This window comes from Streptomyces sp. NBC_00503, from assembly GCF_036346895.1.
Lineage (GTDB): Bacteria > Actinomycetota > Actinomycetes > Streptomycetales > Streptomycetaceae > Streptomyces.
This window is the reverse complement of the sequence record NZ_CP107855.1, coordinates 7318330-7546292: the sequence shown is the minus strand read 5'-3', so window position 1 is coordinate 7546292 and position 227963 is coordinate 7318330. Positions and strand designations below refer to the sequence as shown.

198 protein-coding genes (2 of these 198 only partly in view) are annotated in these 227963 nt (G+C 72.9%); 99 read left to right on the top strand and 99 right to left on the bottom strand.

What is annotated here, in order from left to right:
• From OG490_RS34360 to OG490_RS34345, 4 genes are all read left to right on the top strand, one after another.
• Positions 1-107: the final stretch of an NAD-dependent epimerase/dehydratase family protein gene (locus OG490_RS34360; protein ID WP_330300187.1), read on the top strand. 850 nt of this gene lie to the left of the window's left edge; only the last 107 of its 957 coding nucleotides appear in the window; its start codon lies off the left edge, out of view; it ends in the stop codon at positions 105-107.
• A gap of 78 nt (positions 108-185) precedes the next feature.
• Positions 186-377: a hypothetical protein gene (locus OG490_RS34355; RefSeq protein WP_330300186.1), complete on the top strand. Its 192-nt coding sequence runs from the start codon at positions 186-188 to the stop codon at positions 375-377.
• Between the two features lie 114 nt (positions 378-491).
• Positions 492-1619: a hypothetical protein gene (locus OG490_RS34350; RefSeq protein WP_330300185.1), complete on the top strand. Its 1128-nt coding sequence runs from the start codon at positions 492-494 to the stop codon at positions 1617-1619.
• Between the two features lie 193 nt (positions 1620-1812).
• On the top strand, positions 1813-2013 hold the full coding sequence (locus OG490_RS34345; RefSeq protein ID WP_330300184.1) for a chaplin: 201 nt from the start codon (positions 1813-1815) through the stop codon (positions 2011-2013).
• Here OG490_RS34345 and OG490_RS34340 read toward each other — a convergent pair.
• Together OG490_RS34340 and OG490_RS34335 are read right to left on the bottom strand one after the other, a co-directional pair.
• Positions 2010-2642 (bottom strand): GNAT family N-acetyltransferase, encoded by a 633-nt coding sequence (locus tag OG490_RS34340; RefSeq protein WP_330300183.1) that lies wholly within the window; start codon positions 2640-2642, stop codon positions 2010-2012. The genes OG490_RS34345 and OG490_RS34340 overlap by 4 nt on opposite strands.
• A gap of 69 nt (positions 2643-2711) precedes the next feature.
• Entirely contained in the window at positions 2712-4022 is a 1311-nt protein-coding gene (locus OG490_RS34335) for an MFS transporter (RefSeq protein WP_330300182.1), read from the bottom strand.
• Between the two features lie 265 nt (positions 4023-4287).
• Between OG490_RS34335 and OG490_RS34330 the strand changes: the two genes are divergently transcribed.
• Positions 4288-6942: a SpoIIE family protein phosphatase gene (locus tag OG490_RS34330; protein ID WP_330300181.1), complete on the top strand. Its 2655-nt coding sequence runs from the start codon at positions 4288-4290 to the stop codon at positions 6940-6942.
• 43 nt (positions 6943-6985) lie between these two features.
• Here OG490_RS34330 and OG490_RS34325 read toward each other — a convergent pair whose 3' ends face one another.
• Positions 6986-7450: an Lrp/AsnC family transcriptional regulator gene (locus tag OG490_RS34325; protein ID WP_330300180.1), complete on the bottom strand. Its 465-nt coding sequence runs from the start codon at positions 7448-7450 to the stop codon at positions 6986-6988.
• Between the two features lie 128 nt (positions 7451-7578).
• On the opposite strand from OG490_RS34325, the gene OG490_RS34320 reads away from it, so the two are divergent.
• The 4 genes from OG490_RS34320 (at position 7579) to OG490_RS34305 (ending at position 11763) form a co-directional block, all read left to right on the top strand.
• Positions 7579-8586 carry a DMT family transporter gene (locus OG490_RS34320; protein WP_330300179.1) on the top strand — a complete coding sequence of 336 codons (1008 nt, stop codon included), beginning with the start codon at positions 7579-7581 and terminating at the stop codon, positions 8584-8586.
• Positions 8587-9777, top strand: a complete 1191-nt coding sequence (locus OG490_RS34315) for an amino acid aminotransferase (RefSeq protein WP_330300178.1) — start codon at positions 8587-8589, stop codon at positions 9775-9777.
• A gap of 65 nt (positions 9778-9842) precedes the next feature.
• Complete coding sequence (locus OG490_RS34310) at positions 9843-10166, top strand: putative quinol monooxygenase (protein WP_330300177.1); 324 nt, start codon at positions 9843-9845, stop codon at positions 10164-10166.
• Positions 10167-10344: 178 nt separating this feature from the next.
• Positions 10345-11763, top strand: coding sequence for a beta-propeller fold lactonase family protein (locus OG490_RS34305; protein WP_330300176.1), 1419 nt, complete (start codon positions 10345-10347; stop codon positions 11761-11763).
• A gap of 69 nt (positions 11764-11832) precedes the next feature.
• Here OG490_RS34305 and OG490_RS34300 read toward each other — a convergent pair whose 3' ends face one another.
• Positions 11833-12864 carry a saccharopine dehydrogenase family protein gene (locus OG490_RS34300; RefSeq protein ID WP_330300175.1) on the bottom strand — a complete coding sequence of 344 codons (1032 nt, stop codon included), beginning with the start codon at positions 12862-12864 and terminating at the stop codon, positions 11833-11835.
• 105 nt (positions 12865-12969) lie between these two features.
• Between OG490_RS34300 and OG490_RS34295 the strand changes: the two genes are divergently transcribed.
• Entirely contained in the window at positions 12970-13947 is a 978-nt protein-coding gene (locus OG490_RS34295) for a helix-turn-helix domain-containing protein (RefSeq protein ID WP_330300174.1), read from the top strand.
• Between the two features lie 48 nt (positions 13948-13995).
• On the top strand, positions 13996-15258 hold the full coding sequence (locus OG490_RS34290; RefSeq protein WP_330300173.1) for a glycosyltransferase: 1263 nt from the start codon (positions 13996-13998) through the stop codon (positions 15256-15258).
• Positions 15259-15302: 44 nt separating this feature from the next.
• Here OG490_RS34290 and OG490_RS34285 read toward each other — a convergent pair whose 3' ends face one another.
• The 3 genes from OG490_RS34285 to OG490_RS34275 form a co-directional block, all read right to left on the bottom strand.
• The gene (locus tag OG490_RS34285; protein ID WP_330301170.1) at positions 15303-16055 is read right to left on the bottom strand and encodes an amino acid ABC transporter ATP-binding protein; all 753 of its coding nucleotides are present in this window, start codon (positions 16053-16055) and stop codon (positions 15303-15305) included.
• Between the two features lie 53 nt (positions 16056-16108).
• Complete coding sequence (locus OG490_RS34280) at positions 16109-17074, bottom strand: ABC transporter substrate-binding protein (protein ID WP_330301169.1); 966 nt, start codon at positions 17072-17074, stop codon at positions 16109-16111.
• 86 nt (positions 17075-17160) lie between these two features.
• Positions 17161-18381 (bottom strand): LLM class flavin-dependent oxidoreductase, encoded by a 1221-nt coding sequence (locus OG490_RS34275; RefSeq protein ID WP_330300172.1) that lies wholly within the window; start codon positions 18379-18381, stop codon positions 17161-17163.
• Positions 18382-19038: 657 nt separating this feature from the next.
• Between OG490_RS34275 and OG490_RS34270 the strand changes: the two genes are divergently transcribed.
• From OG490_RS34270 to OG490_RS34245, 6 genes are all read left to right on the top strand, one after another.
• Positions 19039-20016: an amino acid ABC transporter permease gene (locus OG490_RS34270; protein ID WP_330300171.1), complete on the top strand. Its 978-nt coding sequence runs from the start codon at positions 19039-19041 to the stop codon at positions 20014-20016.
• Between the two features lie 151 nt (positions 20017-20167).
• Positions 20168-21166: an amino acid ABC transporter permease gene (locus OG490_RS34265; protein ID WP_443066001.1), complete on the top strand. Its 999-nt coding sequence runs from the start codon at positions 20168-20170 to the stop codon at positions 21164-21166.
• Positions 21163-21927, top strand: coding sequence for an amino acid ABC transporter ATP-binding protein (locus OG490_RS34260; RefSeq protein ID WP_330300169.1), 765 nt, complete (start codon positions 21163-21165; stop codon positions 21925-21927). The genes OG490_RS34265 and OG490_RS34260 overlap by 4 nt, the downstream gene beginning before the upstream one ends.
• A gap of 78 nt (positions 21928-22005) precedes the next feature.
• Positions 22006-23052, top strand: a complete 1047-nt coding sequence (locus OG490_RS34255) for a transporter substrate-binding domain-containing protein (RefSeq protein ID WP_330300168.1) — start codon at positions 22006-22008, stop codon at positions 23050-23052.
• A 13-nt stretch (positions 23053-23065) separates the two neighbouring features.
• Positions 23066-23869 carry a GNAT family N-acetyltransferase gene (locus OG490_RS34250; RefSeq protein WP_330300167.1) on the top strand — a complete coding sequence of 268 codons (804 nt, stop codon included), beginning with the start codon at positions 23066-23068 and terminating at the stop codon, positions 23867-23869.
• Positions 23866-24906: an LLM class flavin-dependent oxidoreductase gene (locus OG490_RS34245; protein WP_330300166.1), complete on the top strand. Its 1041-nt coding sequence runs from the start codon at positions 23866-23868 to the stop codon at positions 24904-24906. Before OG490_RS34250 ends, OG490_RS34245 begins: the two co-directional genes overlap by 4 nt.
• 9 nt (positions 24907-24915) lie before the next feature.
• Here the strand turns inward: OG490_RS34245 and OG490_RS34240 are convergent, their stop codons facing one another.
• From OG490_RS34240 to OG490_RS34225, 4 genes are all read right to left on the bottom strand, one after another.
• Positions 24916-25416 (bottom strand): VOC family protein, encoded by a 501-nt coding sequence (locus tag OG490_RS34240; RefSeq protein WP_330300165.1) that lies wholly within the window; start codon positions 25414-25416, stop codon positions 24916-24918.
• A gap of 128 nt (positions 25417-25544) precedes the next feature.
• Complete coding sequence (locus tag OG490_RS34235; protein ID WP_330300164.1) at positions 25545-26030, bottom strand: rhodanese-like domain-containing protein; 486 nt, start codon at positions 26028-26030, stop codon at positions 25545-25547.
• Positions 26031-26176: 146 nt separating this feature from the next.
• Positions 26177-27220 carry a DJ-1/PfpI family protein gene (locus OG490_RS34230; RefSeq protein WP_330300163.1) on the bottom strand — a complete coding sequence of 348 codons (1044 nt, stop codon included), beginning with the start codon at positions 27218-27220 and terminating at the stop codon, positions 26177-26179.
• Positions 27221-27349: 129 nt separating this feature from the next.
• Positions 27350-28858, bottom strand: a complete 1509-nt coding sequence (locus OG490_RS34225) for a cellulose binding domain-containing protein (protein ID WP_330300162.1) — start codon at positions 28856-28858, stop codon at positions 27350-27352.
• A 289-nt stretch (positions 28859-29147) separates the two neighbouring features.
• On the opposite strand from OG490_RS34225, the gene OG490_RS34220 reads away from it, so the two are divergent.
• The 9 genes from OG490_RS34220 to OG490_RS34180 all read left to right on the top strand — a co-directional run bounded on the left by OG490_RS34220 (position 29148) and on the right by OG490_RS34180 (position 38934).
• Positions 29148-29747, top strand: a complete 600-nt coding sequence (locus OG490_RS34220; RefSeq protein ID WP_330300161.1) for an acyltransferase — start codon at positions 29148-29150, stop codon at positions 29745-29747.
• A gap of 434 nt (positions 29748-30181) precedes the next feature.
• The gene (locus OG490_RS34215) at positions 30182-31351 is read left to right on the top strand and encodes a hypothetical protein (RefSeq protein WP_330300160.1); all 1170 of its coding nucleotides are present in this window, start codon (positions 30182-30184) and stop codon (positions 31349-31351) included.
• The gene (locus OG490_RS34210; protein WP_330300159.1) at positions 31348-32118 is read left to right on the top strand and encodes a WecB/TagA/CpsF family glycosyltransferase; all 771 of its coding nucleotides are present in this window, start codon (positions 31348-31350) and stop codon (positions 32116-32118) included. The genes OG490_RS34215 and OG490_RS34210 overlap by 4 nt, the downstream gene beginning before the upstream one ends.
• The gene (locus OG490_RS34205; protein ID WP_330300158.1) at positions 32118-33374 is read left to right on the top strand and encodes a nucleotide sugar dehydrogenase; all 1257 of its coding nucleotides are present in this window, start codon (positions 32118-32120) and stop codon (positions 33372-33374) included. The genes OG490_RS34210 and OG490_RS34205 overlap by 1 nt, the downstream gene beginning before the upstream one ends.
• A 4-nt stretch (positions 33375-33378) precedes the next feature.
• Complete coding sequence (gene wecB, locus OG490_RS34200; RefSeq protein WP_330300157.1) at positions 33379-34515, top strand: non-hydrolyzing UDP-N-acetylglucosamine 2-epimerase; 1137 nt, start codon at positions 33379-33381, stop codon at positions 34513-34515.
• Between the two features lie 124 nt (positions 34516-34639).
• Positions 34640-35404, top strand: coding sequence for a chain length determinant protein (locus OG490_RS34195; RefSeq protein ID WP_330300156.1), 765 nt, complete (start codon positions 34640-34642; stop codon positions 35402-35404).
• Entirely contained in the window at positions 35401-36930 is a 1530-nt protein-coding gene (locus OG490_RS34190) for an oligosaccharide flippase family protein (protein WP_330300155.1), read from the top strand. Before OG490_RS34195 ends, OG490_RS34190 begins: the two co-directional genes overlap by 4 nt.
• A 4-nt stretch (positions 36931-36934) precedes the next feature.
• Entirely contained in the window at positions 36935-38059 is a 1125-nt protein-coding gene (locus OG490_RS34185) for a hypothetical protein (RefSeq protein ID WP_330300154.1), read from the top strand.
• A 68-nt stretch (positions 38060-38127) separates the two neighbouring features.
• Complete coding sequence (locus tag OG490_RS34180) at positions 38128-38934, top strand: glycosyltransferase family 2 protein (protein ID WP_330300153.1); 807 nt, start codon at positions 38128-38130, stop codon at positions 38932-38934.
• 58 nt (positions 38935-38992) lie between these two features.
• On the opposite strand, the gene OG490_RS34175 is transcribed toward OG490_RS34180, so the two are convergent.
• Both OG490_RS34175 and OG490_RS34170 read right to left on the bottom strand, forming a co-directional pair.
• The gene (locus OG490_RS34175) at positions 38993-39970 is read right to left on the bottom strand and encodes a glycosyltransferase family 2 protein (RefSeq protein ID WP_330300152.1); all 978 of its coding nucleotides are present in this window, start codon (positions 39968-39970) and stop codon (positions 38993-38995) included.
• A complete protein-coding gene (locus OG490_RS34170; protein WP_330300151.1) occupies positions 39916-41946 on the bottom strand; it encodes an O-antigen ligase family protein in 2031 nt (676 codons plus the stop codon). Before OG490_RS34170 ends, OG490_RS34175 begins: the two co-directional genes overlap by 55 nt.
• Positions 41947-42026: 80 nt before the next feature.
• On the opposite strand from OG490_RS34170, the gene OG490_RS34165 reads away from it, so the two are divergent.
• Positions 42027-42716: a hypothetical protein gene (locus OG490_RS34165; RefSeq protein WP_330300150.1), complete on the top strand. Its 690-nt coding sequence runs from the start codon at positions 42027-42029 to the stop codon at positions 42714-42716.
• Between the two features lie 64 nt (positions 42717-42780).
• Here the strand turns inward: OG490_RS34165 and OG490_RS34160 are convergent, their stop codons facing one another.
• The 7 genes from OG490_RS34160 to OG490_RS34130 form a co-directional block, all read right to left on the bottom strand.
• Positions 42781-43827 carry a glycosyltransferase gene (locus OG490_RS34160; RefSeq protein ID WP_330300149.1) on the bottom strand — a complete coding sequence of 349 codons (1047 nt, stop codon included), beginning with the start codon at positions 43825-43827 and terminating at the stop codon, positions 42781-42783.
• Positions 43824-47123 carry a DUF4082 domain-containing protein gene (locus tag OG490_RS34155; RefSeq protein WP_330300148.1) on the bottom strand — a complete coding sequence of 1100 codons (3300 nt, stop codon included), beginning with the start codon at positions 47121-47123 and terminating at the stop codon, positions 43824-43826. The genes OG490_RS34160 and OG490_RS34155 overlap by 4 nt, the downstream gene beginning before the upstream one ends.
• 26 nt (positions 47124-47149) lie before the next feature.
• The gene (locus OG490_RS34150; protein WP_330300147.1) at positions 47150-48265 is read right to left on the bottom strand and encodes a DegT/DnrJ/EryC1/StrS family aminotransferase; all 1116 of its coding nucleotides are present in this window, start codon (positions 48263-48265) and stop codon (positions 47150-47152) included.
• Positions 48262-49062 (bottom strand): NeuD/PglB/VioB family sugar acetyltransferase, encoded by an 801-nt coding sequence (locus tag OG490_RS34145; RefSeq protein ID WP_330300146.1) that lies wholly within the window; start codon positions 49060-49062, stop codon positions 48262-48264. The genes OG490_RS34150 and OG490_RS34145 overlap by 4 nt, the downstream gene beginning before the upstream one ends.
• A complete protein-coding gene (locus tag OG490_RS34140) occupies positions 49059-50228 on the bottom strand; it encodes a DegT/DnrJ/EryC1/StrS family aminotransferase (RefSeq protein ID WP_330300145.1) in 1170 nt (389 codons plus the stop codon). Before OG490_RS34140 ends, OG490_RS34145 begins: the two co-directional genes overlap by 4 nt.
• Positions 50225-51244, bottom strand: coding sequence for an NAD-dependent epimerase/dehydratase family protein (locus OG490_RS34135; RefSeq protein ID WP_330300144.1), 1020 nt, complete (start codon positions 51242-51244; stop codon positions 50225-50227). Before OG490_RS34135 ends, OG490_RS34140 begins: the two co-directional genes overlap by 4 nt.
• A gap of 109 nt (positions 51245-51353) precedes the next feature.
• Positions 51354-52454: a Gfo/Idh/MocA family protein gene (locus OG490_RS34130; RefSeq protein ID WP_330300143.1), complete on the bottom strand. Its 1101-nt coding sequence runs from the start codon at positions 52452-52454 to the stop codon at positions 51354-51356.
• Between the two features lie 408 nt (positions 52455-52862).
• Here OG490_RS34130 and OG490_RS34125 point away from each other — a divergent pair, with 408 nt between their 5' ends.
• The 3 genes from OG490_RS34125 (at position 52863) to OG490_RS34115 (ending at position 56363) form a co-directional block, all read left to right on the top strand.
• The gene (locus OG490_RS34125) at positions 52863-53771 is read left to right on the top strand and encodes a glycosyltransferase (protein ID WP_330300142.1); all 909 of its coding nucleotides are present in this window, start codon (positions 52863-52865) and stop codon (positions 53769-53771) included.
• 163 nt (positions 53772-53934) lie between these two features.
• On the top strand, positions 53935-55353 hold the full coding sequence (locus OG490_RS34120; protein ID WP_330300141.1) for an MFS transporter: 1419 nt from the start codon (positions 53935-53937) through the stop codon (positions 55351-55353).
• A complete protein-coding gene (locus tag OG490_RS34115; protein ID WP_330300140.1) occupies positions 55350-56363 on the top strand; it encodes a TolB-like translocation protein in 1014 nt (337 codons plus the stop codon). The genes OG490_RS34120 and OG490_RS34115 overlap by 4 nt, the downstream gene beginning before the upstream one ends.
• A 48-nt stretch (positions 56364-56411) precedes the next feature.
• Here OG490_RS34115 and OG490_RS34110 read toward each other — a convergent pair whose 3' ends face one another.
• Entirely contained in the window at positions 56412-56789 is a 378-nt protein-coding gene (locus tag OG490_RS34110; protein WP_330300139.1) for a helix-turn-helix domain-containing protein, read from the bottom strand.
• A 203-nt stretch (positions 56790-56992) separates the two neighbouring features.
• On the opposite strand from OG490_RS34110, the gene OG490_RS34105 reads away from it, so the two are divergent.
• The gene (locus OG490_RS34105; protein WP_330300138.1) at positions 56993-57376 is read left to right on the top strand and encodes a hypothetical protein; all 384 of its coding nucleotides are present in this window, start codon (positions 56993-56995) and stop codon (positions 57374-57376) included.
• A gap of 111 nt (positions 57377-57487) precedes the next feature.
• On the opposite strand, the gene OG490_RS34100 is transcribed toward OG490_RS34105, so the two are convergent.
• From OG490_RS34100 to OG490_RS34090, 3 genes are all read right to left on the bottom strand, one after another.
• Positions 57488-57799 carry an SCO5918 family protein gene (locus OG490_RS34100; RefSeq protein WP_330300137.1) on the bottom strand — a complete coding sequence of 104 codons (312 nt, stop codon included), beginning with the start codon at positions 57797-57799 and terminating at the stop codon, positions 57488-57490.
• Positions 57800-57910: 111 nt separating this feature from the next.
• Positions 57911-59617 carry a DEAD/DEAH box helicase gene (locus tag OG490_RS34095; protein ID WP_330300136.1) on the bottom strand — a complete coding sequence of 569 codons (1707 nt, stop codon included), beginning with the start codon at positions 59615-59617 and terminating at the stop codon, positions 57911-57913.
• A 350-nt stretch (positions 59618-59967) separates the two neighbouring features.
• Positions 59968-60171: a cold-shock protein gene (locus OG490_RS34090; RefSeq protein WP_053678014.1), complete on the bottom strand. Its 204-nt coding sequence runs from the start codon at positions 60169-60171 to the stop codon at positions 59968-59970.
• A gap of 342 nt (positions 60172-60513) precedes the next feature.
• Here OG490_RS34090 and OG490_RS34085 point away from each other — a divergent pair, with 342 nt between their 5' ends.
• The 3 genes from OG490_RS34085 to OG490_RS34075 all read left to right on the top strand — a co-directional run bounded on the left by OG490_RS34085 (position 60514) and on the right by OG490_RS34075 (position 62291).
• Positions 60514-60969 (top strand): SRPBCC domain-containing protein, encoded by a 456-nt coding sequence (locus OG490_RS34085; RefSeq protein ID WP_330300135.1) that lies wholly within the window; start codon positions 60514-60516, stop codon positions 60967-60969.
• Entirely contained in the window at positions 60966-61358 is a 393-nt protein-coding gene (locus OG490_RS34080) for an ArsR/SmtB family transcription factor (protein WP_330300134.1), read from the top strand. The genes OG490_RS34085 and OG490_RS34080 overlap by 4 nt, the downstream gene beginning before the upstream one ends.
• A gap of 132 nt (positions 61359-61490) precedes the next feature.
• Complete coding sequence (locus OG490_RS34075; RefSeq protein ID WP_330300133.1) at positions 61491-62291, top strand: class I SAM-dependent methyltransferase; 801 nt, start codon at positions 61491-61493, stop codon at positions 62289-62291.
• Between the two features lie 56 nt (positions 62292-62347).
• Here the strand turns inward: OG490_RS34075 and OG490_RS34070 are convergent, their stop codons facing one another.
• Complete coding sequence (locus OG490_RS34070) at positions 62348-62872, bottom strand: AAA family ATPase (protein ID WP_330300132.1); 525 nt, start codon at positions 62870-62872, stop codon at positions 62348-62350.
• 102 nt (positions 62873-62974) lie between these two features.
• Positions 62975-63907, bottom strand: a complete 933-nt coding sequence (locus tag OG490_RS34065) for an aminoglycoside phosphotransferase family protein (protein ID WP_330300131.1) — start codon at positions 63905-63907, stop codon at positions 62975-62977.
• 75 nt (positions 63908-63982) lie between these two features.
• On the opposite strand from OG490_RS34065, the gene nadE reads away from it, so the two are divergent.
• Entirely contained in the window at positions 63983-64825 is an 843-nt protein-coding gene (nadE, locus tag OG490_RS34060; protein ID WP_330300130.1) for an ammonia-dependent NAD(+) synthetase, read from the top strand.
• Positions 64826-64917: 92 nt separating this feature from the next.
• Here the strand turns inward: nadE and OG490_RS34055 are convergent, their stop codons facing one another.
• A complete protein-coding gene (locus tag OG490_RS34055; RefSeq protein ID WP_330300129.1) occupies positions 64918-66357 on the bottom strand; it encodes an MFS transporter in 1440 nt (479 codons plus the stop codon).
• 169 nt (positions 66358-66526) lie between these two features.
• Between OG490_RS34055 and OG490_RS34050 the strand changes: the two genes are divergently transcribed.
• The 3 genes from OG490_RS34050 to OG490_RS34040 all read left to right on the top strand — a co-directional run bounded on the left by OG490_RS34050 (position 66527) and on the right by OG490_RS34040 (position 70838).
• On the top strand, positions 66527-67432 hold the full coding sequence (locus tag OG490_RS34050) for a helix-turn-helix domain-containing protein (RefSeq protein WP_330300128.1): 906 nt from the start codon (positions 66527-66529) through the stop codon (positions 67430-67432).
• 108 nt (positions 67433-67540) lie between these two features.
• The gene (locus OG490_RS34045) at positions 67541-69868 is read left to right on the top strand and encodes a family 20 glycosylhydrolase (RefSeq protein ID WP_330300127.1); all 2328 of its coding nucleotides are present in this window, start codon (positions 67541-67543) and stop codon (positions 69866-69868) included.
• 160 nt (positions 69869-70028) lie between these two features.
• Complete coding sequence (locus tag OG490_RS34040; RefSeq protein WP_330300126.1) at positions 70029-70838, top strand: hypothetical protein; 810 nt, start codon at positions 70029-70031, stop codon at positions 70836-70838.
• 78 nt (positions 70839-70916) lie between these two features.
• Here the strand turns inward: OG490_RS34040 and OG490_RS34035 are convergent, their stop codons facing one another.
• Together OG490_RS34035 and OG490_RS34030 are read right to left on the bottom strand one after the other, a co-directional pair.
• Entirely contained in the window at positions 70917-71630 is a 714-nt protein-coding gene (locus tag OG490_RS34035; RefSeq protein ID WP_330300125.1) for a ribonuclease H family protein, read from the bottom strand.
• A gap of 14 nt (positions 71631-71644) precedes the next feature.
• Positions 71645-73861 (bottom strand): MMPL family transporter, encoded by a 2217-nt coding sequence (locus tag OG490_RS34030; protein WP_330300124.1) that lies wholly within the window; start codon positions 73859-73861, stop codon positions 71645-71647.
• 115 nt (positions 73862-73976) lie between these two features.
• On the opposite strand from OG490_RS34030, the gene OG490_RS34025 reads away from it, so the two are divergent.
• Entirely contained in the window at positions 73977-74621 is a 645-nt protein-coding gene (locus tag OG490_RS34025; RefSeq protein ID WP_330300123.1) for a TetR/AcrR family transcriptional regulator, read from the top strand.
• Positions 74618-75463, top strand: coding sequence for an LmeA family phospholipid-binding protein (locus tag OG490_RS34020; protein WP_330300122.1), 846 nt, complete (start codon positions 74618-74620; stop codon positions 75461-75463). The genes OG490_RS34025 and OG490_RS34020 overlap by 4 nt, the downstream gene beginning before the upstream one ends.
• Before the next feature lie 24 nt (positions 75464-75487).
• Here OG490_RS34020 and OG490_RS34015 read toward each other — a convergent pair whose 3' ends face one another.
• From OG490_RS34015 to OG490_RS34000, 4 genes are all read right to left on the bottom strand, one after another.
• A complete protein-coding gene (locus OG490_RS34015; RefSeq protein WP_330300121.1) occupies positions 75488-80284 on the bottom strand; it encodes a DNA repair ATPase in 4797 nt (1598 codons plus the stop codon).
• Between the two features lie 105 nt (positions 80285-80389).
• Positions 80390-82444 carry a flotillin family protein gene (locus OG490_RS34010; RefSeq protein ID WP_330300120.1) on the bottom strand — a complete coding sequence of 685 codons (2055 nt, stop codon included), beginning with the start codon at positions 82442-82444 and terminating at the stop codon, positions 80390-80392.
• A 63-nt stretch (positions 82445-82507) separates the two neighbouring features.
• Positions 82508-83167: a hypothetical protein gene (locus OG490_RS34005; protein WP_330300119.1), complete on the bottom strand. Its 660-nt coding sequence runs from the start codon at positions 83165-83167 to the stop codon at positions 82508-82510.
• A 136-nt stretch (positions 83168-83303) separates the two neighbouring features.
• Positions 83304-85466, bottom strand: a complete 2163-nt coding sequence (locus OG490_RS34000) for a D-alanyl-D-alanine carboxypeptidase family protein (RefSeq protein WP_330300118.1) — start codon at positions 85464-85466, stop codon at positions 83304-83306.
• 126 nt (positions 85467-85592) lie between these two features.
• Between OG490_RS34000 and OG490_RS33995 the strand changes: the two genes are divergently transcribed.
• Positions 85593-86288 (top strand): peptidoglycan recognition protein family protein, encoded by a 696-nt coding sequence (locus tag OG490_RS33995; RefSeq protein WP_330300117.1) that lies wholly within the window; start codon positions 85593-85595, stop codon positions 86286-86288.
• A 231-nt stretch (positions 86289-86519) separates the two neighbouring features.
• A complete protein-coding gene (locus tag OG490_RS33990; protein ID WP_330300116.1) occupies positions 86520-87047 on the top strand; it encodes a hypothetical protein in 528 nt (175 codons plus the stop codon).
• 50 nt (positions 87048-87097) lie between these two features.
• Here the strand turns inward: OG490_RS33990 and OG490_RS33985 are convergent, their stop codons facing one another.
• Positions 87098-88834 carry a chloride channel protein gene (locus tag OG490_RS33985; RefSeq protein WP_330300115.1) on the bottom strand — a complete coding sequence of 579 codons (1737 nt, stop codon included), beginning with the start codon at positions 88832-88834 and terminating at the stop codon, positions 87098-87100.
• A gap of 318 nt (positions 88835-89152) precedes the next feature.
• On the opposite strand from OG490_RS33985, the gene OG490_RS33980 reads away from it, so the two are divergent.
• The gene (locus OG490_RS33980) at positions 89153-90487 is read left to right on the top strand and encodes a cytochrome P450 (protein WP_330300114.1); all 1335 of its coding nucleotides are present in this window, start codon (positions 89153-89155) and stop codon (positions 90485-90487) included.
• A 53-nt stretch (positions 90488-90540) separates the two neighbouring features.
• Here the strand turns inward: OG490_RS33980 and OG490_RS33975 are convergent, their stop codons facing one another.
• The gene (locus tag OG490_RS33975; RefSeq protein WP_443065907.1) at positions 90541-91650 is read right to left on the bottom strand and encodes an alpha/beta hydrolase; all 1110 of its coding nucleotides are present in this window, start codon (positions 91648-91650) and stop codon (positions 90541-90543) included.
• Between the two features lie 119 nt (positions 91651-91769).
• Between OG490_RS33975 and OG490_RS33970 the strand changes: the two genes are divergently transcribed.
• Positions 91770-92390, top strand: coding sequence for an L-threonylcarbamoyladenylate synthase (locus tag OG490_RS33970; protein ID WP_330300113.1), 621 nt, complete (start codon positions 91770-91772; stop codon positions 92388-92390).
• 69 nt (positions 92391-92459) lie between these two features.
• Here the strand turns inward: OG490_RS33970 and OG490_RS33965 are convergent, their stop codons facing one another.
• The 4 genes from OG490_RS33965 to OG490_RS33950 form a co-directional block, all read right to left on the bottom strand.
• A complete protein-coding gene (locus tag OG490_RS33965; RefSeq protein ID WP_330300112.1) occupies positions 92460-92711 on the bottom strand; it encodes a hypothetical protein in 252 nt (83 codons plus the stop codon).
• Complete coding sequence (locus tag OG490_RS33960; RefSeq protein ID WP_330300111.1) at positions 92708-93373, bottom strand: TetR/AcrR family transcriptional regulator; 666 nt, start codon at positions 93371-93373, stop codon at positions 92708-92710. Before OG490_RS33960 ends, OG490_RS33965 begins: the two co-directional genes overlap by 4 nt.
• Positions 93370-94848, bottom strand: a complete 1479-nt coding sequence (locus OG490_RS33955) for an MFS transporter (protein WP_330300110.1) — start codon at positions 94846-94848, stop codon at positions 93370-93372. Before OG490_RS33955 ends, OG490_RS33960 begins: the two co-directional genes overlap by 4 nt.
• Positions 94849-94990: 142 nt before the next feature.
• A complete protein-coding gene (locus OG490_RS33950; protein WP_330300109.1) occupies positions 94991-95875 on the bottom strand; it encodes a hypothetical protein in 885 nt (294 codons plus the stop codon).
• 211 nt (positions 95876-96086) lie between these two features.
• Between OG490_RS33950 and OG490_RS33945 the strand changes: the two genes are divergently transcribed.
• Genes OG490_RS33945 through OG490_RS33935 form a run of 3 tightly spaced genes read left to right on the top strand, consistent with a single transcriptional unit; the run spans position 96087 to position 98700 of the window.
• Positions 96087-96674: a hypothetical protein gene (locus tag OG490_RS33945; RefSeq protein WP_330300108.1), complete on the top strand. Its 588-nt coding sequence runs from the start codon at positions 96087-96089 to the stop codon at positions 96672-96674.
• On the top strand, positions 96671-97969 hold the full coding sequence (locus tag OG490_RS33940; protein WP_330300107.1) for a sensor histidine kinase: 1299 nt from the start codon (positions 96671-96673) through the stop codon (positions 97967-97969). The genes OG490_RS33945 and OG490_RS33940 overlap by 4 nt, the downstream gene beginning before the upstream one ends.
• A complete protein-coding gene (locus OG490_RS33935; RefSeq protein ID WP_330300106.1) occupies positions 97966-98700 on the top strand; it encodes a response regulator transcription factor in 735 nt (244 codons plus the stop codon). The genes OG490_RS33940 and OG490_RS33935 overlap by 4 nt, the downstream gene beginning before the upstream one ends.
• A 61-nt stretch (positions 98701-98761) precedes the next feature.
• Here OG490_RS33935 and OG490_RS33930 read toward each other — a convergent pair whose 3' ends face one another.
• Positions 98762-99904 (bottom strand): AI-2E family transporter, encoded by a 1143-nt coding sequence (locus OG490_RS33930; protein ID WP_330300105.1) that lies wholly within the window; start codon positions 99902-99904, stop codon positions 98762-98764.
• 273 nt (positions 99905-100177) lie between these two features.
• Between OG490_RS33930 and OG490_RS33925 the strand changes: the two genes are divergently transcribed.
• From OG490_RS33925 to OG490_RS33895, 7 genes are all read left to right on the top strand, one after another.
• Positions 100178-100543 carry a hypothetical protein gene (locus OG490_RS33925; protein WP_330300104.1) on the top strand — a complete coding sequence of 122 codons (366 nt, stop codon included), beginning with the start codon at positions 100178-100180 and terminating at the stop codon, positions 100541-100543.
• Positions 100544-100758: 215 nt separating this feature from the next.
• Complete coding sequence (locus tag OG490_RS33920) at positions 100759-104718, top strand: nSTAND1 domain-containing NTPase (protein WP_330300103.1); 3960 nt, start codon at positions 100759-100761, stop codon at positions 104716-104718.
• Between the two features lie 89 nt (positions 104719-104807).
• Complete coding sequence (locus tag OG490_RS33915) at positions 104808-105221, top strand: cytidine deaminase family protein (RefSeq protein WP_330301167.1); 414 nt, start codon at positions 104808-104810, stop codon at positions 105219-105221.
• A gap of 106 nt (positions 105222-105327) precedes the next feature.
• Positions 105328-106608, top strand: a complete 1281-nt coding sequence (locus OG490_RS33910; protein WP_330300102.1) for a serine hydrolase domain-containing protein — start codon at positions 105328-105330, stop codon at positions 106606-106608.
• Positions 106609-106725: 117 nt separating this feature from the next.
• Complete coding sequence (locus OG490_RS33905; RefSeq protein ID WP_330300101.1) at positions 106726-107595, top strand: NPP1 family protein; 870 nt, start codon at positions 106726-106728, stop codon at positions 107593-107595.
• 182 nt (positions 107596-107777) lie between these two features.
• Positions 107778-108374 carry an HPP family protein gene (locus tag OG490_RS33900; protein ID WP_330300100.1) on the top strand — a complete coding sequence of 199 codons (597 nt, stop codon included), beginning with the start codon at positions 107778-107780 and terminating at the stop codon, positions 108372-108374.
• Positions 108375-108469: 95 nt separating this feature from the next.
• Positions 108470-108655, top strand: coding sequence for a DUF6381 family protein (locus OG490_RS33895; protein WP_330300099.1), 186 nt, complete (start codon positions 108470-108472; stop codon positions 108653-108655).
• 68 nt (positions 108656-108723) lie between these two features.
• Here OG490_RS33895 and OG490_RS33890 read toward each other — a convergent pair whose 3' ends face one another.
• Both OG490_RS33890 and OG490_RS33885 read right to left on the bottom strand, forming a co-directional pair.
• Entirely contained in the window at positions 108724-109074 is a 351-nt protein-coding gene (locus OG490_RS33890) for a hypothetical protein (RefSeq protein WP_330300098.1), read from the bottom strand.
• 156 nt (positions 109075-109230) lie between these two features.
• Positions 109231-110424 carry a cytochrome P450 family protein gene (locus OG490_RS33885; RefSeq protein WP_330300097.1) on the bottom strand — a complete coding sequence of 398 codons (1194 nt, stop codon included), beginning with the start codon at positions 110422-110424 and terminating at the stop codon, positions 109231-109233.
• Positions 110425-110539: 115 nt separating this feature from the next.
• Here OG490_RS33885 and OG490_RS33880 point away from each other — a divergent pair, with 115 nt between their 5' ends.
• Positions 110540-111304, top strand: a complete 765-nt coding sequence (locus OG490_RS33880; protein ID WP_330300096.1) for a dienelactone hydrolase family protein — start codon at positions 110540-110542, stop codon at positions 111302-111304.
• A 110-nt stretch (positions 111305-111414) separates the two neighbouring features.
• On the opposite strand, the gene OG490_RS33875 is transcribed toward OG490_RS33880, so the two are convergent.
• Both OG490_RS33875 and OG490_RS33870 read right to left on the bottom strand, forming a co-directional pair.
• The gene (locus tag OG490_RS33875) at positions 111415-113199 is read right to left on the bottom strand and encodes an Ig-like domain-containing protein (protein WP_330300095.1); all 1785 of its coding nucleotides are present in this window, start codon (positions 113197-113199) and stop codon (positions 111415-111417) included.
• A gap of 8 nt (positions 113200-113207) precedes the next feature.
• Positions 113208-114287, bottom strand: a complete 1080-nt coding sequence (locus tag OG490_RS33870; protein WP_330300094.1) for a hypothetical protein — start codon at positions 114285-114287, stop codon at positions 113208-113210.
• Between the two features lie 251 nt (positions 114288-114538).
• On the opposite strand from OG490_RS33870, the gene alc reads away from it, so the two are divergent.
• Positions 114539-115678, top strand: coding sequence for an allantoicase (gene alc, locus OG490_RS33865; RefSeq protein ID WP_330300093.1), 1140 nt, complete (start codon positions 114539-114541; stop codon positions 115676-115678).
• A 112-nt stretch (positions 115679-115790) separates the two neighbouring features.
• Here alc and OG490_RS33860 read toward each other — a convergent pair whose 3' ends face one another.
• On the bottom strand, positions 115791-116201 hold the full coding sequence (locus tag OG490_RS33860; RefSeq protein ID WP_330300092.1) for an organic hydroperoxide resistance protein: 411 nt from the start codon (positions 116199-116201) through the stop codon (positions 115791-115793).
• Between the two features lie 128 nt (positions 116202-116329).
• On the opposite strand from OG490_RS33860, the gene OG490_RS33855 reads away from it, so the two are divergent.
• Positions 116330-116803, top strand: coding sequence for a MarR family winged helix-turn-helix transcriptional regulator (locus tag OG490_RS33855; protein WP_330300091.1), 474 nt, complete (start codon positions 116330-116332; stop codon positions 116801-116803).
• Here the strand turns inward: OG490_RS33855 and OG490_RS33850 are convergent.
• The 5 genes from OG490_RS33850 to OG490_RS33830 all read right to left on the bottom strand — a co-directional run bounded on the left by OG490_RS33850 (position 116766) and on the right by OG490_RS33830 (position 121545).
• A complete protein-coding gene (locus OG490_RS33850) occupies positions 116766-117470 on the bottom strand; it encodes a cytochrome b/b6 domain-containing protein (protein ID WP_330300090.1) in 705 nt (234 codons plus the stop codon). The genes OG490_RS33855 and OG490_RS33850 overlap by 38 nt on opposite strands.
• Positions 117454-118260 (bottom strand): molybdopterin-dependent oxidoreductase, encoded by an 807-nt coding sequence (locus OG490_RS33845; protein ID WP_443065906.1) that lies wholly within the window; start codon positions 118258-118260, stop codon positions 117454-117456. The genes OG490_RS33850 and OG490_RS33845 overlap by 17 nt, the downstream gene beginning before the upstream one ends.
• Positions 118261-118357: 97 nt before the next feature.
• On the bottom strand, positions 118358-119059 hold the full coding sequence (locus OG490_RS33840; RefSeq protein ID WP_330301165.1) for an NADPH-dependent F420 reductase: 702 nt from the start codon (positions 119057-119059) through the stop codon (positions 118358-118360).
• A 187-nt stretch (positions 119060-119246) separates the two neighbouring features.
• Positions 119247-120608, bottom strand: a complete 1362-nt coding sequence (locus OG490_RS33835) for an FAD-dependent oxidoreductase (protein ID WP_330300089.1) — start codon at positions 120606-120608, stop codon at positions 119247-119249.
• Between the two features lie 133 nt (positions 120609-120741).
• Positions 120742-121545: a hypothetical protein gene (locus tag OG490_RS33830; protein WP_330300088.1), complete on the bottom strand. Its 804-nt coding sequence runs from the start codon at positions 121543-121545 to the stop codon at positions 120742-120744.
• A 105-nt stretch (positions 121546-121650) separates the two neighbouring features.
• On the opposite strand from OG490_RS33830, the gene OG490_RS33825 reads away from it, so the two are divergent.
• Complete coding sequence (locus OG490_RS33825; protein ID WP_330300087.1) at positions 121651-122208, top strand: hypothetical protein; 558 nt, start codon at positions 121651-121653, stop codon at positions 122206-122208.
• On the opposite strand, the gene OG490_RS33820 is transcribed toward OG490_RS33825, so the two are convergent.
• Positions 122198-122752, bottom strand: a complete 555-nt coding sequence (locus OG490_RS33820) for a hypothetical protein (RefSeq protein WP_330300086.1) — start codon at positions 122750-122752, stop codon at positions 122198-122200. The genes OG490_RS33825 and OG490_RS33820 overlap by 11 nt on opposite strands.
• A 236-nt stretch (positions 122753-122988) precedes the next feature.
• On the opposite strand from OG490_RS33820, the gene OG490_RS33815 reads away from it, so the two are divergent.
• The gene (locus OG490_RS33815; RefSeq protein WP_330300085.1) at positions 122989-123726 is read left to right on the top strand and encodes an HNH endonuclease family protein; all 738 of its coding nucleotides are present in this window, start codon (positions 122989-122991) and stop codon (positions 123724-123726) included.
• Positions 123723-124355 carry a hypothetical protein gene (locus OG490_RS33810; protein WP_330300084.1) on the top strand — a complete coding sequence of 211 codons (633 nt, stop codon included), beginning with the start codon at positions 123723-123725 and terminating at the stop codon, positions 124353-124355. Before OG490_RS33815 ends, OG490_RS33810 begins: the two co-directional genes overlap by 4 nt.
• Positions 124356-124374: 19 nt before the next feature.
• On the opposite strand, the gene OG490_RS33805 is transcribed toward OG490_RS33810, so the two are convergent.
• The 4 genes from OG490_RS33805 to OG490_RS33790 form a co-directional block, all read right to left on the bottom strand.
• Positions 124375-125529, bottom strand: a complete 1155-nt coding sequence (locus OG490_RS33805; RefSeq protein ID WP_330300083.1) for a YncE family protein — start codon at positions 125527-125529, stop codon at positions 124375-124377.
• 199 nt (positions 125530-125728) lie between these two features.
• Positions 125729-126262: a GNAT family N-acetyltransferase gene (locus tag OG490_RS33800; protein ID WP_330300082.1), complete on the bottom strand. Its 534-nt coding sequence runs from the start codon at positions 126260-126262 to the stop codon at positions 125729-125731.
• A 52-nt stretch (positions 126263-126314) separates the two neighbouring features.
• The gene (locus OG490_RS33795; RefSeq protein WP_330300081.1) at positions 126315-127343 is read right to left on the bottom strand and encodes an isopenicillin N synthase family dioxygenase; all 1029 of its coding nucleotides are present in this window, start codon (positions 127341-127343) and stop codon (positions 126315-126317) included.
• Between the two features lie 53 nt (positions 127344-127396).
• Positions 127397-128452 (bottom strand): GNAT family N-acetyltransferase, encoded by a 1056-nt coding sequence (locus tag OG490_RS33790; protein ID WP_330300080.1) that lies wholly within the window; start codon positions 128450-128452, stop codon positions 127397-127399.
• Between the two features lie 215 nt (positions 128453-128667).
• Here OG490_RS33790 and OG490_RS33785 point away from each other — a divergent pair, with 215 nt between their 5' ends.
• Positions 128668-129456 carry a VOC family protein gene (locus tag OG490_RS33785; RefSeq protein WP_330301164.1) on the top strand — a complete coding sequence of 263 codons (789 nt, stop codon included), beginning with the start codon at positions 128668-128670 and terminating at the stop codon, positions 129454-129456.
• On the opposite strand, the gene OG490_RS33780 is transcribed toward OG490_RS33785, so the two are convergent.
• Positions 129377-130459, bottom strand: a complete 1083-nt coding sequence (locus tag OG490_RS33780) for a PHP domain-containing protein (protein ID WP_330300079.1) — start codon at positions 130457-130459, stop codon at positions 129377-129379. The genes OG490_RS33785 and OG490_RS33780 overlap by 80 nt on opposite strands.
• 131 nt (positions 130460-130590) lie before the next feature.
• Positions 130591-131634: a hypothetical protein gene (locus OG490_RS33775; protein WP_330300078.1), complete on the bottom strand. Its 1044-nt coding sequence runs from the start codon at positions 131632-131634 to the stop codon at positions 130591-130593.
• Positions 131635-131818: 184 nt separating this feature from the next.
• On the opposite strand from OG490_RS33775, the gene OG490_RS33770 reads away from it, so the two are divergent.
• The 3 genes from OG490_RS33770 to OG490_RS33760 are packed head-to-tail and all read left to right on the top strand — an operon-like array spanning position 131819 to position 135161.
• A complete protein-coding gene (locus OG490_RS33770; protein ID WP_330300077.1) occupies positions 131819-132331 on the top strand; it encodes a mycothiol transferase in 513 nt (170 codons plus the stop codon).
• Positions 132331-134022 (top strand): carboxylesterase/lipase family protein, encoded by a 1692-nt coding sequence (locus tag OG490_RS33765; RefSeq protein ID WP_330300076.1) that lies wholly within the window; start codon positions 132331-132333, stop codon positions 134020-134022. Before OG490_RS33770 ends, OG490_RS33765 begins: the two co-directional genes overlap by 1 nt.
• Positions 134019-135161: a serine hydrolase domain-containing protein gene (locus tag OG490_RS33760; protein WP_330300075.1), complete on the top strand. Its 1143-nt coding sequence runs from the start codon at positions 134019-134021 to the stop codon at positions 135159-135161. The genes OG490_RS33765 and OG490_RS33760 overlap by 4 nt, the downstream gene beginning before the upstream one ends.
• A gap of 21 nt (positions 135162-135182) precedes the next feature.
• On the opposite strand, the gene OG490_RS33755 is transcribed toward OG490_RS33760, so the two are convergent.
• Both OG490_RS33755 and OG490_RS33750 read right to left on the bottom strand, forming a co-directional pair.
• Positions 135183-136706, bottom strand: coding sequence for an MFS transporter (locus OG490_RS33755; protein WP_330300074.1), 1524 nt, complete (start codon positions 136704-136706; stop codon positions 135183-135185).
• A 54-nt stretch (positions 136707-136760) separates the two neighbouring features.
• Positions 136761-137321: a TetR/AcrR family transcriptional regulator gene (locus OG490_RS33750; RefSeq protein ID WP_330300073.1), complete on the bottom strand. Its 561-nt coding sequence runs from the start codon at positions 137319-137321 to the stop codon at positions 136761-136763.
• Between the two features lie 100 nt (positions 137322-137421).
• Between OG490_RS33750 and OG490_RS33745 the strand changes: the two genes are divergently transcribed.
• Complete coding sequence (locus OG490_RS33745; protein WP_330300072.1) at positions 137422-137826, top strand: hypothetical protein; 405 nt, start codon at positions 137422-137424, stop codon at positions 137824-137826.
• 13 nt (positions 137827-137839) lie between these two features.
• On the opposite strand, the gene OG490_RS33740 is transcribed toward OG490_RS33745, so the two are convergent.
• From OG490_RS33740 to OG490_RS33730, 3 genes are all read right to left on the bottom strand, one after another.
• Positions 137840-138100: a DUF6158 family protein gene (locus tag OG490_RS33740; RefSeq protein WP_330300071.1), complete on the bottom strand. Its 261-nt coding sequence runs from the start codon at positions 138098-138100 to the stop codon at positions 137840-137842.
• 94 nt (positions 138101-138194) lie between these two features.
• On the bottom strand, positions 138195-139097 hold the full coding sequence (locus OG490_RS33735) for a LysR family transcriptional regulator (protein ID WP_330300070.1): 903 nt from the start codon (positions 139095-139097) through the stop codon (positions 138195-138197).
• 188 nt (positions 139098-139285) lie between these two features.
• Entirely contained in the window at positions 139286-139861 is a 576-nt protein-coding gene (locus OG490_RS33730; protein ID WP_330300069.1) for a hypothetical protein, read from the bottom strand.
• Between the two features lie 241 nt (positions 139862-140102).
• Between OG490_RS33730 and OG490_RS33725 the strand changes: the two genes are divergently transcribed.
• Complete coding sequence (locus tag OG490_RS33725) at positions 140103-141032, top strand: hypothetical protein (protein ID WP_330300068.1); 930 nt, start codon at positions 140103-140105, stop codon at positions 141030-141032.
• A gap of 11 nt (positions 141033-141043) precedes the next feature.
• Here OG490_RS33725 and OG490_RS33720 read toward each other — a convergent pair whose 3' ends face one another.
• The 8 genes from OG490_RS33720 to OG490_RS33685 all read right to left on the bottom strand — a co-directional run bounded on the left by OG490_RS33720 (position 141044) and on the right by OG490_RS33685 (position 151247).
• Positions 141044-141937 carry an aminoglycoside phosphotransferase family protein gene (locus tag OG490_RS33720; protein WP_330300067.1) on the bottom strand — a complete coding sequence of 298 codons (894 nt, stop codon included), beginning with the start codon at positions 141935-141937 and terminating at the stop codon, positions 141044-141046.
• 161 nt (positions 141938-142098) lie between these two features.
• Complete coding sequence (locus OG490_RS33715; RefSeq protein ID WP_330300066.1) at positions 142099-145299, bottom strand: TIM-barrel domain-containing protein; 3201 nt, start codon at positions 145297-145299, stop codon at positions 142099-142101.
• A gap of 131 nt (positions 145300-145430) precedes the next feature.
• Positions 145431-146924 (bottom strand): hypothetical protein, encoded by a 1494-nt coding sequence (locus tag OG490_RS33710; protein ID WP_330300065.1) that lies wholly within the window; start codon positions 146922-146924, stop codon positions 145431-145433.
• A 24-nt stretch (positions 146925-146948) separates the two neighbouring features.
• Positions 146949-148166, bottom strand: coding sequence for a cytochrome P450 (locus OG490_RS33705; protein ID WP_330300064.1), 1218 nt, complete (start codon positions 148164-148166; stop codon positions 146949-146951).
• Positions 148167-148226: 60 nt separating this feature from the next.
• On the bottom strand, positions 148227-148880 hold the full coding sequence (locus OG490_RS33700; RefSeq protein ID WP_330300063.1) for a TetR/AcrR family transcriptional regulator: 654 nt from the start codon (positions 148878-148880) through the stop codon (positions 148227-148229).
• 54 nt (positions 148881-148934) lie between these two features.
• The gene (locus OG490_RS33695; protein WP_330300062.1) at positions 148935-149186 is read right to left on the bottom strand and encodes a hypothetical protein; all 252 of its coding nucleotides are present in this window, start codon (positions 149184-149186) and stop codon (positions 148935-148937) included.
• 163 nt (positions 149187-149349) lie between these two features.
• Entirely contained in the window at positions 149350-150027 is a 678-nt protein-coding gene (locus OG490_RS33690; RefSeq protein ID WP_330300061.1) for a response regulator transcription factor, read from the bottom strand.
• Positions 150024-151247: a sensor histidine kinase gene (locus tag OG490_RS33685; RefSeq protein ID WP_330300060.1), complete on the bottom strand. Its 1224-nt coding sequence runs from the start codon at positions 151245-151247 to the stop codon at positions 150024-150026. The genes OG490_RS33690 and OG490_RS33685 overlap by 4 nt, the downstream gene beginning before the upstream one ends.
• Positions 151248-151550: 303 nt before the next feature.
• Between OG490_RS33685 and OG490_RS33680 the strand changes: the two genes are divergently transcribed.
• Positions 151551-153758, top strand: a complete 2208-nt coding sequence (locus OG490_RS33680) for an MMPL family transporter (protein ID WP_330300059.1) — start codon at positions 151551-151553, stop codon at positions 153756-153758.
• Positions 153759-153833: 75 nt separating this feature from the next.
• On the opposite strand, the gene OG490_RS33675 is transcribed toward OG490_RS33680, so the two are convergent.
• From OG490_RS33675 to OG490_RS33665, 3 genes are all read right to left on the bottom strand, one after another.
• Entirely contained in the window at positions 153834-155639 is a 1806-nt protein-coding gene (locus OG490_RS33675; RefSeq protein WP_330300058.1) for an ABC transporter permease/substrate binding protein, read from the bottom strand.
• Complete coding sequence (locus tag OG490_RS33670; RefSeq protein ID WP_330300057.1) at positions 155639-156712, bottom strand: quaternary amine ABC transporter ATP-binding protein; 1074 nt, start codon at positions 156710-156712, stop codon at positions 155639-155641. The genes OG490_RS33675 and OG490_RS33670 overlap by 1 nt, the downstream gene beginning before the upstream one ends.
• Before the next feature lie 182 nt (positions 156713-156894).
• Positions 156895-157923 carry a SigB/SigF/SigG family RNA polymerase sigma factor gene (locus OG490_RS33665; RefSeq protein WP_330300056.1) on the bottom strand — a complete coding sequence of 343 codons (1029 nt, stop codon included), beginning with the start codon at positions 157921-157923 and terminating at the stop codon, positions 156895-156897.
• A gap of 427 nt (positions 157924-158350) precedes the next feature.
• On the opposite strand from OG490_RS33665, the gene OG490_RS33660 reads away from it, so the two are divergent.
• Positions 158351-159931, top strand: coding sequence for a S8 family peptidase (locus tag OG490_RS33660; protein ID WP_330300055.1), 1581 nt, complete (start codon positions 158351-158353; stop codon positions 159929-159931).
• A gap of 73 nt (positions 159932-160004) precedes the next feature.
• Here the strand turns inward: OG490_RS33660 and OG490_RS33655 are convergent, their stop codons facing one another.
• Positions 160005-161468 carry a cellulose binding domain-containing protein gene (locus OG490_RS33655; protein WP_330300054.1) on the bottom strand — a complete coding sequence of 488 codons (1464 nt, stop codon included), beginning with the start codon at positions 161466-161468 and terminating at the stop codon, positions 160005-160007.
• Between the two features lie 26 nt (positions 161469-161494).
• Entirely contained in the window at positions 161495-163114 is a 1620-nt protein-coding gene (locus tag OG490_RS33650) for a beta-N-acetylhexosaminidase (RefSeq protein ID WP_330300053.1), read from the bottom strand.
• 212 nt (positions 163115-163326) lie between these two features.
• Between OG490_RS33650 and OG490_RS33645 the strand changes: the two genes are divergently transcribed.
• On the top strand, positions 163327-164172 hold the full coding sequence (locus OG490_RS33645) for a GntR family transcriptional regulator (protein ID WP_330300052.1): 846 nt from the start codon (positions 163327-163329) through the stop codon (positions 164170-164172).
• Between the two features lie 30 nt (positions 164173-164202).
• Here the strand turns inward: OG490_RS33645 and OG490_RS33640 are convergent, their stop codons facing one another.
• Entirely contained in the window at positions 164203-164997 is a 795-nt protein-coding gene (locus OG490_RS33640) for a winged helix-turn-helix domain-containing protein (protein ID WP_330300051.1), read from the bottom strand.
• A gap of 146 nt (positions 164998-165143) precedes the next feature.
• The gene (locus OG490_RS33635; protein ID WP_443065905.1) at positions 165144-166763 is read right to left on the bottom strand and encodes an IucA/IucC family protein; all 1620 of its coding nucleotides are present in this window, start codon (positions 166761-166763) and stop codon (positions 165144-165146) included.
• 125 nt (positions 166764-166888) lie between these two features.
• Between OG490_RS33635 and OG490_RS33630 the strand changes: the two genes are divergently transcribed.
• The 4 genes from OG490_RS33630 (at position 166889) to OG490_RS33615 (ending at position 171739) form a co-directional block, all read left to right on the top strand.
• Positions 166889-168421 carry an IucA/IucC family siderophore biosynthesis protein gene (locus OG490_RS33630; RefSeq protein ID WP_330300049.1) on the top strand — a complete coding sequence of 511 codons (1533 nt, stop codon included), beginning with the start codon at positions 166889-166891 and terminating at the stop codon, positions 168419-168421.
• A 33-nt stretch (positions 168422-168454) separates the two neighbouring features.
• Complete coding sequence (locus OG490_RS33625; protein WP_330300048.1) at positions 168455-169111, top strand: class I SAM-dependent DNA methyltransferase; 657 nt, start codon at positions 168455-168457, stop codon at positions 169109-169111.
• Positions 169112-169274: 163 nt separating this feature from the next.
• On the top strand, positions 169275-170795 hold the full coding sequence (locus tag OG490_RS33620; RefSeq protein WP_330300047.1) for an FAD-binding oxidoreductase: 1521 nt from the start codon (positions 169275-169277) through the stop codon (positions 170793-170795).
• A 26-nt stretch (positions 170796-170821) separates the two neighbouring features.
• Complete coding sequence (locus OG490_RS33615) at positions 170822-171739, top strand: trypsin-like peptidase domain-containing protein (RefSeq protein ID WP_330300046.1); 918 nt, start codon at positions 170822-170824, stop codon at positions 171737-171739.
• Here the strand turns inward: OG490_RS33615 and OG490_RS33610 are convergent.
• Positions 171693-172085 carry a hypothetical protein gene (locus OG490_RS33610; protein ID WP_330300045.1) on the bottom strand — a complete coding sequence of 131 codons (393 nt, stop codon included), beginning with the start codon at positions 172083-172085 and terminating at the stop codon, positions 171693-171695. The genes OG490_RS33615 and OG490_RS33610 overlap by 47 nt on opposite strands.
• Before the next feature lie 41 nt (positions 172086-172126).
• On the bottom strand, positions 172127-173074 hold the full coding sequence (locus OG490_RS33605) for an AEC family transporter (protein WP_330300044.1): 948 nt from the start codon (positions 173072-173074) through the stop codon (positions 172127-172129).
• Positions 173075-173161: 87 nt separating this feature from the next.
• Between OG490_RS33605 and OG490_RS33600 the strand changes: the two genes are divergently transcribed.
• The 4 genes from OG490_RS33600 (at position 173162) to OG490_RS33585 (ending at position 177603) form a co-directional block, all read left to right on the top strand.
• The gene (locus tag OG490_RS33600) at positions 173162-174499 is read left to right on the top strand and encodes a sensor histidine kinase (RefSeq protein ID WP_330300043.1); all 1338 of its coding nucleotides are present in this window, start codon (positions 173162-173164) and stop codon (positions 174497-174499) included.
• Positions 174496-175176, top strand: a complete 681-nt coding sequence (locus tag OG490_RS33595) for a response regulator transcription factor (protein ID WP_330300042.1) — start codon at positions 174496-174498, stop codon at positions 175174-175176. Before OG490_RS33600 ends, OG490_RS33595 begins: the two co-directional genes overlap by 4 nt.
• A 127-nt stretch (positions 175177-175303) precedes the next feature.
• Positions 175304-176347 carry an alpha/beta hydrolase gene (locus tag OG490_RS33590; protein WP_330300041.1) on the top strand — a complete coding sequence of 348 codons (1044 nt, stop codon included), beginning with the start codon at positions 175304-175306 and terminating at the stop codon, positions 176345-176347.
• A gap of 5 nt (positions 176348-176352) precedes the next feature.
• Complete coding sequence (locus tag OG490_RS33585) at positions 176353-177603, top strand: acyltransferase family protein (RefSeq protein ID WP_330301163.1); 1251 nt, start codon at positions 176353-176355, stop codon at positions 177601-177603.
• A gap of 112 nt (positions 177604-177715) precedes the next feature.
• Here the strand turns inward: OG490_RS33585 and OG490_RS33580 are convergent, their stop codons facing one another.
• Entirely contained in the window at positions 177716-178138 is a 423-nt protein-coding gene (locus OG490_RS33580) for a DUF350 domain-containing protein (protein ID WP_330300040.1), read from the bottom strand.
• A gap of 103 nt (positions 178139-178241) precedes the next feature.
• Between OG490_RS33580 and OG490_RS33575 the strand changes: the two genes are divergently transcribed.
• The gene (locus OG490_RS33575; protein WP_330300039.1) at positions 178242-180095 is read left to right on the top strand and encodes a GNAT family N-acetyltransferase; all 1854 of its coding nucleotides are present in this window, start codon (positions 178242-178244) and stop codon (positions 180093-180095) included.
• On the opposite strand, the gene OG490_RS33570 is transcribed toward OG490_RS33575, so the two are convergent.
• Positions 180038-182185: an AMP-binding protein gene (locus OG490_RS33570; protein ID WP_330300038.1), complete on the bottom strand. Its 2148-nt coding sequence runs from the start codon at positions 182183-182185 to the stop codon at positions 180038-180040. The genes OG490_RS33575 and OG490_RS33570 overlap by 58 nt on opposite strands.
• A 139-nt stretch (positions 182186-182324) precedes the next feature.
• Here OG490_RS33570 and OG490_RS33565 point away from each other — a divergent pair, with 139 nt between their 5' ends.
• The 3 genes from OG490_RS33565 to OG490_RS33555 all read left to right on the top strand — a co-directional run bounded on the left by OG490_RS33565 (position 182325) and on the right by OG490_RS33555 (position 185633).
• Positions 182325-184241 carry an ABC transporter ATP-binding protein gene (locus tag OG490_RS33565; RefSeq protein WP_330300037.1) on the top strand — a complete coding sequence of 639 codons (1917 nt, stop codon included), beginning with the start codon at positions 182325-182327 and terminating at the stop codon, positions 184239-184241.
• A gap of 40 nt (positions 184242-184281) precedes the next feature.
• Positions 184282-184662, top strand: a complete 381-nt coding sequence (locus OG490_RS33560; RefSeq protein WP_330300036.1) for a VOC family protein — start codon at positions 184282-184284, stop codon at positions 184660-184662.
• A 110-nt stretch (positions 184663-184772) separates the two neighbouring features.
• Entirely contained in the window at positions 184773-185633 is an 861-nt protein-coding gene (locus OG490_RS33555; protein ID WP_330300035.1) for an NAD(P)-dependent oxidoreductase, read from the top strand.
• 12 nt (positions 185634-185645) lie between these two features.
• Here the strand turns inward: OG490_RS33555 and OG490_RS33550 are convergent, their stop codons facing one another.
• From OG490_RS33550 to OG490_RS33540, 3 genes are all read right to left on the bottom strand, one after another.
• Positions 185646-187796: an ATP-binding protein gene (locus OG490_RS33550; RefSeq protein WP_330300034.1), complete on the bottom strand. Its 2151-nt coding sequence runs from the start codon at positions 187794-187796 to the stop codon at positions 185646-185648.
• 74 nt (positions 187797-187870) lie between these two features.
• A complete protein-coding gene (locus OG490_RS33545; protein ID WP_330300033.1) occupies positions 187871-188983 on the bottom strand; it encodes a hypothetical protein in 1113 nt (370 codons plus the stop codon).
• Between the two features lie 294 nt (positions 188984-189277).
• Positions 189278-190042, bottom strand: a complete 765-nt coding sequence (locus OG490_RS33540; protein ID WP_330300032.1) for a FadR/GntR family transcriptional regulator — start codon at positions 190040-190042, stop codon at positions 189278-189280.
• Positions 190043-190208: 166 nt separating this feature from the next.
• Between OG490_RS33540 and OG490_RS33535 the strand changes: the two genes are divergently transcribed.
• Both OG490_RS33535 and OG490_RS33530 read left to right on the top strand, forming a co-directional pair.
• Complete coding sequence (locus OG490_RS33535) at positions 190209-190703, top strand: gluconokinase (RefSeq protein ID WP_330301162.1); 495 nt, start codon at positions 190209-190211, stop codon at positions 190701-190703.
• A gap of 68 nt (positions 190704-190771) precedes the next feature.
• Positions 190772-192169, top strand: coding sequence for a GntT/GntP/DsdX family permease (locus tag OG490_RS33530; RefSeq protein ID WP_330300031.1), 1398 nt, complete (start codon positions 190772-190774; stop codon positions 192167-192169).
• 32 nt (positions 192170-192201) lie between these two features.
• Here OG490_RS33530 and OG490_RS33525 read toward each other — a convergent pair whose 3' ends face one another.
• The 5 genes from OG490_RS33525 to OG490_RS33505 form a co-directional block, all read right to left on the bottom strand.
• Entirely contained in the window at positions 192202-192429 is a 228-nt protein-coding gene (locus OG490_RS33525; protein WP_330300030.1) for a hypothetical protein, read from the bottom strand.
• Entirely contained in the window at positions 192426-193634 is a 1209-nt protein-coding gene (locus OG490_RS33520) for a hypothetical protein (RefSeq protein ID WP_330300029.1), read from the bottom strand. Before OG490_RS33520 ends, OG490_RS33525 begins: the two co-directional genes overlap by 4 nt.
• Before the next feature lie 85 nt (positions 193635-193719).
• Complete coding sequence (locus tag OG490_RS33515) at positions 193720-194967, bottom strand: cytochrome P450 (RefSeq protein WP_330300028.1); 1248 nt, start codon at positions 194965-194967, stop codon at positions 193720-193722.
• Between the two features lie 176 nt (positions 194968-195143).
• Positions 195144-195665: a protein-tyrosine phosphatase family protein gene (locus OG490_RS33510; RefSeq protein ID WP_330300027.1), complete on the bottom strand. Its 522-nt coding sequence runs from the start codon at positions 195663-195665 to the stop codon at positions 195144-195146.
• Positions 195666-195690: 25 nt separating this feature from the next.
• Complete coding sequence (locus tag OG490_RS33505) at positions 195691-196578, bottom strand: hypothetical protein (protein WP_330300026.1); 888 nt, start codon at positions 196576-196578, stop codon at positions 195691-195693.
• A 159-nt stretch (positions 196579-196737) separates the two neighbouring features.
• On the opposite strand from OG490_RS33505, the gene OG490_RS33500 reads away from it, so the two are divergent.
• The gene (locus OG490_RS33500; RefSeq protein ID WP_330300025.1) at positions 196738-197472 is read left to right on the top strand and encodes an ATP-grasp domain-containing protein; all 735 of its coding nucleotides are present in this window, start codon (positions 196738-196740) and stop codon (positions 197470-197472) included.
• A gap of 77 nt (positions 197473-197549) precedes the next feature.
• Positions 197550-199034 carry an MFS transporter gene (locus OG490_RS33495; protein ID WP_330300024.1) on the top strand — a complete coding sequence of 495 codons (1485 nt, stop codon included), beginning with the start codon at positions 197550-197552 and terminating at the stop codon, positions 199032-199034.
• A 20-nt stretch (positions 199035-199054) separates the two neighbouring features.
• Here the strand turns inward: OG490_RS33495 and OG490_RS33490 are convergent, their stop codons facing one another.
• Positions 199055-201055, bottom strand: coding sequence for a glycosyl hydrolase family 28-related protein (locus tag OG490_RS33490; protein WP_330300023.1), 2001 nt, complete (start codon positions 201053-201055; stop codon positions 199055-199057).
• 137 nt (positions 201056-201192) lie between these two features.
• Here OG490_RS33490 and OG490_RS33485 point away from each other — a divergent pair, with 137 nt between their 5' ends.
• Together OG490_RS33485 and OG490_RS33480 are read left to right on the top strand one after the other, a co-directional pair.
• Positions 201193-201888, top strand: a complete 696-nt coding sequence (locus OG490_RS33485) for a DUF6629 family protein (protein WP_330300022.1) — start codon at positions 201193-201195, stop codon at positions 201886-201888.
• 408 nt (positions 201889-202296) lie between these two features.
• The gene (locus OG490_RS33480) at positions 202297-203952 is read left to right on the top strand and encodes a GMC oxidoreductase (protein ID WP_330300021.1); all 1656 of its coding nucleotides are present in this window, start codon (positions 202297-202299) and stop codon (positions 203950-203952) included.
• 110 nt (positions 203953-204062) lie between these two features.
• Here OG490_RS33480 and OG490_RS33475 read toward each other — a convergent pair whose 3' ends face one another.
• From OG490_RS33475 to OG490_RS33455, 5 genes are all read right to left on the bottom strand, one after another.
• Complete coding sequence (locus OG490_RS33475; RefSeq protein ID WP_330300020.1) at positions 204063-204542, bottom strand: carboxymuconolactone decarboxylase family protein; 480 nt, start codon at positions 204540-204542, stop codon at positions 204063-204065.
• Positions 204539-205621 (bottom strand): NAD(P)H-dependent amine dehydrogenase family protein, encoded by a 1083-nt coding sequence (locus OG490_RS33470; protein WP_330300019.1) that lies wholly within the window; start codon positions 205619-205621, stop codon positions 204539-204541. The genes OG490_RS33475 and OG490_RS33470 overlap by 4 nt, the downstream gene beginning before the upstream one ends.
• A 65-nt stretch (positions 205622-205686) precedes the next feature.
• Entirely contained in the window at positions 205687-205872 is a 186-nt protein-coding gene (locus OG490_RS33465; protein ID WP_443065904.1) for a DUF6126 family protein, read from the bottom strand.
• A 29-nt stretch (positions 205873-205901) separates the two neighbouring features.
• On the bottom strand, positions 205902-206582 hold the full coding sequence (locus OG490_RS33460; protein WP_330300018.1) for a helix-turn-helix domain-containing protein: 681 nt from the start codon (positions 206580-206582) through the stop codon (positions 205902-205904).
• A 20-nt stretch (positions 206583-206602) separates the two neighbouring features.
• A complete protein-coding gene (locus tag OG490_RS33455) occupies positions 206603-208162 on the bottom strand; it encodes an ATP-dependent DNA ligase (protein ID WP_330300017.1) in 1560 nt (519 codons plus the stop codon).
• 287 nt (positions 208163-208449) lie between these two features.
• Here OG490_RS33455 and OG490_RS33450 point away from each other — a divergent pair, with 287 nt between their 5' ends.
• From OG490_RS33450 to OG490_RS33440, 3 genes are all read left to right on the top strand, one after another.
• Complete coding sequence (locus OG490_RS33450) at positions 208450-211212, top strand: alpha/beta fold hydrolase (protein ID WP_330300016.1); 2763 nt, start codon at positions 208450-208452, stop codon at positions 211210-211212.
• The gene (locus OG490_RS33445; protein ID WP_330300015.1) at positions 211209-212108 is read left to right on the top strand and encodes an ABC transporter permease; all 900 of its coding nucleotides are present in this window, start codon (positions 211209-211211) and stop codon (positions 212106-212108) included. Before OG490_RS33450 ends, OG490_RS33445 begins: the two co-directional genes overlap by 4 nt.
• Before the next feature lie 145 nt (positions 212109-212253).
• On the top strand, positions 212254-213141 hold the full coding sequence (locus OG490_RS33440) for a carbonic anhydrase (protein ID WP_330300014.1): 888 nt from the start codon (positions 212254-212256) through the stop codon (positions 213139-213141).
• Between the two features lie 6 nt (positions 213142-213147).
• Here OG490_RS33440 and OG490_RS33435 read toward each other — a convergent pair whose 3' ends face one another.
• Complete coding sequence (locus OG490_RS33435; protein ID WP_330300013.1) at positions 213148-214095, bottom strand: aldo/keto reductase; 948 nt, start codon at positions 214093-214095, stop codon at positions 213148-213150.
• A gap of 107 nt (positions 214096-214202) precedes the next feature.
• Positions 214203-216002, bottom strand: coding sequence for a glycoside hydrolase family 35 protein (locus OG490_RS33430; protein WP_330300012.1), 1800 nt, complete (start codon positions 216000-216002; stop codon positions 214203-214205).
• A 433-nt stretch (positions 216003-216435) separates the two neighbouring features.
• Here OG490_RS33430 and OG490_RS33425 point away from each other — a divergent pair, with 433 nt between their 5' ends.
• On the top strand, positions 216436-217428 hold the full coding sequence (locus OG490_RS33425) for a hydroxyacid dehydrogenase (protein WP_330301160.1): 993 nt from the start codon (positions 216436-216438) through the stop codon (positions 217426-217428).
• A 22-nt stretch (positions 217429-217450) separates the two neighbouring features.
• Here OG490_RS33425 and OG490_RS33420 read toward each other — a convergent pair whose 3' ends face one another.
• Positions 217451-218248: a sugar phosphate isomerase/epimerase family protein gene (locus OG490_RS33420; RefSeq protein WP_330300011.1), complete on the bottom strand. Its 798-nt coding sequence runs from the start codon at positions 218246-218248 to the stop codon at positions 217451-217453.
• Positions 218245-219327: a LacI family DNA-binding transcriptional regulator gene (locus OG490_RS33415; RefSeq protein ID WP_330300010.1), complete on the bottom strand. Its 1083-nt coding sequence runs from the start codon at positions 219325-219327 to the stop codon at positions 218245-218247. The genes OG490_RS33420 and OG490_RS33415 overlap by 4 nt, the downstream gene beginning before the upstream one ends.
• Before the next feature lie 171 nt (positions 219328-219498).
• On the opposite strand from OG490_RS33415, the gene OG490_RS33410 reads away from it, so the two are divergent.
• The 8 genes from OG490_RS33410 to OG490_RS33375 form a co-directional block, all read left to right on the top strand.
• A complete protein-coding gene (locus OG490_RS33410; RefSeq protein ID WP_443066000.1) occupies positions 219499-220701 on the top strand; it encodes a Gfo/Idh/MocA family protein in 1203 nt (400 codons plus the stop codon).
• The gene (locus tag OG490_RS33405; RefSeq protein ID WP_330300008.1) at positions 220698-221855 is read left to right on the top strand and encodes a dihydrodipicolinate synthase family protein; all 1158 of its coding nucleotides are present in this window, start codon (positions 220698-220700) and stop codon (positions 221853-221855) included. The genes OG490_RS33410 and OG490_RS33405 overlap by 4 nt, the downstream gene beginning before the upstream one ends.
• Positions 221852-222691, top strand: a complete 840-nt coding sequence (locus OG490_RS33400) for a sugar phosphate isomerase/epimerase family protein (protein WP_330300007.1) — start codon at positions 221852-221854, stop codon at positions 222689-222691. Before OG490_RS33405 ends, OG490_RS33400 begins: the two co-directional genes overlap by 4 nt.
• A 94-nt stretch (positions 222692-222785) precedes the next feature.
• Positions 222786-225179, top strand: a complete 2394-nt coding sequence (locus OG490_RS33395; RefSeq protein WP_330300006.1) for a polysaccharide lyase 8 family protein — start codon at positions 222786-222788, stop codon at positions 225177-225179.
• Positions 225180-225240: 61 nt separating this feature from the next.
• Positions 225241-226896: a N,N-dimethylformamidase beta subunit family domain-containing protein gene (locus OG490_RS33390; RefSeq protein WP_330300005.1), complete on the top strand. Its 1656-nt coding sequence runs from the start codon at positions 225241-225243 to the stop codon at positions 226894-226896.
• A gap of 147 nt (positions 226897-227043) precedes the next feature.
• Positions 227044-227430: a VOC family protein gene (locus OG490_RS33385; protein WP_330300004.1), complete on the top strand. Its 387-nt coding sequence runs from the start codon at positions 227044-227046 to the stop codon at positions 227428-227430.
• Positions 227427-227666, top strand: a complete 240-nt coding sequence (locus tag OG490_RS33380; protein ID WP_330300003.1) for a hypothetical protein — start codon at positions 227427-227429, stop codon at positions 227664-227666. Before OG490_RS33385 ends, OG490_RS33380 begins: the two co-directional genes overlap by 4 nt.
• Positions 227667-227811: 145 nt before the next feature.
• Positions 227812-227963, top strand: the 5' end (the start) of a protein-coding gene (locus OG490_RS33375) for a HopJ type III effector protein (protein WP_330300002.1). Its footprint extends 190 nt past the window's final position; the window shows 152 of its 342 coding nt (coding positions 1-152); its start codon is at positions 227812-227814; the stop codon falls past the right edge of the window.

Below are 227963 nucleotides of genomic sequence, written 5' to 3'. Positions count from 1 at the left end.
AGGCTCGGTTCGCGCTGCGGGCCACCCCCGTCGGCGACCAGGTCGGGGCGACGGTGGACTGGTGGCGTGAGCGGCAGGCCTCCGCCGGGCGGCCCCCGGCTCGGTGAACACCCGGTACCCGACCCGTACCCACCCGTACGCGACCCGTACGTGACCCGCCCGGCGCCGTCGGCGTTGTTGCCGGTATGGACGAGACCACCGAACTCCTCGACATCCTGCTCGACGGCGCCACCGAACAGCGGCTCAAGCTGATCAGCGGGGACGAGGCCAGGGCCCTGATGGTTCTCCTGGGCTTCCTGGACGACGACGGCCAGCCCGAGGACGTACGGCGCAACGCGGCCGAGATGCGGCTGCGCCTCGCGTCCCGCCTGGCCTGAGCCCCCGGCCCGGCCCGACCCGGCCGGGGGGCCTTTCCCCGGTGTCAGCGGCACCCCGTACGCTCCCGCTGATCAGGAAGTTCACGGGGTGCACGATCCAGGCGGGGGCAGTACATGACATACCGGCGCGCGGCGATACCGGCATTGGCGGGAGGGCTGCTCCTGGCGGCGCTCCTGTGGTGGGCGGGGGCGAGCACGGCCGCACTGCGCCTGCCGGGCAGCACCGACGTCCTAGGCTTCAGGGCCACCAGCGAGCTCGAACACTGGCTCGCCCCCTGGTCGTACGATCCCCCCGGCGCGGAGGGAGCGGGCGGCGGCAGCGGTGACGGGTCCGGCGGCACGGCCCGCTACCTCTCGCTGTACGAGACCGCGGTGCAGATCCGCTTCGGTGCGGTCTTCGCCTTCTTCCTGCCCGGGGCGCTGCTCCTGGTCCGCAGGCTGCCGCCGGTGCGCGGCCGGATGCCGGCGGCGCTGCTCGCCGTCTGGGCCTGGGGCCTGGTGGCCGGGATGCTGGCGAGGGCCGTCTCCGCGCCCTGGCTGATCGCCGGGCAGGGGCACGGGAGCTACCGCTTCCTGCCGCAGTTCTCGAGCGTGATCGCCTCCGGGGCTCAGGTCCTGGTGGTGGCCGCCCTGGTCGCGGCCGCGGTGACGGTGCTCGTGGCGCGGATCACCGCCAAGGGGGCGGGCCCGCTGCCGCAGGCCGTCGTACCGGCGCGTGCGACCCGGCTGGCCGCCACCGTCGGGACCGCGCTGATCGCCGTATCGCTGTGGGCCCTGTCGTACCAGTCCGTCGCCGCCTCCATCCAGGAGGTCTCCACGGGCTCCGGGCTGTTCTCCGAACCCGGCGAACTCCTGCGCCAGTGGCTGCTGCTCGGCGGCTGGACGGCGCCGACGGGCGGGTCGCTCGGCCGGTGGCTCCTCTACCGCGTCCCCGACCTGCTGTTGCTCGCCGTGGTGTGGGGGGCCCTGCGCAGGCTGCCGGGACTGCTCACGCGGGTCACGGTCCCGGCGGTGATGGTGGGCGCGGTCTGCGCGACCGTCCTGGGCCTCCTGGCGAGCCAGTTGCTGCAGGTCGTGCTGACGGCGGCCGACTCGGGCGCGCGCTGGGGGGCGCTGGGCCTGTTCGCCATCCTCGGCGGCGGCGTCCCGGCCGCCCTGACCTGGGGTCTGGTGGCGGGGGCCGCGGCCGCCGTGACCCTGCGGTTGGTCACGGACCGCACGGCCCCGGCGGAAAGGGCCTGAACCTCTACGGGATGGCGGGCCTGACCCACTGGTACAAAGCGGTGGCTCTGGGCCCCGCCCCGGAGTGGCTGCGTGCCCTGCCGGGCGTCAGCCCCTTGGCTGGTGGGCACGGGCCGACCGGGCCGAGGGCCGTTACCCCTCGTCCCGGCCCGCGCCTGTCGACCCTTCCCGGTATCTCGTGAAAGGCCTTTCCATGCGCGCCGTTTCCTCCGTGCTGACCGCCGTTGCCGCTCTCACCATCGTCCTGGGCGGTGCCTCCGCAGCCAGCGCCGATGTGAATGTGACCATCCCGGAGGGCAACTCCTACACCTTCGTCTTCGGCAACTGGACCCAGTTCGCCGCCGACGACATCTTCAACGCCGGTCTCAACAACACGGTCGGCTCCAACAACTAGCTCCGGGTCGAAGGGTGCCGGGCGATGCGCTGTTCCAGCCCCGCCCGGCACTCCGGCCACTCCGCGGCGGTGATCGAGAAGATCGCGGAATCGCGCAGCCGCCCGTCCTCGCCCGGAGCCCACGACCGCGACCAGTTCCGCAGGACCCCCTCGAACCGCGCGCCCACCCCTTCGATCGCGGCCCGGCAGCGGCTGTTGCGCGCGTCCGTCTTCAGGTCGAGGCGGGCCACCCGCCAGTTCTCGAAGGCGTGCCGGAACAACAGGTACTTGGCCTCGGTGTTGATCCCCGTGCCCTGGGCCGATGCCGCGAGCCAGGTGTAACCGACTTCGATCGCGCACAGGCCCTCACCCGTGGGCCAGGGCCGCGGATCCCAGAAGGCGGTGGCCCCGACGGCCCGCCCCGTCGCCCGTTCCACCTGCGCGTAGGGAGCCAGCTTTCCCGCGGCGGCACGGGCCAGCTGCGCGTCGACGTACCCTTCGACCTCGGCAGCCGTGGGCACCCAGGTGAAGCCGAACGAGGTCCGGTCCCCTGCCGCCGCCACGGCCAGGTCCGCCGCATGGCGGTGCTCCAGCGGTTCCAGTCGCACGCGTGCGCCCTCCAGAACCGGTCCCTCCAGTGTGAAACCCACCGATCACCCCTCCGCACCGACACGGACCGTCCGTATCCGTCCAGGGCGCAGCGTTCCAGAGCCTTCGCGTCACGTCGTGCGAATATCGGCCGCCGCGGTGGTCGCAGTCGTCGCCTTCATCGCCTTCATCGCCTTCATCGCCGCGAGCCTTCGTACGCTGGAGCGCTGCTGTACGACGGACAGGCCCGCCACCGCCGCGCCGAGTACGAGCCAGCCCGCCGGTCCGGCCGTCATGACCACGCCCGTCAGCAGCAGCGGCCCGGCGGACTTCTGTACGGACTGGGCCATGCCCGCCACTCCGAGGTAGGAGGCCTTCGCCCCCTCGGGCGCGAGGAAGACCGCGAGCTCCCAGGAGCTCACCGAGCGCATCAGCTCCGCGAAGGTGACCAGCACCGCCGCGGCCAGCAGGACGGCCGAGGCGGTCCAGGAGCCGCCTCCCGTCGATGCGGCCATGAGTGCGCAGCAGGCGAACAGGGTGAGCCCGTAGACGAGGACCGCTCCCGTCGCCCGGCGCGGCCCTTCGACCTTGGCCGACACGCGGATCTGGAGCAGGACGACGAGCACGGTGTTGATCACGAGGAAGGCCGGAATCACGGCGTGGGGTGCGTCGGTGTGCTCCACCAGCCACAGCGGCAGCCCGACGTCGAGGATCGTCGAGTCCAGGCACATCGGAATGTCCAGCAGGACGAACCGGAGGTATCCGCGGTCCCGCCAGGGGCTCGGGGCGGGACCTCCGAGCGGCCCGTCCGCCGCGGCGGCGCCACCTTCGCCGGTCCCGGTCCGCGCGGTCACGTGCCCGTGGCCGCGCGGCTCCCGGGTCCGCCAGACCAGCGCCGCGGCCGCCAGGAACGACAGCGCGTTGCCCAGGATCAGCACCTGGTAGGCGGCCTCGGTGCCCACGGCGAGTCCGATCGCGGCGATGCCCGCGCCGATCCCGTAGCCGGCGTTGGCCGAACTGCGCGACAGCGCCTGGTAGGCGGAGCGCCGCTCGCCCGCCACCCGGGTGGCGAAGAGCATCTCCAGCGTCTTGGCCGCCCGGTCGCCCAGGGAGGTGACGGCGACCACGAGCAGCAGCAACTGGAAGCTGGTGACGACGAGCAGTGCGCAGAGGGTCGCGAGCCGCAGGAGGTGGCAGGCGATCAGCAGCGAGCGCACCGGGAACCGCCCCGCCAGGTGGCCCGCGAGCGGTGATCCGGCGATGCCGGCCACTCCGGCCGCGCCCAGCAGCAGACCCAGGTGCCGGCCGTCGAGTCCGGCCACGAAGGTGAAGAACAGGACCGAGGCCGCGGCCCACACGCCCGTACCGGTCCGGTCGAGCAGTTGGGCGAACAGCATGATCCGGGCGTCCCGGCCCCCCGGCGGCCGCCGCAACTGCGCCACCAGTCCGGCTCCGTTCCGCCGGTCCTTCCGGGTCTCCGCGCCCCGCCGCATTCCAGTCCCCCGCACGCTCGACACATGTATCTCGATGTCGAGATACCTCGCGCAGCCTGCCGCAGATTAATCTTGACGTCAAGATAGTTCTGCTCCGTAGCGCCCACGTAGCGCCTCTCCCGCGACGCGCGGCGCCCGACCGGCGCACCCAAGACGACCCGGAGTGCTACAACTGGTTCGTGACCGGTCCTTGCAACCCGTACCGGGGACGTCGGTGCGGTCACTGAGCAGAAATCGCCCGCGCAGCGTCGCCCGCCAGGTATTCGTCCTTCAGGTGGCGGTCGTGGTGCTGCTCGCCGCTGCCGCCGTACTGGCCCTGGTCCTCCAGTCGCGCCGCGACATCGACCGCGAGGCCCGCACCCGGTCCGTCGCGGTCGCGGAGAGCTTCGCCCACGCACCCGGGCTTCGGGAGGCGCTCCGCTCCCCCGATCCCTCCGCCGTCCTCCAGCCCATCACCGAGGCGACCCGCAAGGTCTCCGGGGTGGACTTCATCGTGGTGATGGACACCAACGGGATCCGCTACACCCATCCGCTGCCCGACCGCATCGGCAAGAGGTTCGTCGGCACGATCGGCCCTTCCCTGGCCGGCCGGGTGTACACCGAGAGCGTGCACGGGCCCCTGGGCAACGAGATCCAGGCCGTGGTGCCGGTCTTCTCTGCGGACGGCCGGGTCGTGGGACTGGTGTCGGCCGGCCTCACCGTCGAGAACGTGACCGGCGCCTTCGACCGGCAGCTCCCCGTCATCCTCGGCGCCAGCGCCGCGGGCCTGGCCCTGGCCACCGCCGGCTCGGCGCTGATCAGCCGGCGCCTGCGACGGCAGACCCGCGGGCTCGGCCCGCAGGAGATGACACGGATGTACGAGCACCACGACGCGGTGCTGCACTCCGTACGCGAGGGCGTGCTGATCATCGACGGCGCCCGGCGGCTGCTGCTCGCCAACGACGAGGCGAAGCGGCTCCTGCGGCTGGGCCCCGGGGCCGAGGGCTCCTTCGTCCGGGAGCTGACCGGCCTCGACCGGCAGCTGTCCGACCTCCTGGTCTCCGGCCGGGAGGCCACCGACGAGGTGCACCAGGCCGGGGAGCGGCTGCTGGTGATCAACCAGCGGCCGACCAAGCCCGGCGGCGGGCCCGAGGGCTCGGCCGTCACCATCCGCGACTCCACCGACATGCAGGTCCTCAGCACCCGGGCCGACGCGGCCCGCAGGCGGCTGAAGCTGCTGTACGACGCCGGTGTGGGCGTCGGCACCACCCTGGACGTGGAGCGGACGGCCCAGGAGCTGGCCGATGTCGCCGTACCGCGCTTCGCGGACTTCGTGACCGTCGATCTGGCGGAGCCCGTGCTCCAGGGGGACGAGCCCACCCCGTCGGCGGACCTGCTGCGCACCGGGGTCAGCGGCATCCGGGACGACGCGCCCCTCTACCCGCGCGGCAGGCTGATCGGCTTCCTGCCCTCCACCCCCCAGGCGCGCGGACTCAGCAGCGGCCGGGCCGAGGTGGTCGCCGACCTGGCCCGGGCGCCCGGCTGGATGGCGCAGGACCCTCCGCGGGCGCAGCTGATCATCGACTACGGGATCCACTCGCTGATCACCGCCCCGCTCAAGGCGCGTGGCGTGGTGCTGGGCGTGGCGAACTTCTGGCGCTCGCGCAAGCCGGCCCCCTTCGACGAGGAGGACCTGTCGCTGGCGGAGGAGCTCGTGGCCCGGGCCGGGATCACCATCGACAACGCCCGCCGGTACACCCGTGAGCACGCCCTGGCCGTGACGCTCCAGCACAGCCTGCTGCCCCGCGACCTGCCCGAGCAGAGCGCCGTGGAGGTGGCGCACTACTACCTGCCCGCGCATTCGGGGGTCGGCGGCGACTGGTTCGACGTGATCCCGCTCCCCGGCAGCCGGGTCGCGCTCGTCGTGGGCGACGTCGTCGGCCACGGCCTGCACGCCGCGGCCACCATGGGCCGGCTGCGCACCGCCGTGCTCAACTTCTCCTCCCTGGACCTGCCCCCCGACGAACTGCTCGCCCGGCTCGACGACCTCGTCCAGTACATCGACCAGAGCGGCGAGGACGGGGACGGCGGCGAGGGCGACGACGGACTGCTCGGAGCCACCTGCCTCTACGCCGTCTACGACGCGGTGACCCAGCGCTGCACGGTGGCCCGCGCGGGGCACGTGCCGCCGTTCCTGGTGCGGCCGGACGGCACGGTGGAGATGCCGGACCTGCCCCCCGGCGCACCCCTGGGGCTGGGCGGGTTCCCCTTCGAGTCGGCGGAGCTGGACCTGAGCGAGGGCACCCAGCTCGTGCTGTACACCGACGGGCTGATCGAGGACCCCGCCCGCGACATCGACGAGGGGCTCGCCCTGCTCCGCACGGCCCTCACCCACGCCGACCGGGGGCCCGAGGAGACCTGCCGGGCGATCCTCGAGGGGCTGCTGCCGGAACGGCCCCGGGACGACGTGGCCGTCCTGGTCGCGCGGACCCGGGCGCTGGCGGCGGAGCGCATCGCGGAGTGGGAGGTGCCGTTCGAACCGAGCGCGGTGGGGGTCAGCCGGGCCCGCGCGGTGGAGCAGCTGGAGGAGTGGGGCCTGTCCGAGCTGGCCTTCGGCACGGAGCTCGTGCTCAGCGAACTCATCACGAACGCCATCCGCCACGGCGGGGCGCCGGTCCGGGTGCGCCTACTCCACGACCGGGTCCTGACCTGCGAGGTCTTCGACAGCAGCAGCACCACACCGCACCTGCGGTACGCCGCCACCACCGACGAGGGGGGCCGCGGGCTCTTCCTGGTGGCGCAGATCAGCCGCAGGTGGGGGGTCCGCTACACCCCCGAGGGGAAGATCATCTGGTCCGAGCAGCAGCTGCCGGAGGACGGGGAGTCCTGAGCGGGGCCGGCGGGATCCGCCGGTCCCCTGCCGTCCGCCGGGCTCACGGGCTGCTCGGGCTCGGGTAGATCCGGGACTGCTTCACGCTGCCGTACGCGAAGCTCGATTCGATCGAGGCGATGCCGGGGATGGCGTGGATCCGGTCGCGCACGAGGGCCTCGTACGCCTGCAGGCTTTCGATGACGACCCGGAGCAGGTAGTCGCTGCTTCCGGCCATCAGGTAGCAGTCCTGGATGTGTTCGATGACCGCGACGTGGTCCTCGAAGACCCTGACCGCCTCGCCCGTGTGGCGTTCCAGCCGTATCCGGACGAAGACGGTGATCGGGAGTCCGAAGCCGACCTGGTCGACCATCGCCGTGTAACCGCGGATGAGACCGGCTTCCTCCAGGCGCCGCACCCGGCGCAGACAGGGCGACGGGGACAGCCTGACCCGGTCGGCGAGGTCCTGGTTGGACAGCCGTCCGTCGGCCTGCAACTCGCGGATGATGTGCAGATCGACTGCGTCCATGGTCACTCCTTGGCAGATTCTGCCCCAAAGCTATGTCTGGGTGGCAGAACTCGCAATCGACTGCCCCGGGGAAAGGCCTAGCGTTGCCCCATGGCCGGATCCGGCCCCTTGAGGCTGGAGGAACCTCCTTGGTCACGACGAATGCCGGGCCCGCCACGACGCTCCCGGACACCGGGGCCGCGGGCCGCGGGCGGCTCTCCCCGCAGGCACGGGGCATGGTGGCGCTGCTGGTGACCGTGGCCATCTGGGCGGCCTTCGCGCTCAGCGCGCGGGCCCTGAGCGCCTCCTCCCTCCTGCCCGCCGACGCCGCCCTGCTGCGCTTCGGCGTCCCCGTGCTCGTCCTGGCGCCCGCACTGTGGCGGCGCCGTCGCCGCATCATGGCGGTGCGCCCGGCCACCGCGGCCAAGATCGTCTGCGGTGCGGGCGTGCCGTTCTTCCTCGCGGCGATGTACGGGGGCTCCCTGACCTCGGCCGCCTTCGTCGGCTCGATCGTCCCCGGGATGGTCCCGCTCTTCGTCAGCGCGCTCATGGTGGCCGGCGGCCGCGGCGCACCCCGGGGGACGCAGGCGGCCGGGCTCGCGCTGATCGCGGCCGGCGTGGTCGCCCTGGTCTGGCGCTACGTCGTTCCGCTGAACACCCACGTACTGGCAGGTGCCGGGATCCTCCTCGTCGCCAGCGGGCTGTGGGCCCTTTACACGGTCGGGCTCAAGGAGGTGGACCTCGACCCCGTCGGGTCCATAGGCCTGCTGTGCCTGCCCTCCTTCGCGATCATCGCCCTGCTGGTGCTGACCGGGGTGCTTCCCACCGGTCTGGCGTCCGCGGCGGGCAGCGACATCGCCCTGTTCCTGGTGGTGCAGGGGCTCGGGGTCGGCCTGTGCGCCGGCCTGCTCTACGCGTTCGCCATCCGCCGGCTCGGTGCGGAGCGCAGCTCCGTCTTCGGGAGCCTGAGTCCGGTGGCGGTGGTCCTGCTGGCCGTGCCGCTGCTCGACGAGTCGCCGACCCTGACCGTGCTGATCGGCGTACCCCTGATCACCGCGGGCGTCGTGCTCGCCAACCGGCGCTCCCGGCCCGGCTCCGCGCCCTCCCCCCTCCCCAGCTCCCTCCCCACTTCCACCCCGACTCCAAGGGTCCCGTAGATGCTTGAGCTCCTCCTGCCGCCGCCCGTCGACCCGCTCTGGGACCTGACCGAGGCCTTCCACGCCGACGTGCGGCCCGAGCGCCTGAACATGGTCATCGGGGTCTACCGGGACCACACCGGGGCCACCCCGGTCATGGCGGCCGTGCGCGAGGCCGAGATACGCCTGGCGGAGCGCTCCGAGTCCAAGGAGTACCGCGGGCTCTCCGGCAACGGCGCCTTCAACCGGGCGATGCTGTCGATGGTGTTCGGGTCGGGTGCGGCCGCCGAGCGGGCCGTGGCGGTCCAGACCGTCGCGGGCAGTGGCGCTCTGCGGCTCCTGGCCGATCTGATCTGCCGGACCCGGCCGGGGACCACGGTGTGGATCAGCGATCCCGCCTACGTGAACCACCGGCCCATCCTGGAGGCCGCCGGGCTGCGGGTGCGCACGTACCGCTGGGCGGACGCGCAGGGCCGCTCGGACGCCGCGGGCATGCTGGAGGACCTGGAGAACGCCCGCCGCGACGACGTCGTCCTGCTGCAGGGGTGCTGCCACAACCCCACCGGGGTCGATCCGGAGCCGGACACCTGGGAGGCGCTGGCGGCGCTCGCCGTCCGCAGCGGCTGGGTTCCGTTCGTCGATCTCGCGTACCACGGGCTCGGCGACGGCCTGGAAGCCGACCTGGCGGCGACCCGGATGCTCGCGGACCGGGTTCCGGAGATGCTCCTCGCCATCAGCTGCTCGAAGAACTTCGGCCTCTACAGCGACCGCACCGGCTGCGCCGTCGTACTCGGCGCGTCCCGCCAGGCGCTGCGGCACGCCGAGACGGCTCTGCAGAACGCCGCCCGGACGCTCTACTCGATGCCGCCGGAGCACGGCGCGGCGATCGTCACGGCCGTCCTCGGGGACGAGGGGCTGCGGGCTACCTGGCGGGCCGAACTGGACGAGATGCGGCGCCGGATCACCGTCAACAGGACCGAACTGACCACCCGGTTGACCGCGCTGGGCTGGGGCGCTCAGGCTGATGTGCTCGCGCGGCAGAAGGGGATGTTCTCGATGCTGCCGCTCAGCCCGGACCAGATGATCCGGCTGCGCAGCCGGTTCGCCGTCTACGGGACGACCGCCGGGCGGGTCAACATCGCGGGCATCCCGGCGGACCGGATCCCCTGTCTCGCGCAGGGCATCGCCGGAGTGCTCGGCGAGGCCCGGTAAGACCGCCAGCAAGGCCGTCGGCGGGGCCGACCGGGCGCCGGGGAGGGCGTGCCTACAATGACGAGATGATCTTCATTGTGGTGAAATTCCCCGTCAAGCCCGAATACGCAGCCCAATGGCCGGAGCTGGTGGCGGAGTTCACCCACGCCACCCGCGCCGAGCCCGGCAACCTGTGGTTCGAGTGGTCCCGCAGCCTGGACGAGCCGGACAGCTACGTCCTGGTCGAGGCGTTCCAGGACGGTGCGGCGGAGGCCCACGTCACCTCCGAGCACTTCCGCGCCGCTCTGGAGACCATGCGGCCCCTGGTCACCCGTACGCCCGAGATCGTCAGCACCACCATCGAGGGCGCCACCGGCTGGAGCCGGATGGGCGAACTCCAGATCGACTGACCGCCGCCCGCCGGCCCCTCCCCCGCAACCGGACGTAACGGCTGCCCCAAGAGCCTCTTGTCCACGGCCCCGGGCGGCCAAAATCATGTGCGATGCGTGCCGGCTCGACGACACGGCGCGCGCATGACGGGCCCCCGACGCCGATGGCAGGGGGCCCACATGGGGAGGAAGCATCACCATGAGCATCGACGCGACGATCAGACCCACGGGTTTACGCCGATTCGGCCTGCCCCGCCACGTCACCACCTGGGCGGCGGCCACGGCTCTCGCCGCGGGCACGCTGACCGCGGCGGCCGGTTCGGCGCAGGGCGCGGCGCCCGCGCACCCGACCGTCTACGTCGCCAACAGCGACGCCGACAGCGTCTCGGCGATCGACACCGTCACCGGCGCGACCCTCGCCACCATCCCCGTAGGGGACGGCCCCGGTCAGGCCGCGACCACCCCGGACGGCTCCCGGGTGTACGTCTCGAACTCCGCCGATGCCACCCTGACCGCGATCGACACCGCCACCAACACCGCGACGGCCACGTTCCCCTTCGGGCAGTCCCCGGCGCAGATCGCCTTCACTCCGGACGGGAAGCGCGGATACGTCGCCGACCGGTCGGCCCAGTCGGTGAACGTCCTGAACCCCGACACCAACGCCCTCACCACCTCCATCCCCGTCGCCGGCAACCCCTCGTACGTGGTCGTGAACCCGGCCGGCACCCGGGTCTACGTCACCCGCACCGCGGACGCCCGCGTCGACGTGATCGACACCGCGACGAACGCCGTCACCGCGAGCATTCCCGTCGCGGGCGATCCCCGCAGGCTCGCGGTCAACCCGGCAGGCACCCGCGTCTACGTCACCGGAAACTCCGGCAACTCCGTCTCCGTGATCGACACCGCCACCAACACCGTCACCGGGTCGCTCGCCACCGGCGGCCTCTACCCGCAGGCCGTGGCCGTCTCCCCCAACGGCACCCGCCTGTACGTGGTCAACGTGCTCTCCTCCAGCGTCTCCGTCATCGACGCGGCCGCCGGCACCATCCTGGCGACCGTCCCCGTCGGCTCCTCACCCGTGGACACCGCCCTCGCCCCCGACGGCAAACACCTGTACGTGGCCAACTACCGCGGCGACAGCCTGTCCGTGATCGACACCGCCACCAACACCGTCACCGGGACGCTCGCCACCGGTTACGCGCCCGTCGCCCTCACCATCACCCCCACGCTCGCCGCCGACCTCGGGGTCTCCCTCACGGCCACCGCCGTGCCCGGTCTGCTCAACGGGCACATCGACTACACGCTGACCGTCACCAACTACGGGCCCGCGACGGCCGCGACGGGCACCGTCACCGCGCCCCTGACCGCACCCATGAGCGCCACCAGCCCCAACTGCACCGTCGGCTCGGGCACCGTCACCTGCACCGTGACGAACCTCGCCCCGGGCGCGAGCACCACCCGGCGTTTCACCGCGCCCGTCGGGCTCCTCAGCCTCGGCACCGCCTACACCGTCACCGCCACCCGTACCGCCAGCAGTCCGGCCGACCCGAACGCGGCCAACGACAGCAGCAGCCGTACCTGCACCGCGCTCACCTCGCTCCTCGTCACCTGCAACTGACGGTCGAAGGCCCGCAGTCCGGCGGATGCCGTTCTGCGGGCCAACTGTTCCGCGCGCCAACCCGACCGGCTAGTGCGACAGTTCGAAGGAGAGGTGTGAGGACAGCGCGCGCAGGAAGTCCGGCGCGTCGAAGAGTTCGCCCGCGGAGACGACACCGACCGCCTTGGTCCGTCCCGTGAGGATGCGGGACACCGCCTCCACCGCGAGCGGCGCCGTGACGGCGTAGATGTCCTGGCCCCGGGCCACGGCGCGCCGTTCGGCGCCGCCGGAGCGCACGAGGACGTCGACGAGGAAGGTCTGCGCGGACCGGCCGCTGTCGTCGACCGCGGCCGGGGACGGGGTGTCCGCGGACGACAGGTCCGTGGCCGCTTCCGTCGTCATGTAGCCGCGCACCTCCGGGATGGACAGGTGGCTGGGGATGGTGACCGCGTCGGCCATCGTGAACTCCCCGATGACGGCCCGGGTGCCCATCGGCTCGGGGAAGGCCCACTCCAGGGTGGGCGGCGCGTCATCGCGGTACTCCAGCTGCCCGTTGGCGAACCGGACGCGCCGGCCGCCGCGCCGCTCCCGGGATACCTTGCCCGCGAGGCGCGTCCCTTCCGTGGGGTGCCAGCTGCTCAGCCCGTACGCGACGTGCGCCTCGTCGGCCCCGGTCCAGTCCCCCATCGCCGCGGTGGCGAGCAGGTCGCCGAGGCCTCCGTAGAAGGCCATCGCGGGCAGGACCACCGCTCCTGCGGCGCGGGCCCGGTCCGTGAACCGGGCGAACGTGTCGGCGTTGGCCTCGATCTCGGCCGCGACGTCCACGTACGGGATCCCGGCGCGCAGCGCCGCCTCGATCACCGGGGCGGCGGTCGTGGCGAACGGCCCGGCGCAGTTGATCACGGCTGCCGCACCGGCCAGCGCCCGGTCGAGCGAGTCCGGGTCGTCCACCGACGCGGGCCGGACGTCGAGGCCCGGGTGGGACTGTGCGAACTCCTTCAGCTTGCCGGGGTCGCGGCCGGAGAGCACCGGGAGGAACCCGCGCTCCCGCAGTTCCGCCACCACGAACTGCCCGGTGTGCCCGTACGCCCCGAACACCGTCACCGTCTGCGCCGTTCCCATTGGGTTCTCCCCCGTCCGTACCCGACTGATCCACTGCGACCATCCTGGCAGCGGTGCACATCCTGCGCGAGTGTCTGGAACGACATGACACGTACACTTTCGGACATGGGTACTCTCGCGCTGGCCGTCACCGACGGGATGCTGCACTTCGAACTGTCCGTGGCGTACGAGATCTTCGGCTCACCCCCGACCGTCCCGGCTTCCCCCGCCTTCCCGGCCGGCACGGTCGACCCCTGGTACGAGGTCTCCGTCTGCGGGACGGGCTCCGTGCGGGTCGGGCCGTACCGGCTGGAGCCCGGCCACGGGCTGGAGCGGCTGCGGCGCGCCGACACCGTGATCGTCCCCGCCTGGGCCGACGTGGACGTGGAGCCGCCCGGCGACCTGGTCGACGCGGTGCGCGCGGCCCACGAGGCGGGCGCCCGGGTGGCCTCGCTCTGCACGGGCGCGTTCGTGCTGGCCGCCGCCGGTTTGCTGGACGGGAAGCGCGCGACCACCCACTGGGCGCACACCGAAGCCCTGGCCGCCCGCTACCCGCGGGTGGAGGTCGACCCGGACGTGCTCTACGTGGACAACGGCAGCGTGCTCACCTCGGCCGGCAAGGCCGCCGCACTGGACCTGTGCCTGCACCTGGTCCGCCTCGACCACGGCTCGTCGATCGCCAACGCGGCAGCCCGCCGGCTGGTGGTGCCACCGCTCCGGGCAGGCGGTCAGGCCCAGTTCGTCACCAGCCCGATCCCCGCCCAGGACGAACACCACCCGCTGTCCGAGCTGTTGCCCTGGGTGATCGAACGGCTCGACCAGCCCCTGACCGTGGAGGACCTGGCCCGCCGGGCCCGGATGAGCTCGCGCCATCTGGGCCGCCACTTCAAAGCGGCGACCGGGACCACCCCTCTGCAATGGCTGCACACCCAACGGATCCGCCTCGCCCAGGAGTTGCTGGAGAACTCCGACCACAACATCGACGCGATCGCGGCGGCCACCGGCATGGGCACCGCGACGACACTGCGCCGGCACTTCAACCGGACGGTCGGCGTACCCCCGGACACCTACCGCCGCACGTTCCGGGACGGGTCCCCGCAGTAGAGGAGAATCAACCACCCAGGCTGGAATGCACGGAAGTTGGAGTTGAGCATGCGGGTGTTGCTGGTGGCGTACGGGTCTCGCGGGGACATCGAACCGATGGCGGGATTCGCGCTGCGATTGCGGGAGCTGGGCGTGGAGGTGCAGATGTGCGCGCCGCCGGACTTCGCGGAGCTCCTGGACACGGTCGGCCTCCCGCTGGTGCCGCTCGGCCAGTCGATCCGCGAGATGACGACGGAGGCAGTGCGGGAGACGAAGCCGAAGCCGGCGCTGACCCTGCCCGAGCGCGCGGCCCGGATCGCCACCGCGACGTACGCGTCGCTCGCCGCGGTGGCCGAGGGGTGCGACGCGGTCGTGGCGACCGGTCTGATGCCCGCCGCGGCCGCCGCGCGATCGGTGGCCGACAAGCTGGGCGTCCCGTACGTGTTCGTGTCCTACTTCCCGACGTATCTGCCGTCCGCGCAGCACCCTCCGCTGGTGTGGCCGGGCCGCCAGGCGCCGCCGGAGATGACGGACAACCAGGTGCTGTGGGACCTGAACGCCGAGATCATGAACGAGTTGTTCGGCGGGGGCGTCAACGCCCTCCGGGCGTCGGCCGGTCTGCCCCTGGTGGACGACGTCCGCGAGCACGTCTTCACCGACCGGCCGTGGCTGGCGGCGGACCCCGTCCTCGGCCCGTGGCCCGAACCGGAGCCGGAGCACGCGGGCCCCGGGGTGGTGCAGACCGGCGCGTGGATCAAGCCGGACGAACGGCCGCTCCCGGCCGAGCTGGAGGCGTTCCTGGGCGCCGGCACGCCGCCCGTGTACGTGGGCTTCGGCAGCATGCCGCTGCGCGAGGCGCAGGACGTCGCCCGGGCGGCCGTCGCCGCCGCCCGTGCGCAGGGCCGCCGCGTGCTGCTCTCGCGCGGCTGGGCGGACCTCGCCCTCACCGACGACCAGGACGACTGCTTCGCCGTCGGCGAGGTCAACCAGCAGGCACTGTTCGGTCGGGTGGCCGCCGTCGTGCACCACGGCGGCGCGGGCACCACGACGACGGCCGCCCGGGCGGGCGCGCCGCAGGTGGTCGTCCCCCAGCTGGCGGACCAGCCGTACTGGGCCGACCGGGTGGCGGAGCTGGGCATCGGCGCGGCCCACGAGGGGCCGGATCCGACCTACGACTCCCTGTCGGCCGCGCTCGCGAGAGCCCTGGCCCCCGAGGTCCGCGCCCGGGCGGCCGCCGTGGCCGGCGCTGTCCGTACCGACGGGACGGCGGTGGCGGCGAAGTTGCTGCTCGAGGTGGCGGGACGGGGCCCGTCGCCGACGCCGTCCGCGTGAGCCGCGCGGGAGCCTCGTAGGATCCGGGCGGTCGGCTGGGCACCTCAGAGGACCTTGGAGAGGAAGGCGCGGGTTCGGGCGTGCCGCGGCGCGTCCAGGACGGCGGCGGGCGGGCCCTGTTCCACGACGACTCCGCCGTCCATGAACACCACGGTGTCGGCCACCTCGCGGGCGAAACCCGTCTCGTGCGTCACGACGATCATGGTGGTTCCGGCGCGGGCCAGGTCCTTGATGACGTCGAGGACCTCCCCGACCAGCTCCGGGTCGAGCGCCGAGGTGGGCTCGTCGAAGAGCAGCACCTTGGGTTCCAGGGCGAGCGCTCGGGCCACGGCGACCCGCTGCTGCTGGCCTCCGGACAGCTGCCGCGGGTAGGCGTCGGCCTTCTCGGACAGGCCCACGCGCTCCAGTAGCCGCAGGGCCGTCCGCCGCGCCTCCCCCCGGTCCCGGCGCAGCGCCGAGACCGGGGCCTCCACGAGGTTCTCCAACACGGTGAGATGCGGGAAGAGGTTGAAGTTCTGGAAGACGAACCCGATGCGGGTGCGCTGCCTCAGCACCTCCTTCTCCTTCAGCTCGTACAGCTTTCCGCCGGAGCGGCGGTAGCCGATGAGCTCCCCGTCGATGCCGATCCAGCCGCGGTCCACCTTCTCCAGATGGTTGATGGTGCGCAGGAGCGTGGACTTGCCCGATCCGGAGGGACCGAGGATCACGGTCACCTCCCCGGTGCGGACTTGGAGGTCGACTCCGCGCAGCACCTCCGGCGGTCCGAAGCTCTTGTGGACGCCGCGGACTTCGACCATGACCTCCTTCTTCTCGGGGTCCGCGTGGGGACGAGGGCTGTCCGGGACGGCGCTCACTTGTGCTCCGCGGGGTTGGTCTGCGAGGTCTCGATCGCGGAGGCGTCCGTACCCCACTTCTTCAGGATCCGCGCGTAAGTACCGTTCTTGATGAGCTCGTTGACCGCGGACTGGAAGGCGGGGGTGAGCGCGGACCCCTTCTTGAAGGCGAAGCCGACGTCGAGGCGGTGGTATTCGCCGAGGAAGGTGGTCTGCGCCGCGGGCTGGGACGCCTGGTGGCGCAGCCCGTTGATGGTCGACATGACCACGTCGATCCGGCCCTGCTGGAGGGCGGTGGTGACGGCTCCGGGCTCGGAGAAGACCTTCACCTCGTACGCCTTCTTCCCGGCAGCGGCGCACACGCCCTGCTGGGCGCTGAGGGTCTTCTCGAAGGTCGTGCCCGCCCCCGTGCCGATGGTCAGTCCGCACAGCTGGGTGAGGTCGGAGACCTGGGTGGTCAGCGTGGTGTTGCCGGTCTTCACCGCGAAGCCCTGGCCGTCGTTGATGTACGTGACGAAGTCGATGGTCTTCAGCCGTTCGGCGGTCACGCCGAAGTTGCCGGTGCCGAAGTCGTACTTGCCGCTGCCGAGGGCGGGCAGGATCGTCTCGAAGGAGGCGTCCTGCCGCTCCAGTTTCAGGCCGAGGACCTTGGCCACGGCGTCGGCGATGTCGATGTCCTGACCGGCGGGCTTCTTGTTCTGCCCGTTGGGGTAGTAGGCCGCGGGGGGCGTTCCGACGGAACTCCCGACCCGGAGCGTGCCCGCCTTGCGGACCTCGTCGGGGAGGAGCGCGGCTACGGATTCCACCGCCGCCACGGCTGCGACCGGGTCCTCGGAGGCCGCGGAAGGCGCCGGGGCGCCCGGTGCGGACGGGGTGGCGCCGTCGGCGGAGCCGCAGCCCGCCAGCGCCAGGAGGGGCAGAAGCGTGAGGGCGGCGGCGAGGCCGCGCAGCCGGGTGCGGGTCCCGTGCGCGGGGAGGTTCACGGCGGGGAGGCCTTTCGACGGGTGGGTGGGGTGGAGCGGAGGCGTTGCGGTGCTGGGGTCGGGTACGGGTGCGCGTGCCTCGGAGGTCATCCGCGCACCACGGCGAGCGACTGCTGCGGACGGGGAGCGGCGCGGGTCCCGTCGTGCTCACCGGCGCCCCGCTCGGCGTCGCGCTTGGCGTCGCGCTCGGCGTCGCGCTTGGCGTCGCGCTCGGCGTCGCGCTTGGCGACTTCCTCGCGGACGAGCGGGATCACGTAGCGGCCGAAGTCGATGGCGTCGCCCAGGAGGTCGTAGCCGCGGGCCGAGAGGATGTCGACGCCGAGGTCGTAGTAGTCCAGCAGGGCTTGGGCGACGGTCTCCGGGGTGCCGACCAGTGCGTTGGAGTTGCCCGCGCCGCCGGTGGCGGCCGCGGTCGGGGTCCACAGCGCCCGGTCGTAGCGCTCCCCCGCCTCGGCGATGGCGATCAGCCGCTGCGAGCCGGCGTTCTGCGGGACCGCGGTCTGGGGAATTCCCTCGCGGTGGCGGCGGGCGAGACCCGCTCCGCGCCGCTCCTTGATGGCGCCCACGGTGCGATGGGCCTTCTCCCAGGCCAGTTCCTCCGTCGGGGCGATGATCGGCCGGAACGCCACCTGGATGCGCGGCACGTCGGTGCGGCCGGCGGCCAGCGCGGCCGCCTTCACGGACTCGATCTGCTCGGCGGTCCGCTCCAGGGGTTCGCCCCACAGGCAGTAGACGTCGGCCTCAGCGCCTCCGGCGGCGTACGCGGCGGGCGAGGAGCCTCCGAACGAGACGTTGGGGCGCGGCTGTTGGAACGGGCGGACATCGCTGACGAAGTCGTGGAAGCGGTAGTGCTCGCCCTCGTGGTCGAAGGGTTCCCGGGCGGTCCAGGCCTTCTTGACGATCTGGATGTACTCGCGGGTGCGGGCGTAGCGCTCGTCCTTGGTGAGGGTGTCGCCCTCGCGGGCCTGTTCGTGGTCGTTGCCGCCGGTGATGAAGTGGACGGCGAGGCGCCCCTCGCTGATCTGGTCGAGGGTCGCGAAGGTCTTGGCGGCGAAGGTGGGGTACGAGACGTTCGGCCGGTGGGCGAGCAGGAGCTGAAGGCGGTCCAGCTTGCCGGCGACGTAGGCGGCGGCCGGCGCCGGATCCGGGGATCCGGAGCCGTATGCGAAGAGCACCCGGTCCCAGCCGTGGTCCTCGTGGGCGCGGGCGAGCCGGAGCGTGTACTCCTTGTCGAAGGCGGCGCCGGATCGTGCGGTGGTTTCGGATGCGTCGTTGGTCGCGGCTATGCCGAGGAATTCCACGGGCATGGGTGTGGCCTTTCGCAAGGGCGGTGGATCGCGCGCTGGTGCGGTGGATCGCATGCGGGCATGGGTGAAAGAGCACTGGCGCGGTGAACGAGCCCACCAGGCCGAGCACATGAGGTTTCGTCAGGAATGCGGGTACGGGATGGCGCGGGCGTGACGACGCGGGGCGTCGGGGGATTCGAGGGCGCGGCAGCGCACGTCGGGGGCTCAAAACACCGTGTCCGCAGGCGGGTTGCTGCCGCGAGCGGAGGCGGTGCGGAGGCAGGGTCCGGCCCGCGACGGGATCACCGAGGGAGGGAAGGGCCGGTCAGACAGCCCGCTGCCGAGTCAGGCGCAACACGCCGCGGACCACACACGACCGAAGTCGATGTAGTCGCGCGTGACCAAGCGCTGCTGGGCATTCATGCGACTACTTGAACAGTACAAACGGCTCTGCGTCAAGCAACGACGTGGTTGACACCGCCGCGCTTCACCCGCATACGATCGGCGCAGGACGGGCCCCGCCGTGTGCGAAGGCCCTCCGCCGCGTTGAGGGACGCGGCAGGCGTGACGACTCGGATTCCGCACACCGCGGCCGACGCGAGGCCCCCCGTTCGGGCTTCCGCGCATGGCGCCGGGCGGCGACCCCTGCCCGCGATCCCTCTCCTGGAGAGCCTTCCGATGGCCACCTCTTCCCATGTCTCCACCCTGTCCGACGCACCCGACGCACCCGGCTCCCCCGGCCCTCGCCGCGAAGACGAGTTGCCCCGCATCGTCCCGCGCCGACGGCTGGGCCGCAGGCTGGCCGCCTGCGCCGCGCTGCTGGCCTTCGCGATGGTGCTGGTTTCGGTCGTCCGCAACAAGGCCTTCCAATGGGGGGTGGTCGGGCAGTACTTCACCACCGCCACCGTGCTCGACGGGCTGCTGCTGACCGTGTGGCTGACCGCCGTGGTGATGGTGCTCGGCTTCCTCCTCGGCACGGTGCTGGCGGTGATGCGGCTCTCCGACAACCCGGTCCTGCGGACCCTGAGCCGGGGCTACGTCTGGATCTTCCGGTCCACTCCGCTGCTGGTGCAGCTGCTGTTCTGGTTCAACATCGGCGCCCTCTACCCGACGCTCGGCCTCGGCATCCCCTACGGCCCCGAGTTCTTCACCGTCAAGACGGTGAACCTGCTGGGCCCGACCCTGACCGCCGTCATCGGTCTGACCCTGCACGAGACGGCGTACGCCGCCGAGGTGGTGCGGGGCGGCATCCTCTCCGTGGACCCCGGCCAGGTCGAGGCCGCGCAGGCACTCGGCCTGAGCAGGGGGCGCACCCTGCGCCGGATCGTCGTCCCGCAGGCGATGACCTCGATCGTGCCCACCGCCGGGAACATGCTGATCGGCACGCTCAAGGGGACCAGCATCGTCAGCGTGCTGGCCGTGCACGACCTGCTGTACTCGACGCAGCTGATCTACAACCAGACCTACCAGGTCATCCCGCTGCTGATGGTCGCCACCCTCTGGTACATCGCCGTCACGACCCTCCTGAGCACGGGCCAGTACTACATCGAGCGGCACTACGCGCGCGGAGCCTCCCGCACCCCGCCGCCGGCTCCGTGGCGCCGGCGGCTGTCGCGGCCCGGCCGCCGGATACAGAGAATTCACGAACGGGCCTGATATGTACGGCGTATGAAATCGGCATTCAATCCCCCTCCCCCGATATGGAATTGATTGACACTCCATATCGGGGGTGCCAGGTTTACGCCGCAGATAAGGACGTCAGCGGATAACCCGCCGAACCGCCGGAGTCTCTGTGACCGAATCCGTTGTGACCGCCCGCCCCGCCCCACCTGATTCCCCACCCGATTCCCCACCCCCCGCACCCCGGGGATCCACCCGCCCGCCGGCCCGCCGCGGGCACGCCGACCGGGTGCTGCCGGTTCGCCGCCCCTGGCGGTGGGTGGCGACGGCCGTCGTCCTCGTCCTGCTCGCCCAGGCCGTCCACGGCCTGCTGACGAACTCGTTCTACCAATGGGACCGGTTCGGATACTGGTTCACCCGTCCCGTCATCCTCGACGGGCTCCTCGTCACCCTCCAGGTGACCGCATACAGCGCGGTGCTGGGGCTGCTCGGCGGTGTGGTGCTCGCCCTCGGCAGGCTCTCCTCCAATCCGGTGCTGCGGGCGGTCAGCTGGGCGTACATCTGGCTCTTCCGCTCGGTGCCGCTGATCGTGGTGCTGCTCTTCCTCTACAACTTCAGTGCGCTGTACGCCACGTTGAGCGTGGGCGTGCCGTTCGGCCCGGCGTTCTTCACCTTCGACGAGTCGAAGCCGGCCTCCGACATCGTGGTCGCGGTGGTCGGCCTCTCCCTCTGCGAGGCGGCGTACGCGGCCGAGGTGGTACGGGCCGGGATCCTCTCCGTCGACCAGGGCCAGCACGAGGCGGCGTCCGCACTGGGCCTGCCCCGCCGCTACCAGTTCGCGCGGATCGTCTTCCCGCAGGCGCTGCGCTCCATCGTCCCCTCGTACGTGAACCAGCTGATCGGGCTCCTGAAGGCCACTTCGCTGGTCTTCTACGTGTCGCTGCTCGACCTGTTCGGCTCCGTGCAGAGCATGGGCGCCACCTATCCCGGAGACGTGGTGCCGCTGCTGCTGGTCGCCACCGTCTGGTACGTGATCCTGACCAGCGTCGTCTCCGTCGTGCAGTTCTACGTGGAGCGGTACTACGCGCGCGGTGCGCTGCGCACCCTGCCCGCCACTCCCCTGCAGAAGGCCCGCGCCGGGCTCGGCGCGCTGCGCGAGCGGCTGCGGACGGAGGCGGCGATATGACCCCGGCCGCCGTCGAAGTGCGCGGCGTACACAAGTGGTTCGGCGCCCAACAGGTCCTGGACGGAGTGGACCTGACCGTCCGGCCGGGCAGCGTCACGGCCGTCCTCGGCCGGTCCGGCTCCGGCAAGTCCACCCTGCTCCGGGTGATCAACCACCTGGAGAAGCCCGAGGCCGGCCATGTCAGCGTGGGCGGCGAGCTGATCGGGGTCCGGCGGCACGGCGCCCGTCTCAAGGAGCTGACCGAGAAGGCGATCCTGGCCCAGCGCGGCCGGATCGGGTTCGTCTTCCAGAACTTCAACCTCTTCCCGCACCTGACCGTGCTCGACAACGTGGCCGCCGCCCCCGTCGCGACGGGACGGCTGCCCCGGGCCGAGGCCCGGCGCCTGGCGGGCGAACTGCTCGCCCGGGTCCGCCTGGCCGACAAGGCGGGCGCCTATCCACGGCAGTTGTCCGGCGGCCAGCAGCAACGGGTGGCCATCGCCCGCGCTCTCGCGCTGCGGCCGCAGGTCATCCTCTTCGACGAACCGACCTCCGCGCTGGACCCGGAGCTGGTGGGGGAAGTGCTCGCCGTCATCAAGGACCTGGCCGACAGCGGCACCACGCTGGTCATCGTCACGCACGAGATCGCCTTCGCGCGCGAGGTGGCGGACGAGGTGGTCTTCCTCGACGGCGGGCGGATCGTCGAACAAGGTCCCCCCGCCCAGGTGCTGGACCATCCTTCGCACCCCCGTACCCGGGAGTTCCTGAGCAAGGTGCTCTGACTCCGGGTCCGACTCATCCCCCTTGCCCCGCCCATCCCACCCGCCCTACCCGTCCCACCCGAACCACGAAGGACTGCCATGCGATCCCCGCGCTCTGCCCCGCGTTCCAGATTCACCCGCGGCCTGCTCGCCGCCACCTCCGCCGCCGTACTCTCCTTCGGACTCGCCGCGTGCGGCGGGGAGAGCGCCGCGTCCGGTCCGGGCGAGGCGGGATCCGGCGGGTCTGCTGCACCCGACGCGATCACCGTCGGCGCACTCTCCAACGGGGCGGCGAAGCAAGCCGAGTTGAAGGTGTCGACGGTGGAGGCCATCCGCGCCCGGCTGCCCGAGGCCGTACGCAGCCGGGGCGAGCTCGTCATCGGCGTCGGCGCGCTCCCCGCGGGCTCGCCGCCGATCTCGTACGTGGGCACCGACCAGAAGACCCTGACCGGCTCGGAGCCCGACCTGGGACGGCTGGTCGCCGCCACGCTCGGACTCAAGCCCGTGGTGCGGAACTCCACTTGGGAGAACCTCTTCGTCGGGATCGACAGCGGCAAGGTCGACGTCGCCTTCACCAACGTCACGGTCACCGAGGAGCGCAAGAAGAAGTACGAGTTCGCCTCCTACCGCAAGGACAACCTCGCGTTCGAGGTGAACAAGGAGGACTCCTGGAACTTCGCCGGCGACTACCGCAGTCTGGCGGGCAAGACGGTCGCCGTGAGCCGCGGCACCAATCAGGAGAAGATCCTGCTGGAGTGGCAGACCAAGCTGAAGGCCGAGGGCAAGGACTTCACCGTCAAGTACTTCCCGGACGTCAACAGCACCTACCTGGCCCTGAGCGGCAAGAAGATCGACGCGAGCTTCGGCCCCAACCCGGCCGTGGCTTACCACGTCACCCAGACCGCGCAGAGCTCCTCCCCCACCCGCGAGGCGGGCCAGTTCTCCGGCGCCGGCGAGAGCCTCCAGGGCCTGATCGCGGCGACCGCCAAGAAGGACAGCGGCCTGGCGGAGCCCATCGCCGAGGCGATCAACCACCTGATCAAGGAAGGGCAGTACGGGCAGCTGCTGGCGGCCTGGAACCTGAGCCCGGAGGCCGTCACCGTCTCCGAGGTCAACCCGCCCGGCCTGCCGCTGAGCAATTCCTGAACGGGAGGCCCACATGACCCGATCCACGCCCCACCTCCTCGAAGAGCGCGCGCTCGACCCTCGTAGCACCGGCGGGCACGTCCTCGACAACCCCGTGTGGTCCGCCCTGTCCGGCCCGCACGCCCACTTCGCCGTCACCGTCACCGACGCGGTGCCGAACCCGGGCTCAAGCTCAGGCCTGGGCCCGGACCCGGACCACGTCCCCCGCGCCGCCCGCTACCCCTCCGACGTGGCCTCGTTCGCCGCCCTCGCCGACCCGGCCGATCCGCGCTCCTGGGCGGAGCTGGCCGTGCTGGCCGGTCCGGGCTCCGTCACCGGGGTCTCGGGGGTGTTCTCGGTCCCGGACGGTTGGGAGACCGTGTGGTCCGTCCCCGGGGTCCAGCTGGTCGACACCTCGCTGCGCGCCGAAGCCGATCCCGAGGCGGTCCGGCTCGGGCCGGCGGACGTTCCCGAGATGCTCGCCCTGGTCGAGCTGGCCCGGCCGGGGCCGTTCCTGCGCCGGACGGTCGAGCTGGGCACGTACCTCGGCATCCGGCGCGAAGGGCGCCTCGTGGCGATGGCCGGGGAGCGGCTGCGGCCGCCCGGATGGACGGAGATCAGCGCCGTGTGCACGCACCCGGAGCACCGGGGCGGCGGACTGGCCACCCGGCTCGTGCGGGCCGTGGCCGCCGGCATCCGCGACCGCGGGGACGTCCCCTTCCTGCACACGGCCGCGGCCAATGCCGACGCCATCCGCCTCTACGAGTCCCTCGGCTTCACCCTGCGCCGCCGGCCCTCGTTCATGGCGGTGCGGGTACCGGCAGGTGAGGTGTCGTGAAGTTCCTGGCCATCACCCTCATCGCCAACCCGCCGGACCCGGCGACCGGACGCACCAAGCCGGCCCGGGACCGGTTCCGCGAGGTGGTCGACGGCGCGGTGCTGGCGGAGCAGCTGGGCTTCGACGGGTTCGGGGTGGGCGAACGGCACGAGCGCCCGTTCCTCTCGTCCTCGCCCCCGGTGGTCCTCGCCCACATCGCCGCGCTGACCCGCACGATCCGGCTGTTCACCGCCGTCACGACGCTGAGCCTGCTGGATCCGGTCCGCGCGTACGAGGACTACGCGACGCTGGACCACCTCTCCGACGGGCGCCTGGAGCTGATCATCGGCAAGGGGAACGGATCCGCGCAGCGCGAGTTGTTCCAGGTGAGCGAGGCGGACCAGTGGGAGCGCAACGCGGAGGGGTACGAGCTGTTCCGCCGGTTCTGGCGGGAGGACAAGGTGACGGCGAGCCCGCGTCACCGTCCGGCGCTGACGGCCGCCGAGGTGCTGCCCCGGCCGCTGGGTGGGCCCGTACGCATCTGGCACGGCAGCGCGACCAGCCGGGAGTCGGTCGAGCTCGCCGCCCGCTACGGGGATCCGCTGTTCTCGGCGAACGTCACCCATCCCGTCGAGCCGTACGCCGAGCTGGTGCGGTACTACCGGGAGCGCTGGGAGCACCACGGCCACGACCCGGCGCTGGCGGCAGTGGGCGCGGGGACCGCCGGGTACCACGCGGCGCGCACCTCGCAGGAGGCGGTCAACGCCTTCCGGCCGGCCTTCCAGGGCTACCTGGCCGCACAGCGGAACCTGGGCGTCGAGCCCGTGTTCCCGACGCTGGAGGACTTCGTGGAACGCAGCTCGGCCCTGATCGGCAGTCCACAGCAGGTGATCGAGAAGGTGCACCGCTACCACGAGCGGCTCGGACACACCCTGCTCCACCTCCAGGCCGACGCGGGGTTCCTGGACCCCGGCCGGCACCGGGATTCCCTCGAACTCTTCCAGTCCGAGATCGCCCCGGTCCTGCGCCGCGAGATCCCGGACCCTCCGTCGGGGTGATGCCGCCGGTCAGCTGGCGGAGCCCGCCGCCGAGCCGGTGGCCAGGTCGGCGCCCCAGCGGTCGATCGCGGCCTGGAGGTCGAGGGCTCCGGGGCGCAGGTCGGCGTCAGCGGCGGGCCAGTCCTCGCGGGGCACGCGCCACATCAGCTCGAACTCGTTGCCGTCGGGGTCCTTGGCGTAGAAGGACTTCGAGACCAGGTGGTCCGACGCTCCGACGAGCGCGCCGCGCTCGGTGAGCGTGCGGCCCAGTTCAGCGAGCTCGCCGAGCGTGCCGACCTCCCAGGCGAGGTGGTAGAGGCCGACCCGGCCCTGCTCGGGGCCGGGTGCGTCGGCGCCGAGCGCGAAGAGCCCGAGATCGTGGTCGTTGAGGCTGCCCGGGGCGCTGAGGAAGGCGGCGCGGCCGGGTATCAGGTGGTCGACCTGGAACCCGAAGACGTCGGTGTAGAACTCGACGGAGCGGTCGACCTCGCGGATCCAGAGGACGGCGTGGTTCAGGCGGCGGACGGACATGCGAGGGGCTCCCGCTGGCTCGAAGGGACTGGCCCTGGCTGGGCGACCTCCACCTTACCGTTCAAATTCGAACTACTACCCCGGACGGCCTACGGGGCTTTCGGGGCCCGCCGCCGCCCGGGCGCCGTTCAGCACGCGCAGGAGATGCCCGAGCGCGGGGCGGTCAGGTCGTCGATCCGGCGCTGGTCGACGCCCTCGGCGGTCTCGAAGGCGAAGCCCTCGCGGACCCAGTACTCGAAGCCGCCGATCATTTCCTTCACCTGGTAGCCGAGCCGGGCGAAGGCGAGGGCCGCACGGGTGGCACCGTTGCAGCCGGGGCCCCAGCAGTAGGTGACCACGGTCGTCCCGGGGGCGATCAGCGACGGCGCCAGCTCGGTGATCCGCGCCGTCGGGATGTGCAGGGCGCCGGGGATGCGGCCCTGGTCCCAGGACGCGTCGCTGCGGGAGTCGACCACGACCACGCCCGAGACCCCGGCGAGCAGGTCGGCGCGCACGTCGGAGACGTCGGCCTCGAACGCGAGCCGGGCGGCGTAGTGCGCGGCCGCGTGGACCGGGTCGGCGGCGGGGACGGAGAGGACGGCGCTGGGGACCTGGGCGGTGAGGGTGGCGGACATCGGGAACTCCTCGTGCGGGGCGGTTTCGGACGCCGTCCGGGTGGTTTCCCTTGCGGCGATGACCCCATCCTCTGCCGCACGGATCGACCGGACGAGTGGCGTGAACGCCTCCCTTCGTCAAGATCCCGCCAGCCCCCGCCGGTCCTTCACATGCGTACGGCGACCCTGACGAAGGCCTTCCGGTAGGCCGTGGGCGTGGTCCGCATCTGCCGGGTGAAGTGGTGCCGGTAGGTCGCCGTGGAATCGAAGCCGACCGCGGCGGCCACCTCGTCGACCGTGCCCTCACCGGACTCCAGCAGCGGCAGGCTCGCGGAGACCCGCTGCGAGATGACCCACCGGATCGGGCTCACGCCGTTGCGGCGGGTGAAGTGGCGCAGGAAGGACCGCTCCGACATCCGGGCCTCGCGGGCCAGGGTGGAGACCGAGAGCGGGGTGTGCAGTCGCTGCAGGGCCCAGGTCATGCTCTGGCTGATGCCGTCGTCGGCCGCGTCGGGGCCGATCTGGCCGACCGCCGCCTCGATGAACTGGGCCTGTCCGCCCTCGCGGTGGGGCGGTACGACGAAGCGGCGGGCCACCGTGTTGGCCACGGACGCGCCGTGGTCCGCGCGCACCAGGTAGAGGCAGAGGTCGATGCCGGCGGCGCTGCCCGCGCTGGTCAGCACGTCGCCGTTGTCCACGTAGAGGACGTCCGGGTCGACCTCGATCCCGGGGTGGCGTTCGGCGAGGGTGCGGGCGTAGCGCCAGTGGGTGGTGGCGCGGCGGCCGTCGAGGAGGCCGGTCGCGGCGAGCGCGAAGGCCCCCGAGCAGATGGAGACCAGGCGGGCGCCGCGGGCGTGGGCCGTGCGCAGCGCGTCGACCAGCGGCTGCGCTATCGGGCCGCCCGCCCGGGAGACCCCGGGGATGATCAGGGTGTCCGCGGCCGCGAGGGCGTCGAGGCCGTGCTCGGCGCGGAGGGTGAAGCCGCCGACCACGCGGAGGTCCCGGCCTGGCTCGGCCGAGCAGACCTGGAGCTCGTACCAGGGGATGTCGCCCAGCTCGGGCCGGGAGAGACCGAAGACCTCGACGACCACGGCCAGCTCGAAGGGCGCCATCCCGTCGAAGGCGAGGACCGCCACCTTGTGGGCCGGGGACGGTTTCCTGATCTCGATGTCCACGGCGGTCGAGGCGTGCGGGGCGGGAGCGGAAGTCATGGCCGTACCTTAACCAGGCGCGTACGGGAGCCGGCGGGGCGCGAACGCACGGCCGCCGTCCACCCCACGGGGAGTGAACGGCGGTCGGGGACGGCGGCCGGGTGACGGCGGCCGGGGGACGGCGGTCCGCTAGCCGAGCGCTCCGAACGCCTTGGTGAAGGCCAGCGGCTGCTGGAGGACCGAGCTGCACGTCGGGTCCGCGTAGTTCACGGCTCCGGCCGGGCACTGCTTGTCGCGGGCCGCGGACCACATCGCCAGCCGGCCGATCCCCTTGGTCCTCGCGAACTCCACGAGCCGGGTCGCGTCGGACACCGTGAAGGTCTCGCTCGCGACGTCGTTGACACCGATCATCGGGGTGACTGCCACCGCCTTCCAGGCGGCCGCGTCGGAGAGGCCGAGGACCGACTTGATCTGCGCCTGGGTGGCTGTCGCGGCCTGGATCGCGTACTGCCCCATGTTCCCGGCGTAGGCGGGTCCGTAGTCCATCGCCATGATGTTGACCCCGTCGATCCGGACACCGGCCTTCTTCGCGTCGGCCAGCAGGGCCACGCCCGGCTGTGTGAGGCCCTCCGGCATCACGGGCAGCGTGAAGGCCACGTCCAGGCCCGGGTGGGACTTCTGCAGCTGGGCGACGGCCTGCGCGCGGCGGGTGTTGGCCGCGGTGTCGGGCAGGGCCGCGCCCTCGATGTCGAAGTCGACCTTGGTCAGCCGGTACTGGTCGATGACCTTGCCGTACGCGGCGGCCAGCTCGTTCGAGGTCGCGCAGTTCAGCGCCAGCTCGCGTCCGGCCGCTCCGCCGAAGGAGACCCGCACGTCGCCGCCCTTGGCCCGCAGGGCCCCGATCTGTGCGGCGACCTTGTCGCTCGCGAGGTCCGTGACGCCGCCCCACAGCGGGGCGCATCCGCCGCCGGAGGTGACGAAGGCGAGGTGGAACTCCTTCACGCCGGTCTTCGCCGCGGTGTCGACCAGGTCGTAGGCCGGGTACAGGGAGGTGTCCACGTACGGGGCGAAGCGCGCTCCCCCGGCCGGAGCTCCGGTCGCCGGCGGCTGCGTGGCGGTCGCGGACGGCGACGCGGTGCGGGTGGGCTGTGCGGAGGGCGCGGTGGTGGGGGGAGCGCTGGCGCTCGGGCTGGCGCCGGTGCTCGGGGTGGCCGTCGGGGTGCCGGTGGGGCGGCCTCCCGGCGGGGGCGTCGTCCCCTGGTCCGCCGAGCACTTCGCCCCGTTGATGCGGCAGGCCGTCGGGTTGCCGGGGGTGCCGGTCCCGCTCGCGACGAAGCCGATCGTGACGGAGGTCCCGGGTGCGAGCTCCCCGTTCCAATCGGCGGGCTTCACGGTGACGTGGCGCCCGTTGACCGAGTGGGTGCCGTTCCACAGGGAGTCGATCTTCGTCCCGGCGGGCAGGTCGAACTCCAGGGTCCACCCCTGCTGCGCCTGCCCCTTGCCGTTGGTGATCACGTACTGGGCGGTGTAACCACCGCTCCAGGAGCTGGACTTCGTGTAGACCGCTCCCACGGCGGCGGCCTGCGCCGTGCCCGTGAACGCGAAGGCGGCGCCGCCGATCAGCACCGCCACCGCGACGGCGCCCACCGCCTTCGCCTTCTTGCTCGCCGTGCGCCGGTGACCGGTCGTGCTGCCCATCGCTTGCCTGCCTCTGCATTGCCGGGGGGTGGGGTACGGAGGGAACGCTAGCCGCCCCGAACCGGACACTTGCCCGATTACGGACGGGCGACGTGAGCCTTAGGTTCCACTTAAGGAAGCGATCGGGAGGAGTTAAGCCGGGCCGCACCGCGGGACCGCGCCGCCGGACCCGCCCCGCCCGTCAAGTCCGCTCCGTGAACAGTCGGTTGATCTTCCTGGTGGGCAGCCCCGGCGGCGCATATGCTCCCCCCACGTCCGAACGCCGCGCGAGCCGTAAGGGGACCGCCCCGTGAGTGTCCGCATTCAACCCTCCTCCCAGGTCGACGAGTCGGCCGAGCTCGGGGACGGGACCACGATCTGGGATCTGGCGCAGATCCGGGAGGACGCACGGCTGGGCCGCGACTGCATCGTGGGGCGCGGGGCCTACGTCGGACCCGGCGTGCGGATCGGCAACAACGTGAAGCTGCAGAACTACGCGCTCGTATACGAGCCCGCCGAGCTGGGCGACGGGGTGTTCATCGGCCCGGCCGTCGTCCTGACCAACGATTTCTACCCGCGGGCTGTCGACCCCGACGGCCGCCAGAAGCGCGGCGGCGACTGGGAGGCCGCCGGGGTCGTGGTGGCCGAAGGGGCCTCACTCGGCGCCCGTTCGGTATGCGTGGCCGGAGTCCGCGTAGGGCGCTGGGCGCTGGTCGCGGCCGGGGCGGTGGTGTCCCGGGACGTGCCCGATTTCGCACTCGTCGCAGGGGTACCGGCCCGCCGCATCGGCTGGGTGGGGAAGGCCGGAGTCCGCCTGGTGGAGGTCGAAGGGGAACCGGGCGTGTGGCAGTGCCCGCGGACCGGTGAGCTGCACGAAGAGACCAACGGGACCCTGTCCGAGCGAACCTGACGGAACGTCGGTAATTTGGGTCATCGCCATTTCCTCAAAACCACAATCAATGAACATCCTTGGGCATACCTTGTCCCTGTACACGTGATCTGAACCGGCAACAGGCTGCGTTCAGTGGGGGGTTGTACACGACGCGGACATCGCGGACAAAGTGACGACAGACGCGCGAACCGCGTCCGTCCGACGCTGCCGTCCACGGGTGCCCGGTCCGGGACATCGCTGGGGGGTTCCAGTGGGCGGTCCCGGACGGCTCGTGCCATCGGGGGGGAACACCACACCGCCGGCACGCGCGCCGTCCTGCGCACCCCTCCGCCGCACGACGGCCGACAGGTCCGTCCGAGGAGCGAAGAAGCAGAGGGGGTAGGTGTGTTGGAGCCGTACAGCTCGGGCATACGGGGTGTGCGCAGCACACGGGGAACCGAGGTGGGGACCCGGTGACCGCAGCACGATTAGGAGCACTCGCCCACGAGGACCCGTCGCTGCACTCGCTCGCCGAGCGGCTGCTCGCGCTGGCCGAGGCGGGTCTGCCCAGCATGTACCTGCCGGACGCCGACACCTTCGTGTTCACCCGGGTGGGGACCGCCACTTCCGGCGGCGCCCGCCGCGTGGAGAGCCGGGGAACCAGTACCCGGTACGGCGCCATCACCGCGCTGGGGGCCCGGTACCTGCCCGAGGAGCGGCAGCGTCCGCTGTTCGGCGGACACACCGCCGCCGAGTTCACGGCGCTGCTCGTGGAACGGCTCCCCTCGGTGACGAACCTCGGCGACGCGGCGCTCATCGCCTGGGCAGCCGCCGAGACCGGGCACCCCAAGCTGACCGACGCCCTCGCGCGGGTGTCCGCCCTGGACCTGCCCGGACGGCCGCAGTACACCGTGGAGGCGGCCTGGGTGCTCTCCGCCCTCACCGCCGCCCGCGGGACGGTGGACGTCGAGGACCGGCTGACGGCCGCGCGCGAGCGCCTGCTGGCGGCCCGGGTCGGGGACGGTCCGCTGTTCCCGCACGCCACCGGGCCGGGGCTGGTCCCCGGGTACCGCTCCCACGTGGCCTGCTTCGCCGACCAGACGTATCCGCTCCAGGCACTGGCCCGGCTGCACGCGAGCGGCTCGGACCCCCGGGCCCTCGCGGCCGCCGACGCGTGCGCCGCCAGGATCTGCGCCCTCCAGGGGGACGGCGGCCAGTGGTGGTGGCACTACGACGCCCGCACGGGCGGCGTGGTGGAGGGCTACCCGGTCTACAGCGTGCACCAGCACGCCATGGCCCCGACCGCCCTCTTCGACCTGGCGGAGGCCGGCGGCACCGACTTCGGTCCCGCGATCCGCCGCGGCCTGCGCTGGATGACGGACGTGCCCGAGATCAGCGGTCCCGACGGCACCCCGCACGAACCCATGATCCTCGAGGAGTACGGGGTCACCTGGCGCAAGGTCTTCCGCGGCGACCCCGCCAAGGCCGTCCGCGCCGCCCGCGGGCTCACCACCCGGGTGGCGCCGCGGGCCCGGCTCACCCCGCTCGACCGGCTCTTCCGCCCCCTGGCGGTGGACCGCGAGTGCCGGCCCTACGAGTTCGGCTGGCTGCTCCACGCCTGGCTCGGGGGGCTCGGGAGATGAACCACAGACAGTCCCTCTTCGGGGTCTGGCTCGACGCCCTGACCATGGACGAGACCGTGCGGCGCTGCCTCGACGCGGTGAAGCGCGGTGAGCAGATCGAGATCGGCATGGTCAACGCCGCCAAGCTGGTCAACATGCGCCGCGACCCCCGCCTCGCCTCGGCGGTGGCCGGCTGCGACCTCGTCCTGGCCGACGGGCAGGCCGTGGTGTGGGCCGGCCGCGTCCTGGGGGTCCGGCTCCCCGAACGGGTCGCGGGAATCGACCTGTTCATGCGGCTGCTGGCCGCGGCGGAGACCGCCGAGGTCCCCGTCTACCTGCTCGGCGCCCGGCAGGACGTACTCGACCTGATGCTCGGCCGGATCGCCGAGCAGTTCCCGGCGCTGCGCGTGGCCGGCAGCCGCAACGGCTACTTCGAGGACTCCGAACAGGGTGCGATCGCCGATGCCGTCGCGCAGAGCGGTGCCCAGCTCCTGTTCCTCGGCATGACCTCGCCCAAGAAGGAGATCTTCACCGCCGGCTACGGCAAGCGCACCGGCGCCCACGTGGTGCACGGGGTCGGCGGCTCCTTCGACATCCTGGCCGGCATCACCAAGCGGGCCCCCCTGGTGTGGCAGCGGATGGGGCTCGAATGGTTCTACCGCACCCTCCAGGAACCGCGCCGCCTCGCGAAGCGCTACTTCACCACCAATGCCGCCTTCCTCCTCATGACGGTCGGGGAACTCATCCGCCGCACACCGTCTGCCCCTTCCGCGAACAGGAGTCACTGATGCGCGTAGTCGTCGTGGGACAGGGATACGTCGGCCTTCCGCTGGCCATCAGGGCCGCCGAGGTCGGACACCAAGTGGTCGGGTACGACGTGGACTCGCGGCGGGTCAAGAGCCTCGCCGCCGGCGAGTCGTACGTGGAGGACGTCTCCTCCGAACGGCTGGCCCGGGCGCTGGAGGCGGGGACCTACCAGGCCAGCGAACTCGCCCGTGACTGCGGCGGTTTCGACGTGGCCGTCGTCACCGTGCCGACCCCGCTGCGGGACGGCGCCCCCGATCTCAGCTACATCGAGGAGTCCGCGCACACGCTCGCCCGCTTCCTGCGGCCGGGCGCGACCGTCGTGCTGGAGTCCACCACCTACCCGGGCACCACCGAGGAGATGTTCGGCCCGATCCTGGAGGACGGCTCCGGGCTCACCGCCGGCGTCGACTTCCATCTCGGCTACAGCCCCGAGCGCATCGACCCCGGCAATACGGTGTGGGGCTTCCAGCAGACGCCCAAGGTGGTCTCCGGTGTGGACGAGGCCTCCCTCAAGGCCGTGGAGAGCTTCTACGCGGGCCTCGTCGACAAGACGGTTCCGGTGCGCTCGCCCAAGGAGGCCGAGCTGGCGAAGCTGCTGGAGAACACCTTCCGGCACGTGAACATCGCCCTGGTCAACGAGATAGCCATGTTCGCCCGTCACCTCGACATCGACGTGTGGCAGACCATCGAGGCCGCCTCCAGCAAGCCGTTCGGCTTCATGAAGTTCACCCCCGGCCCCGGGGTCGGCGGGCACTGCCTGCCGATCGACCCCTCGTACCTGTCCTGGCGGGTGCAGCGGGAACTCGGCCAGAACTTCCGCTTCGTGGAGCTGGCCAACGACATCAACAGCCACATGCCCGAGTACGTCGCCCGCCGCGTCATGGACGCGCTCAACGCGAAGCGCCGCTCGGTCAACGGGTCCCGGATCCTGCTCCTGGGGCTGGCGTACAAGAAGAACACCGGCGACGCCCGGGAGTCCCCGGCGGTACGGGTCTCCCAGCTGCTCCTCGACATGGGGGCCAAGGTCCGCGCGGCCGACCCGCACGTGGTGGAGCACATCAAGGTCGACGCCCGCCTCTCGCGGGTGGAGCCCACCCGCAAGGAGCTGGCCGCCGCCGACGTGGTCGTCCTGCTGACCGACCACGACTCCTTCGACTACCGGATGATCACCGAGCACGCCTCGCTGATCCTCGACTGCCGCAACCGGCTGTCCGGTCCCACCGTGGAGGTGCTCTGACCCCATGGCGAGGATCATCTGCGTGGCCGGGGCCCGGCCCAACTACATGAAGATCAAGCCGGTGATGGACGCACTGGAGCGCCGCGGCGCCGAAGTCGTCCTGGTCCACACCGGCCAGCACTACGACGAGTCGATGAACGACGTCTTCTTCCGCGACCTCGGCATCCGTCCCCCCGACCGGTACCTGGGGGCCGGCTCCGGCAGCCACGCCCAGCAGACCGGCCGGGTGATGGCGGCCTTCGAGCCGCTGGTCGAAGAACTGGCCCCGGACGCGGTCGTGGTGGTCGGCGACATCAACTCCACGCTCGCCTGCGCCCTGGTCACCGCGAAGGCCGGCCCCCTGCTGGCGCACGTGGAGGCCGGCCTGCGCAGCCGGGACTGGAGCATGCCCGAGGAGGTCAACCGGGTCGCCACCGACCGGGTCAGCGACTACCTGCTGGCCCCCTCCCCCGACGCCGCCGCGAACCTGCGGGCGGAGGGGTACCGGGAGGACCAGATCCACGTCGTCGGCAACGTCATGATCGACACCCTGTTCGCCAACCTGGAGCGGGCCAGGGAGTCCGACGTCCTGGACCGGTACGGGCTCACCCGCGGCGGATACGGCCTGGTCACCCTGCACCGGCCGGCCAACGTGGACGATCCCGACGCCCTGCGCGGCCTCCTGAAGGCCCTGGGCGAGATCTCCGGACGCTGTCCGCTGCTCCTGCCCGTGCACCCGCGGGCCGCCGAGAAGCTCGCCGAGATCGGCGTCCCCGACGGCATCCGGCTGGTGCCGGCCGCCGGGTACCTCGACTTCATCGCGCTGCAGGACTCCGCCCGCGTGGTGCTCACCGACTCCGGGGGCATCCAGGAGGAGACCACCGCGCTCGGCGTCCCCTGCGTGACCCTCCGGGAGAACACCGAGCGGCCCATCACCGTCGAGGAGGGCACCAACGTCCTGGCGGGCACCGACCCGGACCGCATCACCGCCACGGTCCACCGGGTGCTCGACGATCCGCCCGCCCCGCGCTGCCCCGAACTCTGGGACGGCCGCGCGAGCGAGCGCATCGCCTCGGTCCTGCTGGACGGATCGACCGCCTCGACCCGCCCGCGGCCCACCGATCTCGTCCCGGCCGGGGCGCCGGGAGCGACTGCCCCGTAGAACAGGGCCCCGCAGAAGAGGGCCCCGCAGATCAGGGCACCGCACCACCGCTACAACCGTAATCACCGCACAGACAGGGCGGCGGCGCGTGCAGGACACGACGCCGCCGCGAGGGGGACAGACCATGGATCTCGCGGAGATCTGGCGGGTCATGCGCAGGCGCTGGTACGTGCTGCTGCCCGGACTGCTGCTCACGGCCGGGCTCATCGCGGGCGTGTACCTGCTGGTGCCGGTGGAGTACCGGTCGCAGAGCACCGTGACGCTCCTGAACTCGAAGAAGGCCACGGTGGCCTTCGACGGCAACCCCTTCCTGAGCACCCAGGCGTCGCTCACCGGCATGGCCGACGGCCTGGCCCGCAACCTCAACTCCGACGGCTCCAAGGCCGACCTCAAGGCCCAGGGCCTGACCGGGGTGTACGAGGCGAAGATCGCCGACAACGCCCAGGGCCCCTTCATGTGGCTGAGCGTCACGGGCACCGACCAGGCCGCGGTGCTCAAGTCGGACCAGGTCTTCACGGCCTACGCCGAGAAGCGGCTCCAGGAGTTCCAGGCCCAGCAGTCCGTACAGCCGGAGGCGATGATCCGCATGGCGACGATCGTCCCGCCCCAGAAGCCCGAGGCCCAGACCAAGACCCGGATCCAGTACCTGGTCATGGCCGGGGCGCTGGGCTTCGTCCTCAGTCTGGTGGCCACCTTCTTCGTGGAGGCCCGCCGCCGCAAGGCCGACAGTCCCGGGCGGCGCCGACCCGGTCCGGACGGATCCGACGCGGGCGGCTCCGAGCCGTCCGCGGGCCCTGCCGAGGGGTCCAAATCCGCCGATCCCACGGCCACGATGGCCCTCACGGTCCTGCCGGCCTCGGCCGCCTACCGCTCCAACGGATCTCCGTGACCGGGCCCGTGACGCAGCCCGGTGGCGAGCCCCCGGCCGAAGCGCCCTCGGCCCAGGCGCCCTCCCTGGGCCGCAAGGTCGGCTCCGCCGCCCGGTGGAGCCTGGTCAACACCGTGGTCATGCGCCTCGGCAACTTCGTCACCGGCATCGTCCTCGCCCGGTTCTTCCTCGGCCCCGAGGCCTGGGGCGTCTACGGCATCGCCCAGACGGTCCTGCTCGTCCTGCTCTCCGCGAACGAGCTCGGCGTCTCCCTCGCCATCGTCCGCTGGGAGGGCGACCCGCGCCGCTTCGCCCCGACCGTCCTGACCCTGAGCGCCGCGTCCAGCTGCCTGCTGTACGCCGTGATCTTCGCGGCGGCCCCCGCGGTGGCCCGAGTCCTCGGCTCCCCCGAGGCTTCCGGCGTCCTGCGGGTGATGTGCGTGTGCGTGGTCCTCGACGGTCTCTCGCAGGTCCCCGCCGGATTCCTCACCCGGGAGTTCGCGCAGGGGCGCCGGATGGCCATCGACGCCCTCAACTTCGTACTCAGCACGGCGGTGACCCTGCTGCTCGCCGTCCAGGGCTGGGGCGCGATGAGCTTCGCCTGGGGCTCCGTCGCGGGCAACGTGGCCGCTCTGATCGGCTGCTGCCTCGCCGCGCCCGGCACCCTGAGGTTCGGCTGGGACCGGGAGCAGGCCCGCGCCCTGCTCCGCTTCGGACTCCCGCTGGCCGGGGCCAGCATGCTCGCCCTCGGCGTGGTCAACGTGGACACCATGGTGGTGGGTTCCTCCCTGGACCAACTGGCCCTGGGCTTCTACGTGCTGGCCTTCAACATCTCCGGCTGGCCCGTGCGCATCATCTCCGAGGCGGCCCGCCGCGTCTCCTTCGCCGGGTTCTCCCGGCTGGCCGAGACGCCGGGTGCCCTGGCGGGCGGGTTCGGCCGGGCGCTGGGCGTGGTGATGACCGGCACCGTGCCGCTGTGCGTGCTGCTGGCCGTGCTCGCCTCACCGATCGTCGAGCTCGTCTACGGTGCGCGCTGGCTCCCGGCGGCCGCCGCGCTGCCCTGGCTGATGGGGCTGGGACTCGTACGCATCGGCTGCGAACTGGCCTACGACTGCCTGGTGGCCATCGGCCGGCGCCGCTCCCTCATCGGGGTGCAGGGGCTGTGGCTGGTGGTCCTGGTCCCGGTCCTGGTGATCGGCGCCGGGGCCGGCGGGATCGTGGGGGTGGCCCAGGGGCACGTGCTGGTGGCCGGGGCCGTGGTGGTTCCGGTGTTCCTCCTCGCCCTGCACCGCGGCGGCATCGGCCTGGGATCCATCGCGCGGGCCTGCGCCTGGCCCTTCCTCGGCGGCGCCGTGATGGCCGCCGTGCTCCTGGGCCTGGAGCGGCTGCTCGGAGACGGGGTGCTCGCCCTGCTCGCGACCGCGATCGCGGGAACCCTGGGCTACGTGCTGTGCGTGCTGCCCAGCCGCTCCTTCCTGCGCGGCTCCGCGCCGGCCGCCGCACCAGCGGCCGCGAAGGCGTCCTCCACCGTCCCGGCAAGGGGTTAGAGCCATGGCACGCAACCGCAAGCGTCTCTTAGCCTGGGCGGCGGCCGGGCTCGTCCTGATCGCCGCGCTCGTCATCTACCAGGCCGAGCGGACCGGCACCACCGATACCGGGTCCTGCCCGGACGCCGCCCTCGTGTGCCCCGGCGGCCATCCCGCTCCCGAACCGGAGCCGACCACCTCGGCGGAGCCGTCCGCCTCGGACAGCCCGAGCCCCTCGGCCGGATCTCCTTCGCCCTCGACTTCGCCCTCGCCCTCCGCCACCCCCTCGCCGGGGAGCAGCGGCAGCGGATCGCCCGCGCCGGGGTCCGCCTGTTCCTCCCCCGGTGCCTGCGGTTTCCCCGATGCCCGGAGCACCGGCCCGCGGATCGCCCTGGAGCGGCACGACACGGGGAACATGTCCGTCAAGACCGACGGGATGGTCATCAAGGGCTGGGACATCCACGGTTCGCTGGACGTCTACGCCGACAACGTCACCGTCATCGACAGCAGGATCACCTCGGCCAACTGGTGGGGAATCAACCTGCGTCCCGGCTTCAAGGGCCTGCGGGTGCTGCACACCACGATCACCGCGGTACCGGGCAAGGGACCCGACAACGGGGGCGTCGACTACGCGGTCTCCAACATGGGCGAGAGCTCGGTCGAGGTCGGCTGGTGCGACGTCTCGGTGTTCGGCAACGCCCTGTCCATGGGCCAGGGCAACCTGCACGACAACTACGTGCACGACATCGCCGCCTTCCGCAATCAGGGCGGCGAGTGGCAGCACACCGACGCGGTCATCAGCGGTGGCGGCAACAAGGGCCGGCTGACCGTGCGCCACAACACCCTGCTCAATTCCGTCGCGGTCGACCGGGGCGCCTCGGCGGCCCTCGGGCTCTTCGCCGACACGGGCTCCGTCTCCTCCGTGACCGTCGACTCCAACTGGCTGGCCGGCGGGGCGTACGCGTTCTACGGCGGCGGCCCCGGGGCCACGGGCATCGAGGTCACGAACAACGTGTTCTCCACCCAGTACCACCCGGGCAGCGGGACCTACGGTCCGGTCGCCGCCTGGAACTCGGGCGGCGCGGGGAACGTGTGGCGCGGCAACCGCATGAGCGACGGGCGCCCCGTCGTGCCCGAGCCCTCCCCTTGAGCACCGACAACCGCAGGCCGAAGGGCCGAAGCCCGAAGACGGACCCGTCCGCCGACCGAGAGGACATCATGCGCCGCATCGCCCGCGCCCCCTGGGAGCTGCTCAAGCGGGCCTTCGGCTGGCTGGTGCTCTTCGAGGCCAGGAACAAGCTCCTGCTCGCGCCCTCCGCCGTGCGGCTGCGCCGCTTCGAGGACGCCGAGGCCGCCCGGCTCGCCGCTGTTCTGGGCGAGCCCCCGGCCGCCCTGGTCGCCACCGTGATCGCCACCCACCGGCGCCCGGAGGCGCTGCGCGCGGCGGTCGCCTCCGCCCTGGGCCAGACCGTGGCCGACCAGGTGGTCGTGGTCGTGGACGACGGCGCCGGACTGCCAGAACTGCCTTCGGACCCGCGGCTGTTCGCGGTGTCGCTGGCCCGCAACACGGCCACGGCCGGGGTGGTGCGCAATGTGGGGATCCGGCTGACCCGGTCGCGGTACGTGGCCTTCCTGGACGACGACAACCTGTGGGAGCCCGACCACCTGGAGCAGGCCCTCGCGGTGCTGGAGGCGCCCGGCGGGCCGGACGCCGTGTACACCGCGCTGCGCAGGGTGCTCCCCGACGGCTCCGAGCGGGACGTCCTGTCGGTGCCCTTCGACCGGCGCCGTGCCGCCCACGAGGCCTTCCTCGACACCAATGCCTTCGTGGCGCGCCGCAGCCGCTCCCTGTACTTCAGCCGGCTGCTGCGCACCCCCGAGGTGCTGCCCCGCGAGGACTGGGAGCTCGTACGCCGCTACAGCCGCCGCCACGAGGTCCGTCACGTGCCGCGGCCCACCGTCCGCTACCTGGTCAACCCGGAGAGCTTCTACACCGCCTGGGAGGGGCAGAAGCCGGCCGGGTGAGGTTGTCCCGGCCGGGTGTGGTGTGTCCCCGGCCGGGACGCGGTGCCCGGTCCGGGGGTCAGGGTCCCGGTGTGGCGCGCAGCGCGGAGGGGCTGGCCAGGGCCCGGGCGGCCGCGAGGCTGGCGGGCCGGCCGAGGGCGGCCCGGGAGGTCTCGCGCAGCAGGACGGCCGCGCGGAAGGCCGCGGTGGCCGCCGCGCCGTGCCGGCGCCCGTAGAGCCTGACGCGGTTGAGGGTCAGCAGGGTCCACAGGCGCGGCGAGACCTGCGAGTCCCCGCCGAGGTGGACGGCCGAGGCCGCGGGTTCGAGCCTGGTGGCGTAGCCGCGGTCACCGGCGCGCAGGCAGTACTCGGTCTCCTCCGAGTACAGGAAGAACGATTCGTCCCAGGCGCCACAGGCGTCCAGGCACTCCCGGGAGATGGCCATCAGCGCGCCCGTCGCCCAGTCGGCGACCGTCGCGCGGGCGTAGGCGGACGGATCGGTGACCAGCTCGCTCCAGAGCGGGAAGCGCCCCGCCCGGCGGTTGCCGATGACCGCCTCCCCCAGGGCGCGGGTCACCCGCGACTCCCGGCGCAGCGAGTGCGTGAGCGTCCCGTCCTCCTCGTACAGCAGCGGCACGCTGATCCCGACCCGGCCGCCGCCGTCGCGCCCGTCGAGGGGGGCGCCGAGCGCATCGACGAGGAGCTTCGCCGCGCCCCGCCGCATCCGGATGTCCGGATTGCACACCAGCGCGGCCCGGAAGCCGCCGGGCCGTCCGGCGGCCGCGGCCAGCGCGGTGTTCACCCCGGCGGCGTACCCGGCGTTGCGGCCGGTCTGGACGACCGTGGCGTCCGGGGCCAGCGAGCGGATGAGGTCCACGGTGTCGTCGGCGGAGTCGTTGTCGGCGACGACCAGGTGCCAGTCGGTCCCGGCCATGCCCTCCGGGAGGGAGGCGAGGAACTCCGGTATCACCCGGGCACTGTTCCAGGTGACGACGAGGACGGCTACGGGACCGGCTGCCTGGGACCGATCCTGCGCGGCTGGGTGGCGGGAGGGCATGGTGACTCCACGGTTCGGGGCTTGGGCGCTGCGCGCCGGATGAAGCCGAGGTAACTGCCTCCGGCGGCGATCGTCAGGAAGAACATCCCGGCGAACATCGGGAAGCTGAGGGCGTCGAAGGTGGCGGCGCTGATCAGGGCGACGAGCGCGGACGCGAAGAACGCCTGGCCGAGCTCCCGGTCGGACTCGTCGGCTGCGAGCCGGCGGATGGCGCCGCCCTGGTGGATTCCGGTGAGGAACAGGGCCAGGAGTGCGACCAGGCCGAGCAGGCCCATCTCCGCCAGGGTCAGCATGTACTGGTTGTCGGTGAAGAAGTAGAGCTCGGGAATGAAGGTCCCCAGGCCCCGCCCGAACAGCGGGCGCTCCTGCAAGTAGGGCACGATCGCGCTGTACTTGACGGTGCGGGCCTGGGTGCTGCTGTCGGAGTTGGTCAGGAACGAGGCGAAGAGGGTGGTGATCGTGCCGATCAGCCCCGGCACCATGACCTTGAAGACGGCCACGGAGCCCAGCAGCAGGCCGAAGGTGGTCCAGCGGCGCTGCGGCTTCCAGCGCGGCACCATCACCATCACCACGATCAGCGCCCCGATGATGGAGGTCCGCGACACCGTCAGCGGCAGGGAGCCGCCCATCAGCGCCACCGGCGCCCAGCGGCGCCAGGCCTTGAGGTGGCTGCGTACCGGGTCGAACGCCTGCTGCACGGCGAAGGGCAGGAGCAGGGCGAGCATGCCGCCGAACTCCAGCGGCTGCGCCGTGGTCGAGCGGGGCCGGGTGAAGGCGCCCCGGTCCAGGGTGGTGATCTGCGCGACGCTGGACTGGAGCCCCGGGATGCTGATCTTGTCCGCGATGTTCGTGGCGGTGAAGAAGTCGTAGTAGCCGATGGCGGCCACCACCGCCGCCATCACCACGGTCCGCCGCAGCAGTACGTCGAGGCGGGCCCGGTCCTGGATGCCGGCCGAGACCAGCACCGCGATCGAGACCCAGACGAGCAGTCCGATGAGCCCCCGGTCCGCCCCGAGCACCTCCTTGTGGGTGGAGCCCCGGGAGGCGTTGGCGAGATACGAGGCCAGCACGGAGACGGCCAGCAGCCACATCACGACCCTGGGCAGCCGGGTGCCGGGGGCCGCCCGGATCCGGCCGGCCAGCCAGGTCGCCAGATACCAGAACAGCGCCAGGAGGGCGAACACGTTGGCCGGGGTGCCGACTCCGCCCAGTCCCGGCAGGGTCAGGTTCGAGGGGATGAAGAAGGCCAGCCCCAGATAGCCCGTGAGCAGGGCCGTGGCGTCCAGCTGACGGGCCCGGGTCCGCCGGCGCACGAGGGCCTTGAACACGCCGGTCCCGCCCGCGGCCTCGGCGGCCTCCCGTCGGCGGCGGCGGGCCGACAGCAGGCTCTCCGCCAGGAAGGAGGCGGTGAAGCCCGCCACCAGACCGGCGATGACCACGGCCAGTACCTGCTGGTACCGGGCCTTGAGCTGCGGCTGGGGGGTCTGCGGCAGGACGACGGGCGCCGTCTGCACGAAGTACGCGGGCTGGATCTTGGCTGCCGTCTGGAGGGCGTTGAGCTGCTCACCGGCGAACGCGGTGAGCGTGCTGGTCTCCTTGAGCACCTTCTCCCGGTCCGTGCCCGTGACGGTTAAAGTGAGCATCGGGCCCGAGGTGTTCGCGGCGAAGCCGACCGTATAGGGGTCGCTCACCCCGAGCCCTTGGAGGTCCCGCGCCGCGTCGGCCCCCGACAGGGTCCTGATCAGTACGTCGGCGGTGACGACCAGCGAACCGCCCGCGTTCGCGATGGGGTTGCCGAAGGTGGGGGCCAGTTCGGCCACCGCCGTGGAGTCGAGCAGCGCCACCGAGCTCTGGGACTGGTACGAGACCGGCACCGATTCGTACAGCTGCAGTCCGGCGAGGATTCCCATCATCGTCAGGGGCATCATCACGTACCAGCGGCGCCGGAGCACCGCGCCTATCTCACCGATGTTCATGAACGTCCCCCGCGGGCTGCCGGAACCAATGGCGGGTCGACCTGCGTCCTGGGAAGATCGACAGCGACGGAAGGAAATCTGTGTCGCCTGGTGAGTTGTTCCGCATGCTGCGCCGCCGCTGGTACGTCCTGTTCCTGGCGGCGGCACTCGCGGCCGCCGGGGCCTTGCAGGTGCTCCACCCCACACGGACCTACGTGAGTGCGGCGATCGTGGTGCTCAAGCCGCCGGTCACCGGCAATCAGCCGAACCAGTTCGCCAATCTCCAGCCGCCGCTCGCCGCCGTCTCCCTCGCGGCGATCGAGCAGCTCGACTCCCCTGACGGGGACGCCGAGTTGCGGGCCGGCGGGGTGGTGGGGAAGTACCGGCTGATCCCCCGCAACAGCGGAACCAGCGTCACCCCCCGCTACCTGATCCCCTCGCTCCAGGTCCAGGTGGAGGACACGGATCCCGCCGTGGCGAACCGGTCCGTGCTCAAGGTCGTCGAGGCCTACCGCAAGCACCTGACGGACATGCAGGACGAGCAGCGGATCCCGGCCGGGGCGCGGATGAGCGTGACCCTGCTGGTCCCGCCGTCCGCCACCCCGCTGATGCCGGACAAGAGCCGCGGCCTGGCCGGGACGGCGCTGCTGGCCGGGGTCTGCGGGGTCGCCTGCGCGCTGTGGACGGATCAGCTCCTGGCACGCCGGAACCGGCGCCGGCGCGAGAGCGCCGACACCGGTCCGGGGGATGCGGCCACAGACCGGATGCCGGTGGCCGCGACGGCCCGCTGAGTCCGCGGGCCGCTCCAACTGGTGGTGCTGGTAGTGCTGGTGGTGCTGGTGCTTCATCGAATCCCTATATCCCTCGGCGTTTCCAGGAGCGCCACCACAGCCACTCGCGCCCCCGGTCGGCTACGGCCGAGAGCACCAGCGGCTGGAGCCAGGGCATCGCGCGGGCCCCGATCCGCCGGCGCCTGCGCAGGGCCCCGTACTCGGCGAGCGAGGTGTAGTCCGCCACGCACTCGGCGGCGAACGCCTCCAGTTCCTCGACCGGCACCACCCCGGTGCGCCCGCGGTCGTAGGCCCGGTAGGCGCGCCGCAGTGCGTACCGGGCGAGCCGGGTCCGCGCCAGGACCGACAGCCGGGCGGCCTCCGGGAGCAGCCCGCCGCACTTCTCCAGGACCGAGTCGAAGGCGACGAGGCGCTGGCGCAGGTCGTCGAGCTGTCCGCCGAAGTCCGTGGTGGACATGTTGTTGCCGTGGACCCGGTAGAAGGCCTGGTCGGCCCCGCTGATGTAGCCCACGTCGGCGTGCGCCGCGAGCCTCATCCACATCTCGATGTCCCCGGCGTGCGGGAGCTCCGGGTCGTATCCCCCGACCTTGCGCTGGAGGCTGGTGCGGACGACCACCTCGGGCGAGGTGATGCACCCGGTGCCCTCCCGGAAGCGCCGCTCCAGCCACCACCGGCCGGGGTAGACCACCGAACCGGTGGTGCGGGTCCGGGCTTGCGGAAGCGGTCCGCCGTACTGGAACCGCAGCGGCCTGCCGTAGGCGAAGCCGGCCTCGGGATGGGCGTCGAGCAGGCCCGCGGCGCGCACCAGGGCTCCGGGGACCAGTCGGTCGTCGGCCGAGAGCAGGGCCACATAGTCCCCGTCGGCCCATTCCAGCAGGCCTTCGTTGTAGGTGGCGATGTGGCCCTGGTTCTTCTCGTGGACCCGGACCTCGATCCGGGGGTCGGCGGCCGCCAGCGCCCGGGCGACGTCCGCGGAGTCGTCCGGGGAGGCGTCGTCGATGATCAGGACGCGGACGTCCACACCCTGCTGCTCGTCGAGGACGCTGCTGACGCAGTCGGCGAGGAAGTGCCCGTATTTGTAGCAGGGGATGACCACGCTGACGGTGCTCACTGGGTGGGCACCTCCGTCGCGGCCTGTGCGTCGAGGGCGGGCGGCGCGGTGGTGGTGAAGACCGGGCCGACCCAGTAGTTCACCGAGCCGAAGGTGTTGTTGGGGAAGGCCGCGGAAGCCCCGTACTTGTAGAGGCCGTTGGCCCCGCCGGTGCCGTCGGCCGGAGCCACCAGCGGATAGGAGCGGTGCGCCGCGGTGAAGTAGCCGCCGTCCACCGAGTACTTGCCGTTCGGCGCGTGGTACGAGGCCACGTAGCCGGTGTTCGCCGTGATGGCGACCGGGGTGGTGAAGTGGAGCTGCTGCCAGCCGGAGAGGGTCTCGCTGCCGAAGGTGCCGGTGGCCAGGAGCGTGCCGTCCGTCTTCCACAGGCTTCCGGTGTGCGTGCCGGTGTTCCCGGGGCCCTTGTAGAAGGTGATGCCGGTGACGTAGCCGTCGATCGTGGACTCGAAGCGGGTGCCCAGTTCGACGGAGTTGGTGTCGTCGCCGACGTTGGCGGTGGAGGGCTCGGCGGTGGGTCCCCACAAGGTGCAGGGGCAGTTCACCGCGGGCGGGCTCGTACTGGTGGTGAAGGTCCAGGTGACGGGCGCCGCCATGGTGTTGCCCCACAGGTCGGCGGCCTGCACCGACGCCGTGTAGGTGGTGTTCAGCCCCAGTTCGGTGGAGGGGGTGAAGGTGGCGCTGTTCGAAGCGGTGAGCACCTTGGTTCCGGGGACGGTGGCGCCGCCCGGGTCCTTCAGCGTGAAGACGAGCTCATCCGCGTCGACGGCCGCGTTGAAGGTGGCCTTCACCGAGGCCGTGATCGCGGTGCCGGTGGCCGCCGACTGCGGGCTGGTGGAGGTGACGGTGGGCGGAGCCGTGCTCGCGGTGGCGGTGTCCAGGACCGCGTCCACCCAGTAGTTGCTGCCGGAGGAGGCGGTGGACGGGAATCCGCCCGTGGCGCTGTAGCGGTACACGCCGTTGCCGCCGTCGGTTCCGCTGCGCAGGGCCGTCAGCGGGGCGAGGCCCGCGTCGGACGAGGCGAAGGTGTTGTCGTAGGAGTACCCGCCGCCCGGGGCGAAGTAGGAGGCGATGTAGGTGGTGTTGGCCTTGACCGGCACCGGGGTGGAGAAGTTCAGCTGCTGCCAGCCGGACGCCGTCTCGTTGGTGAAGGTTCCGGTGGCCAGCCGCTGGCCGGTGCTGCTCCACAGGCTGCCCGTGTGGGTGCCGGTGTTGGCCGGGGACTTGTAGAAGCGGACTCCGGTGATCGAACCGGGGGCCGAGGAGCGGATCTTGACGCCGAGCTCGACGGCGCTGCCGTCACCGGCGTTGACGGTGCCGGGCACGGCCGCGGCCGGCCAGACGGTGCAGGGGCACTGCTGGGGTCCCACGGTCAGCGGCACGGTGGTGGTGGCGCCGATGTTGACGCTGTCGTCCACGGCGCGGACCTTGATCTGCACGGATCCGGGGGCGGTCGGCGTCCAGGTGTAGCTCCAGGATCCGACGCCGGTGGCCGCCTTCCAGGTGGTGCCGCCGTCGGTGGAGACCTCCACGCGGGCCACCACACCGCCGCCGCTGTCGCCGGCCGTGCCGGTGACGGTCACCGGGCGCAGCGCGGGGACGGTGGCGTTCGCCGCGGGGCTGGTCACGGTGACGGCCGGGCCCGTGGTGTCGGTGGAGGCGGTGGAGGCGACCAGGTCGCTCTGCAGGGACTTGGGCTGGACGCCCATGTCGGCGAACACGTTCACGGTCGCCTGCTGCATCCGCTTGTCGGCGGTGACCACGGTGTTGCCGGGGTCACCGGTCGGCATGTTGGTCAGGCCCCAGGACCACTGCACGGTGCCGGCGCCGAAGACCAGGGCGTGCGAGGTCTGGTCCCGGAAGGCGAGCAGGCTGTGCTTGGCGGTGCCGTTGCCGTAGGTGTTCCCGTAGTCGAGCCGGAGTTTGCCGTCGTTGATGTCCACCGTGGTGGAGGACATCGCGATCTGTCCCGGCGGGCGCGCCGCGTCCTCCACGTCGCTGTCCCACTCGTAGCCGAGCGTGCCGACCGGGAAGGTGGCGGTCTGGGAGGGGGTCAGGTTCGCGACGGTGGTGTTGCGCCACAGCCGCATCTTGGCGAAGGACCCGGGCACGGTGATCGCGTCGCTCCGGTAGCCGTTCACGCTGAACAGCGAGCCCGTCACCTGGTTCTGCGGTTGGTAGGGCCGCCCGTTGGTGGAGCTGGCCGGGTCCATGAAGGTGCCGGTCCAGATCCCGCTCGGGTCGGGGATGCCGTTGGGCTGGGGGAAGGAGAGCTTGGTCTCCTTGTAGGAGACCAGCGTCCGGTTGGCGGTGTTGGCTCCGTCGATGCTGGGGGCCAGGCGGGTCTTCCAGAAGACCTCGTTGCCGCTGAAGTAGGTCTGGTTGACCCCGGCGTGACGGGCGTTCAGGGCGTTGGTGAACTGGTCCTGGGTCCAGTACTCGTCGTGCCCGGAGGACATGAAGACCTTGTGGTTCTGGAGCTGGGTGGCGCCCCGGGTCGACATGTCGATGCCGGACATGTAGCTGAGGTCGTACCCGTTGCGCTCCAGCCAGGAGATCATCTGGAACTCGGACCCGTAGATCCCGTTCTCCCCGCCGATGTCCATCGGCCGGTTGTAACTGACCTCGTACGCCCGGCCGTCGGGCGCCGGGCCGGTGCCGCCGTACAGGTCCTGGCCGCCGTAGTCGTTGTACGCCTGCCAGGTCTGGTCGCTGGTCTGCACGACGATGTCGGAGTGGCTGGAGTCGTTGCGGACGACGAACGGGTAGGGCATGACGCCGTTGCCGTCCGCCTGGTCGAAGTTGGCGACGTACAGGCCGGAGACCGCGTCCGGGGGAACCGTCCACGACGCCGTGACCGGCCAGTTGCCGCAGTCGACCAGGCCGGTGGCGGCCTTGGTGGTGCAGGTGCGCGGGTTGCCGCCCGGCTGGAAGTTCGCCGGGTAGGTCTGGGCCGCCTGCGCCGGGGTGGACAGCATCCGGGCCCCGTCGCCCCCGTAGTAGCCCAGCCGGTAGACCGACACCTTGTACGGCGTCGGCGACTGGACCTTGAACTGCACGGTGTCGCCCGTCTGGACGCTCATCTGGGCGCTGAAGCCCTTGATGTCACCGTAGGCGCTCGGTGCGAACCAGTCGGACATCGGCGTGCCCGCTTTGGAGTTCTCGCACACGATCGCGTTCGTGCCGGGACCGCAGGGGTCCACCGCACCCGCCACCGCGGCAGGAGGTAAGACCGTGGCCATCAGAGCCACGATGGCGGTGAAGAGTCCGTATCGGAGCAGCCTTGTCCGTCTGTTCATCTGTACCTTCTTCTGCGTCTCTTGCGTCAGCGCAGGGCGTCGGTGAGCGCTTCCACGACCCGCTGCTGTTGAGCGGGCGTGATCTGGGGGAAGAGCGGGAGGGACAGCATCCGGTCCGCGGCCAGTTCGGCGTGCGGGAAGTCCCCCCGCCCGTGGCCGAGGTGGGCGAAGGCCCCGGTGAGGTGGACGGGGGCCGGGTAGTGCACGCCCGCGCCGATGCCCTCCGCGTTGAGCTTGCCCACGACCGCGTCGCGGTCGGCCGCGCCGACCCGGACGACGTACAGGTGCCAGACGTGGACGTTGCCCTCGGCCGTGGCCGGCAGGGTCAGGCGTCCGGCGGCGGCCAGGCCGGCCAGCAGCTCGTCGTAGCGGGCGGCCGCGGCGCGGCGGGCCGCGTTCCCCTCGGCCAGCCGGGCCAGCTTGGCCCGCAGCACCACGGCCTGGAGCCCGTCCAGGCGGCTGTTGAACCCGGCCACGTCGTGGCGGTACTTGGCGGTGCCGCCGTGGTTGGCGAGCGCCCGCACCAGCTCCGCGGCCTCCTCGTCGTCGGTCACCACCGCGCCCGCGTCCCCGTACGCGCCCAGGTTCTTGCCCGGGTAGAAGCTGGTCGCGGCGATCTGGCCGCTGCCGGGAGAGCGTCCGGCGCGGGTGGCGCCCTGGCTCTGGGCGGCGTCCTCCACGACCCGGGCGTGCGCGGGCAGGGCGGCGGCCAGTCCCGCGGCGTCGGCGCACTGTCCGTACAGGTGGACCGGGACCACCGCCCGGGTGGCCTTCCCTACGGCGTCCAGCGCGGCCTGGGTGTCGATCAGCAGGGTGTCGGGGTCGCAGTCCACCAGGACCGGCCGTGCTCCGATCCGGGCGACGGCCCCGGCGGTGGCGATGAACGTGTTGGCGGGGAGCACCACTTCGTCTCCGACGCCCACTCCCACGGCGCGCAGGGCCAGTTCGAGCGCGTCGGTGCCGTTGGCCACGCCGACGCAGTGGCCGGTTCCGGCGAAGGCCGCGTACTCGCGCTCGAAGGCTCGTACCTCCTCGCCGCCTATGAAGGCGGTGCCGGCCAGTACGCGGTCGAATCCGGCGCGTATCTCATCGGCGACCTCGGCGTGCGCCGCCTTGAGGTCGACGAGCGGTATCTGGTTCATCGGGTTGTGCTCCCCATCCGTGTCTCCGGCCTGCGGCCGGACTCCAAGACATCGGCCCGCAGCTCCTCGAGCGCCGGGCCACCGGCCTCGCGCAGCCGGCGGGCCGGGCTTCCCGCCCACACCTCGCCGGGCGGCACGTCGGCCAGGACCGTGCTTCCCATCCCGGTCAGCGACCAGGCGCCGACCGTGGTGTACTCCCGCACCAGCGCGCCCGCGCCCACGTACGCGCCCCTGCCCAGGCGCACCCCGCCGCCGAGGCGGACCCCGGAGGCGAGGGTCGCGAAGTCCCCGACCGTGTCGTCGTGGGTGAGGACCGCGTGCGGCATGACCGCCACGTGGGCCCCTACGCGTACCGCCGCCGTCAGCACGCAGTGCGCGAGCAGCACCGAGCCCGCGCCGAGCTCCGAGGATCCGGAGACCGACGCGGTCGGGTGGACCACCGTCGCGTAGCGGGTTTCGGGCAGCGCGAGGCGGCGTACCAGCCGGGCCCGTACCGCGTAGTCGCGCGGACTGCCCACGCAGACCACCACCCGGGCGGCCGGGCGGCTGTGCACCAGGTCGCAGCCGCCCAGCACCTCCACGCCGTCCACGTCCTGGCCGTGCAGGGCCGGGTTGTCGTCGAGGTGTCCGGCCAGCCGCCAGCGCGGAACGCGGCCGGCCGCCAGGTCGGCGGCGGCCGCGTCCCGTACGGCCTGGGCGGCCTCGCGGGCGAATCCGCCCGCGCCGACGACCAGCAGGTCCTCGGTGGCCGCGGTGGCCCCGGCTGCTCCGGTACCTCTGGTGCGGGGCCCGCTCATCCGGCGGCCTGTTCGCGCAGCACCGTCACCACCCGGTCCTGCTGGTCCTGCGTCATCGTGTGGAACAGCGGCAGGATCAGCGAGTCCCGGCTGATCCGCTCGGTCACCGGCAGCGGCGCCGCCCCGTGTCCGGCGTACGCCGGCTCCAGGTGCGAGGCCATGATCCCGCGCCGGGCCGAGACCCCGGCTTCGGCCAGCACGGCGAGCAGTTCGTCCCGGCCGATGGGGAACTCCTCGGTGAGCAGCACCCAGTACGACTGGAAGTTGCCCTCGCCGTGAGCGGGGTCCCGTACCGGGCGCAGGCCCGCGATCCCGGCGAGCAGCCGCGTGTACCGGGCGGCGAGCTTGCGGCGGCGGGCCACGATCTCGTCCAGTTTGCTCAGCTGCACCAGGCCGACCGCGGCCTGGATGTCGGTCATCCGGTAGTTGTAGCCGACCTCCAGATAGCTCTCGGCGATCGGTGTGCTGCTCGCGTGCCGCTGCGCCGCGGACACGTTCATGCCGTGCTCGCGCAGCCTGCGCAGCCGCTCGGCCCACTGGGCGTCGTCGGTGGTCACCATGCCGCCCTCGCCGGTGGTGATCACCTTGCGGGGGTGGAAGGACCAGGCGGCGATCAGGGCTCCCTGGCCGACGGACTTGCCGCCCACGGTGGCGCCGATCCCGCAGGCCGCGTCCTCCACCAGCGGCAGGCCCCAGTCGGCGCAGGCCGCGCGCAGCGCGTGCACGTCGGCCGGCACGCCGCCCTGGTGGACGGCGAGCACGGCCTTGGTGCGCGGGGTGCGCACCGCGTCCACGGTGGCCGGGGTGAGGTTCCCGGTGGCTTCCTCCACGTCCGCGAAGACGGGCTGGGCCCCTACGTAGCGCACCGCGTTGGCGGTGGCGATGAAGGAGAGCGAGGGGACGACCACCTCGTCGCCCGGACCGAGGTCCAGGGCGATCAGGGCGAGGTGCAGGGCGGTGGTGCAGGAGCTGACGGCGATGCCGTGCTCGGCTCCCACCCGGTCGGCGAAGGCCCGCTCGAACTCCGCGACCCTGGGGCCCTGGGCCACCCAGCCGGAGAGGACCGCGTCGCCGGCGGCCTTCGCCTCCTCCTCGCCGAGCCACGGGATCATGACGGGGATGCGGGCGGGGGCGTCCTGCCCGGCGGCGGTGTCCCGCGCGCTCATCGGCCGGTTCCCTCGGCCGCTGCGGCGCGCGTGGCGGCCGCGGCCGCGTCGGCCGCGCGCTCGGCCCGCCACCAGTCGACCAGGTCGCGCAGCCCGGTGCGCAGGTCGATCCCGGCCGTGAAGCCGAGGCGCTCCGCGGCCTGCGAGGTGTCCGCGAGACGGCGGGTCACCCCGTTGACCGTGCGGGCCGGCCCGTGTTCCGGGACCAGGCCCTGCGCGCCCATGGCCTCCAGCAGGCCGTTGGCGAGGCCGAGGAGACTGGTCTCGGACCCGCTCGCGATGTTGAACACCTCGTCGGTCAGGTCCGATTCGGCGGCCAGCAGGTTGGCGCGGGCGATGTCCCTGACGTCGACGAAGTCCATGGTCTGGGTGCCGTCGCCGAGGATCAGCGGCGGTTCGCCGTCGGCGATCCGCTCCATCCACCGGATGAGCACCTCGGTGTACAGCCCGTGGATGTCCATCCGGGGGCCGTAGACGTTGAAGTAGCGCAGCGCGACGTAGTCCAGCCCGTACATGGAGTGGAAGCTGCGCAGCACCGCTTCGTTGAAGGCCTTCGCGGCCCCGTAGAAGGTGTCGTTGTTGTACGGGTGGTGGCGCTCGGTGGTCGGGAAGGACTCCGCGAGCCCGTAGACGGACGCCGAGGAGGAGGCGATGACCTTGCCCACCCCGGCGGCGGCCGCGGCCTCCAGCACGTTGAACGTGCCGTCGACCATCACCTCGTTCGCCAGCCGCGGCTCCGCCGCGCACTGGGTGATGCGGATGGCCGCCAGGTGGAAGACCAGGTCGGCGCCCTCGGTCACCTTGTGCACCGTGGCCGCGTCCCGTATGTCGCCCTCGACCAGGTCGACCAGGCCGCTCGGCAGGGCCCGCGCCAGGTTGGCGGTGCGCCCCCGCACGAAGTTGTCGAGCACCACGATCTGGCGCGCCCCGTTGTCCACCAGCAGGTCGACCAGGTGGGAGCCGATCGTGCCCGCTCCACCGGTGACCAGAATCTTCTTGCCTCGTACGCTGCTCAACGCCCTGCCCCTACTGAGTCGGTCATGGTGTTCCCTGCTGCGCCCGTCGTGTGCGCTGCCGCGCCCGGTGCCGTGTGGCCGGCCCCGGGCGGGACTGCCGCCCGAACCGTCAACGCCCGGTGCGCAGTCCGACGACCGCGCCTCGGAACTCCAGGCTCCGGGAAGCCGCTTCGAGGATGTCGAGGACCTGGAGTCCCGCCCGGCCGTCGGTCAGCGCGGGCCGCCCCGTCCTGATCGCGGCGGCGAACTCCTCGACCATGCTGCGCAGGGCCTCCTTCTCGCCGAGCGCGGGCGCCACCATGTCACCGCTCCGGTAGGAGACGAGCATGTCGCGGCGCTCGTCCGCACCGATCTCCTGCGGGGCCGTGAGGTCCACGCCGCGGTCGAACACCGCAACGCGCTGGCTGGGGTTGAGGTCGTCCCACACGAGGGTGCGCTTGGAGCCGCCGACCATGGTGGTGCGGACCTTCACCGGGGAGAGCCAGTTGACGTGCACGTGGGCGATGGCGCCGGTGTTGAGCTGGAGCGTCAGATAGGCCACGCAGGACTGTCCGGCGCCGATCGGGTCGGCCCCGTGGGCGGCCACGGCCACCGGGTGGACGTTGTCCGGGAGGATGAAGTCGAGGACCGAGAGGTCGTGGGGGGCCAGGTCCCACAGGACGTCGATGTCTTTTTGGACCAGCCCCAGGTTGATCCGGACCGAGTCGACGAACTGGATCTCGCCGAGTTCCCCGGAGCGGACCATGTCGCGGATGCGGGCCACCGCGGGGGTGTAGCAGTAGGTGTGGTCGCACATGAGGGTGAGGCCGCGTTCCTCTGCCTCCTTCACCAGCCGCAGGCCGTCCTCGTACGTGGCCGCGAGGGGCTTCTCCACGAGGACGTGCTTGCCCGCGCGCAGCGCGGCCAGGGCCACGTCGAGGTGGGTGCCGGCCGGGGTGGCCACGGCGACCGCGTCGACGGCCGGGTCGGCCAGGACCGCCGCGTAGTCGGAGGTCGCCTGGACCGTGGAGTACCCGCCGAGCACCTGGCGGGCCCGGTCCACGTTCAGATCGCAGAGCCAGCGGAGCCGGAACTCCGGGCTCGACTGGAAATTGCGGACGAGATTGGGGCCCCAGTAGCCCGCGCCGACGACGGCAACTCCTAACGGTTCTACCGGCCCCGCATGTGCGGCCCCGGCTTCCTGCCGGGCGTCCTTCGCGGTGTCCTTCACAGCGTTCCCTTTCCTTCCGCGCACGCCCCCAGGCGTGTCGACGACCCATGGCCGGGACGCGTGCGAAGGAAGGAGGTGCCGTCGACGACAGGCCGGGCGCCTGCGCGACCCGTCCGTGACCCGCCCAACGGTGATGGCCCCCCACGACCGATGCCGTACGTGTTCCACGTACTTCCGCCCCCCGGCCGTCCGGCACCCCACGCGCCGGTCCGGCCACGGGCAGGCGGCCCGTTCCCCCAAGCCGCCGAACCCGTACCTGCCACAACTTCCCTGCTCCGAATTGGATTACGGCGTCGCCGAAGCACGCCGAATCCGGTCGGCAGCGTTCAATCTAGACCACGGGGAGTACCCCCGGGGAGAGTTGGAGGAAACGGTCGGTACGGGTGTTCGGGCGTGCATACTTCCGGGGTGACCAGCATCGTGATCCCGGCCCACAACGAGGGCCGGGTCATCGGCCGGCTCCTCGACGCGCTCCTGGCCGAGGCCCCTGCCGCCCCCTCATCCGCCGCCGCCTCCGGACTCGACATCGTGGTGGTGTGCAACGGCTGTACGGACGACACCGCCGCGGTGGCCGGCGCCCGCGGCCCCCGGGTACGGGTGGTCGAGATCCCGACTCCCTCCAAACACAAGGCTCTTCGGGTCGGCGACGAGCACGCACAGGGCTTCCCCCGGCTGTACGTGGACGCCGACGTCGTGGTCACGGGCGCCGACGTACGGGCCCTGGCCGGCGCCCTCACCGCCGGGCCGGAACTCCTCGCCGCGGCCCCCGGCCGCGATATCCCGCTGACCGGATGCGCCTGGCCGGTGCGGGCGTACTACCAGGTCTGGCAGCGGCTCCCGGCCGTCCGCGAAGGGCTGTTCGGACGCGGGGTCATCGCGGTGTCCGAGGCTGGACACGCACGGATCGCCGCCCTGCCCCCGCTGATGGCCGACGATCTGGCGGCTTCCCTGGCCTTCGCGCCGGGAGAGCGGCGCGTGGTCGAGACGGCCCGCGTCGCCGTCCATCCGCCGCGCACCTGGGCCGACTTGATCCGGCGCCGGGTACGGGCGGCGACCTCCTCCGCCGAGCTGGAGCACTACCAGGCCGCCCGGGCCGCCGAGTCCACAGACGCCCTCGCGGCGGACGCGCAGCCCGCCCCCTCCGCGCGCACCGGCACGGGCGATCTGCGCGCGCTGCTCCTGAGCCGACCGCAACTGCTGCCCGGGATCGTGGTGTTCGTCGTGGCGGCGCTCGCCGCCCGCCGGGGGGCCCGCAAGGCCATCCGCACCGGGGACTTCTCCACCTGGCTTCGCGACGAGAGCAGCCGCCAGGGCTGATCCGCCGAGACCCGCTGAGACCCGTCGAGACCCGTCGAATCAGGCCGTACACAGCACAGTTGGCCCGTACAAGCACTAGGGTCGCCCGTACGTACGAATGCCGTGCGCAACGAGTGCCGCGCGCACGAGTGACCCAGACCGTCGCCACCGGGAGCTCCAGAGCATGTACCTCGCGGACCGCTCCGCGCCCACCGGCGCGAAGACCGCACCGGACGGGCGACCCGTCCGGGCCCCCGCGGTCGCCTCGGCCGTCCTCGCCCTGGGCGCGGTCAGCCTGATCACCGACGTCTCCTCCGAGATGGTCACCGCCGTCCTGCCGTTGTACCTGGTCGCCGGACTGGGCCTGAGCCCCCTCGGGTTCGGCGCCCTGGACGGGCTCTACAACGGGGTCAGCGCCCTGGTGCAGCTGACCGGCGGGCACCTCGCCGACCGGATGCGCAACCACAAGCTGATCGCCGGCATCGGCTACGGACTGTCCGCGCTGTGCAAGCCGCTGCTGCTGCTCGCCCACAGCCTCGGCCCGGTGGGCGTGGTCCTCGCCCTGGAACGCACCGGCAAGGGGCTGCGCACCGCCCCGCGCGACGCGCTCATCTCCCTTTCCACACCACCCGAGTTGCAAGGACGCGCCTTCGGCGTGCACCGCGCGATGGACACCACCGGGGCACTGCTCGGACCCCTCGCCGCCTTCTTCATCCTGGGCATCACGGTCGACGGGTACGACGCCGTCTTCGGGGTCAGCGCCTGCGTCGCCGCCCTGGGCGTCGTGGTGCTCGTGCTGTTCGTCCCGTCCGGTGCGGACCTCGGCCCGGTCCGCCCGAAGCCCGCTGCTCGCCGGGTCCGCCCGAAGCCCACCGCCGGCCCGGTCCGCACCGATCCCGCGGCGGCGGCCACCGCCTCGGAGCCGGCCCCGGCAACCTCCCCGGAGCCGGGCGCGGTGAACGTGCGCGAGGCGCTGGCCCTGCTGCGGCTGCCCCGGCTGCGCGCCCTGGCCGGCTGCGCCGCGCTGCTGGGCCTCACCACCGTCAGCGACGCCTTCCTCTACCTGCTGCTCCAGGACCGCGCCGGCATCGGCGAACAGTGGTTCCCGTTGCTGCCGCTGGGTACCGCCGCCGTGTTCCTGCTGCTGGCCGTCCCGGCCGGCGCCCTCGCCGACCGGATCGGGCGCCGCACCGTCTTCCTCGCCGGGCACGCCCTCCTACTGGCCGGCTACGGGCTGCTGCTGTGGGCCCCCGACCGGTCCGCGCTGCCCTACCTGGTCCTCGCCCTGCACGGCATGTTCTACGCCGCCACCGACGGGGTCCTGCCCGCCGCCGTGGCCGCGACCGTCCCCGTACGGCTGCGGGCCACCGGCATCGCGGTCGTCGGCACCAGCCAGGCGCTGGCCCGCTTCGGCTGCTCGCTGGCCTTCGGCGCCGCGTGGACGCTGCTGGGCTCCGGTCCCGCGCTCGGCGCCGCGGCGGCGGCCCTGTGCTGCTGCGCGGCCGTCGCAGGCTTCGTACTGCGGCCGACGGCTCCGGACGGGGAAGCCCCCGGTCCGGCCCGCACTCCCCCGCACCCCCGAAACTCCCGAGGAACCCGATGACGCGCTCACGCCGGCTGCTCGTACTCGCGCTGGCCGTGCTGCTCCTGGGAGCCCTCGCGGCGGTCGCGGTGCTGCGCGCCTCCGCCCGCTCCGAGCAGACCCGGAAGGGCGATCCCACGGTCGCCCAGGGCAAGGTGACGCTCGGCCGGACGGACGGGCTGGCCTTCCTCAACGGCGCGCAGGGCCCGCACCGCGGAGCCGTCGCCTCGGTGGCGGCCGGGGCGCCCCAGTCCGGGCGCACGGCCTCGGACCTCACCTGCCAGCGCTTCTACGCGGCCGCCGGGACCGGTGTGTGCCTCAACTCCAAGCCGGGCGCCCTCGCCCAGGACAACCGGGCCCTGATCGTCGACTCCGACCTGCGCACGCTGCACAGCTTCCCGCTCGCGGGCACCCCGTCCCGGGCCCGGGTCTCCCCCAGCGGCCACTTCGCCGCCTGGACCGTCTTCGTCGCCGGGGAGTCCTACGGGGCCGCGTTCTTCTCCACCCGCACCTCGATCGTGGACACCCGGACCTGGACGCTCGAACCGGACCTGGAGAAGTTCTCCATCGTGAAGGACGGCCGTCCCTACACCTCGGGGGACGTGAACTTCTGGGGCGTCACCTTCTCTAAGGACGACGACACCTTCTACGCCACCCTCGCGACGGCGGGCCAGACCTACCTGATCAGGGGATCGCTCTCCCGACGCGAGGTCACCACCCTGGCCCAGAACGTCGAATGCCCCTCCCTGTCCCCGGACGAGACCCGGGTCGCGTACAAGAAGCGCGTGATGCGCGGTGCTTCCCTGTGGCGCGAACACGTCCTGGATCTGAGCACCCTGCGGGAGACGCCCCTCGCGGAGAAGCGCAGCGTGGACGACCAGGCCCTGTGGCTCGACGACCGCACCCTGGCCTACGCCCTGCCCGCCGACGGCTCGGTGGACACCACCGATCTCTGGACCGTTCCGGCGGACGGCACCGGCGCCCCCCGCGTCCTGGCCCCGGCGGCCTCGTCGCCGACCCGCCTGGGCTGAGCCCCTGCGAGCCGGGCCCCGGGGCCGGGGCCCGGCACCCGCTCCGGATCAGTCCTCGGAGCCGGTCTGCGACTCGGTGCCCGAGCCGTTCCCAGTGCCGTTCCCCTTGCCAGTGCCCGCCGCCCGCCGGTACTCGGCGTTGATGCGCTGGGCCTCCTCCAGCTGGTCCTCGAGGATGACGATGCGGCAGGCGGACTCGATCGGGGTCCCCTGGTCCACGAGCTCCCGGGCCCGGGCGGCGATGCGCAGCTGGTAGCGGGAGTACCGGCGGTGGCCGCCCTCGGACCGCAGCGGGGTGATCAGGCGGGCTTCGCCGATCGCGCGGAGGAAACCGGGGGTGGTGCCGAGCATCTCGGCGGCCCGGCCCATGGTGTAGGCCGGGTAGTCATCATCGTCAAGACGACCCAGAGAATTCTCTGCTGTCACTTTCACCTCGTTTGTGGGACGCGTCGAGGGGCCCTGGCGCTGTTCGGCACCGGGGCCCCGAGCCGCATTCAACACCATTTGCCGTGCCCCACTCCCCCCGCGCACCGTCCACGGGGTGGTGCGCGCCGCCCCCGGGCCCCGTCCGGGCATCCGCCGTCGGGCTCAGGGCGTACCCGGGGAGGCGGAGAATCGTTGGGGCAGGCATGGGCACCACACACGCCGCTTCCCCGTCCCTGGCACGGCACCGGGCTCCCGACCGCGCCCCTTCCGGGACGGTACGGGGCATCCCCCGGCAGCAGTCTCCGGGCGGTTCTCCCCCAGTCGGCCGGGCCGCCGGGGGATCCGTCGTATTCGATCAGCTCGCACGCGAATGGGAGGCCCGGGGGGCCACCGTTCCCGGCCTGCCCGACCCGCTGTGGGACCGGCTGATCACCTACGAGCATTTTCAGCGCGAGACGGACGCCACCCTGCGCAGTCTGCGCCTGGACCGCGCCGAGCCACCGCCCCCGCCGCCCCCGCCCCTGACCCCCGCGACGCCCGCTCCGGCCCCGGCCGCTCCGGCGGGCCCGCGCTGGACGCGGGCATGACGAAGCACCGAGGGCCCCGGCGGCTGGTGCCGTCCGGGGCCCTCGGTGCTGTGCCTGCTCTGCGTGCCGTACGCGCCGTAGAGGCTGTACGTGCCGTACGTGCGCCTTCGGTCAGACCCCGGCCGGGGCGCCGAGCAGCGCGGACGCCTTCTGGACCGGGGTCAGGCCGGCGTCGGGCGGTGTTTCCGGGGCGATCGCACGGCAGGTGAAGCCCAGTGCGGTCAGCGCCCTGGTCACCTCGGCGGCCGTGAAGTCCCGGCGGTCTTGGCGGGTGACGACCGCGCCCACCTGCTTGACGGGGTAGGCGCGGCGGCCGATGATCACGGACTCACCCGTGATCGGCTCGGGCTTGACGCCCTTCATCGAGGCCAGCACCCCGCTCTTGTCGAGGTCGAACGGAAAGCGTGCGATGACGAAGCGCATGATTCCTCACAGGGGGAAGAGAACCGTCCCGGCCGCTGCGGCACGGGGACGCCGGGGCTCGGAGCCCGCGGGCGTGGAGGTGCGGAGCTGTGGAGCTTGACCGGGCCCGGACTACGCGGCCGTGGAGAAGGTGCTGCCGCGCTCGGACCGGACGGGGGACGAACCCGTCCTGCTGCGCCGCTCCTGCGCCGGACGGCTCCGGCGGCCGCGGGAGGACCCCGTACCGCTCTTGGAGCGCTCGGGGACGGGCGCGGTGATGACGACCGGGATTCCGGACGGTGCCTGGGCGCCGGTGATCCGGTTCAGCTCGGCCTCGCCGGAGCGGACCTGGGCGGTGTGCGGGGTGATCCCGGCGGCGGCCATCAGGCGGGTCATCTCGCGGCGCTGGTTGGGCAGGACCAGCGTGACGACGCTGCCGGACTCGCCGGCGCGGGCGGTACGGCCGCCGCGGTGCAGGTAGTCCTTGTGGTCGGTCGGCGGGTCCACGTTCACGACGAGGTCCAGGTTGTCCACGTGGATGCCGCGGGCGGCGACGTTGGTGGCCACCAGCACCGTCACGTGCCCGGTCTTGAACTGCGCGAGGGTACGGGTGCGCTGGGGCTGCGACTTGCCGCCGTGCAGGGCCGCGGCGCGCACCCCGCTGCTGAGCAGGTGCTCGGTCAGCCGGTCCACGCCGTGCTTGGTGTCCAGGAACATGATCACGCGGCCGTCGCGGGCGGCGATCTCGGTCGTCGCGGCCTGCTTGTCGAAGTTCTGGACGTGCAGGACGTGGTGCTCCATCGTCGTGACGGCACCGGCCGAGGGGTCGACGGAGTGCACGACGGGGTCGGTCAGGTAGCGGCGGACCAGCAGGTCCACGTTGCGGTCGAGGGTGGCGGAGAAGAGCATCCGCTGGCCCTCGGGGCGCACCTGGTCGAGCAGGGCGGTCACCTGGGGCATGAACCCCATGTCGGCCATCTGGTCGGCCTCGTCCAGGACGGTGATGCCGACCTGGTTGAGCCGGCAGTCGCCCCGCTGGATGAGGTCCTTCAGACGTCCCGGGGTGGCGACGACCACTTCCGCCCCGCCGCGCAGTGCGGTGGCCTGACGGTAGATGGGCATGCCGCCGACGACGGTGGCCATGCGCAGCTTGACCGCACGGGCGTAGGGGGTGAGCGCCGCCGTGACCTGCTGGGCGAGCTCACGGGTGGGTACGAGGATCAGCGCGAGCGGCTGACCGGGCTCGGCGCGCTGTCCGGCCGTACGGGCCAGCAGGGCCAGGCCGAAGGCGAGGGTCTTGCCGGATCCGGTGCGGCCGCGGCCCAGTACGTCGCGGCCGACGAGGGTGTTGGGCAGGGTCGCGCCCTGGATCGGGAACGGCGTGGCCATGCCCTCGGCCTTGAGCGTGGCCAGCAGCTGGGCCGGCATGTCGAGGTCGGCGAAGGCCTCGACGGCGGGCAGCCCGGGAACCACGGTGACCGGCAGGGCGAACTCGCCCTGAGGTGCGGAGCTGCGACGGCCGTAGCCGCCACCACCCGAGCGGGAGGGGCCGCCGGAACGGCCGGGGCCACCGGAGCGGCTGGGAGCACCGGAGCGGCTGGGGGCCGACGAGCCGAAGCGGCCGCCTCGGCTCGAGGAGCCGGTGGAGCTGCCGTAGGAGCCGGTGGAGCCGCCGCCGTAGGAGCTGGTCGAGCCGCCCCCGTAAGAGCCGGCGGAGCCGCCGTAAGAGCCCCCGTAGGAGCCCGCGGAGTCCCCGTAGGAGCCGGTGGAGCCCCCGTAGGAGCCACCGCTCTTACGGCTGCCGGAAGAGCGGTTGTTCGTACGTGTCGTGCGGTTCATGCGGAACCTTCCTCGATACGGCACACATCGAGGAATTCCCGGCAGCGGAAATCAAGCCGCGCGACGATTCACAAGAATGAGCCGAAACAAAATCAGATATGACGAAGCCGGATTGAAGTACTTCCGGGTTGTCACGAAGGGGGCGCCGCGCGGCGTGCCGATGGTAACGGCGGTCACACGCGGGCAGGGAGCCGAGGAAAAATCCATCGGCAGAACAGCTGGGCGCTTCGACAGCGAGCGCTGTCGCGCCGCTCACACGGGCCGCAACGGCCGGCGGAGCCTGAAAAATACAACGAGCCGGGGCCCGCACCCCAAGGTGCGGGCCCCAGCTGCGTGGTTACGCTTCAGCGTCAGGCAGTGACGATGTTCTCAGCGGTCGGGCCCTTCTGGCCCTGCGCGATGTCGAAGCTGACCTTCTGACCTTCCTGAAGCTCGCGGAAGCCCTGGGAGGCGATGTTCGAGTAGTGGGCGAACACGTCAGGACCGCCACCCTCCTGCTCGATGAAGCCGAAGCCCTTTTCCGCGTTGAACCACTTCACGGTGCCATTAGCCATGTTGAATCTCCTTCGGGGCACAGCCCAGAGGTTCGCACTGTGCGAACCTCGAGTCGCCGATGATTGCCCAGCCCGGAAAATGCCGGAATCAAATCTTTGGGAACCTCAACTGCAACTGAAACCACAGTAGCACGCCGGAACCGGCCGGGCGAGAACAATAATTCCACTCCGCCGGTCGGATCAGAAATTCTTACCGCACCCCGCATTCATTTCTGTCGTGGCGAACACAGATATTTCGATGATCGAACTCGCGCAACCGTACGGTTGCACCAGCCCGACCGATGTGCAACTCTGGAGTTGCACCTCACCGTGGTGGTGAGGACGGAGCCGAAGGAGTCCGCCATGAGTACGGATCGGATCGAACGCGACACCCTGATCGAGGCCTCCCTGGAGCGGGTCTGGTCGCTCGTCGCCGAGCCCGGTTTCTGGGTGGCCGACGACGCGGGCCTGACGGTGCTGGCGGGCACCGTGGCCAAGGAAGGGGAGTCGGTCGTGGCGACCAACGCCCAGTACGGCGACTTCCCGGTGCGCGTGGAGAAGGTGGACCCGCCGACGTACCTGGCCTACCGCTGGGCCAGCGCGTTCCCGGGGCAGGAGCTCAGCGAGGACAACAGCACCCTGGTGGAGTTCACCCTGACCCGGGAGGGCGACAAGACCCGGCTGCGCGTCGTGGAGAGCGGGTTCGCCGCGCTGGCCGGGTCCGAGGAGCTGCGCGAGCGGGCCCTGAAGGACAACACCGGCGGCTGGCCGCAGGTGCTCGACGCCTTCAGGAAGCGCGTCGAGCAGTCGACGGCGTGACGGACGACGACGGACGCCCCGGCGCAGGTACGGGTACGGGCGCGGGTCCGGGCGCGGCGGTCGACGAGGTCCTCGCCGCGCTCGCCGACCCGACCCGGCGCAAGCTGCTCGACCTGCTCGCCGCACAGGGCCAGGTGAGCGCAACCACGCTCGCGGAGGGCCTTCCCGTCTCCCGGCAGGCGGTGGTCAAACACCTCGCTGTCCTGGACGCCGCCGGGCTGGTCTCCGGGATCCGGGTCGGACGCGAGGTCCGGTACACGGTGCGGCCAGCGGCCCTGGACGCCACGGCACGGTGGATGGCCGGTCTGGCCGCCGACTGGGACCGGCGACTGGCGGGCATCAAGCGCATCGCGGAAGCCGCGGAGCGCGACGCACGGCGGTCCCCGTAGTACCGACGGCGCCGGGGCCGGGGTCCGGACCCATCCGGACCCCGGCCCCGCCCGCCCGCCCGCCCGCCCGCCGCACGATGCCGCCGTGTCGTACCGCCCGGCCCGCCCGGTCGTGGCCCGATAGTGGTGACCGTGAGCGACAGGCCAGAGGGAACCGGGAACGCCGGAGCGGGTGCCGGGGAAGAGGGCGTCGCATGGTCCGGACCGGACGGTGCGCAGGCCTTCGCGGCCGTGGACGCGGCCACCGACTGGCTGCTCGGGTACCCCTTCGTCTTCCGGGCCCTGGCAGGGTGGATCGACAGCCGCCACGTCCTGGTGGACTACGGCTGCGGGCCGGGCAAGGTGGCCGACCACGCGGCCCGGCGGCTCGGCGCGAGGGTACTGGGCGTGGACACCTCCCCCGAGATGCTGGCACTGGCCCGCGGCTCCGGGACGGCGGTGGCCGAGTACCACCTGGTCGAGGGCGGCCGCGCGGTCTGCCTCGCGGACGGCAGCGCAGACGCGGTGATGTGCAACCACGTCCTGGCCTCGCTGCCGACCGAGGAGACGGTGCTCGCGGTCTTCGGCGAGATCCACCGGATCCTGCGCCCCGGCGCCCCCTTCGTCCTGCTGGCCACCGATCCGGCGTGCAGCGGCACGGAGTACGCGTCCTTGCGCATCGGGGATCCGGGCGAGGAGTACGGTCCCGGCGACGAGCTGACCGTACGGCTCCGGCGCACGGACGGAACCTGGCAGTCGATGCCCAACCACGCCTGGCCCGTGGAGCTCTTCCCCGCCCTGCTGGAGCGCGCCGGATTCCGGGACGTCGTCCAGCACCGCCCCACCGTGGACGAGGGGCTCGCCCTCGCCGACCCGGACCTCGCCGCGGGCCGCACCTGGTCGGCGGAGCGGTCGAAGCCGCCCCTGGTGATCACCACGGCCCTGGCCGACTAGGCCGTCTCTTCCCGACTCTTTACGGGCCCGCGCGGGTACGTCCGGCACGGCTGCGGTCAGGCGAAGGACGGCCACCGGTTGGCGGCCCACTCCCGCCAGTCCGCCCAGCCGGGCGGCGGGCCGGCGGCCCCGCATCCTCCGCGCTCGGCCGTATCGGGCTCCTCGAAGTGCGCGCGCCCGTGCAGGATGTCGGCCTCGGTCATCGGAATCGTCTCCGCGGGGGCGTTCGCCCGGCGCCGGGCGATCCTGGCACGTTGCGTCTCTTCGTCCACCGGCAGGTAGACCATCCGGAAGCAGGCATCCTCGGCCTCGGCCAGCCAGCGGATCGCGGACCGTTCGTCGCGGGACCAGCAGCCGTAGTCCACCACAACGTTGGTGCCCAGCCTGAGCGCCTCCAGAGCGAGCCAGAGCATGCGGCCCTCCAGCACGTCGCGCTTTCCGTCCGCCTCCGCCATGTCGAACAGCGGAATCATCCAGTCGTCGGGCGTCAGGCGCAGCGCGCCGTGCTCCTTGGCGAGCTGCCGAGCCTTCGTGGTCTTCCCGGCCCCTGGTAGGCCGACCATCAGGAACAAGGTGGTCACGCCCAGATCGTGTCAGGGAAGCCGCACGGACGACCACTGCTTTGTCTGTCCACTCACGGTCCGAGCCCGCGTCCTCGACCTCGACCTCGACCTGCTCGGTGTTCACCGCGACTCCGTGAGCACCTCCGCCAGGCGGTCCGTGAACGCGGTGAGCAGGTCCAGCACCGCCCCTTCGCGGGCCGCGCGGAAGCCGTGCCGGCGACCCCAGAAGGAAGCCCGGACGGCATGGAACTGGGCCCAGCGCCGGACACGCTCGCGATCGACCTCGGCGGCCTCGGCAAACACGTCCAGGATGCGGTGGGCGGCCTTGCCGAGGTCCTCCGCCACCAGTAGCTCCAGCGCGCGCGACTTGAGCAGGGTGCCGCCGTCGTAGGCGGGGTCTCCCGCGTACCCCTTGGGGTCGACGGCCAGCCACGGCTCGCGGTCGGCGCGCAGGACGTTCCCGGCGTGCAGGTCTCCGTGGACCACGGTGTCCGGCTGTACGCGGCCCAGCTCGCGCGCGGTCGCGAGGGCTGCGCCGACCACGCGGGGCGGCATCGAGTGCGCCAGCTCCGCGGCGTCCCTGCGCAGCTCCTCCTCCCAGGACCGCGCCTGGTCCCGCAGCCGGGGCAGCACGGGCGGGGCGGCAACGGCCAGTCGGCGGTTGATCCGCCCCGCGACCTCCGCCACCTCGTCGCCGTCCGCGGACTCCGCCAGGGTCGAGGGCCGGACCCTCTCCAGCAGCAGCGCGAAGCGCGCGTCGTCGCGCTCGTACAGCAGGACCGCCCCGCGGCCGCGCCACGCGGCGAACGCGTCCGGCTCGTGGACGTTGCCCGGGTGCGGGAACGACACCTTCAGTACGGCGGCCGTCCCGGTCGACCTCCGCACCGGGACGATGACCCCGACGCCCCCGTGCAGCACCGCGCCCTCCGGCACGCACCCCCACTGCTCCAGCAACCCGTCCACGATCAAGGGCAGTTCGGCGATCCACCGGGCTCCGGGCCCGCCTTCGCGCTCGACCGTGCTCCGCGCGAACCCCTCCGGCACCCGGATCATCCGGACGCCTCCCCCACCGGACGACAGCTCAAGATCGGCTTCCCCCAGTTCGATTTCGGCCAGTACAGTACGTGGATGGTGAACCTCCGCGAGCAGATTCTCGCTGAACTTGGCGTCAAGGCGGCCATCGTCCCCAAGGTCGAAATCCGGGAACGGGTCGACTTCTTGAAGGACTACCTGCGGTCGACCCCGGCCACCGGCTTCGTCCTCGGGATCAGTGGCGGCCAGGACAGCACGCTGGCCGGCCGGCTGTGCCAGCTCGCCTCCGAGGAGCTGCGCGCCGAGGGCCACGAGGCCACTTTCGTCGCGGTGCGGCTGCCCTACGGGGTCCAGGCCGACGAGCACGACGCGCAGATCGCGCTGGAGTTCATCCGGCCGGACCGCTCGATCGCGGTGAACGTCAAGCCGAGCGCGGACGCTGTCGGCGCCGAGGCGGCGCTCGGCCTGCAGGAGCTGCTGGGCGGCGAGCCGCAGCTCCGGGACTTCGTGCGCGGCAACATCAAGGCCCGCGAACGCATGGTGATCCAGTACTCGATCGCGGGTCAGCTGGGGATGCTCGTCGTGGGTACCGACCACGCGGCCGAGGCGGTGACCGGCTTCTTCACCAAGTTCGGCGACGGCGGCGTCGACATCACCCCGCTGACCGGACTGAGCAAGCGGCAGGGCGCGGCGCTGCTCCAGGAGCTGGGAGCACCGCCGAGCACCTGGGAGAAGGTTCCGACCGCGGACCTCGAGGACGACCGTCCCGCGCTGCCCGACGAGGTGGCGCTGGGCCTGTCGTATGCCCAGATCGACGACTACCTGGAAGGCGCCGAGGTCACCGCCGAGGTGGCGGCCAGGCTGGAGTCGATCTTCCTGGCGACCCGGCACAAGCGGACCGTCCCGGTCACCCCGCTCGACGCGTGGTGGCGGGCCTGACCCCAGGGCGGCGCTCGTAGGCCACGCGCGTCCACGAACGGATGGCCCGGGGCCTCTACAGGCTCCGGGCCATCCGTTCGTCCTCGTCGCCGTCAGCGGGCCTTCCTCCCGTTCAGGAAGAGCACCGTCGTGAGGGTTCCGGCCAGTACGAGCCCCGTGTTGACCAGGATCGCGGTCGTGATGCCCGCGTGGATCGTGCTGTGCGCCGCCACGATCGCGCTCATCACCGGGGTGCCCATCGTGATGCCGATCTGCTGGGTCATCGTGGCGAGGCCTGTGGCCATGCCCTGTTCGCGGTCGGGCAGCCCCGTGGTGGCAGTGACCATGAAGCCGACGATCACCAGCATGTTGCCGATGCCGCCCGCGAAGGTGGCGGCGAGCAGGAGCCACAGGCCTGAGGGGGAAGTGCCGAGGGCGACCAGGCTCAGGGTGGCGGCGGCCTGGAGCAGTCCGCCGATGACCAGGGCCGTACGGGTGGAGGTGCCCGCGATGACACGGGGCGCGACGGATCCGCCGATGACCGTGCCGGCGCCCAGGACCCCGAAGGCCAGGCCTGCCGAGAGCGGGGAGAAGCCGAGGACCTCCTGGAGGTGGAGCGTCATCAGGAAGACCAGGCTCGTCTCCGTGAGGAAGGCGATCAGTCCCGCCGTATTGCCCCAGGCGACCGTCCGCTTCCTCAGTACGGAGACGGGCACCAGGGGGTCGGCTGCCCGGGATTCGACGGCGTGGAAGGCGATGAGCAGGAGCACCCCCGCGGCGAGCCAGCCCAGCGCCGCCACCGAGCCCCAGCCGTGCTCGCCCGCCAGCGTGAGCCCGTAGATCAGGGCCAGTAGGCCGAGGGTGACCGTGGTGGCACCGGGCAGGTCGAGCTTCGGGCGGACGGCCGGGCGGGACTCCTTGATGACCGTCGGGGCGATGATCAGGACCGCGAGGGCGACGGGGACGTTGACGAGGAACGCCCAGCGCCAGGAGAGCAGGTCCGTCAGTACGCCGCCCAGCACCGCGCCCGCCGTGAACCCGGCCGACATCAGTGCCCCGTTGAGGCCCAGCGCCTTCTGCCGCAGCGGTCCCTCGGGGAAGGAGGTCGTCAGCAGGGAGAGCCCCGCCGGGGTGACGGCGGCGGTGGCCAGGCCCTGGAAGACCCGGGCGGTCAGGAGCATTTCGGGGCTGGTGGCCAGGCCTCCGGCCAGGGAGGACAGGCCCAGGACGGCGAGACCCGCCAGGAAGAGCCGGCGGCGGCCGAAGAGGTCCGCGATCCGGCCGAAGAGGAGGGTGAATCCGGCGGCGCTCAGCGCGAACGCGGTCGCGATCCACTGGAGGCCGGACAGGGAGAACCCGAGCCCGGCGCCGATGACCGGCAAGGCCACGTTCAGGATGGAGAAGTCGACCGCCAGCATGAACTGGGCGACCAGCAGGACCACCAGGACGAGCCGCAGGCGGCCGTCGAGACGGACCGGGCCCGCCTTCCCCGACTGCTCTCCCTTCCCTTGATCCGGACCCGCGCCCACAGATGAACTCTCGACGATCGACATGGCCGTACTTCCTTTCCGCTCGCGCCACCAAGGCGTTCCGGAAAGCGACTCTGGCCCGGCCCCCCGGCCTTACCCAGCCCCCTGGTTGTGCTGGCGCCGCGGAAGCTGTCACTGGCAGGGCCACCCTGGAGCGGCCCGCTCCCCATACCCGGACGGCACACTGGAATCCATGGACACACCCACGGCCCTGGGCGAATTCCTCCGCAACCGCCGCGCCCTCCTCCAGCCCGAGGACGTCGGTCTTCCGGCCCACGGCACCCGACGGCGCGTGCCCGGACTGCGCCGCGAGGAGCTGGCCCTGCTGGCCGGCGTGAGCATCACCTACTACACGCACCTGGAGCAGGGGCAGAGCACGAACGCCTCGGACAGCGTCCTCGACTCGCTCGCCCGAGCCCTGCGCCTGACCGCGGACGAGCACGCGCACCTGCGCGACCTCGCCCGACCCCCGAAGGGCAAGCGGGTCCAGTCCCCGCGTCCCGAGTACGCGCGCGCCGCCACCCGCCGGCTGATCGGTGCGATGCCGCAGGTCCCGGCCGTGGTGCTGGACGGCCGCAACAACGTGCTCGCCTGGAATCCGCTGGGCCACGCCCTGCTCGCCGGGCACCTGGACGCGGCGAGCCCCGAGGATCCGGCCGCCCGCCCCAATCTGACGCGCATGCTGTTCCTGGACCCGCACACCCGGGAGCTCTACACCGACTGGCGGACCGAGGCCCGTACCGCACTCTCCGCGCTGCGGCTGGTCGCGGGCCGCCACCCCGACGACCGTGCGCTGGCCGAACTCATCGGCTCGCTGATGCTGCAGAGCCCCGATTTCGCCACCCTGTGGTCCAAGCACCCGGTACGGGACTGCACCGTCGGGACCAAGTCCATGCACCATCCGGCCGTGGGTCCGCTGTCCCTCGATTTCGAGAACCTCCACCTGTCCGACGGCACCGGCCACCGGATGATGCTGTACAGCGCCCCGGAGGGCTCCCCCTCCGATGCGGCGCTGCGCCTGCTGGCGGGTCTGGTCGCCGATTCCCAGGGCCAGTTGCTCGATACTGCTCGTTCAGGTGGGGTTTCGAGCAACTCTTGACATAGGTCGGGTACTGCGCTGCACTTTGGCCACTCCCTCCGGCAGTCACGGCCGGAGGGAGATACCGCCATGAACTCCCCCTGCCCTGACCACACCTGAGGACTCGCCATGCGTCTGCTCAGATTCCTGACCGCCTCCGCCTTGGCGGTGGCCGCACTCTCCCTGCCGGGCGCCGCCTCCGCTTCCCCGGCAGTCGCCCCGGCCGCCGCGGCAGCCGCGGCCGCGCCGCAGACCGTACCGGCCCTGCGGCAGTGGACCGCCGGCACCGGCACGTACGGCTTCACGAGCACCAGCCGGATCGTCGTCGATCCGGCCTACACCGCGCAGCTCTCGGACGAAGCGGCCACGCTGGCGGAGGACTTGGGCGCGCTGGCCGGGCGCTCCGTGGCCGTGGTCACCGGGAGCGCCTCCCCCGGCGACATCGGGCTGAGCCTCGGTGACGGTTCGCTGCCCGCCGAGGGGTACCGCATGACCGTCGGGCAGAGCATCGCCATCCAGGCGGGGACGGACACCGGGGCCTTCTACGGCACCCGTACCGTGCTCCAACTGCTGCACCAGTCGGCCTCGGTGCCGGCCGGAACGGCCGTGGACTGGCCCACGAAGTCCGAGCGCGGGCTGATGATCGACCAGGGGCGGAAGTTCTTCACCGTCGACTGGGTCAAGCAGCACATCAAGGAACTGGCCTACCTCAAGCTCAACTACTTCCACTTCCACGTGTCGGACACCTTCGGCTTCCGGCTGGAGAGCGCGACCCACCCCGAGATCGTCTCCACCGACCACTACTCCAAGCAGGACATCGCCGACCTGGTCGCGCTCGGGCAGAAGTACCACGTCACGATCGTCCCCGAGATCGACACCCCGGGGCACATGAACCAGATCCTGGCGGCCCATCCGGAGCTCAAGCTCAAGAGCAGCTCCGGCGCGGTCAGCCCGGACTTCATCGATCTGTCCCTGCCCGCCTCGTACGCCCTGATCAAGGACCTGATCAACGAGTACCTGCCGCTGTTCCCGGCCGCGTACTGGCACATCGGCGCGGACGAGTACGTCACCGACTACAGCAAGTACCCCCAGCTGCTCAGTTACGCCCGCGCCCACTACGGCGCGAACGCCACCGCCAAGGACACCTACTACGGGTTCGTGAACTGGGCCGACGACCTGGTCCGGGCCGGCGGCAAGACCACCCGGATGTGGAACGACGGGATCAAGGCCGGGGACGGCACCATCACCCCCCACGCGGACATCCTCGTCGAGTACTGGTACAGCTACGGGCTCACCCCGCAGCAGCTGGCGGCGGCCGGGCACACCGTGGCCAACGAGTCCTGGACCCCCACCTATTACGTGCTCGGCGGCGCGAAGCCCGACACCAAGTGGATGTACGAGACCTGGACCCCGGACACCTTCGAGGGGGGCAACGTCCTCGCCGACGGGGCGAAGAACCCCGGTTCGCTGATCCACGTGTGGTGCGACAGCCCGAACGCCGAGACGGAGACCCAGGTCGCCGCCGGCATCATGTACCCGCTGCGCGGGCTCGCCCAGCAGACCTGGGGGTCCCCGAAGCCGGTGAGCACCTACGCCGCCTTCACCCCGATCGTGGCCGCGATCGGCCACAACCCCGCCTGGCCCAGCACCTCGCAGCCGGGCAATCTCGCCCTGGGCCGCGCCACCACCGCATCCAGCACCGAGACCGCCAACTTCCCCGCCCCGCTGGCCACGGACGGCGATCCGGGCACCCGCTGGTCGAGCGCGTACAGCGACCCGCAGTGGCTCCAGGTCGACCTGGGCTCCAGCCAGGCCGTCAACCGGGTGGTGCTGCGCTGGGAGGCCGCCTACGGCAAGGCCTTCCAGATCCAGCTCTCCGACGACAAGACCACCTGGCGCACCCTGTACTCCACCACGGCCGGTACGGGCGGGGTCCAGGACCTGACCGGGCTGTCCGGCTCCGGCCGCTACCTGCGCCTGTACGCCACCCAGCGCGGCACCACGTACGGCTACTCCCTGTACGAGTTCGAGGCGTACGGGGGCCAGTTGAGCGGGACCCGGACCCTGACGGCCGCCGGGAAATCGCTCGACGACCCGGGGAGTTCCAGCGCCTCCGGAACCCAGCTGATCACCTGGACCCCGCACGGCGGACCCAACCAGCAGTGGCGGCTGTCCCTCAACGCGGACGGCAGTTACACCATGGCCAACGGCTCCTCCGGCCTCTGCGCGGACACGGCGGGCGGCTCGACCTCCGCCGGCGCGGCCGTGGTCCAGGCGACCTGCGCCGCCGGGAGCGACAGCCAGCGCTGGCTGCTGGCCCCGCTCGGCTCGGGCGAGTACTCCGTGACCAACAAGAAGAGCGCCCTGCTGCTGACCACGGCCTCCGGCTCGGACGGAGCCCTGGCCACCCAGCAGCCGAACAGCGGTTCCGCCTTCCAGCGGTGGCAGATCGCCTGAGCAGCCGACCTGACGGCAGTAGCCACGATCGACGGCGGCACGGAGTCCGGACAGCGGACTCCGTGCCGCCGCCCGTTCCCGCTCCTCGCGCCCCCGCCCCGCGAGGGGGAACCCGGGTGTGCGAATGTATGGACTTTGTAAACGCACATGGGGGCAGGTCATGAGGGCAGGCAAGGCCGCCGCGGGCATCGCGGTGGCATTCGGTGCAGTGGTGGCGACGGCAGGATGTTCGGCGACGGCCGTGACCCGGGCCGCCGATTCGGCGGAGGTGCTCGCCGCGGCGCTCGGCAAGGCCTCGGACGAGGCTACGGGCGCGGGCTCGGCCGAGATCAAGGTGACGACTTCGGGACCACAGACCGGCGGCAAGCCGGTGGTCGTGACGGGGCTCTACTCGTGGGGCAACGGCCTCGCGATGGAGGGCGAGATTGCGGCCGCGGACGTCAAGATGCAGAAGCTCGTGGCGGACGGCACCGTCACGGTCCGGCTCGTGCAGGGGGCGTACTACTACAACATCGACCCGGTGCCGGCCGGGCCCCTCAAGGGCAAGAGCTGGCTCAAGCTGGACGCCTCCGCCGTCATGGGCGAGAACGGCGCCGCCGCGCTGAAGAACGGCTCCAACGATCCGACGGCGGGGCTGAAGCTGCTCAAGTACGCCAAGGGCGTCAGCAAGGTCGGCAAGGAGGACGTCAACGGCAAGGCCGCCACCCACTACCACGCCAAGATCTCCACGGCCGAGCTGGGCGACGCGGCCGCCATCTACCAGTCGATGGGCGGCGGCGCCACGGACCTGGTCGCCGACGTCTGGATCGACGACAAGGGGATGCCGGCGCGCATGACGCAGGCCTTCGGAGCCCTCGACACCTCCATGGACTTCCTCTCCTTCGGGGGCGCGAAGGAGATCACCGCGCCGCCGGCCGCAGAGACGGCCGATATGACCGAGATGATCAAGAACCGCAAGCCGGCGGCCTGACGGCTTGACGATGTGACGGTCTGCCGCGCCGCCGGCCCGGCAGACCGTTGCCCACCCGGCCCACCCCGCCCACCCCGCCTACTCGGCGGCCTCGCCGCCGCAGTCCGGGTGTCCCCAGCGGGAGCCGAGCTTGGAGATCTTCTCGCCCGCGGCGTACTGCTTGCCGCACGGGCAGGTGCCCGGGAACTTCGCCTTGATGGTGACGCCGCCGCTCCGCGTGCCGGTCGCCTTCCTGGCGGTCGCGGTGCCGGCACCCGCCCCGCGGGCCTTCGTGGCCCGGGCCGGGGTGCTGCGGGCGGGCGCCGGGATCGGCATCGCGGTGTGACCCAGCGCGGTACCGGCCGGCTCCTGGCTCACCGCGGCCTCGCTGGCCGCCTGGTCGGCGATCGCGTTGAGGTGGTCGCCGTCCTCGCGGTGCGCGGGAACGTAGCGGAACTCCACGTCCCGGTCGGTCAGCAGCGCGTCGATGCTTTCGACGAGCTCCCGGTTGGCCACCGGCTTGCCCGCGGCGGTCTTCCATCCGTTGCGCTTCCAGGCCGGGAGCCACTGGGTCACGGCCTTCATCGCGTACTGCGAGTCCATCCGTACCTGGACGGCCGTCCCCGGTGCCACCGCCTCCAGCAACCGCTGCAGGGCTGTGAGTTCACCCACGTTGTTGGTGGCGCGGCCCAGCGGCCCGGCCTCCCAGCGCTCGGGGTGGCCGTGCGTGTCGGCGATGACCCAGGCCCATGCGGCAGGCCCGGGATTTCCCTTGGCCGCCCCGTCACAGGCGGCGATGATGCGATCAGACATCCCCCGATCATGCCTCACCCCCGGACCCTCTCCGGACCCTCCCCGGGCCCGGCCACCTCCCGCGGGTGCGGCAGGAGCCGGTCGAGGAAGGGCGGCAGCCACCAGTTGGCGCGCCCCATCAGGAACATCGCCGCCGGAACGAGCACCAGCCGCACCACCGTCGCGTCCAGGATCACGCTGACGGCGAGTCCCAGCGCGAGCATCTTGACGACCACGGTGGGCGAGGCCGCGAAGGACAGGAAAACCGCCGTCATGATGAGGGCCGCGCTGGAGATGACCCGGCCGGTGGCGGCCAGGCCGGTGCCGACGGCGAGGGTGTTGTCCCGGGTGCGGTGCCAGGTCCCGGCGATGGCGGAGAGCAGGAAGATCTCGTAGTCCATCGACAGGCCGAAGACGATCGCGAACATCATCATCGGTACGAAGGACTCGATGGGCACCGGCTCCGACAGTCCGATCAGCCCGCTGCCCCAGCCCCACTGGAACACCGCGACGAGGATCCCGTAGGACGCCGCGGTGGTGAAGAGGTTGAGGGCGACCGCCTTCAGCGGGATCACCACGCTGCGGAACACGACGGTCAGCAGCAGGAGCGCGGCCGCCAGGACGATGCCGATGATGAGCGGCAGCCGGTCCTTCACGGTGTCGCGGAAGTCGAGCTGTGCGGCGGTGGATCCGGTGAGGTAGCCCTCGGCTCCGGTACCCCTCAGCGCCGTGGGCAGGGTGGTGTCGGTGAGCCGGGTGAACAGGCTGCCCGTGCCCGCGGTCTGCGGCCCGGTGGCGGGGGTGAGCGTGGAGATGAGCAGCTTGCCGTCGGGGCTCGGGGTGAGGGGGGTGAACCGGGCGACCCCGGCCGTGTCCCGCAGGGCGGCGGTGAGCTCCGCGCCGATCCGGTCGGGCGCGGCGGTGGCGTGGTGGAGGTCGGCGACCAGGACGAGGGGGCCGTTGGCCCCGGGGCCGAAGCCCGGTCCGGTGCCCTCGGCTGTCCAGTCGTACGCCTGCCGGGTGCTACTGCCCGCCCGGTCGGCGCCGTCGTCCACGTGGCCGAGCCGCATGGAGAACAGGGGTACGGCGAACAGTCCGAGCAACAGGGTGCCCGCGGTCAGGAACTTCCACGGATGCCGGGCCACCAGGGCGGCGTAGCGGTGCCAGCCGTCCTGGCTGCCGGAGGTTTCGGCGACCGGGCGGCGGACGGTGTACCGGTCGATGCGGCGCCCGACCAGGCCCAGGGCAGCCGGCACCAGGGTCAGGGCGGCCGCGCCCGTGATGGCGACGACGAGGGTGGCGGCGAGCCCCATGCGGCCGATGAAGCTCAGTCCGCAGGCGTACAGGCTCAACATGGCCACGACGACGGTGACGGCGGCCACGACGACGGCGCGGCCGCTGGAGGCGGCGGTGCGGCCGGCCGCGTCGACCGGATCGTGCCCGTCGATGAGGTCCTGGCGGAAGCGGGTGGTGAGGAAGAGGGCGTAGTCGATGCCGACGCCGAGGCCGATCATGGTGGCGAGGGTGGGTGCGGCGGTGGCGAAGCTGACGGTGCCCGCGACGATGCCGACGACTCCGATGCCCACGCCCACGCTGATCAGAGCCGTGGCCAGGGGCAGCAGCGCGGCGGCGATGCTGCCGAAGGCGAGGACGAGGATCAGCAGGGCCGCGATCACGCCCACCGCCTCGCTGGCCCTGTCGTTGGCGGGCGGCCGCACGACCTGGTTCAGGTCGCCGCCGTACGCGACCTCCACGCCTGCGGCGCGGGCCGGGGCGGTGGCTGCGTCGAGGGTGTCCCGGTAGCCGTGCCCGAGCGTCTTGACCTGCCGGTCGAAGGACACGGTGGTGTAGGCGGTGCGGCCGTCGGCGCTGGTGACGACCGGGGACGCGGCGGTGACGTGGTCCATCTCCGCCAGGTGGGCGCGGCTCTCTTCGACGGCCTGCCGGTGTCCGGCCAGGGAGCCGGACCCGACGTGGAAGACGACGCGCCCGCTGGGGTCCCCGACCCCGGGGGCGGAGCGGGCCAGCAGGTCGGCGCCGGTACGGGACTGCGTGCTGGGCAGGGCGATCTGGTCGCTGTAGGTGGGGTCGGCCAGGTGGCGGCCGAGTACCGCGCCGGCCAGCAGCAGGAGCCAGGCCGCGATCACCCAGACGGGATGGCGCGCGCTGAAGGCTCCGAGGCGGCCCAGGCGGGAGGCCGGGACCTGCGCCTGGGCCTGGGCCTGCGGTGCGGATGGCTGGGGGGAGTGCACGACGCCTCCAAGAAAGTGTCAGGACTGACACGAGGCACCTTGGCAGAAAATGTCAGGACTGACAATTGTCGTGGGTGACAATTGACAGAGGTGACGTCATTGCTAGGCTGCGGCCATGACCCAAGATCCGCCCGACCCCGAAGCGGAAGCCGAATCCGGACTGCGCGAGCGCAAGAAGGAGCGGACCCGGACGCTGCTGCGCGAGGGCGCCGCCGCGCTCTTCGCCGAGCACGGCTTCGCGGGCACCACGGTCGCGGACATCGCCGCCTGCGCGAACGTCTCGGAGCGGACCTTCTTCCGCTACTTCGAGAGCAAAGAGGCCCTGCTCCTGCCCGACAGCATCGAGCTCTTCGCGTACGTCGAGGCCGAACTGGCCCGGCGCCCCCCGGACGAGGCCCCGCTCGACGCCGTCTGCAACGCCCTGATCTCGGCGGTCGCCCCCTTCGCGGCGTCCAGCCTCACCGCGCTGACCCACTCCATCGAGGGCGCCGAACGCGCCGTCGCCGCCCAGCTCGTGCACATCTTCACGGACTTCGACGACCGGCTCTCCCTCATCGTCGAAGCCCGGCTCCCCGCCGGGACGCCCGACGCGGACCTGCGCGCCGCGGTGATCTCCGGCGCCGCGCTGTCCGCCGTACGCGCCGTCCTGCGCACCCAGCGCCGGCGCCGCGCGAGCGGCACCGTCACCGATTCCCCGCCGTCCCACCTCCTGCTCGAGGCCTTCGGGATGCTGAAGCAGATCGGATCCGCCCCGCAGTGAAGCTCACAACGAAGCCCGCCACAAAGCCCGCCACGAAGCCCGCCGCAAAGCCCGCCACGAAGTTCCGGCGCACCCATGTGCTCGTCACCGTGGGGACCGTCGCCGCCCTCGCCGCCGCGGTCTGCATCACCGACGTCGTGGTCGCACACAGCGCCCAGGACCGGATAGCGCGGGCCGCAGGCTGCCGCCTGCGGGCCGAAGGCCCCGTCACCGCCGAGCTGGACGGCACCTTCGCCGGACTGCGCGCGCTCTCGGGCGAGGTGGGCTCCCTCCACCTGGAGGCGAAGGGAGTACACCGCTCCGACACCGACATGACGGTCGAGGCCGATCTCTACGACGTCACGCGCGACGGCGGCGTGGGCGGCGGCCGGGCCACGGCCACCGTCACCTACGGAGAACTGCAGAAACGTCTCGCCGCATCCGGGCAGGGCAGCGAAGGCACCTCCGGCCTGAAGGTGGGCGCGGACGCGAAGGGTCTGACCTTCACCGGGACGGTGGGCGGCCTGGGCCTTCCCGTGACCGTCCACGCGAGCACCAGCACCACGGCGAACAGCGTCACGATCACGCCGACCACCGTCTCCGCCCTGGGCCGCGACCTGTCGATCAGCAGCCTCAAGTCCCTGCCCGGCACCGGCGGCCTGGCCGAACAGCTCGCTCCCCGGACCGTGACCATCGACGACCTGCCGGAAGGGGTCCGGCTCACCGGCGCCCGGACCACCAGCGCGGGCCTCGGCCTGGACGTCACGCTCGCCGCGTCCGCCACCGCTCCGGACACCGGGACCGGCGGCTCCGACGCGGGCGCCGACGCGGGCGGAACCGGGACCCGCTGCCCGGCGGCGTAGGCCGTCCCTTTCGGATCCTGCCGGTCAGGACCCGCCCGGCCCCGGACGAACCGATGCGTACGAGGCCTTGAGCGCACTCCAGCGCGCCGCCTGCTCCCGCGTCAACGTGCCGCGCAGTTCGGCGAGTTTGAGGAGGTTCGCCTCGGCACCCGCGGTCAGCGTCTGGGCCTGGGCCCGGTAGTGGTCGTCGATGACGGCGGAGAGCTCGGCGGGGTTCATCACGGGGTCGATCCGCGCCGCGATCCTGTTCATGTTCCGGTACGAGCCCTGCAGCCGGAACGGCGGTTCCGTACGGGTGGCGTCCTCCTGGGCCGCCGAGGCCATGTACGCGGCATTGACGGTGACGACCACGTCCCGGGCGGCCAGCAGGAGCCGCAACACGGCCAGGATCCGCTCCAGTTCGGCCGGAGCGTATCCGTAGGACAGGCGGTCCGCGACGGCCGTCGGATCCCCTGCGGCCGGGTCCCCGGCCGCCAGCCGGACCAGCAGTTCGAGGTCGGCGCGGTCGCGTCCGGCGAGCGGGGCGAGCACCGGGTGGGAGGTGAGGGCGTTCTCCACGAAGCTGGCCGCGAAGGCGGCCTCCTTGCCGGTCAGGACATCGCCGAGGTTCCACACGTCGGCCCGGTTGGCCAGCATGTCCGGGATCCGGAACCGCTCCCCCGACTCGGTGTACGGATTGCCCGCCATGCACACCGCGAACCGCTTGCCCCGCAGGTCGTAGGTGCGCGGCTCGCCCTCCCATACCCCCTCCATCCGCCGCGTGGCGTCGCAGAGCGGAATGAACTTCTGCAGCAGCTCCGCCGAGACGTGCTGGATGTCGTCGAGGTAGAGGAGGGTGTTGTTGCCGGCCTCCAGCGCGAAGTTGATCTTCTCGACCTCCCGGCGCGCCGTCGCGTCCGGCGCCCGCGCCGGATCGAGCGAGGTCACCCCGTACCCGAGGGCCGGGCCGTCCACCTTCACCAGGACCAGCCCGAGCCGGTCGGCCACGTACTCCATCAGCGTGGTCTTGCCGTACCCCGGCGGGGAGACGAGCAGCAGCAGGCCGTTGCTGTCGGTCCGCCGCCCCTCCCCCGTGGTGCCCAACTGCTTGGCCAGGTTGTCGCCGATCAGCGGGAGGCAGACCTCGTCGACGAGGCGGCCTCGGACGAAGGAGGAGAGCACCTTCGCCCGGTAGTCCTCCAGCCGCAGCCGGACCCGCTCACCGGCGACCAGGGCCGCGCGGCGGCGCTGGTAGTCGCGGAACTGCCCAGCTCCGGCGGCCAGTTCACCGGCCCGGGAGAGCAGGTCGTCGATGCGCACGGTGAGCGAGCGGCCGGTGATCCGGGGGTGGCGCCCCAGGAGTCCGTCGACCGTCGCGGTCAGCGGCGCGTCCACGTCGTAGCGGGGCAGGTCGGGGCAGAGTTCGACGGCGACCGCCTCGGCCAGGTCCCCCGGGGCGATCTGCTCCCCTGCGGCCCGCGTGTAGGCGCCGAGCCAGGCCTCCACCGCCTGGCGGCGGTCGGCGAGTTCACCGAGCGCCGCCAGGCCCTCGTCGTACACCGAAGTGCCCACCGAGCGCCGGAACTTGTCCAGCAGGGTCCGGACCCCCGCGCTGGTGGCGAAGCCCCCGCTCCCGGCGGCCGGATCGCGCGACAGCTCGTCGAAGAGGTACGCCGCCGCTCCCTCGGCACCCAACCCGCCGATGGCTGCGGCGAGTTCGGCCCGCAGCTCGGCGATCGCCGGGACCGGCCCCTCGAAGGTGTCCCGGGCCCGCGCGAGCAGGACCGCCCGGCTGGTCCACCGAGTACGGTCCTGCGCGCTCGCCCGGTGCGCCCAGAACAGCTGTGCTCGCGCCCGGACTCCGGACGGGTGGCGCAGCAGCCCGGCGTCGGCGTGCAGGGCGAGCACCGCGTTCAGGATCAGCAGGGCGTCGTGGTCGTGGACCCCGCGCTCGTAGCCCTCGTCGTACGCGGCTTCGGCGGCCGCCCGCACCAGCGCGGTCAGGTCGGCCCCCGCCAGCGCGCCCGGTCCCCGCTCGGTCAGCAGCCGCACCGCCAGGTACTCGGAGCGGTAGACCCCGGCGCTCTCGGAGGGCAGCGACCGCTCCCAGTACGGGCGGGTGGCCGCGAACTCCGGTTCGGTGACCGGCGATCGGTAGTCGGTCCCGGTGAGCGCGAAGGCCAGTCCGTCGCCCTGCGGGACCAGGGTCAGGTCGAAGGGCTGGGTGTTGACGGCGAAGCGGTGGCGGCCCAGGCGCAGGGTCCGGCCGCCGTCCGCGTAGAGCTCGGTGCGGTCGCGCAGGGACCGGGCGGCCTCCTGGCGGGCTGACGTGATGCGGCCGTCGAGCTCCTCGGCCCGGGTCCGCTCGCCGAGTTCACGCAGTTCGGCGGCGATGCGGCGGACCTTGGAGACCATCGGGTCGGAGGCGAAGAACGTGCTGACGGCGTCGCCGTCAGCGAGTGCGGCCACCCGTCGGGCGACGGTGTCCAGGACCCGGGCCGCGGAGTCGGCGAGCCGTTCGGCGCGGCGGGCGCGGGCGTCCTGAAGGGTCTGCTTGCGGGCCGAGAGGACCTCGTGGACCTCGGAGCGACGTTCGGCCAGCCGGGCGAGGAACTCGTCGCTCTCCGCGAACCTCGATTCGAGGTCCTCCAGGCGCAGCAGCAGCCGGGACAGCTGCTCGTCGCAGGCCTCGGGGGTCCCGGCGGCGGCGAGCGCGCCCGTCACGGCCTGCCCCAGCAGGGCGGATTCCGCAGCGAACTCGGCCCGCCCCTCGGTGTTCACCAGTTCGCGGCGCCGGGCGTCGAGGACGGCCCGTGCCCGGTTGACCCCGCCGAGCACCTCGGCGATGCGCTCCAGGATGGAGGTGCGGACGGTGGTGTCGCCGATGTCCAGCCCGGCGATGACTTCCGTCACGGTGCCCAGGCCCTCGATCTGCGCGTCGAGCCGGGCGGTGAGCCCGGCCGCCTCGGCGGTGGTGGCGATCGCCCCGGCGTCCGCGGTGAGTTGACCGATTTCCGTGTGGTGCGCGGCGAAGGCGTCCTCCCGTGCGAGGAAGGCCACGGCGCGCCGGGCGAAGGCCTCGATGTCGCCTTCGATGCCGGCGGCGAGGGCGTCCACGGCGTCGGGGTCGGCGTACCGCCGTTCCTTCAGGGTGAGCACGTGCCCGTGCGCACGGCGCAGTTCGGTGAGCCGCTCCACCCAGTCGCCGGTGGTGCGAGGGGCCTCGCCGCGGGCCCTGCGGACCAGCGAGGCGGTGCGCGCCGCCGCTTCGCCGAGGGCGTCGGCGGCCTGGCGGGTCAGGGTCAGCACGGTCTCGAACTCGGCGAGAACCTGCTCGGCGGTGGCCCGGGCCTCCTCGAGCGGGGCCCGCAGATCGCCGAGTTCGGGCTCGTCCAGCCAGTGGTGCTGGTCGCCGGCCCGGACGCAGGCGGCGACGAGGCTCTCGTACACGCCGGTGGTCGGTGTGGTCCCGGCGGCGGCTCCCGCGATGGAGAGGCAGTCGGAGATGCCGCGTACGAGGTCGGCGTTGCCGACGCGGGCCACTGCTCCGGAGGCGGCGGGGCGCGAAGCCGCGTAGGTGTCGGAGACGAACGGGGTGCTCCAGCGCTGCACGGGGTGGACGCGGGAGGGCTCCTGCCCGTCGGCACGCAGGACGAACAGCGTGCCGTCCTCGAAGAGGGCGTGGCCGTGGCCGGTGAGCGGGGTGGCGACCTCCTTGCGGATCACGTTGTACGGGAGGAGCAGGCCGCGGCCGCCGCCGCGGGGCTGGAACACGTACAGCAGGTCCTCGCCGTTGGGGGAGCGCACGGTCCGCTCGAACCGGAGGGGGGCGAGGAGCGCGGCGTCGATGTCGAAGGTCTTGGTGGCGCCGGTGCCCCTCGTGTTTCCGGTGGCGAGGTGGTATCCGCCGGGGAAGACGATCCCCTGGTCCTCGGGGAGGCGTCGGGCGGCCTGTCCGATGGCGTCGAGGCGGACGATCTCGCGGGTGAGGGTGTCGAAGACGAGGTGGCGGTCGGTCTCCTCCTTGTACGGGCGCACGCGCAGCAGGATCAGCGGCCCGACCCTGGCGTACGCGATGTCCGCGTCGGCGAGGGACTGGAGCGGTTCGTCGACCGGTTCGCTGTGGATCCCCTCCGCGGTCTCGGTGTCGTCCTCGGTCTTGACGGTCAGGGCGCCGCCGACGGTGGAGACGTAGAGCTCCGCGCCGATGGAGACGTGCGGGTGGCGGCCCAGGACGTGGTCGGCGCGGGTGGTGGCGGTCCACTCGAAGTCGTGGTCGTGGGAGGGCGGGTAGGCGTGGTCGCGCTCGCCGCGGGCGTCGAGGAACCGGGCTCCGCCTTCGGTGTCCAGGGCCCAGCGCAGGACGCGGATGTCCTCGGCGGTGTCGCCGGTGCGGAAGACGGCGAGCAGTCTGCCGTCCAGGCGGCGCAGCCGCAGCAGGCGGGCCTGGTGGTAGTAGCGGTGGAGGGCGGCGAACTCCCGTAGGAAATCGGGGTCGTCGAGAAGGCCGGGGACGGCGTCGTCGGGGAGCCTGTTCAGTTCCCGGTCGTGGAGGGCGAAGACCTCCGACACCGCCGACACCGCGGTCTCCCCCTTGACGGCGGCGGAGGCGTGGTAGCCGAAGAGGAGGATGTCGCCGACGGCCACGATGTCCCGGGGCGTACAAGGGAGTTCGGTGCGCAGGCGGCCGGTGGATTCCAGGGCGAGGCCGGAGGATCCGAACTCCTCGATCCGGCGGGCGTTGAGGGCCTCGGCGCGCCGCGCCAGCTCGCCGCCCTGAACGGCGAGCCGGTCGCGCAGCACCTCGTAGGTGCCCGCGTCCAGGGGGGACGTGCTGGTCATGTGCGACTCCTGCGGGGGCGCTGCGCCGGCGGGTCGGGGGCCGGCCGGACCCGGCGGGGTCCGGCCGGCCCGGAGGCGGGGTGGGTCAGCCCGGAGGCGGGTGGGTCAGGCCCTCGTCGAGCCGTTGAGGGCGGTGGGGCCCGCGGCGGCGGGGGAGGCGGGCGCCGGCCCGGCCTGGGATTCCGGCAGCTCGGAGGGCCGGGGGGCCGTCGGGCCCCCTGCTTGTGCGAGCTTGGCCAGCAGCGCCGACACCGTCAGGTTCTGCACGTCCGCCGTGGAGAAGGAGCCGAGCACGCGGGTGAGGTCCTCGGTGAAGTCATGGGTGCCGTCCAGCCACGAACCGGCGAGGCTCCGCGCGGTGTCGGAGTTCTGGACGAACCCGTCGATGCTCCTGCCGAGCGAGATGGAGGAGACCAGACGGTCGAAGAAGACCGAATCCCCGCCCACGATGCTGATCTCGGCCTTCTCCAGCCCCGCCGCGACCACCATGGCCTGCGCCTCCGCGAGCCCCCGCTGCACGTCGAGGCCGGCCAGCCGGACCTCCTTCTCCGCGGCCAGCCGCAGCCGGAACTCCTCGTGCCCGCGCGAGGCCTCGTCCAGCGCGGCCATCGCCGCCGCCTTCTCGGTCAGACCCTGCGCCTCCGCCTTCAGCTTCTCGCCGATCGAGAGGGCCTCCGCGAGCGCCCTGGCGCGGATTCCCTCGGCCTCCGCCTTCATCCTCGCCTCCATCGCCTGGGCCTCGGCCCGCCCGGACTTCTCGATGGCGTCGGCCTCCTTCTCCCGGACCTGTACGGCGGCCAGCCCCTCGGCGGCGGACTCGGCCTGCACGGCCTCCGCCAGCCGCAGCTTGGCCCGTGCGTCGAGGTCGGCGGACTTCAGCCGGGCCTCGGCGAGGGTGATCTGCTCCGCCGCCCGGTGGACGGCCGCGGACTCGGCCGCCTCCGCCGCCTTGATGTCCTTGACCAGCCGCTCCTGCGCCTCGGCCTCGGCGGCAATGACCACCGCCTGCCGGGTGCGCTCCGCCTCCTCGACCATCCGGAGCTTCTTGATCGACTCCTCCTGCTCGGCGACCGTGCGGTCCACCGCGATCCGCTCGCGCACCACCTCGGCGACCTCGCGGCGCTCCGCCTCCACCTCCTTGTCCTTGGCGATCGAGGAGAGGGCGGTCTCCCGTTCCCGCGCGATGACTTCGAGCATGCGGTCCTTCTCGATCCGCTCGTTCTCGACGGCGATGACGCGCTCGCGGTTCTTCTGCGCGACCGTGATCTCGCGCGCCTGGTTCTCGCGCTGCACCCCGAGGTGCTCCTCGGTGCGCAGGAACGCGCCCTGGGCGCCCAGGCGTTCCTCCTCCTGCACCTTGGAGGTGGCGGCCTCCTCGCGGGCCCGCAGCGTCTCGACCTCACGGCGCTGCTTGATCTCGGCCTCCGCCTGGCGCCGTTCGAGTTCCAAGATGGTCTCCCGGGCGTCGACGTTCTGTCGGGTGATCTCCTTCTCCTCCGTGCGCTGGAACTCATTCGTCCGCACGTGCTCGATGGTCGTCAGCTCGGTGATCTTCCGAATGCCCTGTGCGTCAAGGATGTTGGCGGCGTCCAGCTGGGTCATCGGGGTCTGTTCGAGGAAGTCGATGGCGGCGTCGTCGAGGTGGTAGCCGTTCAGGTCCGTTCCGATGACGGAGATGATCCGGTCGCGGAACTCCTCGCGCTTGGTGTACAGATCGACGAAGTCGAGCTGCTTGCCGACGGTCTTCAGCGCCTCGGAGAACTTCGCGGCGAAGAAGTCCTGGATGGCCACCTTGTCGCTCGCGGTCGCCGTTCCGATGGACTGCGCGACCTTGATGACGTCCTCGACGGTCTTGTTGACGCGGACGAAGAAGCTGATGTGGATGTCGGCCCGGATGTTGTCCTGGCAGATCAGCCCCTCCCGACCGGTGCGGCGGATCTCGATCGTCTTCACCGAGATGTCCATGTACTCGGCCTTGTGCAGCACCGGCAGGACGACGGCCCCGGTGAAGGTGACGTCGACCCGCTTCGTCTTGGAGATGATCAGCGCCCGGCCCTGCTCCACCTTGCGGAACAGCCTGCTGACCACCAGCAGCAGCACGACCGAGACGAGCAGGACAACGGCGACGAGTACGCCGATGCCCAGGGAGATGGCATCCATGGTGACGTCCTTGCGATGGAGGTGCGATGAGGTTCGTTCGAATGCGGCGCGCGGTCCGCCGACTCAGCCCGCGGTACGGGGATCCAGTGCAGGGTCGTAGGGCGCGACCCAGAAGAACTCGCCCTCCTCGTCGTACGCGTACAGCAGCGCCGTGCTCCCGGAGCCGAACACGTCCTGCCCGTGCTGGCGGACCTGCACCACGGCGGTGGAACCGTCCTGCGCCGCGACCTCGGCCTGGCCGAACCGCCCCGAGACCGATCCGGTCCGGATCGTGCAGGTCAGGCCGATGAAGTCGAGCCGGGAGGGCGGCGGATGGTCGGGGAAGAGCGCCTGCAAGCGGCGTACCAGCAGCCGGGTCAGACCCCAGGCGAGCAGCAGGGCGGCGGCCAGCACCCCGAGGTCCAGGGCGGTCCGCGCGACGCCCGAAGCGCCGGAGCGGCGGACGAGCACCGAGCCGGTGAAGCTGATGAACCACGCGATGGTGATCAGCAGCGAGGCCACGACCGTGACGGGCACCCCGCCGATGCCGCGGGCGCCGGTACGGGCGCTCCCGCCGGATCCGGCGTGCCCGTGCCCGGGTACATGTACGTGTACGTGCCCGTGGAAGCTGCCGTGGTCGGCGGCGCCGAGCAGGACGAGGAGCCAGAAGGCGACGACCACGACCAGCGCGGCGGTGAACAACGCGGCCGGGAAGCCGAGCGCGGCATCACGGAACTCGTCCACCTTGCGTCCCCTCCCCCGTCCCCGGCCTGGAGCGGCCGGGGATCCCCGGTGCCATGGTGGCAAGCACGGGGGGCGCTGCACATTGCCGGAGTACGGCAGTCTTCGGGGGTTCCGCCTGCCTGATGACGCCGTGGCGTCAGCGCAGGCGCGTCAGCTTCGCGCCGAGGGAGGGTCCGGACAGGTCCGTCCCCAGGGCCACGGGGATCTGCTGGGCGCCGGGCCCGGTGCCGATGGTCAGCACTCCGATCTCCGTACCCGCCTTCGCCTCGTGCGGAACGTCCTTCTCGCCCCCGGCCAGCGTCAGCCCGACCTTCTGGCCCGGCACGGCCACGACGGCCGCGTCCTTGGTGGCCACCACCGGGGTACGGGTCCCGAGTCCGTCGTCCACGTAGCCGACGACCTGCCCCTTCTTGACCACGCCGGCCGAGGCCAGCGCCTCGCGGACGGCCTCGATGACCTTCTTGCTGTTCTCCTTGACGAGGATCAGGCTGTTGGCGCCGTTGGGGTCGGCCCCGGCGACGTGCTGGTCGAGCATCGTGCCCAGGATCATCGGGGTCTTGTCGCCCACGGTCTTGTAGGCGGCCCACATCAGCGTTCCGCCGGCCGCCGAACTGGAGCCCGTCTTGATGCCCTTGATGCTGAGCGGGGACAGCAGCAGGTTGCCGTTGTTGTTGATGAGCGGATCCGGGATGCCGGGGATCGGGGCGCTGGGCAGCATCACGATCGCGCGGAACGCGTCGATCTGCATGACCGCCTCGGCCAGCTTGAGCTGGTCGACGGCGGTGCTCACGGTCTTGGCGTCGAGCCCGCTCGGGTCGGTGTAGGTGGTGGATTCCATGCCGAGCGCCTTCGCCTCGGCGTTCATCTTCTCCACGAACGCGGCCTCGTCGGCGCTGCCGGTGTCCCAACGGGCCAGCAGCCGGGCGATGTTGTTGCCCGAGGGGATCATGAGCATCTTCAGCATGTCCTGCTGGCTGAACCGGTTGCCGACCGCCAGGTTCTCGATGCGGGACTCGCTGTCCGAGGTACCGTCCGCCACCGCCTTGGCGTCGACCTCGATCAACGGGCCGGCCTCGCCCTTCTTCAGCGGGTGGCCCTTGAGGATCACGTACGCCGTCATCACCTTGGCCACGCTGGCCGTCGGCACCGGCTTCTGTTCCCCGAAGGTCCCCACGTCGCCCGCGCCCGCCACCCGTACGGCGGCCTGACCCTTCTCGGGCCAGGGCACGTCGAAACGGCCGTCGAGGGTGACGGACGACGCGGCATCCCCGCCGACCAGTGCCGCCGCGGGCACCGGGCGCAGCGCCTGCACGACGGCGAGTACGGCGGCCAGCAGCAGGAACAGCGGCACCCAGATCCGGACCCGCCGGGCGGCGGTACGGGCCGCGGTCTCGGGCGGCGGCGGGGTGTTGGTGAGCTGCGCGAGGAGGTCGAGCGGAGGCAGCGGCTGCTCGGCGGTGGCCTGCGGGGCGGATGCCTGCGGGGCCGGACCGGGGACAGGATCCGGCGCGGCTGCCGGCACGGCCGCCCAGGAGGGGACGCGTACGGGGGCGGGCGCGGGCCCAGACACGGGCGCGGGCGGGTCCTCGTCCAGCGCCTTGAGCGCGATGAAGGTGCTCGTCCGCTCCGCGTCCGATTCGGGCACGGCCTCCGGCTTCGGCTCCCGGTCCGCGGCAGGCTCGGGATCGGGCTCCGCGGTCGGCTCCGACTTCGGCGCCCGCTCCGCGGCTGGCTCCGGCTTGGACGCGGGCACGGGTACGGGCTCCCGCTCCCCCCTCGGCTCGGGCTCCGCCTTCAGCTCCCGCTCCGCGGCAGGCTCGGGCTCGGGCTCGGACTCCAGCTCCGTGGCCGGCTCAGGCTCCGCCTTCAGCTCCCGCTCCGCGGCCGGCTCTGACTCGGGCTCCCGCTCCGACTTCCCCTTCGGCTCCGGCTCCTTGACCGGCTCCGGCTGGGGCCCCGGCCCCGCCTCCGGCTTCGCGGCCGACGTCGGCTCCGCCGACGGGGCCGCGTCGGGCTGTTCCACGGGTTCGGCTTCCGGGGTGGGCTCCGGGTTCTTCCCCGGCCCGGGGACGGCAGGGGCACCGGCAACTTCGGTCGTCTCGGCGGGCGCAGGTGTAGACGCGGGCGTGGACGTCGGTGTGGGTGTGTCCCCGTCCGCCGCCGTCGTAGCCGCCGCGTCGGGCTCCTTGCCCTTCACCGGTACCGCCGTCATGCCGTACACCGCCTTGCTCGTGCCGTTCTCGATCAGCCGCCAGTCTCCGCATCGGATGTGCGCGAGCGGTGCGCACAAGATGACCATTTCGTCACGGCCGGACGGCCTCGCACCGTCATCAAACGATCATCTTCGCATCACATCCCCATCACGCGGCTCCCGAAGAATCGTTCCTCCCCCGCGCGAGGCCCTTCAGGAAGCCGGATACCGTTCATGAACCACAGGAAACCCGCCCCCTCGAATCCGGGCAGGCGGCGCCTGCTGACCAGGGGCGGAGCACTGCTCTTCGTCGCGACCGCCGGGACCCTGCTGGCGGCCAGGCCCGACAGGGCCGACGGGCCGGGACGCGACGGCGACGACCGCGCCCCCTCCGGGGACCCCCTGGCCTCGTCCACCGCCTCCGCGGCCTCCGGCTGGATGCCCGGGGTGATCAGAAAGCCGCTGGAGCGGAACTTCGTGGTGGGCGAGCGCGATGCGCAGCGCGGGCTCGTCCTCCACGTCCAGGAGGGCGAGGGCTCCCTGCACGAGCGGTTCAGCACCCCCGGGATCAAGGCCTCCTCCCATTTCTGGGTCTCGCAGGACGGCGAGACGGAGCAGTACGTCTCCGTACTCGACCGCGCCTGGGCCCAGGTGGACGGAAACGGCTCCTGGGCCTCGGTCGAAACCTCCGGCTTCACCACCCGGGCCCTGACGGAGGCCCAGGTGGCCGCCGTCTCCCGGATCTACCTGTGGGGCGCGGGCGCCCACGGCTGGCCGCCCGCGATCAGCGACAGCCCGGACCGGCCCGGCCTGGGCACGCACGCCATGGGCGGAGCCGCCTGGGGCGCCCACGCCTGCCCCGGCCCGCTCCGTTCCGGCCAGCGCACCGAAATCATCCGCCGCGTCAAGGAGCAGCTCCCGGCCGCGTGATCGCACCGCGACGCCCGCCACCCCCTCGGGCCCGCGACCCGCTCGTCTGCGCCTCCGGGCCTTCCCATCCACCTCCCTATGGCATTCCTGGAAGATCGTGTCGCTGAACTGCCGCTCTGACGTACGGTGTTGACGGGCAGCGATAACTGTGCTGCGGGGGACGGGGAGCAAATGGACGGGACGGTCGTAGGGGCACCAGCGGGCGAGGCGGACGTGGCACGCCGTAGACGTGTGCGGCGCGGCACGGTCTGGGGCGGGATCCTCGGCGCGGTCGGCGTCGTTCCGATCGCCTTGGACGGTACGGAGCACATGCCCTGGTGGCTCAACCTGACGCTCTGCCTCACCTTCGGCCTCATGGGAGGCGTTGGTGGGGCCGTCACCGCCCACCGGTCCGGGACCAAGGACGAGGTCCGCAGGGCCACGCTCGACGCGGGCGAGATGGAACTGAACGAGTACCGGGTGAAGCTGGTCCCCGACGGGGCTACGCCGCCACCGCCCCTCAAGGAGAAGGACTACACGTCCTACTCCCTGACGACGACCACCCGCCGGCTCCAGCTGTGGGAGTTCGGTTATCTGCCGCAGTGGAGCCATCCGTGGAGGGAACTGCGCCTGACCGCGGAGGGGCACGTCCTGGTGATCACCGGGCCCCAGGGCCTGCTGGGGCGGTTCGTCCTGGCCGAGATGCTCGTACCGGAGGAACTCGTCCTGGCCTCGAACCGCCTGCGCGCCCGCACACCCGGCGGGTCGTCATCCGCGTGAGCAACCAGCCGGAACCCGGCAGGCTGTAGGAGTCTTCGACCTGGTCGGCCTCAGGGCTGGGGGTGGAGCGCCAGCAGCGCGGAGCGGTGGGAGATCCAGCCCAGGAGGTGGCGGCCCTCCTCGTCCAGGACCGCGAGTCCTTCGCTGTCGCTCGCCGCGAGCAGCGGCAGGGCTTCCGCCAGGGACTGGCCGGCCAGCAGGGTCGGCGGGAACTCCCTTACCGACTGCACGGGTTCCTCCCCGGACGCGTCCTCGTACGGGGTCTCGGCCAGGGCTCGGGCCAGGGCCTGTGCGCCGACCGAGCCCTCGTAGCGGCCGTGGGCGTCGACTACGGGGAGGCGGCCCGCGCCCGCCGTGATCATCGCCGCGGCGGCCTCGCGCAAGGGCGTGTTGGGGGCCAGCGGGAGCGGCGGCGGCCCCATCGCCGTGCGGACCTCGACCGCGGCGGGGCCGGTCAGGTCGAGGTCGACCCCGCGGCGGCGGAGTTTGGCCGTGTAGACGGTGTCGCGGCTGAGTGCGTGGCTGACCCCGGTGGCGACCGCGATGGCCGCCATCAGCGGCAGGATGATCCCGTACTCGCCGGTCAGCTCGAAGATGATGATGACGGCGGTGATCGGAGCGCGGGCCGACCCCGCGAAGACCGCGCCCATGCCGATGACCGCGTAGGTCATGGCCGAGCCGGTCACTCCGGGCGCCAGGTGGTCCATCGTCTGCCCGAAGGAGCTGCCGAGCATCGCCCCGACGAAGAGGCTGGGCGCGAACACGCCGCCCGAGCCGCCGATTCCGATGGTGACGCTGCACGCGACGATCTTGCCGACGAGCAGCACCAGCAGGAATCCGACGGCGTAGCCGCCCACCGCGGCCTTGCCCAGGACCGGGTAGCCGACCCCGTACATCTCGGGCAGCGCGAGCAGGATGGCACCGAGCAGCAGCCCGCCGACGGCCGGGCGGAGCCATTCGGGCCCGTGCCAGACGGCGTCGCAGATGTCCTCCACCCAGTACAGGACCTTGGTGAAGAGCACCCCGACGGCTCCGGCCACCACACCGAGCAGTACGTACAGGGCGTACGCGGCCACGTGGTCCACGCCCACCGGGGTCAGGTCCAGGAACCGCTCGTCCCCGAGCGCGGCGCGGCCGATCACGCTGGCGGTGACGGCGGAGACGGCCACCATGCCGAAGCCGCGGGCCGTGAAGTCGCGCAGGATCAGTTCCATGGCGAAGAACACGCCGGCCAGGGGTGCGTTGAAGGTGGCCGCGATGCCGCCGGCGGCACCGCAGGCGACCATCAGCCGCATCCGCTCCTCGTCCATGCGCAGGACCGCTCCCGCGGTGGATCCCAGGGCGGACCCGATCTGCACGATCGGGCCCTCGCGGCCGACCGAACCGCCACCGCCGATGCACAGGGCGGACGCGATCGACTTCACCACGGCGACCCGGGGCGCGATCCGGCCGCCCTGGCGGGCGACGGCGTACATGACCTCGGGTACGCCGTGGCCGCGCGCCTCCTTGGCGTAGCGGTAGACGAGGGGCCCGTAGATCGCGCCCGCGACCACGGGTGCGAGCAGGACGAAGTACAGTCCGAGCCACGGGACGTAGGGGTTGGGGGCGTGGCCCGCCGAGGAGTAGTCGTCGTGCCCGGACAGCACCTTGGTGACGCCCTCGATCAGCCATCGAAAGCCCACCGCGCCCAGTCCCGCACCGGCGCCGACCAGCACCGCGGCCAGCAGCAGTCCGGTCTGGCTGCGGCGCAGTCCGTCCCATGCCCCGTTCGCCGCCAACGGTCCCATCTCCACTCCTCAGGAGCCGACGCCTTCCCGATCGCGCGCCCCGGCCCCTGACCACGATCCCCCGGACCACCCCATCCAAGGGTCCGCTTCCCGCCGCGCCCCGGAGGCGGGCCGGGGGGTACACCCGCACGGCCCAGCGGAGGCCGGGAGCAGCAGACTTCGGGCTTGGCCGAAGACCGGCCATCGGGCGTTCCCCGTTCGCCCCGTTCCCGTACAGTCCGTGCTGCCGCCGACCCGGTGGATCCGCTGGATCCGATCGGACCGGTAGGACCGGCGGGACCGGCGGGAGCAGACGCAGCGGACGAACAGGGGAACCCGATGGCCGTCGAAGCCAGTCCCGAACACCTCCCTCCGGCACCGCTCGGGCCCCCGGTTCCCGAGCTGGATCCCGCCGTGGTCGAGCGGTGGCGTGCCGGTGGAGGCGAACTGGTCGAGCTGCTGGCCGAGGTGTGCGGGCGGGTCGGCGGCGTCGGCGCGTTCCGCCTCGGGGAGGGGCCCGGGGAGCGGCCGACCGTGCTGGTCACCTCGCCGCAGGCCATCCAGCACGTGCTGGCCCTGCATCCGGACCGGTACGTCAAGCGCTCGCACCGCGCCCGCCTGCTGATCGGCGACGGTGTGCTGGCCGCGACCGGCGAGGCGTGGAAGCGGCAACGGCGGCTCCTGCAGTCCCAGTTCACCGGGACCGGGATGCGCCGCTACGAACAGCGGATCGCCGGGGCGGCGCGGACCACCGCCGGGCGCTGGGCCGCGTACGCCCGTAGCGGTGAACTCCTCGACGTCGGCGAGGAGATGCGGCGCTTCGCCCTCGACACCATCTGGCGTTCGCTGACCGGGCATCCCCTCGACGCGGACACCGAACGCGAACTGGCCGCCGTCGCGGCCGTGGTGGCCGCCCTGCCGACGCTGCCCGCCGGTTCGGCCGACGCGGGGGAGGCCGTGGCCGCCGATCTGGCCAGGATCGACGCCGTCGCCGAGCACGCCATCGCCGCCGCCCGCCGCGGCGCCGCCGGGCCCGACGGGCCGGGGCTCCTGCATCTGCTGGTCGAGGCCTCCGCCGAGCGGCCCGAGTACACCGACCGGCTGATCCGCGACGAGCTGGTCACCCTGCTGGTGGCCGGTCACGAGACCACCGCCACCACCCTGACCTGGCTGTACCTGCTGCTGGACCGCAACCCGGCGGCCCGCGAACAGGCCCTCGCGGCGGGCGGCGAGGGCTCGCCGGAGCGGCGGGAGGCCATCCAGGCACTGGTCAACGAGACGCTGCGGCTGTACCCGTCCGCATGGATCCTGCCCCGGCACGCCATCGAGGACGACACCCTGGCGGGCTACGCGGTCGAGGCGGGCACCGATGTGGTCGTCTGCCCCTACCTCGCCCACCGCGACCCCGGACTGTGGCCGGACCCCGAGCGCTTCGACCCGCTGCGGTTCACCACCGCCGGGGGCCGCCCGGCGGTGGCGGGCGGGTACGTGCCCTTCGGCATCGGGCCGCGCGCCTGCCTCGGCCTCCAGTTCGCCCTGCGCGAGTCGACCGTGCTGCTCGAACACCTGCTGCCCGCCTACACCCCGGCCTTCCGCTCCGTCCCGGAGAAGGCCGCGTACAGCATCACGGTCCGCCCGGACGGTCCGACCCCGGCCACGCTCACCGCCGTATGACGGCGGCCGGTGACCGGTGACCAGTCACGGGTCACGGGTCACGGGGCTCCCCGCTACTCGGTGGTGAGGCGGGCGCTGAGCCACTCCAGGGACGGCGGGATCTCGCGGTTCCACGTCTTGAAGTTGTGCCCGCCGTGGTCGAGGGTGATCGAGGAGACCCGGGCGGGGTCCTTCACCTTCGCGATGAACTTCTGGGTGGGCCGGTAGTTCGACTCGCCCTGGAGCGAGGTGGTGACGAGGAAGTTCGTCTTGCCCTGGGGCAGGTGGTCCAGGGCCCACAGCAGGTCGGAGCGCTTCTCCTCGGCGGTGTTCCCGTGGAAGAGGTCACCGGACTCCCCGTCGATCTCCGGCGCGTAGTCCGCGGACAGGCCCACGCCGGCCGAGTAGGTCTCCGGGTGCTCCAGCGCGACCTTGAGGGCGCAGTAGCCTCCGGTGGAGTCGCCCATGATGCCCATGCTCCGGGGCGAGGCGCCGATCCGGTAGGCGCCGGTGAGGGCCTTGGGGAGGTCCGTTCCGAAGAAGGTCTCGGTCTGCGGCCCGTCCTTGATGTCGACGCACTGGGTGTTGCGCGGCGGGGCCACGGTGGGCCGCATCAGCACCAGGATCATCGGCTTCGTCTTCTTGTGCTTCGCCAGGCTCCACGCGGTCTTCGGGTACCGCAGACCGTGGATCAGGTTCTCCGCGGTGCCGGGGAAGCCGGTGAGGACCACCGCGGCGGGGAAGACCCGCTTCTCGTTCCCCTTCTGGAAGTACTCGGGCGGCAGGTAGACGTAGGCCGGGGTGGCGATCTTGGACCGCTCCCCCTGGATCATGACCTTCTCGATCTCTCCGCCCAGGAGCTTGTTCGCTCCGCCGGGCACGTCCGGCTTCTGCCGGTCGATCACCTTGACGGCGGAGTTCCCGCCGGCATCCTGGCTGATGGGAGCCGGCTTCTCCAGTCCGGCCAGCTCCGTCCACGAGCCGTAGATCAGGAAGCTCCTGTTCGCCGCGAGGCCGATGACCGACAGGGTGAGCACCTGTACGACGAGGACCAGGCCCATCCGGCCCAGGACCTGGCGCCATCCCTGCCGCGCCAGGCGCGGCCACAGCCATACGACGGCCCCGAACATCAACGCCGTGACGAAGAGGGTCGTGAAGAAGAGCGAATTGCTTGTCAGAGTCACATGGATCCAGATGTCGCCGCGCGCCGTTCCGTTCCCTGGTGGAGCCACCGATGATCACGCCTGCCGGTCGCGCCTGCCGGTCCGGATGCCGGAACCCCTGGATCCCGTAGGCTCGTCGGATGGCTAAGTACTTCGACGTACACCCCGATAACCCCCAGCCCCGGACCATCGGCAGCATTGCCGACAGCATCCGCTCCGGCGGGCTCGTCGCCTATCCGACGGACTCCTGCTACGCGCTGGGCTGCAAGATGGGCAACCGTGAAGGCGTCGACCGGATCCGGTCCATCCGGCAGCTCGACGACCGCCACCACTTCACCCTGGTGTGCGAGAACTTCGCGCAGCTCGGCCAGTTCGTGATCATCGACAACGACGTCTTCCGCGCGATCAAGGCCTCCACCCCCGGCAGCTACACCTTCATCCTGCCGGCCACGAAGGAGGTGCCGCGCCAGCTCCAGCACCCGAAGAAGAAGACGGTCGGCGTCCGCATCCCCGACCACGTGGTGGTCCAGGCCCTGCTGGCCGAGCTCGGCGAGCCGCTGCTGTCCAGCACGCTGCTGCTGCCGGGCGAGAGCGAGCCGATGACTCAGGGCTGGGAGATCAAGGACCGGCTCGATCACGTCGTGGACATGGTGGTCGACTCCGGCGAGTGCGGGACGCTGCCCACCACCGTCATCGACTTCTCCAGCGGCGAGGCCGAGATCGTCCGCCGGGGCGCGGGAGACACCACCCGCTTCGAGTAACGGACGGCGGCGGGTCGCGTCCGCCGGCCCGGGGCTCGCGTCCGGCGCCGCCCGCACCGGCGCGACCGGTCAGTTCTTCGGGTGCAGGACGGGCTTGAGGCCGTAGTCGAGTTCGGAGCCGTCCACGAGGAGCGCTTCGACCGTCCGGGTGACGGGATCGATGTCGGCCACCATCCCCTCCCCGGAGTAACGGGGGTAACCCGAGGCGCCGCTCTGGCCGGTCGGCGCGACCACGGCCGACCGGACGGCGTCGTCGCTGGACCCCTCCACCACGTGCTCGGGCACCAGCAGGATCTCGAAGTTCTGCGATTCGCTGCTCATCCCACGACGCTAACCGGCTCTTCCCGGTCGTGCTGTCCGGCCGCGCCGTCGATGAGCACCTGGAGCCCGGGCGCGTACAGATCCGCCAGCCGCTCCGGCGGCGTACGGGTTCCCGCGCCATCGGGCCGGTGCAGGCTCAGGGTCGCGCCCAGGCCCAGCAACTGGCCCGCGATCAGCTCGGCGCGCAGCTCCCGGTCGCGTCCGGCGAGGGTGCCGGCGAGCCGTGCGGTGACCTGCTCCCGGAAGCGTTCGCGCAGCAGGGTGCGCTCGTCGTCGATGCCGAGGGAGAAGACCACCCGCAGCAGCGGGTCCCCGCGCAGCTCGTCGCGGAGCCGGAGCGTGGTCAGGACCAGGTGGCGGCCCAGCACGTCCGGAGCCGCCGAGAACAGCGCATCGGCGGCCGGCTCGAAGTCGGCGACCGTGTTGAAGAGCCGCTCCTTGCTGCCGAACCGCTTCACGATCAGGGACGGGCTGACCCCGGCGTCGGCGGCGATGGAGCGCAGGGTGACCTCGGCGTACGGGCGCAGGGTGAACGCCCGGCGGGCGGCGCGCACGATGGCTTCGCGGCCGCTCCCGGTGTCGGTCTCGGATTCGGCGCCGGTGTGAGTGCCGGTGTCGGCATCGGTCTCGGTGTCTGCGCCGGGTTCCTCGGCGGTGGTCATGTGCTCTCCCGGGCGGCGGGCGCGGACTGCGTCACCGCGACCGTACCGGGCTTGCCGGGCGCACCGGCGGCACCGGGCGTTCGGGCCGGGGGCAGGCAGAGCGCGGCCGCCAGCGCGGCGAGGGCCGCCCCGGCCGCGATGAGGAAGACCAGCAGGTACGCGTGCAGGGTGGGGGCGCTGCGCCCGCCCGCCAGGAAGGTCATGTGGGCGAGCACGGCCGCGACGACCGCGCTGCAACAGGCCTGGCCCACGGAGCGCATGAGGGTGTTGAGGCCGTTCGCGGCCCCGGTCTCGGTCACCGGCACGGCCCGCATGACGAGCGCGGGCAGCGCCGAGTAGGCCAGGGCCGTGCCGCAGGAGACCACCGTGGCTCCGGCCACGATCAGCCAGAGGGTGTGGCTGGTGAAGAAGCGGACCACGTAGCCCAGTGCCATGACGGCCGCGCCGAGGGCGAGGGCGGACCGGGGGCCGTAGGCGGCGGAGAGGCGCGCCGAGACCGGGGACAGCACGACCATGGCCAGCCCGCCGGGCAGCAGGCACAGGCCGCTGACCACGATGGAGGCGCCGAGCCCGTACCCGGTGTTCGTCGGTTCCTGCACCATCTGGGCCGTGGCCAGGGAGTTCGCGTAGAAGGCGAAGCCGACGAGGAGGGCCGCGACGTTGGTGAGCAGGACGGCGGGCCGGGCCGAGACGCGCAGGTCGACCATCGGGGATCCGGTCCGCAGCTCGTAGCGGCCCCAGAGCACGCCGACGACCAGGGCGGCGGCGAGCAGGGCGAGGGTGGGCGCGGAGGTCCAGCCCCAGTCGGCGCCCTGGGTGATCGCGAGGAGCAGCGCCACGAGGGTGGCGGCCAGGCCGAGGGTGCCGGGTACGTCGAAGCGGCCCTCGGTGCGCAGCGGCGATTCGGGGACGATCCACAGCACGAGGAGGACGTCGAGCAGCCCGAGGGCTGCGGAGGCCCAGAACATGGTGTGCCAGTCGAAGTTCTCGACGACCAGGGCGGCCACGGGCAGGCCTATTGCGGCTCCGATGCCGAGGGTGGAGCTCATCAGGGCGATGGAGGGCAGGACGCGCTCCGCCGGGAGTTCGTCGCGGATGATGCTGATGCCGAGCGGGATGACGGCGAGGGCGGATCCCTGGAGGGCGCGGCCCCCGATCAGCCAGCCGATGTCGGAGGTGACGGCGCACATCACGGAGCCCGCGGTGAGCACCCCGAGCGAGGCGAGGAGCACGCGGCGCTTGCCGTACATGTCGCCGGCCCGGCCGAGTACGGGGGTGAAGACCGCACCGGTGAGCAGGGTGATGGTGACGAGCCAGCCTGCGGCGGCCGGACTGCTGCCGGTGAGGTCCGGTACGTGCGGCAGCAGGGGGACGACCAGGGTCTGCATGACGGCGACGACCGCACCGCAGAAGGCGAGGACGGGGACGATCAGGCGCGGACGGGCGCCGGGGCCGGGTGTCCGGGCGGACTGCATGGTGCTCCCAACGCTGGCCCGATGGGGGGGTGTACGCATGTTCACCCCCCAGGGTAAACGCTTGTGCACCCCTTGTCTGCGGCCGGTCCGGGCCAGCCGCCGCCCGCGCCGGACCGGGCCCGGGCTGGTTCCGGTCACCGCGCTAGGGGAGGCGAGGGCCGTCCGTCTGTCCGGGCTCGTCGCGGGGCGCCGAGGGGTGGCGCAGCAGGCCGTGGGCCCAGCGTTCGTTGAGCCCGGCGAGGAATCCGAGGGCGCCCCAGAAGAACCAGGCCTTGACCAGGGCCTCGTGCCCGGCGGCCGTGAGCGGGCCGGGGCCGCACAGGTCGGCCGGGGAGGCCGGCGGGGTCAGGACGGTGAGGATGCCGCCGCTGACGAGCAGGAAGAGCGAGGTGGCCAGGAACCAGCCCACCACCACCCGGTACCAGCCCTCCTGGCGCAGGATCTGGGCCAACTGGACGGGGTCGGAGACCAGGTTGCCGTGCCCGGCCCGGGTGCGGATCAGCTTCTGGGGGTCGCGCAGCCGGATGATGACGCTGAAGACGGCGCCCATGGCGCCGCCCGCGAAGCACACCAGGGCGTGGACGAGGGCCTGCCGCTCCTGGCAGCCGAAGTCGATGCCGAAGAGTCCGGGCACCCACGCCCCGAGCGCGAAGACCACCGTCAGGATCACCGGGCTGACCACGATCCCGCAGGTCAGGCCGGTGTTGAGGCCGCGCGATGCGGCGGTGGCCGTATCGGCCTCCAGTCGGGCCCCGGCAACGGCGACCGCCGTGTCCAGCCGGGCCACGTCCGCTCCCCGGGCCACCGCGCGCAGGGCGCGGAGCAGGTCCTCGGTGACGGCGGCGCGCGTCCGGCGTTCGAAGGCCCGCTGCGCAGCCGCGTAGAGCCGGTCGAGGCGGAGCATCAGCTCCGGTTCCGCGCACCACAGTTCGCGCAGCCGCTCCGGGTCGATGCCGGGCACTTCTTCCAGTGCCCGTATCTCCTCGTCGGCCGCGCCCAGGAACCATTCGGTTGTCCCCCGCCGCATCCCAGCCCCCTCTTCGCACAGCAGTTGTACCGTGCTTCGCCCCGGGGCGGTACCCGCGCCCGCTGTGCGGGCACCCCCGGGTACTACGCCGGGGTCCCCGGATCACCCCGGGCCTCGCCGCACGGGGTGACGCCGGGCGCCGGGCCCGCTCCTAGCGTGGAGAACCGGAGCGGACCGGGGCAGCCCGCCCGCCATCGACCTGGGAGTCGCGATGAACGGCGTGCTGGAAGTCCTGCTGGCACTGGTGGTGGTCGGCTACGTGATCAAGCGCCAGCTCCGGAGCTCACCGCTGCGGGGAAAGCGGCTGGTGGTGCCGCCGGTGGTCCTGACGGTCGTCGGCGCCTTCAGCCTCGCCAGGAACGGCGTCCACCCTTCCGTGGCCGACCTCGTCCTGCTCTCCGTCGGCGCCCTCGTGTCCCTGGGGCTCGGCATCGGACAGGGCTGGGCGACCGCGCTGGAGGAGCGCGAGGGCGTCCTGTGGGCGCGGATGCCCTCGCGGGGTCTGTGGTGGTGGGCGGCGCTGATCGTCTCGCGGATCGCCGTCGTGGTGATCGCGCACGGCCTGGACGCCCGGCTCGCCGCGTCCACCGCTCCGCTGCTGCTGATGCTCGGCGTCAACCGCCTCGGGCAGGCCCTGGTCATCGCCGCGCGGGCGCTGGCGGGTCCGGTGCCGTTCGCCCCCGAGAAGGACGGTTCCACCTTCCCCGCGCCGGACTCCGCGTTCGGCTCGCTGCTCGGGCGGCAGTCGGCACGTCCGTACGAGCGTGCGCGCGGCGGGAAGCGCGAGTACCGGCGATGACCTCTCCGGACGGCCTGCGCGACCGGGACGGCCGGGGCGGCTCCAGCGGCGGCCCCGGCGGTGTGCCGGCCCGGCAGCCGGGCCCCGCCGCCCGGCCGTATCGTGGCCGTGTGCTGCGTACCGTGCCCTGGCTGATCCGGGCTGCCGCGTTCGCCGTCATCGGTGCCGGGGCCCTCTATCCGGCGTCCGGCGCCGACCGCTCCGCTCATCCGGTGGTGGTCGCCGCCTACGTGCTCTGCGGGGGCTTCCTCGCGCTCTGGGCCCTGCTGGACGTCCGGGGCGCCCGCGGCTGCGCCCTGCTGCCGGTCGCCTTCACCGGAATGGCCGTGGCCGGCGGGTTCGCGAGCCCCTATCCGGGCGGCGGGACCCTCCTGGGCCTGGCCGGCATGGCCGTCATCGCCGCGGGCAGCGAGACCGATCCGCCGGTCGGCCGGGTGGTCACCGCCGCCGGGATCGTCTCGGTCGGGACCGGCGCCCTGCTGAACGGCTCGGGACGCGGAATCCTCCTGGGCTTTCCCCTCCTGCTGCTGACGGGCCTGCTGATGGGCCGCAACCGCCGGGCGCAGCGGGTGCGCGCCGAGCAGAACGTCATCCTGCTCGCCCAGGCCGAGGAGCTGCGGGCCGAGCAGGGGCGTACGGCGGTGCTGGACGAGCGGGCCCGCATCGCCCGCGAGATCCACGACGTACTGGCCCACTCGCTGGGTGCCCTCGGCATCCAGATCCAGACGGCCCGCGCCCTGCTCGCCGGGGGCGACCCCCGCAGGGCCGACGAGATCCTGGCCACCGCCCAGCGGCTGACCACGGAGGGGCTGACCGAGACCCGGCGGGCCGTCCACGCCCTGCGCAGCGATCTCGCGCCGCTGCCCGAGGCGCTGGGCGAGTTGGCCGAGGCCCACCGGCGGCGGCACACGGATCCGGTCACCGTGGCTGTGGAGGGCGGGCCCGTGCAGCTCCCGCCCGAGCAGGTGCTGTGTCTGCTGCGCGCCGCCGGGGAGGCCCTGACCAACGCCGCCAAGCACGCTCCCGGCCGGCCGGTGGGAGTGACCCTGAGCTACGAGGACCACGCCGTGACCCTGACCGTCCGCAACCCCCTCGGCAGTGACCGCGGCGACGGCCGGAGCCCCAGGGAGGCGGCGGCCGGGAAGCCGGGGTTCAGGACCGTCGACGGCGGCTTCGGGCTCACCGGCATGCGCGAGCGGCTCCTGCTCGTCGGCGGCGCCCTGACCGCGGGCGTCCGGAACGGCGAGTGGACCGTCACCGCCGCCATCCCGCGCACCGCCGGGATCCCCCGATGACCGGCCCGACGACGGGTGGTCCCGCCGGGACAGCCGGGACCGGCGCGACCGCGGGCCCCGCGGCCCCGCTGCGCGTCGTGGTCGCGGACGACCAGGCGACCATCCGCGAGGGGCTGGCCATCATGCTGGACCTGCTCGATGACATCCGGGTCGTGGGCACGGCCGCCAACGGCCAGGAGGCCCTGGAACAGGTGGCCGAGCACCTCCCCGACGCGATCCTGCTGGACCTGCACATGCCCGTGATGGACGGCACCGAGGCCACCCGGCGGCTCACGGCCGGCTTCCCCTCCGTGGCGGTGGTGGTGCTGACCACGTACGCGGACGACGATTCCGTCCTGGAGACCCTGCGGGCGGGCGCCCGCGCCTATCTCACCAAGGACGCCGAGCGCGATCACATCGCCCGTACGCTGCACAGCGCGGCCGGCGGCTACACCGTCCTGGACCCGCAGGTCCAGGCAACCCTGCTGGCCGCCGCCGCCCGCCCGCCGGCGCCCGGGCCCGAGGCCGGGCCCGGGGCCGGGCCCGCGAAGGTGCTCCCCGACGGGCTCACCCCGCGGGAGGGCGAGATCCTGACCCTGCTGGCCCGCGGCCGGAGCAACACCGAGATCGCGGCGGACCTGTTCCTGAGCACCAACACGGTCAAGACCCACATCAACCACATCTTCGCCAAGACCGGTTCCCGCGACCGCGTCGCCGCCATCCGCTACGCGCAGCTCCACCTCCTCGGCTGAATCCGGCCGCACGGCCACCCGGTTGAGCCCGTACCTCGCCACGTGCGCCCGGAGTGGTACGTCAGCGGGTGCGGCCGTCGTGCAGGGACTGGCGGACCGACCAGGCGACCGAGACCAGCGGCACCGCCACCACGGCCCCCACGATCCCGGCTGCGATGGCCCCGGCGACCACCGACAGGGCCACCACCATGGGGTGCAGGCGTACCGCCCAGCTCATCACCAGGGGATGCAGCAGGTGCCCCTCGATCTGGCCGATGACGACGATGAGCGCGACCACCAGGGCCGCCACGAGCGGCCCCTTGGTGGCCAGGGCGACGACCGCGGCCACGGCGAGGGCCACCGGGGAGCCGATGAGCGGCACGAACGCGGCGAAGAACTCCAGCAGCGCCAACGGGACCGCCAGCGGCACGCCGAGGACGAACAGCGCGATGCACACGAGAACGGCGTTGGTCGCGGCCACGAGCACGATGCCGCGGGTGTAGCCGGTGAAGGTCCGCCAGGCCGCTGCCCCCGCGCGACCCACCCGGGCCCGGGCCCCCCGCGGCAGCTGTGCGCAGAACCAGGACCACTGCCGGTCGCCCGAGTGGATGAAGAACACGGAGCAGAACAGCCCGAGGGCCGCCACGGTGAACACCGCCACGACGCGCCCCGCCCCGCTCAGCACCGTACTCATCAGGGTCGAGCGGTGGCTGGAGAGGTAGGAGCCGATCCGCGACTGGAAATCGTCCAGCACGTGCGCGTCCAACCGCAGCGGGGGACCCGCCAGCCAGACCTGGATCCGGCCCAGTCCGTCCCTGAACTCCCGCACCAGTGAGGGCCACTCCCCCGCCACCGCCTCCCCGACCAGCGCGAGGCCGCCGAGCACCAGGACCGCACTGACGATCAGCGTGCACGCCACCGCGAGCCCCCTCGGCATCAGCCGGGCCAGCAGGTCGGCCGGGGGGCGCAGCATCGCGGCGGCCACCAGGCCGAGGAAGAGGGCGAGCGCGATCTCGTGGAACCGTCCCAGCATCGCGAAGACCCCGTACGCCGCGGCGCCGACGACCAGCAGCCGCCAGGCGTAGGCGGCCGCCGTGCGCAGGACCGGGGAGACCGGTGCACCGGCCCTGCCCGCCGGACCCACCGGACCCGTCGTACCGGCGCGGCCGTCGGCGCGCGCTGCGGCCGGGCGGCGCGACGGCCGCGTCAGGAGTCGCCTGGTCATGAGCGGCCGCACCTCCGAGGTGTGTTGGTCACCACGGGCTATCACCCCGGCGGTGCCCGCACCGCGCGCCGCGCAGCGCGTTCGCCCGAAGGCCTCACCCCCGCTGGGCCGAAGGGGCAGCGGCCGGTGTTGCCTCCGCATCCGCGACCTCGCTGGTCAGGGGCGGTTTCCCTGGGCGGGCGGCCGACCGGCAACGGGAAACCCGTCGACCCCGGGGTCCGCCGGGGACAGGCTCGAGTCGTCAGCAGGAGCCAAGACCCACAAGGGGACATCATGCGCAAGATGATCCGCGGCGCCGCCGCGTTCGCCACCGCCACGGCCGCCGTCCTCGCCCTCGGTGGCACGGCCGGCGCGCACCCGGCCGATGCCTGGGCCGGCTGCCCGGACGGCGCGGTCTGCATCTACCCGCAGAACCAGAACCCGGCCGTCAAGCCGAGCCAGATCTACTACAGCTACGGGGCGCACAACCTGAGCAACCAGTTCGGCAACCACTGGGTGCTCAACAACCAGACGGGCGGCGCCTCGGCCAGCCTGTGTTACGGCTCCGGCGGCAGCAACTGCGGCAACCCCATCGCCGCGGGCACCGGGGTCTACGCCGACCTCGGACCGATCAATTCCATCACCCTCAACCGGCCGTAGCCGGGCACGCCTCCACCCGTTCGTCGGTTCATTCACCCACTCACCCACTCATTCGTTCGTCCTTCGCAAGGACGTTCCGGAGCCGGCCGCTGGACGGCTCCGGAACACCCCCGTTTCACGCCGCGCCGCACGAATGGCCGGTAGGCCGTCAGACCCCCGCGCTAGCCTGGCCATCCGCTCTCACGACCTGGGCGCACTGTGCCATGGGGGATGCCTTGGGGGATCCGGACCGCGGACGAACCGCCGGCCGACACGACACCTCACACGATCCGGCCGGGGACACCGCGCCGCCCTTTCCCGCCCAGTTGCGGCGGCTACGGGTGGAGCGCGGCCTCTCGCTCGCCGACCTGGCCCGCCGGACGCATTACAGCAAGGGCTATCTGAGCAAGATCGAGACCGGCGTCAAGCCGGTCACCGCCGATGTCGCGCGCAGCTGCGACCGGGTCCTGGAGGCGGGGGGCGAACTCCTGCGGCTGGTACCGGAGACCGAGGGGGCCGAGCCCCCGGCCGGGGCGCGCACCGGCTCCGCCGCGCGCGAGGCTCCCCCGTCGCCTTCCGGACCCGCGCCCGGACCACCGTCCGACGGCGCGTGCCCGTACCGCGGCCCGGACGCCTTCACCCCGCAGGACGAGCGGTGGTTCTTCGGCCGGGAGCGCGCCACGGCCGCCCTCGTCGAACGGGCCCACGAACGCCTCGGCCACGGGCCGCTGCTGCTCCTCGCCGGGTCGGGCGTCGGCAAGTCCTCCCTGCTCGGCGCCGGTCTGGTCCCGGCCCTCGGGCGGGGTGCCTTCCCGGTGGCGGGCGCCGACGGCTGGCCCGTCGTCCGGTTCACCCCCACCGCACACCCCTTGCGCGAGCTGCTCGACGCCACCGCCGAAGCGGTGGGCGGGGATACGGGCATCACCCCGGAGATGCTGCGCGCCCGGCCGGAGCTGCTGCTGGAAGCCGTGCACCGGCTGTCGGACGGGGCCGGGGCCGTGCCGGAGCCCGGCGGTCTGCGGCCGGGGGCCGCGGCGCGCCATCTGCCGACCGTGCGCCCGGTGCTGCTCGTCGACCAGTTCGAGGAGCTCTTCACCCTCTGCGCCGACGAGGCCGAACACCACACCTTCGTCAGGGTGCTCTGCGCGGTGGCCGGGGCCCGGCCCGCGGTGACCGGGTACGACCCCGCCGTCGTGGTGCTCGCGGTGCGGGCCGACTTCTCCGCGAGCGCTCTGGAACTGCCCGAGCTGGCGGCCGCCTTCACCGACGGGCTGTTCGTGCTGCCCCCGATGTCCGTGGCGGAGCTGCGGGAGTCGATCACGCGCCCGGCGGAGCTCGCCGGACTCACCCTGGAACCCGGGCTGGTGCCGCTGCTCCTGCGGGACGCGGGCGTGCGCGAGGGCGCTGGGCCGCCCGCCGGTCCGGGCGCGGGACCGGGTCCGGGGCCGGGCCCCGATGCGTACGCCAGGCCCGGCGATACGCCCTCCGGAGCCCTGCCCCTGATGTCCCACGCACTGATGGCCACCTGGCAGCGGCGCGAGGGCTCCACGCTGACCGTCGCCGGATACGAGTACGCGGGCGGCGTCCAGGGAGTCGTCGCGCAGCGCGCCGAGCAGGTCTTCGCCGGCCTGTATCCGGCCGAGCAGCGGACGGTCCGAAGGCTCCTGGTGCGGCTGGTCCACATCGCCGACGGGGCGGGACCCACTCGGCGCCGCGTCAGCCGGGCCGCGCTGCTGGAGCAGGACGCGGCCGGCCGGACGGCGGCCGCCCTCGACGCCTTCGTCCGGGCCCAGCTGATCACCACGGACAGCGACACCGTCGAGATCACCCACGAGGCCCTGTTGCACGCCTGGCCGCGGCTGCGCGGCTGGATCCACGCCGACCGGGCCGCGCTCCTCGCCCACCAGCAGCTGGCCCAGGCGGCCGACGAGTGGGTGCGCGAGGGCCGCGACCCGTCCGTCCTCTACCGGGGCTCCCGCCTCGCCACCGCCCGCGCCTGGGCCGAAGAGCTCGACGGCAGCGGCCCGCTGGCCCCCCGGGAGGCCGAGTTCCTCCGGGCCGGCCGGGCCGCGGAGGACGGCCGGCTGCGCCGGGCCAGGCTCCAGGTCCGGCTGCAGCAGCGGATGCTGGCCACCCTGGTCGTCCTGCTCCTGCTGGCGCTGACCGCGGGCGGTGTGGCGTACCAGCAGCGTGCGGGGGCGCTCGCCCAGGAACGTACCGCCCGCTCGCAGGCGCTCGCCGCACGGTCCCTCTCGCTGGCCGCCGGACAGCCCGAGGCCTCGATGCGGCTGGCCGCCGAGGCGTACCGCGCCGAGGCCACGCCCGAGGCCCGCGGCGCCCTGCTCAGCACCCAGGCCCAGCCCTTCCTGGCCCGGCTCGGCGGGCACGGCGGCCCGGTCAACGCGGTGGCCTTCGCCCCGGACGGCGCCCTGCTGGCCACGGGCGGCTCCGACGGGAAGGTCCTGCTGCGCCGGGTGGCCGACCGGCGGACCATCGCGGTGTTCACGGCGCCCGGCCGGGTGCGTGCGGTCGCCTTCAGCCCCGACGGGCGGACTCTGGCGGCCGGTTCCACCGACGGCCCGGTCCGGCTCTGGGCCACCGGCGGGGCCGGCCCGGCGGCCGTGCTGCCCCCGAGCACCACGGGCGCCAGGGCGGTGGCCTTCGCCCCCGACGGCCGGACCCTCGCGGTGGCGGCCGGGGACGGAACCATCCAGCTGCGGGATCCGGCCGGGGAGCACCGCGAGCTCGCCACCCTGACCGGGCACACCGGAAGGGTCCACGCTCTGGCCTACGCTCCGGACGGCCGGACCCTGGCCTCGGCCGGCGCCGACCGGACCGTACGCCTGTGGGACACGGCGCGGGCGCTCCCGCTCGCCGTGCTGGAAGGGCACACCGGTGAGGTGCTGGGCGTGGCCTTCGCCCCGGACGGGCGGACGGTCGCCTCCAGCGGCGCCGACCGCACCGTACGGGTGTGGGACGCGGCCACCGGCGAGCCGGTCTCCACGCTGGCCGGGCACAGCGACGACGTCAACTCCGTGGCCTACACCCCGGACGGCACCACCGTGGTCAGCGGGGGCGGCGACGGCACGACCCGGCTGTGGGACCTGCGCAGCGGCCGGGCGGCCGCGACCCTCGCCGGGCACACCGACTACGTGCTCGCGGTCGCCGTGGACCCCGCCGGCGGGCTGCTGGCCACTGCCGCGTTCGACCAGTCCGTGGTGGTGTGGGACCTGCGCGGGCCGGTGCTGACGGCGCGTCCCTTCACCGAGGTCTGGCACGCCGCGTACAGCCCCGACGGGAAGCAGCTGGCCACCGCCGACGCCGACCACACGGTGCTGTTGTGGGACGTGGCCGCACGCCGGGTCCTGAAGACGTTCACGGGACACACCGAGACCGTGTTCTCGGTGGCGTTCTCGCCGGACGGCCGGACCCTGGCCTCGGCGGGCACCGACGGCACCGTACGCCTGTGGGACACCTCCACCCGCAGCGCCGTCGCCACCCTCACCGGGCACGACGGGACGGTCTTCTCGGTGGCGTTCTCGCCGGACGGCCGGACCCTGGCCTCGGCCGGCGCCGACGGCACCGTACGCCTGTGGGACCCCGCCGCCCACAGCGCGCTGGCCACCCTCACCGGGCACACGGACTTCGCCAACGACGTGGCGTTCAGCCCCGACGGGCGGACGCTGGCCAGCGCCGGGGACGATCTGACGGTACGGCTGTGGGACCTGACCGGGCACCGCCCGCCGGCCGTGCTCACCGGGCACGCGGGAGCGGTACGGGCCGTCGCGTTCAGCCCGGACGGCCGGACGCTGGCCAGCAGCGGCAACGACGGCACGGTCCGGCTCTGGGACGCGCGGGAGCACCGCGAGACCGCCGTCCTGACCGGGCACACCGGCTCCGCGCGGGGCATCGCCTACTCCCCCGACGGACGGACCCTGGCGAGCAGCGGCAACGACCGCACGGTACGCCTGTGGGACGTGCCCGGACACCGGCTCCGAGCCGCCCTCTCGGGCCACACCAACGCCGTATGGGGCGTCGCCTACTCCCCCGACGGCCACACGGTGGCGAGCAGCAGCAACGACGGCACCGTCCGCCTGTGGAACCCGGAGCCCGCGGCCCGCCTGGCCGAGATCTGCCGCATGCACCTGTCCCCCGCCGCCCCGGACCGCTCCCCGGAGGCCTGCGGGGGCGGTTGACGCCACATCAGGAGCGCACCGCCGATATTGGCTTGCGCACCGCCCCCACCTGGGCGAACGTCGCCTGACACCTCAGGAAGGCAGAGATGATGACCACCCAGACCCACCCCGTCGACCACGAACTCGTCCGGGCCGCGGCCGAGATCGCGCGCACTCGCTGCCGGGGCGACAACCACACCATGGCGGCCGCGGCCCGCACCCGGGACGGCCGGATCGTCACGGCGGTCAACGCCTACCACTTCACCGGCGGCCCCTGCGCCGAGCTGGTCCTCATCGGCACGGCGGCCACTCAGGGCGCCTACGAGCTGGACACGATCGTCGCCGTGGGCGACCGCGACCGGGGAGTCGTCCCCCCGTGCGGCCGGTGCCGCCAGGTCCTCCTCGACTACTTCCCCGACCTTGAGGTCATCGTCGGCGCGGGCGACCTCCTGCGCACCGTCCGCATCACCGACTTGCTGCCGGAGAGCTACGTCTGGGCCGACCACCAGCTCGACGACGAGTAGGGCAGATTGGCTCGAATGCGCCCCTACCCACCGATGATCGTTTGTAGGCTCTGAAACGGCCCTACCCGGCCCATCCCCACCCTTAACCACCAAGTCGAGGACCAACGTGCGCCTTTCGTCCCACCAGCGACGTCTTGCCGTCAGTGCCACCCTGCTCGCCGTGATCGCCGGTGGTGTACTGCCGGCCACCGCCGCGCAGGCCGCCACCGCGGCGCCCGTCCCCACGACCGGGCAGCCGGCACCCGGGCCGGTCGCGCCCGATCTGGAAGCGCTGACGCAGGCGTTGCGCAGTACGACGGCGGCCGGAGCGCCCGGAGCGATGGCCCGCTTCACCGGCCCGGACGGGGTGCAGACCAGGGTGGAGGGGGTCAGCGACCGGAGCACGGGCGCGGCCATGGACCCCAAGGCCCGCTTCCGGATCGGCAGCGTCACCAAGACGTTCTCCGCCGTGGTCCTGCTCCAGCTGGTGGACGAGGGCAGGATCGAGCTGGACAAGCCGGTCAACAGCTACCTGCCGGGCGTACTGCCCGACGACCGGATCACGGTCCGCCACCTGCTGAGCCACCGCAGCGGCCTGGCGGACTACACGAACGCGATGTTCGAGCACACCGTTCCCGGCTTCGAGGCCGTCCGGAACAAGGTGTTCACGTACCAGGAGCTCGTCGGCCTCTCGCTCGCCGAACCGCGGACCACCGAGCCCGGTGCGGCGTACAAGTACTCGAACACGAACTTCGTCGTCGTGGGCATGCTGATCGAGAAGCTGACCGGCAAGCCCGTGGCCAAGGAGTACGAGCGCCGCATCATCAAGCCGCTGAAGCTGCGCGACACCTCCTACGTCCACCCCGGCACGGCCATCAAGGGCCTGCACGTCACCGGTTACCTCCACCCGGACGAGGAGGGCGCGCCGCTGGTCGACTCGACCGAGCAGACCGTGTCCTGGGCGCAGTCCGCGGGCGCGATGATCTCCAACGCGGCCGATCTCAGCACCTTCACGTCCGCCCTGGTCCGCGGCAAGCTGCTGCGGCCGGGCACGCTGGACGCCATGCTCACCATGAGCCCGACCGACACCACCAACACCCGGTTCTACGGGCTGGGCCTGCGCCGCTACGACCTCTCGTGCGGCACGCAGGTCTACGGCCACACGGGCACGGTGCAGGGCTTCTACACGTACACCTTCACCACCCGCGACGGCAGCCGCGGCCTCTCCGCGATGGCGAACACCTCCAACCGGGGCCAGGCCAACACCGCCCTGGGCGGGACCCTGGAGGCGGCCTTCTGCGGCAAGCGGCCCGCCGGTCCGGCCGCCGTCTCCGGTGCGACCGGAACCACCTCGGTACGCGGCTTCGCATCCGCCCCGGCCGAAGCGGACCTCCCTGAGCGCCGCTGACGGCGATTCCCGGCCACGGCAGGCTTCCGCCCCCCTGGTGTGGGGGGCGGAAGCCCGGAAAGCTGAACTCCGCATTCCCGTACGGGCGTTGCCCGAACGACCGATGAGGAGGACGCGATGACGACGCCGAAAGCCATGGCGAGCACGACGGCAAGGGAAGCCGGGCCGGCCGCGAAGCGGTCCGGACGGGGTCGGGGGGCCTGGAGCGCCCGTACCGGCCGCCCGGCCCGGCGGACCCGCAGAACCCTGCTCGCGGCCACGGCGGGGGCCGCCGCCCTCGTCCTCGCCCTCCCCACCGCCGCCTACGCGGCTCCGCCCCGGGCCCTGCCCGGCAACGCGGACGGGCTGGAGCAGACCTTCCAGCCGGCCTTCGACTACGACCGGGACGGCTGCTACTCCAGCCCCGCCATCGGCCCGGACGGCACGATCGCCCCCGGCCTCAAGCTGGGAGGGGACGTCAACGGGAACTGCCGCGACCTCTCCGACCTGGACAACACCAACGGGTACTCGCGCGAGAAGTGCAACAACGGCTGGTGCGCGATCATGTACGCGCTCTACTTCGAGAAGGACCAGGTCTCGCTCGGCCCGGGGAGCGCAGGGCACCGGCACGACTGGGAGCACGTCGTGGTGTGGGTGCAGAACAACCAGGTCGCCTACGTCTCGACCTCCGCCCACGGCAATTTCGTGGTCCACGACCGCTCGCAGATGCGTTTCGACGGCACCCACGCGAAGGTCGTCTACCACAAGGACGGAATCGGCACGCACTGCTTCCGCGCCGCGAACTCCAACGACGAGCCGCCCGAGAACCACAAGGGGACCTGGCAGTTCCCGACGCTGGTCGGCTGGAACGGCTACCCCGCGGGGCTGCGCGACAAGCTGAGCCAGGCCGATTTCGGCAGCGCCCTGCTCGGGATCAAGGACGGGCAGTTCAACGCCCACCTCGCCAAGGCCAAACCGGCCGGCATCCCCTTCGACCCGAACGCGTGACCGTGGGGTCGAGTGGCTGTGTGGCCGCGCGGCCGTGCAGCGGCCTGACCGCCGAGGGACCCGTATCCGGCGCGCGGCAGGGCGCCGGATAGGCTCGCCGCGGAACGCGTCGCCGCCCCGACCGCTTCCGCCCCCGCCCTGCCCGGCCGATGGCCGCCCTGCCCGGAAGCCACCTGCCGAGAATGAGTACCGCGCTCCACTCCCCGTCCACCCCCGATGCCGCGCCCGAGACCGCACCCGGGGCCCCCGTAGGCGGCCCCGCTCCGGGCCCGGCACCGTCCCGCCGCCGGGCGATCGCCGGCCGGGCACCCGCCCGGCCGTCGGCCGCCGCCGCGATCCACAGCATCAGCGCCGCGACCACGGTCCTGCTGTCGCTGGTGGCCATCGGAGCCATGCTCCACGAGCCGATCCTGATACCCCCCTTGGCCGCCAGCGCCGCCCTGATCCACAGCGCCCCCACGCTGCCGCTGGCACAGCCGCGCGGGGTCGTCATCGGTCACATGCTGGGAGCCGCCGTGGGCTACGGGGTCCTCGCCGCGGCCGGGAGCAGCGCCTGGGCCGCCGCGGTGGCCGCCGGTGTCACCCTGGCCCTGTTGATGGCCGCGCGCACCCCGCACTCCCCCGCCGTCGCCACGGCCGTGGTGGTCGTGCTCCAGAGCCCGGCGGCGACCCGGTTCGTCCCGCTGCTCTTCGGTTCGACCGTGCTGCTCGTCCTCACCGGGTACGCGGCCTCGCGCGTGCGCCGCGGGGCTCCGAGGTATCCCGCGTACTGGTGGTAGCCGGACGTCACCGCGCGTGACGGTTCGAGATGCGCTCCGGGCCCGTGGCTGGTTCGCTGAATTCCGCTGTCCCCCCACGGCACGCAGGAGTGATCATGAGTGCAGGCGAGTCCCACGGCCGGTCCCGGCAGCTGCGCGACAAGGCCCAGGAGCTGAACGAAGCGGCCGCGCGGTCGAGCGACCCGGACGAGAGCCGACGGCTGCGCGACAAGGCCCGCCGCCTCCAGGAGCAGAGCGAGCAGGAACGCGTCATCGACGACCCGGGCATGGACCTGCGCTAGACGACCAGGCCGTAACCACCGCACCCCCGTCGACCGGTCAACCGGTCGACGGGGGGCATCGGCATCCCCTACTGGGCGGGCGCCGCGGCCGGGGCCTCGTCGAGCTCCCAGGCGTGGCGCTTGAACTCGCGGACGAAGTCCGCGTGGTCCTCCCACTGGCGGGCGATGCCGCGCAGCACGTCCCAGTGGTGCTCCACCGACTGGTCGATGACCCGGCGGACGGCGGGCTCGGCCGCGTCCCGCTGCTCGATGAGCCCCTTGGCCACCGAGGCCTCCAGCGCGGCGTTGCGCAGCGCGCGCAGGGCGCGGGAGGTGTCGTCCATGCCGAAACCGTTCTCGCTGCCCGTCTCCTCGGCGAAGAGCGGGGTGAGCCGCGCCTCGATGAACGCGGTGATCCGCTCGAAGTGACGTACGTCCATCGGTGGCTCCATCTCGGGTCGTTCTCGGCTTGCGGTGCGGGCCCGGCCCGCACCACCGATCATTATCCCGGAGCCGGAACCCCCCTCCCGATCCGGGGCCCCGGCAAGATCCGCGGACCCGGCAGGATCCGGAAGAGACGGCCCGGTGCCGCGGCGCTACCAGCGGAGCGGGAGGCGGCTCACTCCGCGCATCAGGCTGCCTGGCAGCCAGGCGGGGGGTCCGGCCGCCGGGTCTTCCGTCAGGGTGGGGAAGCGCTCCAGCAGGGAGCGGATCGCGATGCGGCCCTCCATGCGGGCCAGCGGGGCGCCGATGCAGAAGTGGAGTCCGTGTCCGAAGGCCAGATGGCCCTGGAGGGCCCGGCGGATGTCGAAGGCGTCGGGCTCGGCGAAGCGTGCGGGGTCGCGGTCGGCTCCGCCCAGGGAGACGAGCACGGTGGCTCCCCGCGGTATGGCCGTGCCGCCGATCTCCAGGGCCTCGCGGGCGTAGCGGTAGGTGGTGTGCTGCACGGGGCCGTCGTAGCGGAGCATCTCCTCGACCGCCCCGTCGAGGAGTCCGTCCAAGTCGGCGCGGAGCGCGGCCATTTGGGCGGGGTGGGCGAGCAGGGCCCGGATGCCGTTGGATATCAGGTTCACGGTGGTCTCGTGGCCCGCGACCAGCAACAGGAAGGCCATGCCGATCACTTCGTCGTGCGAGAGGGAGTCGCCTCCCTCGTCCCGGGTCCGGATCAGTGCGCTGAGGAGGTCCTCGCCGGGCTCCTTGGCCTTGGCGTCGATGAGCTCCTTGAGGTAGCCGCTGAGCTGCTGGTGCGCGGTGTTGTTCGGAGTGCCGGGGGCGGGGGCCACGACCGCGTTGGACCAAGCGCGGAAGCGGTCGCGGTCCAGGTCGGGGACGCCGAGCAGCTCGCAGATCACGGTCATGGGCAGCGGGAAGGCCAGGCTCTCGATCAGGTCGGCGGCGCGTTCGGGCCGGGCGGCCATGGCGTCGAGCAGTCCGTCGGTGATCTGCTGGACGCGGGCGCGCATGCCCTCCATCCGGCGGCCGGTGAACTCCCGTGCGACCAGTCGGCGCAGCCGGGTGTGGTGCGGCGGGTCGGACTCCAGCATGTTGGAGTTGACCGCGGCGACGAGCGCGTCGGGGAAGTTCCCCGAGCTCCTCCAGTCCTTCGACAGGGCGGGATGGTTGAGGGCCTGGCGCGCTTCCTCGTGGCCGACGACGAGCCAGCTCGGCTCGAACTCGTCGGCGGATACGATGACCTGGTGGACCGGGCCCGCCTCGCGGAGCCTCGCGTAGTAGGAGTACGGGTCGGCGTTGAAGTCCTCGGCACTGGCGCTGATGTCCACTACTGGCATCGGACCACAGTAAAGCGGCAGTTGACGCACGGAGGGGGCGATTTCCGGACACTCTGGTATGACTCGTCGATCACGGTATTCTGCCGCCCTTGCCATACGAAAGAGGGGGACGGCCATGACCACCGCTCACGAGGTTCGCCGGACAACCGTCGACATCACCACGGAGGACGGCACCGCCGATGCCTACCTGGTCCAGCCGGAGGGGGAAGGCCCCTATCCGGGGGTCCTGATCTACATGAACGCCCTCGGGGTGCGTCCGCACATCAAGTCGGTGGCGGACCGGATCGCCGCAGCGGGGTACGTCGTCCTGCTGCCCAACCTCTTCCACCGCCACGGGCGCACACCGGTGTTCGAGCTGCCCGAGTTCGTCGACTTCGAGCGCCAGCCCGAGCTGTTCGACCGGGTCGGCCCGGTCCTCGATTCCCTGACCGCCGAACTCGCGATGCGCGACGCACCGGCCTATCTGGACTGGCTCGCCGGCTTCCCGGTGGTCGCCGCCGGGCCGGCCGCGGTCGTGGGGTACTGCCTGGGTGCCCGGCTGGGGCTGCTCACGGCGGGCACGTACCCCGAGCGGGTGGCGGCGCTGGCCGGGTTCCACGGGGGGTTCCTGGCCCCCGACACGCAGGACAGTCCACACCTGCTCGCGCACCGGATCACGGCCGAGCTGTACTTCGGCCATGCCGATCAGGACCCGTCGCTGCCCGCGGAGCAGATCGACCGGCTGGAGAAGGCCCTGTCCGAGGCCGGGGTCCGCCACCGCGCACAGGTGTACGAGGGTGCGCCGCACGGGTTCACCCTGGCCGATACCGTCTACTACGACGCCGCCGCGGACGAGCGGCACTGGGCGGAGCTGTTCGCGCTGCTGGACCGTACGTTCTGACCGTTCGCGCACGGGGCGGGGAAGCGGTGTCGGCCGCTTCCCCGCCCCACGGCCTACGGGCCCGTGCCGCTACGGGGCTTCGCCCGTCGGCCCGTCACTCCGTCAAGCCGTCACAGGCACTGGCCGGACCGGGGTCCGAGGACCGTGACGTCGCCGACGTGCGGCGCCGGTGCGTTGGCCTCGCAGCCCAGCGGGCCGGTGACCCGGTCGGCCGAGAACTCCACGCCGCCGGTGTTGCCCACCAGGGAGACCGGTCCCGTGATGGTGTTGCCCGCGCAGTCGGAGAACTGCGAGCCGGGGCCCGCGCCGATCAGCACGGAGCCGCTGGTGGTCCGGACGCTGAGCGGGCCGGTCACCTTCGATCCGCAGACGGAGACGGCGAGCGCCCCGTCGGCGGACACCGGGCCGGTGATCTGCCCGTCGGACACGGCCAGCGCGCCGCCGGGCCGGACGGTGACCGGGCCGCTCTGGCTGCCGCCGGAGCCGATGCAGAGCGACTGTCCGGAAGCGACCGTCAGCGGGCCGTGGGAGGCGGTCGTGATGCAGGGCCGGCTGAATCCGACGGTGATCCCGGCCGGTTGGCCCGTGGTGCTCGCCGTGTGGTCGGCGTCCGGGGTGTACGAGGCGCTGATCGGGTGGAGGCCGGGACGCAGGGCGCTCGTGGTGAAGACGGCCTTACCGGCTTCGAGGGGAACGGTCGCGAGCGGGGTGGTCCCGTCCGAGAACGTGACGCTGCCGCCCGGGGTGGCTGCGAGGGGGTTCGCCGAATCCACGGTGGCCGTCAGGGCGACGGAGTGCCCGAACAGCGGGGTGGAGGTGTCGGCGACGAGCGAGGTGGAGGTGGCGAAGCGGAACGAGACGACCGCCTTGCCGTTGCCGTGCTGGACGCCGGAGAAGAGGCCGGCTTCGGAGACTCCTGCCTCCGCCGCGGCCGCGTAGCCGCTGCCGCCGCCACCGCCCGCGGCGTAGAACTCGCCGGGGTTGCCGCCGCCGGAGCCGCCGCCACCGCCGTGCCAGCCGCCGCCACCGCCTCCGCCGCCGTTGCCGCCGCGGCCTCCGTTGCCGCCCGTGCCGCCGCTGCCCGGGTTGGGCAGGCCGGTGTTCTGGTCGATGTCGCTCGCGTCGCCGCCCTTGGCCCCGACCGGGTTGGTGCGGACGCCGATGCCCGCCTGGGTCCGGCTGCCACCGGTGCCGCCGATGCCGGAGCCCTCGGGGCCGCCGCCGTCACCGCCGTTGTCTCCGGCGGGCCCGCCGCCGTTGCCGCCGTGCAGCAGGGGGCCGCCGTTGCCGGCGCCTCCCCCGCCTCCGGCCACCAGGATCCGGTCCGTGGAGCCGAAGGCGCCGGTGCGCAGGTCGGTGGCGCCGCCGCCGGAGCCGCCGCCACCGTGGGCGCCGCCGCCGCCGGAGCCGTGGCCGAAGCCGCCGACCCGGGCGTACTCGCCGTGCCGGGAGGTGCCGGAGCTGCCGACGCCGCCCCGGGTGATCTGGATGCTCTGGCCGGGGGTGACGGCCAGGACCGCGTGGGTCCGGCCGCCGAGGCCGCCGGGTGAGCCGTCGTTCGGCGGGCTCGGGGCGACGAAGCCGGCCGCGCTGCCGCCTTCGGCCCCGTACAGGTCGACGGTGAGGGCGCTGACGCCCGCGGGGACGGTGAAGACGTCCGTGCCCGCGGTGGCGTACGTACAGGTGGGCGGGGAGCTGGTGAAGGCTCCGCCCGGGCCGCAGGGTCCGGCGGCGTCCGCCGGGTCGGCCGCCGCGGCGAGGGGGACCAGCAGGGCGGCGAGGAGGCCGGCCGCGCCGAGGGCCACCGCCGTGCGGGAGACGGCGTACGGGCTGCGGCCGGGTCTGAGTCGGGTCATGTTCCTGGTCATCTTCTTGGTGCTCTCGGAGTTCGTCATGGGGCTTCTCAGATCCCGTCGTTGGCGCACAGCGCCCAGGCTTCGGAATAGGTGCTCGGGGAGCTGCCGCCGCCGGTGTGCGTGGAAGCCGTCCAGTACGCGGCGGTGGTGGTCCCGTCGCCGACCGGGGTGCCGCCCGAGTTGCTGGGGAAACTGCCGTTGAGGTGGTCGCCGGGCGAGCCCGGTCCGGTGAAGTCCGTGGTCGTCACGGAGCCGCCACTGATGGCCGCGCCGCCGCTGATCAGCTTTCCGTCGTTGCCGCCGCAGGCAGCCGTCACGGTCGCGCCCGCGGTCGCCGAGGTCGGGCCGCTGACCTCGTTGAAGCGGACCTTGACGGTGGTGCCGCTGATGTCGATGTTGTTGCCGCTGCAGATCGCGTAGGCGTACGTCACGTTGTCGGTGCCGCCGCCCCCGCCGTTCCAGCCGACCGCGGTCCAGGAGTCGGGGTTCGTCTCGCCGTCAGCGGCCGCCTTCTGGCCGTAGTCGTGCCCGGCGTTGTTGAAGGTGGGGAAGGAGGCGATCGGCTTGAGGCTGCCGACGTCGGCCGGGGTGATGCGGGCTCCGCCGCCGATGAGGCGGGTGTTGGCCGGGCAGGTGGCGGTGACCAGACCCACCGTGGAGGCCGAGATGGGGCCGGCGACCTTGTTCATCACCACCTGGGTGTGGTTGATCAGGTTGCTGGTGAAGCACATCGCGTAGGGGGTGCTGGAGAACGAGGCGTTCACCGCTCCGCCGCTGCCTCCGATGCCCAGCCAGTGCGTCACGTCGGTGCCGACGACGCCGGTCGAGCCGAGGTACTCGGTGCTGCCGTCGGGGCTGGGCGAAGTCCCGTTGACCTTATTGCCGTTCGAGGACGTCCCGGTGCCGATGGCCTGGTTGATGCCACCGCCGGATATGAGGCCGGAGGAGCAGTCGGCGTGGGTGGAGATCTCGGCGAAGGTACCCGCGGGGCCGGAGGTGGCACCCGGGGTCTTCACCGTCACGCTCACGGTGTTCGCGTACGCCGTGGCCGGCACCAAAAGGGCCAGCAGGGCGCCGACGACCAGCGACTTTCCTGCGACGGCGCGCCGCAGAACTGCCTTTGCCATGAATTCTTCTCCCTCATCCAGAGTCGCGCATGCGGACTGTAACAGTCCTTTTGCTACTCATCTACTGGGTGAACCAGCTGTCTCACCTAGCAGATGCCGCATGCGATCTGGCGGGATCGTCGACCTGCATCTTTCAGCACAACTGAAAGGAATGATCGAAAACAATCGATGGACCTGAGCGATCAAGATGGGCGAGAGTCGAGTCATTCCCCCCAACTCCCTTCCCCTACAAGGAAAGAAGGCCCTTCCACATGCACGTCGAGACCACCGACTTCGCCGCCGCCCCCTACGTCTCCGGCGACCCCTACGCCGACTACCGGGGCGCCACCTTCCCCTTCTCCCACCTCACCGACCTCGCGGACCGCCGCCTCGGAGCGGGGGTCGTCGCCGCAAACGACGAGTTCTTCGGCGAGCGGGAGAACCTCCTGCTGCGCACTCCGGCCGTCTTCGACGTCCACGCCTACGACAACAAGGGCAAGACCATGGACGGTTGGGAGACCCGGCGGCGGCGCGGGGCCTGCGCCGACGAGCCCTTTCCGGCGGACCACGACCACGACTGGGCACTGATCCGGCTCGGCGCCCCCGGAGTCGTCCGCGGGATCGTCGTGGACACCGCGCACTTCCGCGGCAACTACCCGCAGCAGGTCAGCGTCCAGGCCGCCGCCTTCGAGGGGACCCCCTCGGCCGCCGAGCTGCTCGCCCGGGAGGAGGACTGGGTGGAGATCGTGCCCCGCACCCCCGTACGCGGCCACGCCGCCAACGGCATCACCGTCGACTCCGAACGCCGCTGGACGCACCTGCGGGTCAACCAGCATCCCGACGGGGGCATCGCACGCCTGCGGGTCCACGGCGAGGTGCTGCCCGATCCGGCGTGGCTGGCGCTGCTCGGCACGGTGGACGTGGCGTGCGTCGTCAACGGCGGGGTCGTCGAGGACGCTTCGGACGGGTTCTACTCCTCCCCCGGCAACACGATCATGCCCGGCCTGTCGCAGAAGCAGGACGACGGGTGGGAGACCCGGCGGCGGCGCGACAAGGGGAACGACTGGATCGCCTACCGGCTCGCGGGGCAGTGCGAGATCCGCGCGGTCGAGGTGGACACCGCCAACCTCAAGGGGAACGCGGCCGGTTGGGTTTCCCTGTCCGTCAAGGACGTCACGGACGGCGGGGAGGGCGCGGACGGCGAATGGCGCGAGGTGCTCCCGCGCACGCGCCTGGAGCCCGACAGCCCGCACCGGCTGCCGCTCGCCGCGCCGGTCCTCGCCACCCATGCCCGGCTCGACGTGTACCCCGACGGCGGGCTGGCCCGGCTGCGCCTGCACGGCGGCCTGACGAACGCCGGAGCGGCCGCCCTCACCGCCCGCGCCGCGCGTGCCACGGGCACGGCGGGATGACGGTGGGGGCGGCCGCTCCGGCGGTGCACCCGGGGCCGGGCCGCGGGACCCGATCGGTCCGCGCGGCCTGCCCGGCCTGTTCGACCGGGTCGACCCGGTCGATCTACTCGATCTACTCGACGACGAGCTCGACCTCGATGTTGCCGCGGGTGGCGCGGGAGTACGGGCAGACCTCGTGGGCCTGCTTGACCAGCAGGGTGCCGGTCTCGCCCGTCAGGGCGTCGGGGAGCTCCACGCGCAGCACGACCGCCAGCCCGAAGCCCGCCCCGTCCTTGCCGATGGAGACCTCCGCCGTCACCGAGACCTCACTGGTGTCCACCTTGGCCTGCCGGCCGACCAGCCCGAGGGCGCTGGCGAAGCAGGCGGCGTAGCCGGCTGCGAAGAGCTGCTCGGGGTTGGTTCCCTGGCCGTTCCCGCCGAGGGCCGGGGGCATGGCCAGCGCGAGGTCGATCTGGCCGTCGGAGCTGACGGCGCGGCCTTCGCGTCCGTTGGCGGTGGCGACGGCGGTGTAGATCGCGTCCATCTCGGGTGTTCCTCTCACGGGGCGGAGGCGGGGCCGTCGGTCGTCGACCTCGCCCCATCAATATGACACACAATTCAGTTGTGCACAATTTAGTTGCCGACACGGCCCCCCCGAGTACACTGGCCCGTATGACCGAGCAGCCGAGCGACACCCTCCCCGACCAGGACTTCCTGCGCCTCGACGGCCAGATCTGCTTCGCGCTCGGCGCGGCGAACCGCGCCTTCGGAGGCCTCTACCGCATCGTCCTGAAGGACCTCGGGCTCACCTACCCGCAGTACCTGGTGATGCTGGTGCTCTGGGAGCACGGGGAGATGCCGGTCAAACAGCTCGGACAGCACCTGCGCCTGGACTCGGGCACGCTCTCCCCGCTGCTCAAACGCCTCGAGGCGGCCGGTCTGATCGTCCGCGAGCGCAGCACGGCGGACGAGCGGTCCGTCCACGCGCGCCTCACCGGAGCCGGTACGGCGCTGCGTGCCCGCGCCGTCGAGGTGCCCCGGCGCATCGCCGCCGCGACCGGCTTCGAACTCGGCGAGATCAGGGACCTCCAGGACCGCCTGCGGAAGCTCACCGCCGCCCTGGACGCGGCGGTTCCGCAGGAGTAGCGGTGGGGGTGGCGGGCGGCGGGCGCCACAGGGGATGTTCCCGGCGCGCCCAGTCGGCGGCCACCGAACCGGTGCGCATGCCCCGGCGGGCCTCCGGGTCGGCCAGGGCCTTCATGACGTGGCCGCCGACGGCCACGGCCAAGGCTATGGCCAGCCAGTCGTGGACGAAGGTCGCGCCGGTCCGCCAGGGCAGCGGGGCCAGGCCGGTGAACCACATCAGCAGGCCGGTACCCAGCATCACCAGGGCCGCCCCCGCGCTCCAGCTCGCGTAGAGCTTCTGCCCGGCGTTGAACTTGCCCGCCGGGCGGGCGGTCGGCCGGTGGTCGCGGCGCAGCGCGGACCGCAGCCAGGTGCGGTCGTGCGGGCCGAACCGGTTGAGCCGGCGCAGGTCGGCGCGGAAGGCCCGGGAGACGAGCCCCAGCAGGACGGGGGCCGGGAGCAGCAGCCCCGACCACTCGTGGACGGTGACCACCAGGTGGCGGCGGCCGACGAGTTCGGCGAGGGGCGGCAGGTAGAGGCATCCGGCCGTGACCAGGCACAGCCCCCCGAGGGCGGCACTGGTCCGGTGGATCCAGCGCTCGGCGGCGGTGAAACGGCGCACCCGCTGCTCCCGGCCCTCCGAGTCGGCGCCGCCCGCCTCGCCCGCGCGTTCAGACCGTAGGAGCATCTTGGCGTCCGTTCGATTTGCCGACCCAGGCGTCGACGTCGTAGCCGAGTTCCTCCCAGTAGCCGGGCTTGACGTCCTCGGTGAGGGTGATGCCGGACAGCCACTTGGCCGACTTGTAGAAGTACATGGGAGCCACGTACAGGCGGACCGGGCCGCCGTGGGCGTGGCTGAGCGGCTTGTCCTGCATCTTCAGGGCGACCAGGACGTCTTCGCGGCGGGCCTGCGGGAGGGTGAGGCTCTCGGTGTAGGTGCCGTCGAAGCAGGTGAACCGGATCGCGCGGGCCTCGGGCCGCACTCCGGCGGCGTCCAGGAGCCGGGACAGCGGGACGCCCTCGAAGGGCGTGCCGGGCACCCGCCAGCCGGTGACGCACTGGACGTCGCGGACCACCCGGGTCTGCGGCAGGCCGCGCAGCGCGTCGAGGCTGTACGTGGCCGGGCGCTCGACCAGGCCGTCGACGGTGAGCCGGTAGTCCGCCGGGCCCCGTTCGGGGACCGAGGAGGTGACGGAGTAGTAGCGGAATCCGCCACCGCCCGGCAGCAGTCCGGTGAGGCCGGTCGGATCCTTGGTGGCGGCCGAGCCGAGGACCGCGTCGAACCCGCTCTGGAGTCGCGGCCCGGCGGCCAGACCGAGGGCGCCGAGCCCCACCATGCCGAGGACCAGCCGCCGGCCGACGGGGGCACCCCGGCCGTCGGGGTCGTCGGGGCCGGCCGGATCGTCCGGGCCATCGAGGCTGCCGGGCCCCCCGGAGGCGTGCGGGGGGCCCGGATCGGCGTGCTGTTCTCTGCTCACGTGCCGATTCGACCATCCGCCGCACCCGGCGGCCAGGGTTGGCGGGCTTCCGTCAGACTTCCGTCAGACTTCGGCCGGGCCCTCGTCGGATGGGGATCTAGCCGCGGAAGTCCTCCGGGCGTTCCGCCGAGGCCTCCGCGAGGGCCTTGACCACGGCCTGCGTGCCCGCGCGGAGCCCGTAGACGGGGGTGCCGGGCTGCTGGCGCCAGGAGTCGTCGATGCCGCCCGAGTCCACGCTGTCGAAGCCGAGTTCGTCGATGAGGGCCCGTACGGTCTTCTTCGCCGCCTCGTCGTCGCCCGCGACGGGCAGGGCCTGCCGGTCCGGGTGGCCGGCGTCGAGCGGCCGGTCCAGGATGTCTTCGGCGTAGGTGCCGTTGAAGGCCTTGACGACGGGGTGCCCGAGGTGGCTCTCGGTCCAGCGGCTCTCGGTGAGGCCCTCGTCCTCGATGCCGGGGATGCGGCCGTCGCGCTGGCGGGGGTAGTAGTTCCCCGTGTCGATGACGGCGAAGCCGGGCGCCGCCCCGTCGAAGAGGCCTGCGGGCAGGTCCGGGATGTTCTTCAGCGGGATCGTCACGACGACGACCTCGGCCCCGCGGGCCGCCTCGGCGACGGTGACCGGTACGGCGCCCGTCTCCTCGGCGAGGGCGGTCAGGGTCTGGGGGCCGCGCGAGTTGGCGACGGCCACGTCGTGTCCGAGGGCGGCCAGGCGCCGGGTCAGGTTGCCGCCGATGTTGCCCGCGCCGATGATGCCGATCTTCATGAGCTCTCCCGTGCGTCCAGGGTGGTCGGGTGTCGCGATGATCCGAACCTCCCGCGGGCGCCGGGCATTCCGCCCCGGGCCGACGAGTTCCCGATCTCCCCCGTACGAGGGACGGTTCCGGCCGAGGTGAGCCGGGGCGCGCACAGCACTCCGGCCGGGACACGCACTTCGCGGATCCCGGCCGGACTGCACGACTACGCGGCTACGCGACGTCGCGACTGCACGACTACGCGCCGCTCGCCTTGAGCATGTCCTCGCGCTCTACGAGCTTCACGCGCTCGCGGCCCTGCGGCTCGCCCAGCGCCTTCTCGGCGGCGTCGAGCTTGTGCCAGCCCTCCCAGGTGGTGAAGCGGATCTCCCGCTCGCCGAGGAAGGCTTCGACCGCCTCCGGCGCCGGGGCGGCCGGGGTGCGCAGGCGGCCGCCCGCGTGGTCGGCGAGGAGGTTGGCGACGGTCTCGTTCGCGTCGCCCTTCGTGTGCCCGATCAGGCCGATGGGGCCGCGGCGGATCCAGCCGGTGACGTAGGTGGACGCCAGGTGCTCGCCGGCTTCCATGACGCGGCCGCCCTCGTCCGGGACCGTTCCGGAGTCGACGTCCCAGGGGAGCTTGGGCAGTTCGTCGGAGAGGTAGCCGACGGCGCGGTAGACGGACCGGACGTCCCAGTCGGTGAACCGGCCGGTGCCCTTGACGTTGCCGGTGCCGTCGAGCTCGGTGCGCTCGGTGCGCAGGCCGACGACCGTGCCGTCCTCGCCGAGGATCTCGGTCGGGGACTCGAAGAAGTGCAGGAACAGTTTGTGCGGGCGGTCGCCGATGTCGCGGATCGCCCAGTTCTCCAGGGTCTTCGCGACCATGTCCGCCTGCTTGTTGGAGCGGCGGGTGGTGATCGAGCCCTCGTCGTAGTCGATGTCCTCGGGGTTGACGATGACCTCGATGTTCGGCGAGTGGTCCAGCTCGCGCAGCTCCATCGGGCTGAACTTGGCCTGCGCGGGGCCGCGGCGGCCGAAGACGTGGACCTCGAGCGCCTTGTTGGCCTTGAGGCCGTCGTAGACGTTCGCGGGGATCTCGGTCGGGAGCAGTTCGTCGGCGGTCTTGGCGAGGATCCGGGCGACGTCGAGGGCGACGTTGCCGACACCCAGGACGGCGACCTTCTCGGCCTCCAGCGGCCAGGTGCGCGGGACGTCGGGGTGGCCGTCGTACCAGGAGACGAAGTCGGCGGCGCCGTAGGAACCTTCGAGCTCGACGCCCGGGATGGTCAGCGCGCGGTCGGCGGTGGCGCCCGTGGAGAAGATGACGGCGTCGTAGAACGAGTGCAGTTCGTCGAGGCTTATGTCGTTCGGGTAGTCGACGTTGCCGAAGAGGCGGACCTGAGGCTTGTCGAGCACCTGGTGGAGGGCGGTGATGATGCCCTTGATGCGCGGGTGGTCGGGGGCGACGCCGTAGCGGATCAGACCGAAGGGCGCCGGCATCCGCTCGAAGATGTCGATGGACACACCCGGCTCGGTGGCCGCCTCGGACTTCAGCAGGGCGTCGGCGGCGTAGATGCCGGCGGGGCCGGCACCGACGATTGCTACCCGCAGGGGGCGAGGCATGGCTGGATTCCCTTCGAACGACGAAAGACTCGATCAAGGGAACCCTAAACTGAGGCAAGCCTAACCCAGCACCCACCCCCGACTTATGACCCTATAACTCTGACTTATGGCTTACCCAAGCACTGCTTGGGTCTCACCAGGACTCGGTGACGACCACGGAGGATGTGGCGCTGTCGCGGACCGTGAGCCCGCCCCTGTCCCCGTACACCTCGTGGCGCCAGGCCGCGAAGATCCCCGCCAGGGTGCGCGCGTCCTCGGCCTCGCCCTTCCCCACGTTGCTGGTGGTGAAGGACACCTCCGCCAGGCAGGCCCCGCGCACCTTGCGGACCCGGACATCGCTGATGCCGTTCGCCGGGATGCGGTCAATGCCGTCGGGCCCCTTCCGGCGGTGCTTCGTGAAGTAGGTGACGAACTCCGCGGTCATGTCGAACCAGCCGGCCGCGCCGCAGGGGCCCGCGCCGTTCGTGATGCCGGGGCGCTTGGACGGCGCGGGCATCCCGTCGGTGGGCGGGCCGGGAGTGCCGGTGTCCTGGTCGGTCGGCGGGTCGGGCGTGCCCGTGTCCTGGTCGGTCGGGGGGTCCGGGATGCCCGTGTCCCCGTCGGTCGGGGGTCCGACGTAGGGGCCGGTCTCCTGATCGGTCGGCGGATCGGGGGGTCCCGTCTCCTGATCCGTGGGCGGGCCCGCGTACCCGCCGGTCTGCTCCTCCGTCGGGATGTCGGGCGTGGCCGTGCCGGAGCCCTTGCCACCGCCCGCCGTCCCGTCCAGATCGCAGATCTCCGGACTGGGCGCCGCCACCGGGGCGGGCCCCGCCGCCTCCCCGGCCCGTACGGTGCCGCAGCCCGCGAGCGTGGCGCACAGCAGCGCCGCCACGGCGGCCAGGGCCGTCCGCCCGGCCGGATTCGTCCGCCCGGTCCGGGATGTCTCGGTCTTCGTCATGGCCATCGGCCCCCCTTTGCCCCTCAAGAGGGATTCACCGCAGCCACGGTTCCCCGCGTGGGCCGCTTTCCCGCCGGATGCGGGGCCGTGGTACCCCTGAGCGCCATGGATACCGACACCGGGACCCCCCGGCCCGACCGGCCGCTCCTCTTCCTCGACGTCGACGGACCCCTCATCCCGTTCGGAGGGACCGGCGGATATCCGGTGTACGACCCCCAGGGCCCGGCGGACGGAGCTCCGGAGCACCCGCTCCTCTCCCGGATCGATCCGGGACTCGGCCCCCGGCTCGCCGCGCTGCCGTGCGAGCTGGTCTGGGCCACGACCTGGGAGGACGACGCGAACCTGTGCGTCGCCCCGCGGCTCGGGCTGCCGCAACTGCCGGTGGTGCACTGGCCGGAACCCTCCGACGAGGACGGCCGGGGCGGGACGCACTGGAAGACCCCGGGTCTCGTCTCGCGGGCGGCGGGGCGGGCGTTCGTCTGGGTGGACGACGAGATCGGCGCAGCGGACCGGCGCTGGGTGCGCGCCCATCACACCGGAGCGGCCCTGCTGCACCGGGTCGATCCCCGGACCGGTCTCGGGGACGCGGACTTCGCCGCGCTCGAAGGCTGGCTGCGCGGCTTCGCGGGCACCGGGTCCGGGCGGCCGGGGCTCAGCGGATGAACGATTCGCCCTCGCAGTGCGGCGGTTCCTCGGAGCGGACCACCGCCTCGCGCCAGATCTCCTCGGTCCCGGTGGCTCCTCCGGCGTCCCCGTCCGGCTCGGCGTCGTCGTCGGTGCGCACCGCGCCCCAGACCAGTCCGTCGCCGTAGGACTCGGCCGGGATCAGGGAGACCACGTAGCGCCGGCCCGGTTCCAAGGTCTGGATCAGCGGTTCGGCCCGCGGTGACGTGCCGACGGGCTGGCCGACCACGACCTCGGTGGGGACCGCTCCCTTGAGGGTCTTCTCGACGTGCAGCGAGAGCAGTTCGCCGTCGGAGGAGTCGGAGGAGGAGGTCACGCCGGAGACGGTGGCCACGACCACGTCGCGCGCCACGTGCACGATGTACTCCGGTTTCGACCACGGGTCGGCGCAGGGCCGCTGCCCGGCCGTCGGTGGCGGCTGCGCGCCGTGGGCGGCGTGGGCGTTCCACGTCTCCCAGCCGGCGGTGCCCAGCATGACCACGGCGGTCGCGGCGACGGCGATCCGCACGGACCACGACATCATCGGCTTTCCTTCCTCACGGATCGGCGAAGGCTCGCATGATGACAGCGCCCGTACCCCGGATCCCAACTCCGTTCACCCATCAGGGGGATCGAGCCCGACCTGATGGCAGATCCGCCATCCGGCTCCGCCCGGAGGCGGGTTCACGGCTGCCGTCCGGCGAGCCGGATGGCTTCGCGGCCCGTCCGAAATGGGTAGGCTTCCCGGGACATCGTGCACGGCGGGTTCGGGGTGGGGTTATGGGACGTCAGATACGGGTGCCCGGTGTGCTGCTGGCGGCCTCGCTGCTGCTCGGCGCTGCCGCGTGTTCCGGTTCCGGTACGGGAACCGGCGGCCCGGCCAAGGACGCGAAGCCGGGCGCCTCCGCGCCCGCCAAGTCCGGAGCCCCCGCCCCCGCCGGCGGTAAGCCCGCCTCCGGGGACGTACTGCCGGGCATGGTCCCGGTGTCCGTCGCCCGGACCCAGCTGGCCGCCCTGAAGGTGGCGACTCCGGGGACCATGTCCGGTTACAGCCGGGACAAGTTCACGCACTGGGTGGACCAGGGCAACAAGTGCGACACCCGCGAGGTCATCCTCCAGCGGGACGGCGCGGACGTCACCCGGGACTCCGAGTGCAAGGCGGTCTCCGGCACCTGGAAGAGCCTCTACGACGACGTGGTGGTCACCGAGGCCTCGAAGATGGACATCGACCACATGGTGCCCCTGGCCGAAGGCTGGCGTTCCGGCGCCGCGGGATGGGACGCCGCGAAGCGCAAGGCCTTCGCGAACGATCTGACCCGTCCCCAACTGCTCGCGGTGAGCGCGTCCTCGAACCGGTCCAAGGGCGACCAGAGTCCCGACCTGTGGCAGCCGCCGTCGAAGGCGGCCTGGTGCCAGTACGGGCGGGCGTGGACGACGGTGAAGTCCACGTACGGCCTGACCGTCACGGAGCCGGAGAAGAAGATGCTGTCGACCATGCTGGACACCTGCGCGGCATGACACCGATCACGCGTTTCGACACCGGCGGTTTCACCGAGCGGGAGCCCGGGGTCTGGACCGACGAGCACGGGCTCGTCCTGTCCGTGCACTTCTTCCCCCTCGTACCCGATCTGCCCGCGCCCCTCGACGCTCCCGGGCCCCTGTACAACGGCCTCGCCCGGTCCGTGGCCTCGGCCGGGGCGGGCCTGATCGATGCCGAACTGGGCCACGTGGACGGCCTCCCTGCGGTCCGGCAGCTGGCCAAGGTGGCCCGGCCCGAGGGGCGGGGCCAGGTCTTCCTGGGGTCCTGGACGGTCCCCCGGGCCGGCTGCAGCACCGTCCTGAAGGTGCAGGCCGGAGAGGGGCCGATGACCGGTATGCGTGAGGCGGTCGTCCTCGATCGGCTCGGCGCGGAGCGGTACTTCGCCCCGCATCCGTACGGCCCCGGGGTGACGGGCGGTCTGCCGTACCACCTCGCCGACCTGGAGGACTGGGACGAGCCGTTCCCCGATCATCCGCTCACGCTGGTCCGCAGGACCCTGCGGCGGATCGTCCCGACCGTGGCCCTGCACGAGCAGTTCAAGGCCCTGCCCCCGTTCGCCCCTCAGCCTCCCCAGGCGCCGCGCCGCCGCTGGTTCGGCCGGTCCTGATCACGCCCCGCCGGGCCGCTCACAGCACGGCGATGCCGAGCGGCCGGGAGCCCGCCGCGAGCCGGTGGCTGCTCCCGCCGTCCAGGTCCACGACCGTGATGCCGTTCCAGTAACCGTCGCGCGTGTAGCCCCCGGTGACGTAGGCCGTGCGCCCGTCCCGGGAGACGGCCACGTCCTCGTGCGGCCCCTCCAGCGGGTACACGCGCTCCGCGCCGTCCGGGGAACGCACCGTGAGCGAGGGCCCCTTGCCCTTTCCGGGCTCCACGGCGCCGGTGCCGACGACCAGGAGCCGGCCGTCCGAGGTGACCGTGGTCCCGTGCTGGTGGGTGTCGGCCGTCAGCTTCTCGATGGTGGTGCTGCCGGTCCGCGGATCCACGACGGCCAGCCGCTCGCCCTCGAAGGGGAGCAGCAGCTTTCCGTCCGTCGGCCGCACGGCGGCGTAGTGCGGTTTCAGCCAGGACCCGAGGCCGCCCTCGGTCCCGTACGGGGCCACCTCTATGCGGCGGGGCCGCAGCGAGCCGGTGGGGACGACGGTGACGTCGAAGGAGTCGTGGCCGGTGACGTAGACCTCGGAGCCGTCGCGCGACACGTCCACGTCGAAGGGCCGCCGCCCCACCGGGACCACGGCGGACACCCGGGCCGTCGCCGTGTCGATGACCTCCAGCACACCGGTGGTCCCGGGAACGTTGACGCCCACGTACGCGTGCGCGCCGTCGGGCGACAGCGCGATGCCCATGCCGCCGCCCCGGTACTCGCCGCCTGTGACGGGCCCCGTGCCGGTGGTGCGGTAGGGGATGCGGGCCGTCCTGGTCCGCGTACGGGTGTCCACTACGGCGACCCCCTCGGCCGTGGCCACCCAGGCCCGGCCGTCCGCGCCGACGGCCAGGCCGTACGGGGCCCTGCCGACGGGGACGGAGCCGAAGGAGCCCTTGTCCGGGTCCACGAAGGTGACGGTGTCGGCCCCGAAGTCGGCGACCAGGAGGGTGCCTGCGGGAGTGGGCGAGGTCGTCGGGAGCGGGGAGGCGGCGGGCGCCGCGGCCGGAGGCCGCGCCGTGCCGGTCTGGGTGCAGGCTCCGAGGAGCAGCACCGCGGCGAGGGCCGCGAGGGCGGTACGGGTTCCCCGTGCGCGGCGGTGTGCGAGCGGACGCGGGCGCTGGCGGTCGTGCTCCGGCATGGGTGCCCCTCTCGGTTCCGGGGGCGGGGCCGGTGGTGCGCCCGCTCCCCCGTACCCATCCTCATCGCGCGGGACCCGCCGCCCGCTCCGCCCGGCGGTCGACACCCGGGTCAGCCGATCGGCTGACGCGGGCGGCCCGGGGGTGTGCGGGGCGCGGGGCCTGTGGCCTGGGGTGCGAGGCGTGGAACGCGGGGCGTGCTCAGGCCTCGTACTCCGTGAGGTCGATCCCGTGGATGTTGAGCAGGGCGCCGGTCTCCGGGGCCGAGACGTCCTTCTCGGCCGTCATGCCCAGCTTGCGGATCACGTTCTCGGACTCGTCGTTGCCCGCCCGGTTGACGGCGACGACCCGGTCCAGACCCCGGTCCTGGAGGGCGAACTCCAGCGTGGCGTGCGCGGCCTCGGAGGCGTAGCCCTGGCCCCAGAAGGACCGGCCGAGGCGCCAGGTGATCTCCGCGGCCGGAAGGACCTCGGGGAGCCACCACGGCATGGAGAGCCCGACGGCGCCGATCAGCTCGCCGGAGGCCAGCAGCTCGACGGCGAAGATCCCGAAGCCCTCCTCGTCCCACTCGTCCTCCCAGGCCTCCAGGAGCTCGGCGGTCTCCTCCAGGTCGAGGGTCTCCCCGTCACCGATCCAGCGCATCACTTCCGGGTCGGCGGTGATCTCCGACAGCGGGACGAGGTCGTCCTCGGTCCAGCGGCGGAGGAGGAGGCGGGGGGTGCGGATCTCGGTCATGAGCACATCCTGCCGAACGCGCCCGGCATCGGGTAATCGGGGTCGCCCCGACCTACCCGTCGGCCCCCGGATCCGCCCCCGGACCTGCCGCTTCGCTCGCCTTCGCGTCCCCCTCCCCCGGGACGGTGATCGCGTCGAGCTTCGCCCTCAGGTAGGCGTGCGAGTCGACCGGATCGTGCGTGATCCGGCCGATGGGCGCCGGCAGGGACTCCACGAGGACATGGGGGTCGCACTCGTAGAAGTAGACCAGCGAGATCAGCTCCTCGGCCGGTGCGTCCGCGGGCGGGGGCAGGACCCGGTGGCGGCCGGCCCGCCACCGGTCGCCCGTCCAGCGCGCCATCAGGTCGCCGATGTTCACGGTGAGCGCGGCCGGATCGTACGGGGCGTCCTGCCAGCCCTCGGCGTCGGTGTGGATCTGGAGCCCGCCGGCGCCCTGCTGTCGGTCCAGGACGGTGACGGTGCCGAAGTCGGTGTGCGCGCCGATCCGGAACTGGCCGGGGAGCGGGGGTCCGACGCGCTCGGTGCCGGGGTACCAGTTGACGTTGAAACCCCAGGTCGGGTGGCCCGTATGCCGGGTGAAATGGTCCGGATCCAGGCGCAGCGCGGCGGCCAGCAGTTCCAGGAGCTCGTCGCAGAGCCCCCGCATCGCGGCCAGGTAATCCGCCGCGAGCGGCCGCAGCGCGGGAGCCTCGGCCGGCCAGGCGTTGGGCCGGAACCACTCCGCGTCCACCGAGGGGATCCCCGTGGGGTCCTCGGCCGCGCAGGACCACGATTCCTTGAGGTCGGGCGGGGAGGCGGCGCCCTCCGCATAGCTGTTGGCCTCCGCGCCGGGGCCGAGCCAGCCGCGCCCGCCGACCGCCACGGCGTACGGGGCCTTGGCGGCGGCCGGGAGCCGGAAGAACTCCCGCGCCGCCCCGCGGATCCGCTCGGGCAGCTCCGGGTCGATCCCGTGCCCGGTGACCAGCAGGAAGCCGGCCGCCTGGAGCGCTTCGTCGACCCGGGAGGCGATGCGGCGGCGCTCCTCGGCCCCGCCGCCGCGCCACGGGCCGAGATCGATCACGGGGACCTGGGAACTCACCACGGCGGGACCTGCTTTCCGGGTCGGAGCGGCGGAGCAGCCCGTGCCGAGACGGCCTAGCGCAGGGCGTACCGGATCGTGCCTTCCCCGGAGCCCGCCTCCGTGAAACCGACCCGCCGGACCACCGCGTGGGAGGCGGCGTTGTCCTCGTCGATCGTGGCCGTCAGCAGGGTGAGGCCCGGCTGGCGCAGGGCCCAGCCCGTCAGCGCCTTCAGCGCCTCCGTGGCGTAGCCGTTGCCCCGGGCCGAGGGGACCAGGTCGTAGCCCATCTCGGCGCGGCCGTCGGCGTCCGGGACCCCGTGGAAGCCCATGCCTCCGATGGCCCGCCGGTCGCTCGCGCGGACGATGACGTACGGGCCCCAGCCCCGCCGGTACCTTCCCTCCTCGTGCGCCTTCACCACCGACCCGGCGGCGCGCCGGGTACCGTCGGCGGGGCCGTCCGCGGCCCAGTCGAACCCGCCGGCGCCGCCCGCCACCAGGTCGGCCGCGACCGCCGGGAGGACGGGGCAGAGCAGTACGCGTTCGGCCGCGACCGGGTCGGCGTACCAACGCCACACCGTCTTGCGGGCCAGGCCGGGGAGTTCGCCCCGTCCGGTGGCCCACAGCAGGGTCCGCCAGGCGTCGGTCCCGCGGGGAATGTGCGGGAAGAGCCGGTCCAGGACCCGCGCGGGCAGTTCCGGGCCCGGTTCCCAGTCGTGGACTCCGAGGCCGCCGAGGATGTCGTGGGTGTGCAGCAGCACCTCGACCACGCCCATCGCGGCGAAGCCGGTCGCGTCCGCGTTTCCGTACGGATGCCACGCCCGGTCGTCGGGTCGGGCGACGGCGGTGACGGCGGACAGGAAACCTCCGCTCGCCGTGATCATCTGGATGAGGCCGTCGGGGGTGGTGCCCTCGTCGGCGCGTACCTCCAGCGGGACGTACCCCTCGCTGGCGCGGACCGTGAGCTGGGCGGCGTAGGCGGTGAAGTCCTCGGCCACGTGGACGGCGGTGTCGTAGCAGTTCCACTCCAGGCCTGCGGCCGGCACCGTCCAGTCGAGATGGGCGACTTCCTGCAGCGCCTTCGTGCAGAGGGATACTGCGGTGTCCACGTCCTGTGAACCGATGATCGTCATGCACCGAACTCTAGAAGCCCGCCCGGGTGCCGCCAACGGGATTTCCGTGGCCCACGGCCGGTGGCCCCGGTGGCGCGCCTGCGGGCCGTGCCGGGGGCCGGGGCGCAACGCTTGTGCTCGGACGGCGCGAGCGGACCGCGCCCCGGTGAAGGGCGGAACAAGCGGTGGAGATTTCGACGAGGGACGTCTTCGGGGCGCCGTGCTGGGTGAGCCTGATGGCCCGCGACCTCGGTGCGGCGCAGCGGTTCTACGGTGCGGTCGTGGGCTGGCGGTTCAAGCCCACGCGGCTCGGCGACGCGTTCTCGGTGGCCGACCTGGACGGGGTTCCGGTGGCCGGGATCGGGGCGCTGGCCGGGGACCTGGCGGTGCCGGTGGCCTGGACCCCGTACTTCGCCGTGGACGACGCGGACGTGGCGGTGAGCCGGGTGCGGGAGCGCAGCGGGACGGTCGCGGTGGGCCCTGTGTCCTTCGAGTCCGGGGGCCGCGCGGCGCTGGTGGCGGACCGGGACGGGGCGGTGTTCGGGATCTGGGAGGGCCAGGTGTCGGCGGGCTGGCGGGTGGGCACGGGACACGCGCCGGCCTGGCTGGAGCTCCGTACCCGCGACGCCTTCGAATCGGCGATCTTCTACGGGGAGGTCCTGGAGTGGGCCACCGGGCGCGCCGGGTGCTGCGAGGTCAGTTACGAGAAGGACCAGGTCGTGCTGCGGCAGGACGGGGAGGCGGTGGCGCGGCTCGACAGCGGTCCCGTGGAGGCGGGCGCCTACAGCCCGTACACCCGGCCCCGTTGGCACGTCCACTTCCGGGTGGCCGCGCTGGATGCGGCTGTGGAGGCGGCGGAGGCGCTGGGCGGGCGGACGGTCTCGGACATCGGGGAGAGCGGGACCGAGCGGTGGGTGTCCTTGCGCGATCCGGACGGGGCCCTGTTCACGCTGACGGCGTCCCGGGAGACGGACGGCGGGTCCGGGACCGGGGGCGGGGCTGCTTCCGGGTCCGGGTCCAGGTGAGGAGGTCGGCCGCCGCCCAGGTGTTGATGATCCGGTCGGCCGGTACCCCGCATTCCAGGGCGCGTTCGCAGCCGGTGGTCTGCCAGTCGAGCTGGCCCGGGGCGTGGGCGTCGGTGTCGATGGCGAACCAGGTGCCCGCGGCGACGGCGAGCCGCAGCAGCCGGCGCGGCGGGTCGAGCCGCTCGGGCCGGCTGTTGATCTCCACGGCGGCGCCGGACTCGGCGCAGGCCGCGAAGACGGCCTCGGCGTCGAACTCCGACTCGGGGCGGGTCCTGCCCGTGACCAGCCGCCCGGTGCAGTGGCCGAGGACGTCGAGGTGCGGGTTGCGCACGGCGGTGATCAGCCGCCGGGTCATGGCGGGGGCTTCCATCCGGAGTTTGGAGTGGACGGAGCCGACCACCAGGTCCACTTCCGCGAGGAGTTCGGGTTCCTGGTCGAGCGAGCCGTCGGCCAGGATGTCGCACTCGATGCCGGTGAGCAGCCGGAACGGGGCCCAGCCGGCGTTGAGTTCGGCCACGGTCCGCAGCTGTTCGCGCAGCCGCTCGGGCGAGAGCCCGCGGGCCACCTTCAGGCTGGGCGAATGGTCGGTGAGCACGGCCCAGTCGTGGCCGAGGGCGGCCGCGGCCCGGCCCATCGCCTCGATCGGGGCGCCCCCGTCGGACCACTCCGAGTGCATGTGGCACTCGCCGCGCAGGGCCGCGCGCAGGGCGAGGGCCCCGGGGCTCGGCGGCGGGCCTTCGGGATGTGCGGCGACCCGGTCCTCCAGCCGCTGCAGGTACGCGGGGACGGACCCGGCGAGGGCTTCCCGTACTACCTGGGCCGTTTTGGGCCCGATGCCCTTCACGGATTCCAGCGAGTCCGCCGCGACCCGCTCGGCCACCTCCCGCTCCCCCATGTGGACGAGGGCCGCGGAGGCGGCGCGGAAGGCCTGGACCCGGTACGTGGGTTCCTGGGCGCGCTCCAGCAGGAAGGCGATCCGCTCCAGCGCCGCCACCGGGTCCATCGCGTGTCTCCTTCCTCAGAGTGGCGAAGGGGTCCGGGCGGCGATCCCGTGGGATGCCGCCCGGACCCTGCTCCTGTGCCTGTGCCGGGGCCGTGGTCAGGGCCTCGGCCTGCGCCCGGTCCTGTCGGTGGTCAGGCGCCGTCCGCCGGGCCGGCCGACGGACGGTGCTGCAGGGCCAGACCCGCGAGGACCGCTCCGGTCGCCGCGCTCAGCACCGCCGTGACGCCGGCCCAGCTCACGGAGGCGCCGACCGCTCCGGCGAGCGGGTCGAACTCCACTGCTCCGCCGATCACATGGAGCGCGGTGACGCCCAGCGCGACCACGGCTCCGGCCCGCCAGGCCCATGCGGTGTCCCGTATCGCCAGCAGGGCTCCGGAGGTCAGACAGAGGAGGGTGACCGCCAGGGCGAGCAGCCCGCCGGTGTCGCCGGAGAACAGTCCGGCCGGGTCGGCGGGGACGTGCAGCGCTCCGCAGACCAGCAGCGCGAGCGCCACCGGCCAGCGCAGCACGCGGCCCAGGACGCCGCCGACGGCCCTGGTCGGCGGCCGGGGCCGGTCCGGAACCCGGGGCGGGACCGGAACGGGGGCGGGCGCCAGGTGGACGGCGGTCCGGCCCGGCCCGCCCGGCTGGCTCTCGGCCCGGCGGTACGGGGCCTGTTCGCCGGTTCCGAGGATGCTCACCAGCAGGGCCACGTCCTCGATGGGCCGCCCGAGGGCGGCGGCCTTCAGGGTGATGTCGGCCTCGCCGGTCGCGTGCGGGGGTTCGCCCAGCAGGTCGACCATCTCGCGGACCTCGTGGACCGGACGGGCCACGGCCGCCGCGCGCAGCGCAGCGTGTCCGGGGTTGGGCTGCTGGCCGGAGTCCTTGAGGAGGCCGACCAGCGCGGTGACCTCACTGACCGGCCGGCCGGTGGCGGCGGTCTCCAGGAGGGTGCGCACCCGCGTGGCCCCCGCCCCGTCCTGCGGCGCGGTCGGGATCCCGGGATCGGCGTCCGCGCCGGGGCCGGGGTCCGCCTCCAGGGGTGGCGCGGAGTCGTGGGCGTCCGTCTTCTCGGCGGTCTCGGCGTTCTCGGCGGTCTCGGTGCTCGCGACCGGGGGCGGCCAGATTTCCGTGGTGTCGGGGAGCCCGCGCGGGTCTTCGTACTCCGTCGCGGCGAGCGTGATCGGGTCATTCATGGAAAGCTCCGTTCGCCGACGCGCGGGTCTACACATCGCACGCCGGTCATCGTGCGTCATGGGAAGCGCACGCTTTGTTACATTCAGCGCCACCTCGCCGCGCTGCGCCATTCGGGGCGGGCAAACGGGGGTCCCCCGCGGCGCCGCGGGGCCTGTCGCCGCCTGTCGTGGGCATGGTGGAGGCATGAAGGGTACGGAGGTACTGGCCGACGCGTTCGGCCGGATCCAGGACGTGGTGCACGAGGCGGTCGAAGGCCTGGCCGCCGCAGAACTGGACGCCCGGATCGACGCGGGCGCGAACTCGATCACCTGGCTCGTCTGGCACCTGACCCGGGTCCAGGACGACCACGTGGCGGACGCGGCCGGCTGGGAACAGGTCTGGCACGCGGAGGGGTGGGACGACCGGTTCGCCCTGCCGCTGCCCGCTGGATCGACGGGGTACGGGCACACCGCGCACCAGGCCGGCACCGTACGGGTCGACTCCGGGGAGCTGCTCCTGGGGTACTTCGACGCCGTCCACGCGCAGACCCTGCGGTTCCTGCGGGGGCTGGGCGCCGCCGAACTGGACCGGGTGGTCGACGAGCGGTGGGATCCGCCGGTGACCCTGGGCGTCCGCCTGGTCAGCGTGATCGCCGACGACCTCCAGCACGCGGGACAGGCGGCCTTCGTACGGGGCGTGCTGACGAGGGGGCGCTGATGGCGGCGCCGACCGGGCGGAACCCAGGGCGGGCCGCCCGACGCGCGCTCCTGCCGATGGCGACCCTGGCCACGGCCGCGGCCCTGGCCCTGCTCCTGCCTGTCGCCGCCCCTGGCCCGGCCGGGGCGGCTGCCGCCGATGACGGCGGCCGACCCGTGGTGGACACCGATCGCGGGCCGGTTCGGGGACGGCAGGCGGCCGGGTACCGCACCTTCGAGGGCATCCCCTACGCCGCGCCGCCGACCGGCCCGCTGCGCTGGCGGCTCCCGGTGCCCGCGGCGCCGTGGTCCGGGGTGCGGGACGCGGGCGCACCCGGCGCCCGCTGCGTCCAGCTGCCCGCGGTGGGACCGGGCGGGCCGAGCGGCTCGGAGGACTGCCTGTTCCTCAACGTCACCGCTCCGGACGGCGCCCCGGCCGAAGGAGCTCGGCCCCGGCGCCCCGTCATGGTCTGGTTCCACGGGGGCGGGTTCGTCAACGGCGCGGGCGATCTGTACCGGCCGGGGAAGCTGGCCGCCGAGGGCGGCGCCGTGGTCGTCACGGTCAACTACCGACTCGGCGTCTTCGGCCTCTTCGCGCACCCCGCCCTCGGCGGCGCCCCCGACTTCGCGCTCGCCGACCAACAGGCCGCGCTGCGCTGGGTACGGGCGAACGCAGCCCGGTTCGGCGGCGATCCGGACCGGGTCACCCTCTTCGGGGAGTCCGCCGGAGCCCTCAGCGTCTGCGCGCACCTGGTCTCCCCGGCCTCGGCCGGCCTCTTCCACCGGGCGATCGTGCAGAGCGGCTCCTGCTCCACCACGATTGCGGCCCGGTCCCTGCTGCCGGGGCTCGGCGCCTACACGCCGTTCGTTCCGCGGGAGCGCACCCTCTCCGAGGGCTCGGCCGCGGCCGCCGGCCTCGGCTGCGACCGGCCCGAGCCCGCCGACACCGCTGCCTGCCTGCGCGCCCTGGACCCCGGGAAGCTCGCGACGCCCGAGCTGATGGGCCGGTTCTCCCTCGTGTCCTACGGTGGCGACCTGCTGCCGACCGAGCCGCGACTGGCCCTGGAGCGCGGGGAGTTCGCCCGGGTCCCGGTGATGCAGGGCTCGAACCGGGACGAGATGCGGATCTTCCTCGGGCAGACCCTGGCCGCCTACCCGGTCGGTGACCCGCAGGGCTACCGGGCCCGGCTGCGCGCCTCGTTCGGGGCTTCGGCCGACCGGATCGAGGCCGCCTATCCTGTGACGGCCCACCCGACGCCCGCGCTGGCCTTCGCCGCCGTGCTGTCCGACGCCTCGTTCCTGTGCCCGCAGCTGCGGGACAGCCGGGTGCTGGTGCGGCACGTGGCCACGTACGACTACCGGTTCGACGACCGGGACGCCCCGAACTACACCGGGCTGCCGGAGGTGGCGGGCTTCCCGTACGGGGCCTCGCACGGCTTCGAGCTGCCCTACCTCTTCGACACCGGGCTGCCGCTCAGCACTGAGCAGCGAACGCTGTCGGAGCGGATGACCGGCTACTGGACCCGGTTCGCTGCGACCGGGGACCCCAACGCGCCCGGTGCGGCGCCCCAGTGGCCGCGCTCACCCGCCGTGCTGTCCCTGTCGCCGGGGCCTTCGGGAATCCGTGCCGTGGACGCATCGGCGGAACACCACTGCGCCCTGTGGGACTCCGTGGCGCGCACCCCCGAAGAGCTCGGAGAGGCGGACTCGTGACCGGTTTGCTCGAAGACATCCTCCAGCCGTACGTGGAGAGCAAGGCCCTGCCCGGGGCGGTGGCCCTGGTGGACCGGGGCGACGGCTCCGAGCCGGAGGTGGCCGTCGTCGGCAGCGCGGACGCCGCGGGCGGCGCCCCGATGGTCCGGGACTCCATCTTCCGGATCGCCTCGCTGACCAAGCCGGTGATCGCGGCGGCGGTCATGACCCTGGTCGAGGAGGGCCGGTTCGCGCTCGTCGACCCGGTGGCTCCCTGGCTGCCGGAGATCGCCGAACCTGTGGTCGTACGCACCCCCGCGAGCCCGGTCGATGACGTGGTCCCGGCGGCGCGGCCGGTCACCGTAGGCGATCTGCTGACCTTCCGCGCGGGCTGGGGTTTCCCCGCGGACTTCTCGCTCCCCGCGGTGGCCCCGCTCTTCGGCGAACTGCTGCAGGGGCCGCCGCAGCCGCAGCGGGTGGCGGCGCCGGACGCCTGGATGGCCGCACTGGCCCGGATCCCGATGCTCCACCAGCCGGGCGAGGCCTGGCTGTACAACACCTGCTCGGACATCCTGGGCGTGCTGATCGCGCGGGTGGCCGGATGTTCGCTGCCCGAGTTCCTGACGGAGCGGGTCTTCGAGCCGCTGGGGATGACGGACACCGGTTTCGCGGTGCCGGCGGGGCAGCTGGGCCGCTTCACGCACCAGTACCGCACCGGCCCGGACGGCGGCCTCGAACTGGTCGACGCCCCCGACGGGCAGTGGAGCTCCGTGCCCGCCTTCCCCTCCGGCGGCGGCGGGCTGGTGTCCACCCTGGACGACTACCACCGGTTCGCCCGGATGCTGCTGGAGGGGGGCGGCCCGGTGCTCGCCCCCGAGTCGGTGCGGCTGATGACCACCGACTGGCTGACCCCGGCCCAGCGGGCCGGGGCCGGACTCTTCCTGGAGGGCCAGGGCTGGGGCTTCGGCGGTTCCGTCGACATCACGCCGACGGACCCCTGGAACGTCCTGGGCCGCTACGGCTGGATCGGCGGGACCGGTACGGCCGCGCACATCGTCCCGTCGACCGGCGCCGTCAGCCTCCTGATGACACAGCTGGAGCTGACCGGCCCGACGCCGCCGGAGCGGATGCGCGAGCTGTGGGCGTACGCAGCCTCGTAGGCCCTGTGCCGCCGGACCGGGTCAGTGGTTCTCGGTCGGCTGGAGATCGCGCGGGATCAGCGTCCAGGTGGTCGCGGCGGCGGCCACCGCGAGGGCACCGGCCAGCAGGAACGCCGGGGTGATCGCGAGGGTGTAGGCGTGCGAGGCGGCGTCGAGCAAGGTCTGGCCGACGCTGCCGCCGAGCCGTTCGGCGGTGTGGGCGGCCTCGCCCACGGAGTCCCGCACGGCGCTCAGCGTGGCGCCGTCCAGGTCCAGGGCAGGAAGGTTTCCGCGGTAGAGCGCGGCGGCCGTCGAGCCGAGGATGGCCACGCCCATGGCCGAGCCCAGTTCGTAGCAGGTCTCCTCGATCGCGGCGGCGCTGGAGACCTCGTCCGCGGGGGCCGCGGAGATGAGGGTCACCGAGGCGACGGTGGTGGCGAGGCCCGCACCCAGACCCATGATCGTCAGGGCCGCAGCGAAGGCCGGGTAGCCGAGGTCGGTGAACTGCTGGAGGGTCCAGGGCAGGGCCATGCCCGTGGCGAGGACCAGCAGGCCGCCGCCGAGGACGTGCCGGATCGCGAAGCGCTGCATGAGGGTCGGGGCGACCATCGAGGCGCAGATCAGCGCGAGCGGGGCGGGCAGCAGCCGCAGACCGGCCTCGAGCGGGGTGTACCCCTGGCCGTACTGGAACCACTGGGTGACCAGGAAGAGGATCGCGCCCATGCCCACCATCGGCAGGAAGATCGCGGTGGCTGCCACGCTGAAGGCGGGCTTGGCGAAGAGCCTGACCTGGAGCAGCGGGTTGTCCAGGCGCAGCTGGCGGCGTACGAACATGGTCAGCGAGACCACGGCGAGGGCGAGCAGCACCCAGGGCAGCGGGTCGGCGACACCGCTCTTGCCGAGCTGCTTGATGCCGCCCGCGAGGGCGAGCATGCCGACGATCGACTGGCCGACGCCCCACCAGTCCCAGGCGCCGGTGGCGCGCGGGGAGCGGGATTCGGGGAGGTAGCGCAGGCCGGCCGCGACGATGACCGCTGTCACGGGCAGGTTGAGGAGGAAGGCGGAGTGCCAGCCGTAGTCCTGGACGAGGAGCCCGCCGACGACCGGGCCGAAGGCCATGCCGCCGCCGAAGACGGCCGCCCAGACGGCGAGTGCGAAGGCGCGCTCCTTGGCGTCGGTGAAGACGCTGCGCAGGATGGACAGGGTGGACGGCATGATCGCCGCGCCGCCGACGCCGAGGAGGGCGCGGGCGGCGATGACGTGCCAGGCCTCGGTGGAGAAGACGGCGATGAGCGAGGCGACGGCGAAGATGCCGAAGCCGGCCATCAGGAGCCGCTTGCGGCCCCAGCGGTCGCCGAGGGCTCCGGCGGTGACGAGCAGGCCGGAGAGGGCCAGCGCATAGATGTCGATGATCCACAGCTGCTGTACGGCGCCGGGCTGGAGGTCGCCGACGAGCGAGGGGAAGGCCACGTTGAGGATCGTGGTGTCCATTGAGATGAGCAGGAGGCTGCCGGAGAGGATCGCGAGCACGATCCAGCGGCGCGGGTCCTGCGTGGGGGTGTGCATGGGGGTTCCGTTCACGCGTGTACGGGGGGTGCGAGGTGGGGTGGGGTGGGCGGGCTACTCGGCGGTGGGCGGCCGGGTCCCGCTGAGGAAGGAGGCGAGGACGAGCCGGCCGATGTCGCGGGGCGCGAGGTGGCCGTCGCGGACGCCTTCGGCGGCTGCGTCGAGCAGGCCCCACAGCGAGTACCAGATCCAGTACGCGGGCAGGTCCACGCGCAGCCGCCCGAGGCGCTGGCCGAGGGCCAGGAAGGCGAGTGCCCGCTGATCCTGGCGCTGGATTCCGGCCCGGAACTCGGGGTCGGCGAGCACGGTGGCATCGCGCGAGGTGAATCCGTACAGGTGCGCGGCGGGCATCAGACCCGTGACGAGCCGCTCCAGCGCGGCGTCGAAGTCCGCGGCGTCGGCGGTGGCCGGCAGATCGGCGGGCGCCAGGCACCCGTCGACCACGTCGATGGCCCGGACGGCCACGGCTTTGAGCAGCGCCTCTCGGGTCGCGTAGCGACGGCCGAGCGTGGCCCGGCTGGTCCCGATGCCGGCCGCGATGTGCGCCATGGAGGCGCTGTGGTCGCCGGCGAGTACGCGGGCGGCGCCGTCCAGTAGCTCTTGTTCGTGCACCATGTGATCCTCCCTCGCCTCAAACGATACAAATATGTCTCACTTGAAGCAAGTCTGGTGCAAGCCGACGGCATGGATGCCCGCTGTCCGGCATGCTCGGCGGATGCGCGTGGAATTGATCGACATCTCGCACCGGCCGCCCGGCCACCCGTGCCTGGCCCGCGTCCGGACCCCGCTCGGGGAGGTCACCGTCGGCTGGGCCGGGGATCCGGCGGCGGAGCCCGGCGCCCACTACGTCGAATGGACCGTCGACGAGGACCTCGCCTGGGGACGGAACGCCGAGGCCGCGGGCCCGGAGGGCGCACCGGAAGTGCGGGACGGCGGGGACGGCGCCGTGGTCCTGCGGGGGTGGCTGGACATCGAGGAGGACGGGGTCCTCGTGCTGCGGCTCGGGGAGGACCTCGTCCTGCTGGAGGCGGCCGGGCCCGTGCCCGAGGGGGGCGTGCCCGGCTGGGTGCGGCTGCGCCTGGACCGCGGGCGGGTCGCGCTCTACCCGTATGGCGTCTGACCTGGGAGTCCGGTCAGCCCTGCTCGTCGGTCGACGTGCGCGCACGCGCTCCCGAGCGGGTGCGGCCGGGGGTCTGGGCCCGCTCCGGGTGGCGGCGTAGGTACTCGCCCTCCAGCTCGTCCATCCGCTGGGTGTGGGTGACCAGCGCCTCGTCCGACCCGTGCAGCAGCGTCTCGTGGCGCGTGCGGTGGATGGCTTCGAGCTCCTTCATCAGGCGGCCCTCTTCCAGCCTGCCCGCCGACGGCCCGCCTTCGCGCGCCTCCTGCTCCGCCATGACAGGTCACCTCTTCCTCGGCCGGGCCGGGCGCACCGCCCGGCCGTCCTCACTCCATCATCGCGGAATCGAACGCGTCACGCTCAGAGACGGCCTACGGCCTGGCCCGCGCTACGCAGCTGCGCGCCACCTCGTCGGCGAAGGCGCGGGCCAGCGGGGTGAGGGAGGACCAGCGGCGCACGGCCCAGCCGACCGCGAGCGGCGGCAGGGCGGGGATCGGCACGAGCCGCAGCGGCCCGTCCGTTCCGGGGACCCGCCAGCCGGGCAGGGCGGGTACGACCGCGTGCCCCAGACCCAGTTCGGCGAGGAGCAGCGCGGTGTCCCAGTCGGCGACGCTGGTGTCGGAGCTGATCCGGATGCCCGCTTCGGCGAGGGCTCCGTCGAGGTGGGCGCGGGAGGTGGAGTTCTCGGGCAGTCGGATGTGGCGGATGGAAACGAGATCGGCGGGTTCCAGGCGGGTGCGGGCGGCGAGGGGGTCCTCGGCGCCGACCGCGAGGACCCAGGGCAGCCGCAGGACAGGGCGTTGCTCGATGCCGCGCACGGGGCTGCCGATGGTGATCCAGGCGAGGTCGAGGTCGTCCGCGGCCAGGGCGTCGAAGCAGCTGCGGCTGGAGTTCTCGGTCTGGAACTCCAGGCTGGCCCGGGGGTGTTCGCGGCGGAAGGCGACGACGGCCTCGGCCATGAAGTGCCGGACTGTGGTGGCGCCGGTGGTGACGCGGACCGATCCGCCGTCGCCGCGCACGAGGGTGTCGAGCCGGCGCAGGGCCCCGTCCAGCCCGGCCAGGCCGTCGGCCGCGGCCGCCTGGAGGATCCGCCCCGCCTCGGTGGGCAGGACACCGCGCGGGTGGCGCTCCAGGAGCACGGCGCCGGTCTCCTTCTCCAGGCGGCGGATGTGCTGGCTGACGGCGGACTGGGTGCGGCCGAGGTCGCGGGCGACGGCGCTGAGGCTGCCGGTCCGGCAGACGGCGACGAAGACGCGGAGATCATCGAGGGTCACAACCCCCAAGATAAAGCTGGGGAGTCGGGAGGAAAACGGAGGATTGACTTGGACTTCCGGCTGCCCGACGATCAGTTCACGGCCCAGGGCGGCAACCCGTCCCCGCCATCGCGAGGGAGGGAACGGGTGCCGACCCGCCGGCGTCCGCTCCGGCGCACGAGGCACCTGGAAGAGCCGTACGGGAGCGGCTACGGCGTTCCGTGGCTCCGGCGCAGGAAGTATGCCCGGGTCACCACCGCCAGCAACGGCCCCCACGCGAGTACGGGGACGTAGCAGGCCCACAGCGCCCAGGCGCCGGGACCGCTGGTCGGGAAGGCCTCGCCGTCGTTGTTCAGCGGCGGAACGAAGTGGAAGAAGTAGTTCAGGGTCGCGTACGCGCCCAGCGCCGTAGCCAGGAAAGCGCCGATCGAGGCCGGGACGACGGCCGCACGGACCGGTACCACCCGGCCACCGGCGAACGGCACCCAGCCGGGCAGCCGTTCGCCCCACGGCCGGACCAGCCCCAGGGTGAGCAGGGCGAGGCACTCGGCGATCAGCGAGAGCGACAGGACGTACGCCCGCTCCCCCGGCAGCCACGCGTGGCCCGCGTACCAGTCGGGCCGGCCCGCCACGAGGGCTACGCGCCACAGCCCCGACGGCAGGGCGCACAACGGGACCGCATGTGCCGCCCACTTGATGCCGCGCGGCACTTCGGGCGCGGCCCCCGCCGGGTCCCCGCCCTCGTGGACACCGGTCCCGGCCGACGTGACAGTGGTGGCGTCCATCGCGGTCTTCCCTTCACCTGGATGCGGACCGGCAGGCCCGGAGCTCCTGCACGCCATCCTCGAGCCGCGCCCCCTCGCCGCGCCTCCGTCTGAAGTCCCCACCCCTCTCCCCCGGTTGGGGGAAGGGCCGGGACGTCCGGGCGGGGCTTGAGCCCTGCCGCCGGCCGAAAACCCCTTGCTCCCGTGTCCCCCGCCTTGGTGGGATACGGGGGCTTCGACGGCGGGAGGGGACGGTTTGGCGGTGTTCGGGTGTGCGGGCTGCGGTGCGGTGCTGACGGCGCCGGTGTCGGAGGTGGCCTGGCCGATCCACTGGGCCGACACCCACTGGGAGAGGCTGCACCCGCCACTGCTGGAGGCCGGGTCCTACTCCGTCGACCCCGCGCCGTTCCGCGTACTGCCCAACAGCCCGTCGGAGAGCGTCCTCCTCGCGCCCGGCGACATGCGCGGCACCGGGCTGATCCTGGATCGGGCCGGGGGCTACTGCAGGGGGATCGACGGGAGCGACGGACCGAACCTGGCCTGTCTGGCCTGCGGTCTGGCTTTGGGAACGAGGATCGACGATTGCGGGTACTGGCAGGTTGTCCGGCTCGTCCCGGAGGCGGTGGTCCGGCTGCCCGGCCCGCCGGAGCGGCCGGTCATGGATTGGGCGCAGCTGGTCGCCACCGGCACGCTGTCACACCGGCTGGACGAGTTCCGGGACATCCCGGCGGGCGTGGCCCTCGCCCAGGTGGTGGTGGCCGCCGGGGGCGCACCGGTCGAGGTGGCGCCCGGACCGGTCGCGGAGCTCCTCGGCCGGGCGCTCGCCGCGCTGCTGCCCACCGGGGACGGTGCGAAGCGGCTGGACCTGGCGGGCCCGGGGTTCGGTGAGCCGGCCGCCGACCTGGTGCTCGTGCCGGTCCATCCGCAGACCGGAGACATGTGGCAGCCGCGCGCCGGGGCCGTGCCGGTCCCCATGGATGCCACGCTCTGGGCCGAGCTCGCCTTCCCGCCGCACCGGACCCGGCTGCCGGTGGTCGGCGGGTTGCCGGCAGGTGTGGAGCGGGACGACCCGCTGCCGCCGCACCCCTGCTACCCGTTCCAGCCGTCCCCGGAGGCCTTCAGGAACACACTGGCGCGCATGCCCGCCTTCAGGGAACCGTGGCTGCGGGCGATCTACGACCGCGGGTGCTGACCTGTCACCGGCTACTGGTCAGTGAGGGTCTCGGTGATGACGTGGCGGGCGGTCGACGCCATCGTGGGGTTCGTGTTCCGGTAGTAGTCCAGCTCCATCAGTGCGATCGACAGGGCCCAGCCGCGGGCTCGCGCCCACATTCCGTCGTCGGTGGCCAGAGCAGCGCGGAAGACGGGCCGGGCGGCGGACGGGAGGACGTACCAGGCCGGGATCAGGTCGACGGCGGGGTCGCCGAGGCCGGCGCAGCCGAAGTCGATGACGGCGGCGAGCCGTCCGTCGGCGAGGAGCATGTTCCCGGGCTGCAGGTCGGCGTGGATCCACACCGGCGGGCCGGGCCGCGCGGGGGCCCGTAGGGCGGTGTCCCATACGGTGCTCACCGCGGCGGCGTCGATTTCGCCGAGCGCGGCCAGGCCCGCGATCGCGGCGCGGACGTCGGTGTCCCGCGCCGCCAGGGTTTCGCTGCGGTACGAGGGCGGGGCGTCGGTCGGGTCGACTCCGCGCAGGGAGAGCACGAACCGTGCCAGGTCCGCCGCGAGCCGCTCGGGCTCGTCGATCCGCCCGGCGACGGGGATTGCGCCCGAGAGCCAGCGGAAGACGGACCAGGGCCACGGGTACCCGTTGCCCGGCCGGCCCTCGGTGAGCGGTTCGGGGACGGCGACCGCGAGCGCCGGGGCCAGCCGCCGCAGCCACACGTGTTCCGCGACCACGTCCTGGGCGGCCCCGGCCGTACGGGGGAGCCGTACCACCATGTCCTCGCCCAGCCGGTACATGGCGTTCTGTGTTCCGGCGGAGTCGACGCGCTCGACGGGCAGTTGCGCCCACCGGGGGAACTGGGCGGCGATCAGTCGGCGCACGAGTGCCGTGTCGATGTCCGGTTCGCCGTCGTGCATCTTTCCTGCGGGCATGAGTACTTTCCTCACCATCCTGGACGGTCCGGGGTTGCGGCGTCCCACTCAGCGGCGTCCAACCTATAGGCCGGGGGCCGCAGGACGATCACCGGACCGGCCGAGCCCGGCCCGGCGGGGTGCCGGGCCGGGCTCGGGAGCGGTGCGTCCTCGGGGTCGGATCAGGGGGTGAAGGTCCAGCGTTGGGCCGCGGTGGTGGCGCAGGCGACCCGGGTCGTCCTGGTGCCGTTGGCCGTGGCGGAGCCGGCCGGGGTCAGGCATTGGCCGGCGTTGCGCAGGCTGCCGTCCGGGCCGGTCTGCCAGGTCTGGCCGGAGCTGCCGTTGCAGGTCTGGACGGCGACGGCCGAGGCGGTGGCGGCGTCCAGGCAGACTCCGTTCAGGCCGGTCAGGCGGCCGTCGCTCTGCAGGGTCCAGCGCTGGTTGGGGCCTCCGTGGCAGCTGTAGAGGGTGGGTTGGGTGCCCGGGGTGGTGGCGCTGCCGGGGAGGTCGAGGCAGGTCGCGGATGCTCCGTTGACCAGGGTGGCGTCGGCCGGCAGTGGGGTGGAGCGGCCGGTGAGGGTGATCTCAGCGGCGCTGGTCCAGGGACCGCGCCCGCCGGCCTCGGTCAGGGCCTTCAGCCGGAGGTAGCGGCCCGTCTTCGCCGACAGGGACACCGATTTGAGGGCCGAGGTGTCGGCGAAGGTGCCGGTGGCCACCGCGGAACCCCAGTCGGTGGTGGTGTCCGAGACGTACACCTCGTAGCCGCCGATCCGTCCGTTGACCCCGCCGTCCTGGCGGGGCAGGTAGCCGAGGCCGTCCACGGTGTAGCGGGCGCCGAGGTCGATCTGGATCTCGTGCGGCAGCGGGGCCGCGGTCCCGCCGGACCAGGCGGTGTGCCAGATGGTCGCGGGGTTGCCGTCGAAGGCGTTGCGGGCGGCGCCGTTCTCGCCGCTGGTCTCCTGGCTGTCGGCGGAGACCAGGGTCCAGGCCGACTGCGGGACGGGGTTGGAGGTGGCCGGGACGGGGTCGGCCGCCGGGATGGAGGTGCCGGTGGCCGAGACGCTGAACGCGCCCGACTTCGTACCCGTCTTGGTCCACAGGATGCCGCCGCGGTCCGCGGCGTCGAAGAACCAGCCGGTGGTGGCGGTGTCGTAGGCGGCCTTGGTGGTCAGCCGGGTGAGGGCTGAGCCGTCCACGGTGACCGTGCCGGGGGCGGTGGCCACGTGGAGGGTGAACTCGTAGCCGCGGGAGGCCGGCTTGCCGGTGTAACTGCCGTTCTGGGCGCCCACGTTGACGGTGACCGCGCCGGATCCGGTGGTGGGGGCCGTGACGTCGACCTGCTGGCGGGCGAAGGCGCCCGACTGGTAGGCGCGGGTCGTGCCGTCGTCCTCGTAGAGGCTGAAGGAGGAGTTCCCGCGCGGGTGGATGTCGTAGGTGAGGGTGGAGAGGGGCTTCTCCCCCGTGTAGTTCATCTGCGGCCACATCGGGACGATGGCGCCGCCCTTGACGAAGAGCGGCAGGGTGTCGAGGGGGGCCTGGTAGCCGTTGAGCCAGCCCGGTCCGGCGTACGTCTTGCCCGTCCAGTAGTCCGTCCAGGTGCCGGCGGGGAGGTAGATGCCGTCCCGGACGGAGGTGTCGGAGACCACCGGCGCGACGAGGAAGGAGTCGCCGGCCATGAACTGGCCACTGGTCAGGTTGCCGCGTGCCACCGGGTCTTCGGGGTATTCGAGCACCATGGCGCGGGTGCTCGGGACGCCGGTCTCGTTCGCGGTCCGGCTCATCGTGTACAGGTACGGCATCAGCCGCATCTTCAGCTGGAGGTACTTGCGGTTGATGGAGAGGTACGGCTCCGCGAACCGCCAGGGCTGCTTGTCCTGGTAACCCGCGCTCGGGCCGGTCGCGCCCCAGCCGGACATGGTCATGAACGCCGGGGTGAAGGCCTTCCACTGCAGGTCGCGGGCGTACGTCTTGGGGCTGCCGGCGAAGATTCCGTCGACGTCCCCGGAGGCGTAGTTGAGGCCGGACAGTCCGGCCCCCGCGATGGCGGGGACGTGCCAGCGCATGTCGTCCCAGGTGCCGTTGGTGTCACCGGTCCAGACGACGGCGTTGCGCTGGGTGCCGGCCCAGCCGTCGACGGTCCATACGTAGCGGCGGGCGTCGGAGTTCTTCTCGATGCCGTCCACGGCCTGCTGGACTCCGGTGAACGCCGTCTTGTAGCCACCGCCGATCCAGGCGACGTCCGTCTTGACTCCCCGGGAACCGGCCACCCCCACCTCGTCGTTGATGGAGCCGAGACCGGTGGAGGTCCACAGGCCGGTCTGGAAGCCCTTCGCCTTGAGCGCGTCGACCGTGGACTTCAGGGGCGCGGTGTAGCCGCAGCCGTAGCCGTCGTTGGGCAGGAACCAGCCCGAGGGCATGTCGGCGACGCGAGCGTCGGTGGCGTAGCCGACCACGTCCGGGGTGGTCTGGTGGCGGAGGCGGTTGTGGTCGCCCTGGTAGGTCGGGTTGGAGGCGTTGAAGCAGTCGGCGTTGCCGAGCTCGAAGCCCCACTGCGGGGCCATGAAGGGCTTGCCGCTCACGTCCGTGTAGGCGTCGAGGACGGTTTTGAGGGAATCGCCGGTGAAGTACCAGGCGTCGAAGCGCTTCTCGTCATGGGTGAGGGTGGTGGGGGCGTTGAATCCGTACGAGCCCGGGGCCCAGGTGTTGCGCATCACGCCGTAGCCGTTGGTCGACATGTAGAACGGCGCCGGGCTGGCGTTGTTGTTCTCGCGCCACTTGTTGTCGACGGCCACCGGCACGGTCTTGCCGCGCAGCGCCCATTCGCCGAGCCGCAGGCCGGTTCCGTAGAACTGCTCGTCGGTGCCGCGCGCGAGGTACTGGGTGGTCTGGGAGCTGGTCCAGGAGGTGGGCTGGGTTTCCTGCCAGACCAGGGTGGCGTTGTCGGCCCGGTAGACGGAGAACTGCAGCGGGCTCTTGTTGACCCGGATCGACAGGGAGCCGGTGGTGATCCGGTAGTACGTGCCCGCATCCGTCCAACTCGCGGTCACGGAGCCGAAGTCGGTGGTGGGGGCGAGGTCGGTGCCGGCCGGGTCGTTGGTGAAGGCGCCGTCGGGAGAGAGCCAGAGCCGGAAGATGTCGGCACGGGCGACGACCACGCGGGCCTTGGCGCCACTGGAGGTGGTGGCGGTGAAGGTGTTCCCGGACTGCGCGAAGCCGGTGACGTTGCCCGCCGTGGCGGGGGCCGGGGCCGTGACGGCCGCCGAGGCAGGGGCGGCTATCGGTCCGGCGGCGGCCAGTCCCGCCATGGCGAGGGCGGCGGCGAGCAGCGCGGCCGCTGGGGCGCGCCGCCTCCGTGGGCTCCTGCGGATGCTGATGAGTCTCATGGGGCGGCTCCTCGTGCGGTCCGGATCGCGGACACACCTGTTGGCATGCACCGGGCAACATAGCGCTCCGGACGCCCGAGATGAAGGAAGATGCTCGAAGTGGCTTGTCAGCGAGCATCTTTGAGCATGAGTCAGGAGGCCGCATGGGCCAACGCGTTGACCAACTCCTCCATCAGGGAAGGGTCCAGCGCCGGATTGGCCGCGGCGTGCGCGGCGAGTTCCGCGTCCTCCAGCAGCTCTACGATCCGTGCCGCGGGCAGGTTCGGATGCCGGGCCAGGGTCCTGCGGACCTCCGGGTCGGAGTCGCGCGTGAGCCGGTCGGCGAGAGCCGGAGCCAGTCCGGGATCCCGGGCCGCGAGCGCCCGTAGGGCCGGATCCTCGTGCTCCGCGTATGCGGCCAGGCCTACGGTCGGGAACTGCGGGCGGGTGAGCAGTTCGGCGCGGTCGTCGCCCGCGTACTCCAGGAAGCCGCGCAGCAGGAGCTCGGCGGGCGCGTCGGGGTGGTTCTGCGCGAGCGTGACCCGTACCCCGAGGTCCGGATCGGCGGCGAGCAGGTCGAGGAGATCGGGCGGCAGGAGCTGGTCCCCGGCCGCGCGGCGGCGCAGCAAGGGGTGGGTGGAGAGCGCGTCACGGCGGAGGGCGGCGGGGTCGCGCGGCGGGGACGGCTGGTAGGTCGGTCCGAAGTACCCGCCCTCCGGCACCTCGTAGTCAATCCCGGCGCGCTCGGACTCGGCCAGCGCGGGGTGCGTGGACAGGGTGAGGCGCACCTTCGGATCCGGGTCTACGGCGAGCGCCCGGAGCTCGGCGGCACCGAGGTCGGGGCGATGGGCGATGCGCTCGCGGACCTCGGGGTCCGGGTCGCCCGCCAGCAGGACCACCACGTCGGGCGGCAGGCTCGGGTTGCCGGCGATCATCGCCCGGTCCCCCTTGCCGACCGGGGCGGTGAGCACGGAGTCGATGACGGCGCGGGACAGGGCATCGTGCAACAGCATGCCAGTGCGGGCATGACACGAACGCTCCGGAAGCTCGCGCTGCACCCACTGCGGATCCTCGTGCCGGGCCTGCTGCTCGGCGTACTCGCGTACCTCCGGGTCCGGGTCGGCGAGCAGCGCGGCCCGCAGCTCGGCCGACAGGGAGCGCCACGAACCCACCCCCCAGAGGCGCACCTTCCGGTCCGGGTGCGTGGGCATGTCGCGGCGGAGCCCGGCGGAGATCTGGCACTCGATGCCCTGCACCATCTCCCCGTCGTACGTGTTGATGATGTGGACGACCGTCAGGTCCGGCAGCCGCGGGCGCCGTACCGTCCAGCGGTTGGGCGGCCCTCCGGCCAGGTGTCCCTTGACGACGTAATCGGGGTCGTCCACCAGCCGGGCCCGCTGCGCGGGATCGGCGTGCGGGCTGGAGGCGAAGACCGCACGCGCCCACCGGTCGGGGTGGGTGAGCAGGGCGTCCACCACCGGCACGGGAAGGTCGCGGTCACCGCACAGCGCCATCCGGGCGGCGGGCGGGCCGTCGGCGAGCAGCCGGAGCAGGAGGCCCACCGGAGCGGCCGGATTCAGCGCCAGGCCCGCCAGCCGCCGCTCGGCCGGGCCCGCCTCGTTCCAGATCTTCTCTCGTCTCCACATCCGGCCGAGCCTAGGCTGTCTCGGCTAGCCGAACCGCACAGGAAGGTACTTCACCCCGTTGATGAAGTCCGAGCGCAGCCGCCGTACCTCGCCCGCCAGGCCGAAGTCGGGATGGCGGCGGAGCAGTTCACGGACCAGGGCCTTGATCTGGGTACGGGCGAGACCAGCGCCGAGGCAGAAGTGGGGTCCGCCGCCGCCGAAGGTGACGTGGTCGTTGGGGGTGCGGCGGATGTCGAAGGCGAAGGGGTCGGCGAAGACCTCCTCGTCGCGGTTGGCGGAGGTGTAGTAGGTGACCACCTTCTGCCCGGCGGCGATGGGCTGCCCGCGCAGGACGGTGTCGCGGGTCGCGGTGCGGCGGAAGTTGTGGATCGAGCCGCCCCAGCGCAGGAACTCCTCGGTGGCCGAGGTCCACAGGAGCTCGTCCCCCGGCGCGGCGGCCAGTTCGGCGCGGGCCGCCGGATAGTCCACCAGGGCCAGCAGGGTGGCGGAGAGCAGGTTGCGGGTGGTCTCGTTGCCCGCGACGCACAGCAGCACGAAGAACATGTTGATCTCGTCCTGCGTGAGCCGGTCCCCGTCCACCTCGGCGTGGACCAGGGTGGAGAGGATGTCCTCCCGGGGGTGGGCCCGGCGTTCGGCGGCCAGTGCGTCGCAGTAGGCGTAGATCTCGGCGGCCGCGAGGTCGCTGTCGTGCTTGCCCGCCGAGAGCTCCGGATCCTGGCCGCCGGCCATGCGGTTGCTCCAGTCGAAGATCAGCCGCTCGTCGCCCTCCGGAACGCCGACCATTTCGCAGATCGTCTGGATCGGCAGCCAGGCGGCGATCTCGGCGACGAAGTCCATGTCCCGGCCCGGGGTGACCGCGCGCTCCACCAGAGCCACCGCGCGCTCCTGGATCCGGGCCGCGAGCCTTCGTACCACCCGGGGCGTGAAACCCGCACTGACCAGGGAGCGGTACCGGGAGTGGCGCGGGGCGTCCATGCCGAGCAGCACCAGGCGCAGGGTCTCCAGGGACTCGGGGCTCTGGTCGCGGATCATGAACGAGCCGAGTTCGGTGGACCAGAGCTCGGGGTCGCGGCTGACGGCCTTGACGTCGGCGTGGCGGGTGACGGCGTAGAAGCCGTCGTGGCGGCCGGGTACTTCGTGCCAGTGGACCGGGTCCTCGCGGCGCAGCCGGGTGAACTGCGCGTGCGGGACCTCGCGGGCCCAGGTGTCCTCGAGGAGGTCTATGTCGCCGGTGGGGAGCACGGGTGGTTCCCTTCGTCCGAGCAGTGGGAGTGTTCCTGGACGTACGGGTCCGGGTCCGGGTCAGCCGAGGCCGGGGCCGGAGCCGGAGCCGAGGCCGAGGAGGGCGCCGAGGGCTTCGACGACGAGGGCGTCGGGGATGCCCTTCGGATCGAGCCGGTGCTGCATGGCCAGTCCGAGGAGGAGGCCGAGGACCAGGGCGCCGGTCTCCTCGGGCGGTCTGGTGAGAGGGGTGCCGGTGGCCTCCGCCCAGTCGGCGAGCCCTTCGCCGAGGCGGGCGCGGACCTCGGCGTAGCGCTGGGCGAGGGGGCCGCCGATGAGGGGGCCCCGGGCAGCGTGCAGCCACAGCTCCGTCTCCAGCAGGAGCCAGGAGTCCCCGCGGTCGGGGTGCGGGCGGGTGAGGCTCCCCCACATCGCGGAGAAGTGCACGGCGGGGTCGGCGGGGCCGGCGGCCGCGATCTCGGCGGCCAGTTCCTCGGCGGTGCGTTCCTTCCACACCTCCAGGAGCGCGAGGAGCAGGCCCTCCTTGCCGCCGAAGTGGCTGTAGAGCGCGCCTGTGGTACGGCCGGCCGCTTCGGCGACGGCCTCGGCGGAGACGGCGTGGAACCCCTTGCGGGCGAAGAGTTCGGCGGCCGCGTCGATCAGGCGCGAGCGGGTTTCGCTCTTGCGGTCAGCCTGGGGCTTGCGTGGCGCATGCGGTGCTCGGTCGGGTGTCACCGGGCCTCCGGCCCTCCGGGAAGTTATATCGGGCTTCCGATATAACTTCCTCTCTCACCGACAGCCTGTCAATCGCCCCGCGTCATGCGCGGCCCCGTCGACCGGCCCCACCGCCAGGATCGGCGCCGCCGGTGACGTGTGCCGGTGACCGCAGGGGTCGAACACCAGGACCACCGGCTGTCCCGGACGCTGACGCCAGGAGATCCGCTCCGGGGCTCCGTCGCACACCGGACAGGACGGCAGCGGGCTGTGCTCCGGACGGCACTCGGGGGCGGCCGCGAGCGGCGTGGAGTGCGGATCGCGCATGGAGGCTCCCTGGTCTTGCGGTTGGGCTGCTCGCACTGTGCCATGGACAGGCCCCTGTCCGCACCGGTGAAATTTCCGGCATTTTGGCTGGTCAGAGATGTGCACCCGGGGCCGCACCCGGCCCCACCGGGTCTTCTCCCCTTCTCCTGCGGCTACTTGGCGCTCAGCCCGGCCCGTTCTCCACCGCCACCAGGCCCGATTCATAGGCGGAGATGACCGCCTGCGCCCGGTCCCGTACGCCCAGCTTGCCGAAGATGCCGGTGATGTGGTTCTTGACCGTGGAGATGCTGATGTCCAGGTCTGCGGCGATCTCGGCGTTGTCGCGGCCGGTGGCCAGCAGGTGCCAGATCTCCCGCTCCCGGGGGGTCAGTCCGGCGAGGAGTGCGGCGCCCTCCGGGGTCTGGCGGGCCGGCCGCGCGGGGGCCCGTACGAAGGTGGAGATCAGCCGCGTGAGCAGGCGCGGAGCGACCGCGGCCTCGCCGGTGTGGACGGTGCGGATCGCGGCGATCAGCTCCTCCGGCGAGACGTCCTTCGGGAGGAACCCGTAGGCCCCGGCGCGCAGGGCCTCGACCACGTACTCGTCCATGTCGAAGGTGCTCAGGGCCAGGACCCGGCACTGCGGTACCAGCCGGGCCAGTTCCGCGGTGGCCCCGACCCCGTCGAGGACCGGCATCCGGATGTCCATGACGACCACGTCCGGGCGCAGCCGGTCCGCCAGGGCCACGGCCTCGGCGCCGTCGCCGGCCTCCCCGACCACCTCGAACTCCGGGTCGGGGCCCAGGATCAGGGCCAGACCCCGTCGGACGAGCGGCTGGTCGTCGGCGATGAGCACGCGGATCATCCGTGTTCCACCTCTCCCTCTCCTCCGGGCACGCCGATCACCGGATCCGAGGGCACCGGGAGGCGCGCCGCCACCCGGAACCCGCCCCCGCGCAGGGCGGCGGCCTCCAGGGTGCCGCCCTGCAGGGCGGCCCGTTCACGCATACCGATCAGACCGTACCCGGAGCGCGGCGCCGACCGCGAAGGCTCCGGCCGGTGCCCGCCGTCGGCGCGGCCGGAGCCGGTCCCGTCGTCGGTGATCTCCACCGTCACCTCGTGGGGACGGTAGGTGAGCCTTACGTCGGCCCGTGCCTGTCCGGCGTGCTTGCGGATGTTGGTCAAGGACTCCTGCACGATCCGGAAGACCGTCAGTCCGAGCGCGGGCGGCAGCGGGCGGACCGGCCCGGCGACGGTGAACGCGGTTTCCGTTCCGGCCAGCCGGGACTCGGCGACGATCCGGTCGAGGTCCGCGGTCCCGGGCTGCGGGGCCGCCGGCCCCCGCTCCGGTTCCGGCTCCTCCCCGGTCCGCAGCACGTCGAGCAGCTGCCGCATCTCGCGCAGTGCCATGCGCCCGGAGCCCTCCAGGGTGACCAGGGCTTCTCGGGCCGCCTCGGGGTCGTGCACGAGGTTGGCCCGCGCTCCGCCGGCCATCAGCTGCATGGCCGTGACGTGGTGGGCCACGATGTCGTGCAGCTCCCGGGCGATGCGGCGGCGTTCTTCGACCACGGCCCGTTCGGCGAGCAGGGTGCGGTTGGCGTCGACCTCCTGCTGCCAGCGGTTCATCGCGATGCCGGCGCCCGCGGCGAGGACGGCCGCGAGCGTGTTGCTGAGCAGCCCCCACCCGGTCTGCGCCCAGTCGCCGCTCCGCCCGACGAACGCCAGCGGTACGGTCACCAGTGCGGCCAGCGCGGTGACTCCCGGGCCCCTGATCCTGCCCACCGAGTACACGGCGATGGCCAGTCCCGCGGTGAAGTGCGTACCGAGCGGGGTGGTCAGGTTCACGGCGCCGTCGAGGAGCACGACGACGGCCAGCACGGCCACGGGGTGGCGCCGCCGGGCGAGCAGGCAGAACGCGGCGAGGACCACCAGGGCCAGCGCGGAGACCTCCAGGGGCCGACCGCTGTCGGTGGTCCCCAGGGAGTAGCCGAACAGGTCCACGGCGGCGGCCCCGATGGCCACCAGGGCGTCGTTGCGGGTCCAGCCGAAGGCGCCCGCCCCGTCCCCTCTGTCGACTGTCGCCATGACGGCCGGTCCTCCCTCGTGTCCGGCTCCGCCCGATCCCTTCCGGTGCGCGCCACAGGTTCCGTACGCAGCTTCGTACGGGGCTTCGTACGAAGCTCCGGGGTCAAGTCTCCCATCGGGCGCGACCCGCGCCGCAGGCCCTGAGGAGGACCCCCGACCAGGACCGGAGTCCTGGTCGGGGCCCGGGCCGGGCCCCGGGTCCGGGCGGCGGATCCTCCCCTGTCCCGACGTCGCGGCGCGCTGCCGGTGATGGGCTGGAGAGCAGCCGGGAACCCCCGGCGCCGCCCCGCTACGGAGGTCCCCTTGATCCGCGCCCTGACCGGCTTCGCCACCCGGAGTCCATGGAAGGTCATCGCCCTGTGGGCGGTGCTGGGCATAGCCCTGACCATCCTCGGCCAGGCCCTCGTCTTCCGGGCCACCCAGGCCCAGACGGCCGGGTTCCTGCCCGACTCCTACGATTCGGCGGCCGCGCTGAAGGTCGCCGAGGAGCACTTCGGGGTGGACCCCGACGCCAATCCGCTGACCGTACTGGTGGCCCGCGCCGACGGCCTGCCGCTGACCGACGCGGACGAGCGGCGGATCGACGCCGACGCCGCGCGGCTGGCCCGGGAGCGGGTGGTGATGCCCAGGACGAAGGACACGATGCCCTTCACCCAGGACCGGTCCCAGATCCCCCTGGTCGCCCCGGCCATGACCGCTCCCGACCGGACCTTCCGGCTGCTGTCGGTGGAGCTGGACGGAAATCCCACCGACCCGGGGATGCAGGACCTCTACCGGGCCTTCCGGGACCACACCCGGGCCGAGTTCGAGCAGTCCGGGATGCGGACCGGCTTCACGGGCGGGCTGGCCGACAGCGTGGACACCGCCGACGGGTCGAAGACCCGCTCGATGATCGTGGGCCTCGCCATGGTCGGGGTGATCGTGCTGCTGCACGTGCTGGTGTTCCGCAGCTTCCTGGCCGCGCTGCTGCCGCTCTTCTCCGTCGTCATCATCGGCGGAGCGGCGTCCGGGGTCGTGGTCTCCGGGGCCATGCTGACCGGGATCGAACTCGATCCGTCCACACCGCAGTTGATCAGCGTGGTGCTGGTGGGCATCGGGATCGACTACTTCCTCTTCCTGTTGTTCCGCTTCCGCGAGCAACTGCGCACGCATCCCGGGCAGTCCGGCCGGTCCGCCGCGGCCGAGGTCGCGGGCCGGGTGGGTACGGCCATCACCTGCGCGGCGCTGACCATCGTCGCCGCGTTCTCCACCCTCGGGGTGGCCGCCTTCGGCCAGTTCCGGGTGCTCGGCCCGGCGATCGCCCTGTCCGTACTGGTGATGCTGCTCGGCAGCCTGACCCTGATGCCGGCCATCCTGGCCGTCACGGGGCGCAAGATGTTCTGGCCCTCGCGCGGCCTGGTCCGCAAGCCCCGTGCGGGGTCGGCCGCGCGGATGGGAGACCGGATCGCCCGGCGGCCGCTGACCCTGGTGCTCGCCTCGGTGGCCCTGCTCGGCGCCCTGTCCGCGGGGCTGCTGGGGATGCGGACGGACTACGGGCAGAGCGGCGGCGGTACGGGCACGGCCGCGTCGGCCACGGCCGCGGAGATCTCCCGGGCGCTGCCCGCCGGGGTGTCGGACCCGACCAGTGTGTTCGTCACCGCCTCCGACGGGGGCGCCTTGACCGCCGGGCGGCTCGACGGGCTGTCCCGGGCACTGGGCGCGGTCCCCGGGGTGGGCCAGGTGGCCCCGACGGTCCTCAGTGAGGACCACCGGGCGGCCCGGATCGACCTGTTCCCGACCGCCGGCCCGCACACCCAGGCGGCCCGCGACCTGGTCTCGGGGCCGATCCGCGCGGCGGTGGCCGCGCACCGGCCGGACGGCACCCGGGCTCACGTCGGGGGCACCGCGGCGGTGTTCGCGGATGTCGCGGTCGCCGTGGACAAGGACCTGAAGGTGGTCTTCCCGGTGGCTGCGGCGCTGATCGCGCTGATCCTGCTGGTGCTGCTGCGGAGCCTGCTGGCGCCGCTGGTGCTGATGGTGGCGGTCGGGCTGGGCTTCGCCGCCACGCTGGGTGCCTCGACGTTGCTGTTCCAGCACGTGCTGGACCGGCCGGGCGTGGACTTCTCGCTGCCGCTGGTGCTGTTCCTGTTCGTGGTCGCGCTGGGCACCGACTACAACATCCTGATCACTGACCGGATCAAGGAGGAGATGGAGCGGCCCGGTCCGGCCCGCGGGGCGGTGGCCCGAGCGGTCCGGCACACGGCTCCCGCCATCGCGACGGCGGGCCTGGTGCTGGCGGTGTCCTTCGGGAGCCTGGCCGCCGGGGAGGGTTCGGCCACCCGGCAGATCGGCTTCGCGACGGGGCTCGGGATCCTGCTCTCGGCCTTCGTGCTGTCGATCGTGCTGGTACCGGCCCTGGCCGCGCTGCTGGGCCGGTCCCTGTGGTGGCCGCTGCGGACCCGGCCGGCCGCCGGGCCGTCCGTGCCGGAGCGGGAGCCCGGGCGGGAGCCCGAGCGGGTGGCCACCGGCTGAGCCGCCGCCCGGCCGGTGCGGGGGCCAGCGCGCGAAGGACCTCCTACGGGCCTTCGCGCGCCGGCCCCCGCGCACTCACACCAGCTGGGCCACCTCCGGGTGGTCGGTCAGCCAGGCGCGGACGGCCTGCTGCTCCTGGCCCTTGCCGGATTCCTGGATCTTGGCCTCCAGGCCGGTCAGTTGGGCCTCGGTCAGCTTGAACGAGCGGAGCCACTCGGCGATCCGGGGCTCGTCGGCGGCGAAGCCCTTGCGGGCGATGTTGTGGATGCCGTCACCCTGGCCCCAGACGCCCTGGGGGTCCGCGAGCTTCGTCAGGTCGTAGGTGGAGTACGCCCAGTGCGGCGACCACAGCACGACCGCGACGGGCTCCTTCTTCTCGTAGGCGCGCTTGAGTTCGGCGAGCATGCCCGGGGTCGATCCGTCGACGACCTTGTACTCGCCGTCGAGGCCGTACTGCGGCAGGACCTTGTCCTTGAGGATGCCCATCGCGCCCGCGCTGGGCTCGATGCCGATGATCCGCCCCTTGAACTCCCCGCCCTTGCCCTTGAGATCGGCAAGGGTCTTGACGTCCTTCATGTAGGACGGGACGGACAGCTCGATGGAGGTGGGCCCGTACCAGGAGCCGAGGTCGTCGAGCTTGTTCCCGTACTTCTTCCAGTACTCGGCCTGCGTCACGGGCAGCCAGGAGTCGGTCTGGAAGTCGATCTGGCCGCCCGCGAGCCCGGTGAAGAGCGCTCCGAGCTCCAGCTGGCGGGCCTCGACCTTGAAGCCGCGGCGCTCCAGGAGCTCCTTCCACAGGAAGGTGGAGGCGATGCCCTCGTCCCACGGGATGTAGCCGATGCTGACCGTGCGGCCCTTGCCGATGTTCTCCGCGCCCGACCCGCCGGAGGCGCTGACCGAGGACTTCGAGGAGTCCCCGAAGACGCCGAGGCCCCCCGCGACCAGGGAGAGCACCACGGCCGAGGCGACGGCGAAGACGGGCTGCGGACGGTGGCCCCACACCTTGGCGGTGCCGGTGGCGGCGGACCGCGCCTTGGCGAGGGCGCGGCGGCCGAGCGGGGAGACGTGGCGGCCGAGCGCACCGGTCATGCGGTCCAGGTACATGGCGAGGATGACGATGGAGATGCCCGCCTCGAAGCCGAGGCCGATGTCCACGCTGCCGATGGCCCGGTAGACGGCGCCGCCGAGCCCGCCGCCGCCGACCATGCCGGCGATGACGACCATGGACAGGCCGAGCATGATGACCTGGTTGATGCCCGCCATGATGGTGGGCAGGGCCAGCGGGAGCTGGACCCGGACCAGGGTGTCGCGCGGGGTGGTGCCGAACGCGTCGGCGGCTTCGACCAGTTCGGCGTCGACCTGCCGGATGCCGAGCTCGGTCATCCGCACGCCGGGGGCCAGCGAGAAGATGATGGTGGCGATGATGCCGGGCACCACGCCCACCCCGAAGAAGATGATGCCGGGGATGAGGTAGACCATGGCCGGCATGGTCTGCATGAAGTCCAGGACGGGCTTCAGGACGGCGCTGACCCGGTCGGAGCGCGAGGCCCAGATGCCCAGCGGGATCGCGAAGAGCAGCGTGACCAGGGTGGCGACCAGGACCAGCGCGAGCGTGGACATGGCTTCGGGCCACAGCCCGACGGAGTCGACGAGCGCGAAGCCGGCGAAGGCCAGCAGCGCGGCGAGCAGTCCGCGCAGCCACCACGCCCCGACGGCGAGGATGCCGGCCAGGAGCAGCGGGGCGGGTGCGTTCAGGACGGCTTCGATGCCGTCGTAGAGCCCGGTGACGACGGTGCTGATGGCGTCGAACAGCCAGGACAGGTGGCTCTGGAGGAAGTCGACGGCGTTGTCGACCCAGGCGCCGAGGTGCAGGCGGGGCATCAGGCGGCCACCTCTTCGCAGGTCAGCGGGGAGCGTCGCTCGTCGCCGATGAGGGCGACGAGGCGGCCCTGGGCGACCTCGCCGACGACGGCGCCGTCGGCGCCGGTGACGGCCACGGGGTGCGGGACCCGGGCGCTGACGGCGCACAGGTCGGCGAGCGGGGTGTCGGCGGCCACGGTCGGGCAGCCGCAGTCCGCGTGTCCCTCGGCGGGGGCCGTCATGACGGCTCCGGCCGTCAGCACGCGCGAGCGGTCCACGTCCTGGATGAAGGAGGCGACGTAGTCGTCGGCCGGGCGGACGAGGATGTCCTCGGCCGTACCCTGCTGGACGATCCGGCCGTCGCGCATGACGGCGATGGAATCGCCCAGCCGCATGGCCTCGTTGAGGTCGTGGGTGATGAACACGATGGTTTTGCCGAGGCGTTGCTGGAGCTCGAGCAGCTGGTCCTGCATATCGCGGCGGATCAGCGGGTCGAGGGCGCTGAACGACTCGTCCATCAGCAGCAGATCGGCGTCGGTGGCCAGGGCGCGGGCCAGGCCCACGCGCTGCTGCATGCCGCCGGAGAGCTCGTCGGGCCAGGACTTCTCCCAGCCGCCGAGCCCGCACAGGGCCAGCGCTTCGGCCGCCCGCCGTTCGCGCTCGGCCCGGGGGACACCCTGGACCTCCAGGCCGTAGCCGGCGTTCTCCAGGACACTGCGGTGCGGGAACAGCGCGAAGTGCTGGAAGACCATGCTGATCTTGGTGGACCGGACCCGGCGCAGCTCGCCCGCGGACAGCGCGGTGAGGTCTTCGCCGTCGAAGAGGATGCGTCCCGCGGAGGGCTCCAGCAGTCCGTTGAGCATGCGCAGCAGCGTGGACTTGCCGGATCCCGACAGACCCATGACGACGAAGATCTGGCCGGGCTCGACGCGGAAGGACGCGTCGATCACCGCGGCGGTCGTTCCCTCGGCGCGCAGCGCCCCGCGGTCGGTGGCGCCGCTTTCGAGCGCGCGGACCGCGTTCGCGACGGCGGCGCCGTTGTCGGGGCCTGGCCCGAACACCTTGAACACGTGCTCGGCTATGAGCGTGGACACATACACCTCACGGGTAGTACCGGGAACGGCCCACCGGCGTACCTGCGGCCGGCGGGCCGTGGAGCGCGACGGGATCCACCCGTCACCCGCGCCCCGGCCCGTACCGGCCGGCGGACGGGTCCGCTCCAGCAGCGCTACTGCCCCGCCTTAACCCCTGCAAACGGTGAAGTGAGTCTTGTCACCTACGGTACGAAGCCACCCGCACCCTCGGCTGCGCCCTCCGCATCGGGTTCCGCTTGCTGCGGGGCACCGGCTTCGGACTGCTCCGGGTCTTCGAGCATGGAGGCCCGCAGGTGCGCGAGCACCCGGGTCAGGAGGCGCGAGACTTGCATCTGCGAGATCCCGAGGGCGGCTCCGATCTGGGCCTGGGTGAGCTCCTCGCCGAAGCGCATGGAGAGCATCCGGCGCTCGCGGTCGGTGAGCCGGTCCAGCAGCGGCGCCAGGGTCTGGATGTCCTCGACGCGCTCCAGCGCCGGCTCCTCGGCCCCCATCGTTTCGGCGAGCGTGTTGCCCTCGGTGCCGCCGTCGGCACGCTCGGCGTGCGGGGCGTCGAGGGAACCGCTGGTGTGGCCGTTGGCGGCGACGATGCCTTCGATGACCTCCTCCTCCGTGAGGGAGAGGTGCGCGGCGAGGTCCGCGACGGTCGGCGGCCGGTCGAGGACCGCGGTCAGCTGCTCCTTGGCCTTCGCCAGGTCGATGCGCAGCTCCTGGAGGCGGCGCGGGACCCGTACGGCCCAGGTGGTGTCCCGGAAGTGGCGCTTGATCTCGCCGGTGATGTACGGCATGGCGAGGGAGGAGAACTCGACCTCGCGGGCCGGGTCGAACCGGTCGATGGCCTTGATCAGGCCGATGGTGCCGACCTGGAGGAGGTCTTCGAGGTCCCCTCCGTCGCCGCGGCCGCGGAAGGGGCGGACGGCGAACTGGACGAGGGAGGCGTTCATCTCCACGAGCGTGTCGCGCACGTAGCGGTGCTCGGGGGTGCCTTCGTCGAGCTCCCGCAGTCTCCGGAAGAAGAGTCTCGACAGCTCGCGCGCGTCCGCTGGGGCCACCTCGCGGGGCTCCGCGATCCGGGGCAGGGGGATCGCGCAGGCGGGTCCGGCGGCCGGGGTGGCCGTGGGGGCGGCGGGTCCCGCTGCGGGTCCGGTATCGGGGCCGGCTGCGGGTCCGGTTTCGCGTCCGGCGGTATGGGAGAACTGGGCGGGCATCGGCATGGGGTCGCTCCTTGGGCTGGTCGGCTTGCGGCGCGTGACCTTGATGGTCGTCCACCCTAGCCGGTTCCGCATTCCCTTCCCCAGTCCTACGCCACCCATTCCAACCGACCGGGGCCCGGCCGCATTTGCCGCGGGACCCCGTTTCGGTTGCACATCGGACTTCCGGCCCGGAGCGCATCGGCCGTCCGGCCGAAGGCGTATCGGCCGTCCGGTCGGGCCCCTTCGACGGCGGTGGCGACGGCTCTGGCTCGGGGTCGGACGTGGCCTTGGTCACGGCCTCCGCCGCGGCGTTGGACGTGGCCTCGGTCACGGTGTTGGACGTGGCCTCGGTCACGCCCCCGTCGCCGGGTCGGACGTGGCCTCGGTCACGTCCTCGATCGCGGCTGCGCCCTTGTGGACCCGGTCCGGCACCCACGACGGTGGGCGGATGACCTCCAGACCGCACTTACGGAAATCCCGCAGCCTACGGAGCTTCGTGCTCGCCCTCGCCGGCGCGCTCGTGCTCATCGCCCCGGGCGTCGCTTCCGCCGCCGCGGCGGCCGCTCCGGCCGAGGGCGTGGTCCGCTACGCCGATGCCCGGGGCGCCGTCCCCGGCAGCTACCTCGTGGTCCTCGACCCGGCCCGCGCGAGTGCCCGTACGGCACGCGGCCGGTCGGTCGTCGAAGGGTTCGGCGGCACGATCGGGCGGACCTACGACTCCGCGCTCAACGGCTTCTCCGCCCGGATGTCACCGCGCCAGGCCCGGCGGCTCGCCGCCGACCCGGCCGTCGTCGAGGTCGTGCAGAACCGGAAGTTGAGGCTCGACGCCACCCAACCGAGCCCGCCCTCCTGGGGTGTGGACCGCATCGACCAGCGGCAGCTGCCGCTGGACGGGGGCTACACCTATCCGGACTCTGCCGGCCGGGGCGTGACCGCGTACGTCATCGACACCGGGATCAACATCACCCACCAGGACTTCGGCGGGCGCGCCTCGTACGGCTACGACGCCATCGACGACGACACCGAGGCCGATGACACGCACGGGCACGGCACGCACGTCGCCGGGACCCTCGTCGGCGCCACCTTCGGGGTGGCCAAGCAGGCGAAGGTGGTGGCCGTGCGGGTGCTCGACTGGAACGGCGAGGGCACCACGGAGCAGGTGGTCGCCGGGATCGACTGGGTGACCCGCAACGCGGTGAAGCCGGCCGTCGCGAACATGAGCCTGGGCGGCGACCCCGACGACGTGCTCGACGCGGCCGTCCGGGGTTCCATCGCCTCGGGCATCACCTACGCGGTGGCGGCGGGGAACCAGAACCTCGACGCCTCCCAGCACTCCCCCGCCCGGGTCGCGCAGGCGATCACGGTCGGCGCGGTCAACGACCACGACGCGCGGTCCTCGTACTCCAACTTCGGCCCGCTGGTGGACCTGTTCGCCCCCGGCGACTCCATCACCTCGGCGGTCTACTGGGGTGACGACTGGAGCACGGTCATGTCCGGCACCTCGATGGCGACCCCGCACGTGGCGGGCGCGGCCGCGCTGTACCTGGCGGACCACCGCACCGCCACCCCGGCGCAGGTGGCGGGTGCGCTCACCTCCTCGGCCTCCACCGGGGCGGTGCTGGGCGCCGGAACGGGCTCCCCCGACCGCTCCCTGTACGTGGGCAGCGCGCCGAACCGGGTGCCCGGCAAACGCTTCGCGAGCACTACGGACTACCCGGTCGGGGATCTGGAGACCATCGAATCCCCGATCACGGTCACCGGTGTCCCGAGCCGGGCGCCGGCCCAGCTGGGGGTGGAGCTGTACACCGTGCACCCGAACTCGGGGACCCTGCGGGTGGACCTGGTCGCGCCCGACGGGACGGTGTACCCGGTCAAGGACGAGTACACGGACTGGGGCGAGAGCGATCTCGTCGCCCTGTACACGGTGGACGCCTCCCCGGAGACGGCCAACGGGGTGTGGAAACTGCGGGTGTACGACGCCTTCGCCGGCGACACCGGCCGTCTCGACGGGTGGGCGCTGCGGTTCTGAGGCACCTGACCTCCGGGGCTTGTGACGGTGCCACGGGGGCGCGCCGCGCGGCGCGCCCCCGCTTCCGGCCGGTTCAGCCGTTGGGGACCCCGTCCTCGAAGGCCGTGCCGGCCGTGCGGTAGGCGGCCACCTTGGCGGCGACCTGGGCCGGGGTGAGGACCTGGTCCTTGACGTGCAGGACGTAGTCCACCTTCTGGTCGTAGGCGCGGGCCGTCGAACCGGGCTGGCCGTTCAGGTCGATCAGCCACTGGTTGAAGTTGATCGACATGGGCCGCTCGGGCAGGTACTTGGCGTCGTGCGTGCCGAAGACCTTGCCGTCGATGTAGTAGGTGATGGCGTTGTTGTCGATGGTGAGCACCAGATCGTGCCAGCCCGCGTAGCTGGTACGGGACTCCGTGTGCTGGTTGACCGCCTCCCACGGGTCGGGGCGGTAGGTCTCCCAGGAGGTGGTGTAGAGGATGTTCGAGGGCTCGCCCCAGCCGCCGTTGGGGAGGTACTCGAAGTCGTACTCGGCGTAGTCGTCGGCCATCGGGGCCTTGAGGTCGTTGATGGTGAAGAAGGTCTGCACGAGGTGGTCCCCGTCCGGGCCGTACTTCGGGGCGTCCGAGAACTTCACCCGGGCCGCGTAGGTGCCGTTCTTGAACTTCGTTGCCTTGGTGAGGACTTCGGTCTGCTTGGTGCTCTCGCCCGAGCCGGCGGTGGAGGTCTCCATGTTCATGATGGAGTTGCCGCCCTCGGTCGCGAAGGTGACGTTCTCCGGGGACCAGGTGGCGTTCGGGACGCCGGGGCCGCCGGAGTTGGAGCGCACGCTCCAGCCGTGGGCCGCTATCGCCGGATCGGCGGACGAGGCGTAGTCGAAGTCGTCGAAGAGCGTGGCTCCGGCCGGTCCCGGGTCGGTAGGGGTCGGGGTGGGCGTCGGATCCGTCGGGTTCGGCGTGGGGGTCGGGGTCGGGTCCGGGGTGTTGCCTCCGGGCGCGGTGCCCCAGACGGTGGACGCGCCCAGGCGGGCGGTGACCTTGCCCCAGTCCCCGTACGCGGTCCGCGTCCCGTCGAAGGAGTAGTCGTCGGACTGCCGCAGCGTCTGCCAGTCGGCGCGGTAGAAGCGCAGCTGCATGTCGCCGGTGTCGGCGCCCGGGGCGAGGGTTCCGGCGCCGCCGGTGAAGGTGATCTCCAGGTAGCGGTCCGCGGTGGCCGTCGGGGTGGCCAGGGTGCCGAAGGTTCCGGTGATGTTGGCGCAGCCCTTGACCGCCCAGGAACAGGCGTACCGGTACTGGGTGTCCGGCCCGTCGGCCTTGAAGTAGTAGCGGATCCTGACCTGGTCGAGGGAGACGGCGGCGGAGCCGTTGTTGACCACCTTGAACCAGGGCTCCGCCTGGTCGGCGGTGGCTCCGGTCGCGCTGGTGCGGTACTGGACCTTGACGGAGTCGGCCGCGGCGGTCGCGGGCAGGGCCGTCAGGGCGGCCGAGCCGAGCCCGGCGGTCAGGGCGATCGCCAGGGCCGCGACGGTACGGCGCTTGCCGGTTCGTTGGGTGCGCATGCTGCGTTCCTCTCGGGGTGGGGGGATCACGGAGTGAGCAGAGGGGATTGCGGGGTCGACGGAGGGGATTGGGGGTGCGGCGTCGGGGATTGGGGGGATCGGCCGCGCACGCCGAGGGCGCCGAGCCGGGTCAGGTGGCGGTCCAGCCGATGGCGGAAGTCGGGCCAGTCGCGGTGCGCCGACCAGGCCGTGTCGGCCAGGGCGCACAGCCTCGGGAAGGCGAGGTACTCGAGTTCCGCGGGGGTCCGGGCGTACTCGGTCCACAGCTGGGCCTGGGTGCCGAGGACCCGGCGCGCGGCCTCGGGTTCCCAGTGCGCGGGGGCGGGCTCGTTCTCGTAGGCCCCGCGCAGGTCGAGCACCCCGTCCTGGCCGCGCGGCTCGCCGGGGTCGGCGGACTGCGGGTAGTCGAGGTAGGTGGAGCGGTACGGTGCCATGATCACGTCGTGGCCGCGCAGCGCGGCGGCCCGCCCGTGTTCCGCGTCCCGCCAGGCCAGGGCCGTGAAGGCGGGCGGGAGTTCGTCCCCGGTGTCGGTCCAACCGAGCGGGCGGCGGCCGAGCCGGGCGAGGTGTGCGGCGATCTCGCCGAGGAACCAGCCGTGGAGCGCGGCCGGTCCGGACAGGGCCTCGGCGGCGATCCGGGCGCGGGCGGCCGGGGAGCGTTCCCATTCCGTGCGGGGGCATTCGTCGCCGCCGACGTGGACGTAGGGGCCGGGGAACACGTCCGCGACCTCGTCCAGTACCCCGCGGCAGAAGTCGAGCACCTCGTCGTGGACCCCGAGGACGTTCTCGCAGACGCCCCAGCGGGTCCACGGCTCCAGCCGGACGCCGGGCCGGTTGCCGAGCCGGGGGTAGGCGGCGAGTGCGGCGCGGGCGTGGCCGGGCATCTCGATCTCGGGGACCACGCTCACCCCGCGCCGGGCCGCGTAGGCCAGGAGTCCGGTCAGCTCCGCACGGGTGTAGGCGCCCTGGTGCGGGATGCCGTCCCCGGCACTCTCGGTCCGGCGGCCGCCGATCCCGGTGAGCCGGGGGTAGGCCGCGATCGGCATCCGCCACCCCTGGTCGTCGGTGAGGTGCAGGTGCAGGACGTTGAGCTTGTGCAGGGCGAGCAGGTCCACGAAGCGGCGCAGGTACGCCACGGGCTGGAAGTGCCGGGCCACGTCCAGCATGGCTCCGCGCCAGGCGAACCGCGGCCGGTCGGTGATCCGTACGCAGGGCACCGACCAGCCCGCGGCGGGCGTACGGGGCTGCGCGCCCCCGGCGACCGCGGCCAGGGCCTCGGGCGGCAGCAGCTGGCGCAGGGTCTGGACCCCGCGGAGCAGCCCGTCGGGGCGGGCGGCGACCAGCAGGACGGCCTCGGGTCGGACGGTGAGGGCGTATCCCTCGGCGCCGAGGGCCTCCTCCCCGGGGGCCAGGAGGAAGGTGATCGGCCCGGCGGAGTCCGGTGGCAGGGGCAACCCGGTGGCGGGGGTCAGCAGTTCGCGCAGGAGGGCGGCCGCCGTCTGCGCGCCCGGTCCGGCCCGCAGTCCGGTGCGGTGGTCCAGGGCGAAGCGGCCGGGCTGGACGGTGACCGAGTCGGGGCGCGGGACGAGGCCGAGTTCGCAGTGGCGGGTGGCGGCTACGGGCAGCACGGTGTCGGGGTTCCTCACCTGGTCGGGACACAACTCACCACCAGAGCAAGCGGGTTGACCAACTAACCAATTGGTTAGCCGAGTTGCTTGAAGGTGGCATGACCCCGCGGACTCCGTCAACCCTGTCCGCTCACGGAACTTTCGACGAATGCCTCGCCTCCGCCACCGCTCGAATGGTTAGATGCACATGACCAGTTGGACAGGTGACCAGCAGGAAAGGAGGTCCGGCCATGAAGAAGGACGCGACCGACTCGTCGGGCTCGGTACTCAAGCGGGAGCGCGTCCGCGAGCACCTGCTGGGCCTCATCGACATCCGCCGACCGGGCGACGCGATCCCCTCGGAGCGCACCCTGTGCGCCACCCTGGAGGTCTCCCGACCCACCCTGCGCGCCGCGGTCGACGAGCTCGTGGCCACGGGCCTCCTGGTACGGGAGCACGGGCGCGGAATGTTCGTCGCCCCGGCCAAGATCACCCAGGAACTGGCCGCGGACGAGGCCTCGTTCGCGATGCGCCAGGCCGCCGGCCACTGGTCCGGCCGGATCCTGGAGCACTCCACCGTCCAGGCGGGTGCCCGCATCGGCCGCCGGCTGCGGATCTCGCCGGGCGCGCAGCTGCTGTACATCGCCCGGCTGCGACTGGTCGACGGCGCCCCGATGGCGATCGAGCACCTGCACATCCCGGCCGATCTGGTGCCCGCCCTGACCCCGGCGGAGCTGGAGGCCGGGGACCTCTACGAGCACCTGCGCAACCACCACGGCGTCTACGTGCACGAGGCGCAGCAGTCCATCGAACCGACCGTGGTCAACGAGGCGGAGGCGGGCCTGCTCGATGTCCCGCTGCTCTCCCCCGCCCTGCTCATCGAGCGGCTCACCACCGACTCCACCGGCCGCCCCGTGGAGTACGTGCACTCCGTCTACCGGGGCGACCGCTACCGGATCGTCTCGCGCCTGGCCCTGGGCGTACCCCCGGGCACCGGCCGCCCGGGCGCCCACCACCCGGGGATCCCGCCCGGCGACCTGGGCCGCCGGGCGGTCATCACCTCCACCACCACGGGTGACGTCCACACCGGCCCGTGAGGGGCCGGGCGGGATCCGGAGGGAGACGACCTACGTCACCCGCAGTCCGGCGGCGGGGTGGTTGCGGTCGAAGGTCAGCCGGTCCCAGGTGGGGAAGGAGAGGTCGGTGACGGCGAGGAGCCGGCCGGAGGGCTCGTACAGGGTGCGGCGCACGGAGAGGCCGCCGGCCGGGGTGGCCGGGTGGGGGAAGGTGGTGCGGGTCATGGTGATGGTCTCGGCGACCCGGCCGGTCCGCGCGGCGCGCTCCATCCAGAGGTGCAGGGGCCCCAGGTCCTCGTCCCGGACGCCGGCCGCCGCACGGTCGCGGTAGCGGGTCAGTTCGGGGGCTCCTGCGACGGCGCGCGGGCAGAGGTACGTCACCGCGTGCCGCCGTGTCTGGCCCGCCGGGCCGGTTTCACGGTGGTGGTGGACCAGGGTCCGCTCCCCGCCGCGCATGCCGAGCTGTTCGGCGAGGGCGGGCGCGAGGGTGACGAGGGTGAGCCAGTTCTGGGTGTGCACCTGGGGGGACGCGGCGGCGGAGGCGGTCGCCACGGACTCCGGTGGGGGTGCGGGCGCGGGGGCCGCCGGGGGCCCGGGTGGCGGCGCGGGAAGGGCCGGACGGGTGCCGCGGCGGCCGGTGACGACGAGGCCGTCCTCGCGCAGGTGCTGGAGGGCGGCCCGGATGGTCTGCCGGTTGACCTCGTACCGGATCGCCAGGCTGCGCTCGGAGGGCAGCTTGGCTCCGGGGGTGTGGGCGGTGCGGTCGATCTCGCGCCGCAGCGCTGCGGCGATCCGCTGGTACTTGGGCATGGCGGCCGGGCCGCCGCCCCGCGAAGGGGAGGGCATGGCTTCTCCTCTGACGGGTGGTCAAGGACTGCGCGGTCTGCCCGATCAACCTAGCATTGGTCTATACCTTTAAGTGAGGGGTCCCCGGCAACCGCTCCCCGATTGGCCGGAACCCCACCGCCCGCCCACCCCAGCCCCGCTCCCCCTCAGCCGTGCAGCGGGTTGGGAAGCGGCAGGTAGCGGGCGTCCGCGCCGTCGGCCCGGGTCCAGCGCAGCAGCAGGTTAGTCTTGGCCGGGAGGCTGGGAGCGGCCAGCAGGGCGCCGATCTCGGGCAGGCCGTGGGCCGAATCGAAGCGCTGGAACTCCTCGCGGGCCGCGGGCCACAGGGTCCCGGCCACCTGCGGATGGCATTCGGCGAGGGCCCCGGCGATCTCGGTGAGGTGGTTGACCACCAGGCAGTAGACGAGCCGCTGCCAGGCGGCGGCGCGCTCCGGGTCCGGCAGCAGCTTCACGCCCTCCGCGTCCCGGAAGAGGGCCTGGGCCGGCATCCCCTCGGCGTCGACGGCGACCAGGGTGTTCTGGAGGTGGGCCTCCAGGACGATGCCGTGCCGGGCGAACAGGTGCAGCACGGGCGGCACCACCCTGCGCAGGTACGCCCGCCACCATCCGGCCGGGTCGGCCGTGGCCGCGAGCGGGCTGTCCGGGTAGCCCTCCGCCAGCGCCGCGGCCAGCAGGGGCGTGAGGCCTGGCTCGACGTGCGCCCGCAGGCCGTCGCGGACCAGCACCGCGAGCTCCTCGAAGGCGAACGCGGCCGTGCGGTAGCCCCGGTCGGGGAGCCAGGCCGCATTCGATCCGGTCGCGCGCAGCTCCGCGAATCCCGCCTTGACCGCCGCGTCCGTGCGGCGGAGCTTGAGGAGGTCGTGCCGCCACAGCCGGCGCACGTCGTTGGTGATGCGGACGTCGAGGCTGAACTTCACGAAGAGGTCGCCGTCCGGGGCTTCGGCCTCCGCGGCCCCCGGGCCGGTGTCCTGCCGGCCGTTGCCCGCATCCGGCCGACCGGCGTCCGGGCCGTCGCCGCCGGGCACGTACAGGGTCCGGATCGAGGCGGTCGGCCAGACCGGCACCGGGCCGGTCCCCAGCCGCAGCAGCCGTCCGTCCGCGAAGGCCTCGCGCACCGCCGGGCGGGAGGCGACCAGGTCGAGCTGCCAGGGGTGGGCGGGCAGCAGCCGGTAACCGGCGGGCGGGCGCGGCCCGTCGCATGCCGCCGCCAGCGAGTCGATCGCGGCGGCCGCCCGCGGCCCGCCCTCCTCCACCACCTGGTCCTCGCGCAGTCCGAGGAAGACCAGCGGGAACCGGGCGTGCGCCTCGGGGGCGTACGGGAGCCAGCTCGCGGCCGGGGCGCCGCCCCGGGCCTTGGGCGCGGGATGGTGCGGATGCCCCATGACCAGGGCCTGTTCGGAGCGGACGTACGGGTCCGCGGACGGCTCGGCCGAGGCTCGGGCGGCCAGCAGCGCGGCCACGGTCTCGCGACTGTCGGCGATCTCCACCGGCAGCTCGTCGTTGGAGACCCCGGTGTACTGGCGCAGTTCGTCGGAGACGAGTTTGACCAGTTCGGTGTGGTTGAGCGGGTGCCAGCCGCCCGCCGTGCGCAGTTCGGGGTCGGCGGGCCGCCGCCCGGCGCGCACCCTCAGCAGTCTGCCGCTGCCGAGCAACCGGTACGAGCCGTCTCCGGCGGACTCGGCCGCCTCCCTGAGCAGGCAGTTCAGCAGCGGGGCGGCAGCGTACGCGTCGGCGGCGTTGAGGTCCACTGATTCCATTCGGTCCATCCGGTGCGCCGGAGGTTCGCGGGACGTCCCACCGGCCGTGATCTTCAGTATCCGCGATGATGAACTGATCATCACCTCACTCGTTCGCCGTTCACCCGTGAGAGGACAAGGCCCTGGCCTCCAGCATGTACCTCCCCGCCACCCCGGCCGAAGAGGCCGTAGCCGCAGAACTGGCCGACCGGGCCGGATCGGCCCCCCTCGGGCCCGCCTACGCCGCCGCGCTCCCCGGAGCGCGCGCCGCCGTGCTGACCCGGCTGTGGCGGGGGCTCGCCTGTGAACCGCTGCCGTGGGTGGAGCGCCGCGAGCGGGGCTCCGGCGGGCTCTCGCTGCGGCTCGCCTCGGGTGCCCGGCTGGAGGGCCCGATGCCGGATCCGTACGCCACCGCGCCCTACGTCACCGAGCTGCTGCTCGACGGCCGCCCCTACCGGCAGGCCGCCCGGCTGGTGGCGGCCCTCGGGCTGTCCCACGGGGAGGGTTTCGCCGCCGAACTCGACGGCAGCACCGCCTCCCTCGCCCTGTCCCGGGCCGGGCAGCCTCCCGGGGACGGGGACGGGCCCTCGGCCGCCTGGGAGTGGGAGCAGCGGGTGGTCGACGGGCACCCCTACCACCCCAACTGCCGCTCCCGGCCCGGCTTCACGGTGGCTGAGCAGCTGGCGTACGCACCCGAGCACCGGCCGGTGGTCACGCTCGGGCTGGTGTCCGTACCGGCCGGGGAGTGCCTGATCGCCGGTGACTGGCCGGCGCCGTGGCGGGAGGCCGGGCGGATCCTCGTACCGGTCCACCCCTGGCAGGCCGAGCACGTCCTCAAGCAGGGGACGGACCCGTCGGGGATCCGGCCGGGGCCGGCCGCGCACCCGCTGATGGCCCTGCGCACCCTGGCCCCCGCCGACGGCGGGCCGCACGTGAAGACCGCGCTCAGCGCCCGGCTCACCTCCTCGGTGCGCGATATCTCCGTCTACTCCGTGGAGACGGCCGCCGTCCTCTCCGCCTTCGCGCAGAGCCTGTCCGAACGCCTCGACGGCCGCCTCCACATCACCCGCACCCTGGGCGCCGCCACCGCGCACTCCCCCGACCTGGCCGCCGTGCTCCGCGAGCCGCCCGAGGCGTACGGGGACGCAGGCGCGGGCGAGCGCGTGCTGCCCGTCGCCGCGCTGGCGCTGACCCCGTACGCGCGTTCCGCGTCCTGGCGGGCCGGTTTCGCCCGCCTGGCGCTCTCCGTGTGCCTGCGGGTCCTGGACCTGGGGGTGGCGCTGGAGGCCCACGGCCAGAACCTCCTGGTGGTCCTCGCCGCGGACGGTACCCCGCTGCGGCTGGTCTACCGCGACCTCGCCGACATCCGGATCAGCCCGGCCCGGCTCGCCCGCCACGGCCTGCCGGTGCCCGCCCTGTCCGGCCGCCTGATCACCGACGACGAGGCCGTCCTGCGCCGCAAGCTCTTCGGCTCCCTGGTGGCCGGGGCGCTCGGCTCCACGGCCGGTTCGGCCGAGGCCCTCGGGGCGGATCTCGCGGCGGCGGCCCCCGGCCTCGCACCCACGGCCGACACCCGGGCGCTGCTGACCGGGCCGCTGCCGACCAAGGCCCTGACCCTGATGCGGCTGAGCCCCGGCACCCCGGGCGACCAGTGGGCCGACCTGGACAATCCGCTGACCGGGGGCTGAGTTCGGAGCAGGGCGCGGCTAGTGTGCGGGGGCATGGCATCGACTTCGCACCTGAACACCGTACGGGCGTCCTACGACACCGTGGCCGCCGACTACGCCCGGCTGCTGAGCACCGAGCTGGCGGGCAAGCCGCTGGACCGGGCGATGCTGGCCGCCTTCGCGGAGTACGTGCGCGGCGACGATCCGCACGGCGGCCGGGCGGTCGCGGACCTCGGCTGCGGGCCGGGCCGGGTGACGGCGCACCTCGACGGTCTCGGCGTACGGGCCTTCGGCGTCGACCTGTCCCCCGCGATGGTGGCGGTGGCCCGCCGGACGTATCCGGGGCTGCGGTTCGAGGTCGGCTCGATGGCCGCGCTGGACATAGCGGACGGGGTCCTGGGCGGGGTCCTGGCCTGGTACTCCACGGTCCACACCCCACCCTCGGAACTGGCTCCGCTGTTCGCCGAGTTCGCGCGGGTCCTGGCCCCGGGCGGGTACGCGCTGATCGCCTTCAAGGCGGGCGGGGCACAGCGGAGGCTGGAACACGCGTACGGACACCGGGTCGCGCTCGACGTGTACGAGAACCGGCCCGAACACATCGCCGCGCTGCTGGCGGAGGCCGGTCTCGTCGAGGTGGCCCGGCTGGTCCGGGAAGCGGACGCCCAGGAGAGGTCCCCGCAGGGGTTCCTGATGGCCCGCAAACCCGCCTGACGCCGCCGGAGCTTCCGGCGCCCACCGGACTTCTCGGCCCCCACGGACCTCCCGGGCCTCCCGGGCCTCCCGGGCCTCCCCGGAATGGGCCGTTCGGGCGGCAACTCGGCCCCGGCGGGCCCGCCTTCGCCCCGAACGGGCGCGGCGGTGGCAGGAAGGAGGGATGAGCCTCCACCGCCGCCGGGTCCTCGCGGGCGCCGCCGCCGGCATACTCGCCTCCCTCGGCGCGACGAACCGCCGCGCGGGACCGGATTTCGGGGCACTGTCCCGCGCCCTGGACGGCCGGGTGGTCACGGCGGCCGACGGGGACTACTCCGAGGCCCGGCGGCTCTTCCAGCCCCGCTACGACACGGTCCGGCCGGGCGCGGTGGCCTATCCCGCGCACTCCGGCGACGTGGCCGCCTGTCTGGACTTCGCCCGGAGCTCGGCCGTCCCGGTCGTCCCGCGCGGCGGCGGGCACGGCTACGCCGGCTGGTCCACCGTGGAAGCCGGGCTGGTCATCGACCTCGGCGCCATGGCGGAGGTGTCCGTGGCCTCCCGGTCCGAGGTGCGGATCGGTGCGGGCGCCCGGCTCGGGGAGGTGAACGCCGCCCTCGCCGGACGGGGCCTGGCCGTCCCGACCGGGCTGTGCCCCTCCGTCGGCATCGCCGGACTCACCCTCGGCGGCGGGCTGGGCCTGGCCTCCCGGTCCTACGGAGCCACCTGCGACCAGCTCACCGGCGCGACCGTGGTGACCCCCGAGGGGACCGTCCGCCAGGTCGACGCGGACCGCGACCCCGACCTGTTCTGGGCCCTGCGCGGCGCCGGGGGCGGCAACTTCGGGGTGGTCACCGGCTTCCGCTTCCGCCCCCACCCGGTCGCCGACTGCGCCTTCGCCGAGCTGCACTGGTCCCCCGCCCAATCGGCCGCCGTCCTGCGCGGCTGGCAGCGCTGGCTCGAGGCACTCCCGGACCCGTTCTGGAGCCAGGTGGAGTTCACCGTCGACGGCGGCCCGGTCGGCGCCCCAGCCCTGCGCGTGCTCTGCCTGGACGGCGGCCGCGGCGAGCTGGACCGGCAGCTGAACCGTCTCTGCGGCCTGGTGGGACGTGAACCCGAGGCCGACTGGAGGGTCGTGCGCAGCTACGGGGACACGACCTTGGCCGTGTCCGGATGCCTCGATCGGAGCCCCGCCCAATGCCGGCTCCCCGGTACCCTGCCCGGTCACGACCCGCAGGGCCGGCTGGGCCGCGACTCGTATGCCGCCCGCTCCGATTTCTGGGCCCCGGGCGGACTGACCGGGCCGGCCGCCGACGCGGTGCTGGCCGCCGTCGGGCGCTACGGGGCGAGCGTGCCGGGCGGCGGGCTCGGGGTGGTGCAGTTCGACGGGGTCTGCGGCGGCGCACTCAACCGGCTCCCGGTGGGGGCCACCGCCTTCGCGCACCGCTCCGCCGGGTTCCTCGCCCAGTACCTCGTCTACTGGCCCGGCCCGGCGCCGGCCGCCGACATCGCCCGGCACCATGCCTGGCTCGACGGGCTCTGGCGCGACCTGCGCCCCTGGGCGAGCGGAGCCGCGTACCAGAACTACGCCGATCCGAAGCTGACCGGCTGGCGCGAGGCCTACTACGGGCCGAACCTGGCCCGCCTCGAAGAGGTCCGGCGCCGGTACGACCCGGACCGGCTGTTCCGCTTCCCCCAGGCCATCTAACCCTTATCCCCACGAAGGAGACGGACATGCGACGTACGTTGACGGTGGCGGCAACGACGGCCGCCCTGCTGCTGCCGGGCGGGCCGCTGCCCGTGGCCGAGGCCGGGAACGCCCCGCCGCCCTCCGGCCGGTGGTCCGCCCAGGAGGCCGAGAACTTCTGGACCCCCTCCCGGATGGCCTCCGCCGTGCCGATCAGCCGCGGCGGCGCCCCGGCGGCGGGCGACGGCACCGGCCAGGACTTCGACGGCATCCCGGTCGTCGGCCGGATGTTCGTCATGAAGGGCGGCGGCGCCTACTTCTGCACGGCGAGCGTGGTCGCCTCGCCCGGCCGCGACCTGGTGCTCAGCGCGGCCCACTGCCTGCTCGGGACGGATGCCCGCCAGGTGGCCTTCGTACCGCAGTACACGGCCGACAACCCGCAGCCCTATGGGATGTTCCCGATCCTGCGCGATGCGGGCGGCCGGTCCAAGGTGTGGATCGATCCGCGCTACCGGGAGCTCGGCGCCGATCAGGGCGCCGCCCTCGACGTGGCCTTCGCGCAGGTCGGCCCGGACGCCGACGGTTTCCCCGTGGAGGACGTGGTGGGCGGCAACCGTCTGGTCACCGGCGCCGGGTTCACGCACGGGAAGGTCTCGCTGATCGGCTACCCGGCGTCCGCCGCCCGGCCGCGGCTGTGCGTGAACCGGACCACGAAGTTCACCAGCACCGATCCGGGGATCCCCGGGGACTTCCTGCGGATCGACTGCACCGGCTACCCCGGCGGGACCAGCGGGGGCCCGTTCCTGACGGCGTACGACGAGCGGACCGAGACGGGCAGCGTGGTCGGCGTGATCGGCGGCTGGAAGACGGGCGGGGACACTCCCGACACCTCCTACAGCTCCTACTTCGGCCCCGAGATCAGGAAGTTGTACGAGACGGCTCTTGCCGGGGCGCGGGTGGCGTGAGCACCCGCACCCAGCGGGTGCGGCGCGGGTTCCCCACGGTCCGCGGGGTCGCCGGCAGCCCGTCGGCGGTCAGCGGGTCGGGGGGCGCGAGGCCGAGCTGACGGCGCAGGTCCGCGAGGGCGGTGTGGACCGGGGCCAGGATGACCTCGGCGCGCGGGTGGGCGTACGCGAGGGCGTGCGCGGCCGTCTCGATCGCCTCGGCGGCGTCCTCGGCCGCCGTCCGGCTCCATCCGCCGGGCGCGGCGTGCCTCCAGGGCGCGAGGGTGTCGTACAGATGGCAGGCGGCGTCCGCCACGGCGTCGGCCTGTTCCCCGACGCCGGGCGCCGCGATGGTCGGCAGCTCCATACCGGGTCAACGAGCGGAGCCCGCCGGGGGAACGAGGGCCTTCACCCGGCCACGGTCTGCAGCCAGAGCGGCAGCAGCAGGAGGGACACCACCGAGCTCTTGATCACGACGGAGGCGGAGAGGTCCACGCCCACCTCGTAGCGCTGGGCGAAGATGAACAGGTTCTGCGGGGTCGGCATCGCGGCGATCAGCACGAGGTACGTGAGCCACGGGCCCCGGACCCCGAACAGCACCCCGCACACCGCCCAGGCCAGCAGCGGGAAGGCCAGGCATTTGAAGCCGATGAGCGCCAGTTCCTCGCGGGTGGTGCCCCGGATGTCGAGGCCCATCCCGCCGAGGTGGAGCCCGAGGGCGAAGAGGGCCACCGGGGAGGCGCTGTCGCCGACGAACGCGGCCCCGTCCAGGACCACCGTGGGGACGTGCACGGACAGCAGGTTCAGCAGGATCCCGGCGTTGCAGGAGAGCACCACCGGGGTGACCAGCGAGGCGCCGACGGCGCGGGTGAGCTTCTGCGCGGTGCTGCCCGCGCCCGGACCCGAACGGCCCAGTTCCATGATGGAGATGACGACCAGGGACAGGACGCAGACCTGGAAGAGCAGGACCGGGAAGATCGGCGCCGCCGTCCCGAAGAAGGTGATGAAGACGGGGACCGCGAAGTAGGCGGTGTTCACCTGGACCCCGGCCATCACCCGCAGCGCCACGTCGCGGGGCTCCCGGATCCCGGCCAGGGCCGAGGCGGCGGCGACCAGGACGACGGCGAGGGCGGCGGCGGCCGCGTAGCCGCCGATGGCCCGCCAGGCGAAGAGGGCGGAGAGGTCCGCACCGTAGATGTTGCCGAAGAGGTAGCAGGGGACGGCGAAGAGGAAGGCGTAGTCGGCGAAGACCTTGGAGGACTCGGCGGGAACCACCTTGCGGCGTGCCAGCAGCACCCCGGCGCCGAAGGCCAGTACCACCGGCATCAGCTTTTCCAGCGCGGCTGCCCCGCCCATGTGAACCGCTCCCCCTTGATCGACCGCCTCGCACCCTACCCGTACCGGTCGTTCGGTCGGCGGGCCGCCCCGTAGGGTGGTCCGATCATGAGCAAGACGCCGAGCAGGACGCCCCGGTCGAAGACCCGTCCCCCCGCTTCCGCCGCGCGGGCGCCGCGCGCGCCGTCCCAGCTCGCAGTGGCGCTGCGGACGCCCGCGAGGGCCGCCGAGCCGCTGTTCGCCCAGGCCCCCAAGACCTGGCAGCGGATGCTGCCCTACGCCGTGACCGCCGTGTGCGTGCTCTCGCTGCTGCCCGTCACGATCGTGGTGCTGACCAACGACTACCGGGCGGGCGGGGGCTGGGCCGGTGCGCTGGGCGTGGCCCAGACCGTGCCGCTGCTCCTCGCCGCGACCCGGCCGCTGCCCGCCTGGGGCATGGTGCTGCTCGCGGACACCGTGGGGGCCGTGGTCCTGACCCAGGCCGACCAGGTCGCCCGGCACGCCTGGCCGTGGACCCCGATGGTGATCGTCGGCTATCTGCTGCTGATGGCCTGCCTGGGGCTGCGCGAGTCGATCCGGACCCTGGTCGGGGTGTGGCTGGTGACCGGGGTGACCGGGGTGGTGCTGGGCTTCTCCCAGCCCGACGGGGTGATCAACACCGCGGCCCTGCTGTTCGTGCTGAGCGGGGTGGTGCTCGCACTGACGGGCGCGCTGCGCGGGCTCGGGGACGCGCGGTACAAGATCGCCGAACAGGAGAGCATCAGCGAGGCCGAGCGGGCCCGGCGCACGCTCCTGGAGGAGCGGGCCCGGATCGCACGGGAGTTGCACGATGTGGTGGCCCACCACATGTCGGTGATCACCGTGCAGGCGGACTCGGCGCCGTACCGGCTGCCGGGCATGGACCGGCCGGTACAGGAGGAGTTCGCCGCGATCGCGGCGAGCGCGCGGGAATCCCTCGGAGAGATGCGCCGGCTGCTCACGGTGCTGCGCGGGGACGAGGCGAACGGCGGCGACCTGGCCCCGCAGCCGGGGATCGGCAGGCTCCAGCAGCTGGTGGAGGCTACCGTACGGGCCGGGCAGCCCGTGGAGTTGGCGCTGGCGGCGGGCGCCGCCGACACAGCCCCGCCGGCCGTGGACCTGTCCGCGTACCGGATCGTGCAGGAGGCCCTGGCCAACGTGGTGCGGCACGCGCCGGGGGCGCCGACCCGGGTGTCGGTGACCTTCGACGCCGAGGAGGTGCTCGTGCTCGTGGTCAACGGCCCCGCGCGGGACGCCGTGGTGGCGCTCGAGGCCTCCGGCACCGGGCACGGTCTGGTGGGGATGCGCGAGCGCGTACGGTTGACGGGCGGGACGCTGGACACCGGCCCGCTGCCCGACGGCGGGTTCCGGGTCGCCGCCCGCCTGCCCCTCACCGCAGTGGACACGACCGACGAGGACGCAAGTTGACCATCCGCGTGATCATCGTCGACGACCAGGCCATGGTGCGGGCGGGGTTCGCCGCGCTGTTGTCCGCGCAGCCCGACATCGACGTGGTGGGCGAGGCCCCGGACGGACGCCAGGGCGTCCAGGTCTCCCGCACCGTCCACCCCGACGTGGTCCTGATGGACGTGCGGATGCCGGAGATGGACGGGCTCAGCGCCGCCCGCGAGCTCCTCGATCCCCCGCCGGGGGTGGTGCACCGGCCCAAGGTGCTGATGCTGACCACCTTCGACATCGACGACTACGTGTACGAGGCCCTGCGCGCCGGAGCCTCCGGGTTCCTGCTCAAGGACGCCCCGCCGGCCGATCTGATCGCGGCGGTCCGGGTGGTCGCCTCGGGCGAGGCCCTGCTGGCCCCTTCGGTGACCCGGCGGCTGATCGCGGACTTCGTCGACCGGCGGCCCGCGCCGCGCAGGAACCCGGCGCTGCGGCTGAACGGGCTGACCCCGCGCGAGACGGAGGTACTGGAACTCATCGCGCGCGGGCTGTCGAACCAGGAGATCGCCGGCCACCTGGTGCTCGCCGAGCAGACGGTCAAGACCCACATCGGGCGGGTGCTGGGCAAGCTGGACCTCCGGGACCGGGCCCAGGCCGTGATCTTCGCCTACGAGGCCGGGCTGGTCCGGCCGGGCGACGGCGGCTGAGGCTTTCCCCGACCCGTCTCCTCCACCCCCTACCGGGGTATGACATCCGACTTGGCTCCACGGTCCGACGCCCGCGCGGGTACCTCCTTCCTACCTTCCTCCTCGTCACGAGGAGAGGAGAAGGGGCATGCGCCGCTTCGCAAGGACAGTGGTCACGGCCGCACTGGCGGCGGCCGTGGTCGCGGGGACCGCGGGCTGGGCCTCCGCGGATGCGCAGGCCGCGGTCACCGGGCCGCCGCCGGGCACGGCCGCCTGGCGGGCCGACTCGGTGTCCGGGCGCCCGCTGCCCGATCCGGCCCGGGCCACGCCGCGCGAGGTCGCGCGCTTCTTCGCCGGGCTGGACGAGGCCCGGGCGCGAGGCCTCGTACGGTCCCACCCGCTGGTGGTGGGGAACCTGGACGGGGCTCCGCTCCCCCTCAGGTACGAGGCCAACCGGCTGGCCGTCCTCGCCACGGGCGAGGCCCGCTTCGCCTCCCTCGCGGAGCCCGGCCGTCAGATCCTGGCCTTCGACCCGCGCGGGCGGGGCCAGGTCGCCGAGGTGTTCGGGGACCTCGGGCGGGCCGCGCACGTCTCGGTGATCGTGCCCGGCTCGGACAACGACGCCGCCGGCCACGACCGCAGGCGCACCCCGTACACGGGACCGGCGGGGATGGCCCGCGCCCTGCGGGCCGCCGCCGGGGACGCGACCGCCGTCATCGCCTGGACCGGCTACACCACCCCGGTCGGGGTCGGGCTGGACGCGGCCGAGGACCGGCTCGCCGCGGCGGGTGCGGTCCGGCTGGCCCGCCTCACGGAGGGACTCGACGCGGTCGGGGCCCCCGACCCGGTGCTGTTCTGCCACAGCTACGGCTCGGTGGTCTGCGGGCTGGCGGCCCGGCACACGGACGCCACCGACATCGTCGCCCTCGGCTCCCCCGGGATGCGGGCCGGGACCGTCGCGGGCCTGCACACCAATGCCCGGGTGTGGGCGGCGCGCGGGCCTTCCGACTGGATCGCGAACGTGCCGAACGTGGAGTTCGCGGGGCTGGGCCACGGAGCCGATCCCACCTCTGCGGCCTTCGGCGCCCGCCGGATCCCGGCGGGCGACGTGTCCGGCCACACCGGCTACTTCACGCCCGGCACCCAGTCCCTGAAGGCCTTCGCCGCGATCGCGACGGGAGAGACCCGATGAGCACGATGAGCACGACGGGCACGACGGGCACGACGGGCACGACGACGCGTGCGCTCGCCCGGCTCCGCCGGACCGCCGGGCGGATCGACGCGAAGACCCCCGCCCACCGGGACCGGGCCATCGACGGGCTGCGGGCGCTGGCCCTGCTGGCCGTACCCACCGGGCACTGGCTGCTGGGCGGGTTCACCCTCGACTCCGACGGCGCCCTGCACAACGCCAGCCCGCTCTCCGCCTTCGGCGGCCTGGCCCCGGCCAGTTGGCTGCTCCAGATGCTCGGCATCTTCTTCCTCGTCGGCGGCTATGCCTCGGTGCTCTCCTTCCGGCGGCGCACCGGCTCCACGAGGGCCTGGCTGGGGGGCCGGATCGCCCGGCTGGGGCGGCCGGTGCTCGGAGTCACCGCGGTATGGGCACTGGCTGCGCCCGTGCTGTACGCGGCCGGGGTGCCGCAGGCCACGCTGCGGACCGGGGCGACGCTGGTGATCCAGCCGCTGTGGTTCGTCGGGGTGTACGTGGCGGTCACCGCCCTGACCCCCTACTGCGTACAGGCGGCCCGCCGGCTCGGCGGCTGGGCCGCGGCCCCGCTGCTGGCCTCCGTCGCGGTGGTCGACTTCCTGCGCTACGGGCCCTTCGCGGACTCGGTGCCGGGCTGGCTGGCCCTGGTGAACATCCTGCCGGGCTGGCTGTTCGCCTACCAGCTCGGTGTGTCCTGGGGCGAGGGCCGGATCGGCCGGCGCGGGGCGTGGCTGCTGCTGGCGGGCGGGGGCGCGCTGTTCGCGGCACTGCTGACCCTCTTCCACTACCCGGCTTCGATGGTCGGCGTACCGGGTGCGGCCCGGACCAACTCGCATCCGCCGTCGCTGCTGGTCCTGGCGCTGGCGGCGGCCCAGTCGGGTGCCGCGATCCTGCTGCGGGACCGGCTGGCGCGGCTGCTGGCCCGGCCGCTGCTGTGGGCGCCGGTGGTGGTCATCAACCTGTGCGCGATGACGATCCTGTGCTGGCACCAGACGGCGATGCTGGCGGCAGCCGTACCCGCGTCGTTCGTGGGCGGGCTGGCGGGGCTGACCACGGCGCCGGACAGTGCGGGCTGGATCCTGGCGCGGCTGGCGTGGATGCCGGTGTTCGCGGCGCTGCTGGTGGGCATCGCCCGCTACGCGCGCCGGTTCGAGCAGCCGTGGACCAGGGCCACGGCGGTACGCAGGACGGTGGCGGGCCTGCTGGCGGCCGGATTCGCGGTCTTCGCACTGGGCCTGGCGTAGGCCGCGCCGCGAGAGCGCCGCCATACGACGAGAGCGCCGCTCCCTCCGGGGGGCGGCGCTCTCTTTTCGCAGCGGTGCTCTCAGACCCTCAGGCTCTCAGGCTCTCAGGCTCTCAGGCGATGGATGCGGCGACGATGGCGGCCACGGCGATGTTGCAGGAGGCCGTCACCCACACGGCCGGGTGCGGCTCCCGGTCGACCACGATGGCGCCGAGCTTGCCCGGGGTCACCAGGTCGAGGACCAGGAAGGCCACCGCCATCAGGACCAGGCCGAGCAGGCCGAAAGCCGCGGTCGAGAGCAGGCCTTTGCCGAAGTCCTCGTAGGAGGTCCAGATCGCGGTGAAGAGGATGCCGCCGATGCCGAGCAGCGCCGAGCTGAGTACGACGGCGGCGTTGCTGTTGCGCTCTTCCCAGATCTGCTTCGGCAGTTTTCCGGGGGTCAGCACGTCCACCAGGACCATGCCGAGGATGAGCAGCACCAGGCCGACACCGCCGAATGCGGCGGTACGGCCAAGTCCGTTGATGATGTCGCTCATTGGGAAGCCGTCTCCGGGTGGGTAGGAAGTACGCCGCATGCCTGTCGTCGCGGTGGCCGAATCTATCGCACGCCGTGGCACCGGACCATGGGGAGGTCAGGAAATGGCAAAGCTCAGGCCCGCACGGGCGACGGAGGCCGAAGCGCTGACGGAGCTGGTCATGCGGTCGAAGGCGCACTGGGGGTACGACGCCGATTTCCTGGCGGCGTGCGCGCCCGAGTTGCGGATCGATGGCGCTGAGGTGGTGGGGCGGCGCATCGTGGTCGCCGAAGGCCCGGCCGTGCTCGGGCTCGCCTCGCTCGACGGGGAGCCGCCGCTCGGGCGGCTGGGGCTGCTCTTCGTGGAACCGGCCGCCATCGGGCGGGGGGTGGGGCGGCAGTTGTACCGGGACGTGCTGCGGCGCGCCGCCGCGCTGGGATTCCGTCGGCTGCTGATCGATTCCGATCCGCACGCGGCCGGGTTCTACCGGGCCCAGGGCGCCCGCCGGGTCGATGCGGAGGATCCCGCCGGACTGGTCCGGTTCGAGGTGTCACCCGCGCCGCTCGCCGACTGGGCGCGGAACTGGACGGGCGGCGGGTCCTGCGTGCACGTGGGCAACGTCGCCGAGTACAACGTGCAGTTCGCCGACGCCTCCCTGGACCGGGAGCAGCGGACCGCCCACCACTACGCCTGTCTGGCGGCCTTCTACGGTCCGCGGCCGGCCGCGCTGGTCCTGCCGCTCGCGGTGCCGCCGGGCTGGATCGCGCTGGTCGGCCGCCAGTTGGGCTGGTCGCAGGAGCCGGGCGCCCGGGTGGAGGTGTACGACGGGCTCGCGGAGCGGGATTCCGGGCTCTCGGACGCCGTACGGGACCGCCCGGCCCTGGCCGCGCTGCTGACCGGGGCCGGGCTGACCCTCGTACCGTGGGGCCTGACCGCCCCCTTCGCCCGGCTGGTGGGACGGCCCTGGCGGCCGCGGGAGCTGCGGTACGAGTCGAAGTCGGCGGCGCACGGGCTGTTCGGCCGGATCCTGGCGGAGGGCGGTCATCCCGGGATCGTGCTGCCCGCGCAGTGGCGGGCGGACACCCGGCGGGCGGCGGTGCGGCTGCTGGCCGCGCGGGCCGGGGTGGGGGAAAGCACCGTTCTCAAGTCTGAGCACGGTGTCGGGGGTTCGGGCACCACCGTGGTGACCCCGGAGCGGGTCCGGGCCGCGGGCGGGGCGCGGGCGGTGCTGCGCGGGATCCCGCGCGGGCCGCTGCTGGTGGAGGAGTACGTGTGCGGCCCGGCGGACCGGGAGGAGCCGCGCGATCTCACGTACGACGGGTTCGTGGACCCGCGGGGCCGGGTGCACGAGGTCGGCGGGGCGGTGATGGACGTGGCGGACGGCGGGTACCGCGGGGCGACGGTGGGGCCCGGTGTGGTCCCCGAGTGGGCCCAGAAGCCGCTGCTGGCCTTCGGGGAGGCGGTGGGCCGGGAACTGTCGGCCGCCGGGTACCGGGGCTGGTTCGACATCGACTTCGTCGCCGACGGCACGGGCCGGCTCGCCCCGACCGAGACCAACCTGCGCCTGACCGGTCCGTCCGTCGCCTTCATGGTGGCGGCCCGGCTCGACGAACTGCGCGGCGCGGGACACCTCGTACGGATCTGCGACCGGGTGGAGCTGGGGGCCCGGCTGCCGGAGGCGGCCTTCGACGAGCTGTGCGAGCGGCTGGCCGCACGGTGTGCGGAGCTCGGCGCGGTGTTCGTGCCCGCCATCCCGACCGGCGCCTTCGAACCGGCGCCGTGGATGGGCGTGCTGGTGGCCGCGTCCGACGCGCGGGCGCTGGACGCGGCCGAGGCACTGGTGCGGGCGCAGGCCCTGGCCGTCGGGGCGATGTTCGACGGGGCCGGTCCCGACGGATCCGGTCCCGACGTGGCCTCCGGTCAGTCCTCGGGGTCCGGGTCGAAGTCGAAGGCGCTGCGCGGCGGCTGGGTGACGTAGAGGACCACGATCGCGGCGGCGATCATCAGCGGGACGTTGAAGGCGTAGACGAGCGAGGCCTGGAGCTGCCAGTCCTGTTTGGCGGCGAGCCGGTAGAAGTTGTCCTGCGGCCACCAGGCGGCCAGCAGGTAGCAGACCGCCAAGTGGGCGGCTTTGGTGATCAGGGGGCCGCGCCGCTGGCGCCGCATCCGGGAGCGGCCCATGCAGAGGAACAGCACCCCGGCGGCGAAGGCGGTGGCCTCGAACAGGTAGAGGACGAAGAAGAGGAAGGCGTACGGGTCCGGTACGCCGGTGAGGTCGGTGGAGCCGGGCCAGAACGCGTCCGTGAGCAACACGGTGGTCATGGTCAGGAAGAACATTCCGAAGATCAGGGAACAGGACGGCACGAACCCGGCGGGGTTCGCGGCCGAGGACTTCCCCGAGCCCCTGACCAGCGGCTCCCGCTCGGCGGGCCGGACCGGCAGGGGCAGCGCGCCTCGGTCCTCGCGGCCGGACCGGTCGCGGGGGATCTTGGCCAGCCGGACCACCGTGCGCGGGATCCCGTCGGCCGGAACCCTGCCCGCCAGGTACCGGCGCAGCGCCCCGCCGTCGGGGAGGCCGAAGCCGTGCGGGGGGCGGCCGTTGCCCTCGGGCGGAGGGGCGATGTAGGCGACGAGCACCGGCGGCGCGCCCTTGCCCCCGCCCTTGCCCCGGCCCTTGCCCCTGCTCTTGCCCCGGCCCTTGCCCCTGCTCTTGTCCTTGCCGCCCGTGCCGTCGCCGGGGATCTCGCGGAGGAGGACGGCTCCGATGCCCCCGTGGGTCCGGATCTCGGACTCCACGGAGTGCGGGTCCAGGGGGCCGCCCTCCAGGGTGAGCCGGTCGCGGATCCGGCCGCCGAACTCCAGCAGCCCGTCGGGGCGCAGCTGGGCGAGGTCCCCGGTCGGGACCGGGTCTCCGCCGCCGGGCGGGGTCAGGCGGAGCTCGCCGTCGCGGAGATCGACGTGGCAGCCCGGGAAGGGCGCGCCGATCAGCGAGAGCCGCTCGGGGCCGTCCACCGGGCCGGCCGGCTGCGGGAGTTCGAACCAGGTACCGATGCCCGCCGACTCGGTGGTCCCGTAGACGTTGAGCAGCCGGGCTCCGGGCCGCAGGCGGGCGAGCAGAGCGGCGTGCTCGTCGAAGTAGAGGCGGTCTCCGGTGACGGTGACCAGGCGCAGGGAGCGCAGAGCCTCGTCCGGGCCGTGCAGGGCGTGGGACGCCACGGCCTGTCGGTCGCGCAGCAGGAGCTGGGTGACGGTGCCCGGGTCGGTGTGCAGGAAGGTGACGCGCTCCGCCTCCACCGCGCGGCGCAGGGCCTCGGCCGTCCAGCGCGGGCCTTCGGGCAGGACGAGGGTGCCGCCGGTGCACAGGGCCCGGGTCCAGCCGGCGGCGAAGGCGGTGAGGTCGCAGCCGGCGGTGATCAGGTGCCGGTCCTCGGGCTCCGGTGCGGCCACTTCGGCCCAGCCGTCGTGGGCGGCGAGGAGCCGCTCGTGGCCGATGGGGACGGGTCGTCGGTCCGCGCCCGCGGTGAACAGGACGGCGGCGGTGTCCCCTCGAGGGGCGCGGGCCGCGGGGCCGGAGGGCCGCGCGGCCGGGACGGCGGCCCCGGCAACCCCGGCGGCTTCGGCGGCCTCCGCGCCGAGGGGTACCACCCGCAGGCCCCGGCCGTCGTCCAGGTGGGCCCGGTGGGTGGCGTGGGCGAGCAGGGCGAAGGGGCTGACGGCGGCGAGCTGCCGCTGTCCGGCGCGGGGGTCCTGTACGTCGACCACGGCGCAGGCCGCCCCGGCCTTGAGTACGCCGAGGAGGGCGACGACGACCTCCACCGGCCGGTCGGTGCCCACGGCCACGACGGCGCGCTCCAGCAGTCCGGCCCCCGGTCCGGCCTCCAGTCCGGCCTCCAGGAGCTGGTGCGCCACCTGTTCGGCACGGGCGTCGAGCCGGCCGTAGGTGAGACCGTCCCGGCCGGCGGCCACTGCTTGGGCCTCGGGGGTGTCGTGCGCCCAGCGTTCGAAGCGGGACAGGACGGTGTCGACGGTGGGCCGGCTGGAGTGCGTGGACTCTGATCCCTGCGTCATGGACCGATGATGCCATCGGGTGCGAGTGCGCACGAGGTCCCTGAAAATCCCTCATACGAGCGGGAGTTGGACACGTTTCGGAGTGAGCTGCACCCCATCCCTTGACCTCAAGTTTGGTTTAGGTCTTAACGTTCGGTTCATGGACATGGAAGTCACCGCTTGGACCTCGCTGCACAGCGCGATGAACGCCCAGAAGGACCGCCGCCCGCTCTCCAAAGAAGGCCTGCGCAGGGTCGCCGGGTTCGCCCGCCCGCACCGTCGCGGGCTGACGCTGTTCCTGCTGCTCAGTGTGGTGACCGCGCTGCTCGCGGTGGCCACCCCCGTACTGGCGAGCCGGGTGGTCACCGCGATCGTCGACGGCCGCGAGGGCGGTACGGTCACCCGCCTCGCCCTCCTCATCGCGCTGATCGCCGTCGCCGAGGCGGGCCTCGGGCTGCTCGTCCGCCGCCTGTCGGCCACGCTGGGCGAGGGGCTGATCCTGGATCTGCGCACCGCGGTCTTCGACCACGTGCAGCGGATGCCGGTGGCGTTCTTCACCCGGACCCGCACGGGTGCGCTGGTGAGCCGGCTGAACAATGACGTGATCGGCGCGCAGCGCGCCTTCAGCAACACCCTGTCGGGGGTGGTCGCCAATACCGTGACCCTGCTGCTGACCCTGACCGTGATGCTGGGCATCTCCTGGCAGATCACCCTGCTGGCCCTCGTGCTCCTGCCGGTGTTCGTGCTGCCGGCCCGCCGGATGGGGGCGCGGATGGCTTCGATGCAGCGGGAGGCCTCGGCGCTCAACGCGTCGATGGGCACGCAGATGACGGAGCGGTTCTCGGCTCCGGGCGCCACCCTCGTCAAGCTCTTCGGCCGCCCGGCCGAAGAGTCGGCGGAGTTCGCGGCGCGGGCGGCCCGGGTCCGCGACATCGGGATCCGGACGGCCATGGCCCAGTCGGCCTTCATCACCGCGCTGACGCTGGTCTCGGCGCTGGCCCTCGCCCTGGTCTACGGACTGGGCGGCTACTACGCGCTGCGCGGCACCCTGGACGCGGGTTCCGTCGTCGCGCTCGCCCTGCTCCTGACCCGGCTGTACGCGCCGCTGACCGCGCTCGCCGGGGCCCGGGTGGAGGTGATGAGCGCGATGGTCAGCTTCGACCGGGTCTTCGAGATCCTCGACCTGAAGCCGCTGATCGCCCAGAAGCCGGACGCCCGGCGGGTGCCGGAGGGTCCCGTGGCGGTGGAGTTCGACCGGGTCTCCTTCGGTTACCCCTCCCCCGACAAGGTCTCGCTCGCCTCGCTGGAGGAGGTCGCCACCCTCGACTCGCGGGGCGGTACGCCCGTACTGCACGAGGTGTCCTTCCGCGCGGAGCCCGGTCAGATGATCGCTCTGGTCGGCTCCTCCGGAGCGGGCAAGTCCACGATCGCGCAGCTGCTCCCCCGGCTGTACGACACCGACCACGGCTCGGTCCGCCTCGGCGGCATCGACGTACGGGACCTCACCGCCGACTCGATCCGCGAGACGCTGGGCATGGTCACGCAGGACGGCCACCTCTTCCACGAGTCGGTACGGGCCAACCTGCGCCTCGCCCGCCCGGACGCCACGGAGGAGCAGATCTGGGAGGCCCTGCGCCGCTCCCGCCTGGACGGTCTGGTGGCCTCGCTCCCGGACGGGCTCGACACGGTCGTCGGCGAGCGCGGCTACCGGCTCTCGGGCGGTGAGCGCCAGCGGCTGACCATCGCACGGCTCCTGCTGGCCAGACAGCGGGTGGTGATCCTGGACGAGGCCACCGCCCATCTGGACTCCACCTCGGAGGCCGCGGTCCAAGAAGCCCTCGGCGAGGCCCTGGCCGGCCGGACCGCCGTGGTGATCGCGCACCGGCTGTCGACCGTGCAGGCCGCCGACCTGATCCTGGTGGTGGAGGACGGCCGGATCGTGGAACGCGGCACCCACACCGAGCTGCTGGCGGTCGGCGGGCGCTACGAGGAGCTGTACCGCACCCAGTTCGCGGCGGCCGACACGCCTTCGGGCGACACCGTTCCCGGCGGCGCGGCGACCACCTCCGGCGGATGATGGTCCGACGGGAACTCATCCTTGAGCTGGGGAGCGTTTGATGGACATCAAGCTGGAACTGGTCGCCGTCCCGGTCACCGACATCGACCGGGCCAAGGCCTTCTACGAGCGCATCGGCTTCCACGCCGACCACGACATCACGGTCAGCGAGGACATCCGCTTCGTCCAGCTGACCCCGCCGGGCTCGGCCTGCTCGATCGCCATCGGCAAGGGCCTGACCCGGATGAAGCCGGGCTCGCTGGACAACATGCAGGTCGTGGTCGCGGACATCGAGGAGGCCTTCGCCGACCTCAAGGGCCGGGGCATCGAGGTCACGGAGATCGAGGACATGCCCTGGGGCTCCTTCGTCTACTTCTCCGACCCCGACGGCAACGGCTGGGCGGTCCAGCAGACCACTCCCCGCACGGTTTCGGAGGGCTGAGCCGTCTCCTCAGCGCACCCCGGACGGCCTCGGGTGCGGTGATCGGCCGCGTACCCGTGGAGACTGTCCCCCGAGGACGCCTGAGGGATGGTCAGAGGAGAAGTGACGCCGTGAGCACTGTCGCGCTGCTGGGTACGGGAATCATGGGATCGGGCATGGCCCGCAACCTGCTCCGGGCCGGTTTCGAGGTCCGGGTGTGGAACCGGACCCGGGAGAAGGCGGTCGCGCTCACCGCCGACGGCGCGGTCGTGGCCGACGGACCGGCCGAGGCGGTGGCCGGGGCCGATGTGGTGCTCACCATGCTGGCCGACGGCGCGGCCGTGGCGCGGGCCATGGCCGCGGCCGTGGAGGGCCTGAGCGCCGGTCAGGTGTGGGCGCAGATGGGTACGGTCGGCGTGGCCGCGCTCGAGGAACTGGCCGTCTTCGCACAGGAGCACGGGCTGGTCTTCGTGGACGCCCCGGTGCAGGGCACCCGCCAGCCCGCCGAGGCCGGGACCCTGGTGGTCCTGGTGGCCGGACCGGCCGACCCCCGCCTGGACCCGGTCTTCGCCGCCGTCGGGGGGAAGGTGCTGCGGGCCGGGGACGAGCCGGGGGCGGCGACCCGGCTGAAGCTGGCCACCGTCGGGTACGCGATCACCGTGACGGCCGCGGTCGGCGAGGCCCTGGCGCTGGCGGAGGGGCTCGGGGTGGACACGGAGCTGTTCGCGCAGGCCGTGACGGGCGGGCCGATGGACAACCCCTACCTCCAGGCCAAGATGCGGGCCGTGCTGGAGCGGGACTTCGCCCCGTCCTTCACGGTCCGGGGCGCCGAGAAGGACACCGGCCTGATCGCCGAAGCCGCCGAGGCGGCCGGGATCTCCGTCGACCTGGCGGTCGCCGCGCGGGCCCGTTTCCACCGCGCCGACGCCCTGGGCCACGGCGACGAGGACATGGCCGCCGGCTACTTCGCGGGCTTCCCCGACCAAGCCTGACCGGCGGCGCGCTCAGCCGTCGTAGGGCCGCGCCCGCGTGCGCAGGGTGTGGCCGTGCCGGACGCCCTCCATGAAGGCCGCCTCGTAGGCCTGGTCGCCGAGGGCGCCGCGCGCGGTGCGCTCGAACTCCTCGCGTACGGAGGCCAGCTCGGGCGTTCCGCGCTGCGGGTGGCCCACCGCCTGCCAGTAGGCGTGGCCGGTGCCGTACGCGCGCGCCGCGCCGGCCCCGTCGCCGGCCGCCGCCCGGGCGGCCGCGAGCACGTCGAGGCCGAGCGCGGTCCCGAAGCTGTCGCCGAGCTCCCGCTTGCTCTCCAGCATGGCGCGGGCGTGGACGGCGGACTCGGCGGGGCGGCTCTCGAACAGGCAGATCAGGGCGAGCTGGTAGTCGGCGTAGGCCCGGGTCCAGTGCTCGCCGCGCTCGGCGCAGCCGGAGCGCAGCAGTTCCGCCTCCTCCCGGGCGTCGGTGAACAGGCCCATGCCGGTCAGCGCGAAGACCCGTACGAGGTGGCAGCGGATCCGGGGCGCCGAGTCGAAGGGGGTGCCGGGGAAGGCCTCCAGGGCATTGTCGGAGACGATCCGCGCAGCCAGCGGCCGCCCGGCCAGCAGGTGGCTCAGGCCGAGCAGGTACGCGGCGTCCAGTGCGGGCCCGGACGGTCCCGGCGATCCGTACTCCCCCTCGAGCCCGGCGGCCAGCGCCTCGCAGCCCACGGCCAGCCGGTGCGCCTGGTCCTGTTCCCCTTGGAGCAGCAGCGTCACTCCGAGGGCCCACAGGGCGCGGACCCTGATCAGCGGGGACACCTCTTCGGGCCGCGCGGCGGCCAGGGCCCGTTCCAGGTAGCTGCGGGCGGCGTGCAGGTGGCCGCAGCAGGCCCAGTAGAAACCGGCCCGGGCGGCCAGGTCCAGAGCGCGTGCGGGGGCGGTGTCCAGGTAGTGGTCGAGGGCCGCGCACAGGTCTCCGTGGACCGCGGCGACCCTCCGGTACCCCTCCTGCTGGGCGGGGCCGAGCCAGTCCCGCTCGGCGGCGCGCACGAGGTCGGTGAAGTACGCGGCGTGCGCGGCCCGCAGCGCGTCCCGTTCGCCGGCCTCGTCGCGCCACATGGCCCCGTACTCCCGGATCGTGTCCAGCATCCGGTACGAGCCGTCCGAGCCCCGGCGTACGACGGACTTCGCCACGAGCGCCGCGAGCAGCGGCGCGACGAGCGCCTCGGTGAGGGGCGGGGCGGAGCACACGGCGCGCGCGGCCGATTCGTCGAAGGTGCCGCCGAAGACGGACAGCCGCAGCCACAGCAGCCGTTCGCGCGGTTCGCACCACTCGTGGCTCCAGCCGATGGCGGTGCGCAGCGCGCGGTGGCGGGGCGGCTGGACGGGGACGGCGGTGGACAGCGGCCCGATCCTGCGGGCGAGGCGCTCGGCCAGTTCCTCGATGGTGTGGTCCGTCAGCTGCGCGGCGGCCAGTTCCAGCGCGAGGGGGATCCCTTCGAGGCGGGCGCAGATCGACCGGGCGGACCCGAGGCGTGCTTCGGTCCACGGGGGCGCGTGCCGGGGGGCGGTCGCGGCGGCCCGGGCGGTGAACAGCGCGAGGGCTTCCTCGTTGCCGTACGGGTCGGCGGCGTGCGTCAACGGGCCGATGTCCAGGACGTGTTCACGCTCCAACCCGAGTCTCTGCCGGGCGGTGAGCAGCAGCACGAGGTGCGGGGCCGCGTCGAGCAGCTCCGGTACGAGGCCCCGTAGATCGCCCACCAGGTGCTCGCAGCAGTCCAGTACGAGGAGCAGCCTGCGCTCGCCGATCCATTCCCGCACCGCCGTGGCCAGGCTGCGCGCGGTGTGGTCGGCGAGGTCGAGGGCGTCGGCCACGGTGGCCACGAGCAGGCGCGCGTCGGGCAGCGGGGAGAGGTCGGCCCAGTGCACCCCGTCGGGGAACGGGCCCGCGGTACCCGCGGCCCGCGCCCGGTCCGCGGCCCGCCGGGCCAGGCGGCTCTTGCCCACACCGCCCGGCCCGGTCAGGGTGATCAGCCGGTCACCGGTCCGCCCACCCTGCCGCTCGCCCCGCCACTCGCCCCGCCACTCGCCCCGCAAGGCCCTGTCGAGCGCGGCCAGTTCGCCGGCCCGCCCCACGAAGGAGGTGTTCCCGCCGCCTTCGTACCCGTCGCCATGTCCCAGCACCCGCCCAGTGTGGCGTACGGGGCGGATGCCGTGGTGCGGGCGCCGGGGCGCGGATCAGAGCGCCGGCGCGCGGTTCAGGGCGTCGGCCGCGCCACCGGCACCTCTCCGGGCTGCGGGATCACGGGCGACCAGGCCGCGTCGCAGATGACGGCGCGGCCGTTGCTGACGCAGTGGGTGTGGTAAAGCGTGCCCGTCTTGGTGAGTGCCTTGATCTTCACGTCGTTGCCCTGGATGGCCAGGGCCACGGCGCAGACGCCGGACGGGTAGCCGGTGACGGGTGCCACGGTGAGGTCGGTCCAGCTGAAATCGCCCCAGTTGCCCACCATGTCGCGGGTGCGGCGGCCGAGGTAGGTCTTGCCTTCCTTGAGGACGAGCGCGAACTCCTCGGAGTTGTTGGGCATCTGGCTGTCCACCGAGGAGCACGGACCCATCGGGCCCGGCACCCCCTGCGGTCCCACGGGGCCGAGCGGGCCGAGTGTTCCGGCGGTGCCGGTGGGGCCGGGCGCGCCCTGGAGGCCGGGAGGTCCTGCGAAGCCCTGGGGGCCCGCGGGGCCGGGGAGTCCGGGAAGTCCCTGGGCTCCCGGGGGACCGGCCGGGCCCGCGGGGCCCTGCTGCCCCTGAGGTCCGGCGGACCCGGGGTCACCGGGGCGGCCGAGGTCGCCCTTGGGTCCGGGGTCGCCCTTGCGGCCGAGGGCCCCGATCTCCCCCTTGAGCCCGGCGGGGCCCTGCTCGCCCGGCTCCCCCTTGAGGCCCGGCGGACCGGTGTCCCCCTTGGGTCCGGCATCGCCCTTGATTCCGGGGGTGCTGGTCTCCCCCTTCTCGCCCCTTTCCCCCTTCTCGCCCTTGGCGCCCGGCGGCCCGGCCGGGCCCTGCTTCCCCTGCGGGCCCCTGGGCCCGTGGGGTCCGGCGGGTCCCGTGGGTCCGGGGCAGGAGTGACCGTTCGCGGGTACCGCCTCGGCGCCGGTCCGGTCACAGGTGCCGGGCGCGGCCCGGTCCCCGTCGGGGGCGCTTGCGGCAGCCCCGGCTTCCGGCGCGGGCGCCGCCACCGCGGCGACGCCCGCGGCTTCTGCCGGACCGCCTTCGGAGGCCGATGCCGGAACCGCGAATCCGCCCAGTACCACGGCCACCGGCAGCACGAGGCCACCGGCCAGCCGGGCCCTTCGTCCGGTTCTTGCTGTGGAAGACATGCGAGTACCCCTTCGCCGAACGGAATGGTCGAATGCTCCGGCCGAAGCGAGGGGGAGCATCTCCCGGGCAAGGGTCATACGAAGATCAAAAACGCTAATGTCGCCGCAGCGTCAACGAGTTGGTCCAACGACACGCGGTGCCGGTACGCCGAACGGCAGCCCGTACGGGGCCACGCGCGGCCACCGGGGGCCGGGCCGGGGGCCGGCTTCGGACCGGCTGCGGGGCGGCTTCGGGTCGACTCCCGACCGGCCGAGGACCGACTCCCGCCTGGCTGCGGGGCGGCTTCGGACGGGCTACGGGGCGAGTACGTCCAGCTCCTCCAGCGCGCCCACCGCGATCTGCCGGGTCAGCGCCTCGGCGCGGGCCGCGTCCCCTTCCCGTACCGCTTCGGCCACCCGTACGTGCAGGGTGACGGCGGCCGGGTCGGGGTCGTGGAACATCACCGCGTGCTGGGTGCGGCCGGTCAGGACCTCGGCGACCACGTCGCCGAGCCGCGCGAACATCTCGTTGCCGGAGGCGTTGAGCACGATCCGGTGGAAGGCGATGTCGTGGCGGAGGTAGCCGTCGAGCTGGTGGCCCCGCGAGGTGCGGACCATGCCGAGGGCCGCCTCGGTGAGTTCGGCGCACTGCTCCGGGGTGGCCCGGGCGGCCGCGAGCCCGGCCGCGACCGGCTCGATGGCGGAGCGCAGCACGGTGAGGGAGCGCAGCTGGCGGGGGCGGTCCGTGCCGGCGAGCCGCCAGCGGATGACCCGCGGGTCGTAGACGTTCCACTCCTCGGTGGGGCGGACGGTGACCCCGACCCGGCGGCGGGACTCGACCAGGTGCATCGACTCCAGGACCCGGACGACTTCGCGGACCACGGTGCGGGAGGCATCGAAGCGCTCGGCGATCTCGTCGGTGCGCAGGACGCTGCCGGGCGGGTGCTCCCCCGCCGTGATCGCGAGGCCGAGGGTGTCCAGGACGTGGGAGTGGAGCCCCTGGCCGCCCTGGCTGCTCTGTCCGCCTGGGCCGCCCCGGTCTGCCTGGCCTGCCTGGTCTCCCGGGCCTTCTGTGGTCATGGCGTAAGCGTACGGTGACGCCCTGGCGAACAAAAGATGTGATGTTTTACCGAGCACCTCTTGAATAAGTACTACGTAATGGGCTTCAGTGGTGCCAGGCGCCGTACGGGCCGATGTCGACGAGGACAGCGAAACGAGGTGCGCGGTGAAGCGCGTCATTGTGGTGATGGGCGTGGCGGGTACGGGCAAGAGCACCGTGGGCCGACTGCTCGCGGACTCGCTCGCCCTCCCGTACGCGGAGGGCGACGCCTTCCACCCGGCCGCCAACGTCGCCAAGATGTCGGCCGGCACCCCCCTGGACGACCGGGACCGGTGGCCCTGGCTGGACGCCATCGGCGACTGGATGCGCAACCGGGCCGGCTACAGCGGCGGGGTCATCTCCGCCTCCGCCCTCAAGCGCGTCTACCGGGACCGGCTGCGCGCCACTGCCCCGGGCACCGTGTTCGTCCACCTCACCGGCGAACGGACCCTGATCGAGGAGCGGATGGCAGCGCGCAAGGGGCACTTCATGCCCACCACGCTGCTCGATTCGCAGTTCGCCACGCTGGAGCCGCTCCAGGCGGACGAGCCCGGCGTCCTCGTCGACGTGTCCGGAACCCCCGAGGAGATCACCGAACGGGCACTGGCCGCCCTGCGCGACCTCCCCGTCCCGACCGCGTAGCCGGCAGTCCCCCTCTCCCAGTTCCCTGACCGACCAGTTCTACGACCGACACCTAAGGAACCGCCACCGTGACCAGTCTCAGCGTCGAGACTCTGGCAGCGGCCGCCACCGAACCGATCACCTCGGCCGGCAACACGCAGCTGGGCATCGCCGTCATCGCGGGCATCGCCGTCATCGTCCTGCTCATCACGCGCCTCAAGCTGCATGCCTTCCTGGCACTGACGCTCGGCTCGCTCGCCCTCGGCATGTTCGCGGGCGCCCCCCTGGCGAAGACCATCACCAGCTTCACGGCCGGGCTCGGCTCCACCGTCGCGGGCGTCGGCGTACTGATCGCCCTCGGCGCGATCCTCGGCAAACTGCTCGCCGACTCGGGCGGCGCGGACGAGATCGTGGACACCATCCTGGCCCGCGCCAAGGGCCGGGCCATGCCGTGGGCGATGGTGCTCATCGCCTCGGTGATCGGGCTCCCGCTCTTCTTCGAGGTCGGCATCGTGCTGCTGATCCCGGTGGTCCTACTGGTGGCCAAGCGGGGCAACTACTCGCTGATGCGGATCGGGATTCCGGCACTCGCCGGCCTGTCCGTGATGCACGGGCTGATCCCGCCGCACCCCGGCCCGCTGGTCGCCATCGACGCGCTCCACGCCAACCTCGGCATCACGCTCGCCCTCGGCGTGCTGGTCGCCATACCGACCGTCGTGATCGCGGGACCGGTGTTCGCCCGGTACGCGGCCCGGTGGGTGGACATCCCGGCGCCCGAGCACATGGTCCCGCAGCGGCCCTCGGCCGACCTGGAGCACCGCCCGCGGTTCGGGGCGACGGTCTTCACCGTGCTGCTGCCGGTGGTGCTGATGCTGGTCAAGGCCCTGGTCGACATCGTGGTGAACGACCCGGCCAACGCGGTGCAGCGGGTCACCGACGTGGCCGGTTCCCCCCTGATCGCCCTGCTCTCTGCCGTGCTGGTGGGCATGTTCACCCTCGGCCGGGCCGCCGGTTTCACCAGGGCGCGGCTCTCCGTGACGGTGGAGAAGTCCCTGGCCCCGATCGCGGGGATCCTGCTGATCGTGGGTGCGGGCGGCGGCTTCAAGCAGACCCTGATCGACGTGGGCGTCGGCCAAATGATCATGGACTTGTCGCAGAACTGGGCGATCCCGACCCTGCTGCTCGGCTGGCTCATCGCCGTGGCCATCCGGCTCGCCACGGGCTCGGCCACGGTCGCCACCATCTCGGCGGCCGGCCTGGTGGCCCCGCTCGCGGCGGGCATGCCGACGACCCAGACCGCCCTGCTGGTCCTCGCCATCGGGGCCGGATCGCTGTTCTTCAGCCACGTCAACGACGCCGGATTCTGGCTCGTCAAGGAGTACTTCGGCATGACGGTCGGCCAGACCCTCAAGACCTGGTCGGTGATGGAGACCATCATCTCGGTGGTCGCGCTGGGCTTCGTCCTGCTGCTGTCGCTGTTCCTCTAGCCGTCCAGGCCGTCTCTTGCAAAAGAGACGACCTAGGCGCGTTCACAGCCCGCCAGTTGGGCCGCGGCCAGGTCGAAGCCGCCTGCCGCCGTGGCGCAGCGCTCGGCCAGGCCCTCGACCTCGGCGCGCAGGGCGTCGGCCCGCGGGCCCTGCCAGTGCAGGTCTCCCGCGGCCCGGCGCAGCCGCTCGGCGTGCGAACGCAGCGTGGTCGAGTGGGCGCGCAGGCCTTCGGCCGGTGCGGGTCCGGAAATCTTCCTCAACTCGGCCTCCCGGGAACGTAGACGTCGGGCCGCCCCGGCAGTCCGACGAGATGACTGCCGGTGACCCAGCCCTCGAAGACGGCCAGGCCGGCCGGGGATCCGGGGCCCGTGCACAGCCGGGCGGCCGGGTAGACGGTGGTGAACTCCCGGCTCGTGGCGAGCCGTTCGGCCGCACGGGCGCCCGGGCCGCAGCCGAGGAGGGCCAGTTCGGATCCGGAGGGCACGAGGCGGCGTACGGTCCCGGCCACCATGCGGAGGTAACCGTCGTCGCGCCCGGCGTGCCCCTCGCCCCCGTCGGGCCCGCCGCAGCCGGCGCACCCGCCGTCCGGGGAGCCCTCGGCGTCGGACTCGACGGGCTCGGGGCCGGCCAGTTGGACCACGTAGCGCTCGCCCCCGTCCGCTCCGACGACCTGCTGGAGCAGGACCGCTCCCCCGGCGGTGGCGCCCAGACCCTCCGCGTTGCGCAGGTATCCGGCCGGGGTGCCGGTGGTGTCCAGGTCCGCGAGGAAGCCGGTCTCCGGTCCGGGGCAGGCGGGGCCCGGCTCGAAGAAGGCCCGCAGGGCGGCGCCGAGCCCGAGGAGCGGTTCGGCGGTCACGGCCCTGCCGGTGGCGATCTGCCAGCCCGCATGGTCGTTGAAGGGGTTGCCGTCGGTCAGCGCGTTCCAGGCGAGGATGTCGGCGAAGGAAGGGTTGAGCAGGGCGAAGGCCGGTCCGGCGCCTTGCCGGCGCACCAGTTCGCGGAACTCCCGGACGGCATCGGCCTGCCGGTCCTCCTCCACGGCCCGCAGGACCACGGCCGCGTCCGGGTCGGCCGCCAGTGCCGGGTTACGGGTGTGCGCGGCCCGGATCCGGCCCTTGAGCCCGCACACCGCGAGGCTGATCGCCAGGCTCTCGCGGCCGGTGAAGACCCCGGCGAGCCAGCCCGCCCGGGCCACGCCCCGGCCCCGGGGGGCCCAGCCGAGTCCGGCCGGGTCGGTGAGGGCGCGCAGCAGCGTACGCCAGGCGGCCCGGCGGCGGCTGCCCGAGGTCAGGGCGGTGATCGGCAGCCGGGAGCCGAGGGCCAGTCCGGAGGCGTAGCGGGCGGCTTCGCCGACGGCGTCGGCGGCTTCGCACAACTCCCGGCACAGGGCGCCCAGCTGGTCGGCGTCCGGGTCTGGGTCCGGGTCGGCCGACTCGGAGGTCGCGGAGGTCGCGGCGTCGGACATGGATCCCTCGTGTGGTCGGATGGATGGGGCGGGCGGGACGGCTGGGCGGGCGGGACGGACGGGTTCTGTTCTGTGGAGCGGGGTTTCAGCGCCGGGTGAGGCGGAGCCGGATCCCCTGCGGTTCCAGCGCGGCGGGCAGCGGACCGAGCGGGTCGAGCGCGGGGCGGACGGGGTGGACCCGGTGGCCGCGGAGCACCTCGGCGCAGAGCGCGGCCGTGACCAGCAGGCCCAGTTGCTCACCGGGACAGCGGCCCTCGGCGTGGCTGAAGGGGGCCATCCGGATGTCCCGCGCCGCCTCGGGCGAAGCCCACCGGCCCGGTACGAAGACGTGGGCGGCGGGTACGCGTTCGGGATCGCGCTGGTGGAACAGGGCGGGGAGCAGCACGCAGGTCCCGGCGGGATGGCGCACGCCCCGCCACTCGGTCTCGGCGCGGGTGATCCGTATCAGGTCGGGGACGGCCGGGTACAGGCGCAGCGCTTCGCGGACGCAGGCCCGCAGCCGGGGCAGGGCGCCCTTGGCCGCGCCCGCTTCCCGCGCCTCGGCGGCCGCCGCGGTCTGCTCGGCGGGGTGCGCGCCGAGGAGCAGCAGGGTGCGCAGCATCAGGCCGGGCACCAGGTCGAAGGCCGACAGCCAGTGCCGGGCCTGCCCGACCGGGTCGAAGCTTCCCGTCGGGTCGGCGTGGCGGCGGGCCCGCCCGACGAGGGTGTGCGGTTCGGCGTCGGCCGCGTACGCGGCGATGCGCGCACCCGTCTTGTCGTGGAAACGTCCGAGGCGGCGGGTGAGTTCCACGTCTTCGGCGGCCGCGTCGCCGAGGACGATGCGGCGGGCGGCGCGGGCCACGACATGCCGGGCGCGGGCGAGTTCGAGGGAGCCGCCGGCCGTCAGCCGCCGGGCCTCCTCGGCGAGGACCGACAGGAACGGCCCGCACGAGGGGTGCACGGAGAGCCCGGCGGCGAGGACGGCGTCGTTGACCGCCCGCCGCTGCGCGCGCAGCCCGGCGTGGGCGCAGCCGTCCGGGGCTCCGGGGGCGGAGGCCAGGGCGAGGGTGTCGACGGGTTCGGCGTAGAACTGCCGTACGTCCTGCGGATCCAAGATGAGCAGGACGGTGCCGGTCAGCCCGCGTAGGAGTACGGGCGCCCCGCCGTGCCGCGCGCGCAGGGCCCGCAGGGTCGCCGCGGACCAGCGCGGCCGGGCGGGTGCGGCGTGCCCCCGTCCGGTGCGGGGGCGGGCGCTCACGAAGCCCCGTACGAGCACCGGCAGGGTGTGGGCGGCGGCGAACCGGACGCTCCCGGCCCGCCCGGACCGGCCGGTACGACCCGCGCCGGCCGTCATACGCGGGCCGCCGCGGCCGTGGCCGGAGCCGGGGTGGCGCGGGCCGGTCCCGCGGGCACATCGAGGGCGGTCTGCTGGGCCGTACGCATCCGTGTACCTCCGCGCAGCCGGGATTCGACGGTCGGTGATCTCGCGCTCACCGTACGTCGATCACCCGGGGTCCGCGCTTCGAGGAGCTACGGGAGGGGGTCGGGGTCCACGAGCAGCGCGGCGGCGTCCAGCCCGGCGGTGAGGTACTCGGTGAAGGTCTCGTTGTGCAGGGCCCACGGGGAGCGCTTGCGGCGGACGAGGTCGATGGCCTCGGCGGGGGCCGGTACGAGGCCGCGCTCGACGAGGCACTGGGCGACGACGAGGCCGGACCGGTTGTAACCGGAATGGCAGCGGACCAGGATCGTCCGTCCGGCGTCGAGGGCGGCGCAGGCGGCCCGGACGAGCCGCTGGACCGTACGGAGCTGCGCGCTCGTGAGTGGGGCGTCGGGCATGTCGCCGACCAGATGTTCCACGCCGGGACCGGGACCGTGGCCCGGGTGGGTGAAGAGGCTGATGACCAGGTCGAACTCCGCTCCGACGACGACCGGCCACAGCTCCCCGGCCGGGTCGGTCCAGAAGTGGCCGCCCATCCAGAGACCGGGGGCGATCTCGTCCCAGGGACTCCCGGGACCGGGCGGTTCGCGGTCCTTCTGACGGGTCTTCTTCATCGGACCCCGAGGATACAACGAAGCGTCAGCGAGGGGGAGTTGGCCCGAAGAGCGCGTCGCGGAAGGCGGTACGGAGCGGGGCCGACGGGGTGGTGGGGAGCAGGGCCGCCCAGCGCTGGCGGCGCGGGGAGACCCACAGGGCGGGGCCGTCACCGTGGGACCAGGCACCGTGCGGGGCCGGGTGCCAGAGGAGGCCGCGGGCGGGGGTGAGCTCGCCGGTGCGGATGCGCAGCGACTCGTCGGTCCAGGCCCGGCTGACGGGCCCCGCGGCGGAGGCCTCCGCGGAGCCTTCCGCGGGGGCCAGGAGGTGGCTCAGGAACCGGGCGAGGTCGGCGACGGGGGCGCGCAGGGTGCCGTCTGCGGCGAAGCGGGTCCGGGCCATGCCGAGCGGGCCCCAGATCCGGTCGGCGGCGAAGTCGGCGAGCGGCCTGCCGCAGAGCCGCTCGGCCAGCCGGACGAGGGCGGGCAGGGCGGGCACGGCAGCCCGGGCGGAGCCGTGGGGGACGTGGCCGACGTGGGTGAGCAGCTGGTGTGCGGTGGTTCCGGCGGGCAGGCCGTCGCCCGCCTCGTACGCGGTGAGCGGGGTGTGCAGGCTCAGCTCCCCTTCCCCCACGAGGATCCCGATGACGGGCCAGACGGCCAGCACGGCCGCCAGCCCGCCGACATCGAGCCCGCGGGCATCGAGTCCGCGGGCATCGAGTCCGCGGGCATCGAGTCCGCGGGCATCGGGTTTGTCGGCGTCGAGTCCGTCGGCGTCGAAGGCGCCGGTGGCCGCTCCGCCCGCCGCGCTCGGGCCCTCCGGCCCGCCGAACGCCCAGGCGGCCCCGGGGTCGGCCTCCCGTACGAGGGCCTCGACCCGCTCCGCGCACTCGCTCTGCCCGCTCTGCCCGGCCCGGTCGCTCTGCAGCGTCATGGTCCGTACGGTACGGCGTCCGGCGGCCCGCCCCCGGCGCGTCCCCCGGTCCGGTCACCGCCGCCACCCGAATGCCCCCACCGTCCCCCACCCGCCCCCGCGCCGCCCGGCTCCGAAATCCGGATGACGCCGGGCCGGGCCCTCCCTCAAGATCACCGCATGACCCTGCTCCTCCCGCCCCGCCTCACCGCGTCGGCCGCCCGGCTCCGGGACGCTGCGCACGCGCGCGGGCTGGCCACCGTACGTCTGGACACCTTCGCCGTGCCCGAAGGGCTGCGGGCCGCGCACCTGCACGCCGGTCCGCGCTTCGCCGACGCGGTGGCCGCCGGGCTCGAGATCGGCCTCCTGGAGGCGCCGTCCGACTGGCTGGCGCGGCTGCCGCGGCAGCTCACCGGCCGGGAGATCCGGTTGATGACGCTGCGCGAGGCGTACGGGCTGCGCCGACCGGTCTTCGTGAAGTCCCCGAACGACAAGGAGATCCCGGCGCTCGTCTACGCGGACGGCTCCCGGCTGCCGGGGCCGGATGCGGTGGATCCGCGGACGGAAGTCCTGGTCAGCGACGTGGTGCGGTTCACCGCCGAGTACCGGCTCTTCCTGCTCGACGGGGCGGTCCGCACCGCGAGCCGCTACGCCGAGGACGGCCGCCTCAGCCTGGGGCCCGTGTCGGCCGATGCCCTCGCCTTCGCCGCGGGTCTGCCGTTCTCCACCCTGCCGTCGGCGATCGTGGTCGACGTGGGCTTCGCCGACGGCGGCGGCTGGTCGGTGATCGAGGCCAACGCCGCGTGGGCGAGCGGTACCTACGACTGCGACCCCGGCCGCGCGCTGGACGTGGTGCTGCGCGCCGCCCGGCCCCGCTCGGCCATGGAACCCCGGGACCTGGAGTTCCTCCGCTGACCGGCGGGCCCGCTGTCTCTTTCAGATCCAGCCGCGGCCGGCTGGCCATCCGGGGGCGGACCGGCCAGCCTGGGGGGATGACCGACCCTGTCGCGCAACAGCCACCCGGCATCCGGCTCCGCTCCGCGCAGGGCCGGTGGATCGTGCTGACCACCGTCCTCGGGTCCGCCATGGCGCTGCTCGACTCGACCGTGGTCAATGTCGCCCTGCCCAGCATCGGGCGGGACCTCGGCGCCGATCTGGCGGTGCTGCAGTGGACGGTCAACGCGTACCTGCTGACCCTCGCCGGGCTGATCCTGGTCGGCGGGGCGCTCGGCGACCGCTTCGGGCGGCGCCGGATCTTCGTGCTCGGGGTGGTGTGGTTCGCGGTGGGTTCGCTGCTGTGCGGCATCGCGCCGAACGCCGGGGTGCTGATCGGGGCCCGCGCCCTGCAGGGCGTCGGCGGCGCACTGCTGACTCCAGGTTCCCTCGCCCTGATCCAGTCCTCGATCCACGCCGACGACCGGGCCCGCGCGGTGGGGCTGTGGTCGGGGCTCGGCGGGGTGGGCGCGGCCGTGGGACCGTTCCTGGGCGGCTGGCTGGTCGACGGGCCGGGCTGGCGCTGGGTGTTCCTGCTGAACGTGCCGTTGGCCGCGCTGTGCGTCCCGGTGGCGCTGAGACACGTACCGGAGTCCCGGGATCACGAGGCGCACGGGCGGTTCGACGTGGCGGGCGCCGTCCTCGGCGCGGCCTCGCTGGCGCTGATCACCTACGCCCTCATCGAGGCCCGGTCGGGCACCGCCCTCGTGGTGGCGGCGGGGGTCGGCGGAGTCCTGCTGGGCGCCGCCTTCGTCGTGGTCGAGCGGCGGCGGGCCGATCCGATGGTGCCGCCGGGGATCTTCGCCTCGCGCCGGTTCACCGCCGTCAACCTGGTCACGCTGTGCGTGTACGCGGCCTTCGGCGGGTTCTTCTTCCTCGTCGTGCTCCAGCTCCAGGTGGTGTCCGGCTACTCCGCCCTCGCCTCCGGGGCCGCCCTGCTGCCGACCACCGCCCTGATGCTGCTGCTGTCGGCCCGGTCGGCGGAGCTCGGCGAGCGGATCGGCCCGCGGATCCCCCTGACCGTGGGGCCGCTGCTGTGCGCGGCGGGGATGCTGCTGATGCTGCGGGTGGGCGAGGAGGCCTCGTACGTACGGGACGTGCTGCCGGCGCTGCTCGTGATGGGCATGGGCATGGTGACCCTGGTGGCTCCGCTGACGGCCACGGTCCTGTCCTCGGTGGACCCCGGCCGGGCGGGGCTGGCCAGCGGGATCAACAACGCCGCGGCGCGCGCCGCCGGGCTGCTCGCGGTGGCGGCGCTGCCGCTGCTGGCCGGGATGGGCCCGGACGCGTACCTCTCGGCCGGTGCCTTCGACGCGGCGTTCGGGCGGGCGATGCCCTGGTGCGCGGGGGTGCTGGTGCTCGGATCCGTGGTGGCGTGGACGACCGTGCGCTCCCCCGCGCCCGGGAGCTGCCACCCGCAGTGCCGTACCAACTGCGCGGTGACCGCTCCGCCGCTCGAACCCCCGGGAGCGGCGAAGCGGTGATCCGGGCGGCCCGCCCCCTGCTACCAGGGGCCGGGCGCGGGCGGGGCCACGACCGGCGGGCGGTCGTCGCAGGTGATGGTGTTGGGCAGTTCCCAGCCGGCCAGCCAGGGGCCCGTGGTGCCGCCGCCGTCGTTGCCGCCCCGGTCCACGAGGGTGAACTCCGATCCGGTGGCGGGGAAGTTGAAGGAGCCGCAGTTGTTGACCCCGACGGCCCCGACGCCCCGGGCGTCGACGTTCTCGAAGGTCGCCGAACCGGCCGCCCGCGCGCTGAGGACGGAGGTGCCGGTGCCGTCGACCTTGATGTCCTTGAAGTGGACGTTCTCGATGCGCACCTTGTCCTTCACCGGCCAGTCGCTGACCAGCATGACGGCGTTGTAGGTGGAGTCGAGGAAGGAGTTGTCGGTGACCTGGATGTCGGCCTGGTCGATGCTGCGGTCCAGGGCGTAGAACCAGATGGAGCCGAGCCCGATCTTCCAGTTCAGTTCGTACGTGCCCGCGCGCGCGGTGGTGTTGCCGGCGATCCGCAGGGCTCCGGTGAAGGGTTCGGCGCCGAACCGGGAGCCGATGTGCAGGGCGCTGCCCTCCCGGACCGGGTCGGCGACGAGGTTGGCGGTGACGGTGGTGTCGGCGCCGCCGTAGACGGCGATGCCGTTGGCCAGGGTCGGGCTCTGCACGGTGTTGTGGTCGAAGGTGTTGCGGGCGTCGGCCGTCTTCTCGGACCAGAGCGCGAGGCCGTCGTCGCCGGTGTTGCGGACGACGTTGTCCTGGACGAGGGAGTCGGTGACGCCGGTGTGGAAGTTGAGGCCGTCGGCGATCTGGTCGGTGATGACGTTGCGGGTGACCTTCACGTTGCTCATCGGGCCGTCGAACCAGAGCCCCACCTTGGTGTGGTGGATGTAGAGGGAGTCGATGGTGGAGTCGCTCATGGCTCCGCCCACGCCGTTGACCTGGTCGGTGTCCACGCGCTCGCGGACGTCTCCTTCGATGGCGAAGCGGGAGAGGTGGACTCCCCGGCTGCCGCCGGCCAGGGCGCCCTGCGTGGCCTCCTTGCCGTAGAAGCCGACGCCCTTGCCCTTGACGGTGGTGTACCAGCTGCCGGCGCCGGTGACCGTGACGTCGTCCACGATGATGTGGCGGTTGACCTGGTAGGTGCCGGGCGGCAGGTAGACCGGGAGCCGGTGGCGCCTGGCGAAGGCGATGGCCCGGTCGAGGGCGTCCGCGGAATCGCGGCGGCCGGTCGGGTCCGCCCCGAAGAGCAGGGCGTTGGCGGCGGCCGTCTCGATGTGGGGGGCGCCGACGAGCTCGGAGTCGAGCAGGTCGATCACGGTCCAGGCTGCGGTGCTCCCGGCCGGGACGGTGAGCCGGATCCTGTCGCCCGCCCGGTGGGTGCGGCCGAGGAGCAGCCGCTGCTCGTCGTACATGTGGGTGGGCCGGAACGGCTTGGTGACGACCGGGGCCGGGGTGGTGGCCGCGGGGACGCAGCCGCACTCGGTGATCCACCAGTCGGGGTGCAGGAGGTCGGCCTGCGGGTCGTTGCTGAAGGGGTACTGGTTGTAGAGCCAGGAGTACTGCGAGGTCAGCGTCATGGAGCGGCGGTTCTTGCCGTTGACGGTGACGTCGAGCGGGGCCGTGGTGCCGCCGCCGGCCGGGGCGTCGGGGAGGCTGTAGCGGACGGTGATCGCGTCGGCGGCCGCGGGCAGGGTGAACTCCACGTACTCGCCCGGGGCCAGTTTCACGGCCTTGCGGCCGGAGGCCTCCGCGGGAAGGGAGTAGGCGGTGCGGTCGGGGCCGATGAGCGTGCCGGAGGTGGCCGCGTTCTCCGCTTCCTGCTCGGCGAAGGACACGCGGGCGCCGCGGCCCTCGACCAGTGCGGGATCGAGGGCGGCCCGGGTGACGGCGGTCGCGGGGGCCGTGGGCGGGGCGGTGGGACCCGCGGCGGCCGCGCCGGCGCCCAGGGCGCCGAGGCCGAGCGTGGACACGGTGATCGCCGCCAGCGCGGCGGCGGCTCTTCTTGGGGACATGGCGGGGACAGTAGAACCCCGCGCACGAACACAGCAAGGGTTGTGCAGGAACCTTCTCTGTCTTGTCGAATTTTTCCAGTGATCTGTGGCGTGGCAGACGGCGCCGGTCCGCCCTACCGTGGGAGCGGGAGGTCGCCATGTGCTGGAGCGCGACGGCCGATCTGACAGCGGGTACGGCCATCACCGCCGTCGGGATCGCCTGCCTGGTGCGCACGCGAAGGGCCAGGGACCTGCCCGTCGCCGCGCTTCCGCTGATCCTGGGCGCACACCAGCTGATCGAAGCCGCCGTCTGGAGATCCGGCGGCGGCTGCGGCCCGGCCACCACGGCGTGGGCGGTGATCGCCCTTCCGCTGCTGCCGGTGTGGGTCTCCTTCGGGGTACTGCTCGCCGCCCCGCCGGCGTTCCGGCCCCGGCTGTGGTGGCCCGCCGGCGTCGGCCTCGCCACCGGCGCGTACCTCTCGTACTGTCTGGCGACGCGCCCGGTGAGCGCCGAGATCCGCGGCCACATCCTCGGTTACTGCGTGAATGTTCCATGGATGCCGCTGGTTCTTGCGGGCTATCTGTTCGCCACCCTCGGCTCCCTGCTGATCTCCGGCGACCGCGGGCTGCGCCGTCTCGGTGCGCTCCTCGCCGCGGGGGCGCTCGTCTGCTCCGCGCTCTGGAGGCTGGAATTCGCCTCCACCTGGTGCGCCTTCGCGGCGGCGGCCTCCACCCTGATCCTCGCCCGGACCCGGGACCGTGGGTTCTCCTTGTGTACACGGGGGCCCGGACCGGGGGACACCGGGCCTGTAACACCGGCCCGGACGGCGAACAGGCCCACTTGGCGAAGGTAAAAAGATTTCGGGCCCGATCACGGCCGCACGCTGCGGTTTGCCGCTTTTCGGCCGCCGGGCGCAGGGGACACAGCCATGACGGAGTGGCTGCGTGGCCCGGGATTCCCGGCCACCCGGCGGGGGACGCCGCCCCGTAACGCGTTCGACTTCTGACGTGCCGGATTCGAGCCGCGCGCACGCCGCCGGCCCGTCCCCCTCCCCCGCGCTCCCGTCACTGCGAGACCACCACCCCTCCACAGCCAGTGGTCGTTCCCAGCGTCCGATGGGACCTTCGGCGCCGGATCCCGGACCACGGACCGGCGCCCTCCGCGACCATGATCGGCGAAAGATACCTAGGCGTATCTAGTGACTTCACAAGCACTCGGCAGTAGAACTCGTTCTCATTCAGCCTAGAGTGAGGAAGCTCACATGAGCGACAAAAGCCTGCACAAAACCAACACCAACGGCGTCTCGCGTCGCGGGTTTCTGGGTAGAACAGGTTCCATTCTGGGGGCCATGGCCCTTGCTGGTCCGATCATCTCGTCCCCGGCACAGGCCGCCACGGCCGACGCGACCGCCGCCGGCCCCATCGACAACGGCGCCCACGTACCGGCCCTGGTGATCGGCACCGGGTACGGCGGCTCCGTCGCCGCCCTGCGGCTCGCCGAGGCCGGCGTGGACGTCCACATGATCGAGATGGGCATGGCCTGGGACACCCCGGGCTCGGACGGCAAGATCTTCTGCAGCACCACCAGCCCGGACCAGCGCTCCTACTGGCTGCGCACCAAGACCAAGCAGCCCCTGAGCAACTTCCTGGGCTTCCCCATCGACAAGGACATCCCGCGCTACACCGGCATCCTGGACGCCGAGGAAATGGGCGGCATCATCGTCTACCAGGGCCGCGGCGTCGGCGGCGGCTCGCTGGTCAACGGCGGTATGGCGGTCACGCCCAAGCGCGCGAACTTCGGCGCCATCCTCCCCTCCGTGGACGCGGAGGAGATGTACAGCACCTACTACCCGCGCGCCAACGCGGGCCTCGGCGTCGGCCTGATCGACCCGGCCTGGTTCGACACCGTCGACTGCTACCAGTTCGCCCGGGTCGGCCGCAAGCACGCCCAGCGCTCCGGCTTCCCCTTCGTCTTCGTCCCGGACGTATACGACTGGGACTACATGAAGCAGGAGGCGGCCGGGACCGTCACCAAGTCCGCGGTGGCCGGTGAGATCCTCTACGGCAACAACTACGGCAAGAAGTCCCTCCAGAAGACCTACATCGCCCAGGCCAAGGCCACCGGCAAGGTCACCATCTCGCCCCTGCACAGGGTGACTTCGGTCTCCCAGGCCTCCGGCGGCGGGTACACGGTCGTCATCGACCAGATCAACACCAGCGGCGACACCATCGGCACCAAGACCGTCGTCGCGGACAAGGTGTTCTTCGCGGCCGGCAGCGTCGGCACCAGCAAGCTGCTCGTCCGGCTGAAGGCCACGGGCGCGCTGCCCAACCTGAACTCGGAGATCGGCAAGGGCTGGGGCGACAACGGAAACGTCATGGTCGGCCGGGCCAACCACATGTGGGACCCGACCGGCAAGGTCCAGGCGTCGATCCCCTGCGGCGGCATCGACAACTGGGACGCGGGCGGCGCCTTCGCCGAGGTGGCCCCGCTGCCGACCGGCATCGAGACCTACGCGTCCTTCTACCTGTCGATCACGAAGAACCCGAACCGCGCGGAGTTCAGCTACGACGCGGCCTCGGGCGCGGTCAAGCTGAACTGGCAGACGGCCTGGAAGCAGCCGTCCATCGACATGGCCAAGACCATCTTCGACAAGATCAACTCGAAGGAGGGGACGATCTACCGGACCGACCTCTTCGGCACCAACAAGATCTGGGGCGACCACCTCACCTACCACCCCCTCGGCGGCGCGATCCTGAACAAGGCCACCGACAACTACGGCCGCCTGCACGGATACACCGGCCTGTACGTCATCGACGGCGCGCTCATCCCGGGCAACACCAGCGTCAACCCGTTCGTCACCATCACCGCGCTCGCCGAGCGCAACATCGAGAAGATCATCGCCACCGACCTGTAGCGCCGGGCCCGCAAGGGCCCACCAGGTCGCGGCAAGCAGCGCGAAGGCCCGGGGCCGTCGGATTCACCGACGGCCCCGGACCCGTGTGCCCCGCGTTCCCGCTCCGCGGTTCAGTGGCCCGGCAGGATGCACACGCTGTCGAGGCCGAGCACGTGGTTGAGCCGGCCGAAGGCCAGCCAGGACCCGATGCTCATCGTCAGTTCCACGATCTCGACCTGGCTGTAGAGCGCCGTCATCCGCTCCCAGAACTCCTCGTCCAGGCCGTGGTGGTCGAGGCAGTACCGCTCGGCGTACTCCGCCGCCAGCCGGGTGCGCTCGTCGAAGCGGTCGGTCGTGCGCCACTCGGTGACGGCCTCGGGGAACTCGTCCTCGACCTTCTCCCCGTCCCGGTCCGTGCGCCAGTCCAGGCAGAAGATGCACCCGTTGATCTGCGCCACGCGCAGCCGGGCCGCCTCGAACTCGCGCAGCCCCAGGGTGGTGTGGGCGTACACCGACAGCGAGAAGTTGGCCGCGGCCATCCCGATGCCGGGTACCAGGTCGCCCCATACGTACTCGATGGGGTGCTGGCCTTCGGGTACGTCGATCCTCATGGGTGTTTCCTTCCGAGTTTGCCGATGGCGGGGCGCAGCGGGATGTCGAGGGCGTCGTAGAGCCCCGGTTCGGCCTCCACCAGCCAGTCGATGGCGCCGACGAGACGGCCGACGGCGGTGGCGTTGCCGCCCGCGGAACGGTTCTCGCCCTCGTCCGTGGCCTCGATGGTGACCTCGATGTGCGGACGGCCCTCGATGACGACCCGGTGGGCTCCGTCCCCACCGTCGGGCGGGGACGGCCAGTCGGGCGCGCAGGAGGCGTGGATGCGGGTGACGTGCTCGATGACGATGCGGGGTTCGCCCTCGACGATGCCCTGCACTTCGAAGCGGATGGCGCCCTGCGTGCCGGCCTCGAATTCGCCCATCGTCCGTGTGGTGACGGTGGTGTCGAGGGCGCGGCGGTCCACCGTCTCGCGGATGTCGTCGAGTTCGACGCCCAGGGCGCGGGCCATCATCCGTATCTGACCGCCCCACACCATGGTCGGGATGGACGGCATCAGCATCATCGGTTCGAAGTCCATGGGCTGGCCCATGCCGACGAGGAGGCGGACCGAGTCCGGCTGGTCGTAGGTGGAGTAGTCGAATATCTCCTGGCAGCGGATGACGTCGACCCGGGTGCCGAGTCCGCTGAGCAGGAGCGGGAGCACGTCGTTGCCCCAGCCGGGGTCGACGCCGGAGGCGAAGAGCGAGCCGCCGCCCTCCGCGACCGCGGCGGTCACCGGATCGAGGAACTCCGGCGGTGCGTTGCGGTAGTCGTAGAGCGGATAGAGGGCGGGGCTGACGACGACGGCCCCGGAGCGGATCGCCCGGGCGATGTCGTCGAGGGCGTCATCGGGGCGGATGTCGCCCGACGCCGCGTAGAAGACGGCCTGCGGGCGGGCGGCGAGCACCGCCTCGATGTCGTCGGTGGCCGCGACACCGACCTCGTAGTCGAGTTCGCCGAGTTCACCGGCGTCCCGGCCGACCTTCTCGGGATTGTGGACGATGACGGCGGCCAGTTTCAGCGCCGGATGGGCCTCTACGGCACGGATGGCCAAACGGCCGACGTTGCCGGTACCCCAGACAACCGTGGAAATCATGCGCGGAGGGTAACTTCAAGACTTGCAGGTTCCTAGAGCCGCGAACGGAAACTTCGCACCCGTCCTCACTGGCGTTGGGCGCCCAGGACGAAGAGCAAGTAGACGAAGAAGGCGAAGAGATGGCCTACGAACAAGTAGGCAACGAGCCGGATGACCAGACCGCGCGGGAACTTCGACTCGATGCGCCGCATCACGGTCGGCGTCTGCTCCGCATTGGGCTGCTGTTCTGTCTCGGACACGGGCACGGGCACGGGTACGGCTCCTTCGGCTGTCGGGTCGACTACTGGTGGCGCGTGGTGCTGGTGGAGGTGGTTCCTCCCAGGCACAGACCGGCGAGGCTGCTCTGCAGCAGGGTGTGGACGAACAGCAGATCGGCTCCGGCGGACGAGGCCGCGCCGATCCGGTGCGCGGTGAGCGAGTCGAAGTGCGCGCTGTCCCCCGGCTCCAGCAGGTGCTCGCTCTCCCCGAGGTGCAGCCGCAGCCGCCCCTTCAGCACGTACAGCCACTCCTCCCCGGGATGTACGCGGACCAGCTCGCCCTGGCTGCGCCCGTGGGGCACGTGCACGCGCAGCGCCTGCATCCCGCGGCCGGAGCCGCCGGCCTGCCAGTACGTCCAGCCGTCGGCCTCGCGGGCGCCGGGGCCGCCGGCCCGTACGATGGGATCGGCCACGGCCGGGGTCTCCCCCAGCAGCTCCGAGACCGTCGTACCGTAGGTGCGGGCGAGACCGAGCAGCAGCGGCAGCGAGGGCTGGCGCCGGCCGGTCTCCAGTCGTGACAGGTGGGCGGGCGAGAGCCGGGCCCGCGCGGCGGCGGCCTCCAGGGTGAGTCCGGCGCGGCGGCGGAGTTCGCGCAGCTGTGGGGCCACGGTGGGCAGCTCGGGGCCGTCGACGGCGGCGCTCGCGCCGGTGTCGTCGGCGAGGTCGGCCGCGTCTTCGGGGCCGGGGGCAGGACCGGTTGTCATGCCCCGATTGAGTCAGATTCTTACCCCTCTGGCAATCCGCGTTGCCTCTGAGGCAAATCACCGAGCACCGTCTCCACCGTGTCCGCGTCCTGCGCGCGCTTGTCGGGACGGTGCCGCAGGACCCGGGCGAAGCGCAGGGCCACCCCGGCCGGGTAGCGCGGGGAGCGCTGCAGACCGTCGTAGGCGATCTCCACGACCAGTTCGGGACGGACCCGGACGGTGAAGCCGTCGTCCTCGACGGCGAGCTCGCCGAGCCGCTCCGTCTGCCAGCGCAGCATCTCGTCGGTGAGTCCTTTGAAGGTCTTGCCGAGCATGGCGTAGCTGCCGTCGGCCGCCCGTGCACCCAGGTGCAGGTTGGACAGGAGCCCGGTGCGGCGGCCGTGGCCCCGTTCGACGGCGAGCACCACGAGGTCCAGGGTGTGCACCGGTTTCACCTTGAGCCAGTGTTTGCCGCGGCGGCCGGCCGCGTAGGCGGAGTCGAGGGCCTTGACCATCACCCCCTCATGACCCCGGCGCAGGGTTTCGGCCCCGAACTCCTCCGCGTCGGCGAGCCCCACCGCCGGATCCTCGACCACGAGGCGGCGCACCCGGGACCCCTCGGGCACCAGGGCGGCCAGGACCTCGTAGCGCTCGCGCACCGGCAGGTCGAGGAGTACGTCCGCACCCGCCGCCAGGACGTCGAAGAAGAAGGCGTCGACCGGAAGGGTCCGCCGGGCGGCCTCGACGTCGACCCGCGAGCCGACCCGGCTCGCCACCTCCTGGAACGGCACCGGCCGACCATCGGCCCCCGGCCGCCCGATGACCTCCCCGTCCAGGATGAACCGCTCGCCCGGCAGCGACCGGGCCAGCTCGGCCACCTCCGGCAACCGGTCGGTGATCTCGTCGAGGGAACGCGTGTACACCCGTACCTCGTCCCCCTCGCGGTGGACCTGCACCCGGATCCCGTCGAGCTTCTCCTCCACCGCGCACGGCCCGAGCGCGGCCAGCGCCTCGGCCACCGACTTGGCGGTGTTCGCCAGCATCGGCTGTACGGGGTGCCCCACGCGCAGGGTCACCCCGCGCAGGGCCGCCGCCCCGTCGGCCAGGACCGCCGCCGCCACCCGGGGCAGGGAGCCGTCGAGCATCGCGGCCCGCCGCAGCTCGGCGGCCGGCACTCCGGCCGCGGCGGCCACGCCCTCCAGGGCCACGGCGTCCAGTGCGCCCTGGCGGACCTCGCCGGAGAGCAGGCTGCGCAGGAACCGCTGTTCCGGCTCGGTGGCGGCGCCGAGCAGGCCGTCCAGGATCCGGAGGCGCTCAGCCTGCGCACCGGTCCCGGCGACGGCGGCGAGCCGCGTCACCTCGGCGTCCACGGCGGACACGGTCAAGGTGGGCTCGGCGGCGGGCTCCGTCTCGCGGGCCAGCGCACGCCAGCCGATCCCCGGACGCCCTTGCGGGAGCCGTCCGGCGAGGTACGAGACCACGAGCGCGGCCTCCCGCGGGGGCGCGGCGGCGAAGACCCCGGCGAGCAGTTCGGTCTTCCGGGACCGGGCGGAGGTCTCGGCGACCTCCCGGGACACGCGCGCGACCTCGGCCAGCAGCATGCGGCCATCCTCCCGCCGGTCGACGCGCAGCGCAGGTCGGCGGGTCGGCGGGTCGGCGGGTCGGGCTGAACCTCGGGTCGCGCCGAACGGTGGGTCACGGCGGGCGGCGGGGGCGCCGTTCGGCGGGACGCGCAGGGCGACGGGGCCCGCCGCTCGGCGTACTCCGCGGGCGTCGCCGCGTGTACCGCAGGCGCGGTACGGACGCCGGGTGAAGTAGTCCTTGAGAACGTCGGCAGTTCAGCCTGCGGGAGCGCGGGCCGGGCGGACCCGGCGATTAGGGTTCCCGTATGAAGCTCCGACTGCCCCGGCGCCGCCGAAGCCGCCTGCTCGCGGGCGCCGCCGCGCTCGCCGTCGTCGTGGGGGCGGGCACGCTGACCGCCACGGCCGCGGCCGGCGAAGACCCGGCCGTGCACCGTGAGGACCGGGTGCTCGACATGCCCGGCGCCGGAATCGACATCTCGTACTTCACCTCCGGCGACCGGGGCGGTCAGGGGCAAGGCGGCGGGGCGAAACGTCCCGCCGTCCTCCTCGCGCACGGCTTCGGCGGCAGCAAGGAGGACGTCCGGCCGCAGGCCGAACGGCTCGCCCGCGACGGTTACGCGGTCCTGACCTGGTCGGCGCGTGGGTTCGGCCGCTCCGGCGGCAGGATCGGGCTGAACGACCCCGACTACGAGGTCAAGGACGTCTCCCGGCTGATCGACTGGATCGCGGCCCGGCCCGGGGTCCGGCTCGACGCGGCCGGCGATCCGCGGGTCGGCATCGCGGGCGGCTCATACGGCGGGGCGATCTCCCTCCTCGCGGCCGGTCACGACCCGCGCGTGGACGCCATCGCCCCCTCCATCACCTACTGGAACCTCGCGGACTCCCTCTTCCCGAACGACGTCTTCAAGAAGCTCTGGGCGGGCCTCTTCTTCACCACCGGCTCCGCCGGCGGGCTCCAGCCCGGAGCCTCCACCGGAAACGGCGCCCCGGCCGCGACCGGAGCTCCCGCCGCGAACGGCGCCCCGGCCTCGGCGCAGGGGTGCGGACGCTTCCAGCCCGAACTGTGCGCCATGTACGAGCGGGTCGCGGTGGCCGGCAAGCCCGATCCGGAAGCCCGAGCGCTCCTGGAGCGGCGGAGCCCCTCCGCCGTCGGCTCCGCGATCAAGGTCCCGACCCTGATCACACAGGGCCAGGACGATTCCCTCTTCCCCCTGGACCAGGCCGACGCCATGGCCAGGGCCATCGCCGCCAATGGGGCTCCCGTCTCCGTGGACTGGGCTGCGGGCGGCCACGACGGCGGCATGCGCGAGGCGGACCGCGTCGAGGGCCGGGTGAAGACCTGGTTCGACCGCTACCTCAAGGAAGACCCCTCCGTGGACACCGGCCCCGTCTTCCGGGTCTCCCGCTCCGGCGGCATCGACTCCACCGACGGCGAGGTCCAACTCCGCGGGGCGACCGGCCCCACCTACCCCGGACTGCTGTCCGGCCCGCGCGAGTTCGCCCTGGCCGGCCGCGAGCAGAGCTTCGGGAATCCGGCGGGCGGGGCCCCGCCCGCGCTGTCCGCGCTCCCGGGCATCGGCGGACAGCTCGCCGCTCTCGGAGGCGGGCTCTCGCTCGACTTCCCCGGGCAGAACGCCCGGTTCGAATCGGAGCCGCTGACCGACGAGGTGCGGATCACCGGGACCCCGACTGTCACCCTAAAGGTGAGGTCGACGGCTGCGGACGGTTCGGCCGTCCTGTTCGGCAAGGTCTACGACGTCGGACCCGACGGCCGCCAGCAGGTGCTGCCCAGTCAGCTGGTGGCCCCGGTCCGGGTGGAGAACGCGCAGCAGGACCGGACCGTCGAGCTGCGGCTGCCCGCGATCGACCACGCTTTCGCGGCGGGACACCGGCTGCGGCTCGTCGTCGCCGCCACCGACCTGGGCTACGCCACCCCGGCCGCGCCCGCCACCTACACCGTCTCGGCGCAGGGGCCGCTGGCCGTGCCCGTCGCGGAAGGGGTGCGTACGGCGTCTTCGGGGCTGCCCGCGTGGACCTGGGGGATGCCGCTCGGGGCGCTGCTGCTGGCCGCGGGGCTGGTGGGGATCCGCAGGTCCGGCCGGGGGCGGGGCGGGATCCGGGCGGGCGCACCGCAGCCCGAACCGGAGCTGGCCGACGTACCACTGGAGATCACGGGGCTGACCAAGCGCTATGCCAAGGCGCAGGACCGCTACGCCGTACGGGACTTGTCCTTCCGGGTCGAGAAGGGCCAGGTGCTCGGCCTGCTCGGGCCCAACGGCGCGGGCAAGACCACGACCCTGCGGATGCTGATGGGCCTGATCACCCCGGACGCCGGGGAGATCCGGGTGTTCGGGCACGCGGTACGGGCCGGCGCGCCGGTGCTGTCGCGGGTCGGGGCGTTCGTGGAGGGCGCCGGCTTCCTGCCGCACCTGACCGGACGCGCCAACCTGGAGCTGTACTGGCAGGCCACTGGCCGCCCCGCCGAGGACTCGCACATGGAGGAGGCCCTGGAGATCGCCGGGCTCGGCGACGCCCTGGAGCGCGCGGTACGCACGTACTCGCAGGGCATGCGCCAGCGCCTCGCGATCGCGCAGGCCATGCTCGGGATGCCCGACCTGCTGATCCTCGACGAGCCGACGAACGGTCTGGACCCGCCGCAGATCCGCGAGATGCGCGACGTGATGATCCGCTACGCGGCGGCCGGGCGGACGGTCATCGTCTCCAGCCACCTGCTGTCGGAGGTGGAGCAGTCCTGTACACACCTGGTGGTCATGGACCGCGGCCGCCTCGTACAGGCGGGCGAGGTCGCCGAGATCACCGGCGGCGGGGACACCCTGCTGGTGACCCTGGCCGGGCCGGTGGACGAGGCGACGGTCGGCAAGCTGGCCGCGCTGGAGGGAGTGGAATCCGTGGACCGCGCCGAAGACGGGCTGCTCGTACGGCTGGACGGCGCGAGCGCCGCCGAGCTGATCACCGAACTCGTACGGCTGGAGGTGCCGGTGTCCGGAGTGGGACCGCACCGAAGGCTCGAGGACGCCTTCCTCACCCTCATCGGAGGTGCGGCATGAGCGCCGTGACGGATGCCCCGGACCGCGTCGGGGGTGCTGAGGTGACCGAGGTGGCCCCCGGCTACCGGGCGAGCCGTACGCTGCCGCTGCGCGTGGAGGCGCTGCGGCAGTGGCGACGGCGGCGGACGCTGGTGATGGCCGGAATCCTCGCCGCACTGCCGTTCGTCCTGATGATCGCCTTCGCGGTGGGCGGCGGACCGGGCAGCCGGAGCGGCGGCAACGGCCGGATCACCCTCATCGACACGGCGACGGCCTCGGGCGCGAACTTCGCGGCCACCTGCCTGTTCGTCTCGGCCGGGTTCCTGCTGGTGGTGCCGGTGGCGCTGTTCTGCGGGGACACGGTGGCCTCCGAGGCCAGCTGGTCCTCGCTGCGCTACCTGCTGGCCTCGCCCGTGCCCAGGGCCCGGCTGCTGTGGAGCAAGCTGGTGGTGGCGCTGGGGTTCAGCCTGGCGGCGATGGTGCTGCTGCCGGTGGTGGCGCTGGCGGCGGGCACGGCGGCGTACGGGTGGGGGCCGCTGAAGCTCCCGACGGGCGGCGCCCTGGCGGCCGGGGACACCGTGGGGCGCCTCGCGATCGCCGTCGCGTTCATCTTCGTGTCCCAGCTGGTCACGGCCGGGCTGGCGTTCTGGCTGTCGACCCGGACGGACGCGCCGCTGGGCGCGGTGGGCGGGGCCGTCGGTCTGACGATCGTCGGCAATGTGCTGGACGCGGTGACGGCCCTGGGGTCCTGGCGGGAGTTCCTGCCGGCGCACTGGCAGTTCGCGTGGGCCGACGCCCTGCAGCCGCAGCTGGAGTGGGGTGGAATGATCAAGGGTGCGGCGGTGTCGGTGTCGTACGCGCTGGTGCTGTTCGCGCTGGCGTTCCGCGGGTTCGCGCGCAAGGACATCGTGTCCTGAGCCCCCGGCCAGGGCGCCCCCGCCATCGGCCGTCCGTGGCACAGGCGCCCGCGCCCGCGTGAGCCTGCCACGGCTCCTCCCCTCCCGGGCTGAACAATCGCCACGGCCAGGAAGCCGCCGCGAGCAGCACCGAGGGGTAGACCCGATGGACAGAGCAGAACTTCCGCCGCGCAGGTTCGTGCTGACCGGGGGCCTCGCCGCCGCGGTGGCCGCCGCGACCGCGCTCTCGGGGTGCTCGGCGAAGAGCGCCCCGAAGGCGACGACTGCCGCACCGGAACCGCGGCCCAGCACTCCGCAGGCCGCGTACGCCCGGCTGATGGAGGGCAACAAGCGCTGGGTCAGCGGCAGCCTCAAGCACCCCGACCGGGATCCGGACCGGCGCCGGCTGGTGGCGCAGGCCCAGGATCCCTACGGCGTGATCCTGGCGTGCATCGACTCCCGGGTACCGCCCGAGCTGCTCTTCGACACCGGGCTCGGCGACCTGTTCGTGCTGCGCACGGGCGGGCAGGCGGTCGGCCCGGTCGTCACCGGGTCGGTCGAGTTCGGGCCGGTGACGGCGGGCACCCCGCTGATCCTCGTCCTCGGGCACCAGCGCTGCGGAGCCATCGACGCGTCGTACCAAGCGCTGCGGGACGGCAATACGCTGCCCGGCAACCTGCAGGCGATCTCCAAGGCCCTGGAGCCCGCCTACGCGGCGACCGTCAAGAACCCGGGCACCGATCCAGTCGACACCATGATCCGCCATCAGATCAAGCTGACGGCGGACGAGCTGCGGGCCAACGCGGACCTGGCACCCCTGGTGAAGAAGGGCTCCGTGGCCGTGGTCGGCGCCTACTACTCGCTGGACACCGGCCTGGTGGAGGTCCTGACCGGCGCTCCTACGGGCACCGCGTACGCGAGCCCGTCCGCGAGCGCTTCGCCCAGCCCTTCGGAGACCTCCTCGGCCAGCCCGTCGCCCAGCGCTTCGCCGAGCGACTCGGCGAGCCCTTCGCAGTCCGCTTCCGAAGCCCCCGAAGGGCAACCGACCCCGTAGGGCAGGTCACCCCGCGGCCCCCGCTATGGCGTCGACCTCGGCCAGCAGTTCGGCGTCGAGCGGCCGGTCGGCGACGGCCGCGTTGGCGCGCACCTGCTCGGCGGAGGTGGCTCCCGCGATGACGGAGGAGCAGCCGGGCTGGGCGCCGAGCCAGCCGATGGCGAGTTCCAGGACGGTGCGGCCGTGCTTCTCGGCGAGCGCGGCCAGTGCCTCCACGATGTCGAGGCGCGCCTCGGTGAGGTAGGCGTCGCGGCCTTCGAGCCGGGAGCCGGCCGGCACGGGGGCGCCCCGGCGGATCTTGCCCGTCAGCAGGCCGTTGGCGAGCGGGAAGTACGGCAGGACGCCGACGCCGTAGTGCAGGGCGGCCGGGACGAGCTCGCGCTCCGCCGACCGCTGGAGCAGCGACCATTCGTTCTGGGCGGAGACGAAGGGAGTGGCGCCGGTCTCGCGGGCCACGTGGGCGGCTTCGGCGAGCTGCCAGCCGGAGAGGTTGGAGTGTCCGATGTAGCGGATCTTGCCTTCGGCGACGAGTTCGGTGAGCGCGGCGAGGGTCTCGCCGATGGCGACGGCCGGGTCGGGGCTGTGCAGCTGGTAGAGGTCGATGTGGTCGGTCTGCAGGCGGCGCAGGGACTCCTCGACGGCACGCCGGATGTAGGCGCGGCCGCCACGGGAGCCGGCGGCGGCCCCGTATCCCATGTCCATGGAGTGGTAGCCGAACTTGGTGGCGAGGACCACCTGGTCGCGGCGGCCCTTGAGGACCTCGCCGAGCTGGGTTTCGGAGCCTCCGAGGCCCCCGTAGATGTCGGCCGTGTCGAGGAGGGTGATGCCGGCGTCGAGCGCGGCGTCCACGACCCCGCGGGTGGCCCGGACGTCGAGGCGGCCGCCGAAGTTGTTGCAGCCGAGCCCGATCGCGGACACCTGAAGACCTGAATTGCCCAGGGGGAGATAGCGCATGCTCTTCGTTCCTCCGTGCTCGTCCGGCAGATGATCAACCAAGTCGCCAGTCTAGGCCGAGAGGTTGGGGCCGGGCATGCGCCTGTGGACAACCTCTGACCGGGATCTCAGTAGTCGATGTCGACGACCGTGGGACGGCCGAGGTCGGGCTGGTCGCGCAGCGGCAGCTCGGTTCCGGGCTGCTCCAGTTCGAGGAGGACGATCTCGTTGGCACCGGCCCGCCAGAGCGGGGCGGGGGCGTACAGGGCGCGCTGCGGGCCGCGCGGAGTGTCGTAGTGGCCCAGGAGGAAGCCGTTGAGCCAGACCAGGCCGGTGCCCCAGCCGGCCAGGTCGAGGAAGCCGTCGGCGGGCGGCTCGGTGAGCGAATGGGTGAACCGGTGGAAGGCGGGCCTGCCCGGCTCGGCTCCGTCCTCCGACCACCGCAGGGCGCCGGGACCTGCCGTGTCGGAGAGCGGCAGTGGCCGTATCTCCCACTCGAAGAGGTGCTGGTGGCCGTGGCGCACGGCGCGCGAGATGCCCTTGCGGTCGTCGATCAGGGGGCCGTAGTTGACCCGGCCCTGGGCCCGGACGAGGAGGTCGAGGACGACTCCGTCCTCGCCGACGGGCAGGTCGAGGCCCTCGTCGGGGGCGTTGCGGTCGAGGACGCCGAGCGGCACGCCGTCCGCGAATACGTACGCGCGGTCGCCGAGCCCGTCGATCCTGACGGGCATGGCGGGGCGGGGCCCGGTGATCGTGGTGCGGTAGTGGATCAGACCGTGGTCCTGGCCGAGCTTCTCCATGGGCTCGGGGGCCGGACGCAGGACCGGGTCCCCGGCGAGGACGTCCAGGTGGACGAGGAGCGGTGCCACTCCCCCGGGGACGGCACGGGCGGTTGTCATCCGGGGCAGCGGCGCGGGCAGCGGGCCTTCGGGCAGCGGCAGGTACTTGCCGATGACCTCGCGGAACGCGTGGAACTTTTCCGTCAGTTCACCCGCCTCGCCGATGGGGGAGTCGTAGTCGTAGCTGGTGACGGTGGGCTGGTAGCCGGGGTCGCCGGGGCGGGAGCCGGAGTGGTTGGCGCCGGCCCAGTAGCCGAAGTTGGTGCCGCCGTGGGCCATGTAGAGGTTGACGGAGGCGCCAGTGGCCAGGAGTTCGTCGAGCGACCGCGCCGCCTCTTCGGCCGGGCGTACGTGGTGCTCCTCGCCCCAGTGGTCGAACCAGCCGATCCAGAACTCCATCGCGGTGAGCGGCCCGGTCCGCTGGTAGCGGCGCAGGTGGGCGAGGCGCTCGGCGGGCTTGGCGCCGAAGGTGGCGGTGGCGAGCCTGCCGGGGAGCATGCCGCCCTGCAGCATGGCGTCTTCGGGTCCGTCCGCGGTGAACAGCAAGCAGTCGACGCCGCGTTCGACGAGTCCGCGCTCGACGTGCGCGCGGTAGCGGGCGTCGTTGCCGTAGGAGCCGTACTCGTTCTCGATCTGTACGGCGACGACGGGGCCGCCGCGGCTCGCGAGGTGGGGCAGCAGTTCGGGGACGACCAGGTCGAACCAGCCGTCCACCTCGGCCTCGAAGCGGGGGTCGGAGCAGCGCAGGCGCAGGCCGTCGACGGCGAGCAGACGGGCGGGCAGGCCGCCGAAGTCCCATTCGGCGCAGATGTACGGGCCGGGCCGGACGATGGCGTCGAGGCCGAGGTCCTGGGCGATCGCCAAGAACCGGCCGAGGTCGCGCCAGCCGGTGAAGTCGGCCTTGCCGGGGGCGGTCTCGTGGAAGTTCCAGGGGACGTAGGTGTCCACGGTGTTGACGCCCAGGGCGCGCAGCCGGGTGAGGCGGTCCTCCCACAGGTCGGGATGGACCCGGAAGTAGTGCAGGGCCCCCGACACGATGCGGTGGGGGCGCTCTGCGCGCCGGAAGCCGTCCTGGTCGTGCGTGAGCATGCGCTGACTCCCGGGAGAGGTCGAGACGGTGCCGCGGGGTGCGGGTACGTGGCCGAATATATGAACGCGCGGTCCGCGCCGTCAATGACCGGATGATCGAAGTCAATCGATTCGATCATTTTGATTTCCCGCGGCGAACCAGGGCTCGCGGCGATGTCATCATAGGGCGAGATCCGGCCGAGGCGCGGGCCGAGGCCGGACGGACGAACTGGACTGATTGTTTCGATCGACTTGCACGTTCACTCTTGACGGCATGGTTGTTCGCACAAAGGATGGACCTCTCACGAACAGCCCCGGAGCCGCCTCTTTGGGGAGCGGCGGCCCCGGGGCCCTCGTCGTCGGATCTCACCGCAGGAGCCGTCAAGTGACCCACCCCGTCTCCCCGTCCGGTTCGGCCGCCGTCCCGCCGCACCGCCCCGCCACCGTGCTCGCCATGAGCCCCGGCACCCGGGCCGCCGTTCTCAGCGGCCGGGTCCTGCCGGAGCTGGCGAGGGTCGCCGACCTCGACCCCGATCTGCTCCTCACCGACTTCGGGTCCGCCTTCGCCGAGGACGCCTTCGCCCGGCGGCTGGCCAAAGCCGAGGTGCTGTTCACCGGCTGGGGGTGCCCGCCGCTGGACGCGGACGCGCTGGAGCGGATGCCGAGCCTGCGGGCCGTCGTCCACGCCGCCGGAAGCGTCAAGAGCCATGTCACCCCGGCCTGCTGGGAACGCGGGCTGCTCGTCTCCAGCGCCGCCGCCGCGAACGCCCTGCCGGTCGCCGAGTACACGCTCGCCGCCATCCTCTTCGCCAACAAGCGCGTCCTGGAATCCGCGCACGCCTACGGGGCGGCCCGCGGCCCCATCGACCTGCTGCGCCGCTACCCCTCCATCGGCAACTACCGGCGCACGGTCGGCCTGGTCGGAGCCTCGCTCATCGGCCGGCGCGTACTGGAGCTGCTGCGCCCCTTCGACCTGCGGGTGCTCGTGAACGACCCGTACGCCGACCCCGCCGAGCTCGCGGCCCTGGGCGCCGAAGCCGTCCCCCTCGACGAACTGCTGCGCCGCAGTGACGTGGTGAGCCTGCACGCTCCCGCGCTGCCGGAGACCCGCCACCTGCTGGACGCTTCACGGCTGGCCCTGATGCCCGACGGCGCGACCCTGGTGAACACCGCGCGCGGCTCGCTCGTCGACACCGCGGCACTGACCGGGGAACTGGTCTCGGGCCGGCTGCACGCCGTACTGGACCACACCGAGCCGGAGGTCCTCCCCGCCGTCTCCCCCCTGTACAACCTGCCGAACGTCCTGCTGACCCCGCACGTGGCAGGGTCGCTCGGCGGCGAACTGGACCGCCTGGCGGCAACGGCGGTGGACGAACTGGAGCGCTACGCCCTGGGCCTCGGCTTCCGTCACCCCGTCGACCCGTCCCGCCTCGGCCAGTCGGCCTGAAGTCCCCGACCGCGCCCGGCCTTCAGCCTTCACTGCGGGCCTGGCCGGCCAGCCCCTCCAGGTACGCCCGGCCCCGCGCGAGCTGCCCCGGCAGTTCGGCGGCGTCGGGGTACCAGCGCTTCTCGTACTCCCAGCAGAGCCACCCGTCCTGCGGTACGAGGGCCACGGCCTCGGCGAGCGGCAGTGCGCCCGCACCGAGCCCCAGCGGGGTCGGCTCGTGCGCCGATGCCACGTCCTTGACCTGTACGTAGCCCAGGTGCGCGGCCAGGGCGCGGTGCGACTCGGCGGGCGATTCGCCGCCGAGCCAGGTGTGGAGCACGTCCCACAGTGCGCCGGCGGCCGGATGCCCGACCCGGTCGAGCACCCGGGCCGTCGCGTTCGCGGTGCGGTGCGAGTCGTGGGTCTCCAGCAGGATCCGCACCCCGTGCCGCTCGGCGAAGGGCGCGGCGGCCCGGAGGCGGCGGACCGCGTGGGCATCGGCTTGCTCCGCGGGCAGTTCACCGCCGCCGGGGAAGACCCGTACGCAGCGGGCTTCGAGGTCTGCGGCGAGCCGGACCAGGGCGTGGATCTCCGCGAGGACCGGCTCGTCGGGGCCGGGGGCGGCCACCCTGGCGTACCCGGCGACCCCGAGGACGGCGACGCCCGCGGCGGTCAGGGTCCGCAGGCCCGCCGCACGGTCGGCAGCGGAGCTGCCGGGGTGCAGCGGCTCCTCGGGGTGGGCGCGCAGTTCGAGCCCCTGGTACCCGTGGTCCGCGGCGAGAGCGGCGCTCCGCTCCAGGGTGGCGCCGGGCAGGCCGAGGGTGGAGAAGGCGTACTTCACGGGCGGCTCCCCGGGGTGGCGGCGGGCGGCGGCGCGGTGGAGCCGCGCACCATCAGCTCCGCCGGGAGCGTGGTGATGCCGCCGGGGGGCAGTGGTCTGAGGCCGGTGACGAACTGGGCGGCGAGAACTCCCGCCTCCCGCAGCGGCACCCGGACCGTGGTGAGGGCGGGCGCGGTGTCCACGCAGACGGGCAGGTCGTCGAAGCCCGCGATGGAGACGTCCTCGGGTATCCGCAGCCCCGCCTCGCGCAGGGCCGCGGACACTCCGGTGGCCACGGTGTCGTTGGCCGCGGCGACGGCGGTGAAGGGGGCTCCCCGGCGCAGCAGTTCGCGGGTGGCGTCGTATCCGGCGGAACGCTCGAATCCGGCGTGCACGGTGAGGTGTGCGCAGCGCTCGGGCAGCTCGGGGTCGTGGTGGCGCAGGGCGTCCTGGTGTCCCGCGAGCCGCTCCCGGGTGGTGCTCAGTCCGGGCGGTCCCGCGATGTAGGCGATGTGGCGGTGACCGAGGCTCAGCAGGTGCTCGGCGAGCCGGAAGGCGCCGCCCCGGTCGTCGAACATGACGGTGGCGACGGGGAGTCCGGCGGGCATGGGCAGCGGGGGACGTCCGCACAGGACCACCGGGGCGCCGCCGGCGGCCATCCGGGCGAGGCGGGCGGCGAGGGCCCGGGTGTGCTCCGGTTCCTCGACGGCTCCGCCGGTCAGGACGACCCCGCCGGCCCGCTGTCCCTCGAGGAGCGCGAGGTAGGCGAGCTCGGCGGCCGGCGCTCCCTCGGTGTTGCAGACGACGGCGAGGCGTCGAGTCCCGCCCTGGCCGCCGGGGGCCAGGGCGCGCTGGACCGACCCGGCGAGGATGCCGAAGAAGCTGTCGGCGATGTCGTGGACGAGGACGCCGACGAGGTCGGAGGTGGCGGCGGCGAGGGCCCGCGCGGGGCCGTTGGCGATGTAGCCGAGGTCCTCGACCGCTTGCTCCACCCGGGTCCTGGTGGCACCGGCCACCGGATAGCCGCCGTTCAGCACGCGCGAGACCGTGGCGGGCGATACGCCCGCCTGCGCCGCGACTTCGGCGAGTGTCACCGCCATCAGACCCCTCCTCGCGCTCTCTTCCGGCCGACCCGTCCGCGTCCGGTCCGTTCCGGTCCGTCCGGGCTCATCGTCTCATCCGGTGTGTGGATCTCCATTCTCGCCGATGAAGAAAGCGCTTTCTATCACTCGTTCGAGTCTTGCACTGCCGCGCCGTTCGACCCTAGCCTGATGCGAGTGAAAGCGCTTTCTATCGCTTCTACCGCACAACGAGGGGACACCGTGGAGCGCAGGACCATCAAGATCGCAATGAACGGCGTCACCGGGCGGATGGGATACCGCCAGCACCTGGTCCGCTCGTTGCTCGCACTGCGCGAACAGGGCGGGCTCGACCTCGGCGACGGCACGGTGCTCTGGCCGGAGCCGGTGCTGGTCGGCCGCCGCGAGGCGGCCCTGCGGGCCATCGCCGAGCGCCACGGCCTGGAGCACGTGTCCACGGACCTGGCGGCCGTGCTGGCCGATCCCGAGGTCGAGATCTACTTCGACGCGCAGGTCACCGGGGCCCGAGAGGCGGCGGTACGGCAGGCCGTGGCGGCGGGCAAGCACGTGTACTGCGAGAAACCCACCGCCCTGACCTTCGAGTCCTCGCTCGAGCTCGCCAGACTGGCCGAGGCCGCCGGGATCAAACACGGGGTGGTGCAGGACAAGCTGTTCCTGCCGGGCCTGCTCAAGCTCAGGCGCCTCATCGAAGGCGGCTTCTTCGGCGAGATCCTCTCCGTGCGCGGGGAGTTCGGCTACTGGGTCTTCGAGGGCGACTGGCAGCCCGCCCAGCGGCCGTCGTGGAACTACCGGACACAGGACGGCGGCGGCATCGTCGCCGACATGTTCCCGCACTGGGAGTACCTGATGCACGAGCTGTTCGGCCGGGTCCGCACCGTGCAGGCGCTGACACGCACCCACATCGGCCGCCGCTGGGACGAGGAGGGCAAGCCGTACGAGGCCACGGCCGACGACGCGGCGTACGGGATCTTCGAGCTGGAAGGCGGGGCGGTCGCTCAGATCAACTCCTCCTGGGCGGTCCGCGTCAACCGCGACGAGCTGGTGGAGTTCCAGGTGGACGGAACCCACGGCTCGGCGGTGGCCGGGCTGCGCGGCTGCCGGATCCAGCACCGCGCGGCGACGCCGAAGCCAGTGTGGAACCCGGACCTGCCGCTGACCGAGCGGTTCCGCGACCAGTGGCAGGAGGTACCGGACAACAGCCCCGCCGACAACGGCTTCAAGGCCCAGTGGGAGCTGTTCCTGCGCCACGTCGTCCTGGACGAACCCTGGCAGTGGGACCTGCTGGCCGGGGCCCGCGGGGTACAGCTCGCCGACCTCGGGCTGCGCTCCGCCGCCGAGGGCAGGCGGCTCGCGGTGCCGGAGGTGACCCTGTGAGCATCCGGCTCCCTTCCGCGGACGGCGGGCTGCGCCTGCACGTTCCGCTCACCCCTCCCCTGGCCCCGCTGAGCTGCGGACCGGCCCGCAGCCGCACCTTCTATTCCGCCGCGCACGTGGTCGCCGATCCGCTCCGGGCCTGCGCCGACGGGCCGCCCGCGATCGACTGGGAGACCACGCTCGCCTTCCGCCGCCGCCTGTGGGATCAGGGCCTCGGGGTCGCCGAGGCCATGGACACCGCGCAGCGCGGGATGGGCATGGACTGGCCGGCCGCGGCAGAGCTGGTCCGCCGGTCCGCCGCCGAGGCCCGCGCGGTGGGCGGCCGGATCGTGTGCGGTGCGGGCACCGACCAGCTGGCCCCGGACACGGAGCATTCCCTGGCCGCCGTCACCGCGGCGTACGAGGAGCAGCTCGCGCATGTCGAGGAGTCCGGGGCGGGGTCGGTGCTGATGGCCTCGCGGGCCCTGGCCGCGGCGGCGCGGGGCCCGGAGGACTATCTCGCGGTCTACGGTGCGCTGCTGCGCCAGAGCGCCCGGCCGGTCGTCCTGCACTGGCTGGGGCCGATGTTCGACCCGGCGTTGGAGGGGTACTGGGGACACGCCGGTCTCGACGAGGCCACGGACGTCTTCCTGAAGATCGTCTCGGAGCACCCGGAGAAGGTCGACGGGATCAAGGTCTCGCTGCTCGACGCGGGACGTGAGGTGGACATCCGGCGTCGGCTGCCTGCGGGCGTGCGCTGCTACACGGGCGACGACTACCACTATCCGGAACTGATCGCCGGAGACGGGGAACTGGCCAGCGACGCCCTCCTCGGGATCTTCGATCCGATCGCCCCGATCGCGGCGCGGGCGGCGCACGCACTCGACCGGGACGATGCCGCGGGGTTCCGCGAACTGCTGGATCCGACGGTGGAGCTGTCGCGCCACCTGTTCGCTCCGCCCACCCGGTACTACAAGACGGGGGTGGTGTTCCTCGCCTGGCTCGCGGGACATCAGGAGCACTTCGCGATGGTGGGCGGTCTGCACTCGGCCCGCTCGCTCCTCCACCTCGGAAAAGCGTACGAACTGGCGGACGGCCTGGGCCTGTTCCCGGACCCGGAGCTCGCCGAGGCGCGAATGCGGCAGCTGCTCTCCCTGCACGGGGTGGCGTCGTGAGCCGGGCACCGGCTCCGGCCCGGTTCAGCCTGAACCAGGAGACGATCCGCCAGTGGTCGCTGCCAGAACTGGTCGCCGGGTGCACGGCGGCGGGGGTCGGCGCGGTCGGGCTGTGGCGCGATCCGGTACAGCGGTTCGGGGTGCGGGAGACGGCGAAGCTGGTGGCCGGGTCCGGGCTGCGGGTCAGCTCCCTGTGCCGGGGCGGCTTCTTCACCGCCGCCGACCCGGCCGGGCGCGCGGCCGCCCTGGAAGACAACCGCCGAGCTGTGGAAGAGGCCGCCGAGCTGGGCGCCGACGCACTGGTCCTGGTGTCGGGCGGGCTGCCGGCCGCGGACCGGGACCTGGCGGGGGCCCGGCGGCGGATCGCGGACATCCTCGGCGAACTGGCCCCGTACGCGGCCGCGCACGGGGTACGCCTGGGGATCGAGCCGCTGCATCCGATGTACGCGGCGGACCGCTGCGTGGTCTCCACGCTCGGTCAGGCCCTGGACATCGCGGAGCAGTTCCCGGTGGAGCAGGTGGGGGTGGTGATCGACTCGTACCACCTCTGGTGGGACGAGCGGCTCCCCGCCGAGGTACGGCGGGCCGGTGAGGGCGGGCGGATCGTCTCCGTCCAGGTCGCCGACTGGGTGACCCCGCTGCCGGAAGGCGTGCTGCTCGGCCGGGGACAGCTGGGTGACGGCTCGATCAATCTGCGGGCCTTCCGGGAGCTGACCGACGCGGCCGGGTACCGGGGTCCGGTGGAGGTCGAGATCTTCCATCCGGGCCTGTGGGCCCGGGAGGGCGCGGAGGTCCTGCGGGAGGTGATCGAGCGCTACCGCGAGCACGTCGCGTGAAGCGTGACGCATGAGGCATGAGGCATGAGGCATGAGACACGGGTGAATCAGCGGGGTCGAGTGGTCGGAAGCGTTTCAGTCAAAGGAGACTGCGATGGCAGATGTGTGGAACCGCCGTGCCTTCCTCGCGGCGGCGGGTGCCGGTGTGGTGCTGCTCGGTACGCCCGCCTTCCAGGCGGTCGCGGGGACGGTGACCTCGGTCCACGAGGCCATGCGAACGGTCTGGAAGGGCCTGATCCTGGGTTCACGGTTCTCCCCGACCGCGGAGCCGTTCCGTACCCGGTTGGCGGCCCTGGGCACGCAGGCCGGCCAGTGGCAGGCCTCCATGGCTCCGACCAGCGGTTCGCTCTGGCCCGACCAGGTCTTCACCACCGACCCCGAGTGGATGGCGCAGAGCTACTACCGGCTGCGGACGATGGCAGAGGCCCACGTCCGTCCCGGCACCGGGCTCACGGGGGACCCCGGGCTGCTGACGGCCCTGCTGACCGGGTTGGACCACATGCACGCGCAGGTCTACAACGCCTCCCGGACGCGGTACGGAAACTGGTGGTGCTGGCAGATCGGAGCCCCGCAGGCCCTGCTCGACATCTGCGTACTGCTCCACGACCGGCTGCCGGCGGCCCGGCTCGCCGACTACTGCGCGGCGGTGGACCATTTCGTGCCGGACTCGGTGGTCGCCTCGTACTCCGGGACCAGTACGGGCGCGAACCGGGTGGACCTGTGCCGGGTGCTGGCGCTGCGCGGGGTGGTCGCCGGGGAGGACGCGAAGATCGCGCTGGCCCGGGACGCCCTGTCCCCGGTCTTCCCGTTCGTCACCACCGGCGACGGGCTCTATCGGGACGGCTCCTTCATCCAGCATTCCTACGTCGCCTACACCGGTTCGTACGGATCGGTGATGCTCGGCGGACTGGGCATGCTGTTCGGCCTGTTGAAGGGGACGGCGTGGGAGGTCACCGATCCCGGTTCGCAGATCGTCTTCGACGCGGTGGAGCACGCGTGGGCGCCGTTCCTGTTCAACGGGCTGATGATGGACGCGGTCTCGGGGCGGGCCCCGAGCCGGGGCGTCCAGGTGGCGGATCCCCTCCAGGTGCAGATGGACGACCACACGCGCGGCCACGCCGTACTCGCCGCGATCCTGCTGCTCTCCGAGGGTGCGAGCAGTGCCGAACGGGCCCGCTGGCGGGCCCTGGTCAAGGGCTGGGCGGCGCGGGACTACTACAGCGCACCGCTGTCGGACACCACCCAGACCCTGTCGGCCCTGGCCCGGATCTCGGAGGTCTCGGCGGACGCGTCGGTCACGGCCGCGGCAGAGCCGGTGGCGCACCGGCTGTTCCCGTCGATGGACCGGGCCACGCACCGGCGGCCCGCCTGGGCGGCCTCCCTGTCCATGGCCTCGAAGCGGATCACCCACTACGAAACGGGCAACGGCGAGAACCTGCGCGGCTGGCACACCGGCAGCGGCATGCTCTGCTGGTGGGGGTCCGGCTACGGCAACGGGCAGTACTCGGACGCCTTCTGGCCCACGGTGGATCCGTACCGGCTGCCCGGGATCACCGCCTCGCGCAAGGCACTGGCCGACGGGGCGGGCGGGGACTGGGGGGCCTCCCGGCCGGACGTCACGTGGGTGGGCGGCACCACGGACGGAGAGTTCGCCTCGGTGGGCCAGCACCTGAAAGGGCTGGGGAGCACGCTCACGGCGCGCAAGTCGTGGTTCTTCCTCGACGACACGGTGGTGTGTCTGGGCGCCGGGATCAGTGCCTCGGACGGCACCGCGGTCGACTCGGTCATCGACAACCGGAATCTGGGCGCGGCCGGTGCCCACGCCCTGACCGTCGGCGGCGCGCTCCAGCCGACCACCCCGGGGTGGACCGCCTCCTTCTCCGGACCCGGCTGGGCGCACCTGGCGGGGTTCGGCGGGTACGTGATGTCGGGCTCCGGTACTTTCCGGGCGCTGCGGGAGGCCCGTACCGGCAAGTGGAGCGATATCAACCGGAGCGCTTCCACCGCGCCCCTGACCCGGCGCTACCTGACCCTCTGGTACGACCACGGGACGGATCCGACCGACGCCGGCTACGTCCACCAGTTGCTGCCCGGTGCCTCCGCCGCCCAGACTTCGGCGCGGGCCGCGGCGGCCGGATGGCTGACCGTGCTCGCCAACGGCCCGGCCGCCCAGGGTGTGTCGGTCGGCTCGCTGGGCTTCACCGGGGTCAACTTCTGGCAGGCCGCGACGGTGGGCCCGCTGCAGGCGAGCGCGCCCTGTTCGGTGACGGTGCGAGAGCGGGGCGATGGCACGGCCGTGGTCTGCGTCTCGGATCCGACCCGCACGCTGACGGCCCTGACCGTGGTCTGGAACCGGCCCGTGGCCCAAGTGCTCTCGCGGGCGGCGAGCGTGGTCGCGGCGACCGGCGGGACCGGGCTGCGCATCGACTTCGGCAGCCTGACCTCGCTGGAGGGAGCCTCCCAGGAGGTGGTGGTGCGGCTGGGCTGATCCCGGGGACCCGCGCGGGGCGGTAAAAACTTAGGCCACAGGGTGACATAACGTGCCCTGTATGGATCAGGAGCACATAACCGGGGACGGCGCGGGCCGCGAGGACCGCGAAGGCACCGGCGCCGGCAGACGGCGGTTTCTCGTCATGGCGACGGGGGCGGCGGCCACCGCCGCCGGGCTGGCCGCCACAGCCGGCTGCGCGAACACGGACGCCGCGAACACGGGAGGGGCGGACGGAGCAGGCCCCGGCAAGGGCCCCAAGCCGTCCGGTTCGCCCGACAAGGACGGGTCCCACGGCTTCGACGTCAAAGCGGAGAACGCCCGTCCGGGGAACGCCGACTGGCAGGTGACCAAGGCCGGACCGGCGCGGGCCATCGAGGGCTTCGCCGACAAGGTGAGCGTCCTGCCCGGCGAGTCCTTCGGCCTGCACGTCTCCACCACCGCACCCCGCTTCACCGTCTCCGCCTACCGCATGGGCTGGTACGGCGGGGCCCGCGCCCGCCTGGTCTGGCGGTCCGAGGCCCTGCCCGGGGCGCGCCAGCCCGACCACACGGTGGATGCGGCGACCCGTATGGTCCGCACCCGGTGGACCCGTAGCGCCACCGTCGAGACCAAGGACTGGCCCGAGGGCTGCTACCTGCTGCGGCTGGACGCGCAGGGCGGCGAGGGCCAGCGCTTCGTCCCCGTCACCGTGCGCTCGGCCGCCACGACCGGACGCACCGTCATGGTCAACGCGGTGGCGACCTGGCAGGCGTACAACCGCTGGGGAGGCTACGGCAGCTACGACGGCCCCTCCGGGGGCTATGCCTCGCGCTCGCTGGCGGTCTCCTTCGACCGGCCGTACGAGTACGACGACGGCGCGGGCCTGTTCCTCGTCTACGAGGCTCCGCTGCTCGCGCTCGCCGAGCGACTCGGCATGCCCCTGGCGTACACGACGACCACCGACGTGGCCCGGGAGAAGCGGTTGCTGGAGGGGGCTTCGGCCGTGCTCTCGCTCGGACACGACGAGTACTGGTCGCCGGAACAGCGCGCGCACTTCACGGCCGCCCGGGACGCCGGCACCAACATCGCGATCCTCGGGGCCAACTGCTGCTTCCGCCGGATCCGGCTGGAGGCGTCCGATCTCGGACCGGACCGCACGCTGGTCTGCTACAAGTCCTCCTACGAGCAGGATCCCGGCTTCAAACGCGGTCACCCCGCCACCGTCGACTTCCGCTCCGCGCCCGGGGCCGACCCCGAGAGTTCGCTGCTCGGCGTGATCTACGACGGCTACCCGGTGGACGCCCCGTACGTGGTGACCAATCCGGGCCACTGGCTCTTCGAGGGCACGGGCGCAAAGGCGGGCGACACGTTCGCGCACCTGGTCGGCGTGGAGTACGACAAGGTCAACACCGGCTTCCCCACCCCTCGCCCGATCGAGATCCTGGCCCACTCCCCCGTGGTCTGCGAGGGCCGCCCCAGCCACCAGGACACGGCGTACTACACCGTGCCGAGCGGCGCCGGGGTCTTCGCGACCGGCACCATGCGCTGGGTGGAGGCCCTGGACGCGACGGGCGACGGGCGCAGCGGAGCCAACCACGGTCTGGACGCTCGGTCGGGTGCACTGACGACGCGGGTGACGGAGAACCTGCTGCGGGTCTTCGCCGCCGGCCCCGCGGGCAGGACGCACCCGGCGCAGGACAACGTGAAGGCGGTGTACGGGGGTTCGGGCTCTTGAGGCCCGAGGTCCTCGCCGTCGGTCAGTCCGAATGCACTGGACTCCGCCCGTAAGGGGTGTTTAGGATCATGTCGCGGCATCGCGTGTCGGTCACCGGCTGGGTGAGGCATGGAGGTGCCGAGACATGCCTTTCGGAGGCATTCACCCATGGCGATTCAGCTCAACCACACGATCATCCACTCCCGTGACAACCGGGAGTCGGCCGAGTTCCTGGCGTACTTCCTCGGCCTGGAGGTCGGAGCCCCCTGGGGCCCGTTCATCCCCGTCGACACCGCCAACGGCGTCACCCTGGACTTCGCGACCATCCCGGCCGAGTCCATCACCGCCCAGCACTACGCGTTCCTCGTCTCCGAGGCCGAGTTCGACGAGGCCTTCGAGAAGATCAAGCGAGCGAAGATCACCTACTGGGCCGATCCGCACGGCCGGCTGCCCGGCGAGATCAACCACAACGACGGCGGCCGGGGCGTGTACTTCCAGGACCCTTCGGGACACGGGATGGAACTGATCACCCGCCCCTACGGGTACCAGGAATGAACCCGCCCGAGGTCGCTGCCAGGACCGCGGCCGAGGCGTACCGGGCCGGCCGCCGCGTCCTCGCCTTCAGGATCATCGAAGCGAGCACGAACAGCCGCAGCACCGGCGTCATGCCCGGCGTCGGGGAGCACATCGAAGCCATCGAAGCCCAGGGCTGGTACCTCGACAAGATGTCGGTCAAGGCCCTCGACGGCGAACGCACAGCGGTCATCTGTCTGTTCCGCCGACGCCAGTAGCCGGCACGGAACCGGCTCTCGTCGGATCACACAGACGCACATCGTGACCTGCGGAGATGCCGCTCGTTCCGAGTGGCCGCAAGGCGGTATTGTCGGCCGGTCACGGACGGCATTCGGACCGTCCGTCCAACCCAGGGGAACCACCATGACTGATCTCAGCTCGCTGCGGACAAGCCTTGCGTCAGGTGAGCACGAGTTCGCCGACACCTTGGCCTTCGTCGCCGCGCATTACGAGTATCAGCCGCAGGCGTTCCGCAACGGGGGCCTGGAAAACGCTGCGGGCGAGAACGAGGGCTC

Excerpts from the sequence above, each read along its gene's own strand:
- OG490_RS33870 (WP_330300094.1), bottom strand. The coding sequence starts at position 114,287 with ATGGCAAAGGCAGTTCTGCGGCGCGCCGTCGCAGGAAAGTCGCTGGTC.
- OG490_RS33930 (WP_330300105.1), bottom strand. The coding sequence starts at position 99,904 with ATGACCAGGCGACTCCTGACGCGGCCGTCGCGCCGCCCGGCCGCAGCG.
- OG490_RS34240 (WP_330300165.1), bottom strand. The coding sequence starts at position 25,416 with ATGTCCGTCCGCCGCCTGAACCACGCCGTCCTCTGGATCCGCGAGGTC.
- OG490_RS34040 (WP_330300126.1), top strand. The coding sequence starts at position 70,029 with ATGAGGGCAGGCAAGGCCGCCGCGGGCATCGCGGTGGCATTCGGTGCA.
- OG490_RS33620 (WP_330300047.1), top strand. The coding sequence starts at position 169,275 with ATGAGCCTCCACCGCCGCCGGGTCCTCGCGGGCGCCGCCGCCGGCATA.
- OG490_RS33715 (WP_330300066.1), bottom strand. The coding sequence starts at position 145,299 with ATGAGACTCATCAGCATCCGCAGGAGCCCACGGAGGCGGCGCGCCCCA.
- OG490_RS33535 (WP_330301162.1), top strand. The coding sequence starts at position 190,209 with ATGGGCGTGGCGGGTACGGGCAAGAGCACCGTGGGCCGACTGCTCGCG.
- OG490_RS33730 (WP_330300069.1), bottom strand. The coding sequence starts at position 139,861 with ATGGACGCCACCACTGTCACGTCGGCCGGGACCGGTGTCCACGAGGGC.
- OG490_RS34355 (WP_330300186.1), top strand. The coding sequence starts at position 186 with ATGGACGAGACCACCGAACTCCTCGACATCCTGCTCGACGGCGCCACC.
- OG490_RS33430 (WP_330300012.1), bottom strand. The coding sequence starts at position 216,002 with ATGCTCACGCACGACCAGGACGGCTTCCGGCGCGCAGAGCGCCCCCAC.
- OG490_RS33905 (WP_330300101.1), top strand. The coding sequence starts at position 106,726 with ATGACGACGCCGAAAGCCATGGCGAGCACGACGGCAAGGGAAGCCGGG.
- OG490_RS33685 (WP_330300060.1), bottom strand. The coding sequence starts at position 151,247 with ATGGCGACAGTCGACAGAGGGGACGGGGCGGGCGCCTTCGGCTGGACC.
- OG490_RS34195 (WP_330300156.1), top strand. The coding sequence starts at position 34,640 with ATGGATCTCGCGGAGATCTGGCGGGTCATGCGCAGGCGCTGGTACGTG.
- OG490_RS33585 (WP_330301163.1), top strand. The coding sequence starts at position 176,353 with ATGAGCACGACGGGCACGACGGGCACGACGGGCACGACGACGCGTGCG.
- OG490_RS34150 (WP_330300147.1), bottom strand. The coding sequence starts at position 48,265 with ATGAACCAGATACCGCTCGTCGACCTCAAGGCGGCGCACGCCGAGGTC.
- OG490_RS34205 (WP_330300158.1), top strand. The coding sequence starts at position 32,118 with ATGCGCGTAGTCGTCGTGGGACAGGGATACGTCGGCCTTCCGCTGGCC.
- OG490_RS33490 (WP_330300023.1), bottom strand. The coding sequence starts at position 201,055 with ATGTCCCCAAGAAGAGCCGCCGCCGCGCTGGCGGCGATCACCGTGTCC.
- OG490_RS33630 (WP_330300049.1), top strand. The coding sequence starts at position 166,889 with ATGTACCTCCCCGCCACCCCGGCCGAAGAGGCCGTAGCCGCAGAACTG.
- OG490_RS33690 (WP_330300061.1), bottom strand. The coding sequence starts at position 150,027 with ATGATCCGCGTGCTCATCGCCGACGACCAGCCGCTCGTCCGACGGGGT.
- OG490_RS33935 (WP_330300106.1), top strand. The coding sequence starts at position 97,966 with ATGACCGGCCCGACGACGGGTGGTCCCGCCGGGACAGCCGGGACCGGC.
- OG490_RS34275 (WP_330300172.1), bottom strand. The coding sequence starts at position 18,381 with ATGCCCGTGGAATTCCTCGGCATAGCCGCGACCAACGACGCATCCGAA.
- OG490_RS33965 (WP_330300112.1), bottom strand. The coding sequence starts at position 92,711 with ATGAGCAGCGAATCGCAGAACTTCGAGATCCTGCTGGTGCCCGAGCAC.
- OG490_RS33460 (WP_330300018.1), bottom strand. The coding sequence starts at position 206,582 with ATGACAACCGGTCCTGCCCCCGGCCCCGAAGACGCGGCCGACCTCGCC.
- OG490_RS34010 (WP_330300120.1), bottom strand. The coding sequence starts at position 82,444 with ATGGATGCCATCTCCCTGGGCATCGGCGTACTCGTCGCCGTTGTCCTG.
- OG490_RS33825 (WP_330300087.1), top strand. The coding sequence starts at position 121,651 with ATGGATACCGACACCGGGACCCCCCGGCCCGACCGGCCGCTCCTCTTC.
- OG490_RS33380 (WP_330300003.1), top strand. The coding sequence starts at position 227,427 with ATGAACCCGCCCGAGGTCGCTGCCAGGACCGCGGCCGAGGCGTACCGG.
- OG490_RS34345 (WP_330300184.1), top strand. The coding sequence starts at position 1,813 with ATGCGCGCCGTTTCCTCCGTGCTGACCGCCGTTGCCGCTCTCACCATC.
- OG490_RS34300 (WP_330300175.1), bottom strand. The coding sequence starts at position 12,864 with ATGGGAACGGCGCAGACGGTGACGGTGTTCGGGGCGTACGGGCACACC.
- OG490_RS33615 (WP_330300046.1), top strand. The coding sequence starts at position 170,822 with ATGCGACGTACGTTGACGGTGGCGGCAACGACGGCCGCCCTGCTGCTG.
- OG490_RS33495 (WP_330300024.1), top strand. The coding sequence starts at position 197,550 with ATGACCGACCCTGTCGCGCAACAGCCACCCGGCATCCGGCTCCGCTCC.
- OG490_RS34180 (WP_330300153.1), top strand. The coding sequence starts at position 38,128 with ATGCGCCGCATCGCCCGCGCCCCCTGGGAGCTGCTCAAGCGGGCCTTC.
- OG490_RS34170 (WP_330300151.1), bottom strand. The coding sequence starts at position 41,946 with ATGAACATCGGTGAGATAGGCGCGGTGCTCCGGCGCCGCTGGTACGTG.
- OG490_RS33945 (WP_330300108.1), top strand. The coding sequence starts at position 96,087 with ATGAACGGCGTGCTGGAAGTCCTGCTGGCACTGGTGGTGGTCGGCTAC.
- OG490_RS33955 (WP_330300110.1), bottom strand. The coding sequence starts at position 94,848 with ATGCAGTCCGCCCGGACACCCGGCCCCGGCGCCCGTCCGCGCCTGATC.
- OG490_RS33635 (WP_443065905.1), bottom strand. The coding sequence starts at position 166,763 with ATGGACCGAATGGAATCAGTGGACCTCAACGCCGCCGACGCGTACGCT.
- OG490_RS34225 (WP_330300162.1), bottom strand. The coding sequence starts at position 28,858 with ATGGGCAGCACGACCGGTCACCGGCGCACGGCGAGCAAGAAGGCGAAG.
- OG490_RS34120 (WP_330300141.1), top strand. The coding sequence starts at position 53,935 with ATGTACCTCGCGGACCGCTCCGCGCCCACCGGCGCGAAGACCGCACCG.
- OG490_RS34255 (WP_330300168.1), top strand. The coding sequence starts at position 22,006 with ATGCGATCCCCGCGCTCTGCCCCGCGTTCCAGATTCACCCGCGGCCTG.
- OG490_RS33820 (WP_330300086.1), bottom strand. The coding sequence starts at position 122,752 with ATGATGTCGTGGTCCGTGCGGATCGCCGTCGCCGCGACCGCCGTGGTC.
- OG490_RS33710 (WP_330300065.1), bottom strand. The coding sequence starts at position 146,924 with ATGTGGAGACGAGAGAAGATCTGGAACGAGGCGGGCCCGGCCGAGCGG.
- OG490_RS34140 (WP_330300145.1), bottom strand. The coding sequence starts at position 50,228 with ATGAGCGCGCGGGACACCGCCGCCGGGCAGGACGCCCCCGCCCGCATC.
- OG490_RS33780 (WP_330300079.1), bottom strand. The coding sequence starts at position 130,459 with ATGGACCCGGTGGCGGCGCTGGAGCGGATCGCCTTCCTGCTGGAGCGC.
- OG490_RS33895 (WP_330300099.1), top strand. The coding sequence starts at position 108,470 with ATGAGTGCAGGCGAGTCCCACGGCCGGTCCCGGCAGCTGCGCGACAAG.
- OG490_RS33450 (WP_330300016.1), top strand. The coding sequence starts at position 208,450 with ATGAAGCTCCGACTGCCCCGGCGCCGCCGAAGCCGCCTGCTCGCGGGC.
- OG490_RS33775 (WP_330300078.1), bottom strand. The coding sequence starts at position 131,634 with ATGAATGACCCGATCACGCTCGCCGCGACGGAGTACGAAGACCCGCGC.
- OG490_RS33475 (WP_330300020.1), bottom strand. The coding sequence starts at position 204,542 with ATGAGGATCGACGTACCCGAAGGCCAGCACCCCATCGAGTACGTATGG.
- OG490_RS33950 (WP_330300109.1), bottom strand. The coding sequence starts at position 95,875 with ATGCGGCGGGGGACAACCGAATGGTTCCTGGGCGCGGCCGACGAGGAG.
- OG490_RS33510 (WP_330300027.1), bottom strand. The coding sequence starts at position 195,665 with ATGAAGAAGACCCGTCAGAAGGACCGCGAACCGCCCGGTCCCGGGAGT.
- OG490_RS34085 (WP_330300135.1), top strand. The coding sequence starts at position 60,514 with ATGAGTACGGATCGGATCGAACGCGACACCCTGATCGAGGCCTCCCTG.
- wecB (WP_330300157.1), top strand. The coding sequence starts at position 33,379 with ATGGCGAGGATCATCTGCGTGGCCGGGGCCCGGCCCAACTACATGAAG.
- OG490_RS34015 (WP_330300121.1), bottom strand. The coding sequence starts at position 80,284 with ATGACCAGCACGTCCCCCCTGGACGCGGGCACCTACGAGGTGCTGCGC.
- OG490_RS33900 (WP_330300100.1), top strand. The coding sequence starts at position 107,778 with ATGAGTACCGCGCTCCACTCCCCGTCCACCCCCGATGCCGCGCCCGAG.
- alc (WP_330300093.1), top strand. The coding sequence starts at position 114,539 with ATGCACGTCGAGACCACCGACTTCGCCGCCGCCCCCTACGTCTCCGGC.
- OG490_RS34090 (WP_053678014.1), bottom strand. The coding sequence starts at position 60,171 with ATGGCTAATGGCACCGTGAAGTGGTTCAACGCGGAAAAGGGCTTCGGC.
- OG490_RS33940 (WP_330300107.1), top strand. The coding sequence starts at position 96,671 with ATGACCTCTCCGGACGGCCTGCGCGACCGGGACGGCCGGGGCGGCTCC.
- OG490_RS33640 (WP_330300051.1), bottom strand. The coding sequence starts at position 164,997 with ATGCCCTCCCCTTCGCGGGGCGGCGGCCCGGCCGCCATGCCCAAGTAC.
- OG490_RS33925 (WP_330300104.1), top strand. The coding sequence starts at position 100,178 with ATGCGCAAGATGATCCGCGGCGCCGCCGCGTTCGCCACCGCCACGGCC.
- OG490_RS33755 (WP_330300074.1), bottom strand. The coding sequence starts at position 136,706 with ATGCACACCCCCACGCAGGACCCGCGCCGCTGGATCGTGCTCGCGATC.
- OG490_RS33520 (WP_330300029.1), bottom strand. The coding sequence starts at position 193,634 with ATGTCCGACGCCGCGACCTCCGCGACCTCCGAGTCGGCCGACCCGGAC.
- OG490_RS33855 (WP_330300091.1), top strand. The coding sequence starts at position 116,330 with ATGACCGAGCAGCCGAGCGACACCCTCCCCGACCAGGACTTCCTGCGC.
- OG490_RS33480 (WP_330300021.1), top strand. The coding sequence starts at position 202,297 with ATGAGCGACAAAAGCCTGCACAAAACCAACACCAACGGCGTCTCGCGT.
- OG490_RS33560 (WP_330300036.1), top strand. The coding sequence starts at position 184,282 with ATGGACATCAAGCTGGAACTGGTCGCCGTCCCGGTCACCGACATCGAC.
- OG490_RS34250 (WP_330300167.1), top strand. The coding sequence starts at position 23,066 with ATGACCCGATCCACGCCCCACCTCCTCGAAGAGCGCGCGCTCGACCCT.
- OG490_RS34100 (WP_330300137.1), bottom strand. The coding sequence starts at position 57,799 with ATGCGCTTCGTCATCGCACGCTTTCCGTTCGACCTCGACAAGAGCGGG.
- OG490_RS34050 (WP_330300128.1), top strand. The coding sequence starts at position 66,527 with ATGGACACACCCACGGCCCTGGGCGAATTCCTCCGCAACCGCCGCGCC.
- OG490_RS34000 (WP_330300118.1), bottom strand. The coding sequence starts at position 85,466 with ATGGTCATCTTGTGCGCACCGCTCGCGCACATCCGATGCGGAGACTGG.
- OG490_RS33745 (WP_330300072.1), top strand. The coding sequence starts at position 137,422 with ATGCGCGTGGAATTGATCGACATCTCGCACCGGCCGCCCGGCCACCCG.
- nadE (WP_330300130.1), top strand. The coding sequence starts at position 63,983 with ATGGTGAACCTCCGCGAGCAGATTCTCGCTGAACTTGGCGTCAAGGCG.
- OG490_RS34055 (WP_330300129.1), bottom strand. The coding sequence starts at position 66,357 with ATGTCGATCGTCGAGAGTTCATCTGTGGGCGCGGGTCCGGATCAAGGG.
- OG490_RS33610 (WP_330300045.1), bottom strand. The coding sequence starts at position 172,085 with ATGGAGCTGCCGACCATCGCGGCGCCCGGCGTCGGGGAACAGGCCGAC.
- OG490_RS33985 (WP_330300115.1), bottom strand. The coding sequence starts at position 88,834 with ATGGGACCGTTGGCGGCGAACGGGGCATGGGACGGACTGCGCCGCAGC.
- OG490_RS33815 (WP_330300085.1), top strand. The coding sequence starts at position 122,989 with ATGGGACGTCAGATACGGGTGCCCGGTGTGCTGCTGGCGGCCTCGCTG.
- OG490_RS33415 (WP_330300010.1), bottom strand. The coding sequence starts at position 219,327 with ATGGCGGTGACACTCGCCGAAGTCGCGGCGCAGGCGGGCGTATCGCCC.
- OG490_RS33675 (WP_330300058.1), bottom strand. The coding sequence starts at position 155,639 with ATGCCCCGCCTGCACCTCGGCGCCTGGGTCGACAACGCCGTCGACTTC.
- OG490_RS33785 (WP_330301164.1), top strand. The coding sequence starts at position 128,668 with ATGGCCCGCGACCTCGGTGCGGCGCAGCGGTTCTACGGTGCGGTCGTG.
- OG490_RS34260 (WP_330300169.1), top strand. The coding sequence starts at position 21,163 with ATGACCCCGGCCGCCGTCGAAGTGCGCGGCGTACACAAGTGGTTCGGC.
- OG490_RS33765 (WP_330300076.1), top strand. The coding sequence starts at position 132,331 with ATGGCGGCGCCGACCGGGCGGAACCCAGGGCGGGCCGCCCGACGCGCG.
- OG490_RS33995 (WP_330300117.1), top strand. The coding sequence starts at position 85,593 with ATGAACCACAGGAAACCCGCCCCCTCGAATCCGGGCAGGCGGCGCCTG.
- OG490_RS34115 (WP_330300140.1), top strand. The coding sequence starts at position 55,350 with ATGACGCGCTCACGCCGGCTGCTCGTACTCGCGCTGGCCGTGCTGCTC.
- OG490_RS34285 (WP_330301170.1), bottom strand. The coding sequence starts at position 16,055 with ATGGTCGAAGTCCGCGGCGTCCACAAGAGCTTCGGACCGCCGGAGGTG.
- OG490_RS33385 (WP_330300004.1), top strand. The coding sequence starts at position 227,044 with ATGGCGATTCAGCTCAACCACACGATCATCCACTCCCGTGACAACCGG.
- OG490_RS34325 (WP_330300180.1), bottom strand. The coding sequence starts at position 7,450 with ATGGACGCAGTCGATCTGCACATCATCCGCGAGTTGCAGGCCGACGGA.
- OG490_RS33600 (WP_330300043.1), top strand. The coding sequence starts at position 173,162 with ATGAGCAAGACGCCGAGCAGGACGCCCCGGTCGAAGACCCGTCCCCCC.
- OG490_RS33390 (WP_330300005.1), top strand. The coding sequence starts at position 225,241 with ATGGATCAGGAGCACATAACCGGGGACGGCGCGGGCCGCGAGGACCGC.
- OG490_RS33470 (WP_330300019.1), bottom strand. The coding sequence starts at position 205,621 with ATGATTTCCACGGTTGTCTGGGGTACCGGCAACGTCGGCCGTTTGGCC.
- OG490_RS33445 (WP_330300015.1), top strand. The coding sequence starts at position 211,209 with ATGAGCGCCGTGACGGATGCCCCGGACCGCGTCGGGGGTGCTGAGGTG.
- OG490_RS33805 (WP_330300083.1), bottom strand. The coding sequence starts at position 125,529 with ATGCCGGAGCACGACCGCCAGCGCCCGCGTCCGCTCGCACACCGCCGC.
- OG490_RS33575 (WP_330300039.1), top strand. The coding sequence starts at position 178,242 with ATGGCAAAGCTCAGGCCCGCACGGGCGACGGAGGCCGAAGCGCTGACG.
- OG490_RS33980 (WP_330300114.1), top strand. The coding sequence starts at position 89,153 with ATGGCCGTCGAAGCCAGTCCCGAACACCTCCCTCCGGCACCGCTCGGG.
- OG490_RS33890 (WP_330300098.1), bottom strand. The coding sequence starts at position 109,074 with ATGGACGTACGTCACTTCGAGCGGATCACCGCGTTCATCGAGGCGCGG.
- OG490_RS33455 (WP_330300017.1), bottom strand. The coding sequence starts at position 208,162 with ATGCTGCTGGCCGAGGTCGCGCGCGTGTCCCGGGAGGTCGCCGAGACC.
- OG490_RS34310 (WP_330300177.1), top strand. The coding sequence starts at position 9,843 with ATGATCTTCATTGTGGTGAAATTCCCCGTCAAGCCCGAATACGCAGCC.
- OG490_RS33880 (WP_330300096.1), top strand. The coding sequence starts at position 110,540 with ATGACCACCGCTCACGAGGTTCGCCGGACAACCGTCGACATCACCACG.
- OG490_RS33830 (WP_330300088.1), bottom strand. The coding sequence starts at position 121,545 with ATGACGAAGACCGAGACATCCCGGACCGGGCGGACGAATCCGGCCGGG.
- OG490_RS33590 (WP_330300041.1), top strand. The coding sequence starts at position 175,304 with ATGCGCCGCTTCGCAAGGACAGTGGTCACGGCCGCACTGGCGGCGGCC.
- OG490_RS34270 (WP_330300171.1), top strand. The coding sequence starts at position 19,039 with ATGGCCACCTCTTCCCATGTCTCCACCCTGTCCGACGCACCCGACGCA.
- OG490_RS34155 (WP_330300148.1), bottom strand. The coding sequence starts at position 47,123 with ATGAACAGACGGACAAGGCTGCTCCGATACGGACTCTTCACCGCCATC.
- OG490_RS33810 (WP_330300084.1), top strand. The coding sequence starts at position 123,723 with ATGACACCGATCACGCGTTTCGACACCGGCGGTTTCACCGAGCGGGAG.
- OG490_RS33750 (WP_330300073.1), bottom strand. The coding sequence starts at position 137,321 with ATGGTGCACGAACAAGAGCTACTGGACGGCGCCGCCCGCGTACTCGCC.
- OG490_RS34105 (WP_330300138.1), top strand. The coding sequence starts at position 56,993 with ATGGGCACCACACACGCCGCTTCCCCGTCCCTGGCACGGCACCGGGCT.
- OG490_RS33915 (WP_330301167.1), top strand. The coding sequence starts at position 104,808 with ATGACCACCCAGACCCACCCCGTCGACCACGAACTCGTCCGGGCCGCG.
- OG490_RS33655 (WP_330300054.1), bottom strand. The coding sequence starts at position 161,468 with ATGCGCACCCAACGAACCGGCAAGCGCCGTACCGTCGCGGCCCTGGCG.
- OG490_RS34095 (WP_330300136.1), bottom strand. The coding sequence starts at position 59,617 with ATGAACCGCACGACACGTACGAACAACCGCTCTTCCGGCAGCCGTAAG.
- OG490_RS33720 (WP_330300067.1), bottom strand. The coding sequence starts at position 141,937 with ATGCCCGCAGGAAAGATGCACGACGGCGAACCGGACATCGACACGGCA.
- OG490_RS34235 (WP_330300164.1), bottom strand. The coding sequence starts at position 26,030 with ATGTCCGCCACCCTCACCGCCCAGGTCCCCAGCGCCGTCCTCTCCGTC.
- OG490_RS33485 (WP_330300022.1), top strand. The coding sequence starts at position 201,193 with ATGTGCTGGAGCGCGACGGCCGATCTGACAGCGGGTACGGCCATCACC.
- OG490_RS33570 (WP_330300038.1), bottom strand. The coding sequence starts at position 182,185 with ATGACGCAGGGATCAGAGTCCACGCACTCCAGCCGGCCCACCGTCGAC.
- OG490_RS33410 (WP_443066000.1), top strand. The coding sequence starts at position 219,499 with ATGCGAGTGAAAGCGCTTTCTATCGCTTCTACCGCACAACGAGGGGAC.
- OG490_RS33660 (WP_330300055.1), top strand. The coding sequence starts at position 158,351 with ATGACCTCCAGACCGCACTTACGGAAATCCCGCAGCCTACGGAGCTTC.
- OG490_RS34145 (WP_330300146.1), bottom strand. The coding sequence starts at position 49,062 with ATGAGCGGGCCCCGCACCAGAGGTACCGGAGCAGCCGGGGCCACCGCG.
- OG490_RS34035 (WP_330300125.1), bottom strand. The coding sequence starts at position 71,630 with ATGTCTGATCGCATCATCGCCGCCTGTGACGGGGCGGCCAAGGGAAAT.
- OG490_RS33740 (WP_330300071.1), bottom strand. The coding sequence starts at position 138,100 with ATGGCGGAGCAGGAGGCGCGCGAAGGCGGGCCGTCGGCGGGCAGGCTG.
- OG490_RS33435 (WP_330300013.1), bottom strand. The coding sequence starts at position 214,095 with ATGCGCTATCTCCCCCTGGGCAATTCAGGTCTTCAGGTGTCCGCGATC.
- OG490_RS33970 (WP_330300113.1), top strand. The coding sequence starts at position 91,770 with ATGGCTAAGTACTTCGACGTACACCCCGATAACCCCCAGCCCCGGACC.
- OG490_RS33580 (WP_330300040.1), bottom strand. The coding sequence starts at position 178,138 with ATGAGCGACATCATCAACGGACTTGGCCGTACCGCCGCATTCGGCGGT.
- OG490_RS34175 (WP_330300152.1), bottom strand. The coding sequence starts at position 39,970 with ATGCCCTCCCGCCACCCAGCCGCGCAGGATCGGTCCCAGGCAGCCGGT.
- OG490_RS34315 (WP_330300178.1), top strand. The coding sequence starts at position 8,587 with ATGCTTGAGCTCCTCCTGCCGCCGCCCGTCGACCCGCTCTGGGACCTG.
- OG490_RS33515 (WP_330300028.1), bottom strand. The coding sequence starts at position 194,967 with ATGACGGCCGGCGCGGGTCGTACCGGCCGGTCCGGGCGGGCCGGGAGC.
- OG490_RS33395 (WP_330300006.1), top strand. The coding sequence starts at position 222,786 with ATGGCAGATGTGTGGAACCGCCGTGCCTTCCTCGCGGCGGCGGGTGCC.
- OG490_RS33665 (WP_330300056.1), bottom strand. The coding sequence starts at position 157,923 with ATGCCGATGCCCGCCCAGTTCTCCCATACCGCCGGACGCGAAACCGGA.
- OG490_RS33860 (WP_330300092.1), bottom strand. The coding sequence starts at position 116,201 with ATGGACGCGATCTACACCGCCGTCGCCACCGCCAACGGACGCGAAGGC.
- OG490_RS33505 (WP_330300026.1), bottom strand. The coding sequence starts at position 196,578 with ATGACGCTGCAGAGCGACCGGGCCGGGCAGAGCGGGCAGAGCGAGTGC.
- OG490_RS34350 (WP_330300185.1), top strand. The coding sequence starts at position 492 with ATGACATACCGGCGCGCGGCGATACCGGCATTGGCGGGAGGGCTGCTC.
- OG490_RS34210 (WP_330300159.1), top strand. The coding sequence starts at position 31,348 with ATGAACCACAGACAGTCCCTCTTCGGGGTCTGGCTCGACGCCCTGACC.
- OG490_RS33565 (WP_330300037.1), top strand. The coding sequence starts at position 182,325 with ATGGACATGGAAGTCACCGCTTGGACCTCGCTGCACAGCGCGATGAAC.
- OG490_RS34045 (WP_330300127.1), top strand. The coding sequence starts at position 67,541 with ATGCGTCTGCTCAGATTCCTGACCGCCTCCGCCTTGGCGGTGGCCGCA.
- OG490_RS33885 (WP_330300097.1), bottom strand. The coding sequence starts at position 110,424 with ATGCCAGTAGTGGACATCAGCGCCAGTGCCGAGGACTTCAACGCCGAC.
- OG490_RS33605 (WP_330300044.1), bottom strand. The coding sequence starts at position 173,074 with ATGGGCGGGGCAGCCGCGCTGGAAAAGCTGATGCCGGTGGTACTGGCC.
- OG490_RS33960 (WP_330300111.1), bottom strand. The coding sequence starts at position 93,373 with ATGACCACCGCCGAGGAACCCGGCGCAGACACCGAGACCGATGCCGAC.
- OG490_RS33875 (WP_330300095.1), bottom strand. The coding sequence starts at position 113,199 with ATGACGAACTCCGAGAGCACCAAGAAGATGACCAGGAACATGACCCGA.
- OG490_RS34290 (WP_330300173.1), top strand. The coding sequence starts at position 13,996 with ATGCGGGTGTTGCTGGTGGCGTACGGGTCTCGCGGGGACATCGAACCG.
- OG490_RS33770 (WP_330300077.1), top strand. The coding sequence starts at position 131,819 with ATGAAGGGTACGGAGGTACTGGCCGACGCGTTCGGCCGGATCCAGGAC.
- OG490_RS33790 (WP_330300080.1), bottom strand. The coding sequence starts at position 128,452 with ATGACGATCATCGGTTCACAGGACGTGGACACCGCAGTATCCCTCTGC.
- OG490_RS33440 (WP_330300014.1), top strand. The coding sequence starts at position 212,254 with ATGGACAGAGCAGAACTTCCGCCGCGCAGGTTCGTGCTGACCGGGGGC.
- OG490_RS34295 (WP_330300174.1), top strand. The coding sequence starts at position 12,970 with ATGGGTACTCTCGCGCTGGCCGTCACCGACGGGATGCTGCACTTCGAA.
- OG490_RS34185 (WP_330300154.1), top strand. The coding sequence starts at position 36,935 with ATGGCACGCAACCGCAAGCGTCTCTTAGCCTGGGCGGCGGCCGGGCTC.
- OG490_RS34025 (WP_330300123.1), top strand. The coding sequence starts at position 73,977 with ATGACCCAAGATCCGCCCGACCCCGAAGCGGAAGCCGAATCCGGACTG.
- OG490_RS34230 (WP_330300163.1), bottom strand. The coding sequence starts at position 27,220 with ATGACTTCCGCTCCCGCCCCGCACGCCTCGACCGCCGTGGACATCGAG.
- OG490_RS34065 (WP_330300131.1), bottom strand. The coding sequence starts at position 63,907 with ATGATCCGGGTGCCGGAGGGGTTCGCGCGGAGCACGGTCGAGCGCGAA.
- OG490_RS33800 (WP_330300082.1), bottom strand. The coding sequence starts at position 126,262 with ATGACCGAGATCCGCACCCCCCGCCTCCTCCTCCGCCGCTGGACCGAG.
- OG490_RS33425 (WP_330301160.1), top strand. The coding sequence starts at position 216,436 with ATGAGCCCCGGCACCCGGGCCGCCGTTCTCAGCGGCCGGGTCCTGCCG.
- OG490_RS33645 (WP_330300052.1), top strand. The coding sequence starts at position 163,327 with ATGAAGAAGGACGCGACCGACTCGTCGGGCTCGGTACTCAAGCGGGAG.
- OG490_RS33540 (WP_330300032.1), bottom strand. The coding sequence starts at position 190,042 with ATGACCACAGAAGGCCCGGGAGACCAGGCAGGCCAGGCAGACCGGGGC.
- OG490_RS34305 (WP_330300176.1), top strand. The coding sequence starts at position 10,345 with ATGAGCATCGACGCGACGATCAGACCCACGGGTTTACGCCGATTCGGC.
- OG490_RS33850 (WP_330300090.1), bottom strand. The coding sequence starts at position 117,470 with ATGCTCCTACGGTCTGAACGCGCGGGCGAGGCGGGCGGCGCCGACTCG.
- OG490_RS33545 (WP_330300033.1), bottom strand. The coding sequence starts at position 188,983 with ATGTCTTCCACAGCAAGAACCGGACGAAGGGCCCGGCTGGCCGGTGGC.
- OG490_RS33695 (WP_330300062.1), bottom strand. The coding sequence starts at position 149,186 with ATGCGCGATCCGCACTCCACGCCGCTCGCGGCCGCCCCCGAGTGCCGT.
- OG490_RS33625 (WP_330300048.1), top strand. The coding sequence starts at position 168,455 with ATGGCATCGACTTCGCACCTGAACACCGTACGGGCGTCCTACGACACC.
- OG490_RS33500 (WP_330300025.1), top strand. The coding sequence starts at position 196,738 with ATGACCCTGCTCCTCCCGCCCCGCCTCACCGCGTCGGCCGCCCGGCTC.
- OG490_RS33835 (WP_330300089.1), bottom strand. The coding sequence starts at position 120,608 with ATGCCTCGCCCCCTGCGGGTAGCAATCGTCGGTGCCGGCCCCGCCGGC.